140 protein-coding genes, 1 tRNA gene and 5 pseudogenes (1 of these 146 cut by a window edge) are annotated in these 230,686 nt (G+C 41.8%); 79 read left to right on the top strand and 67 right to left on the bottom strand.

The window, feature by feature from the left end; translation table 11 throughout:
- The 5 genes from HC965_RS03690 to HC965_RS03670 all read right to left on the bottom strand — a co-directional run.
- On the bottom strand, window positions 1–328 hold the 5' end (the start) of the coding sequence (locus HC965_RS03690) for a SusD/RagB family nutrient-binding outer membrane lipoprotein (RefSeq protein ID WP_191030185.1). It extends 1,232 nt beyond the left edge of the window; the window shows 328 of its 1,560 coding nt (coding positions 1–328); it begins with the start codon at window positions 326–328; its stop codon lies beyond the left edge, outside the window.
- A gap of 13 nt (window positions 329–341) precedes the next feature.
- The gene (locus HC965_RS03685; RefSeq protein WP_370539962.1) at window positions 342–3,578 is read right to left on the bottom strand and encodes a SusC/RagA family TonB-linked outer membrane protein; all 3,237 of its coding nucleotides are present in this window, start codon (window positions 3,576–3,578) and stop codon (window positions 342–344) included.
- 260 nt (window positions 3,579–3,838) lie between these two features.
- Window positions 3,839–4,735, bottom strand: a complete 897-nt coding sequence (locus tag HC965_RS03680) for a FecR family protein (protein ID WP_191030183.1) — start codon at window positions 4,733–4,735, stop codon at window positions 3,839–3,841.
- An 88-nt stretch (window positions 4,736–4,823) separates the two neighbouring features.
- A complete protein-coding gene (locus HC965_RS03675) occupies window positions 4,824–5,393 on the bottom strand; it encodes an RNA polymerase sigma-70 factor (RefSeq protein WP_191030182.1) in 570 nt (189 codons plus the stop codon).
- Window positions 5,394–5,687: 294 nt separating this feature from the next.
- Window positions 5,688–9,818: a two-component regulator propeller domain-containing protein gene (locus tag HC965_RS03670; protein WP_191030181.1), complete on the bottom strand. Its 4,131-nt coding sequence runs from the start codon at window positions 9,816–9,818 to the stop codon at window positions 5,688–5,690.
- 217 nt (window positions 9,819–10,035) lie between these two features.
- On the opposite strand from HC965_RS03670, the gene HC965_RS03665 reads away from it, so the two are divergent.
- From HC965_RS03665 to rhuM, 6 genes are all read left to right on the top strand, one after another.
- A complete protein-coding gene (locus HC965_RS03665; RefSeq protein WP_191030180.1) occupies window positions 10,036–11,469 on the top strand; it encodes a hypothetical protein in 1,434 nt (477 codons plus the stop codon).
- 17 nt (window positions 11,470–11,486) lie between these two features.
- The gene (locus HC965_RS03660; RefSeq protein WP_191030179.1) at window positions 11,487–14,522 is read left to right on the top strand and encodes a TonB-dependent receptor; all 3,036 of its coding nucleotides are present in this window, start codon (window positions 11,487–11,489) and stop codon (window positions 14,520–14,522) included.
- A 23-nt stretch (window positions 14,523–14,545) separates the two neighbouring features.
- Window positions 14,546–16,135 carry a RagB/SusD family nutrient uptake outer membrane protein gene (locus HC965_RS03655; RefSeq protein ID WP_191030178.1) on the top strand — a complete coding sequence of 530 codons (1,590 nt, stop codon included), beginning with the start codon at window positions 14,546–14,548 and terminating at the stop codon, window positions 16,133–16,135.
- 29 nt (window positions 16,136–16,164) lie between these two features.
- Complete coding sequence (locus tag HC965_RS03650) at window positions 16,165–17,814, top strand: glycoside hydrolase (protein ID WP_191030177.1); 1,650 nt, start codon at window positions 16,165–16,167, stop codon at window positions 17,812–17,814.
- 56 nt (window positions 17,815–17,870) lie between these two features.
- Window positions 17,871–19,463, top strand: a complete 1,593-nt coding sequence (locus HC965_RS03645) for a glycoside hydrolase family 30 protein (protein WP_191030176.1) — start codon at window positions 17,871–17,873, stop codon at window positions 19,461–19,463.
- Window positions 19,464–19,598: 135 nt separating this feature from the next.
- On the top strand, window positions 19,599–20,576 hold the full coding sequence (gene rhuM, locus HC965_RS03640) for a RhuM family protein (protein WP_191030175.1): 978 nt from the start codon (window positions 19,599–19,601) through the stop codon (window positions 20,574–20,576).
- A gap of 338 nt (window positions 20,577–20,914) precedes the next feature.
- Here rhuM and HC965_RS03635 read toward each other — a convergent pair whose 3' ends face one another.
- From HC965_RS03635 to HC965_RS03605, 7 genes are all read right to left on the bottom strand, one after another.
- On the bottom strand, window positions 20,915–21,919 hold the full coding sequence (locus HC965_RS03635) for a FecR family protein (protein ID WP_191030174.1): 1,005 nt from the start codon (window positions 21,917–21,919) through the stop codon (window positions 20,915–20,917).
- A gap of 16 nt (window positions 21,920–21,935) precedes the next feature.
- On the bottom strand, window positions 21,936–22,460 hold the full coding sequence (locus tag HC965_RS03630) for an RNA polymerase sigma-70 factor (protein WP_191030173.1): 525 nt from the start codon (window positions 22,458–22,460) through the stop codon (window positions 21,936–21,938).
- 54 nt (window positions 22,461–22,514) lie between these two features.
- The gene (locus HC965_RS03625) at window positions 22,515–25,094 is read right to left on the bottom strand and encodes an outer membrane beta-barrel family protein (RefSeq protein ID WP_191030172.1); all 2,580 of its coding nucleotides are present in this window, start codon (window positions 25,092–25,094) and stop codon (window positions 22,515–22,517) included.
- A gap of 82 nt (window positions 25,095–25,176) precedes the next feature.
- Window positions 25,177–26,757, bottom strand: coding sequence for a S41 family peptidase (locus HC965_RS03620; RefSeq protein WP_191030171.1), 1,581 nt, complete (start codon window positions 26,755–26,757; stop codon window positions 25,177–25,179).
- 36 nt (window positions 26,758–26,793) lie between these two features.
- A complete protein-coding gene (gene coaD, locus HC965_RS03615; protein WP_191030170.1) occupies window positions 26,794–27,252 on the bottom strand; it encodes a pantetheine-phosphate adenylyltransferase in 459 nt (152 codons plus the stop codon).
- Entirely contained in the window at window positions 27,249–29,126 is a 1,878-nt protein-coding gene (locus tag HC965_RS03610) for a DNA topoisomerase IV subunit B (RefSeq protein WP_191030169.1), read from the bottom strand. Before HC965_RS03610 ends, coaD begins: the two co-directional genes overlap by 4 nt.
- A 9-nt stretch (window positions 29,127–29,135) precedes the next feature.
- Window positions 29,136–30,272, bottom strand: coding sequence for an N-acetyltransferase (locus tag HC965_RS03605; RefSeq protein WP_191030168.1), 1,137 nt, complete (start codon window positions 30,270–30,272; stop codon window positions 29,136–29,138).
- An 84-nt stretch (window positions 30,273–30,356) separates the two neighbouring features.
- Between HC965_RS03605 and HC965_RS26595 the strand changes: the two are divergent.
- A pseudogene (locus tag HC965_RS26595) lies at window positions 30,357–30,476 on the top strand (ORF6N domain-containing protein); the annotation flags it as partial.
- Here HC965_RS26595 and HC965_RS03600 read toward each other — a convergent pair.
- The 7 genes from HC965_RS03600 to HC965_RS03570 all read right to left on the bottom strand — a co-directional run bounded on the left by HC965_RS03600 (window position 30,465) and on the right by HC965_RS03570 (window position 43,924).
- Entirely contained in the window at window positions 30,465–32,930 is a 2,466-nt protein-coding gene (locus HC965_RS03600) for a PQQ-binding-like beta-propeller repeat protein (RefSeq protein WP_191030167.1), read from the bottom strand. The pseudogene HC965_RS26595 and the gene HC965_RS03600 sit on opposite strands and share 12 nt — an antisense overlap.
- Window positions 32,931–32,976: 46 nt before the next feature.
- Window positions 32,977–34,854, bottom strand: coding sequence for a sodium:solute symporter family protein (locus HC965_RS03595; protein ID WP_191030166.1), 1,878 nt, complete (start codon window positions 34,852–34,854; stop codon window positions 32,977–32,979).
- Window positions 34,855–35,062: 208 nt separating this feature from the next.
- Entirely contained in the window at window positions 35,063–36,247 is a 1,185-nt protein-coding gene (locus HC965_RS03590) for a glycosidase (RefSeq protein ID WP_191030165.1), read from the bottom strand.
- A 137-nt stretch (window positions 36,248–36,384) separates the two neighbouring features.
- Window positions 36,385–37,569, bottom strand: coding sequence for a hypothetical protein (locus HC965_RS03585; RefSeq protein ID WP_223854683.1), 1,185 nt, complete (start codon window positions 37,567–37,569; stop codon window positions 36,385–36,387).
- Between the two features lie 25 nt (window positions 37,570–37,594).
- Window positions 37,595–39,160 (bottom strand): glycoside hydrolase, encoded by a 1,566-nt coding sequence (locus HC965_RS03580; protein WP_191030163.1) that lies wholly within the window; start codon window positions 39,158–39,160, stop codon window positions 37,595–37,597.
- A gap of 34 nt (window positions 39,161–39,194) precedes the next feature.
- Window positions 39,195–40,820, bottom strand: a complete 1,626-nt coding sequence (locus HC965_RS03575) for a RagB/SusD family nutrient uptake outer membrane protein (protein ID WP_191030162.1) — start codon at window positions 40,818–40,820, stop codon at window positions 39,195–39,197.
- 38 nt (window positions 40,821–40,858) lie between these two features.
- On the bottom strand, window positions 40,859–43,924 hold the full coding sequence (locus HC965_RS03570; protein WP_191030161.1) for a TonB-dependent receptor: 3,066 nt from the start codon (window positions 43,922–43,924) through the stop codon (window positions 40,859–40,861).
- Window positions 43,925–44,453: 529 nt separating this feature from the next.
- On the opposite strand from HC965_RS03570, the gene HC965_RS03565 reads away from it, so the two are divergent.
- The gene (locus HC965_RS03565; RefSeq protein ID WP_191030160.1) at window positions 44,454–45,665 is read left to right on the top strand and encodes an ATP-binding protein; all 1,212 of its coding nucleotides are present in this window, start codon (window positions 44,454–44,456) and stop codon (window positions 45,663–45,665) included.
- Between the two features lie 70 nt (window positions 45,666–45,735).
- Here HC965_RS03565 and HC965_RS03560 read toward each other — a convergent pair whose 3' ends face one another.
- The 7 genes from HC965_RS03560 to HC965_RS03530 form a co-directional block, all read right to left on the bottom strand.
- Entirely contained in the window at window positions 45,736–47,094 is a 1,359-nt protein-coding gene (locus HC965_RS03560; RefSeq protein ID WP_191030159.1) for an ATP-binding protein, read from the bottom strand.
- Window positions 47,095–47,325: 231 nt separating this feature from the next.
- Window positions 47,326–48,516: a glycoside hydrolase family 130 protein gene (locus HC965_RS03555; RefSeq protein ID WP_191030158.1), complete on the bottom strand. Its 1,191-nt coding sequence runs from the start codon at window positions 48,514–48,516 to the stop codon at window positions 47,326–47,328.
- A gap of 96 nt (window positions 48,517–48,612) precedes the next feature.
- Window positions 48,613–50,022, bottom strand: a complete 1,410-nt coding sequence (locus HC965_RS03550) for an Ig-like domain-containing protein (RefSeq protein WP_191030157.1) — start codon at window positions 50,020–50,022, stop codon at window positions 48,613–48,615.
- 38 nt (window positions 50,023–50,060) lie between these two features.
- Window positions 50,061–51,599: a glycoside hydrolase family 30 beta sandwich domain-containing protein gene (locus HC965_RS03545; protein ID WP_191030156.1), complete on the bottom strand. Its 1,539-nt coding sequence runs from the start codon at window positions 51,597–51,599 to the stop codon at window positions 50,061–50,063.
- Window positions 51,600–51,625: 26 nt separating this feature from the next.
- Entirely contained in the window at window positions 51,626–53,368 is a 1,743-nt protein-coding gene (locus HC965_RS03540; protein ID WP_191030155.1) for a RagB/SusD family nutrient uptake outer membrane protein, read from the bottom strand.
- A 33-nt stretch (window positions 53,369–53,401) separates the two neighbouring features.
- The gene (locus tag HC965_RS03535; protein WP_191030154.1) at window positions 53,402–56,455 is read right to left on the bottom strand and encodes a TonB-dependent receptor; all 3,054 of its coding nucleotides are present in this window, start codon (window positions 56,453–56,455) and stop codon (window positions 53,402–53,404) included.
- Between the two features lie 64 nt (window positions 56,456–56,519).
- Window positions 56,520–57,869, bottom strand: a complete 1,350-nt coding sequence (locus HC965_RS03530) for a DUF4925 domain-containing protein (RefSeq protein ID WP_191030153.1) — start codon at window positions 57,867–57,869, stop codon at window positions 56,520–56,522.
- Window positions 57,870–58,649: 780 nt separating this feature from the next.
- On the opposite strand from HC965_RS03530, the gene HC965_RS03525 reads away from it, so the two are divergent.
- On the top strand, window positions 58,650–59,855 hold the full coding sequence (locus HC965_RS03525; RefSeq protein WP_191030152.1) for an ATP-binding protein: 1,206 nt from the start codon (window positions 58,650–58,652) through the stop codon (window positions 59,853–59,855).
- A 76-nt stretch (window positions 59,856–59,931) separates the two neighbouring features.
- Here HC965_RS03525 and HC965_RS03520 read toward each other — a convergent pair whose 3' ends face one another.
- The 3 genes from HC965_RS03520 to HC965_RS03510 form a co-directional block, all read right to left on the bottom strand.
- Window positions 59,932–60,183 (bottom strand): hypothetical protein, encoded by a 252-nt coding sequence (locus HC965_RS03520; RefSeq protein WP_191030151.1) that lies wholly within the window; start codon window positions 60,181–60,183, stop codon window positions 59,932–59,934.
- A gap of 102 nt (window positions 60,184–60,285) precedes the next feature.
- Complete coding sequence (locus HC965_RS03515) at window positions 60,286–61,170, bottom strand: Rpn family recombination-promoting nuclease/putative transposase (RefSeq protein ID WP_191030150.1); 885 nt, start codon at window positions 61,168–61,170, stop codon at window positions 60,286–60,288.
- 144 nt (window positions 61,171–61,314) lie between these two features.
- Window positions 61,315–62,043 carry a nitroreductase family protein gene (locus HC965_RS03510; RefSeq protein WP_191030149.1) on the bottom strand — a complete coding sequence of 243 codons (729 nt, stop codon included), beginning with the start codon at window positions 62,041–62,043 and terminating at the stop codon, window positions 61,315–61,317.
- A 200-nt stretch (window positions 62,044–62,243) separates the two neighbouring features.
- Between HC965_RS03510 and HC965_RS03505 the strand changes: the two genes are divergently transcribed.
- Window positions 62,244–62,546, top strand: coding sequence for a hypothetical protein (locus HC965_RS03505; protein WP_191030148.1), 303 nt, complete (start codon window positions 62,244–62,246; stop codon window positions 62,544–62,546).
- The gene (locus HC965_RS03500; RefSeq protein WP_191030147.1) at window positions 62,543–62,821 is read left to right on the top strand and encodes a Txe/YoeB family addiction module toxin; all 279 of its coding nucleotides are present in this window, start codon (window positions 62,543–62,545) and stop codon (window positions 62,819–62,821) included. The genes HC965_RS03505 and HC965_RS03500 overlap by 4 nt, the downstream gene beginning before the upstream one ends.
- A 208-nt stretch (window positions 62,822–63,029) precedes the next feature.
- Here HC965_RS03500 and HC965_RS03495 read toward each other — a convergent pair whose 3' ends face one another.
- Window positions 63,030–63,947 carry an alkaline phosphatase gene (locus HC965_RS03495; RefSeq protein ID WP_191030146.1) on the bottom strand — a complete coding sequence of 306 codons (918 nt, stop codon included), beginning with the start codon at window positions 63,945–63,947 and terminating at the stop codon, window positions 63,030–63,032.
- Window positions 63,948–64,819: 872 nt separating this feature from the next.
- Window positions 64,820–68,791 (bottom strand): ATP-binding protein, encoded by a 3,972-nt coding sequence (locus HC965_RS03490; protein ID WP_191030145.1) that lies wholly within the window; start codon window positions 68,789–68,791, stop codon window positions 64,820–64,822.
- Between the two features lie 230 nt (window positions 68,792–69,021).
- Here HC965_RS03490 and HC965_RS03485 point away from each other — a divergent pair, with 230 nt between their 5' ends.
- Genes HC965_RS03485 through HC965_RS03460 form a run of 6 tightly spaced genes read left to right on the top strand, consistent with a single transcriptional unit; the run spans window position 69,022 to window position 80,921 of the window.
- Window positions 69,022–70,362 (top strand): hypothetical protein, encoded by a 1,341-nt coding sequence (locus HC965_RS03485; RefSeq protein WP_223854681.1) that lies wholly within the window; start codon window positions 69,022–69,024, stop codon window positions 70,360–70,362.
- Window positions 70,363–70,374: 12 nt separating this feature from the next.
- Window positions 70,375–73,467, top strand: a complete 3,093-nt coding sequence (locus HC965_RS03480; protein WP_191030143.1) for a TonB-dependent receptor — start codon at window positions 70,375–70,377, stop codon at window positions 73,465–73,467.
- 26 nt (window positions 73,468–73,493) lie between these two features.
- On the top strand, window positions 73,494–74,993 hold the full coding sequence (locus HC965_RS03475; protein ID WP_191030142.1) for a RagB/SusD family nutrient uptake outer membrane protein: 1,500 nt from the start codon (window positions 73,494–73,496) through the stop codon (window positions 74,991–74,993).
- A gap of 18 nt (window positions 74,994–75,011) precedes the next feature.
- A complete protein-coding gene (locus HC965_RS03470) occupies window positions 75,012–76,460 on the top strand; it encodes a hypothetical protein (RefSeq protein WP_191030141.1) in 1,449 nt (482 codons plus the stop codon).
- A gap of 12 nt (window positions 76,461–76,472) precedes the next feature.
- A complete protein-coding gene (locus tag HC965_RS03465) occupies window positions 76,473–79,475 on the top strand; it encodes a glycoside hydrolase family 2 TIM barrel-domain containing protein (RefSeq protein ID WP_191030140.1) in 3,003 nt (1,000 codons plus the stop codon).
- A 30-nt stretch (window positions 79,476–79,505) separates the two neighbouring features.
- On the top strand, window positions 79,506–80,921 hold the full coding sequence (locus HC965_RS03460; protein ID WP_191030139.1) for an arylsulfatase: 1,416 nt from the start codon (window positions 79,506–79,508) through the stop codon (window positions 80,919–80,921).
- Between the two features lie 122 nt (window positions 80,922–81,043).
- Here HC965_RS03460 and HC965_RS26830 read toward each other — a convergent pair.
- Window positions 81,044–81,581: pseudogene (locus HC965_RS26830) on the bottom strand (hypothetical protein).
- A 268-nt stretch (window positions 81,582–81,849) separates the two neighbouring features.
- Window positions 81,850–83,097 (bottom strand): DUF2264 domain-containing protein, encoded by a 1,248-nt coding sequence (locus HC965_RS03455; RefSeq protein WP_191030138.1) that lies wholly within the window; start codon window positions 83,095–83,097, stop codon window positions 81,850–81,852.
- 218 nt (window positions 83,098–83,315) lie between these two features.
- On the opposite strand from HC965_RS03455, the gene HC965_RS03450 reads away from it, so the two are divergent.
- Window positions 83,316–84,884 carry a DUF4832 domain-containing protein gene (locus HC965_RS03450; protein ID WP_191030137.1) on the top strand — a complete coding sequence of 523 codons (1,569 nt, stop codon included), beginning with the start codon at window positions 83,316–83,318 and terminating at the stop codon, window positions 84,882–84,884.
- A 69-nt stretch (window positions 84,885–84,953) separates the two neighbouring features.
- Here the strand turns inward: HC965_RS03450 and HC965_RS03445 are convergent, their stop codons facing one another.
- Entirely contained in the window at window positions 84,954–85,937 is a 984-nt protein-coding gene (locus HC965_RS03445) for a calcium/sodium antiporter (RefSeq protein ID WP_191030136.1), read from the bottom strand.
- Between the two features lie 129 nt (window positions 85,938–86,066).
- Here HC965_RS03445 and HC965_RS03440 point away from each other — a divergent pair, with 129 nt between their 5' ends.
- Window positions 86,067–87,923: a mechanosensitive ion channel family protein gene (locus tag HC965_RS03440; protein WP_191030135.1), complete on the top strand. Its 1,857-nt coding sequence runs from the start codon at window positions 86,067–86,069 to the stop codon at window positions 87,921–87,923.
- An 80-nt stretch (window positions 87,924–88,003) separates the two neighbouring features.
- On the opposite strand, the gene HC965_RS03435 is transcribed toward HC965_RS03440, so the two are convergent.
- The 9 genes from HC965_RS03435 to HC965_RS03395 all read right to left on the bottom strand — a co-directional run bounded on the left by HC965_RS03435 (window position 88,004) and on the right by HC965_RS03395 (window position 102,479).
- Window positions 88,004–88,933, bottom strand: coding sequence for a metallophosphoesterase (locus tag HC965_RS03435; RefSeq protein ID WP_135039159.1), 930 nt, complete (start codon window positions 88,931–88,933; stop codon window positions 88,004–88,006).
- 163 nt (window positions 88,934–89,096) lie between these two features.
- Window positions 89,097–91,907: a TonB-dependent receptor gene (locus HC965_RS03430; RefSeq protein ID WP_191030134.1), complete on the bottom strand. Its 2,811-nt coding sequence runs from the start codon at window positions 91,905–91,907 to the stop codon at window positions 89,097–89,099.
- Window positions 91,908–92,043: 136 nt separating this feature from the next.
- Window positions 92,044–92,511: a hypothetical protein gene (locus HC965_RS03425; RefSeq protein WP_191030133.1), complete on the bottom strand. Its 468-nt coding sequence runs from the start codon at window positions 92,509–92,511 to the stop codon at window positions 92,044–92,046.
- A 17-nt stretch (window positions 92,512–92,528) separates the two neighbouring features.
- Entirely contained in the window at window positions 92,529–93,176 is a 648-nt protein-coding gene (locus tag HC965_RS03420) for a hypothetical protein (RefSeq protein WP_191030132.1), read from the bottom strand.
- Between the two features lie 48 nt (window positions 93,177–93,224).
- A complete protein-coding gene (locus tag HC965_RS03415) occupies window positions 93,225–94,412 on the bottom strand; it encodes an SAM-dependent methyltransferase (RefSeq protein WP_191030131.1) in 1,188 nt (395 codons plus the stop codon).
- A 51-nt stretch (window positions 94,413–94,463) separates the two neighbouring features.
- Window positions 94,464–95,234: a M15 family metallopeptidase gene (locus HC965_RS03410; protein WP_191030130.1), complete on the bottom strand. Its 771-nt coding sequence runs from the start codon at window positions 95,232–95,234 to the stop codon at window positions 94,464–94,466.
- Between the two features lie 43 nt (window positions 95,235–95,277).
- Entirely contained in the window at window positions 95,278–98,154 is a 2,877-nt protein-coding gene (locus HC965_RS03405; protein ID WP_191030129.1) for a DUF6493 family protein, read from the bottom strand.
- A 12-nt stretch (window positions 98,155–98,166) separates the two neighbouring features.
- Window positions 98,167–101,136, bottom strand: a complete 2,970-nt coding sequence (locus HC965_RS03400; protein WP_191030128.1) for a DUF6493 family protein — start codon at window positions 101,134–101,136, stop codon at window positions 98,167–98,169.
- On the bottom strand, window positions 101,124–102,479 hold the full coding sequence (locus HC965_RS03395; RefSeq protein ID WP_191030127.1) for an SWIM zinc finger domain-containing protein: 1,356 nt from the start codon (window positions 102,477–102,479) through the stop codon (window positions 101,124–101,126). Before HC965_RS03395 ends, HC965_RS03400 begins: the two co-directional genes overlap by 13 nt.
- Window positions 102,480–102,664: 185 nt before the next feature.
- Between HC965_RS03395 and HC965_RS03390 the strand changes: the two genes are divergently transcribed.
- The 11 genes from HC965_RS03390 to HC965_RS03340 all read left to right on the top strand — a co-directional run bounded on the left by HC965_RS03390 (window position 102,665) and on the right by HC965_RS03340 (window position 120,513).
- Window positions 102,665–104,335 carry a DUF6377 domain-containing protein gene (locus HC965_RS03390; RefSeq protein WP_191030126.1) on the top strand — a complete coding sequence of 557 codons (1,671 nt, stop codon included), beginning with the start codon at window positions 102,665–102,667 and terminating at the stop codon, window positions 104,333–104,335.
- 221 nt (window positions 104,336–104,556) lie between these two features.
- A complete protein-coding gene (locus HC965_RS03385) occupies window positions 104,557–107,544 on the top strand; it encodes a TonB-dependent receptor (protein WP_191030125.1) in 2,988 nt (995 codons plus the stop codon).
- A gap of 12 nt (window positions 107,545–107,556) precedes the next feature.
- Window positions 107,557–109,128, top strand: coding sequence for a RagB/SusD family nutrient uptake outer membrane protein (locus tag HC965_RS03380; protein ID WP_191030124.1), 1,572 nt, complete (start codon window positions 107,557–107,559; stop codon window positions 109,126–109,128).
- Window positions 109,129–109,140: 12 nt separating this feature from the next.
- Complete coding sequence (locus tag HC965_RS03375) at window positions 109,141–110,310, top strand: SusE domain-containing protein (protein ID WP_191030123.1); 1,170 nt, start codon at window positions 109,141–109,143, stop codon at window positions 110,308–110,310.
- 8 nt (window positions 110,311–110,318) lie between these two features.
- Entirely contained in the window at window positions 110,319–111,881 is a 1,563-nt protein-coding gene (locus HC965_RS03370; RefSeq protein ID WP_191030122.1) for a SusE domain-containing protein, read from the top strand.
- Window positions 111,881–113,263: an alpha-amylase family glycosyl hydrolase gene (locus HC965_RS03365; protein WP_223854679.1), complete on the top strand. Its 1,383-nt coding sequence runs from the start codon at window positions 111,881–111,883 to the stop codon at window positions 113,261–113,263. Before HC965_RS03370 ends, HC965_RS03365 begins: the two co-directional genes overlap by 1 nt.
- Window positions 113,264–113,275: 12 nt before the next feature.
- On the top strand, window positions 113,276–114,688 hold the full coding sequence (locus HC965_RS03360) for a glycoside hydrolase family 28 protein (protein WP_191030121.1): 1,413 nt from the start codon (window positions 113,276–113,278) through the stop codon (window positions 114,686–114,688).
- Between the two features lie 23 nt (window positions 114,689–114,711).
- Window positions 114,712–116,157 carry a sialate O-acetylesterase gene (locus tag HC965_RS03355; protein ID WP_191030120.1) on the top strand — a complete coding sequence of 482 codons (1,446 nt, stop codon included), beginning with the start codon at window positions 114,712–114,714 and terminating at the stop codon, window positions 116,155–116,157.
- A 31-nt stretch (window positions 116,158–116,188) separates the two neighbouring features.
- Window positions 116,189–118,387: a GH92 family glycosyl hydrolase gene (locus HC965_RS03350; RefSeq protein ID WP_191030119.1), complete on the top strand. Its 2,199-nt coding sequence runs from the start codon at window positions 116,189–116,191 to the stop codon at window positions 118,385–118,387.
- Window positions 118,388–119,025: 638 nt separating this feature from the next.
- Window positions 119,026–119,529: an RNA polymerase sigma factor gene (locus HC965_RS03345; protein ID WP_191030118.1), complete on the top strand. Its 504-nt coding sequence runs from the start codon at window positions 119,026–119,028 to the stop codon at window positions 119,527–119,529.
- Between the two features lie 207 nt (window positions 119,530–119,736).
- A complete protein-coding gene (locus tag HC965_RS03340; protein ID WP_191030117.1) occupies window positions 119,737–120,513 on the top strand; it encodes a Cof-type HAD-IIB family hydrolase in 777 nt (258 codons plus the stop codon).
- 118 nt (window positions 120,514–120,631) lie between these two features.
- Here HC965_RS03340 and HC965_RS03335 read toward each other — a convergent pair.
- The 5 genes from HC965_RS03335 to HC965_RS03315 all read right to left on the bottom strand — a co-directional run bounded on the left by HC965_RS03335 (window position 120,632) and on the right by HC965_RS03315 (window position 123,232).
- Window positions 120,632–120,705: transfer RNA gene (locus HC965_RS03335), tRNA-Ile, on the bottom strand.
- Window positions 120,706–120,796: 91 nt separating this feature from the next.
- Window positions 120,797–121,108, bottom strand: a complete 312-nt coding sequence (locus HC965_RS03330; RefSeq protein ID WP_049701378.1) for a DUF4491 family protein — start codon at window positions 121,106–121,108, stop codon at window positions 120,797–120,799.
- Window positions 121,109–121,115: 7 nt separating this feature from the next.
- The gene (locus tag HC965_RS03325; protein ID WP_004302580.1) at window positions 121,116–121,580 is read right to left on the bottom strand and encodes an Lrp/AsnC family transcriptional regulator; all 465 of its coding nucleotides are present in this window, start codon (window positions 121,578–121,580) and stop codon (window positions 121,116–121,118) included.
- A gap of 159 nt (window positions 121,581–121,739) precedes the next feature.
- Window positions 121,740–122,627, bottom strand: coding sequence for an FKBP-type peptidyl-prolyl cis-trans isomerase (locus tag HC965_RS03320; RefSeq protein ID WP_191030116.1), 888 nt, complete (start codon window positions 122,625–122,627; stop codon window positions 121,740–121,742).
- Between the two features lie 20 nt (window positions 122,628–122,647).
- Window positions 122,648–123,232 (bottom strand): FKBP-type peptidyl-prolyl cis-trans isomerase, encoded by a 585-nt coding sequence (locus tag HC965_RS03315; RefSeq protein WP_191030115.1) that lies wholly within the window; start codon window positions 123,230–123,232, stop codon window positions 122,648–122,650.
- 397 nt (window positions 123,233–123,629) lie between these two features.
- Here HC965_RS03315 and HC965_RS03310 point away from each other — a divergent pair, with 397 nt between their 5' ends.
- A complete protein-coding gene (locus HC965_RS03310) occupies window positions 123,630–124,328 on the top strand; it encodes an NAD-dependent deacylase (protein ID WP_191030114.1) in 699 nt (232 codons plus the stop codon).
- A 32-nt stretch (window positions 124,329–124,360) separates the two neighbouring features.
- Here HC965_RS03310 and HC965_RS03305 read toward each other — a convergent pair whose 3' ends face one another.
- The 3 genes from HC965_RS03305 to HC965_RS03295 form a co-directional block, all read right to left on the bottom strand.
- Window positions 124,361–124,579: a hypothetical protein gene (locus HC965_RS03305; RefSeq protein ID WP_191030113.1), complete on the bottom strand. Its 219-nt coding sequence runs from the start codon at window positions 124,577–124,579 to the stop codon at window positions 124,361–124,363.
- A 20-nt stretch (window positions 124,580–124,599) separates the two neighbouring features.
- Entirely contained in the window at window positions 124,600–124,947 is a 348-nt protein-coding gene (locus tag HC965_RS03300; protein WP_191030112.1) for a helix-turn-helix domain-containing protein, read from the bottom strand.
- 71 nt (window positions 124,948–125,018) lie between these two features.
- Entirely contained in the window at window positions 125,019–125,792 is a 774-nt protein-coding gene (locus tag HC965_RS03295) for a class I SAM-dependent methyltransferase (protein WP_191030111.1), read from the bottom strand.
- A gap of 909 nt (window positions 125,793–126,701) precedes the next feature.
- Between HC965_RS03295 and HC965_RS26825 the strand changes: the two are divergent.
- The 28 genes and pseudogenes from HC965_RS26825 to HC965_RS03155 all read left to right on the top strand — a co-directional run bounded on the left by HC965_RS26825 (window position 126,702) and on the right by HC965_RS03155 (window position 173,439).
- Window positions 126,702–130,699 (top strand): annotated as a pseudogene (locus HC965_RS26825) (ATP-binding protein).
- A gap of 205 nt (window positions 130,700–130,904) precedes the next feature.
- Window positions 130,905–132,848, top strand: coding sequence for a M60 family metallopeptidase (locus HC965_RS03285; RefSeq protein WP_191030110.1), 1,944 nt, complete (start codon window positions 130,905–130,907; stop codon window positions 132,846–132,848).
- Window positions 132,849–132,884: 36 nt separating this feature from the next.
- Complete coding sequence (locus tag HC965_RS03280) at window positions 132,885–134,318, top strand: alpha-L-fucosidase (RefSeq protein ID WP_191030109.1); 1,434 nt, start codon at window positions 132,885–132,887, stop codon at window positions 134,316–134,318.
- Window positions 134,319–134,337: 19 nt separating this feature from the next.
- The gene (locus HC965_RS03275; RefSeq protein WP_191030108.1) at window positions 134,338–136,446 is read left to right on the top strand and encodes a glycoside hydrolase family 2 protein; all 2,109 of its coding nucleotides are present in this window, start codon (window positions 134,338–134,340) and stop codon (window positions 136,444–136,446) included.
- Between the two features lie 31 nt (window positions 136,447–136,477).
- The gene (locus tag HC965_RS03270) at window positions 136,478–139,357 is read left to right on the top strand and encodes a SusC/RagA family TonB-linked outer membrane protein (protein WP_191030107.1); all 2,880 of its coding nucleotides are present in this window, start codon (window positions 136,478–136,480) and stop codon (window positions 139,355–139,357) included.
- Window positions 139,358–139,370: 13 nt separating this feature from the next.
- Entirely contained in the window at window positions 139,371–141,164 is a 1,794-nt protein-coding gene (locus HC965_RS03265) for a RagB/SusD family nutrient uptake outer membrane protein (protein ID WP_191030106.1), read from the top strand.
- 14 nt (window positions 141,165–141,178) lie between these two features.
- Window positions 141,179–144,328, top strand: a complete 3,150-nt coding sequence (locus tag HC965_RS03260; protein WP_191030105.1) for a TonB-dependent receptor — start codon at window positions 141,179–141,181, stop codon at window positions 144,326–144,328.
- A 12-nt stretch (window positions 144,329–144,340) separates the two neighbouring features.
- Window positions 144,341–146,116, top strand: a complete 1,776-nt coding sequence (locus HC965_RS03255) for a RagB/SusD family nutrient uptake outer membrane protein (RefSeq protein WP_191030104.1) — start codon at window positions 144,341–144,343, stop codon at window positions 146,114–146,116.
- Window positions 146,117–146,135: 19 nt separating this feature from the next.
- Window positions 146,136–147,563 carry a discoidin domain-containing protein gene (locus HC965_RS03250; protein WP_191030103.1) on the top strand — a complete coding sequence of 476 codons (1,428 nt, stop codon included), beginning with the start codon at window positions 146,136–146,138 and terminating at the stop codon, window positions 147,561–147,563.
- Between the two features lie 101 nt (window positions 147,564–147,664).
- On the top strand, window positions 147,665–151,540 hold the full coding sequence (locus HC965_RS03245) for a TIM-barrel domain-containing protein (RefSeq protein ID WP_191030102.1): 3,876 nt from the start codon (window positions 147,665–147,667) through the stop codon (window positions 151,538–151,540).
- Between the two features lie 128 nt (window positions 151,541–151,668).
- A complete protein-coding gene (locus HC965_RS03240) occupies window positions 151,669–154,617 on the top strand; it encodes a glycoside hydrolase family 88 protein (protein WP_191030101.1) in 2,949 nt (982 codons plus the stop codon).
- A 62-nt stretch (window positions 154,618–154,679) separates the two neighbouring features.
- Entirely contained in the window at window positions 154,680–155,072 is a 393-nt protein-coding gene (locus HC965_RS03235) for a hypothetical protein (RefSeq protein WP_191030100.1), read from the top strand.
- Window positions 155,073–155,601: 529 nt separating this feature from the next.
- Window positions 155,602–156,774, top strand: a complete 1,173-nt coding sequence (locus HC965_RS03230) for a DUF2264 domain-containing protein (RefSeq protein WP_191030099.1) — start codon at window positions 155,602–155,604, stop codon at window positions 156,772–156,774.
- Window positions 156,775–156,795: 21 nt separating this feature from the next.
- On the top strand, window positions 156,796–157,713 hold the full coding sequence (locus HC965_RS03225; RefSeq protein WP_191030098.1) for a glycosyltransferase family 2 protein: 918 nt from the start codon (window positions 156,796–156,798) through the stop codon (window positions 157,711–157,713).
- 194 nt (window positions 157,714–157,907) lie between these two features.
- Entirely contained in the window at window positions 157,908–158,810 is a 903-nt protein-coding gene (locus HC965_RS03220) for a glycosyltransferase family 10 fucosyltransferase (protein ID WP_191030097.1), read from the top strand.
- 50 nt (window positions 158,811–158,860) lie between these two features.
- Window positions 158,861–160,417 (top strand): vitamin K epoxide reductase family protein, encoded by a 1,557-nt coding sequence (locus HC965_RS03215; protein ID WP_191030096.1) that lies wholly within the window; start codon window positions 158,861–158,863, stop codon window positions 160,415–160,417.
- Window positions 160,418–160,478: 61 nt separating this feature from the next.
- Window positions 160,479–160,742, top strand: coding sequence for a TIGR04149 family rSAM-modified RiPP (locus HC965_RS03210; RefSeq protein WP_191030095.1), 264 nt, complete (start codon window positions 160,479–160,481; stop codon window positions 160,740–160,742).
- A 135-nt stretch (window positions 160,743–160,877) separates the two neighbouring features.
- The gene (locus HC965_RS03205; RefSeq protein ID WP_191030094.1) at window positions 160,878–162,290 is read left to right on the top strand and encodes a TlpA family protein disulfide reductase; all 1,413 of its coding nucleotides are present in this window, start codon (window positions 160,878–160,880) and stop codon (window positions 162,288–162,290) included.
- A gap of 110 nt (window positions 162,291–162,400) precedes the next feature.
- Window positions 162,401–162,676 (top strand): TIGR04149 family rSAM-modified RiPP, encoded by a 276-nt coding sequence (locus tag HC965_RS03200; RefSeq protein WP_191030093.1) that lies wholly within the window; start codon window positions 162,401–162,403, stop codon window positions 162,674–162,676.
- A gap of 402 nt (window positions 162,677–163,078) precedes the next feature.
- Window positions 163,079–163,978, top strand: coding sequence for a TlpA disulfide reductase family protein (locus tag HC965_RS26820; protein WP_191030092.1), 900 nt, complete (start codon window positions 163,079–163,081; stop codon window positions 163,976–163,978).
- 249 nt (window positions 163,979–164,227) lie between these two features.
- The gene (locus HC965_RS03190) at window positions 164,228–164,509 is read left to right on the top strand and encodes a TIGR04149 family rSAM-modified RiPP (RefSeq protein ID WP_191030091.1); all 282 of its coding nucleotides are present in this window, start codon (window positions 164,228–164,230) and stop codon (window positions 164,507–164,509) included.
- Between the two features lie 62 nt (window positions 164,510–164,571).
- A complete protein-coding gene (locus HC965_RS03185; RefSeq protein ID WP_191030090.1) occupies window positions 164,572–165,723 on the top strand; it encodes a thioredoxin family protein in 1,152 nt (383 codons plus the stop codon).
- A 93-nt stretch (window positions 165,724–165,816) separates the two neighbouring features.
- Window positions 165,817–166,446: a lanthionine synthetase LanC family protein gene (locus HC965_RS03180; RefSeq protein WP_191030089.1), complete on the top strand. Its 630-nt coding sequence runs from the start codon at window positions 165,817–165,819 to the stop codon at window positions 166,444–166,446.
- Window positions 166,443–167,678, top strand: coding sequence for a glycosyltransferase (locus tag HC965_RS03175; RefSeq protein WP_191030088.1), 1,236 nt, complete (start codon window positions 166,443–166,445; stop codon window positions 167,676–167,678). The genes HC965_RS03180 and HC965_RS03175 overlap by 4 nt, the downstream gene beginning before the upstream one ends.
- Before the next feature lie 27 nt (window positions 167,679–167,705).
- Window positions 167,706–169,934 (top strand): peptidase domain-containing ABC transporter, encoded by a 2,229-nt coding sequence (locus HC965_RS03170; protein ID WP_191030087.1) that lies wholly within the window; start codon window positions 167,706–167,708, stop codon window positions 169,932–169,934.
- A gap of 3 nt (window positions 169,935–169,937) precedes the next feature.
- Complete coding sequence (locus HC965_RS03165; RefSeq protein ID WP_191030086.1) at window positions 169,938–171,260, top strand: HlyD family secretion protein; 1,323 nt, start codon at window positions 169,938–169,940, stop codon at window positions 171,258–171,260.
- Between the two features lie 113 nt (window positions 171,261–171,373).
- Window positions 171,374–172,294, top strand: coding sequence for a HEPN domain-containing protein (locus tag HC965_RS03160; protein WP_191030085.1), 921 nt, complete (start codon window positions 171,374–171,376; stop codon window positions 172,292–172,294).
- A 287-nt stretch (window positions 172,295–172,581) separates the two neighbouring features.
- Complete coding sequence (locus tag HC965_RS03155; protein ID WP_191030084.1) at window positions 172,582–173,439, top strand: SGNH/GDSL hydrolase family protein; 858 nt, start codon at window positions 172,582–172,584, stop codon at window positions 173,437–173,439.
- Between the two features lie 180 nt (window positions 173,440–173,619).
- Here HC965_RS03155 and HC965_RS03150 read toward each other — a convergent pair whose 3' ends face one another.
- From HC965_RS03150 to metG, 15 genes are all read right to left on the bottom strand, one after another.
- Complete coding sequence (locus HC965_RS03150; RefSeq protein ID WP_191030083.1) at window positions 173,620–174,768, bottom strand: TlpA disulfide reductase family protein; 1,149 nt, start codon at window positions 174,766–174,768, stop codon at window positions 173,620–173,622.
- A 37-nt stretch (window positions 174,769–174,805) separates the two neighbouring features.
- Window positions 174,806–175,747: a hypothetical protein gene (locus HC965_RS03145; RefSeq protein ID WP_191030082.1), complete on the bottom strand. Its 942-nt coding sequence runs from the start codon at window positions 175,745–175,747 to the stop codon at window positions 174,806–174,808.
- Between the two features lie 24 nt (window positions 175,748–175,771).
- On the bottom strand, window positions 175,772–177,385 hold the full coding sequence (locus HC965_RS03140; protein WP_191030081.1) for a RagB/SusD family nutrient uptake outer membrane protein: 1,614 nt from the start codon (window positions 177,383–177,385) through the stop codon (window positions 175,772–175,774).
- 19 nt (window positions 177,386–177,404) lie between these two features.
- The gene (locus tag HC965_RS03135) at window positions 177,405–180,974 is read right to left on the bottom strand and encodes a SusC/RagA family TonB-linked outer membrane protein (RefSeq protein WP_191030080.1); all 3,570 of its coding nucleotides are present in this window, start codon (window positions 180,972–180,974) and stop codon (window positions 177,405–177,407) included.
- 336 nt (window positions 180,975–181,310) lie between these two features.
- Complete coding sequence (locus HC965_RS03130; protein WP_223854673.1) at window positions 181,311–182,447, bottom strand: TlpA disulfide reductase family protein; 1,137 nt, start codon at window positions 182,445–182,447, stop codon at window positions 181,311–181,313.
- A 12-nt stretch (window positions 182,448–182,459) separates the two neighbouring features.
- Window positions 182,460–183,623: a FecR family protein gene (locus tag HC965_RS03125; RefSeq protein WP_191030078.1), complete on the bottom strand. Its 1,164-nt coding sequence runs from the start codon at window positions 183,621–183,623 to the stop codon at window positions 182,460–182,462.
- 76 nt (window positions 183,624–183,699) lie between these two features.
- A complete protein-coding gene (locus tag HC965_RS03120; RefSeq protein WP_191030077.1) occupies window positions 183,700–184,209 on the bottom strand; it encodes an RNA polymerase sigma-70 factor in 510 nt (169 codons plus the stop codon).
- A gap of 2 nt (window positions 184,210–184,211) precedes the next feature.
- A complete protein-coding gene (locus tag HC965_RS03115; RefSeq protein WP_191030076.1) occupies window positions 184,212–184,961 on the bottom strand; it encodes a glycosyltransferase family 2 protein in 750 nt (249 codons plus the stop codon).
- A complete protein-coding gene (locus HC965_RS03110; RefSeq protein WP_191030075.1) occupies window positions 184,954–186,219 on the bottom strand; it encodes a glycosyltransferase family 4 protein in 1,266 nt (421 codons plus the stop codon). Before HC965_RS03110 ends, HC965_RS03115 begins: the two co-directional genes overlap by 8 nt.
- A 48-nt stretch (window positions 186,220–186,267) precedes the next feature.
- Complete coding sequence (locus HC965_RS03105; protein WP_191030074.1) at window positions 186,268–187,356, bottom strand: glycosyltransferase family 4 protein; 1,089 nt, start codon at window positions 187,354–187,356, stop codon at window positions 186,268–186,270.
- A complete protein-coding gene (locus tag HC965_RS03100) occupies window positions 187,353–188,264 on the bottom strand; it encodes a glycosyltransferase (protein WP_191030711.1) in 912 nt (303 codons plus the stop codon). The genes HC965_RS03105 and HC965_RS03100 overlap by 4 nt, the downstream gene beginning before the upstream one ends.
- A gap of 9 nt (window positions 188,265–188,273) precedes the next feature.
- Complete coding sequence (locus HC965_RS03095; RefSeq protein ID WP_191030073.1) at window positions 188,274–189,371, bottom strand: glycoside hydrolase family 99-like domain-containing protein; 1,098 nt, start codon at window positions 189,369–189,371, stop codon at window positions 188,274–188,276.
- Between the two features lie 2 nt (window positions 189,372–189,373).
- Window positions 189,374–190,363, bottom strand: coding sequence for a glycosyltransferase family 8 protein (locus tag HC965_RS03090; RefSeq protein ID WP_191030072.1), 990 nt, complete (start codon window positions 190,361–190,363; stop codon window positions 189,374–189,376).
- A 20-nt stretch (window positions 190,364–190,383) separates the two neighbouring features.
- Entirely contained in the window at window positions 190,384–191,832 is a 1,449-nt protein-coding gene (locus HC965_RS03085; RefSeq protein WP_191030071.1) for a lipopolysaccharide biosynthesis protein, read from the bottom strand.
- Between the two features lie 76 nt (window positions 191,833–191,908).
- Entirely contained in the window at window positions 191,909–193,948 is a 2,040-nt protein-coding gene (gene metG, locus HC965_RS03080) for a methionine--tRNA ligase (RefSeq protein WP_191030070.1), read from the bottom strand.
- Between the two features lie 900 nt (window positions 193,949–194,848).
- Between metG and HC965_RS03075 the strand changes: the two genes are divergently transcribed.
- From HC965_RS03075 to HC965_RS02980, 20 genes and pseudogenes are all read left to right on the top strand, one after another.
- Window positions 194,849–195,352 carry an HU family DNA-binding protein gene (locus HC965_RS03075; RefSeq protein ID WP_191030069.1) on the top strand — a complete coding sequence of 168 codons (504 nt, stop codon included), beginning with the start codon at window positions 194,849–194,851 and terminating at the stop codon, window positions 195,350–195,352.
- A 100-nt stretch (window positions 195,353–195,452) separates the two neighbouring features.
- Window positions 195,453–195,629: pseudogene (locus HC965_RS26575) on the top strand (N-acetylmuramoyl-L-alanine amidase); the annotation flags it as partial.
- Between the two features lie 125 nt (window positions 195,630–195,754).
- On the top strand, window positions 195,755–195,850 hold the full coding sequence (locus tag HC965_RS03065) for a smalltalk protein (RefSeq protein WP_191030710.1): 96 nt from the start codon (window positions 195,755–195,757) through the stop codon (window positions 195,848–195,850).
- Window positions 195,851–195,951: 101 nt separating this feature from the next.
- On the top strand, window positions 195,952–198,945 hold the full coding sequence (locus HC965_RS03060; RefSeq protein ID WP_191030068.1) for a hypothetical protein: 2,994 nt from the start codon (window positions 195,952–195,954) through the stop codon (window positions 198,943–198,945).
- A 14-nt stretch (window positions 198,946–198,959) separates the two neighbouring features.
- Window positions 198,960–203,459, top strand: a complete 4,500-nt coding sequence (locus HC965_RS03055) for an RHS repeat-associated core domain-containing protein (RefSeq protein WP_191030067.1) — start codon at window positions 198,960–198,962, stop codon at window positions 203,457–203,459.
- Between the two features lie 19 nt (window positions 203,460–203,478).
- On the top strand, window positions 203,479–203,703 hold the full coding sequence (locus HC965_RS03050) for a hypothetical protein (RefSeq protein WP_191030066.1): 225 nt from the start codon (window positions 203,479–203,481) through the stop codon (window positions 203,701–203,703).
- Window positions 203,704–203,729: 26 nt separating this feature from the next.
- Entirely contained in the window at window positions 203,730–203,978 is a 249-nt protein-coding gene (locus HC965_RS03045; RefSeq protein ID WP_191030065.1) for a hypothetical protein, read from the top strand.
- A 488-nt stretch (window positions 203,979–204,466) separates the two neighbouring features.
- Complete coding sequence (locus tag HC965_RS03040) at window positions 204,467–204,853, top strand: hypothetical protein (RefSeq protein WP_191030064.1); 387 nt, start codon at window positions 204,467–204,469, stop codon at window positions 204,851–204,853.
- A gap of 644 nt (window positions 204,854–205,497) precedes the next feature.
- Window positions 205,498–207,558: an acetate--CoA ligase family protein gene (locus HC965_RS03035; protein ID WP_191030063.1), complete on the top strand. Its 2,061-nt coding sequence runs from the start codon at window positions 205,498–205,500 to the stop codon at window positions 207,556–207,558.
- Window positions 207,559–207,654: 96 nt separating this feature from the next.
- Window positions 207,655–211,680 (top strand): two-component regulator propeller domain-containing protein, encoded by a 4,026-nt coding sequence (locus HC965_RS03030; RefSeq protein WP_191030062.1) that lies wholly within the window; start codon window positions 207,655–207,657, stop codon window positions 211,678–211,680.
- A 40-nt stretch (window positions 211,681–211,720) separates the two neighbouring features.
- On the top strand, window positions 211,721–213,724 hold the full coding sequence (locus HC965_RS03025; protein ID WP_191030061.1) for a hypothetical protein: 2,004 nt from the start codon (window positions 211,721–211,723) through the stop codon (window positions 213,722–213,724).
- A gap of 65 nt (window positions 213,725–213,789) precedes the next feature.
- A complete protein-coding gene (locus HC965_RS03020; RefSeq protein WP_191030060.1) occupies window positions 213,790–215,802 on the top strand; it encodes a glycoside hydrolase family 65 protein in 2,013 nt (670 codons plus the stop codon).
- A 283-nt stretch (window positions 215,803–216,085) separates the two neighbouring features.
- Entirely contained in the window at window positions 216,086–218,116 is a 2,031-nt protein-coding gene (locus tag HC965_RS03015; protein WP_191030059.1) for a hypothetical protein, read from the top strand.
- A 165-nt stretch (window positions 218,117–218,281) separates the two neighbouring features.
- The gene (locus tag HC965_RS03010) at window positions 218,282–221,386 is read left to right on the top strand and encodes a TonB-dependent receptor (protein WP_191030058.1); all 3,105 of its coding nucleotides are present in this window, start codon (window positions 218,282–218,284) and stop codon (window positions 221,384–221,386) included.
- An 18-nt stretch (window positions 221,387–221,404) separates the two neighbouring features.
- On the top strand, window positions 221,405–223,297 hold the full coding sequence (locus HC965_RS03005) for a RagB/SusD family nutrient uptake outer membrane protein (RefSeq protein WP_191030057.1): 1,893 nt from the start codon (window positions 221,405–221,407) through the stop codon (window positions 223,295–223,297).
- Window positions 223,298–223,317: 20 nt separating this feature from the next.
- A complete protein-coding gene (locus HC965_RS03000; RefSeq protein WP_191030056.1) occupies window positions 223,318–224,463 on the top strand; it encodes a SusE domain-containing protein in 1,146 nt (381 codons plus the stop codon).
- A 24-nt stretch (window positions 224,464–224,487) separates the two neighbouring features.
- Window positions 224,488–225,009 (top strand): hypothetical protein, encoded by a 522-nt coding sequence (locus HC965_RS02995; RefSeq protein ID WP_191030055.1) that lies wholly within the window; start codon window positions 224,488–224,490, stop codon window positions 225,007–225,009.
- Window positions 225,010–225,027: 18 nt separating this feature from the next.
- Window positions 225,028–226,098 (top strand): family 43 glycosylhydrolase, encoded by a 1,071-nt coding sequence (locus HC965_RS02990; RefSeq protein WP_191030054.1) that lies wholly within the window; start codon window positions 225,028–225,030, stop codon window positions 226,096–226,098.
- A gap of 85 nt (window positions 226,099–226,183) precedes the next feature.
- Window positions 226,184–228,727, top strand: a complete 2,544-nt coding sequence (locus tag HC965_RS02985) for a glycoside hydrolase family 31 protein (RefSeq protein ID WP_191030053.1) — start codon at window positions 226,184–226,186, stop codon at window positions 228,725–228,727.
- 106 nt (window positions 228,728–228,833) lie between these two features.
- Window positions 228,834–229,013 (top strand): annotated as a pseudogene (locus HC965_RS02980) (tyrosine-type recombinase/integrase); the annotation flags it as partial.
- An 86-nt stretch (window positions 229,014–229,099) separates the two neighbouring features.
- Here HC965_RS02980 and HC965_RS02975 read toward each other — a convergent pair.
- Complete coding sequence (locus HC965_RS02975; RefSeq protein ID WP_191030052.1) at window positions 229,100–230,263, bottom strand: IS4 family transposase; 1,164 nt, start codon at window positions 230,261–230,263, stop codon at window positions 229,100–229,102.
- Window positions 230,264–230,686: the final 423 nt, after the last annotated feature.

Here is a 230,686-nt window from a genome sequence, read left to right as displayed (position 1 = left end):
TGGGATATAAGTTGTTGAAATAAAGATTGACAGAACGTTTGTTCCAGTCGTCATCCACGTTGTAGGTGTAGAAATGCTGGGTTCTGCTCCAACTGCTTGACGGAGTCAGCATGCCGCCGAAAGGGCCTGACCAGAAAGTAATGTTACGCTGGGCCGGGTTCTCCTGGATGGAGGACATGCATGAGATGATTTGTGCAAATAAAAGCCGCGGGTTCAATTCGGTCGGCTGGTAGGGGTTGCTGTTATATTCCTCAAATTTCCCCGTACAATTGCACATGAAGAGTATCAATAGTGCAAAAGCTATAAATCGAGTTGTTACTTTTTTCATAATCATTTTCTGTTTAGAAATTAAGTTTTACGCTGAATCCGATATTACGTGTAGTTGGCTGCATAAAGTAGTCGTAACTTTGGTAATAGTTAGATTGAGTAGAGGGTGACATTTCCGGGTCGAACGGTGCTTTGCAATAAATCATCCAGAGATTCTTGCCTACCAGTCCGACAGTCAATTTCATTTTGTCGTTGAACCACTTCTGGGGCAGCGTGTAGCTTACATTCAGTTCAGCCAGTCGCACGTTGGTGGCGCTGTATGTATAATAAGCCGCATAGCCTTTGACAGCGTCATAGTATTTTTCGGTGTCCAATAATCCGTTGTTGATAGGAACGCCGCCGGCATCACGGTAGTCCGCAGAAATCTTGGAGACTCCGTACTGGTCGAGCACGCTTTGTGTTCCCGACAAGGCAATACCGCCGATACGGGCTGTCAGCGTGACACCCAGGTTGACTCCTTTGTATGAGAAGTTGTTGTTCCAACCCATGTTGACTTTAGGAAGAATGGAGCCCAGTTTGAATTCTTCTACTGTTTCGACTTCTATTTTTCCTGTTTGCGGGCTTACGAATATTTTCCCGTTACCGTCTTTCTTGATTAAGTGAGTGGCGTACACATCACCCACCGTACCTCCTTTAACCAGTTTTACGGTTGCGTCCAGGTTACCGAAGCTTCCTACATCGTAGCTGTCTTTGGTAATCGGTTCACCGGTCATCGGGTTTACAGAACCTTCGGTCAGTCTGGTGATTTTATTTTTATTCCATGACAGGGTGACATTGCTGTCCCAGGAGAAACCACCCCAGTTGTCGCTGAATCCCAATCCCATTTCGATACCGTCATTGCGGATATTACCACTTTGCACATAAGCTTTTGAATAACCGGAAGAAGCCGAAAGGTCTGCGGTGAACGTCTGGTTAATCGTGTTGGAGCGATAATAAGTCAAGTCGAAAGAAATGCGGTTGTTCCACCATTTGGAGTTGATTCCGACTTCCCATGAACGGGTTCTTTCCGGTTTCAGGTCACGCATCGGAAAGATAGAAGTGGAAGTCCAGTTGCCTGACGCATTGTCATAAGCATAAGATGAACGTGTGATGAATCGTTCGGGCGAGTTACCTACTTCCGTATACGTGGCACGCAGTTTCAGGAATGAAATCCAGTCGGGTAGCTTGACCATGCTGGAAACGACGCTCGACAAGCCGACAGAATAATAGAAGAAACTGGATGTATCGGTGAAGGCCAACTGCGACTCCCAGTCGTTACGTCCGGTAGCGGTCAGATACAGCATGCTTTTGTAGCCTACTTCGGCATTGGCGAAAATACCTTGTGATTGTTCGATGTATCCGGATTGCTCTCTTCTGTATTTGGCAGAAGTGTCAATGTTGTGGATAGCAAAGAAGTTGTAGATACCGTTCAGGTTTCCACCGTGGCCGAGCACTTCTTTCCGCTGGTCATTGATAGACGCTCCGACGTTTGAATTGAACGACCACATATTTTCTTTGAATGTTTTGGAGATATTCAACAGGATATCACCGTAGAAACTGCTGTATGAGCTCTGCGTATCGTAATAACCACCGTAATCGCTGGCAAACTGTTCAATGGTAGAGGCATAACGCTTGTCGGTCGCGCGGCTAGTCGTCCTGTCATATTTCAGACGTCCGACAATGTCGAGGCCCTTGATGATATCCCATTTCAAGGAAACATTGGTCATAAAACGTTTCTTGGAGTTTTCGCGGACATTACGGTAGATTGTCCAGTACGGGTTTTGCAATTCCATACTTTGTGTGTCGTACGGCCAATATTGTTCATGGATGCCCAAACCTTCGTTGTAGTTCTCGTACATACGAATCGCGTCAAAGTTTCCTCCACGCGGGAAGATATAGAGCGAGGTAAGCGGATTGAAGTAACGACCTTGTCCCAGCATGTTTCTATCATTCTGGAAGATTAGGTTGGCTCCGAAGTCCAGTGTCAGTTTGTCATTCAGGAACTGAGCCGTGTTACGTCCGGATACATTGTACCGTTCATACTTATTGTTGGGAATAATACCGGTTGAGTTCGTTGCCGATACGGAGACATAAGTCTGGTTCTTGGCTGTACCGGTAGAAAGCGACACTGAATTGATTGTATTGACTCCGGTTCTGAAGAAGCTCTTCGGGTCGTAGCTGCTGTTTACAACATCTCCCCAACTGGCGAACACGCCTTCTTTGTTCCCGTATTTGCTTTGCATTTCGGGCATCATATTGGGTGTGGAGAAGATGGTACTGCTTGAAACGCTGACACTCGTCTTGTCTTTAGACCCTTTCTTGGTGTTGATAAGTACCACACCCGCAGCAGCGGCATTTCCATAAAGAGCGGCAGCAGCAGGTCCGGTCAACATATTGATCGATTCAATGTCGTCCGGGTTGATATCTGCAACCCCGTCGCTACCGGGCTGTGAAGCCAGGATTCCTGTATCGCCAGACTCATTGACGATGTTGAACATGGGGATACCGTCGATTACGTAAAGTGCGTTGTTTGACTTGGTGATTGACTTGACACCACGCATCACTACACGAGCCGAACCACCGGCACCTGAAGAGGCGGAGTTGATGGTCACACCGGCTACTTTACCGGTCAGTGAATTCATGAAGTTCGGGTCTTTTACGGTCGTGATTTCATCTCCGCTGATTTGCTGAACGTTGTAGCTAAGTGCTTTCTCGGCACGTTTGATACCTAGAGCCGTCACCACCACCTGGTCTAATTCGGTTGCTTCTTCCGACAAGGTGATATTAAGTTTCGATTGACCGTTGAACACGATGTTCTGTGTCTTATAGCCGATATAAGATACTGTCAGCACATCACCGACATGTATATTTTCCAGCCGGAAGTCACCATCTATGGAAGTGATTGTCCCTTTTCCGTCTTTAGTGGCGACAGAAGCCCCGATAACCGGTCCTGAAGCATCATTTATTACTCCTGAAACTGTATATGCTTTTTTACTTTCTTCCGCTGTCTTTTTCTGGAACAGGACAATGCGTTTGTCGGAAATCCGGTAATCGATTGATGTTCCCTTCAGCAGAGTACCGACAATCTGGTTGATATTGTTTGAGGTAATTTCTATTGAAGCTTTCAGACTGGTGTTGATGTCGTTGTTGTAAAAGAAAGAGTAATCACTTTGTTTCTCGATACTTTCGAATACTTTAACGATAGGTACGTTGTTGAAATTGAGCTTAATGTCTCGTTTCGTTGTCTGGGAAAAGGCGAAACCGGGGATCATTAAAAGTAATATTGCCACATAAATGCTCTTTTGCAGTGCTTTTATGGAAGTGTGGCAACATTTTTGATAAGAAATTTGGTACTTTCTTAAGTTTGTCATACTTTTATAAATTAGAAATTAAGGATTGTGGCAATGTGAACACTGCCATGATTTTTACGAAGCTCTGAAGCGAGGAAATACTGGTACTATTTTCTCGCTTTTTTTGTGTCTTTTACAGTACTATATCATAGGCGATAAGGTTTTAATAGTTTACAATTACTTTATTTCAATACAATATTTTTTCCCTTCCATTCATACTTGAATGAGGTGCTTATCTGCATGGTCTTTAAGATAGACTCCAGGCTCTCGTTCGTGTAAAATTCTCCGGTGAAGGACTTGTTTATCAATTCGTCGTTCATGATGATGAATTTTACGTTGAACTGTTGTTCCAGACGCTGGCAAATGTCGAGCAATGGCGTATCGGACAACATCCATACATTCTGTGTCCATTTTATCTCCTTGTTTGCATTAGCAAGTTCCGTAAGAGATACCCTTCCGCTGTTTACGTCGTACTTCAGCTTCTGGTTGGGTTTCATCAGTATGTTTTTCTTCCCCGTGACTGCTTCAATCGAGCCTTCTATCAGTGTGGCTGTAATTTGCGGAACCCGTGAACTTGCGTTTACGTTGAATTTCGTTCCCAGTACTCTGATTTTCAATTCTCCGGCGCGTACGATAAAAGGATGTTTCTTATCGTGTGCTACGTCGAAGTAGGCTTCTCCTTCCAGAAAGACTTCTCTCAAGTCACCGGAAAAATGCTCCGGATAAATGAGCTTGGAGCAGTTGTTCAGTTTGATAACGGTTCCGTCGGGAAGCGATACATTCTGTACGATACCGGTGTTATTACTCGTCACGATGAATGAAGGATTATTGTCCAGCATCATGTATAACCAGCCGCTCATTGCAACCAATAGTGCCACTGTGGCGGCAGCCAGCCAAATCCGGTACCGGTTGGCGCGTTGGCGGAAAATGTCAATCGATTTGTTGTCGGTTTGGATTCGTGTCATCAGGCGGGAGAATGATTTCTCCGCCGAGTGTTCATTGCTTGGATGGGGAGTTCGAAATTCTATGCTTTCGAACAGGGCATCCAACTTACTTGTTTCTTCTTCTTTAGTGCGCATCTTCTTTTGTTTTCAAATATAATATAAAGCTTTATACTATATAGAAAACTCAAGGGGCAAAACTACTAAAAGGAAAATGCACTTTTTTTTAAATTTTTTCCAGAAAGGGCTTTATTGACTCTTTTATTTTAGCTTTGGCGAGCAAAAGCTGGCGTTCTACGGTACAAAGTTTCACGTTCAGAGCTTCTGCAATTTCGCGATGATTCATTTCATCTTCTTTCGCCATCCGGAAGATGACGCGGCAGCGTTCGGGCAGTGAGGAGATGGCTTGCTTCACTGCATGGTGCAACTCGTTGTAGGATAATTCGTCCAAAGGGTTCTGGGTAGTGATGCTTATTTGCATTTCTCTTTCGGAGATATCGTCTCTTTTGGAGATATATCCGCTTTTCAGTACGTTGAGGCATCCGTTGCGTACTGCCTGATAGATGTAAGGATGGAAATTGGGGATAGCAGTGAGCATGCTTCTGTCTTTCCACAAAACAAAAAACACGTCTCCTATGACGTCCTCGCAGGCGGCTTCCGAATGAAGAAACAGCATGGCGAAATTGAATAAGCGGTCGTAATAGTGCATATACAACGTACGAAAAGCTTTCGAATCTCCTTCGGATACTAGCTTTAGTATCTCCTGTTCATTGCTTATACGTTGTTTGTTGCTCATAGGCTCTCCTTTTTCTGGTAAAAGATTGTGGTTTAGCGTACAAAGAAACAGACTTTATTTTGTTTTTCCTAACGTTTTCATAAGTAGGGTTTGTTTTTTCTTTGTCATTAGGAAAACTTTATGTTGATTTTTGGAAGTATTATAGTGATTATTGAACATGAATTAAACGTGTGACTGCGTACTTTTGTGTTCTGAATCCAATAAAAAAGAATCATTATGCTAGTACCAAGAAAAATTCTATTTTCTCTTTTTTTGTTGATAGGGGTGTCTATTTATGCGCAACAAAACACTTCTTTATGATTGCTTGATTTGTTTCAGATAATCCGAAGGAGAGACGCCGAACTCATCTTTGAAACATTGGCGGAAGTATCCTGAACTGTTCATTCCTACTTTATAAGCAATTTCGGAAATGTTGTATTTTCCTTCAAGCAGCAGGCGTTCTGCATTCTCCATCTTCACCTTCCGAATGTATTCATTAGTCGAAAGTCCGGTCAACGCTTTCATCTTCCGGTAAAGGGTGGAACCGCTCATGCACATCTTGTCTGAAAGGTAAGTGATGTCAATCTTTTCCGAGGAAAGGTTCTCTTCGATTAATTGCGTAATCTTCTTGATAAATTCATTATCAAGTTTACTCAGCGCTTCGGTAATCATCGTGCGTTTCTCGTTTAAGTCCGTATGGCTGCTTGGAGTAGGCTGCGACTGGAATTGTGCGACGAGTTTCTTTCTTGATTCAAGCAGGTTATTGATTCGGCTGCGCAATAAAGAAGCACTGAACGGTTTCGTCAGATAAGAATCTGCCCCTACCTCGTATCCTTCCTCTTTATCCTGCAAAGAGTCTTTCGCAGTCAGCAGGATTATAGGAATATGGCTTGTGCGTACATCATCCTTTAGCTGCCGGCACAATGTGATACCGTCCATGACAGGCATCATAATATCGCTGACTATAATATCCGGGATACGGCTGAGAGCCTGTTGTTTCCCTTCCTCGCCATTGTTGGCTGTGATTACTTCAAAGGAATCGGAGAAAGACTCGGCAATATAATTCTGTATTTCCTCGTTATCCTCTACAATCAACAGGATCGGTTTGCCGCTGTCCAGTGTCGCATCCTGTGCATCGTCCGAAGAAACGTTTTGTACTTCTTCCTCTTTTTCAGCCTGTTCCGTTGAATCGGCGTGTAAGGCATTTGGATAAATATTATCCGTCAATAGGCTGATATAGAAAGTACTTCCTTCGTTTTGCGTACTTTCAACGCGTATTTCCCCTTCATGCAGTTCCACGAGATTTCTGACCAAAGCCAGTCCGATACCTGTCCCGGATGCCTGATGCGAACCGCTTTCCTGATAATAACGGTCGAAAATATGCGGCAAAGCCTCGGCTGAGATGCCGTATCCGGTATCACTGACTTTAATCTCCGTATAAGCCACTTCATTGCGTATCGTTTGATACAGACTTAGAGTGATGCGTCCCTGCTCCGTATATTTGATGGCATTGGAAATCAGATTATCCAGAATAATGGTAACGATTTCCTTGTCAAAGAAAAGAAGCATCTCCTCTTTCTCTACCTGAATCCGGAAGTCAATCTTTGTCTTCTGGTTGAGTTCCTTGTATTTAAGCCCTGTCTCGTAGATTAGGGGGGCGATATTGCCTTTGCAGACACATAATTTCTTGTTCTGTGTCTCCGTCTTGCGGAACTCCAATATCTGATTAATCAGATTGAGCAACCGGAGTGCGCTCTGATGAATGACGGACAACTTCTGTGCCTGTTTTGCCGGAAGGGACTGGTCTTTCTGCATATCTTCCAGAGGACCGAGAATTAGCGTCAGTGGTGTGCGCAGCTCATGGGTGATATTCGTGTAGAAACGCAGGCGTTCCTGGTTCAATTCCTGTTCTTGCTCGTGGTTCTTTTTCTCCAGTGTATAAAGGCTTTCCAAATCCAGCTTCTTCTTGTAAGCGTGCAGGATAAGGTAGATGATGCTGATAGATACCAGTATATAGACTAGTTTTGCCCACCACGTCAGCCAAAGAGGGGGATTAATCCGGATGGTGAGCGAAGTCGCTTCGTCCGGCCATTCCTGGTTATGCACCCGCGCCTTGATAAGGAATTCATATTTCCCCGGCGGGATATTCCGGAAAGTGACGCTGTTGTTTTCATTCACCGTGTACCACGAGTTTTCGAGTCCTTTCAGCATATAGGCATACTCCATTTGGTTGACAAGCGAGTAGTTCTGTACGTTGAATGTCAGGCTGAATGTATTCCGGGCATGGGTCAGTTCCACTTCTTTTCCTTCCAATAGGGAGACAAAGGTGTCATTGTTCTCCTGATTGTCCAGCCGTTCGAATATTTTCATTTCCGTGATGATAGCCGGCGGCGTTTTAAGTTCGCTCATCGTGATGTTGGGAGTGAAGCAGCACACGCCGTTGATAGAGCCGAAGTAGATGGAGCCGTCCATATTCCTTGCTACACTGGCACTCGTGAAGTTTCCGGCAGGCACATCGTCCGAGTGACCGTAGTAATAGAAACAATCTTTCTTCGTCACATAGCAGCCGATACCTTTGTTGCTGCTGAACCAGATATTTCCTGCCTGGTCTTCGGTGATGGCTTGGATGCACGTATTGACGAGCCCGTCTTTACGCTGGTAAGTCTTGTAATCCGAATCGCTTGCAGGGTTGAAACATACTAATCCGTCTCCGGTAGCTATCCACATTCTTTTTTGTTTGTCCCGATAGATATGATTGATAGTGTTGGAGCAGAAGCCCTCTCTTTGGATATACTTCTTGACTAAGTGGAAATCCGGTGAATAAACCCCCATTCCATCGCCGAATGTACCAATCCAAAAACGTCCTTTGTCATCCTGTGCGATGCTTCGGATGAAGTTGCCGTGCAGTTCGCTGTTACCAGTGTGGTAATGTTGAATGACTTCCATATTGTCGGGATTGTAGACGAATATCCCTTCACTGCATCCTATCCAGATACGGTGCTGGTTGTCTTCGTAAAAGGCACGGACATCCAGATTCGATTTACCCATCGGGGAGATTGAACGGAATGTCTTTGTCCGGGTGTTATAATGGCTGATACTTCCTTGAAAAGCACCGAACCATAGATTGTCCCTGGAATCACGGAAAGCGCTCAGAACAGAGTTTGCCTGTAAATCTCCCGTCTCTTTCTTATAAATGGCAATCCGTCTGTTATTCTCAAAAACATTGATTCCGCCGCCGTCCGTACCTACCCACAGACGCCCCTGCCTGTCGGTGCAGATACTGCTTACCACCTTATTGTTCAGACTGTTCTCATTGTCGGGGATAGGAGAATAATCAATAGTCGTGAATAAAGGGGGCTCACTGCTGATAAAGTTGATGCCGCCGCCCCATGTCCCAATCCAAATGTTATTGAAAGAGTCCTGATAGATATACCGCACACTGGCATTGGAAAGGCTGCGGTTATCGTCCCCTTCCCGTAGAAATTCGAAAGTAATCTGTCTGGGTGAAAGGAACTGGCTCTGTTTCAGGTCGAGTATGGCAATGCCGTTCAATTCGGAAGCAATCCATAGTCTGTTGTCATTCAGTTGCTTGATAGAGAAGATGCGGCTGGAGAGTGTGCCATATTTGTCGTTCGGGTTCTGCCGGAAAGTTACGAAGTTTTGGGTAGCGGCATTATAGAGAGCCAAACCTCTGTCCGTCCCGAGCCATATATTCCCGTTGCTGTCTTTTAATATTGTCCGTACATCATTCCCCGGCAGGCTGTTGGGATTGTCCGGTTCATTTTTGAAGTTCCTTACACTCTTGTCTTTCAAGGAAAGTATGCTGAAACCGCCGTTCACATGTCCGATATAAAGATTGTCGTCTCCACCGTCCAATACAGTCCATGTCTGTTCGCAGTCCAATGCCGGAACAGTTGTCTTGTTGTAATGCGTGAACTGTTCGGTGGTAATATCCAGATAATCTATGCCCCGATAATAAGTGCTTATCCATAAGCCGTCCGTATTTTCTGCGGAAGCGGCAATATCCGTGACATCGTTTGTTATCAGGCTATGCGGATTCTGCGGGTCATGCTGATAAGCGGTAAATGTCTGCGAATGATAATTGTAGGCATTTAACCCGTCACGTTGCGTAGCAATCCATACAATGGGACGTTCCGGGTCGGCATATATCCGGTTAAGTTCATTCCCGGTGATACTTTGGGAATTCTTGGACGGGTCGTTCTTATAAAAGGTGATAAAGCGGGTACCGTCAAACTTATTGAGCCCTTCTTCCGTGGCAAACCACAGGAACCCTTGCTTGTCCTGCGCGATACTGACTACATAATTATTAGAAAGTCCCTGCTCAATACCCAACCGTTTCACAGAATAAGGTTGCGCTATCAGCCGGGAGACTGATAATAAAGACAGGAAAAGAAATAAAGTGCCAAACGCAATGTGTTTTCTCATAACTCGTGCCTATTCGTTTCATTTACAGGTTCAAAAATAGGAATAAATATTTTATTTAGCGTATGTAAATCGTGCATTGCATGATTTGTGATGCTTCTCTGCATGATTTTTATCTCTCCTATGTGGCTTATTCACTTATATTTGCATTGTGAAAGCGGAAAAAGTACCTCAGCTTTCACAGCGAACCTAGAAGTTTTAATCATTAAATACTATTATTATGAAGGCAAGATTTTTGCATGGCGCAGCGTTATGGACTTTTCTTTTTGCTGCAACGTTGACTACCGGATGTAGCGACGATAATGACTACAAAGATGTAGACGGGCAGAGCCCGACTCTCGAACTGGCTTCCGAACATGTACGTACATTAACCGGCTATGAATTTAAGATTGCGGGAAAAGTAGCGGATAAAGATGGTATCCGTTCCATCCGTTTGCAATCATCAGAATTATATCTGGATAAGATAATCGACCTGGTGGCTCTCTACCCGGAAACCCTCTATGAATACGATTTGAACTATGGATTTACCATTCCCGATGAGACTGAAGGCGACGAATTTACTGTAAAAGTAACCGTTACGGATTTGGGCGGACGTACAATGGAAAGCAATGTGCTGATTACAATGGACGGTGATTATACAGAACCGGAAATTATATCTACTAGTTTCCCTGAAAACTTCAATATTGCTATTAATGAAAGTATGACGTTTAATTTTACTGCCAAAGATGATAAAGCATTAGCTTATTTGGAGTTGACTATTCCCGGTTTGGATATTTCCGAACGTGTGGATGTGGAAGAAGGTGAAACGGAAGCTACTTTTGAGAAAACAATCACATTCCCTTCAGATGGAGTTGGTGCTTATATAATGACTGTGCGTGCTGTCGATGCTTTTGATAATGTAGTTGAAAGAGAATCTACTATATTGGTGACTAGGTTGCATGACTATTCGAGTATGTATTTGGTGGACTTTGAAGGAACGGATAATGCTTTGCTTACAGATGGAGATGTTTGGGGAGTTCCGATGCCAGTTGAACGTATGTCGGTTCTTCAATATAGAGCCCGTTATTATTCGGCTGTTGAAAACACGCCAATTCGTTTTGTAGCCAATAAGGATAATTTTGATATCTGCTTTGGTGATGATAAGACAAATCCGAGAAATATGACGGAAGTGAAAGAGAATATACAACCTATTATTTTACCCGGTAAAGGATATTATGAAATCATTTTCAATCTTGAAAGCGGAGAATATACAGTGACTCCATATACGCCGACAGATGCTCCTATAGCTATTGGCTCGAAGTTACATTATAACGATCAGGAGTATGAACTGAAGATGGGCTTTGTCGGCGGCTGGTTTGATGGTGCTCCCGGCTGGGGCGGACCGAAGAATATTCACGAATTGACGCAGGACCCGAACAATTTGTATCGTTTGACTACAGAGTTGACCTATAGTAAAGAAGATTCATTTGACGTGAATATCACTCCTTATCATCCGGATGGATGGTGGACGGAACCGGCCTGGAGATTTGACGGTGCCAATGAATCTTTCCTGACTGGAGTGAATAACAGTTCCAAGAGAGTTCCCCCAGGCAAATACACTTTTGAGTTTGACACTCACCTTGGGCAATCTAAATTACTAAAGAAGAATAACTAATATAATGCTATAAAAACATGAAACGATACTTATTCCTTTTATTATCGTTCTTTGCGCTGGGCTTAAGTGCCCAGCAAGTGAGGCTGACCGGTAATGCCGTTGCAGCGAGTGACAAGCAGCCGATGATTGGTCTTACAGTCTTGGTGAAGGGAACAACGAACGGTACTGTAACCGATTTGGACGGTAACTATACCTTGAGCAATGTATCTAAAGATGCCACTGTCGTTTTCTCTATGATTGGATATAAAACTCAGGAAATCAAGGTAAACGGTCGTACTGCCATCAATGTAGTGATGCACGATGATATGCAGGCGCTGGACGAGGTAGTGGTTATCGGCTATGGTGCGGTAAAGAAAGGTGACTTGACTAGTTCCATTGCAGCCATAAAGGGTGAAGACCTGAAAACGATGAGTACCGGCAACGCCATGAACTCTTTGCAGGGAAAAATCAATGGTGTGCAGGTACAAAGCAGTGGCGGTCCGGGTACTACTCCCCGTGTAATCATTCGTGGCGTATCTACTGTCAATAGTGTCGACCCTCTGTATGTAGTAGATGGAATGCCGGTAGGAACTAATATCAACTTCCTCGACCAAAATGATATTGAGAGTATGCAAGTCTTGAAAGATGCTTCGGCAGCAGCTATCTATGGTACACGTGCATCGAATGGCGTAATTTTGATTACCACTAAAAAAGGCAAGAAAGGCGATACCAAATTTAGCTTCTCTGCTTCTGCCGGTTTCCAGACCTTGAAACAACCCGATATGGCAAAAGCTTCCGAATACGAATATGTTCAAAGAGCACGTTATATCAATGACGACAGTATGCCGGCATATAGCGGAAAAGCTAATATTACCGATGCCGAAGGCACCGACTGGTGGAAAGAGACATTGAATAAGACCGCCTTGATTCATAACTATAACCTCAGTTTCTCCGGTGGCACTGATAAGTTGCTCTATTCAGCCAGTATCGGCTACTTCGGACAAGACTCACAGTATAAGACAGGTAACTGGCAGAAGTTTACCGCTCGCTTCAGTATGGAATATAACTTCAACAAGATAGTGAAAGCCGGTATTGATTTCACACCCAAATACGAAAACTGGAAAGATACTCCGGACTTGCTCGGTGCTGTAATGGCAATGGATCCGACTACCCCGGTGATGCGCCCCGAAAATGAATGGACAGATAATGAATATGATAATTATTCACGTTCTCACAATAGCGAGGTTTGGAATCCGGTGGCAAGCATGGCACGTTTGTCGAAGAACACTGATGAATACGGATTGCTTGCCAACCCTTATGTAAGTATTGAACCTATTAAAGGTTTGGTAATACGCAGTCAATTCGGAGTAAATGCACGTTTCCGTCTTTTTGATGAGTTCAGCCCTGAATTCCATCTGAGCAATTTGGAACAAGCTTCACTAAATACCGCCAAACGGGAAATGAAGAACTGGGTAGACTGGAACTGGACAAATACCATAACATGGATGAAAACATTCAATGAAAAGCATAACATCAACCTGATGGGTGGCTATACGATGGAACGTTACCAGCATTACTGGCTGACCGGTTCACGTGACGGCGTTCCGACGAATAATGATGAACTTCTGCAATATGTACGTGGTGGAACATTGAATGAGAAGGCAGACGGACTGAACGAATACCATTCAATGATTTCTTATTTGGGACGTATCATCTACAATTACAATGACCGTTATTATTTGACAGCTTCTGTACGTGTGGATGGCTCTTCAAGATTCCCCAAAAATAATAAATATGCTACTTTTCCCGCAGTATCTGCTGCGTGGCGTGTGTCGGGCGAACCTTTTATGAAAAACCAGCATATCTTTGATAATCTGAAATTACGTGCCGGCTGGGGACGTGTAGGTAATGAGAATATTGATAACTCTGCTTATCAGTCGGCTATTGGTGGCGGTGATTATGCTTTTGGACCGAATGGCGACCGTGTCATTGGGACAAGCGTGAGTACCATTGGTAACAAGAGTGTTCGTTGGGAGACAGTGGAAGATTATGGTGTTGGTGTGGACATGGCTTTTCTGAACAACCGTTTGAGTGTTACTGCCGAATGGTTCCGCAAAGAATCGAAAGACATGTTGATGAAAAAAGACAATCTGCTGGTTCTCGGTTATCCCATGTGGAACGGACAAATGTGGGAGAACGTAGGCAGTATGCAAGCTACCGGATGGGAACTTTCCCTCAATTGGAACGACCACAAAGGAGACTTCAGCTATGAAGTAGGCGTAAATCTTTCTTCTGTAAAGAGTAAAGCCAAGAAACTGCTGGGTGGTGACACTCCTATCTATACAGGTTCCTTCAACGGCGATTACATTATCCGTAATGAAGAAGGCGGAGAAATCAGCCGCTTCTACGGCTTTGTGGCCGACGGTATTTTCCAGAACCAGACAGAGGTAAACGCTCATACCAACGAATATGGTTCTGTAATCCAACCCAATGCAGTACCCGGCGACATCCGTTTCAAAGATTTGAACGGCGACGGCACACTGGATGATAAAGATAAAACATACATCGGTTCGGCATTCCCCGATTTGATGGTCGGCATCAACGGACGTGTTTCTTATAAGAACATTGACTTCATGGCCAACTTCTACGGCACTATCGGCAACGATGTGTTCAACACGACCAAAGGTCGTTACTCCGGTGCGGGTGGCGAGAACGTGTATGCCGGAACATACAATAGTTCCTGGCATGGCGAAGGAACGAGCAACTCATTGCCCCGCCTGTCAGTGAACGACTCGAACATGAACTGGACACGTCCATCGAGCTTCTTCGTGGAAGACGGTTCTTACCTTCGTTGCAAGATGTTGCAAATAGGATATACCTTGCCGAAGCGGTGGACCAAAGACATCGTATTGCGTCTCTCTTTCTCCGCGCAAAATCCGTTTACCATCACCGGTTATTCCGGCATGGATCCGGAAGCCGTGTCAGTGGGCAAAGGTGTGACGGAAATGGGTATCGACTGGGCAAGCTATCCCAACCCGCGCACGTACCTCTTCGGATTGAACATCAATTTTTAAACCAACATAAATCAGTATAAATTATGAAACGATATATATTAGGTCTTTCAATGGCTGCCATGACTTTATCCTTCACCGGATGCGCCGACTTCCTCGAAGAACCGCTGAGAGGGCAGCAAGACTTGAACGAATATTTCAAGAATGAAGATGAATGTGCACGGCAGATAACAGGCTGTTATCAATCTCTTGCCTTCGACGACTGGTGGCAGATTTATAAATTCTATCTGGCTGCTGATATGTGTACTGACGATATGTGGATGGGCAACACTACCCAGGACCCGGGCGAATATCGTGACCTGGCGCACTATACCGGCAATACATACAATGCGGGGAACTGTTGTCAGAACTTCTGGCAATACCGTTATAAAGGTATCCTGCGCTGCAATGTAGCTATCGAGCGTATCCCTGGAGTCTCTTTTGAAAACGACAATCTGAAGAAGCGTTATATCGCTGAGGCTAAGATGCTGCGTGCTTTCCAGTATTTCGATTTGATTCGTAATTTCGGTGGTATCCCGTTGGTGATGGGAGTCAAACTGCCGAGTGAGGTGCAAGGTATCCAACGCTCCAGCATAACAGACAGCTATGCGGCAGTAGAACAAGACTTGCTGGACGCTATCGGTGACCTGCCCAAACGTAGTGAGTATAGCTCAAAAGATTTGGGACGCGCCACGAAAGGAGCCGCGCAAGGACTGTTGGCTAAAGTATATCTGTATCAGGAAAAATATGAAGAAGCAGAGAAGATACTGCAAGAACTGATTTGCCGTGGGGAGTATGCCGGGGAATCTTGTGAGTACGACTTGATGGAAGACTTCAGCCAAGTGTGGAACATGGATTATAACAACAACAAGGAATCCCTATTCGAGATACAGACCAACAGCGATATTTCCTATTCACTGGGCGAACGTATATCCATTGTCTGCGGTTCGCGAAACGACAGCGGCTGGGCTTGGGGACTGCCTACCAGTAACCTGGAAAAAGCATATAGCAGCAGCGACCTTCGTCTGAAATGGACGATTATCAAAAACGGGCAGGATGTGGCAGGCGATGAAGAAGCCAGAGCTTATGAAATCAAAGCGGACGAACATAAATCGGCACGTGTGACACGCAAACTGTATATCCCGAAGAGCAAACGCCCCGATCCATACGATGCGCCACATATTCCGTTGAACTATCGTTTGCTGCGCTTTGCTGATGTATTATTGATGTACGCCGAAGTGGAAAATAAACTCGGCCGTGATGCCGAAGCCCGCTGGGCATTGAACCGGATACGCAAACGTGCCGGACTGGAAGAAGCTCAAAGCTCAGGAACTGAACTTCGTGACGCCATCCGCCAGGAACGCCGCCTGGAACTGGCTTTGGAAAACAACCGCCTGTTCGACCTTCGCCGTTGGAAAGACGATAACGGTAAACCGGCTATCTGCAATATCATGGGCAAGAATGGTTCATTTGTGAGGTACAACCTTTCCTACACAGATAGTTATGAAGCGAACAACCAAAAAGAAAGAAGTGATAAAGGCATCAACTTCAACGAAACCCGCGATTTGCTTTTCCCGATACCGACAACGGAAATAACCATGTCGAACGGAAGTATAGAACAAAATCCCGGCTATTAAAATCAACTAACTATTAAAGAATGCGACGTATGAAAAATAGATATATCTTATTCGGAATTTCCTGTCTGACTGCTGCCTTTTCCGCTTGCAGCGACGACCTGACTTTCTCACCGGACTACGAACCGGTGTTGAAAGCCAAAAATGAAACAGCTACGGTGAATGCCGCAACAACTTATCAAACCATTGACGGTTTTGCCTCTTCCGATGCATGGACAATGGACTATGTAGGCAAATATTGGAGCGATAACAATAAAGAAGGAATCGCTAAATTATTATTCTCTCAAGAAGTCAAGAACAATCAACCCGAAGGAATCGGTCTCTCCATGTGGCGCGTCAATCTTGGTGGCGGGACTGCCGAACAAGGTGAAGCCAGCAATATAGCCAGCAAAGCAAACCGGGCAGAATGTTTCTTGAACGCCGACGGAACTTACACTTGGGGCAAATGCGCCGGTCAGCAATATTTTATGCAGAAAGCCAAAGAATATGGATGTAACCAATTCGTGCTGTTCAGCAATACTCCTCCCGTATATTATACAAAGAATGGAAAAGGATATTCGGATAACGGCTGGTATGCGAATCTGAAAAATACGAATGATGATGGTGTAGACGGCTATGGACTATTTGCCGACTATATGGCTACGGTAGCAAAACACTTTGTAGATGAAGGTTATAATATACCATTTATCAGCCCGTTGAACGAGCCACAATATGATTGGGGGCCCGGAAGCGATGGAAAAGCCGTTCAGGAAGGTAGTGGCTGGATGAGCTGGGAGATTGCTAATTTAGCTAGGGAAATGGATAAGAAACTGACTGAAAAGAATTTGGAAGGAACAAATATCCTGATAGCTGAGTCCGGTTCATGGAAATCGGTTTATGGTTTTGATGGACAGGGACAAAAGTCTCAGGTGATACTTCAGTTCTTTGAAGATAAAGCAGGTGAATACTATATTGGCAATTTAAAACATATGCAACCTAATGTAGTTTGCGGACATAGTTATTGGGTTGACAGAACCTGGAGTCAATTGCAGGAAACACGTACTGAATTGCGTAAAGCAGCAGAGAAGAATAACCTCAAAGTTTATCAGACAGAATGGAGTATGCTCCATAATGCAGGAGAAACCATGTACGAAGATTATGACAGCTTTGATGATGCTACTTACATGGATTTGGCACTCTCTATGGCAAAAGTACTCCATCATGACCTGGCTACAGCGAACGTAAGCTCATGGTCATACTGGACAACAGCTAGCGTAGAAGTATATAGCCAAAAAAGCCGCTTCTATATGATTCGATTGATTCCGGGAGATGGCGATTATGGTGACATTGCTTTGGACGGCACTTATTCTGCCAGCAAGAACCTATGGGTGTTGGGTAACTATAGCTTGTTCGTCCGTCCGGGATACAAACGTGTAGACCTTAATATCCCTAATGGTTCACGTATGCTCTTCGGTTCGGCCTACATTTCTCCTGAACAGGACAGACTGGTAGTAGTATATACCAACATGGGAGTAGAAACCATCCATATGGATACTACACTGGAAGGAATAGGAGATAAGACTGTGAAATCAGTCCGTCAATATACAACTTCTGAAACAAGAGACTTGAAGGAAGAAGCAGATTATCTGACCGGCTATATTCCATCGAAATCTGTGGTAACAATGGTCTATGAACTGCAATAAACAGGATAAAGTTTTGATAGGTATTAGATTTATATAAGGCATTAGGTTATTAAAGTATGAAAGGTAAAACGCTCTTAGCCGCTTTAGGCTTCTTCTCAATCGCAGGTATGGCGGGAGGATGTTCTTCCCAGTCTGCCCCCGATATAAATTATCAGATAGAAACGGACAAACCCTGCCAAACCATGAACTATTTCGGAGCTTCCGACGCTTGGAGTATGCAGTTCATCGGACTTTGGCCGCAGGAGAAACAAAATCAGATAGCCGACTGGTTGTTCAGCACTGAGAATGATGCGAACGGACAGCCCAAAGGCATCGGTTTGTCCCTTTGGCGTTTCAACGTCGGGGCGGGCAGCACCGAACAAGGTGAAGCCAGTCAGATAGCTTCCCCCTGGATGCGTGCCGAATGTTTCCTCAACGCCGACGGAACGTACGACTGGAACAAACAACAAGGTCAGCGTAACTTCCTCAAACTGGCCAAGGAACGGGGAGTGAATAAATTCCTTGCTTTCCTGAACTCTCCTCCTGTACACTACACACAGAACGGACTGGCAACAAACACCGGTCGTGGTGGTACGGCAAACCTGAAGCCGGACTGTTACGAAAAGTATGCCCGTTTCCTGGCAGACGTAGTGCAAGGAGTAGAAGAGCATGATGGTATCAAATTCAACTACATATGTCCTTTCAACGAACCGGACGGACATTGGAACTGGGTAGGCCCAAAACAGGAAGGCTGTCCGGCAACCAACAGGGAAGTGGCTCATACCGTCCGTTTGTTGAGCAAAGAGTTTGTAAACCGGGATATGGATACACAGATTCTTGTCAATGAGTCTTCCGATTACCGCTGTATGTTCCGCACTCACGAAACGGATTGGCAACGTGGCTATCAGATTCAGGCTTTCTTCTGTCCCGATAGTGTAGATACGTATTTGGGAGATACCCCGAACGTTTCCCGGCTGATGCTCGGACATAGTTATTGGACTACTACGCCATTAAGCGAATTGCGGAATATACGTTGTCAGTTGCGTGATACATTGGATAAACACCATGTTGACTTTTGGCAGACAGAGACTTGCATCATGGGTAATGACGAAGAAATCGGCGGCGGCAACGGTTATGACTGTACGATGAAGACCGCACTTTATGTGGCCCGTATCATCCACCATGACATTGTATATGCCCAAGCAAAGAGCTGGCAATGGTGGCGTGCTATCGGTGGTGACTACAAAGACGGATTGATTCGTGAATACACAGCGGAAGATAACTTCCTGGATGGTAGGGTAGAAGATTCCAAACTGATGTGGGCTTTAGGAAATTATAGCCGTTTCATTCGCCCGGGAGCAGTCCGGTTATCCGTTTCGGCTTTTGATAAGACAGACAATTTGATTCCTGACGGCGATACCGACCAGCAAGGATTGATGTGTACTGCTTATAAGAATACGGATGGAACGTATGTCATGGTCGTTATCAACTATTCCGATGAATCAAAAGAGTTTCGTATCAATAAAAATAATACCGGAACTATCCAATGGCAGATGTATCGTACATCTGATATAGAAGGAGAGGATTTGCTTCCGGTAGGGAAAGTGAAAAGCGGAAAGACGGTTCAGATTCCGGCACGTTCCATTATAACGATGCTTTCATTGGACTGAATCTCTTACAGGCTTTATAAGAAAGAAAGTTCTGTTTAATGTCTTGTTTCCTTTAGAAAGGAGTATCTTTGTGTGCCCGTCCATTACTACGAAGGTAATGGACGGGCACAATGCTTAAAATAAGGAGGCAATGTAATGGACAATAGGGGAAATATTGTCATTTTTCAGACGAAAGATGGAAAGACATCAATTGATGTGAAGTTGGAGAATGAAACGGTTTGGCTGACACTGAATCAAATAGCAGAGTTGTTTAGCCGTGATAAATCTGTAATCTCTAGGCATATTAGTAATGTATTTAATGAGGGAGAGTTAGAGAGAAATTCAGTTGTTGCAAAAAATGCAACAACTGCTTCTGATGGGAAAATGTATCAGGTTGAATATTTTAATCTGGATGTAATTATCTCCGTCGGCTATCGTGTAAAGTCACAGCGTGGCACCCAATTCCGTATTTGGGCAAACAAGATTCTGAAAGATTACCTTATTAAAGGCTATGCCATCAATCAGCAAGCCAAAGCCGAGCAGTTGGAAGACTTGAAGAGTACTGTGAGGCTTCTTTCCAACGTTATCGAGCATAAGCAACTGACTTTGGATGAGGCCAACGGGCTATTGCGTGTCATCACAGATTACACTTACGGTCTGGATACGCTGGATAAGTATGATTATCAGCAACTGGAAGTAACCTCCACCACAACTAGCAAAGAATTTCGTGCTACCTACGATGAAGCCATGAATGCCATTCGTCTTCTACAGAAAAAGTTTGGAAGCAGTGATTTGTTTGGGAATGAGAAAGACCAGTCATTCAAGAGTTCTATCAACACGATTTACCAAACATTTGGTGGAGAAGAACTTTACCCAAGCATTGAAGAGAAAGCCGCGATGCTTTTCTATCTCGTTGTGAAGAACCATTCTTTCAGTGATGGCAACAAACGTATTGCCGCCTTTCTATTCCTTTGGTTCTTGGAGAGGAATGATATTCTCTATAAACCTGATGGCTCGAAGCTGATTGGCAATAATACGCTGGTGGCACTGACTTTGATGATTGCAGAAAGCCGGACGGAAGAAAAAGATATGATGGTGAAAGTCGTAATTAATCTGATTAATAAGAATAATTGATAGTAGAGTAGGAGCGAAAAAATGCTCCCACTCGCTCAATAGATAAAGCAATATTTCCTGTCTCACTATTGCTTTTCACTATTTAATTTTGTATCTTTAGTGTTTTTCGCTCTCGTTAAAAGTAATAGTCACCTTATAGAGTGATATTTATCATCTTATAAGGTGATATTTGTCACTCTATAAGATGACTATTATCACTTTATAAGGTGACGACTACTCGGCTACGTAAAAGGTTACTAATTTCTGCACTGAAAATCCTTAATCTCTGTACTGAAAATCCTTAGATACAATGGTGGGATAATGATTCATTGTGGTACGTTTATGAAGGAGACATCTCTTTAATAGACTACTATCTGCTCATTCTTGTACTGGAAATGTGCAATACCTAAATCATTCAGTGTGTCCAACAGGCTTTCTACCGGAACATTTCGACTAAAACGAAAATGAATCCGTTTCTGTAAGAGGTTGGGAGAGTGGCAGATGACGCTAATATTATACCAGGTTCCCAAACTCTGTAATACTTGCATCATCTTCGTGTTGTCGAAATAAAACTCATTATCTGTCCATCCTTCTTTTTCGGTCTGCGTAGCCTTTGATAATACGATATCACCATTTGTCTTTAATGTGGCGGATTGGCCGGGTGACATTTCCTTCCGGTGTGAAGAATCGGTCTTTGCTACTTGCACCCGTCCGCTATATAATGTGACGGTGGGCGTATTACAAGGATAAGCATTTACATCGAATACGGTGCCCAATACCTGTGTCTGTATCTCTCCGGCGGAAACAATGAAAGGACGAAGACTGTCTTTGGCTACTTCGAAGCGTGCTTCTCCGGTGAGGTTTACTATACGTTTGTTTCGTGGACTAAACTCTTTGGGGTATTCCAGACGGCTGTTTGCACTTAACAGAACGTGGGTTCCATCCTCTAATGTCAGATTAATGACAGTCGTTGGCGGGGTGGAAACGATTATTCTGCCGTTTTCTTCTTGTGTTGTGACCTGTTCGGGGACATCGAAGGCGGCAAATATTTCAATATCCGATGCCGTACTGCCTGATTTATTCCAGGGTGACCATAAGATTAGGAGCAGGGCAATAGCTGCTGCCATGCCACCGGACAGCCATATGCGGCGATAAGCCTGTCGTTTTTTCCGTTCCTGTCGCTGTAAGAAAGCTGCCCATTCTTCCCGGGTTTCTTCCGGCAGGGGCAAATCACCTAACGCTTCGCCAAAGGCATTTTGCAAACGGCGTGTTCCGGCATCATCAGAAAAAGGGCGGCAGTCATCTCCCGTCAATCCGTAATCGGGGGCTTCCTCTCGGGTGGTCTGTTTTTTCTTTTCTTCCATTATCTGTTCTCCTTCCTTAATCGTTCATGGCTTCAATTTTCATGGCTTCGCGTAGTGTGCGTAGTGCTTTGGATATATGCTTTTTCACTGTATCGGGACTGATGCCAAGACGTTCGGCAACTTCCCGGTAGGTGAGATGTTCGTAGTAACACAGCCGTAAGATGGTGCAAGTCGGCTCAGGTAGACTTCGGGCTATCGTTTCCGCCTTTTGCAATAACGCTTCGTGTTCCTGATAGTTACTTTCTACATCGGCTAATGTCGCTTCGTAGAGTGCTCTCGCATTGTCATGTTCCACTTGAAGGTGTTTCAGGCGGTTGAGACAGGTGTTGCGGACTGCGGTATAAATCCATCCGCCCCGGTCGTTTTTATCCAACTGCTCAAAATGTTTCCAGGCTTGTTCCATAACTTCGCTCACTATATCGCGTGCTTCTTCTTTATCTCCCGTCAACTGTGAGGCATAACGTACCATTCGCGGATACATTTCCACAAACATCTGTTCGAAAACTTCTTTCTTTGTATAGCCTTTATGAAATAGGAACATGCTTTATTAAGGGTCTGATACTGCAAAAGTAACACTTCTCTTTTGAATAAAAGCCTACAAACGTGACTTTTCGCTGCCGCCGGCTCCGGTTCCTTTATATTTGCTTTTCGTTGCGTTGAACTGATAGCTCAATCGGATACCGAAACGTTGATGGTCTGAATAATCGCGGCTAGAGCTGAATGTCCGGTCACCATAAATAGTGAAGTAATAGTAGGCTGTGTGGAAGATATCTTTAGCTACTATGGATACTTTCAATGGCTCGTCTTTCAGGAATGATTTTGTTAATTGGGCATCTACTCTTCCTGCGGTGTGGCGTAAAGCATAGCTTTGCTTGGCTCTGGTGCTAATCGTTCCTTGCAAGTTGATGAACCATCCTTTCGGTAAACTGAAGTTACTATCTAGCCCAAAATAGAATGACGGCTCGTTCCAGTGTTGGGTGATGCCCAAAGATGAGGCGTGAGCATCATACCAACTGATACCGGTTGTGAATCGTGGTTGCCAAATACCTATTTTTGGTGAAAGGACAAGAGAACCTCCGTATGTATTGGTATGCGGAATGCTTGCCATGCTAAATAGTAGTATGCCGGGACGGTTGATGTCGTCATAAGGCTTTGTATAACTGGTGTACATATCCCAGGTATGGTCGTAATAAAGGTTGAAATTAATCCATTTCCATCCTCCGTCTAAAAGAATGGCGCGGTGTATCTGTGGAACGAGAAAAGGGTCTCCGCTTTTATAAGCATATTTATTCATATACATGATGGCACTGGTGAGCATACGATAGCTGGGACTGTATTTCAATGTCCGGTGTGAAAGCCCGAAGAACCAGTCGCAGGAAGCATATTTGATACTGACTACAGGTATCCAATCCTGATAGGTAGGGCTTTGACCGTCCTGATGAATCCCTTTTTCGTAATAATCCGTTTTTTGATATTCATAGCGTAGTCCTGCCGAGATGTTGAACTTGCCTAGTGGCAGGCTGTAGTCTATGAATCCGGAAATCATGGTCTGCTTGATACGGTCGTCCGCATCGGCAGAGAAACCGTTTTGAAAAAATACGTCGTGGCGGTTGGTGAATGTTTCTTCCGTTCCGAAACTGATTTGGCCTTTCCAAAGTGAGGTGGTGATAAGAAGTTTGGCAGCATAGAGGTGATTGCGTACGCGGTTGCTTGACGCGGCGTCTTCTATTCCGTTGTTTTCGGCGTATTGTTTGATGCGGTCACGTCCATACAGATAGTCCGCGTTGAAATCAATGTTCCATTTGCCGAATGTGCTGTTGTAGTATCCGTTTGCTGCCTGCCACCAACCGGTATGTGCGTTTGTTTGTTGGAGAGAATGCAGGTTGTCTACTTCTTTGCCGTCTTGCAGGATGAGCGTCGTGCCTTCTGTCATACCTTCTGCACTGCCGATATTTGTGCCGGGCATATAGCGCATACCAAATGATTGGTTTTCGTTGATTTCATAGTTGAATCCTAATTCACCATTGAATGTGTCATAGCTGTGTTTACCTTTATCTTCAGTCTCTTGAATCCAGTCGGATGTGGTGTGAATTTCACGGGTTGTTGTGTTTGTCAGGTAGTTGTTGACTTGTGCGAAATCTCCTTTTATGAAAATATCGAGTCCGCTCGTGCGGTAGTTGAGTGATATCCCTTCATTGCCTCTTGCTCTGCGTCCTTGCGAATAATCCGTATAGAAGCTGCTACTTATGCCTTGTCCCCGTCTGCGGATGGTGCGAAGACGGATGACAGCGCCTACGGAAGAACCATATTGTACGCCCGGAGTGGTGATGATTTCCGCAGAGAGTATTTCGTTGGCTTGCAGGCGGTTCAACTCTGTGATATCTCTGACTTTGCGTCCGTTGATGTAAATTTCGGGAGTACCTCTGCCTAGTACCGTGTAGGTGCCTTCGGTACCGGTCACAAAAGGGAGATGTGAAATCATTTCGCTCGCCGAGCCCATTAGTGAAAGAGGAGTGCCGGCTACGTTAGCTGTCAGAGTTCCGTCTTTCCGCTCTATGAGTGGCCGTTCGGCGGTTACAACGACTTCTTTGAGTAGCTTCGTGTCGAGTTGCAGTCGAATGGTATTCTGCTGTCGGCAGGGGACGATTTGCGAACAGTAACCTATGTAGGTCGCTTTCAATAGACAATCTTCTCCGGCTATGGCAGGTAGACGAAAGGAGCCGTCTTCTTCTGTCACGCTTCCGGTGATGAAGCTGGAATCGGCAGCAAGCGCAAGTATGTTGACAAAGGGCAGGGGAATTCCTTTCTCATCGTATACTTTGCCTTCTACGACGATGGCTTTGTTTGATTTCTTTCGTTGTACAACGAAATATTCTTCCCGTTCGACGGAAACGAAAGGTTTGCCTTTCAATACGAACTCTATGGCTTCGCGTTCTGTCTTTTCGTGAATACTGGCTGTCACACGATAACTTTCGGTTCCGTTGTAAGTGAAGAGGATGCTTTTTCCCCCTTTCTTTTCTATCTGTTTCAGTGCTTCAGGCAGGCTTTCATCTTTCAATTCCAATGAGAACTTCTCTATGACTGCTTGTGCCTGTGTGAGCGAGGGGATAAAAAATAAACCGTATCCAATCAATAGCCAACCGATTGTTGTCCAAGTAAAATAAAACTGTCGCATATTACTCCTGTTTTTATAATTTTACTTATACTACAACAAAGGCGTTTGATCGGGTACGGTTTATTCGAATTATTTTTGCAGTTTATTTCAGTTTCTTCTGATACTCGTCCGAATTCAGTATCTCCAAGGCTTTCTGTACACTCTCATTCGTTGTATTCATCACTCGGAAATATTCATTCATATCCCAAAGGTCACGTGCTATCAATGCTTTGAGTTGAGTTTTGATTAGTGGCAACGAAGTCTCATACTGTTTCTCGTTGAACTTCACACCGGCCGTCTCGCCCATCTCACGTAAAGTAGCCAGCATATCGTCGTCAATGACAAACTTATCATTGAATGATTCGAATTTCTTGTATTTATTAGACAATTCTTTCCGGTGGCCTTCGATGAACTTCATCGTAAATTTGATAATGACCCCTTTGGCTACCAGATTCCGGTGGTAATCCGTGTACAAAGTAGTGTCGATAGGAACGAAATAATCCGGCATGATACCGCCGCCGCCATAGACTGTGCGTCCCAGTTTCTTAGTCTGTACTTTCAGTGAATCCGGGAAGTGGATACTGTCGGCATTCATCAGTTCACCATGATTGAAACGCTCTATCAAGTCTTTGTTGTAATCGACAGTGCTGTCATATGGCTTTTGGATAGAACGACCCGATGGAGTATAATAACGGGCAATAGTCAAACGAATCATGGAACCGTCCGGCAGGTCGATAGGACGCTGCACCAGTCCTTTACCGAAAGAACGGCGGCCGACGATAATTCCCCTGTCCCAATCCTGTACGGCACCGCTGACGATTTCGCTGGCGGAAGCTGTGTATTCATCTACTAATATGATGAGGCGGCCGTTGCGGAAATCCCCGTTGCCTTTGGCATAGAAATCACTGCGTTTGGCAGTCCGGCCTTCGGTGTAGACGATTAGTTCCTTTTGTCCCAGGAATTCGTTGGCAAGGTCGATGGCAGCATTGAGATATCCCCCGCCGTTGCCTTGTAGGTCGAGAATCATATCTTTCATTCCTTGCTTTTGAAGTTCCTTCATCGCTTTCTTGAACTCCTCGGCTGTTGTTGCTCCGAAGCGGTTGATGCGGATATAGCCTGTCTTGGGTTGAATCATGTAAGAAGCGTCAAGGCTAAGGATGGGAATCTTATCTCTTTTTACGGTGAATACCAATGGATCTTGTACGCCACGACGAACAATCTTCAGATTGACTTTGGAACCTTTCGGACCGCGGAGGCGCTTCATAATATCTTCCGTGCTCATCTTTACTCCGGCAATGGCGCTGTCGTTGACGGCGATAATACGGTCGCCGGCAAGGATGCCGACTTTCTCGGAAGGGCCGTTGCTGACGGGTTGCACCACCAGTAATGTATCTTCAATCATTTGGAACTGTACCCCGATACCTTCGAAGTTGCCTTGGAGAGGTTCGTTCATTTTCTTCACTTCCTCTGCATCCGAGTAGGTAGAGTGCGGGTCGAGTTGTGCCAGCATCTTGATGATGGCTTCTTCTACCAACTTGTCCTCATCTACTTTGTCTACATAGAAATTGGAGATTGCAAACTCTGCCATTTGCAGCTTGCGCATGGCGGCCGAACCGAAATTCTGAGCTTGTGCGGCAACTGCCCACAAGCAAACGGATAATATTATATATAGTTTCTTCATCATCTTTCTAAACTCGCCGTTTTGTTCCTTGCGAGTGGTTTATTCACTCATCTTCATTCCTTTGGGAATAAACTGGCTGATATCTTTATTATAGGTCAATAACTCGCGTACGATTGTAGAGCTGACGCAAGTCAGTTCCGGTTCTGTGAAGAGCAGGATCGTTTCGATGCCTGCCAGTTTACGGTTGATGTCGGCAATCGTCTCTTCGTACTCAAAATCTTTCACGGTACGGATGCCGCGGATAATGAACTTGGCATCTACTTCCTGTGCAAAATCAATCGTCAGAGAGTCGTAAGACATCACTTGGATACGAGGTTCGTCCTTGTAAAGTTCCCGAATCATTTCTTCCCTTTTCTCGATGGGGAAATATGTATTCTTATTCTCGTTGATACCGATTCCTATCACAATTTCATCCATAAAGGTAAGTGCGCGTTCCACTACCGAATAATGTCCGATGGTGAAGGGGTCGAAAGTACCCGGGAATATTGCTTTTCTCATGATGCCAAGTCTTCTTCTATAACCAAGTTGTCTATAATAAAGTTCTGTCGTTCCATGGTATTCTTACCCATGTAGAATTCAAGTAGTTCTTTTACTGCGTCCGTCTTGCGCAATGATACTTGTTCCAGGCGCATGTCTTTGCCGATAAAGTGTTTAAACTCGTCCGGTGAAATTTCTCCCAATCCTTTGAATCGGGTGATTTCAGGATTCGGGCTTAATTCGTTGATTGCGTTGACACGCTCTTCGTCGCTGTAGCAATAAATTGTTTTTTTCTTATTGCGTACACGGAACAAGGGAGTTTGCAGGATATATACATGCCCCTTCTTGATTAGGTCAGGGAAGAATTGCAGGAAGAAGGTAATCAGCAACAGGCGGATGTGCATACCGTCCACATCGGCATCGGTTGCTACGATGACCTTGTTGTAGCGCAGTCCTTCTATGCCGTCTTCTATATTCAAGGCTGCTTGAAGCAGGTTGAATTCTTCGTTTTCATAAACCACTTTCTTTGTCAGGCCGAAAGAGTTCAGCGGTTTACCGCGGAGACTGAATACTGCCTGTGTGTTGACATCACGGCTTTTGGTGATGGAACCACTTGCAGAGTCACCCTCGGTGATAAAGATGCAGGAGTCTTCTTCCAGTCCTTTGCCTTTTGGGTCGTTGAGGTGGACGCGGCAGTCGCGCAACTTACGGTTGTGCAGATTTGCTTTCTTGGCACGTTCACGGGCAAGTTTCGTTACGCCAGCGATGGCTTTACGTTCCTTTTCCGATTCTTGTATTTTTTGCTGGATAGCTTCGGCTATATCCGCATGCTTGTGCAGGAAGTTGTCCACTTCCAGTTTGATGAAGTCACCTACGTATTTATTGACCGTCACGCCGCCGGGAACCATATTGGTAGAACCCAGTTTGGTCTTGGTCTGACTTTCGAAGATAGGTTCTTCTACATTGACGGCGATAGCGGCAACCAATCCGTTACGGATGTCGGTGTAGTCCATGTTCTTGTTGAAGAATTCCTTGATAGTGCGGGCGATGTGTTCCTTGAAAGCACTTTGGTGCGTACCGCCCTGCGTGGTGTGCTGGCCGTTGACGAAAGAGTAATATTCTTCTCCGTATTGTCCGGTATGGGTGAAGGCTATCTCGATGTCTTCGCCTTTCAGATGGATAATCGGATAAAGTCCGGTTGCCGTCATGTTGTCGTTCAGGAGGTCTACAAGACCGTTGCGCGACAGGATGCGATGACCGTTATAGATAATGGCAAGTCCGGTATTGAGGTACGTGTAGTTACGTAGCATCGTCTCAATAAATTCGGGCTTGAAGCAATAGTTCAGGAATAATGTGTTGTCCGGCTCGAAGAAGATATAGGTTCCGTTTTCTTCTTCGGTGTCCCGCGTTTCGTCCGTCAGCAGGTTTCCTTTGGAGAAGGTGGCGATACGTACTTTGCCGTCGCGGTAACTGCGTACCTCGAAACGGGAGCTCAATGCGTTGACGGCTTTCACACCGACACCGTTCAGTCCGACACTCTTCTTAAATGCTTTACTGTCGTACTTACCACCTGTATTCAGCATGCTGACCGCTTCAATCAGCTTTCCTTGCGGAATGCCTCGTCCGTAGTCGCGAACGCTGACACGAAGGTTTTCTTCAACGGTAATTTCGATTTTCTTACCGGCTTGCATTTTGAACTCGTCAATACTGTTGTCGGTAACTTCTTTCAGCAGGACATAGATTCCGTCTTCGGCATGCGCACCGTCGCCCAGCCTGCCGATATACATACCGGGGCGTGTGCGGACATGTTCCATGTCGCTCAAGTGGCGGATGTTGTCGTCAGTGTACTCTACTGCATTGTTGTTGTCTACAGGTATCAATTCGTTCTCTTCCATAGCTGTTTTTTATTTTATCTCTTTGATGAACGCACGGCGGCGCTTATGTTGCTTAGTCTCAAAGTAATCCCATTGAGCCTGAACCTTTCCGTTCAGTTCGAGCTCGGGGTTGCTTTCTGCAAATATAAAACCTAATTTTTGATAAACTGGAATTAAATCGGAAAATAACAAAGCGTTAACACCTTTGTTCTGATATTCCGGCTTTACTGCAACAAGTAGTAAATCAAGCATTTTGGCACGACGTTTCATGAATAATGCTTTCAGCAGATAGAACCATCCGAGAGGTAGCAGACGTCCGTGAGACTTTTGCAGGGCTTCGGCCAGTGAAGGCATGGAGATACCCACGCAGACCAGTTCATCATTGGCATCGGTGATAAGTGTCACCATACGCAAGTCAAGAATAGGCAGGTACATTTTTACGTATTGGTCAATCTGTCTTTGGGATAGTGGCGAATAACCGTAAAGAGGGCTGTAGGCCTCATTCATCAGTTCAAATATCTTTTGTCCGTAGTCTTTGGCCAGTTTGCTTCCCGAGGTATATTTCTTTACTTTGAGATTATATTTCCGTTGAATCAGTTCAGAGATACGTTTGTGCTTGTCGGGGATGGCATCGGGAATATAGATTTGGTATTCCACCCAGTCGGCATCTTTCTCAAAACCCAGTTTCTCCATATGTACAGGGTAGTAGGGATGGTTGTAGATGGTAGCCATGGTGCTGAGTTGGTCGAATCCTTCAATCAGCATACCTTCCGCGTCGAAATCGGTAAACCCGAGAGGGCCGGCGATACGCGTCATGCCTCGTTCTTTTCCCCAGTCTTCCACTGTCTTGATGAGTGCGGCGGAAACTTCGGGGTCGTCAATGAAATCTATCCATCCGAAACGAACGTTCTTGCTGTCCCATTTTTCATTGGCACGATTATTGATAATAGCGGCTACACGTCCTACGATTTTATCGTCTTGGTATGCCAGGAAATAATCTGCTTCACAGAACTCGAATGCCGCATTTTTCTTTTTATTGAACGTATTGAGCATATCGTCGTAGAGGTCGGGCACGGAATAAGGATTGTCCTTATACATCCTGTAATTGAAACGGATAAATTTCTTAAGCTCGCTCTTTGTGGTGACTTTCTTGATTGTAATAGCCATATCTCGTATTTATGATTGAGGGCAAAGATACGTGATAATCTTCAAATTACAACGCGTAGGGTGGTAAAAACTGTGTAGGTAGGGAATTTGATGTTATTCAATAGGGTATCCCAAATTAGGACACCCCAATATAATTTTGGTGCTTACTCCCCATTTGCTTTTACGGAACAGGGAGTGGCTATGTTTTCAATTCTACATTCCAAAACAATAGACATTACCTGCGAAGTCGCAAACAATCATACAGTTTCCCGATACGGCAACCGTTGAGAATACAGGTGCTCCGAAGTGTATCCTGTCCTTGATAATACCCGTCGTTTCGTCGATAGCGTATAGATAACCGTCGGAAGCTCCGATATAGACAACTCCTAGCGAAGCAACGGGGCTGGTTTCTACACTGGCTTGCGGAGTAGTAGAGTAAGGGGCGGTGTACACAAGAGAAGGCTTTGTTTCCGCTTTCCATTTGATGAAAAGCGTAGATTTATCCAGTGCGGTGATTCCACGGTCTGCGCTGCCGAAGATGATTTCATTCTCAGTGACGAGCGGAGTGGAAGTTACATCAAGATTTGCGGATAATTCTTTTTGCTCAATTACTTTTCCGCTTTGGGGTTCTATCAGAAACAGGCTTTTAGAAGATATAATCCATAGCTTTCCATCTTTATAGACTGGAGAAGCGCCCCGGTTGCCAAGTCCGTTATCAGAGAGTTTCCAGAGTTGTTTGCCGGTTTTTAGGTCATTTCCATAGAGTCCACCCCATTGTGTACCACTGATTAATACATTGTCGGCAACGGTCAAGGTAGTAGTGGAGCCTTCGCGTTGTCTCCAATCCTTGTTTGTCCATATAGTGCGTCCGGTTTTCAGGTCGTAAGCAGACAGACCTACGCCAATTCCGGCATAGACTACTCCGTTACTTGCGGTCAGCCCTTCTGCGAGATATGGATAGCCTTTCAAATTAATAAGTTGCTTCCAAAGCAATTTGCCTGTTTTAGCATCGAGGGCGTATAGGTGGTAGGCAGCATCCTGTGCTACGACAATTCCATCCTCGTAGGCGATTGTATTCTTTATAGAGTTCTCTGTACGGTATTTCCATACTGGTTTTCCCGAATTGAGGTCAAAAGCGCATACATATGTGTTTAGTGAAACATTATCATCCGTGGTAGCTACAAACACTTTCCCTTCTGCGATAAGGGGAGAAGCCATGAAGATATTACTTCCGGCATTAGCTGTCCATGCCAGTTGAAGGGGAAGATGGATAGTGGACTGATTGATTCCGCCTGTATGGGCTGCATTTTGAAGTAGGGTATTCCAGTTTTCGCCGGGAGCGACGGACGGTCGGATGCCTTCTTCATAAATGAATAGGTTGGAATCCACTGCTTTCCTGCCGTCGTTAAAACAGGAAGTAACTGTCAGTTTCAGCTCTTTTCCTTTGTTGCCGGCCGGGAGTGTGATGTTTGTAGCCCAGTTCCAGTCGGTGAGCGGTAGAAGAGTACCTTTGGCTATCTCCTGGTTATTCCCTGCAATGCTCAATGTATATGAAACTTGTTTTGTTTTTGCTTGTGAATTGTACGCGTTTACAGAAATGGAAAGTTGCCCTTCAGGGCTGATTACTGCTTTCTGTTGTTGCATTGGAGAAACGATGGTGACTTGCGGTTCGACAAAAGCATATCTCAGTTCAGTACTGATATTATTATCCGCATCTACCTTAATATCACGGAAAGAAGAAGGGGAGTGGTCAATACCACCTTTATCCAGTGTTCCGGTGCAGATGGTGTAAATCCCGTTCTGATTGCGTACATAATTGTAGTGCATATGCCCGTATATCTGTGCTTTTGTATTGAAAGCACGCAGGTCGAGTATATGTTCATTGTCAGCTTTGAATACGAAAGTATCACTTGCGGTAAACAGGTCATGGTTGAAAAGAATCAATGCCTGATCCTTTTTCATTAAGGCGAGGTCGTTTTTCAGCCAGTTATATACGTTCTTTAAAGTATAATCGGTCGGGTTGTCTCCGTGGTCAATGGGGGTGACTACGTAATGGACATTGCCGATGTCGAATGAATACCATGTCGGGCCGTAGATGGTTTCATAAAGTTCTTCCCCGTAGTTGCCTTTTACGAGGTCATGATTGCCTATGCAATAGTAGACAGGACACTCCATCGTTTGCGAATTTACCACTTCGGCGTGCATTTTCAATCCCGGTTCGTAGCAGATGTCTCCGGTATGAATCAGGAAAGCGGGTTTTTCGTTGCCGATATAATGTTTCAGGTCAGTCACCCAACGCCCCATTCCACCGGTCACTTCGGTGTCGGTGATTTGAACGAAAGAGTGCTCCTTTGATTTAGTCCGTTCGCTTTCAGTCAGCAGAAAATCATAACTTTTCCTGTTTTCTTTGGTAGATAGATAGAACTGTTTCGTTTCGTATCCGGCGGGAGTGGTGATAGTGATAAATCGCGTCTTTTCGAATCCGGGTAAAGAGAACCGACCTTTCTTATCTGTCCTTACTACATTCAGTCCATCTGTTACCATAACTCCCGCTAGTGGTTGGTCGCCTTTATCAAATATGCCCGATTGGTCGATGTCGACATAGACTGTTCCTTTAAATTGAGCGCATAGTGGCAGATATAGTAAAAATGAGATTAGTATAACAGATAGTCTTTTCATGGTCAGTTCTCCGGTTTTTAGTGTGTTAAGCTAATTATTCCTTTTCTTATTTCAGTTGTTTCATTTCTTCGTTATAACGAACTTCTTCTTTGCACAAAGGCTTGTACCACGTCTTTCTTAATATCAGTGTAGTAACCAGCAATAGGGCGATAGAACTCCAAAGTCCCAATTGCTCGCGGACAACTAGATACATCGGAATAATGGTAAGACTGCATTGCCAAACGATACCGATTGCCACGTTGAAAGCATCTCTCTTGAAGTTCTTATTTGGCTGGATATGGGGGTAACGTGCCAGAGCTTTTTCTTCAATCGGCTTCCACCATCCCCAGGGACGTACACGGGTATAGAAATTGATAAGTGTTTCGTCGTCTGTCGGAGGTGCGCTGTATGTTCCGGCAATACATCCTATCAGGGAAACGCCGAACAATACCGGGAAGAAATAGAGCACCCATGCATCGGGAACGGTGAATTTCATCACGATTGCGGCCAGTACTCCGGCAGTCATTCCCCAGAAATATCCTTCACCGTTGAAACGCCACCAATGCCATTTCAGTACGTTGGCTGCGATGTATCCACCGAAGAGTGCACCTACAATCCATTGGAAGATTTCATTGATATCTTTCAGGAAGAATCCGATGACAGTGCTGACCACTACTACGGCGACAGAGATAACATAACTGCTGCGTATCTGTGTTTTTACACTCGCTTTCGGGTTGATATATTTCAGATAAATATCATTCACGATATAGGCAGGGGCTGCATTCACCGTAGAAGCGAAAGTAGACATGAAAGCTGCCAACAGTCCGGCCAATAGCAACCCGGCCAATCCCGCCGGAACGTAACGTGTGATTAAGTGCGGAAGGATAGTCTCGAAATCAGTCCGTGTGACTTCCATCTGTGCCAGTCCGCCATCTTCTTTGAAGAAATAGATAGCCAGCAACGCAAATCCCATAATCATCAGGTAACGGGGGATTAATAATACCACTGATACGGAACCGCTCATCATAGCCGCCTCTTTAGGGGATTTACAAGACAGAATCTTCTGCATATCATAGTTGGGGGCAGGGCCCGCCATACTCATAAAGATACCTTTCAGCAAAGCCATCATGACGAAAATACTTATCAGGCTGTAAGGCTCATTCGCCATCCTCTCTGTGAGGAGATTCATCCGGCCGCTCCAGTCTACATCGAGGGTCCATCCGAAGAAGGGAGAATCCCATCCGGCAGGCACGAATGAATGAATCATGTCCGGTGCCACCATCTGCATACCGATAACAACGATAACGACACCCGCTACCGTCATAATCAAAAACTGAACGACATCCGTCCATACAATACTCAACATTCCGCCGAGCATCACATAAAAAGTAGCGATTGCGGTAAAGAAAATACCATATACATGAGGAACGTATTCTACGGGAACATTGAAAGGAATATAAGGAGATACTACATCCCAGGGGATGAATATCTCCATAAATTTACCAATACCTATGAATCCATAACTTAAAAAACCGAGTACGCTCAATAATGCGAATACAATAACAATCGTATGTGAAAGAGTTGAACCTTTACCTTTCCCGAAACGCGTCTTAATCCATTCCGCACCGGTGAGCACGTTAGAACGACGTAACCACACGGACAGGTAAACCATTAGAAATATCTGATTGAATACCGGCCATAACCAGGGAATCCAAAGACTCTTGAATCCGTAGGCAAATGCCCAATACACCATTAACATAGTGCCTGTAATATCGAACATTCCGGAAGCGTTGGACAATCCCAACATATAGAAAGGTAATGACTTTCCGCCTAGAAAATAGGAATCCATATTTTGGGCAGCCCGTTTTTTCAGAATAAGTCCGATGACAATCATAGCGATAAGATAGGCGCATATGATAAGAAGGTCGGTAGTGTGTAATTTCATATGATAGTTTTGAATCGATTTATATGTTTTATGATCTATGTTGCAAAGGTAGGGGGAAAGTGGTAAGGAAACAAATATTATTTTAGCTCATTCTGATACTATATTGTTATCTCTGGTTTCAGAATTGGAGATTGGCTCTTTTGAGGAAAAAGAAAAGCGCAAAGCTGCCGGTTACATAGCGAATCGGATAGCTTTGCGCTTTAGGGTTTTAAACATATTGCTCTGTCATGACAAGCTTATTTGTCTCTACGAGCTTGCAGATGCTTTCCACAGAAGCAGCGGAACGCAATCCGTCTGCCGGCGTATGAAGGCAATAATCTACCAATCGGTCGATGGTCGAGGTTGCCACGTGCATACGGGTATCGGAAGAAGCATAGTAGATATATACGGTTCCGTCCTCGTCTGCAATCCACCCGTTGGAGAAAAGTACATTGGATACATCTCCGATTCTTTCTTCTCCCACAGGTGCCAGTAAGAAACCACCCGGTTCGGCAATGCTCTTTGTCGGGTCTTCCAGCGATGTCATGTATAGATACAGGACATAACGCAGACCGGCGGCACACGCACGAACTCCGTGAGCCAGGTGCAGCCATCCTTTAGAGGTTTTGATAGGATGAGGCCCTTCACCGTTCTTCACCTCTTTGATGGTGTGATAATGCCGATGATTTATAATCGTTTCTTCTTTCACTTCCGCATGGGTAATATCGTCTACCAGTGCCCAGCCGATACCGCCACCGTTGCCGGCGTTGATGAAATTATCCTGCGGACGGGTGTATAAGGCATACTTACCATTTACAAATTCCGGGTGCAAAACGACATTACGTTGCTGGCTTTTAGAAATCAGATTCGGCAAGCGTTCCCAGCTCTTCAGGTCTTTGGTACGTATGATACCTGCTTTGGCGACAGCAGAAGATAAATCTCCCGGTGCTGCATCGGGGTCAAGACTTTCACTACAGAAAATACCATATATCCAACCGTCTTCATGAGCCGTCAGTCGCATATCGTACACATTCGTTTCTTCAGGATATAAGTCCGGCAGTTGAACCGGATACTCCCAAAAGCGAAAGTTGTCAATACCGTTGGGGCTTTCGGCGATGGCGAAGAATGATTTGCGGTCATATCCTTCTACCCGTCCCATCACAAGGTATCTCCCATTGAACTTGATAGCTCCCGCATTGAATACGGCATTAATACCAAAACGTTCCATAAAAAACGGATTCGTTTCGGGATTAAAGTCATATCTCCATTCCATTGGAGTGTGGGCAGCCGTTAGTATGGGATATTTGTAACGTTCGAATATTCCGTTGCCTGGCAGTATCTTTTCATTTTCACGGGAGAGGAGTGTTTCGAATTCTTCAGTAAGAACACGTAACCTGTTATCATATCTATTCATATCTATTCAAAATTAATAAAAAGAGACTGACTACCATACAGACAGATACAAAGGATATACTGTGTTGCGGGAACAATCTCTTTTTATGTTTGTTACTTCAAAAGTATGGGGGTACTTTCAAAATACATGTGTCAAGTTTACAAATTATCTTTGGTTATCATATAAGAACGAGCCACGCCGCTTGGTTCTACAAAGCTAACCCAATACCAGCCGTCTTCAACTTTATCAATACGACATTCCTCTACCGGATATTTCACGGTCATGTCTATTGCGTTTCTTGCCACCTTATATAATATAGCATTACTCTTATCGCCTACTGTCAAGTCACCGGTGAATTGGATAGCGAAACCGCTGGCATAGGTTCCCGTTCCTTTTAGAACCAGTTCGGACATATTAAACTCTTTCGCGTGAGTAACTGAACCCACCGTCGAAGTGCCTAAGCTTTGATAAGTGGCTGAACTTGCTATAAAGCTACGATAAGAAGGGTTTACCAAATAAGGATCATCCACGTAAGATACAAGAAGATCGATTGATTCTCCTTCCTGGTCACTGATAGTTATTGTCTTGTTGAAACGGTATCTTTTGATTCCTTCGACGATTGCCTCCGTTCCATTCTCAGCCATTTCGCATTTCAGATAGGTAGCAGAACCATTGTTGACACAGGCATATCCTCCGTTGCCATCCAGGATTTTAATAGTTACGGGTTCACCGATAGTCAGATACGGTATTCCTTCACTATTATCGATTAGCAACTGCTTGATAACCTTTACGGAAAGTTCCGTACTCTTATTCAACCTGTCGGTAACGGTAACCGTTGCAGTACCCGGCGACAGTGATTCTACCTGGATACGTCCTTCCTCGTTCACCGTAGCTTTGGCAACCGATTCTTTATCGACAGTTACTTTGTATCCTCTGTTTCCCGTATGTATCTGAATTGCTTTGCTTTCGTTCGGATACATCTTGGTGGTAGAAACCGCTAATACCAATTCACTTAACTGGTCAACGATTACTTTTACACTGGTGCTCATTTTCGCCCAGTCGGTGATGGTCAGATTGGCGCTACCGGCTTTCAACGCAGTTACTTTAATCGCGTTTCCTTCGGCAACGGCCGTTACCACCTCTTCATTCGAGCTGGCTATCTTATAATTTCCATTTCCCTGGAGCATCTGAATCGTTCCTTCCGATGTCTCATCGAAGTTGATAATCAACTCCTGTGTATTCGGCACCAGTTCATGATAGGAAGGATCGTCATCATTACAGCCGGTGAAAATAGTAGTGGCTGCAAGCAGGAATCCTGCTAAATATAATAGATTTCTTTTCATACAATTCATTGTTTATTTAAAACATTTATTCTGCTTCAATATCTTTCATTTTACCGGTGATGGTAACAACGCTATACTTAGGAACGGTGATAGCACGCAGTCCGCTAAGAGACGGATTTATTTTCTTGCGTTGCCATTTCACGCCTTCGTCCGATGTATAGGCAATCATCGTCTGGAATTCTTTTCCTTCAATCTCCAGTTTCGTTTCGAAAGCCTTGCTGGTAGAGTTGTTTACTAATACGATGGTGTAGGTACCGTCGTCTTTCACGTAAGCCGTCATTAGCAGTTCCTTAGGGAAAGCTTCCTCGTCATTCTCAGGAGCAATTGTTTTTACGTCCACGCGGCGGCTTCCTTCCGGGATAAACTTGGTGAACTGTCCGTAGCTGTAATAGCGGGCGGCTCTTTCATAGTTTGTTCCGGGCAGTGCTTCTTCCAGTCTGATAAGTGATTCGTTATTGGTACAAGGACGTGCGCCTGCCCACCATACAAATGCATTCAGGTTGGAAACAGCCAGGTAATTGTGGAAAGTAGTAGCCCATTGCATCGCATTTTTCCAGGAGGGGTCATACGTATCCGTAGAACTGGTTTCAGTATTCCAAAGATGAAGATTCTTTTCAGCAGAGAGCGGAGATTGTACAAATTCCGTGTTACCGATTAATGTATATCCGTGAGCAGCAGTAATGATATTGGAATTTGCTAATTCGGGGCGAGCCTTCAAACCGTTTTCAAGGAAGGTAACTCCCGCTTTCCACCATGAGTGCTCTCCGAAGATAATTTTCATATCTTGATAACCTGCCTTGTCTAAAGCCGGGCGAAGATTATCCTGGCAGAAATTGGCCAAATTACCATAAGTCCAGCTACATCCGTTCCATCCTGTTCCGCTACTGTTCGGCTCATTGGACGGTGAAATGGCATAAATCTTAATACCGAATTTATTAGTATATGTATTGATGAAGTCTATCAGATAGTCGGCGAATTCTTCTCCCGAACCGGTTTTCAGACTACCGCCGGAAGGTTTTCCGTTGGATTTCATTGTTCCGGGAGGACTCCATGTAGAGAACATGAACTTCACATCTTTGTATTTTCTCTGAAGGATATCCACCAGCCACATTTGTCCCAACTGCACCTGTTCGCCGCATCCCGAGCCGTTGAAGTCTCTCCAATAATCATTAATCATGGACGGGTCATTCGGAGCCAGGTTGAATGTGCGGTTAATACCGAAGTCGATAACATTGGTAGTCGGATTCTGATAGTGTGGAAATACCTCACCCCGGAAGATATTCAGTTTCAAACCGTTCTCACCAAACAGGTCGTTTACTACATCTTCACGTTGCATATGATTCCATATACGGTGTGACCATTCGGCAAAAGCACATCCGAAGCCATCAATAATCTGATGCTCATGTCCTTCTCCGAACTGTACTTTGATGACAGCTTCGGTAGTAGGTTCGGCAGAGAAACCGTCGTCTTCGTCTGTTTCTTCTACCGGGTCGGGAATGTAGACGTCACCGTGACTCAGACTTCCGTCCTCGCAGGAGTATCCTAGAAATAGGAAGAAGGATACGAATAATAATGAATATATCTTTTTCATATTGTTTCTTTATTAAGTTAATCTTGCCCGGGCATTATCTCCATAGAGTGGTTTGCACCATCGCAGTATTATTGTTTAATTCGCTAGTCGGTATCGGATAGTACAGGTGTTTTTCCTGGAAGTTTTCCGCACCTTGCTTTCCGTTAGCCTTGAGTATCAACTGGATTTCACTGACAGAATACCAGCGTTTGAGATCATCAAAACGGTGACCTTCCGCGAAGAATTCCAATAAGCATTGATGCTCGATTTCAGTCATTAACTCAGCTTGCGCAAAAGTCTTTTCCTGAAGTCCCGCTCTTTTGCGAATCAGTTTTAAGGCGTAGTTCGCGCCATCCGCGTCATTTGTTTTGGCACATGCTTCTGCATAAAGCAACAGCACTTCTGCAAAACGCATCACACGTAGGTTGCTTGATCTTCCTTCTTTATTACCCATGTTGTCCGGCGCTTTATCGTCTACATAGTATGCAACGTTTTTCTTAATCAGGAATTTACCTGCTGTTCCGCTGACATTGAAGCTGGGAGCACCGCCTGCCATTTTACCTTCGTTGCCTTCCCAAAGGTCATCCATCGAATAATTATTGCCATACCATTTCTCATTAGGTACTTTATCGCCATAGTTGGCCGCGTCGAAGAAAAGACTGGCATACATACGTTTGTCAAACTTAGTATCCGCGTCACCCGGACGGGTTTCTTTTGTAAATTCTCCTACGATTAGAGAGTTCGGCATTAGTTTAGCCCATCCGCCGGATTTTACCGGGCCGATAAACTGTGGTATGTAGCAACCCAGACAGATGCCGCTTTCATTACTCCAGGAGTATTCTCCGTCAGGGCTGTATGCTATTTCGTACACGGATTCTTTGTTGAATTCTTCCTCATTCGTGAAGTTCTTCCCGAAGTCGTCGATCAATTCATAAGAATAAGGAGAGGTCAATAACGTTCCTAATAGCTGTTTTGCTTGCGGATATTTATGTTGAGTGGCATATACTTTACCCAACATTGCGATGGCTGCGCCTTTCGTTACCCGCTCTTTGGCAGTAGTACGTTCCACCGGTAAGTTGCATTTGATGGCATTGCCCAAATCTTCTTCCACTTGTGCCCATAAGGTAGCTTCGCTGGCAGGGCCTTTGTTTGTTTCATCTTCGTTGGAAGGTATCAGGCGCAAAGGAACTTCCCTGTAATTGTTGACCAGCAGGAAATATTGATAGCCACGCAGAAAGAGCGCTTCGCCTTTAATCATCGAACGGTCGTCTTCGGTAATGCCCGATGCCGGTATCTGGTCGATATAGCGTAATACGATATTGGCACGCTGGATGCCTGAATAAAGTGCTCCGTAAGGATCGTTGCCGGTAGACGGTGAATTCAGGAAGTTTGCGATATTCCACATCGGAACCTCTTCTCCTTTGATTGTGTAGATATCATCCCCGCGACCATTCAGATTCAACCAGCCGTCAAATGCGCCGAAGTACCCGTACATAGCTCCTTTTATGGGAGAATAGGCAGCAGCCAAAGCGCTTTCCGCATCTGCTTTATCTTTCCAGAAATTACTTTCTGTGAAATAATTCGGGTCTGACAGGTTCAAAAAGCTGGATTCGTTGCACGATGTCAGCGTTCCCGTGAGAAGAGCTGCCATGCACATATATGATAACCAATTTCTTTTCATGTTTATAGACATTTAATGTTTAATATTAATTTAAGGTATTACAGGTTAACTTGTATTCCGAATGAGATTGTACGGGGCAATGGATAACGTCCCTGGTCGATACCTCTCGAGAATACGTTGTAACTAACGCCTGCAACGGAACTTTCACCCAAGTCGGGAGTATAGCCTGAATATTTGGTCAGTGTGAACAGGTTTTCCATAGAAGTGTATATTCTTACATTTTCAAGTTTTACCTTCTTAGTCAGGTTTTTCGGTAATGTATAACCAATATCCAGTGTTTTCAGACGCATGTATGAACCGTTTTCCAGCCATCTGTCGCTGTATGCCCACTTGTTATCCGCGCCATCTGTCTTGGAGAAGCGTGGAATATCGGTGTTCTGGTTATCCGGTCTCCATGAGTCAGCCAATACAGTGCTCATGTTTCCGTTGAAGTTTCCTGATTCCAGGCGGTAGCGTGGGTAGTTATAGATTTTGTTGCCTACCATTCCGTCAAAGAACAGGTTGAAGTCGAAGTTATTCCACTCGCCACCCAGTCTGATACCGAAAGTGAAATCGGGGAAAGGACTTCCTACATCATGCTGGTCGTCTGTATTAATCTTGCCGTCACCGTTCCAGTCTTTGTAACGTACGTCACCGACTTGTGCTCCGGGTTGGATAAGTTCGCCGTCTTTGTTCTTGTAGTTGGCTATTTCCTCTGCCGAACGGAATAAACCGTCTGTTTCAATCAGGTTGAAATAGGACATCGGATGCCCTTCGGCAAACATATTGATACCACGACCACCGGCACCGTGCGCGCTATATCCGGATATCATCAGATTCTGACCACCGAGTGTAATCTTGGTTACTTCATTCTTATCGGCAGCGATATTGGCACCTATATAATAGGTGAATTTTTCCTTGATAGAACCACGGTAATTCACCGCAAACTCAAATCCTTTATTCCGTACCTGACCTGCATTCTGAATAGAGTTTCCGCTAATACCGGTAGAGGCGGTCGAAGGAATAGGAAGCAATACGTCATTTGTGTTTTTAATGTACGCATCCGCAGTGAAAGTCAATTGTCCGTTCAGAACGCTGACATCCAGACCGATGTTGTAAGTCTCCGTATTTTCCCACGTCAGATTGGCGGGTGAAATAGCCTGTACATAAGGCATGGAGCCAAACCACGGCGCATTGTTCGATACATAGTTCATTCCGTCCGATACGACACTCTGCGTAGGATAATAGCTGGTCATTTCCTGATTACCGAGTTTACCGTAGCTAAAACGTAGCTTTAACTGGTCGAATACATTCTCCAACGGTTTAAAGAACTTCTCGCGATTGATATTCCATCCCACAGAAGCGGATGGGAATGCACCGTACCGATGTCCTTGCTTGAAACGTGACGAACCGTCGCGACGAATAGACGCAGAGAATAAATAACGGTCGTCATAGGAGTACATTACACGTCCGAACAGAGATACCAATGCCAGTTCATTCAGACTGCTGGATGCTTTCAGGTTGGAAGGGTCCACGTTACCCGGCATTGTTTCTATAAATTGAGGCATATCGCTGTTCTTACCGTACAGGCTGTGGCTCTTGTCTTTCTGTGCTGAGTAACCTGCAAGAAGTGACAGATTGTGCTTATTGAATGTACGGTCGTAATTCAACGTGTTCTCCAATACCCACGATTCCCAAGTCGATGATTTCTCTTCCAAGTCGGGCTTGTCATTCTTACCGAAGGTACCTAAATCATACGCATCTGTATATTTACGGTATTTGGTATGTTCTTTTCTGATACCTACATTCAACTTATATTTTAATCCTTTGATGATTTCCGCCTGCAAATAAGCATTGAGGAAGATTCGGGTTGTTTCCGTCCGTTCGTCATTCACTGTCATTTCCGCCAATGGGTTAGGCAGGTTTATATCGTTGGAAGTACCCCAACCGCCCGAATTTGTAGAGTCGTATACCGGCACTACCGACGGGAACTGGAATATATCGAACATAGTATCCTGATGAATATATCCGCTACCTTTGGTCATGTTCAGAATCATGGATTCACCTATTGTCAACCGATTGTTCAGGAAAGAATAATCGCTCTTCAAACGGATATTGTAAGACTCATGATCTGTATTGCGCAAGATACCTTCTTTATTGAGATAACTTACGGATGAGCTGTAAGAACCATTTTTTGAACCGCCGCTGATAGTTGCGTTGGCCTTGTACGTCATGGCAGTACGCAGCATTACATCCTGCCAGTCTGTACCTTCACCAATAAAGGGTGTTGCTCCGTTCTCCGAACCGTAGCCATCACCTGCCAGGCGATAGTAACGTGCGAAACGGCTATATTCTTCTCCATTGAAAACCTTCAGTGTTTTAGGGGCTTGGCTGATACCTGTGAAGAAATTGACATCCAATTTGGTAGGCATGTCTTTACGACCGCTTTTTGTGGTGATTAATACCACGCCACCTGCTGCGCGCGAACCGTAGATAGCTGCTGCGGCAGCATCTTTCAATACCTCGATAGAGGCAATGTCATTAGGGTCGACCATGCTGATGTCACCAAAAGCACCGTCAACTACATACAACGGATTGTTGTTGGATAATGAACTGATACCGCGTACGTTGATTGTCATGCTTCCATTAGGATCACCACTGGAACTTGCTACTGATACGCCGGGAATCTTTCCTTGTAATGCCGTTGCGGCATTGGAAGCTACCTGTCCGTTCAGTTCTTTGGCGCTAACCGAACTAACCGCTCCCGAAAGATGGCTTTTCTTTACTGTACCATAGCCGATAACTACTACTTGTTCAAGAGCTATATTATCTTCTTCCATCGAGACATTGATAGGAGCCCCGGATGTAATAGCCCTTTCTATTTGTTTCATACCTATTGTTGAGAATATCAAAGTATTCCCTCTGCTTGCTTTGATGGCGTATTTTCCATCCGCGTCTGTTACTGTGCCAGTGTCCTTGCCCTTGACTCTGACCGTAACTCCAGGTAAAGGTTCATTCGTTGTAGCTTCTGTTACTACTCCTTTTACTTCAATGTCTTGAGCTGCCAATGGGATGCTGGTCATGCAGAGAAATAAGAATAGTAAGAAATGAATTTTTCTTCTCATAATTTATTGCATTAGATTTATAACTCTAGTTCAATTGCTCATTGATCCATGGAAACTTCAACTGACAATTGTCTGATGCAAATGTAGAGGATAATGCTACGTACGGCAAATATTATTTTAGCTGCTTCTGATACAATTTTGCCTGCATTTTCTTGATGTAATTAATTATTAATAAGAGGGCTGTGCTTTATATGTGAAACCAAAATATGCTGTTTATAAGCCATGTATGCCTTGGAAAAACTACTTGTATCTTTCATTTATTGTATAATTCTATCTTTTTTCTTATATTAAGAAAAGGAATTATGGTATTATAAAGAAGAAATATGATACTATGATTATCTTATTAGTGATACTATTTTGCTGGTAATAATTTAGATATTGCTTCTGTTGTTCCACTTATTCAGCCTTGCGTGTGATTAAAATTGGAAATATAGTCTGTTTTGACAGGTAGTTATTTAATGCTCTTTTCTGTTTCGTATAAGAAATAAAATAGCTATATTTGCTTTAGTTATTACTTATAAGAAATAAAATGAGGAAGCCGGAGTATTATAAAAGAGAATTGTATATTCAACGTATAAGACCTTTTGTCAATACGCAGATGATAAAAGTAATTGTTGGTCAAAGGCGTGTAGGAAAGAGCTATTTGCTATTTCAGTTGATGGACGAGATTCATAGTGAATTTCCAAAGGCAGACATCATTTATATCAATAAAGAATTATTTGAATTTGACCAGGTTAAAACATATGCCGATTTAATCAATTATGTGTCTGCTGCAAGGAAAAATACAGAAGATAAATGCTATCTGTTTATTGACGAGATACAGGATATAGAAGATTTTGAGAAGGCTTTGAGGCATTTCTTTGCAGAGAATATATATGATATTTACTGTACCGGAAGTAATGCCACCATGCTTTCAGGGGAGTTGGCTACTTTCCTGAGTGGCAGGTATATTGAATTCAAAGTATATGGTTTGACGTATGCAGAATTCTTGGTATTTCATAAGTTGGATGATTCCAGTGAGGCATTCAGCCGTTTTTATCGATTTGGTGGGCTTCCTTATTTGGCCAGTTTGCCTTTTGAGGAACACCTTGTTATGGAATATCTGAGAAATATTTATAATACAATTATATTAAAGGATGTAGTAAATAGGTATAGTATAAGGAATGTACGGCAATTACAGGATTTGACGGTTTATTTGGCTGATACAATAGGAAACCTCTTTTCAGCAAATAAAATAAGCGAATATCTGAAATCACAACGGGTGGATTTATTGCCCAAAACAATATTAGAATATCTTACTTATCTGAGCAATGCTTATTTTGTGAGAAGAATCCGTCCAATGGATATTCAGGGGAAAAAGCAATTTCAAATTGGTGAGAAGTATTATTTTGAAGACTTGGGGATACGTAATGCTATCCGGCCTTTTCGTGCAACTGATATTGGGCAGGTCTTGGAAAATGTGGTGTGCCATCATTTATTGGTGTATGGATATACTTTATATATCGGCAGGGATGGCGACAAAGAGGTTGATTTCGTGGCAGAGCGAAATGGGGAGAAACTGTATGTCCAAGTGGCATATTCAGTTATAGATGCAAAAACACATGAACGGGAATTTGGTAATTTGCTGGATATACAGGATAATTATCCCAAAATAGTGGTTACTATGGATGAACTCGAAGGTACGTCTTATCGAGGAATAAAACAGATTCCGATTCGTAAGTTCCTGCTTGACTGGAAGTAACTCAATATAAAAAAAACGCCAAGTTGATGATTCTGTATTTCGAATCGGATAACTTGGCGTTTTGTATCAACTACAAACAGAAGGTCATATAAGCAGGCAGATACACTATTCCTTCCTTTACGCACAGGTTCTTCGGATGAATCACATAACATTCTCCTATGCGCTGATGAAAACTTTCGTTAAACTTGATGAGTGAACGAATAGTATACTTGTCATTCGATTTGACCTCTATCGGATAAATTTTATATTTTAGTTTGCTGTGGTTCGACAGGATAAAATCTATTTCCATGTCGTTGCGGTGCTTCTCTTCATTGTATCGTGTGTAGAAGTAAAGCTTATGTCCGGCAGCCACAAGCATCTGCGCGATTACGTTCTCATAGAACATCCCCTCGTTTACCGACAGTTTTCCCAACAGGATTTCCCGGTAAAGTTCTCCGTCAGAGATTTCATTCTCATCGAACGTATGGCTGATGAGCAGTCCGGTATCACCCATATAGCACTTCACGTAGGTTCTGTCTTCATTCAGCGAGAGTCCCACATTAGGGTCCGAACAATTAAAGCATTCATTGGCAATCATCGAATCGGAGAGCCAAAAGAAAGTATCATGATACTTTGGGAAGCTTGCTCCCTTTTCAATGCGATTCATCACTACCCGTCTTTCCGAACGAGAAAGAAAAGCAGGAATCTGGTCAAAAATGCTCAATACGTTCGACCTGTAACCTGACTTTATCTTCATTATGTCGTTCCGATACAGAGTCAATATGTCCCTTTTTTCCATATCGGCCATTTCGAAGCTCCGGTTGTTCTCCAGATATGCTGACAGGCTTTTCGGCATACCACCCACAATCATGTATTGACGGAACAATAGCATAGCTTTGGCGTGAAGCCCCTGTTCCAATGGTTCTTTTTTATCAAAGCATTGGCGGATATATGTTATCAATGGCTCTTCATTCATTGCCCAAGCAAACTCCTCGAAGTCCATGGGGTACATAAGCTGTGTTCTCTCTTCTGAGGGAATGGTTATATCCTGTACATTTTCTTTTATGGAAATGAGCGAGCCTGTCTCAATATAGTCGAACCGCCCATCCGCAACCAGATACTTTATTGCTTGCCTAGCTTTCGGAAACTGTTGTATCTCATCAAATATGATGATGGATTCCTTTGGGTAAAGTTTTACACCATATTCCGAAGAAAGAATCAGGAAAAAGGTGTCGAGATCGTTCATATAATTGTTAAAGGCTGAAATAACTGAGTCACTTACCTTGTTGAAGTCTATCAAAAGATAGCTCCGGTACTCATTTTTTGCGAACTCTTCCACAAGAGTGGATTTACCTATTCGCCGGGCGCCTTCTATCAGAAGCGCTTTGGTTCCTGCCGCCTGTCGTTTCCAGGCAAGCAGCTTGTTATACATTTTGCGTTTAAATATCATGTAATTCTCTATTTATCATCTTATTAGTACGCAAATTTAATGATATATTCTGCAATACGCAAATTTAATATCCTATTTATACCCTGCAATGCGCGCTTTTGATAAGTGCTATTTCACCTGCAATACGCACTTTTTGAGGTGCAACAAACAAACAAGCCCGCCATTGACTTGGAATTTGTCAATAACGGGCAGTTGCTATTATGCTAAGACCTATATCTAACTCGTGTTATCTTAAAAATAAAACTGTTCTGCCAGAACAAGCTTGTTAGCTTCTACGAGTTTACGGATGTTTTTCACAGAAGCTGCCGAGCGGAATCCATCCGCCGGTGTGTGGAAACAATAATCTATCAATCTGTCGATTGTCGAAGTTGCCACATGCATACGAGTATCGGAAGAAGCGTAATAGATATACACTGTTCCGTCCTCGTCTGCAATCCACCCGTTGGAGAAAAGTACATTGGATACATCTCCGATTCTCTCTTCTCCCATGGGGGCTAATAAGAAACCACCCGGTTCGGCAATGCTCTTTGTCGGGTCTTCCAGCGATGTCATGTATAGATACAGGACATAACGCAGACCGGCAGCGCATGCACGAACTCCGTGAGCCAGGTGTAACCATCCTTTGGGGGTTTTGATAGGATGAGGCCCTTCACCGTTCTTCACCTCTTTAATGGTGTGATAATGACGATGATTTATAATGGTTTCTTCTTTTACTTCTGCATGAGTAATATCATCTATCAGCGCCCAGCCGATACCACCGCCGTTTCCGGCATCGATAAAGTTATCTTGCGGGCGGGTGTATAGAGCGTATTTACCGTTTACGAACTCCGGATGTAATACGACATTGCGTTGCTGACTTTTAGAAATCAGATTCGGCAGCCGTTCCCAGTTCTTCAAGTCTTTGGTGCGTACGATGCCTGCTTTGGCTACGGCAGAGGACAGGTCGCCCGGTGCAGCATTGGGAGCAAGGCTTTCACTACAGAAAATACCATAAATCCAGCCATCCTCGTGAGCCGTCAAACGCATATCATAGACATTTGTTTCTGCCGGGTCAGTATCCGGTAATTCTATTGGGTATTCCCAAAAACGAAAATTATCTATTCCATTGGGGCTTTCGGCAATGGCGAAGAAAGATTTGCGGTCATTTCCTTCTACGCGTACTACCATCAGATACTTTCCATTCCATTTGATAGCTCCTGAATTCATGGTGGCGTTGACGCCAATTCGCTCCATTAGCCATGGATTAGTTTCCGGATTCAAGTCATAACGCCACTCCAGGGGAGCATGCTCGTTCGTTAAAACCGGATATTCGTATCTTTCAAAAATCCCATTGCCCGGAAGGATGATCCTGTTCGTGCGGGTTATCAGAGTTTCATGCGTTTCTTGTAGAAGGCGCAATCTATTGTCATAAATTCTACTCATAGTGAATTGTTCTTTCTATATCTTTCTAAAGTTAGAATCTATCGGAAGTATGGGGTACTTCCGGTGGATTCATATGTCTTTATAAGGCTAATGTGTTTATGTGTGAGCTATTATGTAAGAATCATAATCTTTGCCATCTTCACGGAATTTTATCCAAAAAAATCCATTTGGTTCCCGCCCCTCATCATATTGTACTTTTTCCATTACTACATTAGAAATCTTAATTTCACTACCATTTTGACCGGAACTGTTGAGAGTGTATAATGTAGCATCGGTCTTGTTGCCTTCTGTACGATCTCCTTTGAAGGAGATAACGAATCCATTTCGTATGTTTTTGTCTCCTGTCTTTATGGTTGTGATACCGTCTGCTTCGTTAATAGAGCATCCGCCTGGTATTCCAAAGGAACCTTGGACAAACCATCTTGCTACATTCTCTTCAAATGGATAATCAATGCATTTCACAGTGATTACAATTGGTGTTTCAAGTATATTGTCAGTGATTGTAATATCCTCATTCAATGCCATTTTCTTTTCAATGCCAGTTACAATCAGTTCTTGCTTGTCTTCTGAGAGAATACATGTCATAGACGGGCCGCATTTGATAGTATAATCTCCGCTACCGTCTATTATGGGGATTCTTAGTTCCTTGCCAATCCATAGATTGTCAACCTGAGTCATTTCAATAACAAGTCCGCCTGTTACTCTTACTTTCATGGAATTGGTGAGCTTCATTCTGTCAGTAACAGTAATATTAACTTCGCCTTTGGAGACTCCTGTTACTTTAATGGCGCCTTCTATCATTTCCGCAGTTGCTATTTCCGGATTTTCACTGACTACAGAGTACTCACCATTACCAGACGTAATGTTGATAATCAATTCTTTACCTATTTCACAAACTTTTTTCGTTATATCTTCAGTTACTAGATGCTCAACGCATACTCTAACTTTCAAAGTCGTTTTATTTCCGTCAGCGTCGGTTACAATAATATTGCAGAAATCGCTGCTAAGTGCAGTGACTAATATTTTGCCATCTTCGTTTATTTCGGCAGTAGCCACTTCGTTGTTGCTGCTTTCCACTTGATAGCCGCCATTACCGCTGATGATGTTAACTAGTGCAGTTTTGTTTTCATCCAAGAACATGACTAATTCTTCTTTGTCCAGCTTCAGTTCGAAATCTTCCTTTACCTTAATAGTGAATGCAGCCGAATGTTTGCTCCAATCCGTTATGGTGGCTGTTGTTGTTCCGTCCTTCAGACCGTTAATAATAATGCGATTACCATCTAGAGTGGCGCTTGCTATGTTCTCATCAGCTATGGTTAGTTTATAATTGCCATTTCCGCTCGTGATATTGATTTCAGCAAAAGGGTTTTCTCCATCCGCTTGTATGAAAACCTCTGTTTTGTCGATAGTCAATTCATTGTACGACGGGATGTCTTCCGAGCATCCGAATGTTAGTATGGCGGAGCTTAATAAAGCTCCTGCCAAGTATATAATATTCTTTTTCATTCGTGTATTAATTCATTTTAATTGTTCAGTTGTTCCTTTTATTTGAATCTTCCGGTGATAGTTACTACACTATACTTAGGTACATTAACAGAACGTTTTCCGGTTGAAGAAGGATTCAGTTTCTTGCGGAACCACTTTACGCTGGAATTAGAAGTATATGAAACCATACTTTCAAATTCTTTGCCTTCAATTTCCAGTAAAGCGTCAAATGCTTTGCTTTTTGACTTATTCACCAATACGATGGTATATGTATCGTCTTTGATGTATGCCGATGCACTCAAATCCCTCGGAATTCTGTTTGCTGTGGTTGAAACGGTTTCTACATCTACGCGTGTTGAACCTCTTTTGATATATCTGGAGAATTGTCCGATAGAGTAGTAACGGTCTACGCGATAATAGTCAGTACTGAAATCCCACGCATTAGTTTGGAGAAGGTTTTCACCGGTCGTTGAGCATTGACGTGCTCCTGCCCACCATACAACGGCATTGGTGCGTGCTTTTGTCAGATAATCGTGATAGTTCTTTGCCCATTTCATTGCATCATTCCATGTCTCGTCACGAGTTTTGTCATCGCAAGTTTCTGTTTGCCATACATGAACTCCATTCTCTTCGGCTGTTTTCATCGGTAATATATTAGCGTCAACTGTGGAATAACCATGTCCTGCTGCAACAATATCGGCATCTACTAATCCCGGATTGTTTTTCAATGCAGTTTCTACCCATTCAACGGCATTTGCCCACCAAGGTAGTTCTCCATAAATGATTTTTGTGTCTTGGAGACCTTGTCTATTTAGTTCCGGACGCAGGTTATTCATTACGAAATCTGCCATTTGCTGGTTTCCCCACATACATCCGTCCCATCCGCCCATAGCTTGGTCTGGTTCGTTCCAGCCGGAGATGCCATAGACATTGATGCCAAACTTTTCTTTAAAGGCTTTTGCAAAACCGGTAAGGAATTCGGCATACTCTTTGCTATATTTACTATTGAAAGAACCACTTCCGGAAGTGGCTGTTTCGCCATCGCCAGATTTCCATATTACTGGAGGACTCCATACAGAAAAGAAATAATAGATATCCATCAACTTCTTCTTACATAGATAGTCGATAATCCACAATTGTGCGTATTCTTTAAATTTATCAGCGTTTGAACTGAAAAGTACTTTTGCTTCCGCAGAATGCGCTCCCAGATGATAGTTCTCTTGTGTTTTAAAATTGAATGTTTTGCCATCGTCAGATGCGGATGAAGCACATACCTCTCCACGATAGATATTAAATCTCAATCCGTTTTCGCCATATAGGTCATCCATGATTTGTTCGCGTTTTGTGCACCCGTATACGGCTTCTGCCCATCCGAAATTACATCCGAAACCATCGATTTCCTGCTGCTTGCTTTCAGGTTGGATTCTGATAACCGACTCTGTGCTGGGTTCCGGTGAAAGACCGTCATCTTCGTCGGATATGACCATCGGATCCGGAATATACACTTCATCATGGCTCAGACTATTGTCATCACAAGCTGTGATGCATCCGAGCAGCAAGAACAAAGATGTGCTTACAAATAAATATATCTTTTTCATAAATTTGTATCTTAAATTGTTTTTAATTATTTCCATAACTCATTCTGTTCCACTGATGAGTTATTCAACTCTCCTGCAGGAATAGGGAAATATTTATATTTTTCTTTGAAGTTATAAGCTCCCTGTTTATCATTACCTTTTAATATCATCTGAATTTGGGGAGTTGTATACCAACGCTTCAAGTCGTCGAAGCGATGACCCTCGCCAAAGAATTCGAGCAGACATTGATGTTCAATCTCTTTCATCAAGTCGATTTGTTCAAAATCTTTTTTGGGTAAACCTGCTCTTTGGCGGATTTCGTTCAATGCCCAGTTAGCTTGGTCTTTGTCTGCAACTTTAGCGCAAGCTTCAGCGTATAGCAATAATGTTTCTGCAAAACGTATTGCACGTACATTGTTTGCTCTCCCTTCTACATTGCCCATGTTGTCGGCACTTTTTGATTTTACATAGTGTGCAGTATATTTTTTCAGAAGGAATCTGCCGATTTGTGCACCGCTGGATTGGCTGACATTAAAGATGGGAGCACCACCGGCCATTTTGGAAGCATTGCCTGTCCAAAGATCGTCCATCGTGAAAAGGCCGCCGTAGAATTTCCCGTCATACCAACCATTTTCTTCTGATACCCAATCGCCATATTCGCTTGGTGTGAAGAACATACTGGCATAAATACGTTTATCATATTTAGAGTCCGGTTCCGCTGTTTTATCCGGATTTGTTATCCAGTCCCCGTTTTCGTCTTGAATCATGGATCTGCTTCCGCGTGTTTCGGTGGTGAATTCGCTGACAAGGAATGCAGAAGGCATTAGCTTTGCCCATCCCCCTGATTTTGCGGGACCTACAAATTGTGCCAGTGAGCTTCCCAAGCTGATGCCGCCTTCGTTACCCCATGACATATCGCCGTCACTGCTATATTGCAATTCAAATACGGATTCGGCATTGTTTTCATTGGCTGTAGTAAAATTATCCACGAAGTTTTCCATCAATCGATAGCGTTTGCCCGGATTGGAACCGTCAAAATAACTGTAAGATGAATCAATCAGACCTTTCAACAGAGTTTTAGCTTCGGCATATTTATGCTGTGTTGCATATACTTTGCCAAGTATAGTGATGGCTGCACCTCTTTCGATACGTCCTTTTTGTTCTGCAGGGCGGTTTTCAGGCAGGTTTCCGTCTTTGATGGCGGCAAGCAGATCCTTTTCGACCTGTGCCCAAATTTCGGATTCAGGAGATGCCTTCTTGTCGGCTTCGTCTTCATTCGATGGTATTAAGCGCAGAGGAACTGCTCCGTAGTTACTCACTAGCAGAAAATACTGATAGGCTCTTAGCGTGAGGGCTTCTCCTTTAATTGTAGCACGGTCGCTTTCCGTGATGCCGCTTGCCGGAACCTTGTCGATATATCTCAGTACGATGTTGGCACGTTGAATACCTGCATACAGTGCACCGTAGGGGTCATTTCCTGTTGTAGCGGAGTTTTGAAATGTGGCAATGTCCCACATACTGGCTTCTTCGTTCAGTATAGTAAAGATATCATCTCCACGACTGTTGAGGTTGAGCCATCCGTCGAAGGCACCGTAATATCCGTACATTTGATATTTGATAGGTGAGTATGCCGCTGCCAATGCACTTTCTGCATCCGCCTTATCTTTCCAGAAATTTTCGTTTGTAAAGTGGTTCGGGTCTTTCAGATCCAGAAAAGAGTCGCTGCATGATGTCAGCGCTCCCGAAAGGAGAGCTGATACAAGCATATATGATAACCAATTCTTTTTCATAATTTAATTTTTCAATGTGTAAATCTTAGTATGTTATAATCCTAACTGGATTCCAAAAGAGAAAGTACGGGGAATAGGGTAACGTCCCTGGTCAATTCCTCTGGAGAATACGCTATAGCTCACGCCGGTTGAAGAACTTTCACCCAAATCGGGAGTGTAGCCGGTATATTTGGTCAGTGTCAACAGGTTTTCCATTGATACGTAAAGACGCAGATGCTGAATCATTACTTTTTGTAACCATTGTTTTGGGAATGTATAGCCTATGTCTATTGTTTTCAGGCGTACATAAGAACCGTCTTCCAACCATCTGTCAGTATAGGCAAGTTTATTGTCCGTACCGTCTGATTTGGAGAAACGCGGCATGTCGGTATTGGTATTATCCGGTCTCCAGGATTTGGCTACGTTTGTACTCAAGTTACCGTTGAATGCTCCTGATTCAAGACAATAACGTGGATAGTTGTAGATTTTGTTGCCAGCTACGCCGTCGATAAAGATGTTGAGGTCGAAGTTGTTCCAGTCGCCGCCCAGTCTCAAGCCAAAAGTAAAATTAGGAAGCGGGCTGCCAACATCGTGTTGGTCATTAGTGTCGATTTTTCCGTCGCCGTTCCAGTCTTTGTATCGCACATCACCTACTTGTGCACCTGGTTGAATCAATTCACCTTTGCTGTTTTTGTAGTTTTCAACTTCTTCTATACTGCGGAAGATACCATCTGTTTCAATCAAGTTGAAATAAGACATGGAATGTCCTTTTTTAAACATATTGATACCACGTCCGCCCGCTCCGTGTGCTGAGTATCCTGAAATAGACATATACTTTCCACCGGCAGTGATATTGGTTACCTGATTGCTAGCAGTGCTCAAGTTGGCTCCGACGTAGTAGTTTACTTTGTCGCCAAGACGGTCGCGCCATGTTGCTGACAATTCGATACCTCTGTTTTGTATTTGTCCGGCATTTTGGATAGGAAGGCCGCTGATACCTGTAGAAGCTGCTAAGGTAGTAGGTATTAACACATCATTGGTATTTTTGATATATGCATCGGCTGTAAGGGCAAGTCTGCCGTTTAATAGTGTTACATCCATACCGATGTTGTAAGTCTCTGTGTTTTCCCATGTAAGGTCGTCTGGAGATACGGCAGTTACGAAAGGTAGTTTTCCAAACCAAATAGCGTTGCCTTGTAGGTAGTTCATACCCTCACTTACCACACTTAGCGTAGGATAATAGCCATCCATCTCCTGGTTACCCAGTTTACCGTAGCTTAAACGTAGTTTCACTTGGTCAAAGATGTTTTCCAATGGGCGGAAGAACTTCTCACGATTGATATTCCATCCCACAGAAACTGAAGGGAAACTACCGTACCGATGTCCTTTTCCGAAGCGTGAAGAGCCGTCACGACGGATAGAAGCAGAGAGCAAATAACGGTCATCATAAGAATACATCACACGTCCGAAGAGCGAAACCAATGCTAGCTCAGCTCTTGAACTGCTTGCTTTCATGGTAGTTACATTCCCATTCATTGTTTCAATGAACTTCGGAAGATCGGAGTTGCTTCCGTTTAGACCATAGATATGGTCTCTCTGTGCCGAATAACCTGCCAGCGCAGATATGGTATGTTTGCCGAAAGTGCGGTCATAATTCAGGGTGTGCTCAAGTACCCAAGAATCGAAACTAGAGAAACTTTCCGAAAGATCCGGGGCTTCGTTGATGCCATAAGTTCCCAGGTCGTATGCATTGGTGTAATTACGATTCTTCGTATGGTTTCTTCTTACGCCTAAGTTCAGTTTATATTTTAGTCCGTTGATAACTTCTGCCTGAATATAAGCGTTTAGGAAGATTTGCGTATTTTCGCTTTTTGCATCATAAACTTCGGAGTTGGCATAGGGATTCGGAAGGTTAATGTCTGCAGATGTTCCCCATCCGGTACTATTGGTCGGGTCGAAAACGGGGATAACAGTCGGGAAACGTAGCAGGCCGTTCATTGTGTCTTGATCTATGTTGCCTTTGCCCTGTGACAGACGAACGATTAATGATTCGCCTATGGTGACACGGTTGTTGAGGAAGCTGAAATCACTTTTCAGTCGGATATTGTAGGACTCGTGGCTGCTATTGCGCATGATGCCGTCTTTGTTCAGATAGCCGCCGGATGCACTGAATGATGCATTCTTCGAACCACCTGTGATACCGACATTGGCCTTGTAAACCATAGCTGTGTTCAGCATAATGTCTTGCCAGTCTGTGCCTTTACCAACAAATGGCACTGCATCTGTTTCTGCTCCGTAACCATCAGCAGCCAAGCCATAGTAGCGTGAAAAACGGCTGTATTCTTCGCCATTCATTACGTTCAGTTTTTTAGGGTTCTGCTGAATGCCAGTGAAAGCGTTGATATCAACTTTGGTTGGCATTTCTTTGCGACCGCCTTTTGTAGTAATCAACACTACACCTCCCGCTGCACGCAAACCGTAGATAGCGGCTGCAGCAGCATCTTTCAATACTTCGATAGACTGGATGTCGTTAGGATCGATCATATTGATGTCGCCAAATGCACCGTCTACAACAAATAGAGGGGTATTGCTGGATAGAGAACTGATACCGCGTACATTGATAGTGGTTCCGTCATTAGGATTACCACTGGAACTCATAACGGATACACCTGGGATTTTTCCCTGTAAGGCAGTAGCTGCGGAAGTTGCAATATCTCCGTTGAGTTCTTTCGTTCCAACGGAACTTACAGCTCCGGAAAGGTGGCTTTTCTTCACTGTACCGTAACCGATAACTACTACTTGATCCAGTTGCACGTTGTCTTCCGCCATCGATACGTTGATGGGAGTATTGGAAGAAACTTTTCTTTCAACAGTTTTCATACCAATGGTAGAGAAAACAAGTATGTCGTTCATTTTCACCTGTATGGTATATTGACCATCTATATTGGAGATGGTACCGTTGGCGGTTCCTTTTACTTGGACAGTGACTCCGGGCATCGGCTCATTGGTCGATGCTTCGGTGACTGTACCTGTTATATTTATTTCTTGTGCAAACCCGGGAAGGGTAAGAAGGCACAAGAAAAAGAAAAAACAAAGTATTTTTTTCATGATACTATTTGAGTGTTTAAACTGTACTTATTCATTAGAAATCTTTTTTACTGTCTTTATGTTGTTATCTTTCTAAATGTAACCCAATTTTGACGTATTTACATTCTCCACTCAATTCCCCACTTCCACTTTCTTCTTTATATGTTAATAAGTCAGGTAGACGTTTTAAGAAGATTTCCAGATTAGGAGCATATTGAGCCATTGTTGGATCGCTTTTCAGTAATGGCATGAGAAAACCCATGGCCGCTTCATTATTGCCCACTTCTGCTAATAATTTGAGAGCACCTAATAAAAACTCTCCGTCTATGTTAATAGACAGCTTATTGTTATTAATTGAATACTCACATGGAATACCATTTTCAAGAGCTGGTTTCAAAAACTCAATTAGTTTTGTACCGAGTGCTTTAAGGTCTTCCGCTGCTCCACGAGTATTAGGTGTCGGTTGTACAAGACTTTTGATCGTGTTTAATAAGAATTGGCCATTAATCTCTATATAGATACGATTTTCGTTCTTTTCATCATAATAATAACGAATGATATTACGGTTCATATTTGAACTCCATCTGTCCGGATTGGATGTATCGCTGTCCCAAGCGTAAGTAGCATACAGGCTTCCGTTTGGCATAGCTGTGATGCTTTGCAATAGGTCTGCGACTGTTTGTTGGAGATTGAATACTTGAAACATAGCAGCAAAGTATAGTAAACCTTGCAGTTCATTAGGTGTGTAGGTATCAATATTCATATCGCCGAGACCTGGTATGTTTATTTCCCCAAATTTAATTTTTAGATTGGTATCCCAATCAAACCATAAGGGTGTCATCATAGGACTTGGCAATTCTAGATTTGGCTTTTGTAAATTCCACGTACTTGCCAGTTTGGTTTCTGTTAGTTCATAATTAATATTTAAGGTCATTTTGCCATCTGTAATTTTACCTTCATATTCCATCGTATATGTTTTCTGATCAAGGCTACCTCTAAATGCATAGGTCGATCCTCTTTTGTATACAGAAACATTAGTAAAGGTTAGTTCCTTTACTCCCGGAATCGGACAGCTTCCTGTATACTTAAGACCCATACCCTGAATCAAATTAGCACCTGGAATCAAGGCAATTACACTTTCCAAATCAGTCTCTATAGCAGTAAATGTAATTGTAGCTGATTCATTATTTTCATCAACAGCCATAACTACTTTCTGTCCTTCAAGCAGGTCACCATTGCATATCATCTCCAGATCAAAATCACCCACCATGCTATATTCACCATTTAAATCGGGGATCTCATCTTCAGCTTTTGTGTCATCAGTAATTTTCTGTTCCAGATATTCGTCATCGACACCGTTTACACAAGAAGTAAAAGTGCCTGTGTAGCTCAATAGGCACGCTGCACTAATAAGATAAAATAATTTGTTTTTCATTGCATATATAATTTTATGTTGTTAAACTCTGGGGGCAAAGGTAGGGTGGTTTGTAATGGAGGACAAATATAATTTTATCAAATACTAATACAATATTAACAAAAAGCGTAAAAATGAGTAAAAATAGTGGTTTTATATCTTTAATACAATACTGAAATTCCATAAATTGCTGTATTTGTTGATGTAAATGTTAAATCTGTGTATACTTTGTTCTCGTCTATGGAGTGTCTGTTTTTAAAGCATACATTATTGTAATATATGTGGCTGCATAAAAGGCTTTGAATATTTATTTTGAACTAAATCACACCATCCGGTGACCCTATGTTGTTTCTCCTTTCAAGTATTATTAAACAATAAGTCGATGTCATAAACTGCCCATCAACTGTTAATAGTTGAGATGTCAGGTATTAATAGTTGATACGTCAGGTGTTAATACCTGATACATCAGACATTAATATCCAAGACACAAGCTATATATGCCTTGTACATTGGATGTATATACGCTGTACATTGGGTCTATATGACCTGCACGTTGGAACTATATATCCTCGATAACCAGTCATTCCTGATGTTCGTTTAGCTCATATCGGTACAGAAACGAATAGAGAACAAGGGTTAAATGTACGTACGCTCTATCCTCGCCTATGAATCATCTGTTTTTAAAGCATATACTCTATATTGTATATATAACTGCGAAAAAAGACGTTGGAAGATTTATTTTTTCTATAAAAAAGACGTTGGAAGATTTATTTTGCTATTTTTGTATCAAAATAAACAGCCATGGAAGAAAGAGAGATTGAAAAAATATATAGAAGCTATCGGAGAAGACTAAAAGATACACCTCTGTCGTTTACACGATTCCTGTATGAGAAAATAAATTGGAATGATAGGCTTATTGGCATTAAAGGAGCTAGAGGAGTAGGGAAAACAACACTTATGCTTCAATATATTAAGCGTAATTGGGAGCAGACAGATTGTGCATTGTATGTTTCGTTAGATAACCTGTGGTTTTCCAATCACTCGTTAGATGACTTAGTCGAGTATCATTATACACATGGGGGAACCCACCTTTTCCTTGACGAGATACATCGATATCCTTATTGGCAGACTATGCTTAAAAATTTGAATGATGATTACCCGGATTTGCATATAGCATATACAGGTTCTTCAATGTTGGAGATTGATTTACAGCAAGGTGACCTGTCAAGACGACAGATGGTTTATCAACTGGTAGGTTTATCATTCAGGGAATTTCTGGAATTTGAATGCGGACTGAAAATTAGAGCATATTCATTGGAAGAATTACTGCAAGATCATGTGGCAATCGCATCAAATATAACGGAGCAGGTGAAAATTCTTCCATTGTTTGAGAAATATCTTCGAACAGGCTATTACCCTTTTTATAAAAATACCTGTGAGGGATATGATTTCCGGTTACAGGAAGTGGTCAGGCAAGTGATTGAATCGGACCTGCCGGCTGTGGAAGATATACAATATGTAACAATACAGAAGGTGAAGAAGATGTTAATGATTCTGGCGGAAAGAGTTCCTCATACTCCTAAGATGAGCGAGCTTTATAAAGAATTGGAAACGAATAGAGAGCAAGGTTTGAAGATGTTATATGCTTTGGAAAGAGGAGGTCTGTTATCTTTGCTGACTACACAGGTGAAGAATTACAAGAGTCTTTCGAGGCCGGATAAGATCTATTTGGATAATCCTAATCTAATGTATGCTTTATCTCCCAATATAGATATTGGTACGTTGAGAGAGACTTTTTTCTTTAATCAGCTAAATATTACTCATGAATTGTTGTTACCTCAACGGGGTGATTTTTATGTGGACAGACATTATTTGTTTGAGGTGGGAGGACGGACAAAAACATTCGAGCAAATAAAAGATATTTCAAATAGTTTTCTTGCTGTTGATGGAACAGAAATAGGACATCACAACAGGATTCCGCTATGGATATTTGGATTGCTTTATTAAAAGGTTTATAAGAAGGTGGCGATGTATCCGCTTGTGGTTCGATCTCTTTTATACTTTATTCTCGTGTAAATTTGTATCAGCCATAAATAATTGAATTTAATGCGGCAATGCTCTCATCTACCAAATCGGAGATACCATCAAGCTCCAAACCGCTTACCATATGTAGTTCAGCATCCACAATATCTTTTAATGTCCCTTCTTCTGTCAGGTAATAGGTGCCGATACTTCTTATTGGCAGGATATAATTCTCCGGGACGATCTTCGCAGTAGCCTTACGAGCTTTTTCCCATGCCACAGAGGCGACCATTGATACATTCAAAGCGGTCAAAACATAAGGACTATGTGTTAAATCTTATGATACACTTCCCTTCTTATTTCAACTTTCTGATAAGGGAGAAATAAGAAGGGGATATGTAGATATATATTTTACTTATAAAATCTCTATTTCTTTTTCTGATAATCCGGTACTTTGTATGATTACCTCAATAGTAACTCCCAGCTTTTTCATGTTACGGGCAACTTCCATACGTCCTTCTTGAAGCCCTTCCATGCGTCCTTCCATACGTCCTTCCATACGTCCTTCCAGTTTCGCTCCATCCAACACATCATTCTGTATCATGATGGCACTCAAATGTTCATCATAAGCCTGGCGTTCCGCTTTGGACATATTATAATAAACCAGTTTTTCGCGAGCTTCTTTCAGTCCCGGCGTTTCCGTATCAAAACGGATACAACCTGTCTTCAGATACTCCACCCATTCTTCCAAAGGAGTAACAGCCACTTTGTTGAACTCATTCACCCGAATTAGGAAATACTCGGGAAATACTTCTGCGGGGAGCTTATGCACCAGTGCGTCTTTCTCTTTGGTAGTCACTTCAAGTCGGTCGTTCGTATGTACTCCGACAAAGTTGTTCTGTCCGTGATATAAGTAGTCATCTCCCTTGCCAATATCGAAGTACAAGATGCTGATGGAATAAATCTTTTTCACCTCATAATAGCGTTCACCAAGAGATATATGCTCCGTGATGGCTTTTGCCACTCCGTAGAGAATACGTTCCAAATAATAAAGTTCACGAGTATTCTGAACCTCAATGATAATTATTTCATCCTTATCATTTTTGGCTTTGATATCCACACGGTTGAATTTATCATCGGCTGTCTGCTGGTTACTTTCACTTTCAAGTATCTCGATGATTTTCACCTCTTCGCCAAGTAGTACCGTAAGGAAACCTTCTAAAACACTGAAGTTAGCCTTCTGACGAAGCAGTCTTTTGATTGCCCAGTCAAAACGAATATATCTGTCTGCCTGTTCCATATCACTTCCTTTTTTAAGTTATGGCAAAGTTACAACCTTTTTCGCAGAATATGAAGATTAAATGCCTAATATTCATTAGTAAACCTTATCGGTGATTATCTCTTTTTTCTTTAATTCTTTCTGCCTACTTTAAAAATGTATACATTAAATTTTATGATACACCTCATCAAACGGTACTCTGCATCGTTCTCCCCAGATACCTTTGTTCCCATCCCGTATTCCACAGGAAATAACCATGTTAATTTCAGCACCATGAGGTAGTTTCAGAACTCTTTTTAGTCGACGGCTGTCCAAGCCTTCTAAGGGACATGTATCATACCCTTCGTTTGCCATCGCAATCATAAATGTCTGGGCGGCAAGCGCGCAGGATTTATGGGCTACTACGCGTGTGTCATTTTCTGAGACTTCGAGCATCATCGGACGGAAAATGCTGATAATATTTGCCAGTAATTTCCTGAATAGCCCTAAAATTCCGAAGAAACGGGCGTAAACGAATGGCATCAATGTCCCGTAGTACAGTTCCCGGTCTTTGATGCGTTTTTCCTGACGCTCTTTTGGACTGTAACGACGAATATTTTCACGTTCGAACTCGAGTACAAATCGTGCACGTTTCCTGTACGCATCCCTTCGTACAACAAAAACAACCACTTGCGAGGCTGTCGAGGTTGCTTTTTGATCGAGGCAGGCCCTTGAAACTTTCGCCAACATCTCGGGTTGCGTGATATGGTAAAATTCCCATAACTGCATATCTGAACTGTTGGGAGCTAATGTTGCCAGTTCCAAACAATGCTTCACCCTTTCCGGAGCTATCTGTTTTTCTTTATCATACACCCGTACGGAACGGCGATAATTGAGGACTTCTTCTAAATTCATAATGTGTTTATTTTATAGTGATATTATATTAGAACACTTACACTGGCTGTTTGTATTTTAATCAACTGAATTTTTATTCTTTTATATATTATTTTTGCCATCGCATTTTGGCTTATGAATCAATGAGTTGTGTTAAATAGTATAATGTATATTGTGTATATCATATATATATTATATATTTGTATCAAATATCAAAGATTATGGCAGCAGTAACATTAGAAAAGAAAAGAAAAAACATTGATTTGCCAATAGAGACTTTGCAGAAATTATCCATCATGGCGGCGTCTCAAGGCAAAAGCTTGAAGGCATTCATTGAAAATATTTTGGTGGCCAAAGCTGATAGCCTAAGCGTGGAAGTATCAACCAATCCAAGCCCAAGTGGTGACTCATGGTTTGATAATCCCGAAAACATGGCATCCGTAGAACGTGGAATCGAAGATGCTAAAAAAGGAAAAGTCAAAGCTTATTCAATGGATGAAATCAGAAGCTTACTAGGGGTATGAGCTATAGGATAGTGTTAACGGAAGAAGCCGAGAAACAACTTATCCAATGGAAAAAATCCGGGCAAAAGAAGGATTTAGCAAAAATACTCTCTCTGTTCAAAGAGTTGGAAGAACATCCATCCACAGGAACAGGACAAGTGGAACAACTGAAAGGCAACCTTTCAGGGTATTGGAGTAGGCGCATAAATAAACATTTTCGTATCATATACACTATACATGAAGAGACAGTTACAGTAACTGTTGTTTCTGTAAAAGGGCACTATGGAGATAAATAAGTAATATATACTTTAGCTAAATTATAATAAGCGATGGAATTAGTTTTTCACAGCTTTTTTGTATATGAATAAAACTTGTTATGTGGTTGTCTTTTAAATAACTAATCGTTTAAATCAAATAAGTAACTTATTAATAAGGAAAGGGGAAGCTACAACAAATCTAGCTTCTCCTTTCCTTATTTCTTAATTTCCTATATAATCTCAATGGTTATTTGAAAACAATATTCATCGGTCTGCCAATCCAGACTTGTGGTTGTTCAAGATTGAAAATAGATGCTATTGTAGAAGCTACATCGTATTGCATCATACTTACATCATCGAATCTAAGTCCTTTTTTGATATTCTTACCGGAAATGATAAACGGGGTTTCCATTTCTTGCATCGTTTTTCCACCGTGTCCTTTGTCGATGCCACCATGGTCGGAAGTCAATATGAAAATGGTGTCGTCAAAGATTCCGGCATCTTTCACTGCCTGAACGATTTGGCCGACATAAGTATCCAGCTCTTTGAGTTTCTCATAATAGGCAGGAGTGTCATGTCCTTCAGTATGACCGGTATGGTCCGGACTATCATAGCAGATAGCGACGAGAGCCGGCTGTTTTTCCTTAATATAAGCGGATGCCATATTGCCCAACTCTTTTGGAGTCTTGTTGTAATCGGCAACATGGTAATGGTAGCTCATGGAAAGAGTGTCTACTAAATATTTGATTCCTTCCCATTCGTACAAACAGCCGATTTCTGCCTTCGGACGAGCATCGCGCAGCAATTGGAAAACAGTAGGGAAAATGCCATGTTCGTTCAATACACGTGATGGAAGTTCCGGGGTTTTAGAGCCCCATTCGGTGTATCCGTGAAGTTCCGGTCCGGCTCCCATAAACATGGATGCCCAGTTGATGGCGCTGGAGGAAGGAAGGGCGGAACGTTTCTTTAGTGTATAAGAACCGTCTTCCATCAGCTTTTTGACATTGGGCATATCTGCTTTGGGCAGGCTATATGCGCCCCAGCCATCCAATCCGATAAAAACAACGTGTTTGGCTTTGTCTTTTCCTTTGGCATTGCAAGAGAAACTTAGACTGAAGAGTAAAGCAAATGTAGTAAGTAGTGTTAATAAGGTCTGTTTATTCATGATACTTTTATTTATATGGTTAATGTTTTATTCGTTGTTTAATGAGAGGTCATAACTAACGATAGACAAAGATAGGGCTATTTTAAAGGAGAGACAAATATAATATTAGCAGATACTAATACTTTTTTTCAATGCGCTTGCTTTATGGAATAATAGCTATTAAAGATGGTGATTTCAGAGACAAAACGGGAGAATAAATATATTGTAAGGAAAATACAATAAGTTATTTGTATATAATATTAACTATTCCACAACTCTACTTATTCAAATATGAATAAGTCTGTTTCTTCTTAGCAATAATATCTTGACAGTTTTCTAATAAACCCGAATATCGTTTTTAATAAACTATTGAGGGGTTTATTAAAAACGGTATCAGAGTTTATTAAAAACTATTTTTGATGAATTTCTGAATTGTTTGTGAATAATATAAACAAAATGGGAGAAAATCAGTGCTGATTTTCTCCCATTCCAATTCCTTTATATATGGAAATATATAGTTGATAATGCTCTATTATGTCTTGATATTTGTATGTTTCATCTTAGTTTTCTTCTTTTTTATTTCTTCAAAGATACGAAATAAAAAGGGGAAAGTCAAGAGTTGGCTGTTATTAAACAATTCTTTCTTTTCTTATTTCGTATAAGAAATAAAATGGTGTTATTCTTTTGCTTTATTACTTATGCGAATCAGTAGTTGAACTTTGATTCATTGTTTTAGAAAATTAGATAAATGAATACGATGGGATAATGGGTTCTTATGGAAATTAATTTTACATGGTTTGTAATGCGCTTTTTTGTGGAAATCGGGCGAGCATTTGGTGTATTACGTTCTCCTCCTTCTTTCGTTCCCATTCACAAAGGCAAGGCATTCAATACTACTCTTTTTGTGTTCTATATTTATCCGGAGATACCCCATATTGTTTAGTAAAGCATTTAAAAAAATGAGAGCGGCTGGAAAATCCTATATGATACATTAACTCTGTAATACTGTAGTCCGTTGTGAGTAATAATTGCTCTGCTTTTTTTAGTCGAATCATTCTGATATATTCGGGGATGGTCATTCCTGTCAATGTTTTCAACTTACGATATATGCATTGATGGGACAATTGAAGTTTCTGGCAAAGTAGCGTTGTGTCCAAATTCTCATTATCAACATTCTGATGTATTATTTCCGTCAAATTCCTAATAAACTTATCTCCATGCGATTCAAGCACAACTTCGTAAGGCATCGTTTTTATTAATTCGGTATAATATCTCCTTTGCTGTTCCTGTTTCTCAAGCAATTTCCTGACCTTTGCTTTTAGCATTCTGATACTAAATGGCTTTTTAATGAAATCATCAACTCCTGCAGAAACTGAGTCATAATAACTCTCTTCATCGCTCTTCACAGTAAGAATAATAATTGGTATATGAGAAGTGAGTTCATCCCCTTTCAAAGTTTTACACAATTCCAAACCATTCATCTCAGGCATCATCCAGTCAGTAATTATTAAATCCGGTAGCTTCTCTTTAATTTTATGCAAAGCTTCACGCCCATTATCTGCCAGAATGACTTTAAAATTCGGCCCTAGATGCAGGTTCAAGAATTGTCTGATATCTTTCTCGTCATCCACTACCAGAATTTTATATGTCTTCTTATCGTCCCCTAAATCAATTGTATTTTCATTACTAATATCTTCGGCCTTTTTTTCAGGCAGAACAACAATCGGTAATGTCACAGTAAACTCCGTTCCTGCTCCCATCTTACTAATAACGCTGATTTCCCCATCATGTAATTCTACGTATTTCTTCACTAGCATTAATCCAATCCCACGTCCTTTCGAAGAGATTTTCTTATTATTCTCCCCTTGATAAAATCGATTGAAAATATGCGGTAAATCTTTCTCTGAGATTCCTATACCAGTATCTTTTACCGATATGACATAATTTTTATCGACTTCACTAACCGATACTTCAACAGTACCCCCGTCAGACGTGAACTTCAATGCATTATAAAGTAAATTTGAGAAAATCTTCTCCACCTTATCACTATCGAACAAAGAAAGCTTACTGTCACAATCTGAATGGTATTCTACCAGGATTCCTTTTTCTCTCCCAGCTATCTGAAAACCATTCATCAGTTCGCGGATAATCGAAGGTAAATCTCCATTTTTCAGTTGCATTCTGTCTTTATTAATTTCAATATCCTTCAAATCGATAATCTGAGTGACCATTCTCTCCAATCTTTCACTATTTTTCTTTATAAGCATCAATTCTTCTTTGTCCGATTCGTCTTTGATCTTTTCTATGAGACTATTGACAGGACTCATTATTAAAGTTAAAGGGGTTCTAAATTCATGCGAGATATCTGTCAGCAAATCTAATCTTATCTGTATGGTCTGTTCCTGCAATTCTCTGGTAGACCTTTCCAGTTGAAATTCTTGTTTCCATTTCAACCGGGTCCATAGCAATCTCAAAAACCAATATACAGCACCTATACATATAAGTATATATACTAGCTTTGCCAATGTTGTCTTCCACCAAGGAGGTAGTATATTAATGATTATGGAAGCTTCATGTATATTCCCAGATATTGTTGACACTTGTACTCTTAGTGTATATTGTCCTATCGGAAGATTATTGAGTGCAATTCTATTATCATCATTTAATTCTATCCAAGTATTGAAATAGCCATCAAGCGTATATCTGCATGTATGCAGCCCCATATTGGCATAATCCAGCAAAGCAAACTCTATATTTATATTGTTGAATCCTTCCACTAGCGAAAACTCTTTTGCGGTAGAGATACTTTGCGTTAAAATGACATGTTCATTATAAACCCGATTGGGTCTGATTATCTCATTATTTATGTGTAGCCTTGAGAAAACAATATGAACATTATCATTCTCGACATTCACCTGAGCAGGATTAAAACATATATATCCATTATTACCTCCATAATAGATAACACCTTCCATATCTACAAAACCAGTATTAATACCCGATAAGGTAATATTGCAGAAATAGTCGAATAGTGCTATTCTCCTATATTCACCATTACGTTGGCTGAAACGTATCACCGCATTTGAAGAAAGTAACCACAGCACATCCTTATCTTCTTGATCTGGTGCGATCATTCCTAATAAGAATTCATCATCGCGAACCGGATAAGAAACCATTTTATTGTCTATCAGATTGACTGAGAACAATCCATCATCTCTTCCTACCCATAAGATACTATCAGTGATACAAACAGACCGAACTGGTCTATTCCCTTTTTTGATATCACCTTGATAGTCGACAGCAATCAACTCTTTACGATCACTTCCTAATTTCAATAATTCTCCACTATAAGTCCCAACCCAAATCACATTTAAATGATCTATATAAATAATAGAAGGAACTACGTTCTTCAGTATAGGATTGGAGAAATGCTGTATCCTATAATGAATGTCTTTTTTATTCTTTGTTCCAGATATCCGATATAAACCATTCATTGCAATCGCCCAAAGGTCTTCTCCATCTGCCGATACTAACCCGTTTATATACTGAAAATCCGAATGAAAATTCTCGAAAATGACTCTTTTAATCGTTTTCTCATGATAATCATAATAATTCAATCCATGTGCAGTTCCAATCCATAACTTATCCTCTTTGAACAATAAGGAGGACACTTGATCAAACGATAACCCTGCATTTTTTCTGCTATATTCTCCTGTGAGAATTCCTTTCTGAGTCTTATACAGCCCATTGTTAGTCCCAATCCAGATATTCTCCAGGCTATCCTTCACTACAGCTCTTATCGTTGAAGAGAATTCACCTTTATTTCCATCAGCCCACCGGAATGAGTCAACCCATTTTACCCCCAAACTTTCAAGAGAGAATATAGACACTTTATTATCTGTACATACCCATAACGAATTGTTTACCACCTTAACAAGACTAATAATATTGCCTCCTATAGCATTCTTATTTCCAATATCTTTAAACCATTCTTGAACTATACGTTGGCTTTCAGTATCGAAAAGATAAAGTCCATTGTCAGTTCCCAAAAAAAGATATTTATTACCATAGGCGGCTACAGACTTTATGCAATCATTTTTCGTTCCAAACCTATTATCACGAAAATATTTTCGCTCTTCTATCTTTTTATCTATGTTTATTCTCAAAAGTCCCGTTTCGGTTCCACTCCATATTATGTTCTTGTCAGATAAACTTTCACAAAAAGATAGAGTCAAATTGTTCTTAGGACCGAATGTGGATGATTCCTGAGATAGCATTCTGGAAATCTGCAACTTTTCATCAATAAAATAAATTCCATCAAAGGTTCCTATCCACAGTGTTTTCTTACAATCCTGATAAATCGTTCTTATTATAGTAGGTGTGTCATTTGTCATACCGGGTAGTTCCAGCTTCATGAGCTCCTTTTTCTTCGATAAAGGAGAATATAGAAATAATCCATCCGATGTCCCAATCCATAATTTTTTATCCGAATCTTCATATATTACATTCACCTTTTGTCCTGCAGGCAGAGGTAAACGCCTCAATAACTCGGCAGTGCAGTGAATAGGATTATATAAATACAGATCCCTTCCTGAACAAAAATACAAGTCTCCCCCCGACTCTAAGCATATCGAGTTAATTTCATATTCAATATCCGGTTGACGCTCCAACTCACAACCATCATATTTATATAATCCCATATGGGTAGCTATCCAAGCAAATCCCTCAGAAGTAGTTTCAATATCAACAATATTATGGAAATTCAAGTCTGCTTGCTTATACCACAGAATGGAAGAATTTTCTGCAAATGAAGATATATATGAAACAAGGAATAAAACAATTACAAAGAAAAAATATCGAATCATATTCTACTATGGTTAACAATAATCTTTCGCAAAAATAACACATTCTATAAGATATCAATTATAAAGAGCCTTCCAAACTCTATTTTCACATAAAAAAATGAAGATTGATGAAAAAGTGAACAACAATGATGATTTTGTACCTATCCCAACGAAGAAGACTTGATAATTTTACAGCCAAATTATATCATAGAGACAATAAACTTAAAAAAACAACCTTAAAAGTGTTTATTATGAAAGCAAAAAAACTTCATTTTAATCTGTCCTTTTGGCTTTTACTTTTTTTTATTACTTCTTGCAAAGAAGAACATGAGGACGTTTTACCCGGACTATATATTAGTTCGACAGAGATAGAAAGTTTTCCTGGAGATACCATTGTAATCTCAGGAACCGCTTCTAATTACGTAGGTCTCTCTACAATCAGGTTTAGTAATGGTAAAATCAATCTGAATGGTTCCTACAACTTAGATAATCATAAACCAACCGTTTTTAATTTTGACTATAGGGTGGCCATACCTCAAAAGATATCGTTCGGGAACGAAGACATCATAGTCAGTGTAATAGATAAGAATGGACTGGAAACAACAAAAACAATATTGCTAAAATATATTCCAGATACCGAAGCTCCTACTCTTAAAGGTAGTATTCAAGGACAAGTCAATTTAGACCTTAACACCACGAGCGGTTCTGCTATATGGGAACTAGATTTAAAAGTTACCGATAACCGAGGATTAAAAGAGATTCATCTTGAAATACCTAAGTCATCTACAGACATAATCAAGCAATTAACCGGACGCTCTGGTGAATTCAAGCAGAGAATAGAATTTACCGAAAAAGGAAAATATCCTGCAACTATTACAATATCTGATTTAGAAGGAAATAATACAATTATAAACACGATTATAAACGTAGCAGAACCGGAAGTAGAAGACCCTTACTCTGATTATGCCAACATGTACATTATCCAAACAGAAGAATCCCCCAATAACTATTTCATGGGATATTACCAATTTATGAAACGGACTGGAGCATTTCAGTATTCTGCAAATATCTATGCCCCTAAAGCTAATACTCTCGTAGCTTTCACTGCTAAACAGACTATTGTCGAAGATTATTGGGGAGTAAGCCCAAGCAATGACACAAAATTGATGAATAAGAATGGAGTTGTGAAGCCGGTAAAAATACTCCAAAAAGGTTATTACACTGTAAGTATAGATATAGAAAATCACACTTATTCAATAACTCCTTTCTCAACAGCTGGGATTACGTCTTACGGAACTGTTTCTATTACTGGTTCCAATTATACAACAATTGCAGACTGGGCTCTTTCCAGTCCTATGACGAAGGTAGAAAACGACAACCCATATAGACTAGCAATGGATGTAGGGGTAAAGACAGGAGTAGAAGCGAAGTTATCGTTCAAGGATCAAACAACAAATGTAATGTGGAAAGGTAATGGAACGAGCTGGTTTGTTGCAAACTCAGGTTCTAACACGGGCTTTATCTCAACCGATAATAATGTAACTATCACATTTGACACTGCAATTCTTTGGGTAACGGTAGAAAAACAATAATAATCAAACATTATGAAGAACATTAATTTAAAATTTAAAAGAATAGTTTGGGCATTCATACTCATTCTATCCCCTGCATTGACTTTCGCTCAATTAAAACTCAAAGGAAATGTTAAAGATAATAAGAGCGAAAACATAATTGGAGCGAATGTTATCATCAAAGGAACTAAAACAGGTACAATAACAAACTTTGATGGAAATTACACATTGGACGGTGTCAGAAAAGGAGATATTATAGAAGTAACTTTCATTGGCTATGACACCCAAGCCAAGAAGTATGAAGGAGAAAGTATATTGAACTTTACGCTGAAAGACAATTCTAAATTGTTGGACGAAATTGTAGTCGTAGGATATGGAGTTGCCAAGAAAAGTAGTATATCCGGTGCCGTTTCGTCCATCAAAACGGATGAACTGCCTACTGCCGCTTCCGCTTCCGTAGGTTCTATGCTAAGGGGACGCTCTTCGGGAATAAATATCAAACAAAACAATGCAGCACCAGGTTCTTCGTTTAATATTCAAATTCGTGGCGGACTATCAGGAAGACAACCCTTAATTGTTGTAGATGGAGTACCACAGGCCGGCAGTTCAAATATAAGTTCAGGTACCATTTACAATGGATCAGCCAAAGACGAGGGGTTAATTAATTTGAATCCTAATGACATTGAATCCATAGATATATTGAAAGATGCATCCGCTGCCGCTATTTACGGTTCGGATGCTTCGGGAGGTGTTATTCTGATAACTACCAAAAAAGGGAAAATAGGTAAGCCGCAAATCTCCTATTCAGGGTCTGTTGCATTGCAATATATATCTGATAAACCCAATTTCATGAATGCTAAAGACTTTATGATCGAACAAAACAAGGTATTTGATGAACTGGGGCGTGGAAACGAAAAGATACACACACCTGAAAAAATAGCGAACTTTGTTGGAGACGGAACGGATTGGTTGAAAGAGGTGACTCGCGTAGGGGTTGTAAACGAACATAACCTGTCGGTCTCGTCAGGCACCGACCGTTCACAATATCTTTTCTCTATGAGTTATTTTGATCATCAGGGTGTTGCGAAAAACGATGGTATGAGCCGTATCACAGGAAGACTGAATGTTGACCAAAAGCTCAATCAGATGCTAAAAGCCGGTATTAATGCAACCTTTTCACAAATAAAATACAATGAGGTACCATTAGGAGATGCTAAAAATGAACAATCAGCACTCATTTATTCAGCAATGACATTTAATCCTACAGTACCTGTTTATGATGAGAATGACATATTCTCTTTAAATCCGGACAAACCGACTATGCCTAATCCTGTTTCATTACTGGAAGTTAAGTCTCAAACGGTAAAAAGAGACTTATTTATAAATGGTTATATTGATTTCAAGCCGATCAGTTGTTTGTCTTTCAGAGCAACATTGGGTACTGACATAAAAGATGCGCAAGCCGATCAGTACATCCCTACCACTACACTATATGGATATAGCAAAGGGGGAGAAGCATCCAAAAAGAACACAAAAAACCAGATGGGATTATTCAATATTATAGGTAACTATTCTCAAACATTCAAAGAGGTTCATGATGTAAACTTAATGGCGGGATTTGAATATAAAAAGAATTCATGGGAAGGAATGGGAATCATAGCCTCAAAATTCCCTTATGATGGAGCTTCATTTAATAATATGTCTAGTAGTGAACAGGAAAGTCCCGGCATATCGTCTTACAAAGGAAGCAGCGAAATGGCATCATTTATAGCACGCCTGAATTATGCATTTACTTCAAAATATGTACTGACAGTCAATTTACGCGTAGACGGTTCTTCAAACTTCTCTAAAAAACACCAATGGGGTGCATTTCCCGGTGCTTCTGTTGCATGGCGCATGACAGAAGAAGAATGGTTGAAACCGATAGAATGGATCAGTAATCTGAAACTGCGACTCGGTGCCGGGCAAACAGGCAACGCAGGCTCATTAACGGGTATCAACTCATACTATAAGATAATGAATAATTCCTTTGCTCCGGACAATAGTGTAGTAAATGGTGTATATAAGGCAAAATTGGGCAACAGTGATCTGCGATGGGAAACACTGACAGACTATAATATAGGATTAGACTTTGGCTTCCTTCGCAATCGCCTATCGGGAACACTTGATCTTTATCAGCGCTTACGCAAAGACGTGATACTATCAAAAAACCTGATGTCATACAATGAGGTGAAAACCATTGACTACAACTCAGCCGTAGTATATCGTACGCGAGGTATTGACTTCAATATCCATAGCATTAATTTCGACACGAAGAAGTTTGGCTGGACTACAGATATAATCCTATCATACTATCAGAACTATACAACGAAGCGTGATCCAGACTTCATTCCTGCTATCTATCAGGCCTACACTGAAAAATGGAATAATATCTATGGATACCGCACGAACGGGTTAGTACAAATGGATGAAAGCTACAAGCATTTACCCAAATCTGGTCCTGGTGCAATTGTATACCAAGATATAAACGGTTATGTATTGAATGAAAACAATGAAAAGATGAGAGATAGTGAAGGCAGATATCTATCTTCCAACGAAGCCGACAATGTACTTGATGCAGCTGACAAAGTGCTTCTTGCCAATAATACCCCCATACCATTCAGTATTAATAATACCTTCCGTCTGAGAAGATGGGACGCCAACATCTATTTATATGGGTCGTTGAATGGTTGGAAGGTTAACAATTTAAAACTGAATTCGGTATATGGAATCCAAGGGCTTACAAAGGGATCCAATACTCTGGTAGATATCAAAGACCGTTGGTCGCCTGGCAATCCGTCGGGCACTTTGCCCGGAGTAGCAGAAGCTGATGCCTCCGTTGGTGCGGCAGATAGTGATTTCTTTCTGGAGAAAGCATGGTACTTGCGTTTGGATAACGTTTCTTTAGGTTACACATTCCCCAGCATATGTTTCAAAAACAAAATAAATTCGTTGAGAATCTATGCGGCAGCACGCAATGTCGCCGTATTCACTCCTTATGAAGGAATGGACCCAGAAACCGGTGATGGTATTGGAGCTTATCCTAATCAAGCCTCATTTGCTATCGGATTAGATATTAAATTCTGATTATCAACAACTTATTATAGTATATTATGAATACCTTAAAATATATCTTTGCATTGTGCTTCTTGTTTCTCGTTTCATGTGAATTGGAACGTGAAGATTACACAGAAATCTATCCTGAGAACTTCTTCAAGACAGAAAATGACCTGCAATTGGCTGTAAACTCTCTTTATAAGGATTTCAGTTCCGAATATTCCGGAGTATATTCCCCTAATAATAAAGGATACCAAACCTTTACTGAAATGTCAACCGATGCCCTATGGTGTACCTGGGGATGGGAATGGGACGAACTACACTATCAACAATGGTACGTTACGATGGGAGCAAATTTACCAGGTATTATCCATACAGCCTTTACACGCTACAACTATTTGTCAAAAGCTCGAAATATGATAAGAAATATAGAAAGTTCACCCATAAAAGAAGAAGTTAAAGAGAAATACATTGCTGAAGCGAAAGCTCTGACTGGATGGATGGGATTATTCTTATATGATATCTTCGGTCCTGTCCCTGTAGCTCCCGATGAAGTCTTGGACAACCCTACTACCTTTGTATATCTTCCACGTTTGAGTGAGGAAGAATATGACAAATTCATGGAAAGTAACTTAATTGATGCAATCAATAATCTGCCCAACAAAGCCACGGCGAAAGGAAGAATGACCAAAGGAGCTGCCCGGATGATTTTATTGAAGTATTATCTCATAAAAGGATATTTCGATAAAGCCGAAAGTTTATCGCGTGATTTGCTGGCAATGGAAGGAAATACTTATGATTTGCAGACAAACTATAATTACATATTCAGCAAAGAAGGTATGGGGAATAATGAAATAATACTTCAGATACCCTGTAACGTAAGTGATTACCCCAATTATCTATTGGCCCATGTAGTTCCTGCAGACTATCCGTGGCCTGCAGAAAAAGCAACAGTTTGGGGAGCTTTCGTTATTCCTTGGGAGTTCTATGATACATTTGATAAAGACGATATTCGACGCACTAATATTATCGCAGAATATACAAACAAGAAAGGTATCAAAATGGAGCGAGGTAAAAGTGGAAACCTATTAAAAGGAGCTTTACCCCTTAAATACGGAGTCGATCCGGAACAAACTGGTGTACAAGCCGGAATAGATATTATAGTTTACCGTTTTTCAGATGTTCTTCTCACTCTGGCGGAATGTATCAACAGAAATGAAGGAGCACCAACGACAGAAGCTATAAGTCTAGTGAACAGAGTACGCACCCGCGCAGGATTAAAAGACTTAACTGCTGCACAAACGGCATCCAAAGAGGCATTCAACGAAGCTATCTTATCAGAAAGAGGACACGAATTCTATTTAGAAGGACTCCGCCGACAAGATCTGATCCGTTTTGGTAAATATGTTGAAAAAGCAAATCAGAGAATCGATAAAGCCAATGCTAGTGGAAAAAACTATTTCAAGGCAACTGATATTCACAATCGTTTCTGGATTCCTCAGGGCTATATTGATGAGTCAAAAGGTGCTATTAAGCAAAATGGATATGAAAGATAATAAATAAAAAAAATAACAATGATTAAAAACAAACTGATAAAGGTCAAATTACTTTGTCTCTCTATAACAGCAATCACAAGCTTTGCGTGTAATCAGAATAATGGTTTATCGGAGTTTAATGCTCCCGATAAACCTGAGGTTACTAAAGATTCTCTTAAGATAGATGTAGCCAACATCAAATGGCAAATATCCGAGTATCTGACAGGGTCGCATTTTGTATATGCCAATGAACCAGACAATTTATACAAAGATTCCCGAATAAGCGACTGGATGGAAAGAAGCAAAGTGAAAGTAATCCGTTGGCCGGGAGGAACTGCTGTCCAAAACTACCATTGGGACAAATTAAACGGAATTGCTTTCGATTGCGATACATGGGAGCCCGATTATAATAGCGGTTACAAAGATCCTGCAAACTACATGGATTTAGATGAGTTCATCGCTTTCTGCAGGAAAGTAGGAGCAGAACCTATGGTAGGAATAAACATCAAATCCGGGAAGAAATACAATAAACCAGCACTTGCTGAGGACGAAGCCAGAAGACTAATCCTGCATTGTAAGGATAGCGATTATAATGTAAAATATTGGTATATAGGCAATGAAGCATATGCTACCGGTTTTGGAGTCAAAGAGTATGCCACCTATATTGATAAATATGCTTCTATTCTAAAAAGCGTAAACCCCAATATTACGATTATCGCTGACTGGAAATTTGGTCCTCAAGCAAAGAATCGATTCAACGAATTAATACAAGTAGCCAAAGCATCGGAACAACTGGATATCATCGAAGTACATGAAAAATGGGCAGAAGGATGGGGGTTGATATCCGGAGAGAATATGGAAGACTGGCAAAAAGAAAGTCCATTATATGACGGCTTACTTAGTTCGTATACTGAGAAGTTTTATGCAGAAATGGATAAAGCTGGGAAAAAGGTGAAATTAGCAATGAATGAATGGGGAATAGGAAATATAAAAGAGGCAACTCCTTTTGAAAACGGCCTGGTGGCTGCTGATTATTTAATTGAAATATTCAGAAATAAGATTGTGATGGCTTGTTATTGGAATCTGAATATGGGAAACATCAATTCTAGAATCTTAAAAGTAGAGAATTATGGAACTGCCAATGCATCTCTAACAGAGATTTCCGTAATAGGAAATGTATTCAGTTTGATAGCACCGGCACAAGGAAACTTTTTAATAAATTTAGAAAATCCCATTCAGGGCATTCATGGGTTTGCTACTATAAATGCTGCAAAGAAAACGGTTGAAATCTACTTGCTAAACAAAAACAGCGACGATATTAATATCCCTATTCAAATTAGTAATTATAATATCGAGCAAGGTAATGTTAAACAGAGTACGTATTCTCAACTCGGAAATATTATTGAAAAACCTTACGGGAATGTCAAGTTGAAAGAGTTGATTGTAAGTGTACCTAAAATGTGTTTTACACGTATAACTATCAATTAAGATTAATCATTCATGAAATTAAAGACATACATATTTATATGCTGGCTTTTATGTTACTTATTACCAAGTGCAGCAAAAGAGCAGAAGTTCAACTATGCATGGAAATTCGTATTGGGGGATGTACCTCAAGCATTGTCTCCCGAATACGATGACCGTGAATGGAGAACACTCGACCTTCCTCATGACTGGGCCTTCGAAAATGGGTATTCAGCGGATGGTATACAAAAAGAAAAAGGAGGTTATGCTTCGGGAGGAATAGGATGGTACAGAAAAACAATCAATCTGTCCGAAAAAGATTTGAAGGACAAATATTCTTTTATTGATTTTGATGCTGTATACATGAATAGTGAAGTCTGGATCAACGGTAAATATCTTGGTAAACGCCCATACGGGTATATCTCATTCTCATATGATATCAGCCGATTTCTAAAACCGGGTAAAAATGTGTTGGCTGTGCGGGTAGATAATTCGTTGGAACCAAGCGCACGTTGGTATCATGGCTGTGGAATATATGGCAATGTTTATCTGCGCACCCATCAAGAGGCAGCTTTCGAGAAAAACGGCATTTTCATTATTACTCCTGAAGCGAATGGAAAAGTCAGTATTAATACGGAAATCATCTCATTCAAACAGGACAGAACTTGCCAGATCAGACTGAAACTCTTTGATCTACACGGAAAATCTGTTGGGAAAGAGATTATAAAAAATCTTCATTTGAAAAAAGGAAAGAATATTTATGATTTTACCTCCAATATTCAGGATCCGAATTTGTGGAGTCCTGAATCACCGACACTCTACACTCTTCAGGCTACCTTGATAAACAAGAAAAATCAAACGATTGATTCGCAGAATATTCGTTTTGGATTCAGAAAAATAGAGTGGAAGCCCGTTTCGGGCTTCTATCTGAATAACAAACAAGTTAAACTACGTGGTGTTTGCGAACATCTTGAAGGAGGACCGACAGGTGCTATTTATACAGAGCAATTAATGCGATGGAAATTACAGTTATTAAAAGATATGGGCTGTAACGCCATTCGTACGGCACACAACCCACAATTACCCATATTCTACGATCTTTGTGACGAAATGGGTATTCTCGTTTTGAATGAGATATTCGACGGTTGGAAAAAGAAGGCTGATTATGATTACGGACTTCAAGCTTTCGACGAATGGTGGGAAAAAGATTTATGCACTTTCATTCGTCGTGATCGGAATCATCCTTCTGTCTTCCTATATAGTGTAGGAAATGAGACGAATGGCGACATCGCACGACAATTAGTAAGCATATGTCACAAAGAAGATTCAACACGGCTGGTGACTTCCGGTCACTCCGTATCTGATGAAATGGATGTTTTCGGTGTAAATGGACATAGCGAAAAGAAAAAATTTCTAGAAAACTATTTGCCGAAAGCAAAAGCTTTCATTGCGACAGAAAATCCTCATACATGGCAGGTAAGAGGGTATTATCGCACACAAACCTGGTATCGCGACAAGTATCCCAATCCGCAGCAGCAACCAATGGAGATTCCTAATCTGACTGAGAAAGAAATATTCATGTATGACTGGACCTCTCCCCAAAAAAGAAGAAACACCAAACAGATTTTTAATTCTTCGTATGACAATGCCACTGTGCGCGTCACGGCTCGCCACATCATTGAACTGATGCGCGACAAAGAATGGTTCTCCGGAAGTTTTCGCTGGACCGGATTCGATTACTTAGGTGAAGCAGCCTATGTGCATGGAGGATGGCCGTTTCGTGCCTTCCAGAGTGGCGCCCTCGATCTGGCCGGGTTCAAAAAAGATTTGTATTACTTGTATCAGAGCGAATGGACCCCAAAAGACATGGTACATATTCTGCCACATTGGACGCACCCTGTCATGAAAGAAGGAACTGAAATACCTGTGTGGGTTTATACCACTGGTGACGAAGTAGAGCTTATTGTTAATGGAGAAAGTTTTGGCCGCAAAGCAAAAGGTAAAAAATGGAACGAAATACAATGTGAATGGTTAGTTCCCTGGCAATCGGGAACTATAGAGGCTATTGCTTATCGTAATGGTAAAGAGATTGCACGAACAACACAACGTTCAGCTTCAGTACCCTCACAATTACATATATCAATTGAGAACCCCATATTAAAAGCAGATAAAGAAAATATCAGCATTATCACTATCGAACAGAAAGATGCAAACGGGGTGCTATATCCGTATGGTGAAAACCGTATTTATACCCAGATTTATGGAGGGGCACGTATGCTGTCATTCGAAAATGGAAATCCTGTAGATATAGAATGTAATTTCAATGCAACTTCAAGAAAATGTTTCTTTGGGATGAATCGCGCGTTTGTCCAATCAACAGATGAATCTGCATCGAAGCCTGTATCAATTGTATTAGCAGCTATCTGCGGAGACAAAAAACTAGTTCTTTCTGATAAGATAAGTATTGACATCAAAGAGGTAACATTGCGCGGAAAAAGAGCGAACAGGAACTGGAAAGTATATTATACTACCAATGGACAAGAACCGACAACAAAAGATCGTGTTTATACTCAGCCGTTTACGATTGCTCAAGGAACAACAGTAAAAGCTGCTTTATATGACGGCAACTGTAAGATATTGGATATGAAAGAATGCTTTACGAACGATGAAGGATTGCATTGGAATACTCCGACTGAATTATCCCAGCAAACTACCGATGAACAGATTGAGTTTGAAAAATCTGACACAGGCAACATCTACTGGTATCAGGAAAATGATGGCAGTGAGATGAATTGTATACTATCTATCCAATATTTGCAAAAGCAGAAAGAGGATACTCCTATCATGGAAATTTATAATAATTCCCAGCTACTACAAAGTATCGAATTTGTCAACTCTCCTGATAAGGATAACCATTGGTGTGTATTAAAAATTCCACTCAAAATTCATTCAGGTGCCAATCAATTCATGTTGAAAAGTACTTCAGAAGTGGCTCCCTACATAGATCAAATAATGCTTCTTACAGACGAACAAGAGTAAAGAATCACACAATTTAAATATTATACAAATATGAAAAAACAAATTACAATTAGCTCTATATTTACACTGACCGCACTCAGTCTTCAGGCTCAAAATAAAGAAACTCCTCCTAATATTATTTTTATTCTCTCGGATGATTTAGGATATGGTGATTTAAGCTGTATGGGACAGACTAAATTTTCAACACCTAACATAGACAAGTTAGCAGAACAAGGAATAGTATTCACTCAACATTATTCCGGATCGTCTGTTAGTGCCCCTTCACGTTCTTGTTTGTATACAGGGCTACATACTGGGCACACTCCGATCAGAGGCAACAAAGAAGTGCCAGATGGTGAAGGACAACATCCATTGCCAGCCGATCAGTTCAATGTATTTCAGTTATTAAAAAAACATGGTTATACTACAGGATTATTCGGGAAATGGGGATTAGGATTTCCCGGTTCCGAGGGAGATCCTAACAATCAGGGGATAGATATGTTTTTTGGCTATAACTGCCAAAGGGCAGCTCATAACTATTACCCTTACTACTTATGGAACAATCAGACAAAGTATTTTTTAGACGGTAATACAGGAATCGGAGAAAACGACTATGCACCTTATATAATTCATGATAAAGCTATCAATTTTATAAAAGAGAATAAGAATAAACCATTTAGTCTTTTTTATACAACTATTTTACCTCATGCAGAGTTAAAATTGCCGCAGCAAGAAATGGAGCCATTTATCAACCAATATCTTCCTGAAAAAGTTTTTAAAGGATGTGATGATGGTATCAACTATAAAAATGGTTGGTATGGTTCACAGAAAGACTCTCACGCAGCATTTGTCGCAATGCTCACACTACTAGATAAACAAGTAGGGGACATTATGAATACCCTGAAAGAACTGAATATCGAAAATAATACAATTATTATTTTTACATCCGACAATGGTCCACATGCAGAAGGAGGCGCAGATCCGAAATACTTTAATAGTGCCGGAGGATTACGAGGTATTAAGCGCGATTTATATGAAGGCGGAATCCGGATCCCATTCATAGCCAAATGGCCCAATGTCATAAAGCCTGGGCAAAAAACAGATCACATATCCGCATTCTGGGATTTACTGCCAACAGTTAAAGATATTCTAAATGACAAAATCTATTTCGAAACAGATGGCATTTCATTCTTACCGACTCTCAAAAATATTCCCAAGCAAAAAAAACATGAATACTTATATTGGGAATTTCACGAGATGAATGGACGCAAAGCTATTAGAAAAGGTGATTGGAAAGGTGTAGTATACAATATCAAAGGAGATGATAAATTTCAACTATATAATTTAAAAACAGACGTAAATGAGAGTAAAGATATAGCAAACCAGCATCCTGAAATTGTGCGTGAACTACAAATGCTAATGAATAGAGCTCGTACCTCTTCAACTATCTTCAACTTTGAGAAATAGTGTAAAATTATATATTCTTGTAGCTAATAAGTTTAGGATAGAGACATCTTTTCTAAATAGGGGGACTGTACATTAAATTGTGTAAATAGAAAACTGCGGGATTCTTCTCGTAGTTTTTTTATTTATATATGCGAATCAGTAGTTGAACTCTTCATTGCTCTTTGAATATTTGTTTTCTCATTCAGCCAGTTGAAAATGATTCTATGGGTTGTCTGACCTTTGAAACAGCTGTCGAGGATAGGTCTCTGCCAGCTTTCTCCCTTTGAATAATAGTGGTGTCTTCTCCCTTTGTTTGCTATTTCAGTAGCTACTTTCCCGATTTTGTTCTTCCCTGCACAGGTTATAATGGGTATAGAGTCAATCAGTGATGTCATAGAATCGCAATCCTCTGGTTTAAAAAATGTAATGAGATGCTTTACAAGTTCGTTAATCGCTCCACTCAGCCGATTCAACCGATAGTTGAATGTCTGATATGAAGGAAGATTAGGAAACCATGAAAGCAGATATTCTTTAGTGAATGTATATATCTTTGATGTTGAAGTAACGTTGATATGCTTCGCAGAACAGATATACAGTTAGTAGTTCCTCATCAGTAAAGAGGGGATTGGCATTGTTACTGAATCGCTGGCATGAAAACTGGTAAACATCGCAGATATACATATATATTTTTATAAGTTTCAACTCTTTCTCCTTGGGAATCATAATTAGAATAATGAGTGATCTTATTCTTCTAATATGCTGATTCTCAATGGGGAGGTTAAGAAATATATGAGGTGATTAACTGAATAATAACATTTTAAATAACAGAATCAGATAGTGATTTCAACTATTGATTCGCATTATTTATAAGAAATAGAAAGTAGTAATAGTTTCCAGGCATAATGAAAGATCGTTTCCAGTCGCACTGGAAACTATTGCTTAATACTGATTATTCCTCATGATAAGAATGAACCCTCGGAAAATCCTCTCCATCCCATGCTTTCTTCGAAGTCCAGGACCGTGAAGCATCCGTCCAAAAGGGAGCGTCTGCGGGAAGACCTAACGGAAGGAAAGCGAGTGAAGCCATATATAAACTTCCATTATTGGTGTAATAATCCGAAATGCCGGGTTGCGAACCGTTGAAACCTAGCGTGAGGAAATCTTTTTCGTTGAAATTGCGGTTGTTGCCAAACATACGTTTGATGACGGCTGTCATGCCGGCACGTACCTGGCCGTTTGACAGTTCTTCGGGAAGCCAGTTTCGCCAGGCAAGTAATGCCAGCGTTTGCAAGGAGCCCGTGCGATAAGTGATGGAACGTCCGACAACGGGTAGAGTTCCTTCCGGGGAAATAAGCCGTTCGAGAATCATGCCGAAGCGTTGGGCACGTGCTATTGCTTTGTGGTAATCGCAGCCGGGCATGTTCCATATCTTTTTATGTTTGCCGGCTTCGGTGAATATCTCCAGGGCTTCTATATACATGGGGTGTATCACGAAACTATTATAATAATCGAATGCGAAGTGGGGGCCATCCGAATACCAGCCGTCACCTACATACCATTCTTCTATCTTTCGTAAAGAAGAACTGATGCGGTAGGTGTCGCTGGGCGCACCTGCTTTTCGAAGGAACGATTCGACAGTTGCACTGAACAATAACCAGTTGCTATATGACGGGTCAACTCGTCTGAGTTGGGTAAATTCATTGATATAACGCTGTTTGGTCAGACTGTCTAAAGGAATCCATAGGGCATCGTAACCTCTTAGAAAGCTCTCTGCGATATAGGCTGCATCGACCAATGTCTGCCCTTCCTGACGCCATAACAGATAGTCCGGCGCAGTGGGGTCGACGGCTTGCTTATAACTGCTCAAAGCCCATTCCCGAAGCTGTTTGCGTTGCACTCCTTCGGCAGTGTCGTCATCCGGCAATGATAACCAGGGAGCTAGCCCTGCCATCAATCGTCCGAAGCATTCCATATAAGTGACATCTTTATTGCGTCCATCCCACGTCGGGCTTAGTTCCACAAGCATGTTCTGTTTTAACTTACCTTCGCTCATATTGCTTAGTACGGGAACTGCCATCCGGTACATTACTTCGCACCAAATTTCCCTGTCGCTTTTTTCCGCTTTCTTTTTAGCAATGATACTTTCTGCCGGAAGCAGGAGAATGATAAGTAAGAGTAGCCAATTCTGTTTCTTCATGTATTACTTTCTTTATTGAGACAAATATTATTGAGACACAATTCTTTGTGACAAAGGCAAAGGTAGCGCAATTCCGTTGGAGGGACAAATACAATCTTAGCATTCTCTAATACTTTTGCGTTATTTATCCGAAACTGATACTTTACTGTGCGAAATGACTTGTGAGGGGGCATTATATCCCTATTTGTTATATATTTGCCGGCAAACGAAATATTACTATGAAGAAGAATTGGATGTATGGCAGTGTGATGGCTGCTTTGTTTGCCTTGATGGCAAGCGGTTGCGGTGATTCCCGGCGGACGGTCGAGTTTCGCGGAATCTGTGTAGATGACACGCATGGTGAAAACGGACTCTATAATCCCGGGCGAGGATTCCGACTGGAGACGGCGGTAGATGTGCTGCACGAGAAAGATACTCCTACAAAAGAATTGCTGGAGCTGTCAGAAAAGTATGTGGCGGATAGCGTCTCGCTTGCCCAAAGTTATTTCTATCTTACTTATCTGATAGGAGAGAAATTGTCTGAAGAGAATTTCCAGACTATGCAGACGTATTTTGATGAATTACAGAAACAGGGAAAGAAAGCCGTGTTGCGTTTTGCCTACGAAAGAGATTTTATGGGAAGGGCTGCTGCGGGGCCGACCGGAGAACAGATACTGGAACATTTGGACCAGTTGAAACCTTTTCTGGAAAAAAACAAAGACTTGATTTTGGTAGTGCAAGCCGGAATGATCGGCGCGTGGGGCGAATGGCATAGCTCTATCCAGGGATTGGAAAACTCGGAAGAGACAAAAACTGCGGTATTGGAGAAGCTGCTATCAGTAGTCCCCGAAGGAAGAAACGTACAAGTAAGACTTCCTGAATTTAAGAACCTGCTGAAGGATAAACCGGAGTTATATAAACGACTTTCGTTTCACGATGATTTTATTGTCATACGTCCCGACAGATGGGATGCAGATATGCACGAAGGAACTGCCAAGTTCGACCAGATTGTGGCGGAATCGCCTTTTCTCGTAGTGGACGGAGAACTTCCCTGGGGATTTTGGAGTGTAGGTGCAGACCCCGACAGCCCTTCTGCCGGATGGATTATTGATGGTCTGCAAGCGGCAAGACGCCTGTTCCTTCAACATTATACTTCCTTGAGCATTATCCATAATTATAAGGAACAACATCCCAATAACAGGTTTGACGAGAATAATCCTCCCGAATATTCCATGATAGTATGGAAGAAAACGATGATAACGGAAGATTCCCTTCGTCAGCACCATATGCCTGTATCGGACAGTTATTTCCAAAAGCAGGACGGAACGAAAGTGGAGCGTAATATGTTCGATTATATACGGGACCATTTGGGTTACCGCATAGAACTTCAATCTCTCCAATTACCCGATAAACTGCAATCAGGGAAAGAAAATCAGTTGAATCTGAACCTGGTAAACAGAGGCTTCGCTACTGTATTTGGAGAACACCCTGTTTATTTTGTATTGATTGATAATCAAGGAAAAGTCACGGAATTTCTGACTGAAGCCAATCCGTTGGACTGGCAACCGTATCAACCGGGTGATACTACCTGTACATCATTGACACATTCCATCGGTTTATCCCTTGATTTGCCGGATTCAGTTGTACCCGGAGAGTATAAACTGGGTTTGTGGATACCGGATGAGTCGGACAGGCTGAAATATAATCCCCGCTATGCTATCCATTGCGCAAATGGTGATACTGCCTGGTGGGTGTCTGAAGATGGAAAATATGGCGTGAATGTCTTAACTGATGTTGAGGTGAAATAAGTGTTAGTTTCAAATTTGTTAGTACGAATGAAAAAGCTTCCGGTAGTCATGCCGGAAGCTTTTCTGATTTTATGTATTATAAATCAGCACCACCGTATATGCCACATAGCAAAGTATCATGATACTTCCCTCTATCCGTGTAATCGTTCGTTTGGCAAAGAACAGCCCGAAGAACCAAAGCAGGACACATGAACCCACCAGCGTGAATAAGTCGAAATTGGTGATTCCGCTTAGGCGGAGCGGGGTAATGCTGGCGCTGCATCCCAGTACGAAGAAGATATTAAAAAGATTGCTGCCGATAACATTTCCGATGGCAATTTCTGGATTCTTCTTCAGTGCGGCTACGATGGACGTGGCAAGTTCAGGCAGGGAAGTTCCTGCGGCTACCAGTGTCAGTCCGATGATGGATTCGCTTACACCCAGGTTGCGGGCGATGCCCGTAGCTCCATTGACGAACAGTTGCCCGCCATAAATAAGCGCGGCCAAACCGCCGATAATATAAAGAGTGGATTTCCACCAGGGAAGCAATTTGATGTCGTCCTCTTCGGCAGGAGGAGCGGGCGCGTCACCTGCCACAGGCGTGGACGGAGTACGGGCAATAGCGAAGGTATATCCCATGAAGATGGCGAAGAAACAAAGTAGCAATAAACCGTCTACCCTGTTCAGGACGTTCTCCGACGCTTTATCCAAAAAGACATCATTGGCACAGATGAGCAGTACGACAGAAGAAAGTATACAGAGCGGTATCTCCTTTCTTAGTGTATTCCGGGTGATGACAATCGGCGCAAACAGGGCGGTGCAACCTACAATCATCAATGTATTGAAGATATTACTCCCCACCACATTTCCTATGGCAATATCCGCGCTGCCTTTGAGGGCGGAAGACACACTGACTGTCAGTTCCGGGGCGGAAGTACCGAATGCGACAATGGTAAGCCCGATAACGATGGGCGGAATACGAAAGCGCTTGGCTACTGAAGCCGAGCCGTCCGTTAATCCGTTAGCTCCTAAAAGAATGAGGATAAGTCCTCCTATAAGAAACAATATATTCATAATTTTTATCCGTTTGGTGGCAAAGATAATCATTTTGGAAGTTGATATGTCAAAAACAATCCGTATGTTTGCTCTGTTTTAATTAAAAAAAGAGATTAACCTTCATTCACTATCTGCGAATAATAGGATATGGAAATAAATAGAATAAAAAGATTAGTACTGGTGTTGCTGGTGTCCTCCTTTGCAATGGGAGCGCAGGCACAGCTGGAACAAGCCGTTAAAAAGATATTTGCCGGAGATACCATAGCCGAGCCACATACCGCTTTGAAGCGGGATTCGGACTCTGCCTATGTGGCAGGTTTGCAAAGGACATTGGAAGAAGCCCGGCTCAATGAAGCGAATATGCGCATGGAGATGGAGCAGATGAAGCTTCAGATGGCTTCTGCCGATTCCGTGAAGTATGCGCAACAACGGCAGCGCATTGATTCTTTGCGTCAGTTCACGAAGGGAATACCTGTAGTGGCGGATGGCGATACCTTATTCTATCTTTTTACCAAACGTGGCGGATACACTCCCCAGCAACGGGCGCAAATGACAGGCGCCGCAGTTGAGGAACTGGGAAAACGCTTCAATCTCCGTCCCGATTCCGTTTCTATCGACCATTCGGATATTGTCTCCGATTTGATGTATGGCAATAAGGTGCTGCTTTCCCTTACAGACCAGGATGCATTGTGGGAAGGTGTTTCCCGCGACTCCCTTGCCAAGGAGAGACGGGAGAACGTTATCTCCAAACTGCATGAGATGAAGGCTGAACATAGCATTTGGCGGATGGCAAAGCGGATTCTTTATTTCGTACTGGTGATTGTCGGACAGTATCTGCTTTTCCGTTTCACAAACTGGCTGTTCCGCAAATTGAAAGCACGCATCCTGCGTTTGAAGGATACGAAGATAAAGCCTGTCTCCATCCAGGGATATGAATTGCTTGATACGCAGAAGCAAGCCAACCTGTTAGTCTTTCTCGCCAGTGTAGGGCGGTATATACTGATGGCGTTGCAACTGCTATTCACCGTTCCTCTTATTTTTATCATATTTCCGCAGACAGAAGGGCTGGCATACCGATTGCTGGGATATATATGGAATCCGATTCGGGGTATCTTTGTCAGTATCGTGGACTATATTCCCAAGTTGTTCACCATCATCGTTATCTGGTATGCGGTGAAGTATCTGGTGCGTCTGGTACTTTATCTGGCACGTGAGGTAGAAGCGGGACGCCTGAAATTTAACGGTTTCTACCCGGACTGGGCGATGCCGACTTTCCATATCATCCGATTCCTGCTTTATGCATTTATGATTGCGATGATTTACCCTTATCTGCCGGGGGCTAGTTCCGGTGTGTTCCAGGGAATCTCCGTCTTTGTCGGATTGATTGTTTCGCTCGGTTCAAGTACGGTTATCGGTAATATCATTGCCGGACTGGTGATTACCTATATGCGTCCGTTTAAGATGGGCGACCGGATTAAGTTGAACGATACCATCGGAAATATTATAGAGAAAACTCCCCTTGTCACCCGTATCCGTACGCCTAAAAATGAAGTGGTCACCGTGCCTAATTCATTTATCATGTCATCGCATACGGTGAATTACAGTACTTCGGCACGTGAATATGGTTTGATTATCCATACTGAAGTATCCATAGGTTATGATATACCCTGGCGACGGGTGAATCCTTTGCTGATTGAAGCGGCATTGAATACCCCGGGTGTGGTGGACGACCCGCGTCCATTCGTACTTGAAACTTCACTGAGCGACTGGTATCCGGTTTATCAGATTAATGCCTATATCAAGGATGCCAACCGGATGTCGCAAATTTATTCGGATTTGTATCAGAATATCCAGGATAAGTTCAATGAAGCGGGAATAGAAATCATGTCACCGCATTACATGGCTGTACGGGATGGAAACGAGACGACGACTCCAAAAGATGATTTAAGAAATAGCGATCCTGCGAATCAGCCGGAACAGGGAGATAAGACCGATAAAGTATAAGGTGCCCCTTTCATCACGAAAGAGACACCTTGCGTCGTGTGTTTTTTCACTGAGAGTAGAATTTATATCATTGAGGGAACTTATTTCTTCCGGGTGACCGTATAGAGTATATTCCCTTTTTTATCTATCATATGTAAGTTGAGCTCTTTCTTGTCGATGGAGCAGACGGAGAAACCCGGTTCAGGGCTACAGAATTTTGTCCCTTCAACAGGTTGCACTTTGCGTGCCAGGGATGCGGCGGAATTAACGATATAGTCGATGTCGCTTCCCGGAATACGGATGTGCTGGAAGTTATGGATATGTCCGCAGATATACATATCTACCTTGTGTTTCCGCAGGATGGAATCCACCCGTTTTTGCATATCCAGGCGTTCGCTCTCTTCTTTCGGCGTATAGGCATAGATGGGATGATGCCCGGCTACGATAATCCATTCTTCTTTGGCATTGGCGAGTACGGATTCCAACCATGATAATTGCTTGTTGATGTCCTGTTTGCAGGCATCGGGATATTTATCGCTTTCATTGCGATATTTGTCAATCAGCGGAGCCGTGTCTATCCATACGATGCGGATAGTAGCGCCGTTGTCTTCGAATGTTCGGGTGTAGTAGCGGTCGGGCATTGTCCAGCGACGGCTGACATGGGTATAATCCAGTACGGCTTGCGTGTTGCCGCGATATTCGTGATTTCCCAGGACGGGGAACCAGTCAATCATCAGTTCCGGGTGAGAGTAAATCAGTTCGTAGTTAGTCATCCACAAAGGGTCGTTCACACTGCGTACTCCTTCGAAATGATGAACATCTCCGGTAGCCACTACAAATTCGGGGCCGATTTCTTCCCCCATCGTACCCATTAATTCGGCAATGGGCTTTTGGTCGTAATATCCGTTGCGTCCCAAATCATTTGCTACATAGAAGTTAAACTTCTTGTCAAATATAGAGTAGTCCAACTGTGCCTGGACGAAGCTGCAAATGGAAATCAGTACGAGAATCAATAAACTTTTAATCTTCATATTCTATTGGTAATTAGTGATTTATAATATATCGTTTGTTACTCCCGGACTTTCGGCTTGTTCCTTTAAAAGGAAGGGGCTGTTCCTTTTAAACCAACGCTCCGTTTCTTTTAAAGGAACGAGGGTTTCCTTTTAAAGGAATGAATCCGATGACCGGAGAGTATCAGAAGTTGATTTTTACGCCGGCATTTATTTTTACACCATAATGCTCTGACTGCATTGTGCGGTCTTTGGTTCCCTGATAATAGCGAAGCGGTTGATTCAACAAGTTGGTAGCGTCTGCATAGAAGGTTGTTTTTATTTTCTTGCCGAATGTATAACTGGCGTTCAGGTCCATGTAATCTACGGCATCGTAATAACGGTCTAATGCGGCAACTTCGCCCATCTCATCGATAAAGCTCGATGCATGATTGTAGGAGAGACGTACGTTGAAACCTTTTTTCTCAAAGTAAAGTGAAGCATTGGCAGTGTGTTCGGGAGAGCCGGGCAGTGAAAGGTCTTTCTCGTTTTCGCGTCCTTCGAAGTTGAAGTTGTTCACCTTGGTATGAGTATAGGTGTATGTGCCGTAGAATCCGATACATTTCAGCGCGGGAGCAATGAAACTGAAGTCGCGTTGGTAGGCAAGTTCCACACCGAACAAGTCTGCGTCGCCTGCATTCTTGGGCTGGGTGAATTTCTTGTACTCGTTATTTTGATACGTATAGTCGCCGATTACCTGTTCTACAATGAAATCATTGATTTTCTTGTAGAAAATACCTGCGCTGACGAGTCCGACGCTCTTGAAGTAATAGTCTGCACTTAAATCGAAGTTGTAAGAGAGGGTGGGAGTCAGGTCGGAGTTACCCATGACCAACTCGTTATCGCTGCGGTTGATATTGACGCATGGAATCAGCGCAGAATATTTGGGACGGCTCAATGTCTCGGTGAAAGAAGCGCGGACTTTGAAATCATCCGTTACATCATATTTGAATAATACGCTGGGAAGCCAGTTGACATAGTTGTTCTTGTGGTTTCCGGTAGGTTCAAGACTTTCGTCTTCGTTTTCATCTACGTTCCAGTTCCAGCCGTTGTATTTGATATGGGTAGCTTCCATACGCAATCCCAGCATCAGTTTTATCTTCTTTCCAAGATTTTGGTCGAAGCGAAAGAAGGCGGAAGTGATGTTCTCTTTGGCGTGGTAGTTGCCGGAAGACTCTTCGAGTACCTGTTCACCTTCCATATTCTTCAGGTCGAGTGAACCCAGGTATTCTTTGGATACGAAATCAGTTGCTTTGTACTGGTTGCCCGGCATGTAACCGTCGCGAATCTGGCTGCTGAGGTTATTCATGTATTCAGTGTTGTACGTATCTTTGTAGGTATCCGCATAGTCATAACAGGTCACGTCACGGTCTTTGGTCTTGGATGCGTATTTGGCTCCGAACTTCAGGCTGTTTCCGTAGATACCGTTTGTGAGTGGCAGTTCGAAGTTGACTTTGAATTTCAGGTCATTTTCATAGATTTCCTGGTTGCTTTCGGTCAGCTCCTTTACTTTCCATTTTCCTCTTTCACCGTTCACTTCTCCGTTGTGCAGGCTTACGTCTGTTGTCACATACGGGAAACGGCCGCCTGCGTCTACAACGTTGAACCCGAGGAAGTCCTGTTTCAGGTTGAAATATCTTTCGTTCGGACGGTCTTCGCTGGCACGTGCATAGGATGCGCCCCAATCCACAGACAGCTTGCCGAATTGGTGTTCCCCACCCAGGCTGAAGTCCATAGTCTGTTGAAGTTCCAGGCGTGCGTTTCTGTTATCGGGCGTGCCCCCTTTGGTTTCTATTTGGGCGGCTTGCTGCATTTTATCTTTGTCATCCAGTCCGGTCTTGTCCAGGTCTTTGTAGGTCACCCGGTAACGGTTTTCCCAGTCATGGCGGCGGTTGTAGATACCTTGCAGTGTCAGCCGGTGGTTCGGGTTTATATCGTAGTCGAAAGCCAGTGAATAGCTTTGGCGTTCGCGGGTCACGTAGTACTGGCGTTTTTGTGCTTCCACCATGACCACTTCCCCTTGCTTGTTGACGTCGTATTCAAATTCTACATCGTCAGAACCTCCCGGAGCATTCTGATAAGAGATAGCTGCCAGCATTCCTAACTTATTGTTGAAGAAACGGTCGCCATAGGTAAGTCCCAGGTTCAGTTGGGCTTTTTCGCTTATCCAGTTGTATCCGGTTCCTGCTGTGGCACTGAACATTCGTTTGTAGGGAGTGCTTTTCGTAACGAGGTTGATAGACCCGCCGATGGCGTCTCCGTCCATATCCGAAGTAACCACTTTGCTGACTTCGATTGTTTGTATCATATCGGCAGGGATAAGGTCGAGTTGTACGTTGCGTGTATCACCTTCGGCAGAAGGGAGACGATTTCCGTTGATGGTGACGGAACTAAGGTCGGCGGAAGTACCGCGCACTTGTCCGAAACGGGCTTCGCCCTGGTCGTATTGCACATTAATACCATTGATACGTTTCAGGGCATCGCCGATATTGGAATCGGGGAATTTACCTACCTGGTCGGCTGAAACTACATTGGTGATTCCAAGATTGTTTTTCTGCGCATTGATGGCGCGGCGTTGTCCCTGGAAAGCTCCGCCTACCACTACTTCCTGCAATTCGAGCCCTTCATTGAGTATCACGTCTTTTTCGAGTGTCTTTCCGGCAGGAATGGTGATTTTCATTTCAACAGGCGAGTAGCCTACGTAGCTGACTTTTACTGTGTATGTGCCCGGAGTAAGATTGGCGAAAGTGTAGTAACCGTTGATGTCACTGGTCACTCCGGTGTGTAGCTTTTCGATGTAGATGGATGCTCCCGGAAGAATCTGTTTGGAAGTATCCACAATGCGTCCGCGGATAGTACCTTGCTTCACTACGTTCACTTTTTCTTCTGCAAAAGTGTTACCGCAGGTGCTCATGACTAAAAGAACGAATGGGACTAATTTTAAAAGTCGTTTCATAAATGTTAGCGTGCGTTAATTATTTGCCGCAAAAGTAGAGAGTTAAGGTTTCTTACTCTTTACAGTTACTTGAATAACGCGTAACAAATATGCTACGTTTGTATTACAACATTTGTGAGACTATCGGCTTGAACGGTTAATCGCTTCCGGGTATGGCGTAATGAATATCAAAACGTCCGTTAGTGAGACGTTCGCCATTGCCGAATGTCGCGCTGATTATTCGCTTATTCGTGTCGAAGCGGCTTATAAAGGCTATGCCGTCTTCCAACTCTTCCCCTTCGAACCGCACGTCCGTAATCGTTGATTCTTTGCCTTCTTTAGGCGATAACAGGGTAAAATGGATGCTGATTGCAGGCTTCACAGTGACGGAAACGGATAGTTTATCCTCTTCTTCGTTATAGCGGAATGAGTCGTGAGTCCATGCGTTCGAGTGTCCCCATCCAAGGTATCGTCCGCCTACATAAATCCAGCCGTCTACAAGACAGCCGAATGTATCGGTACCCGTAGTTGTGGCGGGGGGCAGAACTGTGATATCGATTGTGTCATCTTCCATGCAGCTCCAAAAACTGAGGATAGTGAGAAGGATGAGTATTGATTTCTTCATGGCTATTACAATAAATGTTAGAAATAGTAGGATAATCCCGTAGTTATATTCAGTCGTGTGAGGTTTGAGTCATTATCTGAGTCCAATTTTATATCAATCGTTTCTCCATGATAATGAGACCTCATCTTGAAAAGTCCGCTGAACATATATTGTACTCCCAGTCCGATTCCTACATTGGGAGTCAGTTTATAGCTGACATTGGCTTGGGTAAGAAGTCCGATACTGCAAGCGTTGACTTTTCGTGTTTTGCCGAATACCTGACTGTTGTTTCGTAGAAATACTACACCGGGACCGGTTTCCACACGAACTTGCCAATGCTTTGTATAAGCATTGCACATACCAATCTGAGCACCCATGAAATGAGTCCATAAGTGGTCTTTCCCTTCGGGATGACTACCTTTAGAGGAGAAACCGGAGTAGATTGCGCCGAAAACAAAGCGTTTGAGAGGACGGAAAGTATATTGGCCATTCCAGCTTACGCCTTGCGCGAGGTCGCGTTGGTAACTATGGGTGGTCAGTGTCAGTGAGGGGGGATTATGGAGCATAACACCATAGCCCGCATGAAAGGTGAACTCGTGTCTCTTGAAATCCCTTTGTGCGAAGAGAGAAGAGTGGCAGGTGAGCACGATGAATAATAAAATCGCTTTTATCAGTGTTTGCTTCATATAGATTAGTTTAGATAATGCGTCTTTTTTACAAAAGTAGAAAATATATTAGAACTTCTCACAACGAATCAGAATTTTTTGCCCATTATTTAATGTGCTGGCAAATAAGTAGGTATCTCCCCCTTCTGCAAGGTTGATGCGTTTGCGTAGTTCCGCCACAGTAGCCGGAAAGTTGCGGACGGTGAGGTTCGCTTTCTTCAGGTCTGCCAGACTTTCTTTTATTTCTTTCTTATTGAAACTGCATTGGCTGACAATGCGGAAGATTCTTCCGGGAAAGTCGGTAATCAGTGTATCGGAAGTATAAAGATGGCTGTTGGGATGCAGTTTCTTTACCGGATATTTCGTGGCAATACTGCGGAAAGCACCGGCTTTCAGAAGGGATGCATTCGGCTCATACAGATAGTTTTCTAATGCATCCGTGTAGGTGCATTCACTACGCTGCTCCTGTTCACGGGTGAATACGAAGTGCTGTTCTTCCTGTTCTCCTTTTGTGGAGAGGTTTACGCAGTGGATGGGGACTTCTGCCGGCGGGTTCTGTCCGAGTAATAACAGTAGCTCTTTGCATTCGTTATTGACGGATATGATATGTACTTCTTGCGTATATTCCAGCTCTTTCAGTGCTAATGTGAGGTCGAGCATGGGGGAGAGCTTAACCATGATTCGGTTGGCCTTGCTTAGTAAGAGTTCTTCCAGTTCGGCGACATCCGGTTCACAGTCGGAGATGGCGACGGTTTTACCACCGTGCTCGTTGCGGCGGGCAGGGTCGAGGAAGATACAGTCTACGGGGGACATTGCTTTCAGATGGTCTACTCCGTCCTCGTTTCTGACGGTTATATGGTTTAGGTTGAGTATGGAGAAGTTGTGTGCCGCTATTTCGCAAAGTTCTTCCTGGCGCTCTACGTAAGTGACTGATTGGAATCCCGCAGCAAGGAAAGAACAGTCTATTCCGAATCCTGCGGTAAGGTCGGTCAGAGAGTCGCCTTGCAGGAGACTTGCCTTGTAGCGTGCGGTGATTTCCGAAGAACATTGTTCCAATGACAGATGTTTCGGATACCATATATCTTCTATCTCCTTCCACGACGGGATTTTCTCGGCAGCGGTCTGTCGTCCTGCAATTTGAGTGATGGCAGCCGGCATATCCACGTCCGGGTACTTTTTAGCTTGCAGAGCTAGGGTGCGTACATTGTCCGATAGGTGTTCGCGGATGAATTGTTGAGTTTCGGGGGAGATTTGCATAAGGGTATTATTACGTTATTGTGATAGTACGATGAACCGTTAAGTAACGGTTTATGGTATTAATTTATACTTCTGTCTGGCTACGTCCCGGCTGCAAAAGTTGAAATGCCACCATTCACTGGGCAATGCACGGAATCCGGCTTCTTTCATTACTTTACGCAACAGTATCCGGTTCTGCCGTTCTGTTTCACTCATTTTTTCGTTGCGTACCAGTTCGCTTTCCTGAGTGATATGGGCTTCTGCACCCAAGTGGTCTACTTTCGTTCCCATGGGTAGCGGTTGGCCTAAAGAGTCCTGAATACTGATATCTACTGCCAACCCGTAATTGTGAAGCCCGCCGCCATTATTCGGATTGGAAACGTATCTGTACTTAGACGTCCCCTTCACTACATTCCACATCTTTTTTTGTACGGACATCGGGCGTGCGGCATCATAAATAAGGAGACTATACGATGGATGCAGCTCTTTCAGTGCTCTTTGTGCTTTTACAAGAGCGTGTGCCGCATCCGGGTGCAGATAGGCTTCCGACATATCATCGTAAAGAACCTCTCCTGTGAAATTATCCGCTTGTGTGTACATCAACTTCACGACAAGACTGCTGTCAAGTTCGGTCACGTCTACCAGTCCTAAAGAATCCATATAGCGAGCCATCGGACTTTTCTCCGGCTGCGGGGCGGGAAGAACGGTTTCGCTGACTTGTACGGTATCTATATATTCAGTCCCTGCTTTTGTGGAATCCTTTCCTTCCTTTGTCCCGGAAATACAGGAACACCACATCAGCAGAACAAAAAAAGCAGGCAAACAGTGTTTCAGAAATCTCATTGTACTTTTGTTTTTACGGCGGCAAAGGTACTCTTTTTTGCTTTTAGCATTTGATATTCTGAACTGCTTTTTTCAGATTGGCTACTCCTTTCCATACATCCAGCAGACGTAAGACACGTTCATCTTCCGCTTTGCTGTTATTGATAGAAAGTATTTCCGCATAGATTTCCAATAGTTTCTTTAAATCCTTGATAGGCTTTTCAGGAAGTTCGGCAAGCATTGCGGTCAGTAGTTTTTCCAGTTCCCGGTTGTGCAGCGGACTGACGTTCATCATCTGTTGCTGTATCAGGTCGGTTAATCTTTTCAGAGGTCCCCATCCAGTGCATTGGTGCGAGCCTAGAACCCTGCCTATGCGTGAGCTGTCTATGCATCCTGTGTTTGCACGCTCTATCCATATTTCGGCAGCGTAGGCACGACTGGTTTTGTCTGCTACCAACATACAAGTGGCTTCCAGGAGATAAGATATCTCGTGCCATGTATGTCTGAACTGATGGAATGTCTCTATGGTAGTCCGGGTCATGTTGATTTCTCTCACTTCATTTAACATCGGGTCATATATGGCTTGGCGAATACACCATACCAATAATGGTTCCGGAGAATTGGGTGACAGCCATAGCAGGCGTGGCAAATCATTTACTATTTCGTCGAAATGCTGTATCTGAGGATATATTTCCACCAACAACGGATGCGGGTCATACGAATGATATTCTACTCTCTCGTCATATTTACCTTTGTTGATAATCCGGGCATTCAGTCCTGTCGGCATATCGAAGCTGAGTGTCGAAGAAAACCATGTTACCTCTTTTTTATTGTAATCTGTATATGAATTAGATTCCTGATAGGTTCTCCATGTGAAGTTTCCGGTCAGAAATTGGCGCGGACTCTGGTTGTAGAGGAAATCCTTGAATTCGGGATAAATCGTTTCCGGTGATTTGATAAGCCCTGCTGTCATCCACCATGAAGGATGCGTGAAGGGAGCTTGGGGAACAGCTTCTTTCTCACCAAACAGGAAAAGAAGCAGATTGCGGTATTCTCCTTCCAGCTCTTGTGGAATGATAGGGAGTAATTGCGAGGTATTATCCAATGCGGTGCGGGACAGTGCTATCTGCATATCCAGGCTATCGGGTTCGACATTTGCCTGTTGGTATTGCTTCAGTCGCTGTATGAGAACTGCCGGGTCGATAAACATAGGCGTATGTGTAGGCATGGAGAGCAACGGTAAACGGGGATTGTTGCTTTCGAGAACGTCTAAAGTATGACATAGCAGTTGCCTGTGTACGGGATGCTCTACTTTCTTATTTATTTTTTTGCGGATAGTGCGTGATTTTAAATCACGGAATCCCCATGCTCCCCGTTGTACTTCGTCTTGCTGTACCATTTTCTCGTGCAGGACTTTCAGTTCTTTCCCTTCTTCGGGGAAACGCCTGATTAGTAGCTTTGAATAGTCGATGAGGAAAGTTGCCATCATATCATCCAATACGCCGGTGCGGGAATTTCCACCGCTTAGAATCAGTTTATAGGCACGTTGTAGAATGGGTGTCCATTGGGGGACTTGCCCGGCTTCCAGTTGGCCGTCCCATTGTATCAGCGAACTGATAAACTGTTCGAAGTGATACACTTCGTTTACTTCCAACACTTGGCTGGCTAAAAATATCAGGTCTTCGGTAGAGGTGATTTCCGGTATCCGGTTCTCTTCGCCGACGATGGGCGGTATAGGCTCATAAGTGAGGGAAGCCATAGGAGCGTCCGGATTTACAACAGCGATAGTATCCGGTGCGCTGTCTTCTAAGTAAGGCTTCAATTCTTTTTTGATACCGGTCAATATGGTATCCTCATAAACGGAAAGTGCCTCTTTTAATGTTACTGACTCTGTGTCTCCATAGGTCTGAATCAGTTTTACTATTTTGCTTTGGATAGATTCTTCACGGCTCATAAGCCCTTGCGCGGCGGCACAGCAGATGGCGTCGCGGTATTCTTTCCTCTCTTTTGCCAGTTTGCTGAGGATGGCGAGTGTGTTTTGATGGATTGCTTTGACATCCGAAGCAAACAGGACGGAAGTTTGGCTTAGAAACTCTTCTGTCTGGAATTGGGGATGGCTGCACAGGTCTTTCAGAACTCCGAGTATGACATTTATCGGGCGACTGTGGGGAGCGGACAAGACAGCAAATATTTCCGGTTGTAATGCCAGTTGTTCTTCTACGCTGGGTTCGAGTGCTGCAAACATACCGGCGAACCATCCGCATAAGTTCTTGTTCAGGTTTCGGTTGGTAGCTAACAAGGATTCCCGCAGCACACGCATACGGTCTATTTTTCCATTCTCGATGAGATATTTATAAGGATAATAGGTAAAACTTCCATTTTTCTTGTCCATCCAGTTTTGGCCGCAGTCGGACTCAAAGAGATACCAGATGTGCTCTTTTAGTGTGATTTCACGTTTTAGCAATATGGCGGTGGTGTTGATGTAGCTTACCAGATAGCCTGCTATGGTCTGCGGAGTGGGAGAGACTTTGAGGACTCCCTGTTCCAGCCAGTCCATCAGTAGTTCATAATCCATTCCGGAGAAACCATCGAACTCTTTTCCTTCACCTTCTTTGAAGAAGTTATCCAGCCAGGAAGGAATGTGCCATGGAATCAATTCTTTCAGTTGATTTACATTTATTCCCCATTCGTATTTACGGAATTCTTTCAGAGTGTAGATGACGAGGGCGGTAAGGTTGATGATACGATGCTGGGCGGGAGTTCCGCGTGTACCGTATGTGTTCTTGTTGAGTTGGACGAATTTACTGTAATAATCTTCCAATTTATTGAGACAGGGGACGAGACTTCTTCGTTCTTCCTGCGTTAATCCTTGTAGAAAGGGGATGATGGCATCGCCCTGTCCTTTTTCTACTATTTCTTTGAGACGTTCTTCTATGGTCATATTCAGGAGGTATTATAAGTTGTTCAGTGAAGTGATTACTTTCTTCAGATTGCTGCTCGCTGTCCATTCTTGCAGGCGTTGGCGGAGTTGTTCGTCCGTAATCCTGCTGTGGTTGTTGGACAGCAGTTCGAGGTGAAGTTCGAGTAGCTGTTTGAGTCCGGTGACAGGTTTGTCGGGTAGTCCGCAGATAAGTACGGTGAGCAGTTCTTCCAGTTGATGGTTGTGAAAGGTGCTTCGCTTGTACATGCTTTCATACACTTGTGTGGTGAAACGTTTGAGCGGTGCAAGTTCCATACTGATGAGGCGTGCCAGGATTTCGCCTGTCCGGCGGTTGTTTATTCTTCCTGCGGTGAGTCCTTCTATCCATAATTCTGCTGCATAGGAACGGACGGTTTTGTCGACAAAGAGCAGTGAGCCGCCTAATAGAAGCAAGCTCATTTCCCGGAGCGGGCAATGGAAAGAGAGAAGCATGCGCAGGGCGTGGGCAATGCTGCGTTTGCTGTCTTCCTGTGGAGTGCCGAAAGATAGATAACAGGAGATAATTTGAGCTATCAACGGTTCCGGACGGTTGGGAAAGCAGCATAGCAGCGGTTCCATGTAACGGGAATCGTCTATGTTGTATTTGCTGTTAAGAATCAGATGCTCCTGCCATAATTGATGGCTGTTGCGTTCGGCATATTCATGCCATTTGTAGAACTCCAGTTGGAGCAGGCGCCTATCTGTCTCGTATGGCTTTTCTTTCGATTTCAATTCTTTCCATTCATAGTCTCCTGACAGGTAGTTGTGTGGCAATGTGCAGCAGGAGAAGGATTTGAAGGCTTCAAATTCTGTTTCCGGCGATTTCACCAGTCCGGCTGTTACCCAGGCGGGTTGGTGGGTGTAAGGCGGTTCGGGCATGGTATTCTCATCCAGCAGGAACAGGAAAAGGTGCAGATATTCGTTTTTCAATACTTGCCGGGCGGTAGCGATAGCTTCTTCTTTATCTTCCATGGCACAGCGGGCAATAGCTAGTTGGAAATCCCATGTGCAGGGTTTTGCATCTGCTGCTTGGTAGGCGGCAAGTCGTCGTACAAGTTCTGTGGCTTGTATGTATGCCGGAGTGTGGGTGGGAGTGGAGAGCAGGGGTAGTGTACTGCCGTCCTTAACTCTGCGGATGACGTCCAGCCATAGTTTTTGGATAGGGGTGAAGCAGGTTGCATCGCTGTATCCCGGTTTCCAGTCGGCGAGCCGCTTGAAGGCGCGTTCGTCATAGGCTCCTCTGTTTGAGTCTATCCCTTTCAGTCTTTCTTCCAGACGGGTGAACATATTTCTCAAGACTCCTGTCTTCGAAGTGTCTTTCTGTGCCCATAAGCGTTGGTATTCAAGGAGGAAGGTGGCAAGAAGGTCTTCGTATGCTATCCAACTGTTGATAACGGCGTTGGATGCCCGTTGGAAGATGGGCTCCATCCGGCTGAAATCTTCTTCATCCAGTTGGGGATGGAAAGTGATGATGGCTGCAATCGTTGTGTCTATCTCCCAACTGTCTTCCATGTCGAACAAGCGGCTGAGTTGGAATAGGAAATCTTCTTTGTTGGCAGGAAAGGAGATACGGTTGTCTTCCTTGCAAATGCGGAGAGCTTCCATAGTGGGTTCTTCGGAAAGAGAGTCTGCGGAAGGATGGTCTGCGGTTGCTGCGTTTGATGCTGTATTTGTTGCTTCAGCATTGATTGTTTCTGAGTTGGCAGCTCCGGCATTGGCTGTTTTCGTATTGTTAGGCTTGTTTGTGGATTGTGCATTGAAAGTGGCGATAATTGCTTGTACGCTTTGAAACATTTCCGGTTGATAGGATTGCAGCGTTTCTTGAAGAACGGATGAGGAAGCGTCCCCATATTTTGAAATAAAGCCGGCGGCTTTCCTTTGCAGGCTTTCGTCTTTCTTTAGGAATAGTTGGCAGAGAGCAATGCAGCATGCTTCTTTCATTTCGGGATGCTGTGTAGCGATTTTCTCGAAGATGGCATGAATAGTGAGCAACGAGTTTTTGGGACTCGAAAAGAAAAGAGTGGTTACACGTTCTACGAATTCCTGATAACAGAACCCGTCTTCTGCTGCAATTTTCTTGAATTGTTGCAGCATTACATTGACGGGTTTCGTGTAGGAAGAAGTGAATACCTGCATCATTTCTTCTTGTAGGGACAGTAGTTCTTCGGTAGTGGGCTGCAATGTTTCGAAAAATCCGGCAAACCATCCTGTCATGTCTTTCTTGAAATTCCGATGAAAAGTGGCAAGTGTTGCTTTTAACAGTCGGTTTCTGTCTACATGTCCGTCAAGGGAAAAGCGGTAGAGGGCAATGCTGATACTTTCGTCTCGTGCCGTGATTCCTTTTTTATAGGCAGCTTTTGCGCAATCGTCCTGATAACCGATGCCTGATTCGTGCTCGAAGAGTGCCCATATATGCTCTTTCAGTGTGATGTCCCGCCTGAGCAGGAAATCACTGTTGAAAGTATCGTCTCCCTGGGGTTTTTTGCTTCTTATACGGGTTACCCAGGGAAGCACTTTTGCGATGCGTCCTGAATGAAGCTCTTTGAGGTACCCCATGTCCATGAGTTGCATAAGTTCCTCATAATTGAGGTCGAAGCCATACCAGGTTTTATCGTCATTAATAAAATCAGTCAACCACACAGGGCAATATAGCGGGAGTAATTTGCAGAGCATATCGAATTTCATGTCATATGCCATGTCTATTTCCCGTTTATTACCGCATACAAATTGAACAGCTGACAGGAAACGTGCTTGTGCCGGCTTACAGTGCGTCTCACTGAGACAACCTGCAAATCTGCTTTTTATCCACCGTAAATCCTTGATGACAGGCAAGAGTTTCCGCCGTTCCTTCATCGGCAGTTCGAGTAATCTCTTGATAAAAGGTATTAATATCTTCTCTTCATTCTCCGGATTATCCACATAAGCCTTGGATAATTTCTCTAATTCGTCTTTCAGTTCTTCCATTGTACTAGTTTCTTTACCGCTAAAATATGTTTGCAAGCTCCCCGTTCTCCCTGATTACTGCTGAACCAGGTGCAAGTGCAACGTTCTTTCTCATTCTCCCTGTCTAAAATGACAGTGTGTCTCACTCCGCCGCTTCCTGCGACACGGGCTTCCACCCGGTTTCCGTCGTTCGATATAATTTCGACTTTATCTTCTTCCAAGAGTTTCTCCGCAGCCACCATTCGGGGATTGAGATTCATAATCCGTTCGGTCTTGAAAGGCAGACGGCGATAAAAGAAACTGTTTTCATCCAAATCGAACCCTAGTAGTCCCATAGCCGCCAATCGTGCCGAAAGGGAATCTACCCTATCCAGGTCGATATGTTCCTCAATGGCAAAAAGGGTAGGATTGAACTGTTGATTGGCATAGCTGTATTTATCCATAGCTTCTATCCATCTTTCCGGAATGTCTTCGAGCAAGGCATCCAAAGCGGCTCCTTCTCCGGAGAAACCGCGCCAACATTCCCGCGAGAGAGAAAGGCTGAAACGAACCGGGCCGAAATAGAGTTGCCAGGTAGTCGATTGCATGGTGGGGTGGACAAAGACTCTCAACTCATCAGCGAACGGGAGTAGTGGCTCGAGTAACCGCAAACGATGAAGTCCGCCGATACATACGGAATTCAGACTTTTCACCGGTGAAAAGGCGGGTTTTTGACCGCGCATCACTAAATAATAGTCGCATTTTACGGTACTTTTCGGAAGAGTCTGAAAGAGTTGCAAAGTCTGTATGCGATTGAAAGAATAGAGCCGTTCGGCTGCGGATTGATAAATTTGTACCGTAGTCAGCCCTTTTATCCATTTCACAGGGAGGGGAACTTTGCGTTCTATTACTTTCTCACCTTTATTATATAGTCCCACTTCTTTTGGACCGACCGACATTACTACTTTCTCTTGCCTGCCGATACCGCCTAAAGCGGAAATCATCCCTGCATTGAAGTCTACATTCGTCGTTCCGTTCTCCAGAAATTCCCCGTCGTGCCCATCGGGAAGCACATCGACTCTGGCATATACACCTGCACAGTTGGAAAAACCTTCAAAACGCAAGCGGTTGTTTCCTGCCGTCACAATCGGGTCTTTCAGCATCGAAAGTTGTGCCGGTGTCAGATTGAAACTGGATTGCACAACGTTGGATAAGGCTATGAGACAACGTGCTGTCATATAAGGTTGTGTCAACTTCCCCCAAAAGAAACAGGGAGCATCTTTTTTCTCAATTTCGCTGTATTTGGCGAGGAATAGCTCATCCTGGTCGGCAGAGCGTTGCAGTGCGGAAGGGGCGGCGTATTGGTAAGAGATTGTATCAGCCATAGATTAATAAAATAGGAATTTGATTGTACATTCCCCAAATATAGAAATTTATTCTTAGGAAGAAAAGAAGTTGAGTGATTAACATTACTTTCCATAGATTTATTATCTTTGTGCATCTCTAGTAATTATTTGGTTTCTTGGAGAAAATGGGATTGTCTATGTTTATACACAAAGTCATATATCTTATGGGTAGAGATGTTTTGATGAGATTCATGTCTTTAATCGTTTGTAGTTTACTTGTAGCTACTTCATTGCCGGCCCAGACAAGGCTCGATTCTTTACTGAATGAACTGGATAATGTCATAGTAAAAGAGAAAGAATATACCGTACGTAAAGAAAACTATTTGGATAATCTCAAAGAACAACTTCGGAATCAGAATCTTCCCAAAGAAAGCCAATATTCTATTTATCAAAGTCTGGCACATGAATATGAGACTTTTATCTGTGACTCGGCGATAGCTTATGCTACACGGGCTTTGGATATGGCTATAAATTTACAGAATGCCGGATGGGTAAATGATAGTAAAATACAGTTGGCACGTGGAGAAGCTAAGGCGGGGATGTTTTCGAAGACGATTGATATTCTGAATTCAATCTCGAGGGAAGACTTAAAGCATCATCAGTTGATTGACTACTATAAGACATATATTGATGTATATATCTATATGATTGAGTATAATGATGGTTATGATTTAGCTGATCTGATTGTGAAAAAGGAGATTTGCCAGGATTCATTGATTCAAATAGCGGATACGGCCACGTTTGAATATGCTACACGGTATGGTTTTCGCTGTATTGAAACAGGAGAATTGGCTACTGCGGAAAGGATATTGCTATCTTATTATCCTAAGGTGAAACAGGATACAAAAGAATGTGCGGAGATAACATCTATTCTTTCATTTCTGTATGAACGGATGGAAAATAAGGAGAAGGCTAAAGAATATTTGGCTATCTCTGCTATCTCTGATATAAAGGCCTCTGTGAAAGAGAATATATCATTGAGGGCCTTGGCTTTTATCTTGTTTAATAGTGATGTAGATATAAACCGGGCAAACCAATATATAAAAAAGAGTTTGGATGATGCTAATTTTTACAATGCACGGTTGCGGAATATACAAACCGCCAAAATGTTGCCTATCATTGACAAAGCTTATCAGCTGGATCGTGAAAGACAACGGGATAGATTACGAATTCTATTGGCAACAGTGAGTGTACTCTCTATCATTTTGTTAGTTGTTATTCTATTTGTCGTAAAACAGATGAAAAAATTGGCAAAGGCAAAGAAACATATCGAGGAAATAAATGCACGTCTGAACGAATTGAATGTAGCCCTGCAGGATGTTAATAAGCAATTAAAACAGACGAATCTTTCCCTTGCCGAATCTAATCATATCAAGGAACTTTTTATCAGTAGCTTCCTTGAAATATGTACTGAATATATCGAGAAATTGGATGCCTTTAAAGGAACAGTGAACCGCAAGGTGAAAGCGGGTCAGATAACCGATATATTGAAGTTGACATCTAAAACAGAAAATTCGGTACTTGAATTAAAAGAATTATATGCTAATTTTGATAATGCCTTTCTGAATATTTATCCTTCTTTTGTTGAAGAGTTTAATAGGCTTCTTCGACCCGAGGAACGATATCCGGCTACTGGAGATAAGTCTCTGAATCAGGAATTACGTGTTTTCGCATTAATCAAGTTAGGAGTTAAGGACATAAATAAAATAGCTGTTTTTCTTCACTATACCCCCCGTACAGTCTATAATTATCGTAGTAAGATTAAATCGAAAGCTTTGAATATGGATGAAGACTTTGAAGAGAAGGTAAAACGTCTTTGTCAGGATAGCTTTTAATGTCTTTATAAAGGGGTAAATTGCTTTTTGAAAGAAAATTCAATTTACATAGATACATGGAGGACTCTTGATTAATAGTTTGATAATCAGTGTAATAATCTAAAAAGCTAACTGTTAATTTTTACCTTGCACTTACTAGCCTATTTGTTTTCTACAATATCTTCTTAGTTTTGCCTTAGAGAATTTCGGTAAAACTAACTTGTTCAACATTACTAATATTTATGGAAAAGCAATTCAGAATTAAACAAATCACACAGTTTTTTGTGCTAGTTCTTTTCATACTCTTTGCTTCCCGGGCAGTTGCCCAGCAGAGTACGGTGAAGGGACTTGTTAAAGATGAGGCAGGAATACCTGTCATCGGAGCAAATGTGTCTGTAAAGGGTACTACTAATGGAGTGGTAACGGATACGAATGGGCGTTTTATACTATCTAATGTCAAAACTGGTGCCACCATCGTATTTTCTTATATCACTTATACCACTAAAGAAGTTGTTTACAAGGGACAGCCCACTTTAATAGTGACTCTGACAGAAGATAATAAGTTGCTGGATGAAGTGGTAGTTATCGGTTATGGTCAGGTACGAAAGGGAGATGCTACCGGGGCTTTAACGAGTCTTAAGGCAGATGACAAAATCAGAGGATTCGCTCCCAATACACAGGATTTGCTGGTTGGTAAGGTAGCAGGAGTGGCTATCACCAGTGAAGGAGGATCTCCTAATGGTGCTTCTTTTATCCGAATCAGAGGTGGTTCGTCCCTTACGGCCAGTAATGATCCCTTGATCGTAGTGGATGGTGTGTTTATTGATAATCAGGGGTTAAATGGTGCCGGAAATATATTAAGCACAATTAATCCAACTGATATTGAATCTTTCACTATTTTGAAGGATGCTTCTGCGACGGCTATTTATGGTTCACGTGCTTCAAACGGTGTTATCCTGATTACTACTAAAAAAGGGTCAGAAGGAAAAGTGAAAATCACCTATGACGGGAATGTATCCATAGGTACTCCCAAAAAGAAAATCGATGTAATGACGGGAGATGAGTTCCGTGTATTTCTCAAAGATACGTATTCAGATTTGAGTATCTATGAGCAAATGGCGAAGAAACAGGGATTGGTAAATACTGATTGGCAAGATGAGATATTTCGCACTACATTGAATACAGAGCATAATCTGAGTGTATATGGAACTGTAGGAAAGCTGATGCCTTATCGTATCTCTTTTGGATATACCAACATAGATGGTATCTTGAAAACGTCCAAGACGGAACGTTATACAGGAAGTTTTTCTATTACTCCTTCTTTATTTGATGATCATCTGAAAATCAATCTTAACGGACGTGGTATGTATGTAAAGAACCGCTTTGCCGATTGGGGAGCTATTGGAGCAGCGATTGTAATGGATCCTTCCCAATCTGTTTATGATAAGGATAGTCCCTATGGCGGATATTTTACATGGAGAGGTGATGATGGAAATGTTATCCAGGTGGCAACCAAGAATCCACTGTCAATGTTGGAAATGACGCAGGACAAATCGAAGGTACGTAACTTTATCGGAAATGCTCAGATTGACTATAAATTGCATTTCTTTCCTGATTTGCGACTGAACATGAATGTAGGTATGGATTATTCGAAAGGAGAAGGTATTAAGTATATTTCAGAATTTGCTCCGTCTGATTATATGTATGGAGGTTATGATTCGAGCTGGAACCAGGAAATTCGTAATTCCTCATTCGACTTCTATGCTCAATATACGAAAGACTTTAATTTCCTGGATAGCAATTTTGATTTGATGGGCGGCTATTCCTGGCAGCATTACTGGCGTGCAGGTGATGGAATAGGCCATCGCATTACGAAGTTTGACGCATACGGTGATCCGCTGCTTGTAACTCAAAGCAATTATGAAACGGAGCACTACATCGTTTCTTTCTTTGGACGTCTCAATTATAATGTGAAAGATCGTTACCTGATGACCTTTACGTTACGTAATGACGGTTCATCCCGTTTTCATAAGGATAATCGTTGGGCATTGTTTCCTTCGGTCGCTTTGGCATGGAGAATATCGGAAGAAAGTTTTATCAAAGACTTAGGATTTATTAATAACCTGAAGCTACGTTTAGGTTGGGGAGTTACCGGACAACAGGATATTAATCAGGGGGATTATCCTTATATGGCTACTTATCTGCATACAGTGGGAGATCAGGCCAATTACCTGCGTGGATACAATAATGGGGTACCTGTATGGGTATCACTGTTACGTCCGGAAGCGTTCAATCCTGATTTGAAATGGGAATCTACAATTACTTATAATGTGGGTGTGGATTATAGTTTATTTAATAACCGGATTGACGGGACGATTGATGTTTATCGCCGTAAGACTAAAGACTTGATAAATGCGGAGACCAAAACAACCGCCGGAACGAACTTTAAAGAATATGTTGCAGCTAATATCGGTAATCTTGAAAATACGGGATTCGAGTTTGCGATCAATGGACGTCCCATTGTCAGTCGAAATTTCACTTGGGAAGTAGGAGGCAATGTAGCCTATAATAAAAATAAGATTACCAGATTAAGTGTTGGAGATGATAAGGATACGAAAAGTGTGAATGGTATGACTGTGCATATGGTGGGACATGCAGCTAATATGTATTACGTTTATGAGCAGATTTATGATGATAAGGGCAAGCCGATAGAGGGGCTTTATAAAGATCAGAATAATGACGGACAGATTAATGAACAGGATTTACGTCCGTATAAGAAATCTGCACCGGATTTCACTCTCGGATTGAATACTCGGTTGAACTGGAAGGCTTGGGATTTGTCTATTGCAGGGCATGGAAGTTTCGGAACTTACAATTATAATGCAATTGCTGCCAATCATGCCGGATTAAGTCCTACCACTATTTATGCCAGTGAATCCTTGTCTAATCGAGTGACAAGTGCCTTTGATACGAACTTTCAGATAGCACAACCTCTATCTGACTACTATGTGCAGAATGCATCTTTTTTCCGTATTGACAATATCGTACTGGGATGGTCGTTTAAAAATTCAAAGCGAATCCCGTTCAACGGAAGAATCTACGGAAGTGTGCAGAACCCCTTTGTATTTACTAAATATAAAGGAGTCGATCCTGAAGTGTTTGGTGGATATGACGGAACTTTGTATCCTCGTCCTATGACATTCTTACTTGGTGTGAATCTTAATTTTTAAAAACATAGAATTATGAAGCAATTATATAACTTGTTATTATTATCTATCTGTTTGCCTATAATCTTTTCTTCCTGTTTGGGAGATTTGGATACAGTACCTCTGACGGATGACAAATTACTTCCTGAGAAAGCTTGGGAAGATCCAGATGCTTATGAACAATTTTTAGCGAAGATATATGCGGGATTGACTCTTTCGGGAAACGAAGGCCCGTTTGGGCTTCCTGATATTTCTGCCAATGATCAGGGAGAAGCTACTTTTCTGCGGTCTTACTGGAATCTGCAGCAGTTGGGTACGGATGAGGTCATTTGTGCGGAAGATAACGAAACGATGAGAGGATTGCAATTCTGTCAATGGAATTCGAATAACAATTTTGTTGCATTGAATTATACGCGTATTTATATGAATATAGCTTATGCCAACGAGTATTTGCGTGAAACGACAGAAGAGAAGTTAGAACATCGGGGTGTGAACGACGGGTTGAGGGCAAAAATTGATGGATTTAGGGCGGAAGCTACGGTGTTACGTGCTATGAATTATTATTTCTTGATGGATCTTTATGCTAATGTTCCTTTTATTGACGAAAGCGTGGCAGTAGGTTCTAGGCAAATAGAACAAAGAGGAAGAGAGTTCTTCTTCGCTTGGATCGAGTCCGAATTAAAGAGTGTGGAAGGGAAATTACCACTGGCTGATAAGGAACATTATGGTATGGTGAATGAGCCTACGGTTTGGATGCTTTTGGCTAAAATGTATCTGAATGCCGAAGTATATATCAGCGAAAAAAGATATGATGACTGTTTGGTTTATTTGAAGAAGATACTGGGAGCGGGATTTACTATTGATCCTGTTTATAAGAATATGTTCTGTGCGGATAATGAGAAATCACCGGAGATAATATTTCCATTGGTTTATGATGGTCGCAGGGCTACAACTTTTGGCGGGACCACCTATTTGATCGCAGCTGCATGCAAATCGGATATGAATCCGCTGACAAATTTGGGATTCTCCCAAGCTTGGTCGAATATCAGAGCGAAGGAGTCTTTATCGACAATGTTTGAGGAAGGTGATAAACGTGCCATGTTTTGGAAACAGGACAGAACTTTGGAGACTTCCGTTTGGTATGATTTCACTAAAGGATGGTCGGTGATTAAATATTCGAATTTGAAGAGTGATGGTACGGCAGGATCAAATAGTGCACATGCCGATACTGATTTTCCTTTCTTCCGTTTGGCTGATGCTTATTTGATGTATGCGGAAGCGGTACTCCGCGGTGGACAAGGTGGTACTAAAGCGCAAGCTTTGCTATATATTAAAGAACTTCGCGAACGTGCAGGTATTTCACCCATTTCGGATATAGAACTGACATTGGACTTCGTTTTGGAAGAACGTGCACGTGAGTTGTATTGGGAAGGCCATCGACGTACAGACCTGATTCGCTTTGACAGGTTTACGAGGAATTATAAATGGCCCTGGAAAAATGGAGTGTTCAGTGGGGTGGCTAATATTGATAGTAAGTACAATCTTTACCCTCTTCCTTCAACAGAACTGACATCTAATCTTGATTTAAGACAAAATACCGGTTACTAAATGAAAAGACACATGAAAACATATCTGAAATATATTGTTAGTATTCTATGCCTGCTTGGCATGGTAGCTTGTAGTGATAGGGATACAGAACCTGCATTGACTCGGGTGGTACCTGGTACACTTGATGATTTTCCGGCTGATAGCTATGAGCTTCAGAATCCGGAGGATGTCGACCCACTCTTATTTACAGCAACCTGGACAGAAACTTTGTTCTATTTGGACGGAAGTTCTACCCCTACTCCGATAGCTCCGGTAGAATATACGTTGCAGGTAGACAGGGTCGGGAATAATTTTGAGACTCCTCAAACGTTGGTGACTACCACTTCTTTAGTTGCAAATGTTTATACAAAGGAATTTAATAATTTGCTGGAAGAAGGTTTGAACGGTGTTCCTGGAGAAAAGATGGAGATAGAGTTAAGAGTTCTGACCAGTTATGGTCAGAATGTGGTCAGAGAGGTTGTATCAGGTAACAAGATACAATTAGCGGTAACTCCTTTCAAAGATAGGGATCCGTTGCAATTGATGTATATCATTGGGGATATGAATGGATGGAATAATACAAATGTAGATGGGATGTATATTATGTTTAAGAACAACAGCGATAGCAAGAACCATGTTTATACTTATACAGGATATATGCCTGCTAACTGTTATTATAAGTTTCTTCCCGAAGAATCATTGGGAACATACAAAGCATATTGTTTCAAGGAAGAAGGTAAACTTGAATATGTGGAAAGTGACGGTGGCTCTCTATATAATTCTACTGACGGTTATAAAACAATTACGATTAATCTCAAGGAACTGACTTACAGCGTTGAAGATTATGATATGACCGGGGTTAAAGTATGGGGCTCTGTCGGATTAATCGGTGAGTTCTGTGGTTGGGATAATGAGCCCTTGATGACGAGGTTTTCTGCTGACAATAGTCATATTTGGAAAATGGATGTTACACTACCGCCTCTTACTTCGGGAGCTACACATCCGGTGAAGTTTCGTGCTAATAAGAGTTGGGACAGTCGATGGGCAGCTACGGATCCGGAATCAGTTCCGTATGGAAAGAGTGTTTTCCTGATGGGTGATGAATATGATCCTAATATTATTTTGCGGGAGGGTGGGGATTATCAGGTAATCTTCAATGACCTGACCGGACATTACATTTTCCAGAAAAAAACAATAAACTAGTCAGAAACATGAAGAAAATACAGATTATATTCGCTTTACTTTGCTTGCTGGCTTTTCTGCCGGCATGTAATGACGACGATCAAAATCGGCTAAATGCAGTGCCTTCTGTAATCAGCGATCTTGAAAGCACAGATTATTCGTTGCCGAAATTTATAGAAGGACAGAATGCTTATTTATTCAGAATGACTTGGACAAAGACTAAGTTCTTTTCAGAATCTGAATCGCCGATTTATGTAGAAGATGTAAGCTATGATGTAGAAGTGGATTTGGCAGAGAGAAATTTTGCTAATCCCCGGACAATCTATTCTACACAACGGCTCTATATGGATGTTTATGAAGAAACTTTGCGTGATATTTTGGTAGACTTGGCAGGTGAAGGAAATGAGGAGACTCAGGTAGTTAGCATCCGTGTCAAGAGTACCGGTAATCAAATAATAACTTATTCGGAGCCACTTCTTCTGTCAATTACTCCTTATGTACCTGAACCGGTTATCGAAGCTGTATCCGGTGTCGTGAATTCTCTACCTGATAATAGCTATATACTCGAAAGACCGACAGGAGAAGATAATCCTTTATTGTTTGCTGCTACATGGACAGAAACGAAATTTTATCTGCAAGGAACTGAGACGCCGGCTCCTGTATCACCGGTAGTAGAATATACCTTACAAATTGATAAAGCTGATAATAGTTTTGAATCTCCTAAAATATTAGCTGTTACTTCCTCGCTTACGGCAAATGTCTTGACTAAGGAGTTGAATAACCTGTTGATTGATAAATTGGGGGCAACTCCCGGTGAGAGCATGAATTTACAAATGAGATTGCTGAGTCATTATAAGGAAGCAGGTATCACAAAAGAGGTTGTATCGAATATAATAACGTTTTCTGCAGTTCCATATGTAGAAGTCGATCCTCGGCGACCTGTATATCTTGTAGGAGATATGAATAGCTGGGACACAACTAATACCGACTTTATGATGTTCAAGGAAAATAGTAACGTACAGAACTACATATATACTTTTACCGGATATTTTAATGGAAATACTTCATTAAAGTTTGTTCCGGAAGAGTCTTTGGGCACTAATAAGGCTTATTGCCGAAAAGAAGACGGCACATTGATTTATGCGGATAGTGAGGAAGGAAAGATTCAAATTACAACCGATGGCTATAAGACGATTACGATTAATTTGGAGAAAATGACTTATCAGGTGATAGAGTATAATGTAGCTGGTGCTATAGAATGGAATACGATGAGTGTCGTTGGAGCATATTGTGGATGGAATCCGTCAAATCCGATAGCGCAGATGACAAAAATGCCAGGTAATCCTCATATATGGAAGTTGAAGATTAATATGCCTTTTACGGAAAACTCGGATAATGGTGTCAAATTCGTGGCTAATAATGCATTTGGCAACAATTATGTTCCTGTAGACCAATGGTCGAATCCATACGGTATTTGTGAATTGAACCCTGTTGATCGGGATGTTAATATTGTCCGGGATGAAGGAGGCAACTTCCTGTTTATGCTTAATGATTTGACAGGGTATTATGTAATGATGAAATTAAATGATTAATGATTATAAATAGAGATACTATGAATCCGGTAAAAATATTTTCGCTTCTGCTATTCTCATTGTTGGTGTTGAATAGCTGTAATGATGATGAGTATACGTGGACTGATATACCTAATAACGAGATAAGTCCAATCACTTCGCATAATAAAGTGATATATGAGGTTAATGTGTATAGCTATTCTTCCGGGCATAATTTCAAAGGACTTGAAAACGACCTGTCTCGGTTGAAAGAACTAGGTGTAGATGTTCTTTGGCTAATGCCTATTCATCCTCGTGGTGAGGAAAATAGGGCAGGAACATTGGGAAGTCCTTATTCAGTGAAAGACTATAAAGGAATCAATCCTGATTTTGGAACAACGGAAGACTTTAAGTCTTTGGTGAAAGCCGCTCATACCATGAATATGGAAATTTGGCTGGATTGGGTGGCAAATCATACTGCTTGGGATAATGTTTGGGTTGCTGACCATTTGGATTATTATGCGGAGAAGGATGGAGAACGTCCTTACTCTCCCGGAGGATGGCTGGATGTCATTCAACTGGATCACAGTAATGTAGAGATGCGTACCGCTATGGCTGATGCAATGAAATATTGGCTGACTGAATTTGATATTGACGGCTTCCGGTTTGATGCGGCTGATTTTGTTCCGGTAGATTTTTGGAGAGAGTTGCGGAAAGAAGTGGATAAAGTAAAAAAGGTAACCTGGCTTGCCGAAGGCTCCGGTTCTGCTAATATGGAGGTCTTTGATTACGACTATGCTTGGGATTTTGCAACTGCATTGAAAGATTTTGGAACAGACAATGATGTTCCGGCACTGATTGCTGAGTGCAAAAAGTTGTTCAATGATGCGGTATACAAGAATAAGGGACGTATGGTTTATATAACTAATCATGATTTGAATGCTTATGAAGGTACAGAATTTGACCGTTATGGGAATAATGTGTTGCCATTGGCAGTCCTGTCCTTTACCATTTATGATATGCCTCTTATTTATAACGGACAGGAAATTGGAATGAATAAATCCATGAACTTTGCTGAGCCCTCAATGGTGGAGTGGGATCCGACGAATAAAGTTTATGTTAATCTGTATCAGAAACTGACTCGCTTGAAACGTACTCAACCAGCACTTGAAGATGGTACAAATCGGGGAGCTTTGAAAATATATTCTACCAATGATGAAAACTTGTTTGCCTATTCACGTATGAGGGGCGATAATGAGGTGCTGGTTCTTTTAAATTTTGCTCAGGTACCTAAAAGACTGCGATTTACCCAGGATGTTCCGGCTGGTAAGTTTAAAGATTATCTGAATGGAGGTGATAAAGAGTTCTCGATAACAGATGGTATCTCGTTGCATGAAAATGGATATGCAATTTTTGTAAAGTAAAACATAGATATGATGAAAAAAAATATACTGCAAATTATTCTTTTAATGACTTTCCTGTTTTTACCTTTATTTGTGGAAGCATCAGTCGGTGAAGGTACTTTCTATGATATTCGTAAATACGGAGCAAAGGGAGATGGTAAAACATTGAATACAAATGCTATTAATTCTGCTATAGAGGATTGTTTCAGGAATGGAGGCGGTAAGGTGTTGATCCCCAAGGGGATTTATCTCACTGGCACAATTTATCTTAAAGATAATATAACACTTTACTTACACAAAGAGGCAGTTTTGAAGGGAACTCCGGATGTCAGTCAATATAAGTCCTATATTCCTTTGGGGAATCTTACTATGTTTGATAGTGGGGAAGGCGGTGAGAATGCGAATAGCTCAGTTGATCCTCATTGGAACCGGGCTTTGATTCTTGGAGTAGGTGTGAGTAATGTTGCTATCGAGGGTGAAGGCATTATTGACGGTAATCATGTGTTTGATCCGGAAGGTGAAGAAAAAATGCGTGGTCCGCATGCGGTAATTTTTGCAGAGTCGCGAAATTTGTTGATGCGTGGAATTACTATGAACTGTGCTTCCAATTATGCATTCATGGCTTACAAAATAGAAGATATGGTATTTCATGAACTTGAATTTAATGAAGGCTGGGATGGAATACATATACGTGGAGGCAAGAATATTACTATCCGTAATTGCCGGTTCTTCACGGGAGATGATGCTATTGCAGGCGGTTATTGGGAAAATATGGTGATAAACGACTGTTATATCAATTCTTCTTGTAATGGGATTCGTATGATAATGCCGGCAACCGGACTTACGATTTCTAATTGTGTGTTCGCTGGTCCGGGCAAATATGCACATCGCACTTCTAAAGAAAAGAAACGGAACAATATGCTGTCTGCTATTATCTTGCAACCGGGTGGCTGGGGGAAAGCTCCTGGTAAAATTAAAGATATACATATACACGATATCAGCATTGATACAATGAATAATCCGTTAATGATTGTATTGAATGAGGGAAATACCGGAAATAATATTCTTGTGGAACGGATGAAGGCTACACATATCAATCAGGCTGCTGTCTCGATTGAAAGTTGGAAAGGAGGAACCTTCAGCGATGTGACGTTCAGAGATATTTCTGTTAATTACATCGGTGACGCGAATCCTGAACTGAAGAATATACAGGTTTGTCAACCACCGGCAGACTCGCGCCCATTACCGTGTTGGGGATGGTATGCGCGTAATGTGGAGAATATGCTTCTTGAGAATGTGAAATTAAATTTCCAGGGAGAAGATATACGACCTGCATTTTGGCTGAATAACATAGGGAAAGCTGAACTGATAAATGTGAATTATCCGGGTTGTGAGAGTAAAAGTTCTATAGTATTGGAGCATACCGGAACTGTTATTAATAAATAAAAGAAGAAGCTAATTAAATATTTATGAGACGAACTATATGGTTAGTTTTATACCTGTTCATTACATTATCTACTTGGGGAAAAGTAAAATTGCCTTCTATTATAGGTGATAATATGGTGTTGCAGCGTTCGAGCTGTGTCAATATTTGGGGATGGGCTGATCCCTCTCAAAAGGTGACAGTAGAGCCTTCCTGGAATCACCAAGTGTATGCAACCCAGGCTAGCGGAGATGGAAAGTGGTTGCTTCAGATACAGACACCCGAAGCTGGTGGTCCTTATCATATTCAGATCAGTGATGGTGAGATTTTGGTGCTCAATGATATATTAATAGGTGAGGTTTGGATATGTTCGGGGCAGTCAAATATGGAAATGCCTGTACATGGTTTTTATGGGCAGCCGGTTGCCGGCTCTTTAGATGAGATATTTGAAGCAAAACGGTATTCAGGTATTCGGATGTTTACTGTTCCGCCTACTCCGGCGAAATATCCACAGGAGAATTGCAGGGGGAGCTGGCTTCAGTCGACTCCTGAAAGTGTCCGGGATTTCAGTGCTGTGGGTTACTTTTTCGGGAAGAATCTGAGTCGTATTCTGAATATACCGATTGGACTGATTACGCCTAATTGTGGTGGTATTGCCATTGAGCCTTGGATGACTGTAGAAGCTATTAAAGAAACAGTTGGTATCAATCAAGAACTTGCTTTTACTCCTCAGGTAAAAACAGAGGCTGCCAATGCTTCTTACCTTTTTAATGGAATGATAGCTCCGATTTGTAACTATACTAGTCGTGGTTTTATATGGTATCAGGGAGAGTCCAATCAACATAATTATTTTGATTATGACAAACTGATGACCTCTATGGTAAAACTTTGGCGGAAAGAATGGAAGAATGAAGGAATGCCGTTTTATTATGTACAATTGGTTCCTTTCCCTTATGATGGAGCGGAAAAAATCGCATTGCCTTTAGTTATTGAGGCACAATACAAAGCTTTACAAAACATCCCGAATGCAGGTATTGCTGCGACAACTGATTTAGGACACTCTACTTGTATTCATCCGCCACGAAAAAAAGAGATTGGGCAGCGCTTGGCTGCGTTGGCCCTTCGACAGACGTATCATATTGATGGATTATTGCCGGATGCGCCTATGGTGGATAATATTATTTTTGAAGGAAATAAAGCTATGCTTACATTCAAGGGAGTGCCGGATTATAGCCCTGCCGCTGTAGGTAGTCTCAACTTTTATGGTGGTGAATTGAAGGGTTTTGAAATGGCAGGGAAGGATCGTAAGTTTTATCCGGCAAAGGCCTTGCTGATACAAGGGCAGAATAAAATGGAGATAACAAGTGAAAAAGTACCTCATCCGGTAGCTGTCAGATATGCTTTCAAGAATTATCATGATGCGAATGTGATGACTACGGAAGGACAACCCTTGGTTCCTTTTCGGACAGACCAATGGGATGATGTTTACTAGACTGATTTTGGTGAATTAAAAAAACTTGTTCATGAGAAACTATATTGTAGGTTTATTGCTCTTAGGAATTCTTTATTCATGTACGTCTGATAAAGAGATAGAGGTAGAAACAGATTATGCCCGGTATGTAAATCCGTTTATAGGTAATGCTGATAACGGACATACGTTTCCCGGTGCTTGCGCTCCGTTTGGTATGATACAAGCTGGCCCCGAAAGCGGTAACGGGTCATGGCGCTATTGTTCTGGGTTTAACTATGATGACGATGAAATTTTTGGTTTTGCTCAGAATCATTTGAATGGTACGGGATGTCCGGATTTAGGAGATATCTTGATTTTGCCATTTAGCGGAACAATCTCGGATAATAACTATAAAAGTAGAATCGATAAATCGAAGCAGACAGCCTCCCCTGGATATTATGCGGTCACTTTACCGGATTTTGGAATAAATGTGGAGATAACAGCGACAGAACGTACTGCATTCCATAAATACACGTATCAGAATGGTAGCGAAGCCAATTTATTGCTGGATTTGCAGAGTGGTCTTGTCACTTCTTCTCAGGCTATTCATGATAGGGTATTGCTGGCTGAGATGCAAATGCCTGATGACCGGACGATAACTGGACATAATGAGACTAATGTCTGGGTACGTCGTCACTTTTATTATGCGATCAATTTTGATAAACCCTATAAAGTAAAAGAGATACTTCCAGCTTATAAGGGTGAGAAGGCCAAACGACTGTTATTGAGTTTTAATCTGCAAGAAAATGAAGCTCTGCAAGTCAAGATTGCAATATCTTCTGTAAGCGTGGATGGTGCGGTGGCTTCTTTGCAAAAGGAAAACCCAGACTGGAATTTTGAGAAAATACGAAGAACAACTCATGATAAATGGAATCAGTTATTCCAGCGAGTTCATGTGAAAGGAACAGATGAGCAGAAAACTAATTTTTATACCTCTCTTTATCACTTGTTTATTCAGCCTAACAATATTACAGATACAGATGGTAAATATAGAGGTGTGAATGATAGTGTATTCATATCTCCTTCAGGGGAATATTATTCTACTTTATCTCTTTGGGATACTTATCGTGCAGCGCACCCATTATATACTATTCTTACTCCTGAAAAGGTGAATGGCATGGTGAATAGTATGCTTGCGCATTATAAAGTATATGGATATCTGCCTATATGGACATTGTGGGGGAAAGAAAACTATTGTATGATTGGTAATCATGCTATTCCTGTTATTGTGGATGCTTATCTGAAGGGATTCGATGGATTTGATAAAAGAGAGGCGTATCGGGCAATCAAAGAATCATCTACTGTCAATCATCGGAATTCAGACTGGGAAGTATATGATAAGTATGGTTATTATCCGTTTGATATGGTAACCGCCGAATCTGTATCTAAGACATTGGAAAGTGCTTATGATGATTATTGCGTTGCCCGAATGGCTGAAAAACTCGATGAAAAGGGCGATTATGAGTATTTTATAAGACGTTCGGAATATTATAAGAATCTCTTTGATCCGGTAACAAGATTTATGCGTGGCAAAGATTCTGGAGGAAATTGGAGAACTCCATTCAATCCGATGCGTTTGTTTCATGCGGGAGAAGTTGGTGGTGATTTTACGGAAGGTAACTCCTGGCAGTATACATGGCATGTGCAACAGGACGTAGAAGGATTGATAGCATTGATGGGTGGTAAAGATGTTTTTGTCAATAAGTTGGATAGTTTGTTTATGACAGAACCTGAACCGGACAAGATGGGCAAAGTACTTGATGTCACAGGGTTGATTGGACAATATGCTCATGGTAACGAACCAAGTCACCATGTGATTTATTTGTATAATTACGTGAATTGTCCTTGGCGTACGCAGGAGCTGATACGTGAGGTTTTTGACCGTTTTTATCAAGCAAGACCGGACGGCTTGTGTGGAAATGATGATTGTGGACAGATGTCGGCATGGTATGTTTTCTCTGCTATGGGATTTTATCCGGTAAACCCTTGTGGTGGTGAGTATGTGATAGGAGCACCTCAATTAGAGGAAATTATAATTGATTTACCTGATCAGAAGCAATTTGTTGTAAGAGCGATAGATTTATCGAAAGCTAATAAGTATGTCAAGGCTGTTACGTTAAATGGAAAACCATTGAGAGATTTTCGTATTTATCATTCTGATATAACGAAAGGTGGAATCTTAGAGTTTGTAATGACGGATAAACATGGCTGACAGGATAAGCTTGTTAATCAGAATGGATAAGCTTGATTAGATTGTTTTTGGGTGTAACTGAAAATATAAAGGGAGTGTAATTTAAGGATTATAGCTCCTTTTATATTTTAGAGAATATCCTCTGTTAAATGTCCTTTTGTAATATGGAAATTGCAAATATATTATTTATGTCTATAAATGAGTGATTTACTGAAGAAATTAAATACAATTCTTTATAAGTCGATACAATTCTTTACATATTAAACGATTATTCTTTATAACTATTCTTAAATCGAGTGTCGCATTTTGCAATAAAGTGATACTTTTGTTCCTATAAAAATGTTTTAGCGACAAAATCTAAATAAGTCTTATGAATTTTAGAATATAAGGTACAGCTGTTTGTGAAAATCGCTAATATTGTTTGTTTTGTTTGTGTTATCCCATTTTGAGTCAAGAGTGACTTCAAAATGGGATTTTTTTTTATTCAGGGATAGCCCAAATACCACCTGAATTCTGTCTAAAATGACCTAAAAACTATCCGCTGATAGATTTTCCCCTAAATAATGTTTGTTCTTGACCTGTCACTTCTGTTGAATTCCCGTAAACTTGCAACATCAAAATTATTACGACGAGTATTTACAATTAAAAAAATAATGTATATGAAAAGTTTAAGCTTCAAAAAAGACCTGGTAGGAGTACAGGAAGAATTACTTCGTTTCGCATACAAACTGACGACCGATCGTGAAGAAGCAAACGATTTGTTACAGGAAACCTCATTAAAAGCATTGGATAACGAAGATAAATATACCCCTGACACAAATTTTAAGGGATGGATGTACACGATAATGCGTAACATCTTTATTAATAACTACCGTAAAGTAGTACGCGACCAGACATTCATTGACCAGACCGATAATCTGTATCACATCAATCTGCCACAGGATTCGGCCTATGAAAGTACGGAAACGGCCTACGACTTAAAGGAAATGCGCCGTGTAGTCAACGCTCTTCCCAAAGAGTATAGAGTTCCGTTTGCTATGCATGTATCCGGATTCAAGTATCGTGAGATTGCAGAAAAACTGAATCTTCCATTGGGCACAGTAAAGAGCCGTATTTTCTTTACCCGTCAGAAATTACAGGAAGAATTGAAAGACTTCCGCTAAACTTTAGCTATCATTTTTTCAGTTGATATCAATAGGTATAAGGCAAAAGGAAACTACTTCCTTTTGCCTTTTTTTAAAGTGATTATTCATATCAGGCCGATTGTGTAAAGCAAACCTTTTATTACTTTTGCAAAAGAGTTGACGGAAGTCTGTTTCTTCAGAGATTCCTGTTTATGTGAAAGGTGATTTAAAAAATATATAGATGTTATGATAAAGGCAATAATGCTTGATGTGGATGGAACATTGGTGAGTTTTGAAACTCATAAAGTATTGCAATCTTCTGTCGAGGCTCTTATAGAAATCCATGAACGTGGTATTCAAATAGTGATTGCTACCGGCAGGGCTGCGGGCAATCTCCATGAAATAGCTGCTATTCCCTATGATGGAGTTATTGCGCTGAATGGTGCTGACTGTGTTTTGCGGAATGGTCATACGATAAGAAAACATCTCATTCCCAGAGATGATTTTAAAAGAGCTATGGAAATAGCAAAGGCTTTTGATTTTGCAGTCGCTATTGAATTGGATGAAGGTGTGTTCGTCAACCGTCTGACCCCGACTGTCGAGCAGATTGCAAGAATGATAGAACATCCGGTTCCGTCGGTTGTGGATATTGAAGATTTGTTTGACAAGAAAGAATGTTGCCAGCTTTGTTTCTATATAGATGCTGAAACGGAGCAAAAAGTAATGTCGCTCCTGCCGAATCTTTGCTTATCACGCTGGCATCCTTTATTTGCTGATGTCAACCTTGCAGGAATAAGTAAGGCAACCGGGATTTCGGTATTTGCTGATTATTATGGAATTGAAGTTGCGGAAATTATGGCATGTGGTGATGGTGGCAATGATATTCCCATGTTGGAAGCTGCCGGAATCGGTGTGGCTATGGGAAATGCATCGGAAATAGTTAAGTCCTCAGCCGATTTTGTTACTGATACGGTAGAGAACGATGGTTTGTGTAAGGCGCTGAAGCATTTTGGAATCATCTAAATGCTGGCATATAATAAGAAATAATATATAATATCATTTTATATTGGTTCCTTCGTCTTGAAACAGGTGACTATAAAAGAAAAACTCCTGTAAGTATTTCACTTACAGGAGTTTTTTGTGGGCCATCTTGGGCTTGAACCAAGGACCTCCAGATTATGAGTCTGTTGCTCTAACCAACTGAGCTAAAAGCCCGATGTATCCATTTACTGGATGCGGTGACAAAAGTAGTATTTTCTGTCGAATTATGCAAATCCTTTTGATAAAAAACTACGATACTTTATTCTCAAAACTTATATTTACGTTTCGGATTCTTGGGAAACCAGCCTTTTTGTACCCGTTCTTCCTGTTCGAAAACCTCTTTGATTGTCCAAAAGGAAGAGAAGGCAAAGACGCCAAGCAGAGAAGACAGTATCACATTATCAATGCTTAATGAGGCTATGACGCCGGCTATGCCAAGTATCAGGAATATCCACCAGCATTTTGTGCCCCAGTAATATTCGGCCTTTACCACGACAGGGTGAAAAAGGCCGATAATCAAAAAGGTGCAAATTCCGATGAATAACCCTGCCAGGTGATATTCATTTAGAAATTCCATGCTGTGCTTATTTCTCTACGCGGATAGGAATTTCTTTCTTGATGCTCTGTTCAAGAGAGATTAATGTCTCGGTTGCTACTACACCCGGTATCTCTTGCATTTTGTTATTCAACAAATCCATCAGATGTTCGTTGTCACATGCATACAACTTGGTGAGCATAGTGTACGGGCCTGTGGTGAAGTGACATTCCACAATTTCGGGAATTTTTTGAAGTTCTGCCACAACAGATTTGTACATAGAGCCTTTTTCCAGCTTGATACCGACATAGGTACAAGTTCTGTAACCAAGGGATTTCGGATTAACATGGTAACCTGAGCCTACAATGACACCTAGGTCAATCAGTCTTTGCACACGTTGGTGAATGGCTGCACGTGATACTCCACATTCGGCTGCTACGTCTTTAAAAGGGATGCGGGCATTCTGGGAGATAATCTCTAGGATCTGCCTGTCGAGGTTGTCTATTCTTTCCATAATAATAAATTATAATTTCCAGTTGTTATCAAATAGTAAGCAAATATAGAGATTTATTTTAATTATTCTTCTTTTCCGAGAATAAAAATAGGAAAAAGCAAAAAAAAGAGGTGCAAACGCTTTGCACCTCTTTTTTTTTCTATTTAGAAAAGAATATTCTTATTTCTTATCTTTTTCGATGCTCAACAGTTCAACTTCGAAAATCAAAGTAGAGAACGGTTTGATTTGGTTACCTGATTCTCTTGCGCCGTAAGCAAGGTCTTGAGGGATGTAAAGTTCCCATTTAGAACCTACAGGCATCATAGTCAACGCTTCTGTCCAACCTTTGATTACCTGGTTAGCACGGAAAGTAGCCGGTTCGTTACGTTTGTAAGAGCTGTCGAACTCAGTTCCGTCAATCAAAGTACCTTTGTAGTTCACTTTCACTTTGCAAGTGTCAGCAGGAATTTCTCCCTTACCTTCAGTGATTACTTTATATTGCAGACCACTCGGAGTTGTTTTTACACCTTCTTTAGCTTTGTTGTCAGCAAGGAACTTTTCGTTTTCAGCTTTATAGTCAGCATATGTTTCTTCCAAAGCTTTTGCTTTGATAGTTTCCATAGCTGTACGAGTATAAGTCTGAGCTTCTTCCATAGTCATCATGCCGCCTTTTTCCAAAGTACCTGCGATGAAACCAGCCATGAAGTTCTCTTTGCTGATAGTTTTGGTAGAATCAGCTCCAAATAATTCCTGGTTGATACCTTTCATCATCTGGTTGTTGATTTGCTGACCGATTTGAATACCTGCCATATAAGCAACTTTCTTTGCCATTTCCTTTTTATCTTTGCTGGCACCTTCGTTCAAGCCTTTGATAAATTCTGCCATGTAAGCAGTATCAACATCCATACGGCCTGTCAGATAGCCTTTCAGACCTTGAGTCTGAGCCATACCGATAGAATAAGACAGTGAATCGAGTTCGGTTTTCATATTTGCTTTAGGAGACTGAGCTGTACAAGAAGCAAGGCTTGCAGCAGCGGCGATTGCCATAAAAATACTAACTTTTTTCATTTTGCTTTGAAATTTTTTATTTATAATACTTCGAGTAATTCTACTTCAAATACGAGTGTGCTGTGAGGAGGAATCATTTCTCCGGCACCTCTTGCGCCATAACCCAGTTCTGACGGAATATACAGTTTCCATTTAGCACCTTCAGACATCAGTTGCAGTGCTTCCACCCATCCCGGAATTACCTGGTTAACACCGAATACGGCAGGTTCTCCACGTTGGATAGAGCTGTCGAACAGGGTACCGTCAACCAATGTACCTTCGTAATGGCATCTTACCTGGTCGGTAGCTTTGGGTTTTTTGCCTGTACCTTCGTTGATAACTTCGTATTGTAATCCGCTAGGCAAAGTTACTATACCTGCTCTTTTCTTGTTTTCTTCGAGGAAAGCTTTTCCCTGTTCGATGGCAACAGCGCCCATCTTAGCTTCGAGTTCTTCGAAATACTTGTTTACTATTTCGCGGGCTTCCTGATGGCTAATAGCCGTCTGGTTACCTTCCAATACATCTTTGATTGCCTGTGCAAAGTCTTCTACTGAGAGATTTCCAATCCCCATGCTTGATAAGTTTTGACCAATTCCCAGGCCAATAGAGTAACTGAATTTATCCATATAATGTTTTTTGTTGGCGATTGAAAGGCATCACCTTCATAGTTTTAGCTTCCAATCAATTGCAAATTTATGAATCGCAAAAGTACGTGTTTTATTTGAATGATTTAGCATTTGGTATTTAAAAATTCTTATATCCGTGAAAGTTACTCTCTTTTCCTTAAAGAATTAATTCTTTTGTTTCTATTATTTAGTTTCTTTTATACGGATCAGTAATCGTCTGACAGTTGTTAAACTTGCGTCTGACAGTTGTTTCTCATATCGAATATGAATTGGCAGGCAAATCTCTTTTTAATCTTCGTATATTTCGGATTAGATTAAGCACGGAAAGTTTTTCTTTTATCCGATGATTCTGATTATATTTGTATGTTCAATTTAAAAATAAAAAGGAGGAGTGAGTATGAAGAATCTGGTAGTTTTGACAGGTGCGGGCATGAGCGCTGAAAGCGGGATCAGTACATTCCGGGATGCAGGCGGCTTATGGGATAAATATCCTGTGGAGCAGGTGGCTACTCCCGAAGGGTATCAGCGTGATCCGGCTTTGGTGATTAATTTCTATAATGAACGCCGGAAACAGTTACTGGAAGTGGAGCCGAATCGCGGACATGAACTGTTGGCGGAATTGGAAAAGAATTTCAATGTGACTGTGGTGACGCAGAATGTAGATAATTTGCACGAACGTGCCGGAAGCTGTCATATCATTCATCTGCATGGCGAACTGACTAAAGTCTGTTCGAGCAGAGATCCGTATAATCCTCATTATATAAAGGAACTGAAACCGGAAGAATATGAAGTGAAGATGGGAGACAAAGCCGGAGACGGGACTCAGCTTCGACCTTTTATCGTATGGTTCGGCGAAGCTGTGCCGGAGATTGAAACGGCTATCCGGTATGTGGAGAAGGCGGATATCTTTGTGATTATCGGAACTTCGCTCAATGTATATCCGGCAGCAGGACTGCTTCATTATGTACCGAGAGGAGCAGAGGTGTATCTGATTGACCCGAAACCGGTAGATACACATACTTCCCGTTCGATACATGTGATTCAGAAAGGAGCTTCCGAGGGAGTGTCGGAACTGAAACAATTGTTGGGAGTTTAGGCCTTCTTTTCTTTATTTATTCCAGTTCGACTTTATTCCAGTTCGATAGCAAAAATATGATCGTTTCGGAGAGTTTCCGAGATTTCGAGTGCAGTGATTCCACTGCACTCTATTCTTAATATTTTTTCCCAGTCCTCGAAGTCTACGTTCCATTTATCTATCTGGGGATATTGTGCCAGGAGCTTTCCTATCCGTTTGATATCACATCTTTTAGTGATGGAAGTCCGAAAAATTAGAATTTTACTTTCCATGTCTTTTTTAGAGTTTTATTTTATAGTGAACGGAACTCTCGGATAGTCATATTGAAATGTTGCCTGAAATTGCGGCTTAAAAGTGAAAGGCTGCTAAAGCCGCAAAGGCGGGCAATTTCGGTGGCGGAAAGTTCCTTGTCTTGTTTTAATAATAGGGCTGCTTTTTCAATCCGAGTGCGTTTGATGTAATCCGTAGGCGTCTCACCTGTCAGAAATGTAAAAACACGATGAAAGTGGAAAGGCGAAAAGCATGCAATACCGGCCATTTTCTGTAAGGAGAACGGCTGGTCTATATGATTATGGATATAGTCTGTGACTTTGTTAATCCGTAATTGGTATTCTTGCCTATTTAGTTCTTTCGTTTCCATATCTTTTTGCAAAGTAAAGGATAATAAGCGCCGGAGAGTTATCCTATCTTGCTAACTTCTCCGGTAGATGGTTAATCTCTTTTTTGTCCTATATAAAATACGTAGCCATAATATTCCTTATGCCTATTATATAGGTTTTGTTCGTGCCGTTGGTTGGCAATGAATTCAAAGGCTGCCTTATTTTCTGAATGTTCCTTTAGAAAAGCCTCCTGCACCGGAACTTGCGGAGCATAGAAATGCTCTGTCCAGCAGTTCTCCGGTAGGATGAAATGGGCTGTCGGAGTATATCCCGCTTTTTCCATCTGGGCTATCTTGGCCGGAACCGTATTGATTTCGGGATAAGCGTCCATCCAGAAATCCTCTATTTCAGCAGGACGTTCGGACGTGAACCATGAAACTTCCGTTACTGCTATGAAGCCATTGGGCTTCAGAAACCTGTTCCACTCATTCATTCCACGTTCAAATCCGATATTATAAATGGCACCTTCCGACCAAATCAGGTCGAGTTCTTCATCCTGAAATGGTAAATTGTCCATTGAACCGGTAATACCTTTTACTCTGTCTTCATGATGGGTATTTATGGCATTTCGGTTGAATAACTCTATAAAATCGGGAAAGAGGTCGATGCCGGTGATTTGGCCTTTTATGCAATCGGCTAAAATCATCGTTTGTCCACCGGTACCACAACCGATGTCAGCTATCTTTGCGCTATCGGATAGTTCGTTGATGAAACTTACAGCCTTCCGGGTTACTTCGGGACTACCGGGGCCTTGACGTTCTATTGATTTGAAGTAATTACATATCAGTGTAAAGTCGAATTCGTGGATTGATTTATTTTCACTCATTGTTTTAATGTTTTAGGTATGAGTCAATAATGGCTGGACTACTGTAAGAAGCCTTTTGCTGACCATACGGTTATTGATGTTTTGATAATAGAAAATACCTCTGACATGAATATGTCGGAGAAAAATAAATGGATAATCTGTAATGAGAGGAAGACTTACAGATTATTTACAGAACGGAATCCTTACGGAATGAAAATGTGATAAACATCCAATTATTCTTTTAGTTTGTGGCAAAGATATGGTTTTAGGTGTAAAACCCGATGATTTCTTTTAAGAAAAAATGCTGTGAGCCTGTATTTTAGCAAGAATCGTCAAATGAATGTATTTTAATCTGTATGTACTGCGATATTGTTTGGCGGATGTTTGCATATATTTGCATTTTTTCTTTACTTTGTACACAAATCAAATTTAAAAGGAGGTAGTATAAAAACAGACATTTATTAAAACACATATTGCATAACTTGCAGACAATTATTTGACTTGGTTAAATCTGACTAATTTAATAGAGAAGTTCCAAATAATAAGTCTAAGCATTGTTTGTGCCCTTACATCAAGGGTGCAAACCGCTTTTACTTTATTTGAACTTCAGGCTAGTCAGAGCCTTACCAAGCAATAAAGAAAAGTGCGTTTGTACCCTTTTCTTATATCCGGTTGTCTGGAAACCATTGCAAAAATATGTCGTTTTTTTTCGTCTATTATTACATGAGTATTCACGAATAACTTGTTAAAACCTTGAAATGTTAACAAACAGGAAATGTGGTTTCATATTCAAGAAGTTAGGGGTGATACTGAGCGTTGCAGAAACGATATAATTACTTTGTCTTTTTGTATTTTTGCTTTATGGTAAATCAGTTAATGTTTAGAGATGGGAGAGTCTTTTTATTTGTTTTGAGCCTGTTGTCCATCACAATGGTTCACGCAAGAGACCATTATTTTAAGCACTTGGGAGTAGCCGACGGCCTGTCCCAACTTTGTATTTCATCTATTTACCAGGATGAGCTGGGAGCCATGTGGTTGGGAACAACAGAAGGTCTGAATAGATATAACGGTAAGGATGTGAAAATATTCCGACCGTCACGTGACAATGAAGGGTTGACGAATAATGAAATCAATGGATTGTGTGGCGATAAGAAAGGAAGAATGTATATCCGTTCCGGTTATGATCTGATAAAACTTGATATTTATAAAGAACAATTCACCTGTTTGCGACGAGGTGGTGTAAATGGAATTTTCTGTAAGGGAGATACACTTTGGGTAAACTGTGGTAAAGGTATTTATCAATATACAGATGGTGACTCTGACCTGACACTCGTTACTTGGTTGAATGATAAAGTAGGAGGAAATTTGTATGTGGATGATGAAACGATATGGATTGTCACAGGATATAGTTTAATTGCCGTTTCGCGCAAAAATCCAGATCAGCAGGAAATTATATTTTCATTTAGTAAAGGTGGCTGTGTTTCGGGTGATAGTTCCGGTAATATTTGGGTAGGCAGTTGGGATGGATTGTTCTGTGTCTCTGCTGATAGAAAGATTATACACTACACCAGTCGTGCAAATAAGGATGAGTTATCCAATAATCAGGTCCGGTGTATACTGGAAGATGATTTTAAGCGTATTTGGGTGGGGACATTCCACGGAATAGATTGCTACGATCCTAAAACAGATAAATGGAGTCACTACACGCGTTATGGCAATACTTCAAACACATTGAGTCACTGTTCTGTTTTGTCGCTTCATAAAGATGTGCAAGGCAATATTTGGGTAGGGACTTATTATGGAGGCGTCAATATCTTTAATCCGGATAAGGACAGTCATCATTTTTATAGCGCGGAACCTTTGAGCCGCGGATGCCTTAGTTTTCCTGTAGTCGGAAAGATGACAGCGGATAGCGAGGGGAAATTGTGGATATGCACTGAGGGAGGAGGGCTGAATCGTTATGATCCGGACATGGGAAACTTTATACGCTTTCAATATCGGGTACGCGATTCCAAAAGTATCGGGAGTAATAATCTAAAGTCAATCTTCTATCGGAAAGAGAATAATAGCTTATATGTCGGTGCCCATTTGGGCGGATTGTTTGTGTTGGATTTGAACTCGAATCAGGGGTATAGGGTTCAATATATAAAAGGAGATTCTTCATCCTTACCTCACGAGATTGTGAATGATATACAAGAGTATAAAGGAGGACTTGCTTTATTGACGCAGGGTGGTCCTGTCTTTATGGATCCGGTGACTAAGAAATTCTCTCCACTCTCTGAAGATGCAGAGGTGCAGGAATTGGTCAACAGGCAATTTGCTTACGAGACTTTCCTTATTGACAGTCGGGAGCGCATGTGGCTGGCATCTGCTTCCAGAGGAGTAGTACGCGTAGACTTGCCTTCTTCTAAAGTCACTCGCTACACAATGAATAATAATGATACTTCGTCTGTGCAGGGAAAAGTCAGGGCAGTGCATATTTTTGAAGATGATAAAGGAGATATTTATTTTTGCACGATAGGTTCGGGGATACTCAAATATCAGGAACATGGGGATACGTTTAAAGTTTATGATACTTTCAATAAGATCCTTCCAAGTGATTATTGCTACTATATATGTAAGTCGCCGATCCTTCCCGTTTATATTTCCTACATGGAAAAGGACTTTCTGTTTTTAATACGGAGAAAGAAGAAGTAGAAGAGACTTACCATCTGTTTCACCAGAGCTACAGTCAAGGCTCTGCGTTGTATAGAGATGATTCGGGAGTTGTTTACATTAGCGGTACAAACGGGCTTGCTTTATTTAAGGAAAAATTGCTGTATGCCTCCCCTGCGAAAAGTTTATTGGAATTTGATAACCTGTTTATTCTCAATGATGAAATAAGACCTAATGACGGGACAGGTATTTTAACCGACATTCTCCCGAAGACATCCGATATATATTTGAGCTATAAACAGAATAATATAAGGATTGAACTGGCAACTTTCGATTATACAAATGATCTTAACCGTTTGTTTGAATATCGTCTTGATGGTTTCGACCATTCATGGACTCAGACCTCCGGCACTTCCATTACGTATACAAATCTGCCGCCCGGTGATTATACCCTTCGAGCCCATGCAGTCGACAGTAAAACGAACCCGAACGAGGAAATCAGATTGAACATACATGTATCCGCTCCGTTTTATGCTACAAACTGGGCTTATCTGTTTTATCTGCTTTGTGCATTGGGGGTATTGATTGCGTTTATCCGCTTTAAAACCCGGCAGGCAGCTTTGAAATCTTCTCTGGAGTTTGAACGGAAAGAGAAAGAGCGGATTGAAGAACTGAATCAGACGAAGCTGCGGTTCTTTACTAACATATCCCATGAATTCCGCACGCCGCTGACCCTTATTCTGGGGCAAATTGAGGTGTTGATGCAGATGGATAAACTGGGGACAACTGTTTATAACCGTATTCTGCGTATATATAAGAATGCCTGGCATATGCGGAACTTGATTTCAGAACTACTTGATTTCCGTAAACAGGAACAAGGTTACCTGAAGCTGAAAGTAGAAGAACAGAATTTAGTTACTTTCACCCGTCAGATTTATATGTCCTTTTATGAATATGCGCAAAAGAAGGAAATCAATTATCGTTTTGAACATGTAGAAGAGACGATTTCTGTTTGGTTTGACTCCATACAGATGCAGAAGGTTATTTTTAACTTGTTGTCAAATGCTTTTAAGCATACCCCCAATAAGGGAACAATAACGGTGGAAGTCCGGAAGATAGCTTCACAGGCTGTGGTATCGGTTAGTGATACGGGAGTGGGAATTTCTGAAGAACACATTTCAAAAATATTTGAAAGGTTTTATCAGGCGGACAATTCGGTTTCTTCCCTGACTTCGGGCACAGGGATAGGGTTGGCATTGGTGAAGGGGCTTATGAGTATGCATCATGGGACTATTGATGTGAAAAGCGAGCTTGGTAAAGGTACTAAGTTTACTATAAGTCTGCCTTTGGGTAACCGGCATTTTAGTGATGAAGAGATGGCAACTACAGAAGGACGGGGAGAAATTGCTATCCAGGAAGATTTACCGCTTCTTGCTTATGAGCAGATTTCGCAGGAACAGGAAGGCGAGGGTGCTCCTGTGCAGGAACAGGAACAAGAGGAAGAAGACAAACCTGTGATTCTGGTAGTAGATGACAATGAAGAGTTGTTGTCACTGTTGAGTGATATTTTTTATCCGATGTATGAGGTACATATGGCACGTAACGGACGTGAAGGATTTGAGATGGCAAAACAGATTCAGCCGGATTTGATTTTGAGTGACGTGATGATGCCCGAAATGTCGGGGAAGGAATTGTGCTATAAGATTAAGACGAATGTAGAACTGTCTCATATATCCGTGGTTCTGTTGACGGCGCAGACCTCTGTCGAATATATTGTGGAAGGCTTGATGTTTGGAGCGGACGATTATGTGACGAAGCCGTTTAATATAAAAATGTTGGTAGCTCGTTGTAATAATCTGATTCGGAATAAGAAGCGATTGCATGCTTATTATGCAGGTAAGGGTATTGCGGAGTCACCCGTCTCGGAAGCTATCAATGAAAGAGATAAGGAATTGCTGGAAAGATGTGTTGCCATAGTCAGGGAAAATTTCGAGAATCCGCAGTTTGATGTGACAACGCTTGCTTCAGAATTGTGTATGGGGCGTAGCAAGTTATATATGCAGTTTAAACAAATGACGGGACTGACCCCTAATGAATTTATATTAAAGGTGAAACTGGATGAAGCCATGTTCTTACTGAAGAATCATCCGGAACTGAATGTGTCGGAAATATCCATCCGCCTGGGATTTTCTTCACCGCGTTATTTTAGTAAGTCTTTTAAAGCCATTTTCGGTGTTGCTCCGCAGGGAGTACGAAGCAAGAAAGGAGAATAATGTACTCATTCCGTCCTTTGGCGTAAGGGGAAAGAGAGTAAAATGTGTCTAAATCTTCCATAATATGTGCCTAAATTTTCCACGAGAATACGAGAGCTTATATTTTGTAATATATGCATTGATCGGTATCCTCCAGCCCTTGTACTTTTACAGTGCTTAAATTTTATTGTAGTACGTAAACCAAAAAAAAATTAATTAGACGAGCATGAAGAACACAAGAAAAGTAACACCAACTGTCGTCTGGTGTTCATTACTGTCTTTCCTATGTATTTTCCTTATAATAGGATGCAGTGACGACAACAAAACCAGTGAAATTCCGAGTGACTGGGTTTTAGATTTACCTGAAAGTGTTGAGTTCGATGTAAATGGGGGAGCGAAGACTTTCTCATTGACACTGAATGAGAGTGTGAATAGTGGGAATATCGCCTGCATACTCTCAGAGGAAAACAGACTGTGGTGTGATGTGAAATTAGAAAACAATACATTGTCTGTTACCGTATCACCTTCTGGATTCTCCCGTTCTGCCGCTATCACATTAGCTTATGATAAAGATCATAAGAACGTGATGTATGTGAATCAGAAAAGTGATTACAGTGCCTATTTTACAGACGAGTCTTGTTCTGCTTTAAAGTCTGGAATCACCGAAGCGGATATTGCGAAGATTCCTTATGAAAAAATGCGTGAACTGGCGCTTGCACTGAAAAAAGGAGAGTATGAGATGGAGTATCGTGTTGGTAATTATCGTCCTTATCAAGACCCTCGTATCATGTCTGCAATCAATAAGACCAATCATTATAGCCTGCGGGATAATCCTACCGGAATTTATGCAGAGAAAGGTGATGAACTCTTTATTTATTTAGGGAATGTATATGAAGGAGCTAAGATTTCCATTATTATACAGGACTTGAACGGTGGCTACAATAATTTCCAGACCCTGGCATTAAATGAAGGTCTGAATAGAATTATTGCACCTATCGGCGGACTTATCTATTTACTGAATAATGTAGAGGATGATATTCCTTTATTTCTGGAAACGGAAGCGGCGAAGAAAGCAGCTGCAGCTAAAACAGTGAAGGCTCACTTTATATTCGGTAAGGTGAATGGCTATTTTGATATAGAGGTGCACAAAACACAAGCCAAATGGGAAGAAATACTTGGGAACGCAAAATATCAGGATATTGATGTCTTAGGCAGGTATTCGCATATTACCTGGAATGTGGAGCAGTTCAAGGGAAATGATGTACAAAGTAACCAGGGAGTGATTACAGACATTGTAAGAACTATTGACAACTGTGACAGACTGGTGTATCAGCAGCAGGAATTTATCGGTCTTGTGAAGTATAACAAGATGTTTAAGAACCGTATGCACTTCTGTCTTGACTATGCGGCAAAAAGCCCCAATGCCAGTGATTATCGCACAGTATATAGTGCAGGTACGTCTTATGCGGAAATTTTCTGTAATCCGGATAGATTCGGAGAGCGTCTTTGGGGAGCAGCCCATGAAGTAGGCCACTGTAATCAAACGCGTCCGGGAATGAAATGGGCGGGTATGACTGAAGTTACCAATAACCTGACAGCTCTGCATGTCCAGACTTCATTCGGACAACCTTCCAAGTTACAGGTAGACAAAGGTGATCCATATGATGAAAACGGTAAGGGACTTCCGAACTATAAGGAACTCAAGAATTTTTATGAAGTATCTACAGCTTATATTATTGATGCGGAGCGTGCACATTGCCTTCCATCCATAGGCATTAATAGCCGTGAAACACAGCTTGTTCCTTTCTGGCAACTGAAATTATATCTTGTAGATGCTTTAGGACAGGTAGACTTCTATCACGATCTGTATGAATACTTCCGTAATAACCCAAGTCCAAGTGACGAAGGGAAGAATGCAGGACTCGATCAGTTGGATTTCGTACGACAGGTGTGTAGAATCTCCAAACTAAACATGCTTGATTTCTTTGAAAAATGGGGATTCCTAAGACCGGTTAATACCACTTTGAATGATTACGGGAATAAGATTTTCGCTATTACCCAAAATCAGATTAATGCATTGAAAGAGGAAATAGAAAAAGCCGGATATGCGATGCCAGCTCCGAACGTACATGAGATCACAGATGAGACGTGTGAATCATTCAAGAAATAATATACTGACATATAAACTATTACACTAATAAATATCATGAGAAACAAATTAATTATCTTTTTAGTATTACTGATTTCCGCCACTTCCGTTGTTTGTGCACAGGAAGCTAAAAAGGAGATGATTCCTTTGAAGTATGGAGCAACGAACGAAGGAAAGAGGCAAGACCCTGCCATGCAAAAATTCCGCGATAATCGTTTGGGTATTTTTATCCATTGGGGATTGTACGCTATTCCCGGTGGCGAGTGGAATGGAAAAGTATATGGTGGGGCAGCGGAATGGCTGAAAAGTTGGGCGAAAGTTCCTGCTGATGACTGGATGAAGTTGATGGACCAGTGGAACCCCAATAAATTCAACGCGAAGCAATGGGCTAAAATGGCGAAAGATATGGGCGCTAAATATGTAAAGATTACAACGAAGCACCATGAAGGCTTCTGCCTGTGGCCTAGTAAGTATAGCAAATATACTGTAGCGCAGACTCAAGACAAACGCGACTTGTTGGGTGAAATGGTAAAAGCATATAATAATGAAGGTATTGATGTACATTTTTATTTTTCAGTGATGGATTGGAGTCATCCTGATTATCGTTATAGTATCAAGTCCGAAGAAGATAGCGTTGCTTTCAATCGTTTTTTGGAATTCACCGACAATCAGTTGAAAGAACTGGCTACCCGTTACCCTACTGTAAAGGATTTCTGGTTTGATGGTACTTGGGATGCCAGCGTTAAGAAGAATGGCTGGTGGACAGCTCATGCTGAACAGATGCTCAAAGAAATGGTTCCGGGAGTTACTATCAATAGCCGCCTGCGTGCTGATGATAAAGGTAAACGTCATTTTGACAGCAATGGTCGCCTGATGGGTGATTATGAATCTGCCTACGAACGTCGTTTGCCCGATCCGGTAAAAGACCTTAAAGTGACGCAATGGGACTGGGAAGGCTGTATGACTATTCCTGAAAATCAGTGGGGATACCACAAAGACTGGTCATTGAGCTATGTGAAAACTCCGATTGAAGTCATCGACCGTGTTGTGCATGCTGTTTCTATGGGTGGCAATATGGTTGTCAACTTCGGCCCGCAGGCAGACGGTGATTTCCGTCCGGAAGAGAAAGTATTGTCGGCTGCTATTGGCAAATGGACAAAACTTTATGGTGCTGCTATCTATGGTTGCGACTATGCTGGATTCGACAAGCAGGACTGGGGATATTACACACGTGGTAAGGGAGGCGAAGTGTATATGGTGGTATTCAACCAACCTTATAGCGAAAGACTGATCGTTAAAACACCAAAAGGTATTTCTATCGAGAAGGCTTCTTTATTGTCCACCGGCGAAGATATCACTGTAGTGCAAACTACCCGCAACGAATATAATGTATCCGTACCGAAAAAGAATCCGGGTGAACCTTATGTTATTCAACTGAAGATTCGTGTGGCCGAAGGAACGCAAGGAGTTTATCGCGACGCGCTAACATAAATGAAAAGGGGATTATAATATGAAGCTAAAACTAACGCTCATCTTATTAACACTTATCGGGCAGTTCTTCTCTCTGACTGCCCGGGAAGTGACCTCTTTCAATGAAGGATGGCTGTTCAAACGCGGACCTTTTTCGGAGGAACCGGTGAAAGCAGCTGCTCAATGGGTTGGGAAATGGGAAACTGTAAACCTGCCTCATACCTGGAATGCTAAAGATATGCAGGTAAAAGCCAACTCTTTCTATGAAGGAGTGGGGTATTACAAGAAAAAACAATTCTTTGGCGAAGAACTGAAAGGGAAACGAATATTTCTTCATTTTGAAGGTGTGGGCGCAAACACAGAGGTATATGTCAATGATAAACTGGTAGGAACACATAAGGGAGCATACAGTGCTTTTGCTTTTGAAATCGGAACGGCTTTGAAATTAGGAGCCGAGAATGAAATCATGGTAAAGGCGGACAATGCATCCCGTTTGGATGTTGTTCCGGTGAATCATCATCTCTTTGGGGTGTATGGAGGTATCTATCGTCCGGTATGGCTGATTGTGACTGAACAGAATAATATTACGGTTACTGATTGTGCTTCTCCGGGGGTATATGTTACTCAGAAAAATGTGTCGAAAGGCTCGGCGGATATTACAGTGAAAGTGAAATTGGATAACGGTAGCCTCGCTCCCGCGAACCTGGTGCTGGAGAATACACTCTATACACAGGAAGGAAAGAAAGTGACTGCTCACAGTCTTCCTTTGGAGCTCACTCCGCAAGGGACACAAACCTATGTTTCCACTTTCAAACTGAGCAAACCGCATTTGTGGCAAGGACGTAAAGACCCTTATCTGTATAAGGTGGTTTCGCGTTTAGTGTCGGATGGAAAAGTAATTGATGAAGTCATACAGCCGCTGGGTGTTCGTAAGTTTGAGATTGTAGCAGGCAAAGGCTTCTATTTGAACGGTGAGAAGTATCCGATGTACGGAGTTACGCGTCATCAAGACTGGTGGGGACTAGGTAGTGCTCTTACAAATAAGGAGCATAATTTCGACTTGGCGCAGATTATGGACATCGGTGCTACCACCGTTCGTTTTGCCCACTATCAGCAATCGGATTATATCTATTCACGTTGTGATTCGCTGGGATTGGTGATCTGGGCTGAAATACCTTTCGTAAACCGTGCGACAGGATATGAGTCGGAGAATGCACAGTCGCAGCTTCGTGAACTGATACGTCAAAGCTTCAACCATCCTTCCATTTATGTTTGGGGGTTGCACAATGAAGTATATAGCCCGAACGAATATACTGCCGGACTGACGCAGACGCTTCATGACCTTGCCAAGACCGAAGACCCCGACCGCTATACGGTATCTGTCAACGGTCATGGATCAGCCAATCATGCCGTGAACCAGAATGCGGATATTCAGGGAATGAACCGCTATTTCGGATGGTATGAGAAGAAACTACAGGATATTGAACCGTGGGTGGAAGGATTGGAAAAGAATTTTCCGTGGCAGAAGTTGATGTTGACAGAGTATGGCGCTGATGCCAATTTGGATCATCAGACGGAATATCTCGGGGATGTCTTGAACTGGGGGAAACCCTACTATCCGGAAACTTTTCAGACCAAGACACACGAATATCACTGGAGTGTCATCGCGGAGCACCCGTATATCATCGCTTCTTATCTCTGGAATATGTTTGACTTTGGTGTACCGATGTGGACCCGTGGCGGAGTACCTGCCCGTAACCTGAAGGGTCTGATTACTTTCGACCGGAAGATAAAGAAGGACTCTTACTACTGGTACAAAGCCAACTGGAGCGAAGAACCGGTGCTTTTCCTGACGCAACGACGCAATACCGACCGCGAAAGAAAACAAACGACTGTTACCGTATACTCTAACATCGGTACTCCGAAGGTATATCTGAACGGGAAGGAACTGACCGGAATTCGAAAGGGATACACTGATGTACATTATATCTTCGATGATGTGACATTGGATCAGGGTAAGAATATGATTAAAGCCGTTACAACACGCGATGGAAAAGAATACACAGATGAAATAGAATGGATCTATACTGGGGAAAAAAAACGTAGCGCCGACTCGCACGAGAACAAGAAAGAACATGCCGGTTGGTAATATTTAGAAACTCTTAATATAATTAATACGTATGAAAAAACAATTGAAACAAGGAAACACTTCAAGGTACAGGAGTTGCCTGTTTGCACTTTGCTTGCTGTGCGCTGCCAATTTTGTTGCCGCACAAGAACAAGGGGAGAGTAAAAAAGAGACTCCTTTGAAGCAACGTACCGAAACGAAAAATGTCATTATGGGAACCCAAGATTCCGAAGTCTCTGTTCAGGCAATCTCTACCGCATCGGGCGACAGATTGCAACACAGACCTGTGTTTATGATGGAATCTACCTTAGATGGAGTATTGCCGGGATTGTATATCAATATGACGCAAGGCTCCTCTACGGCGCAAAGTGCCTTTCGTTTGAGAGGAAATACGCCAATTATTCTTGTGGATGGAATACCCCGTTCGGATGCAAATATTCCAGCGAGTCAGATCGAGTCCGTATCCATCATTAAAGATGGTTTGGGACTCTCTATGATGGGAATGTCGAGCGGCAACGGAGTGGTATATATCAAGACGAAGCGTGGACAGAGAACATCTCTGCAGATTGGCTTCACCGCCCAGCTCGCTTTTAACCAACAGATATATCGTCCTGACTTCCTGAATTCATATCAGTATGGTGGATTGTTAAATGAAGCATTGACCAATGATGGAAAATCCAAAATGTATTCACAGACAGATTTGGAGCTTTATCGTACAGGTGCAAGTCCTTACACTCATCCCGATGTGGACTGGCAGAAGGAACTGTTGCGTAATTCGGCTCCTATCCAGCAGTATAACCTGAACTTGTCGGGTGGCGGTAAAGTGGCGAGATACTTCATTGATTTGAATGTGTATAACCAAGACGGATTTCTGAAACAGGATAATTCGTTGAATAGTTATAATACACGTGAGAGTGTGAAGAAGTATTCATTGCGCACCAATACGGATATCTTCCTCACAGACCATACATTATTAAAAGTAAATGTATTTGGACAGATGTATCGGGAGACAACGCCGGGGAGATCGCTGGAGAATAGTATTTACAGGGATATGTATTCAGTTCCGAACAATGCTTATCCTGTATTTAATCCTAACGGAACCTTAGGTGCTAGCCCGATCTATCAGGATAATAACTTGTATGGGCAGTCCGTGATGGCTGGATATTATCTCTATCCGAAGACAGATTTCAATGTTGACGCAGTTTTAGAACATCGTTTTCAAGGAGCGTTGAAAGGATTGTATGCCAGTGCTACTTATTCTTACAATTCATCTTATCGTGAAAAATTGAACAGGAGTAAGAAATTCGCTGCATATTCTTACTGGAAAGACCCGACAGAACCGAACTCTACTGAAATATATCAGCAGATGGCATCTACCGCCGCACAGGAGAATAAGACTGAATATGATCGTTTGAACCGTATGCAATATCTGGAATTGGCTTTAGGGTATGATTTCAATATTAAGAAACATAATTTCAGAACCAAAGCATTATATTCGTACAATGACTATACTGCAAGTGCAAAGAATATTCCGTTGCGCAAAAACTCAGTGAATTTCCGCGCCGAATATGATTATGACAGACGTTATCTGGCAGAGTTTGCGATTGCAGGTATGAATCTTAATACGATTAAACCGGGCGAACAATGGGGCATTTTCCCGTCGGTAGGTGCAGGATGGAATATACATAAAGAAGAGTGGTTTGATGTTTCTGCCATCAATTCTATGAAGTTGAGAGCTACATTCGGTATGAATGGCAATGATGGAACAGGGTCTTATTATAGAAGCAGTAGTGCAACTCTCGCAGACTACTACTACACTTATATGAAATATTATAAGAAATTAGATACTGGGAATAAAATTTACTGGGGCTCCACTCCTACGGAACATGAATTTTGGTTTGAAGCGAATATGCCGTATCTGACTAAATGGGAAAAAATAACACGTTGGAATGTAGGTGTTGATCTTCAGGCTTTCGACAGAAGTCTGAGTGCTACGGTCGAATTCTTCCATAATACATACACGGATGTTCTGCAGAAATCAGTAGGTAAGGATGCCAATCACTTGATTGGTCTGGATCTTCCAAAAGAACATTTGGGGAAATATAGAAGAAGCGGTATTGAACTTGACTTGACTTATAACAAGAGATTTGGAGATGTATCGTTTGTTGCCAATGCTAATGCTTTATTTTACAAGAGTAAATTGCAGGCTAATGGGGAAAATCCTTATCCGGAATCGTATATGCAACGCATAGGTGAGAAGTATGGCCAGACTTTTGGTTATGTGGCAGACGGACTGTTCCAAAGCCAGCAAGAAGTGAATGATTATCTGGCAACAACGAAGGTGGAAGGATACAAACCACAACCGGGTGATATCAAATATCGCGACTTGAACGGCGATAATATCATTGACGGCAGAGACGTGAAAGCAATCGGAACGAATGCGCCATTGATTGAATATGGCATCTATCTAGGTGCGGAATGGAAAGGATTGGCATTAAGTATGCAATGGGCCGGACTGGGTAATGCTCAGACAAGCAACAAAGTGATGCCGTTCACATTTACGTATCAGAACGGATACGGACAAGCATTAGAAGAACATCTTGATCGTTGGACACCGGAAAATCCAAATGCACGATATCCAAGAGTATCTGCAGGAAGTAATAGCTATAATGAAAGAACTTCCACTTTCTGGCTGCAAAATTCAAGCTATCTGAGATTGAAGAATATCGAGTTGTCTTATACCTTGCCGAAAGCGTGGACTTCACGCATCCATATCAGTGGCGTCAAACTGTTTGCCAACGGATACAATCTCATAACAATTACTGGAATTAAAGACCGTGACCCGGAACTTATAAGCTTTACAAATGGTACTACCAGCGGAATAATTCCTAATACAAAAGCCTATAATTTCGGTATTAACGTTCAATTCTAAATCAGAAAACAACATGAAAAAAATCATATATAAAACGATTCAAGTTGTATGTGTCGCAGGCCTGTTGGCTGTGAGCGCGTGTAATACATTCGAGTCCGAGCCGCTAGAATGGAATACGGAGGCGAATGTGACCAACCCGGCGGATTCTACAGCGGTAAATGTGAAACGTCTGTTTTATGCAGTATATGCTTCGCTTCCGAGTTTGCATACTCGTATCAGCAACTCTTATTTGGACGCTGCTACGGACGATGGTGTGCCTACCAGGGATAAAGGGGGAAGCAGTAGTCTGGAAAACTATCGTAATGGAGCTATGTCACCTGAGAATATTGCCAGTCTTGACGGAGCTGCCTGGAAAAACTTCTATATCGGCATTCGTAGGGCAAATCTTTTGTTGGAAACGTTGGAAGGATACCCTTCTTCCACTAAGCTTCCTAAAGATGAGATTGTAAGAATGAAATCTGAAAGCAGATTACTTAGAGCTTATTTCTATTTCGAATTGGTGAAGCGATGGGGTGGAGTTCCTTTGTTGGGTGATAAAATATTCAATTATGATGAAGATTGGAATATTGCCCGTAGCAGCTTGGACGAATGCGTTAAATACATTTTGGATGAAATCAGTAAAGAAAGTCCTACATCTTGTTATGATGGACTATCTGATGTAATGGCTATCCCTTCTGAAGAATTGACAGGTACTGTAGGCCGGGTCAACAAAGGAGTCGCGTTGGCGTTAATCGCTCGTTTGAAATTATACTTGGCGAGTCCGCTTTATAATTCGAGTAATAATTTGGCCAAATGGCAAGAGGCGGCTAATGCTGCCAAGGCTGTCATGGATCTGGGTGAGTATGATTTGCATTATACTGCCTCTAAAGGAGCAGATGATACTACTGAACCGACTCCCGGATTGTTGGATCTTTTTGGAAATAACGATGCATTTCCCAACAGAGAGACGATTATGATGAAAGAATCTTCTGGTGGTACTACGTTGGAAAACGATAATAGTCCGTGCGGGTATCAGAGAAATAAATGTAAAGGCTTGACCAGCCCGAGTCAGAATCTAGTGGATGCTTTCCTCATGTTGGATGGTAAATCAATCAATGATCCTACTTCTAAGTATACGTACGATGAACAGAAACCATATGAAAATAGAGACCCGAGATTGACATATACTGTCTTTTATAATGGGGCTACATGGCTGAAAAGACCTGTTGAAACCTTTAATGGCGGACTGGATCGCTCCAATAAACCGGGAATGTTTACTACACAGACCGGCTACTATCTGAGGAAATTCCTGGGTTTGAACGAAACGAGAAATGATAATTCCGATTTCAATGGTGCTTATCATCATTATCAGATAATCCGTTATGCAGAGATTTTGCTGAACTATGTAGAAGCACTGAATGAGGCGGATATGGATGCTAATAAAACAGAAATAGAAAAATATCTGATACAGTTGCGCACAAGAGCCGGTATTGAAGAAGGTGATGATAAACGTTATGGATTACCGTCGACCTATACTCAGGGAGAAATGCGCAAAATAATCCGTAATGAGAGAAGAATAGAACTTGCATTTGAGGAACATCGCTTCTGGGACATCCGTCGTTGGATGATTGCCGACAGAAATGAATCGGTGATGACCAAACCTATAAGAGGGGTTGAGATAATCAAACAGGCCGACGGCTCATTCTATTATAATTATGTAGACGTATGCACATCTACTTTTGAAGAAAGAATGTACTGGTATCCCATACCGAGAGGTGAAATGCAGGGGAATACGAAATTAACCCAGAATCCCGGATGGAACTATTAAAAACACAGAATCTTATGAAACGAATAATCACCCTATTATTGGTGCTCATGCCACTTGCCGTATGGGCACAAGTAACCGTCAAAGGTAGTGTAAAGGATGACCTTGGCGAAGTACTGGTCGGAGCAACCATTCTGGAAGTGAGTAATCCGGGAAACGGAACAATCACGGACATTGATGGAAAGTTCTCCATTAAACTGAAAGCAGCCAAAGCAAAGATAAAGGTTAGCTATATCGGATATGTCACACAGACAGTGACAGCTACGGATGGCATGACTATCAATTTGCAAAGTGACGGGAATATGCTTCAGGAAGTAGAAATCGTGCAGCAAGGCTTTGGTACGAAGTCCAGACTTTCAAACGTAGCTTCTATTAGCCAGGTGAATGGTTTGACTTTGAGACAATCGCCGACAGCCACTGTGCAGAATGCGCTTGCCGGTCGTCTGCCCGGACTTTTCCAGTTGCAAGGAAGCGGGCAGCCGGGTAAGGATGCAGCCGATCTCTTTATTCGCGGTGTATCCACTTATGCAGATGTAAGTACTGCTCCGCTAGTGCTGATTGATGATGTGGAATCGGATATCGAAACTCTGTCTCAGTTGTCGCCAAACGACATTCAGGACATCAGTGTATTGAAAGATGCTGGTAGTACGGCTATCTTTGGGCTGAAAGGTGCTAATGGTGTAATTCTGATTACCACCCGTCGTGGTACGGAAGGAAGGCCGAAAGTCACATTCAGAGCCGATATTGGTTTCCAACAACCCACCTATAAGAGTACATTTCTTAATTCTTATGAGAGTTTGAGACTGATAAAGGAGATGCACTTGAATGATGCAGACAACGCCGCATTGGAGGCATATAAAGATTTATATAATGATGAGACTTTGGAACATTATCGTACAGGCGATTCTCCGTATCTCTATCCGAATGTAGACTGGTATGACCAGATGTATAAGAAAAGTTCCATGGTGCAACAATACAATGTTGATGTGCAGGGTGGGACTGACAGAGTGAAGTACTTTGTGGCGTTCGGTTATACCAATCAGACAGGATTGCTTAAAGAAATCTCTAAAAAAGAAGATTTTAATAACGACTATTATTTGAAGCGTTATAACCTTCGTTCCAACTTTGATGTACAGATCACAAAGGACTTTTTATTCAGAATTAATGCGAATGCCATTCTTTCTGAAGTGAATGAGCCTTATTTACCTAATCCGGGACAGTCTGGTACCTTCAGTATATTTACTCGTCTTCTTGGTGGTCACTTTACACCTTGGAATTATCCGGCTTATAATCCGGACGGAACGTTTGGTATGCGGAGTGGAGAATCGATGAATCCATTGGCTTTGATGTCTCAGGGTGGCTATGACCGTGAATGGAAAAATAATGTGAATGGTAATATCACTTTAGAACATAAGCTGGATTTTATCACCAAAGGCTTGAAAGTAAGAGGTGTAATGGCATTAACTAACCGTTGGGGGACACAGAGAACAGTCCATAGAGGAGCAACAGACTTTATGGCTTTCTATCGTGATGCCGGAACTGATTCTTATTTGCCGGTTAATAATGACGTTTATGTATTGCAACCTATGGAAGTGAAGGAAGCTACCTCTAAGCCTTATATACAAATCAACACTCGTGCGGATATGTCATATAGCAGAAGATTCGGTGGACACAACGTGAGCGGATTACTGCTTGCCAACTGGTACTCTAATCGTACGGGAGCAGACACTCCGGGCAACTCAATGAGTTATTCAACTCGTTTTAGTTATGATTATAATTCCAGATATCTGATAGAATATAGTGGTACGTACAATGGGTCAGACCGTTTTGCGAAAGGAAATCGCTTTGACTACTTCCCATCTATTTCTGTCGGTTGGAATTTAGCGGAAGAGCCTTATGCAAAGAAATGGTTTGATCGGGCTAAAGTAGATATGTTGAAACTGAGAGCGTCTTATGGTCTTTCAGGTTCCGATGCCGTTCCTGGTGGTATATACACCTATGCCGAAGTTTATAAAGATGACTATGATTATCCTTTTGGTGAAGACCCTCGTACGACGAAAAAGATTGTCGCCTATTTCCTTGATAAAATCGCTAACGAAAAAGTTCGTTGGGAGGTAGATAAAAAATTGAATCTAGGTGTGGATTTGAGAATGTTTGATAGTCGCTTGTCTGCTACATTTGAATATTTCTATAATCGTCGAAATGATATTTTGTCAACACCCAAGTCTGTTCCTCTTTATGCAGGATATAAGGACAGTGTATTGCCTATGATGAATATCGGGCGTACGGAGAATAAAGGATGGGACGCAGAATTGACGTGGAGAGATAAGATTGGTAGAGATTTTAGTTATTTCTTCCGTGGCATCGTATCTCATGCCAAGAATAAGATTCTGGAAATGGGAGAAGCTCCCAGCCCGTATACATTAAGCATGAGTACAGGTAGACCTATTGGGACAATTTTTGGCTATATTGCTGATGGTTTCTATAATTCTCAGGAAGAAATAGATAATGGACCTGCCGACCAGTTGAGAAGTTTGAAACCTGGTGATCTTCGTTATAAAGATATCAGTGGACCGCAAGGAGTGCCTGATGGTCTTATTGATCAGCATGACCAGGCCGCTATTGGCAATTCACGTCCTGATTTTAACTATGGTCTGACAGTTGGCTTCTCTTATAAGAATTTCGATGTTAGCGCATTGTTTCAGGGAGCTACCGGAGCCTCATTAAGCATCCAGAAAGCATTGAAAATCGGCAGTACTGACGGACGTCCGCGGCCATTGCATTTGGGAAGATGGACGGAACTGGACGAAAACGGCAATAAGGTGACAGACCCGTTACAACTGGCTGCGATGAATGCGAATGCTACTTTTCCTATTTTGGGAAAAGATCATGGACATAACTCCGCACAGTCTACCTTCTGGTTGCGTTCTGCTAACTATCTTCGTTGGAAAAATCTGGAAGTGGGGTATAGACTACCGGAAACTTGGGTGAAGAAAGTTGGTTTGAATTCGGTTCGTTTCTATGGTTCTGCACAGAATTTGACCACGTGGTCGTCATTGGGTGACTATCAGGTAGACCCGGAAAGCAGCCGCGTAAGCTCGGCTAACCCGGTGGATACTTACCCTCAGCAACGCGTATATAACCTTGGATGTCAAATCGTATTTTAAATAAGTAATACAATGAAAAAAATAATAACATTCTTTCTAGGTTTATGCTGCATAATAGCGGCATGTACCGAAACTTCGGAAGGATTCCTCGATAGTAAAGGAAAGGAGACGACTGACTTAGAAAGCGTCTTTGAGGATAGTGTGAAGGTAATGGGCTTCCATGCCGCTTTGTTCTGGCAAGTGGGGAGAGCCACCATGTCTCCTCACGGTGTGCCCAGTTCTCTCACGAATTACAAGGACTATGAGGCAGGAACAGATAACAGCCGGTATACTGCTTATTTCAGAGTAACGGAGTTTACACCTGCATATACGAAAGGAGATTTTAGCCAGGGCGGTACAAATGCTAACTTTACTGACTTCCGGACAGGATGGATGGAAGCTTGGCAAACGATTTACCGCTGTAACTCTTTTCTTCAGAATTATAAAAGAGCTCCTTTGACGGATGCAACAAAAGAGAAACTGGCTTACGAAGCCCGTTTTATCCGTTCCTTTTTCCTTTTTCATTTACTTCGTCAATATGGTTCAGTACCATTGGTTTATGATGAAGTGATTGACCCGTTCAACCCGACTTTATTGGCGCGTTCTACCTTTGAAGATTGTGTGAACTACATTGCTCAGGAGCTAAGAATTATTGCCGAAGCACTACCGCTTGTTCAAGATGGAGCTGATTATGGGCGTCCTACCAGAGCTTCTGCTTTGGGCGTATTAACGGAATTATATGCATTGGCAGCCAGTCCATTATACAATGGTGGAAATATCGGAAGTGGAGATAATCGTTTGTTGGTAGGTTATGATAACTATGATGTAAACCGATGGCAAAATGTGGTGATTGCAGCTAAAGAATTAATGAATCTGGGTACTCATGAATTGGTGATAGATAATAAGACCCGCCCTGGAAACGGTTTTTATTTAGCCACAACAAAGCGTGTAAACAGCGAACGAGTATGGTTCTGGGTCACTGTCAATACTACTTGCTTTCCCGGCAGTGCACTTTTGCCGAATAGTCGTAGTGGTGGTCGACAGCTCCATCCGTATCATGAATTGGTAGAGGCATTCCCAATGAAGGATGGTACGGCTATTGACAAAAATAAGGCCGATTATAAAAAGAGTCCATATGCTAATCGTGACCCCCGTTTAGGGTTTACTATCATTCATAATGAGTCGGAATGGGCGGCGGTAGCGGATGGTAAGCCTGAAAAGGTATATACGTATAAGAATGCTCCAAAAGACGGATACGGGGTTTCTAGTGGCACAGCGACCGGCTATTATTTCAGAAAATGCCTTGTGGAGGGAAAACTGGGAAGTGGATCTGCTTCTTATGGTGAAGGAACAGGATTATCATTCATTCGCTATGCCGACATCATGTTGCTCTATGCAGAAGCATTGACTGAGCTGGACATAGATAGAAACCGGACGGAAATTGAAAAGCAATTATTCGAAATTCGTGATAGAGCAGGTATTGACGCGGGTGATAATAAAAGGTATGGCATACCGGCAAATATGAATAAGGATAAGATGATTGAGTTTATCATAAATGAAAGACGTATTGAATTTGCCAATGAATGCGGTAATCGTTTCTGGGATTTGAAACGTCGTAAACTATATGAGAAATTGGATGGTGTATGGACAAATGCGGCAATCTGGGAGCTAGACAATGAGGGCGTTTATACATGGACGGTTTTGCCTATCGAACAACATTTCTTTTCTAAGAAGATGTACTTTAGTGCTATTCCGCAGCGGGAAATTAATGCTTCACACGGAATGCTGATTCAAAATCCGGATTGGTAATCATTAAATAAAAAAATGTATGAAATCAATATATAATAATTTAATAAATTCGTTCTGCTTGATTGCGGCTTTACTATTGGCAATTGGCTGTTCGGAAGAATACAAATACGATACTGATTATTCATTTCATAAAGATGCGACACTGAAAGTGAATCTTGCGGATGAGAATAATGTATTGGCTGTGAAATTGGCGAATGGAACTCATGCTCTTACTGTCAAAGTCACTCCGGAAGATGTGTTTATTGACTCAAAGGCATATCTTTATGAGATTGATGATAATTCTATTGCCACGGTGGCATTAAACGGTACACTGACTTTGCTCAAAGTGGGTGAAACGAAGTTGACTGTGAAGTTTCGTGGCAATCAGGAGATTTCAACAACTTGTACGTTGGTTGTTGAACCGACATTGGTTGGCGACTTGATAATAGATGATAGCAATGAAATCTGCGTGGAAGAGGAAAAAACACTTGATTTGGCAGAGTATACATCTGTTATTCCGTCTGATGTGAATAATAAAGTGCTTCATTATGAAGTGAAAGAAGGCTTTACAGATTATGTGGAGGTTGTAGAAGGTAGTATTATCAGAGGTCTACAGAAAGGTGCTGCCATTATTATCGTATCTACAACGGACGGATCGAAAATATCTAAGGAACTTGCACTGACAGTAACAGGCAAGATTCCAGTATCGGAAATCCGACCGGGTAGCATTACTAAGCTGGAAGGTAAAACAGTTGGTATAGCTCAGGTATTCAATCTGGGAAATTGTGCAACTGCATATCCGATCAATGCTTCAGAGAAAAAATTAGCTTACGAACTCGTTGCCGGAGAGGGAGTCGTCTCAATGGATGAGAATGGAGTGGTGAAGACACTTGCTGCCGGAGATGTTGAAATCAAGATTTCTGTGACTGATGAATTCCAGGAAGCAGCGCCTTTGATTGTTAAATTCAAGGTGAGTGAATCTCTGACATTGTTTGAACGTTCTTTGTGGTTTGTAGATACTTCTATTGTATATGCGAATGGCAATAACTATACGGCAGATAATACTACAGGTAAACCGGAACATTTGATAGACGGAAGTAACAGTACTTATTTGGCTTTGACAAAACCAGGTAAGAAGTATAATGCTGAAATAACTCCTGCCGATCATGTATTGTTCTTTGTGGTTGATATGAATGCAGAGCAGGAATTCAACTATTTCTACTATAGACATAGAAATACAACTGTTAATTTCCAAGTGTATGCAATTTCAATGTTTGGTAGTAATGATAATGAGAACTTTACAGCCATTGAGGAAGATATTGTTTTAGGAGGACCGGGTTATGCGGTAGAATTAACAAAAGATCTTCCATTATCTAAGTTCAGATACATAAAAGTCGAATTTAGAGATTGGAATAGGAATGCAGGTACGAATGCAACAATTGCAGAGTTCAATGTAGGTAAAAAGTAGAATACAGGGAACAGCATTAGATTGTACTTAAGTGATAAGGCTACCTTACTATCGAAATGAGGTAGCCTTGTTTTTCTCTAAATAATTATGATACATAAAACATGAAAAATCATACTGTAACAAGAAAGCAGAAGAAAACACTTTTATTTGCATTCGGATTGTCCGTAATGCTTTGGCCTTTGCCAGTTCAGGGTATATCCCATTCCGGTGTGGTTGAGACGGAAATCTCAGCACCTATCTCTCAGATAATGGGAGCAAAGAAAATAAATCCGACTACCGTAGAGATCGTATTATCCAATAATCAGCGAATGATGCTGGATTTCTATGGCGAAAATATTTTCAGACTGTTTCAGGACAATTCGGGAGGTATAATCAGAGATCCTGAAGCGAAACCTGAAGCACAGATCTTGGTGGATACTCCTAGAAAAACGATATCCAGGCTGGATTTGGATGAGACTCCGGATTTTGTCTCTATGACTACCGGAAAAATAAAAGTGCAACTAAATAAGAAAACCTCTTTGCTTAGCGTTATCAATTTGATAACCAATGCTGTAGTGCTGGAGGAAATAGAAGCTCCTCTTTTTGAGAAGAAGAAAGTCACCCTGACATTGAAAGAAAATCCGCAGGAATATTTCTACGGAGGCGGAGTGCAAAACGGTAGATTCTCTCATAAAGAGAAAGTTATTTCAATAGAGAATCAGAATAGTTGGACTGATGGCGGAGTGGCTTCTCCTACACCTTACTACTGGTCTACTAACGGCTATGGGATGATGTGGTATACTTTCAAGAAAGGAAAATACGACTTTGGCGCATCAGAGAAAGGGAAAGTAAAACTGTATCATGAATCCCCTTATCTGGATATCTTCTATATGATTAACGACGGAGCAGTAGCCCTGCTGAATGACTTCTATCAACTGACCGGTAATCCGGTATTAATCCCCAAATTCGGCTTTTATCAGGGACATCTGAATGCATACAACCGGGATTACTGGAAAGAAGACGAAAAGGGTATCCTGTTTGAAGACGGCAAGCGTTATAAAGAGAGTCAGAAAGATAACGGAGGTATCAGGGAATCATTGAATGGTGAAAATAATAACTATCAATTCTCTGCACGCGCGGTGATCGACCGTTATAAAAATCATGATATGCCCTTCGGCTGGTTATTGCCGAACGACGGCTATGGAGCCGGTTACGGACAAACGGAAACGCTGGACGGAAATATACAAAATCTAAAAAGCCTGGGCGACTATGCCCGTCAGAATGGAGTGGAAATCGGATTGTGGACGCAATCGGACTTACACCCGAAGGAAGGCGTGAGTGCCTTGCTGCAAAGAGACATCGTGAAAGAGGTAAGGGATGCGGGAGTACGTGTACTGAAAACCGATGTAGCCTGGGTAGGCTCGGGTTATTCATTTGGATTGAATGGAGTAGCCGATGTCGGACATATTATGCCTTACTATGGAAATGACGCCAGACCATTTATCATTTCTTTGGATGGATGGGCGGGTACACAACGTTATGCCGGTATCTGGTCGGGCGACCAGACGGGAGGTGTATGGGAATATATCCGTTTCCATATCCCAACTTATATAGGTTCGGGACTATCCGGACAGCCTAATATCACCTCTGATATGGATGGTATCTTTGGTGGTAAGAACCTGCTGGTGAATACCCGTGATTTCCAATGGAAAACATTCACTCCGATGGAGTTGAATATGGATGGCTGGGGAGCCAATGAGAAATATCCCCATGCCTTGGGAGAACCGGCTACATCCATCAACCGTTGGTATCTGAAACTTAAATCCGAATTGATGCCTTATGCGTATAGCATCGCAAAAGAAGCGGTAGACGGTATGCCAATGATAAGAGCCATGTTCCTGGAATATCCGAACACATATACTTTGGGTACGGCTACCCAATATCAGTTCCTGTATGGGCCGTATTTCTTGGTCGCTCCTATTTATCAGGCAACTAGGACAGATGACGGAGGAAATGATATTCGCGATGGCATCTACCTGCCGGAAGGGACTTGGATAGATTACTTCAAGGGAGAGAAATACGAGGGCAACTGCATTATCAACAATTTTGAAGTTCCACTTTGGAAACTTCCCGTATTTGTGAAGAACGGGGCTATTATTCCGGTGACGAACCCTAATAATAATGTCAGCGAGATAAATAAGGGAATGCGTATTTATGAACTTTATCCGTATGGGAAGAGCTCTTTTATCGAATATGATGACGATGGTGTGACCGAGGAATACAAGCTGGGTAAAGGAGTAACAACGAACATCGAATCCGTTGTTGATAAGAAAAATAATGTAACTGTCACCATTCATCCCACAAAGGGAGAATTTACAGGTTTTATAAAAGAGAAAGCTACGGAGTTCAGAATCAACGTCACCGCCCCGCCGAAGAAAGTGACCGCTCAAGTAGGAAAGAACAAACTGAAATTGACTGAGGCAGCTTCGAAAGACGAATTTCTGAAAGGTGAAAACGTATTCTACTATGATGAGGCTCCGAACCTGAACCAGTTTGCTACCAAAGGAAGTGAATTTGAGAAAGTGGTAATCACCAAGAACCCGCAGCTTCTGGTAAAACTCGCTACTGCTGATATCACGGCCGGCACAACGACTTTGTGTATAGAAGGATTCCGGTTCACTCCGCAGGACAGCCACCGGATAACTACCGGAACTTTGACTCCCCCTGCTGCCCAGGTTATTGCTGACCATACGGAAGCCTATACACTGAAACCGACTTGGAACAAGGTTGCTAATGCCGACTTCTACGAGATTGACTTTAACGATATGCGATATACTACGATTAGGGATACGGAGCTATTATTCAAAGATTTGACGCCTGAAACATTTTACTCGTTCAAAATACGCGCCGTCAATAAAGACGGAGCTTCCGACTGGGCAGAATTTGGCGCTACAACGAAATCCGATCCCCTTGAATTTGCTATTCGTGGTATTAAAGGTGAATCAACGGCAGTTTCCCAAGGAAGAGTCGGAGTAAAACGTCTGTTCGACTTTGTTGAGTCCGGTGATGTATGGCATACAAAATATGGTGAAAAAGCTGTTCCGTTTGACTTGATTATGGACTTGGTGACAGTCAACCAACTCGATAAATTCCATTATTTGCCACGTACGAATGCCGGAAATGGAACACTACTGAAAGGAACCGTTTCTTATAGTACGAACAAGGAATTGTGGACAGAAGCCGGAACATTCGAGTGGCAGCGTAATGATGATGTGAAGATATTCAGTTTCACCGATCATCCTACGGCTCGCTATATCAAGCTCTCTGTCACAGAAGCTATTGGTAATTACGGTTCGGGTAAGGAAATCTATGTATTCAAAGTGCCCGGAACGGAAAGTTATCTTCAGGGAGATATTAATCTGGATGGTAAGATCGATAATAATGACTTGATATCCTACACCAACTATACAGGTTTGCGAAAGGGAGATTCGGATTTTGAAGGTTATATCAGCAATGGTGACATCAACAAGAATGGGTTGATTGATGCTTATGATATTTCAGTCGTCGCCACACAACTTGAAGATGGTGTTGACAATCGAGTAACTGAAACGTTGAACGGTACTATTGAAATCAGTACTTCTAAGTCGGTATATGATAAAGACGAAATTATAGAGGTTCAGGTGAAAGGTATCGACCTGTCTGCCGTCAATGCGTTTAGCTTTGCTTTGCCTTATAATCAACAGGATTATGAGTTTGCAGGTGTCGAACTACAGAATATGGGGGAAATGGAGAATCTGACTTACGACCGTTTGCACACCAATGGTTCGAAGGCTTTGTATCCTACTTTTGTTAATGTGGGAAATAAGAAAACACTTACGGGGACTACTGATTTATGCATTCTGAAGTTTAAAGCAAAGCGGAAAGTGAAATTCGATTTGAAGATGATTGATGGTTTATTAGTTGATAAAAGATTAAATACACACAAACTGGGCATTTGATAATTAGGTTAGTTATGTAAAAAGATGTCCTATTCTTCCCATGTGGAAGATTAGGGCATCTTAAATGGAAAATATAGCTATGCTTAATTAACAAAACCCAGTATCTTTGTATTGCAAAATATAATATCATGAAAAAACTATACTTAATTCTTGCCTTATGCATAGGCTGTCTGAGTGCGATAAATGCCCAGTCATTCACCAAAGCTGAAGTGAAGCAATCCATGCGTCGGGTAGCCGACTGGCAAATTGGTCATTACAACAAAGCGATCTATGGTGATCTTAATTGGGTGAATGCAACGTTCTATCTGGGGCTTGTCCATTGGGCTGGCATAGCCGAGCAGGTCGACAAGGATGATTCATATTATAGATGGTTATTGCGCCTTGGTGGTCGTAACTACTGGCAGGTAGACCAAAGAATGTATCATGCGGACGACATTTGCATTTCACAGGCTTATCTGTATTTGTACGAGAAATATAAACGGAAAAATATGCTTGTCCCGACATTGGCACGTACGGAATGGGTGATTGCGAATCCGCCTTCCGGTTCGTTCGAATTGAATTATAGTGATGCCAGTACATTGGAACATTGGACATGGTGTGATGCTCTTTTCATGGCACCGCCTGTCTACTTGAAACTGTATAATATCACAGGTGACAAGAAATTCATCCGTTTTATGGATAAGGAGTACAAAGCCACTTACGACTATCTATTCGATAAAGAAGAAGACCTCTTCTTCCGCGACCATCATTATTTTGCGAAGAAGGAAGCCAATGGAACCAAAGTGTTCTGGGGACGTGGCAACGGCTGGGTACTCGGAGGGCTTGTGGAAATGCTACGCGAACTTCCCGCCAAGAGCAAATACCGTCCGTTCTATCAGGACTTGTTCCAAAGGTTATGCCGTCGTATTGCCCCTTTACAAAATAGCGACGGATTCTGGCACGCAAGCCTGCTTGATCCTGCTTCTTATCCTTCTCCCGAAACGAGTTGCAGCGGTTTCTTTGTCTATGCCCTGGCCTATGGAATCAACGAAGGGCTTCTGCCTAAAGAAGAATTCCTGCCTGTAGTAGAAAAAGGATGGCAAGCTCTGGAATCAGCAGTGAATGAAGACGGAAAGCTGGGATACGTACAACCTATCGGTGCCGATCCCAAAAAAGTAACCCGCAATATGACGGAAGTATACGGCCCGGGCGCTTTCCTGCTAGCCGGAACGGAAATCTATCGTATGGCACAGGATGCACCGAAGCAAAATGCGAATATCTCCCAAAGCCGCATCCGGGAAATCGCTGCCATGCTGCCCGATAAACCGAAAGGAATGAGTGTTTCTTACAAAGACCGTACTTTCTGGAATAAGATAAAAGAAAGTAATGAAGCCGAGAAGCTATTGGCAGAAGAAGCTCCCGCATTACTGAAGAAAGGCATGCCCCCTTTTGTTGATTCGCTATATCTCCATCTGAATAAAACGAATATCCGTCTGCCGGGAGAAAACATGATGAATGCCCGCTACGACTACCTGTTCCGATTAACATTAGCCGAATGCCTGGAAAATAAAAGACGCTACATACCCGCTATTGAAAAGGCTCTGATTGCTCTTTGCAATCAAAACTCCTGGTCTATCCCGGCGCACGACCGCAATTTGAAAAACTACCATGGGACAGATTATTACGTAGATTTAGTAGTGGCTACCGCCGGAAACGGTATCGCTCAATGCGTTGCTATGCTTGACGACCGCTTGTCACCGGAAGTAAGAGCCCGCGTACAATGCGCTTTTCGTGAAAAAATATTCCGTCCGATATACCGTTGTCTGGAAGAGACAAAACCATTCTGGTGGTTTACGGCTACCAACAACTGGAATTCAGTCTGCCTGGCCGGTGTTACAGGTGCCGCCCTTACCTTGTTGACGGACAAGGAAGAACGTGCTTATTTTGTTGCCGCAGCCGAAAAATACAATGTGTACGGTATGAAAGGATATGCTGACGACGGCTATTGTAGCGAAGGTGTCGGCTACTATAATTATGGTTTTCGCGCTTATATCTTGTTGCGTGAGGAAGTATGCCGTGCTACACAAGGCAAAATAGACTTTTTCCGTGATCCCAAATTTGTATGTATTGCTCAATACGGAAAGAAGATGCAAATGAATGAGGGAGTATGCCCTGCTTACTCCGACTGTCGTATCGGTTTGTCTCCCGATAAATTCATTCTTGATTACTGCGACCGTGCGCTTGGCATTACTTCTCCGGAAGAAAAATACATTCTTCCCGGAAGTAATAACTTATCTCTTTATCTTATAGAGCTATTCCCTGGGCAAGTATGGAAAGTAGAAATGACAGACGAGATTCGCCAGGCATTAAAGGAAGACTCTGATCCTCTGCGTGCTTATTACGAGAAGGCAGGAATCCTGATATCCCGTCCTGCAAAGGGAAGCTCATGTTCTATGGCTATCTCGGCTAAAGGTGGTAACAATGCCGAGAATCACAATCATAATGATATCGGTTCCTATGCCGTTGCTTTAGGAAAGAGTACTATAACTGGCGAACAGGGCGGTCCTTATTCTTATCCCGGTGATTATTTCAGTGCAGATGCTCCTGAAAAATATAAGATAAAAGGTTCATTCGGCCATCCGGTTCCCGTAGTGGACGGAGTGACACAATCTGCCGGTGCTAATGCCAAAGGTATTGTCCTCAAGAAAGAATTTACAAACGAGAAAGATTTATTTAGTATCGACTATACTTCAGCTTATTCTACCCCCAATCTGAATAAACTGATCCGTACTTTTGTCTATAACCGTCAAGGTGAAGGCAACTTTACTGTTGGTGATGAATTTACGGCAAAAGCACCTGTCCGATTCGAAACAGCTATAACAACACGAGCCAACTGGAAAGTGCTGGACGATAAGCACCTTATCCTGACTACTGATACCGAGCAGATGATTGTAAATATAGAAGCATCCGGCAAAGTTTCTTTTACTTCTGAAACCATTGAAGTGAATTCTCCGGCTTATACTCGTATAGGTATTGCATTGAAAGAACAATCGAAGGATGGATATATCCGGTTGAAGATGTATACGAAACGGCTGTGACCATGAGGGTGCTATGAAAAAGCACTATAATATGATCTTATGATTTAATAAGGAGGAAGCATATGAATACAGATTTTGCTTATAATAGCCTGATAACTGCTAGACTGAATGATGAATACATCTTTGAATATCAGAAATCAGTTAATATATTGATACGTATAATTCTATCTCCTGTCACTTTTAGTCACAAATTGGTAGCTGAAGAATGGAAGCAGCTATTTACCCTAATGGATATCCTTTATGGAGATGCGTTGGAAATTTGGTTGGCTAAACATGATTGCTTGTCTGAAGAGGAAACAGCTCTTTGTTATTTCTGTTATATAGGAGTAAAACATAAAAATCAGGCTGTTTTCTTTGGTGTTTCGTCGCAAAGTCTGAGTAAACGTAAGCAACGCTTGAGAGACAAACTGATGATTCCACAAGGGATAGCTTTCAAAGATGTCGTCAAAGTATGATTACGTAACCTGCAACATTTTTGTATTAGTTTTAAATTATATAAGGGGGAATACAAAAATGTTGCATCGTTTATAATCAGATACTTAAGTAGTAAAATTGGACTGTTTTTTAATAAGTTTACAAAAAACGACTATATGTTTTAGACTTTTCTGGGAGAAAAAGTGCATTTTTATTGTAATGTTTTGATATTCAAATAACTAATGGCGATTTTTCTATCTGCTTTTGACTACTGGATTGCACTTGTGTAAATGCTCTGTTACACTTGTCCTTTCGTTCGGTTGCACTTGTGCAATTAGTTTATCGTTCAACTGTGTCCGGTTAATAGTATTAGAAGAAGTAATTAACAGAATAAGATGAATCGTTTAAGTCGTCTAATAGAATTCCATAATTCTTCCGTATGATTGATGAAAAGGATACTTTGATTTAGTTCGGCTAACCGCATATTTTTTTGGGAGTATTCTAGCAATGTAATTGTTTTATCATATTAAGGATAATAGTAACATTGATGAATTAAATTATTAGAACTGTATGGATAATATAATAACTATATCGGACAATGACGACCGTGAGTTTTGGTGTCGCATTCTTTACCGGATTGCTGTTCCGGTACTTAGCAATATGAGTAAAGGTATGCTAAGGAAGAATATGTCGGTAGAATATAGCCATATTTGGGACGGACGAAATAAGCAAGTCGCCTATATGGAATGTTTTGGCAGACTGATGGCTGGTTTGGCTCCTTGGTTATCGTTGGATGATGACAATACTTCTGAGTCGGAGCTGCGGCAGGAACTGAAGGGTTGGGCTCTCCAGAGCTATGCAAATGCTGTGGACCCTGATAATCCTGATTGTCTGCTTTGGGAAGGAGAACTGCAACCCTTGGTTGATGCTGCTTATCTTGCGCATAGTTTCTTGCGTGGATATGAACGACTGTGGCTTCCTCTAGCGCCACGAACAAAACAGCATTACATTGAGCGGTTCAAAAGGTTACGCCAGATAACTCCGCCTTATAACAATTGGCTGATGTTTCCCGCTATTATAGAGACATTTTTGCTTGTAGCTGGTGAAGCATATGACCTATATCGGATCACTCTCGCTGTGAACAAGATGGAAGAGTGGTATGTGGGAGATGGTTGGTATTCGGATGGTGCTCATTTTGCTTTTGATTATTATAGTAGTTATGTAATACATCCTATGTATGTGGAATGTCTGGAAACGTTAACCGAATTCTTAAGTCCATCCTATCGTTTTTTGTATGAGAAGGCATTGAAAAGAATGCAACGTTACGGGTGTATCCTTGAACGCTTGATTTCGCCTGAAGGATATTTTCCGATCGTAGGGCGGTCTGCTACTTATCGTACGGCTGTATTTCAACCATTGGCAATGTTAGCTTTAAACGAAGAACTTCCACAATCCTTACCCTGTGGACAAGTACGGGCGGCACTTACTGCTGTCTTCAAAAAAATGTTTGACGGTACGCAGAACTTTACTCCTGAGGAATATTTGACATTAGGTGTAAATGGTTATCAACCCCATATCGTAGACTACTATACGAATACAGGTAGTCTTTATATTACTAGTCTTAGTTTTCTACCGCTAGGACTTTCTGCTTCTCATTCATTTTGGACTTCTCCGGCAGAGCCATGGACCTCACAAAAAGTATGGTCGGGAGTGGATACCGGAATTGACAGGAAACTTATTTAACTGTTTTAATATTGGATTCTGATGGAAGATGCAATAATTCCTAGTGATACTTTGCTAGTATCAGTCGTTATTCCCTGTTATAATTCTGCCGAGCTTCTGAGAACGCTCGAGAGTGTATGCAAGCAAAGTCATACGCATTGGGAAGCAATCTGTGTGGATGACGGCTCGGATATGGAGCTTTTCCCAATAATCAAGGCATTAGGTGATCCCCGCATATCTTATTACCGCCTGACAGAACACACCAATGCCAATGTGGCTCGCAATTATGGTATTCTTCACAGTCAGGGGGCATATATCGCCATGCTTGATTCGGATGACGAATGGTTGGAAAGTCACTTAGAGGATTCTCTTCGTGTTTTATCGGAAGGACAAACTGATTGTGTGTATAGCAGCTTGATTCTTAGAGGAAAAATGGATTCGGTTTTTACTACCCGCTCGGTAAATGAGGGTGAAACAATGATTGATTTTCTGCTTTCCACGGGATATGGAGCGCAGACTTCTACGCTTGTAATGACTGCTTCAAGTGCGAAAGAGATTCTTTGGGATGAGGAACTTTATCGGCATCAGGATTACGACTTCGTGGTCAGGTATAGTCGGAAGTACAGGATGTCCCCGAAGATTACTCCTACAGTGATTTATTATTGCTCTAACACTTCCCGTACAATTGACTTCGATTCGTGCATCCGTTTTATACGTTCGATAGAGGATGAGATAACAGACCGGATTTATATGAATTATCATAAGCATATGTTGAGGCTTGCTGTTACCTGCAATGCACAGGAGAAAGTAATAAACCATTATCGTAGAGCAGTGACACACTATGAATATTTGCTTCCATTTTATGATTATCTGTTGATATTGAAACCTCAAAGTAAGTTCCAAGCATGGGTATTGAAGATGAAGTATATTTGGGGAGTACTTATGGTGAGGATCGGATAAAAGACTGAATTGTCTCTTTATTTTTAACTACTCCTTTTTAGCGTGTCCATCGAGTGCTTGATTGTAACGCCTAATGTGTTGATTATTAGTGAGAAAAAAGTCTAAAAATGTCCATCGCGATTTTTGGATACAAATTGACGATTTCGTAACTTTGAAACAAGGGTTATGTACAATATTATGAAATACAAAATGATATGCTGATTTTATTTTGGACAAAAATTCTCCGTACAAAATTCTCTATTTATGATCAACTGAGAATGGATGAGCTATCGCAAATTTTACCTTGCGATATACAAATCACGTATGATCGGGATAAAATGTCGGTTGCTGATGTAGTGGTGTTCAATCTTCCTTTTTTATATCGTGAACTGGAAGGTGACCTTGAGAAACCGGAGCACCAGATTTGGGTGGCGTGGAGTTATGAAAGTGAGGTTAATTATCCTTGGATGCTTTCCGACGAATTAAAAGATATATTTGATCTTTGGATGACTTATCATTTGGATTCGGATATTGTGTTACCATATTATGATTATACTTTCAAAGAAAAACTGCTCACTCCGTCTTGTGAAAAGACTAAAGATGTGTGTATGTTTATATCCAGTCCCGTAAATAATAGTCATCGGTTGGAATATATTTCAGAATTAATGGAATACTTACCTATTGATTCTTATGGCAGCTGGAGAAGGAATTGTGTATTGGATGAAGATAAAGGTTATATTACCAAACTTGATATAATAAAACAATATAAGTTTACTATTGCATTTGAAAATGCAATAAGTAAAGATTATGTGACAGAGAAGTTCTTTGAACCGCTTATTGCTGGTTCTGTTCCTATTTATCTTGGCGCTCCTAATATTGAGATGTTTTCTCCGGGAGAACGTACTTTTATAGATGTCAGAGATTATGGCTCTCCAAAAAGATTAGCTGATGATATAATGAAGTATTGTCAAGGTATAGCAGAATATGATACATTTTTGGAATGGAAGAAGAAACCATTAAGGGCTGAGTTGAAAAGGTTAATTGAAGAACAACAAGTTCATGCTTTTATAAAAATGATAATGTTGGCGAAAAATAAGATTGAATTGTTGAATTTGTAAATCAATGTTAGCATAATATGACTCTCTTTTTAAAGAAACATACAAATAATTTGGTATCAATCCTTTCTTTACTAAATGTAAAGCATACAGATAAATATACGAATGCATATTTTAATGAACATCCGTATAAATATAGCTTATTTGGATTGTCTAAAATGCTCAACCATTATAGTGTATATAATAAAGGAATAGAAGTTACAAATAAAGAAGATGTTTATTTCTTAGAAGTTCCTTTCATAGCTCATATAGGTAATGATTTTGTTACAGTCAAATATATTTCTAATGAAAATATTACTTATTACTGGCATCAAAAGAAACTAACCATACCTGTTAAAGACTTCTTTGATATTTGGTCTGGAGTTATACTTGTGACCGAAGCTAATACAACATCGGTTGAACCAGATTATAAGCAACACAGAAAAGAAGAATTGGCTATATCTATTCCAAAAATATTGCTCATTTTGGCTGGAATAACTTTGATTGCAATTGGATTTTATCAAAATCAATTTCTCCATACTTGGGGCTCGATTTTACTACTTATATTGAATTTATTAGGGATATATATCAGTTGTCTTTTAGTGCAAAAGCAAATTAGTATCCATAGTAGTATTGCAGATAAAATATGTTCTCTATTTTTCAAGAGTGACTGTAATGATGTACTGAGTTCTTCCGCTGCAAAGTTTTTAGGTGTCATAGGATGGAGCGAATTGGGATTAGGCTATTTCTTATCTAATACATTTCTTTTACTTTTTACTCCCAAGCTATTATCTTATTGGGTGCTTTTAAATATGTTGGGGGTATTCTATAGTTTTTGGAGTGTATGGTATCAAAAGTTCAGGGCTAAGGCATGGTGTCCTTTGTGTTTAATTGTACAACTAATATTTTGGCTCTTGTTTATAACTAGTTTGCTGTCCAGATTGGTTCAACTGCCGGAATTTACTATTTTAGATATTTTGTCGATGACTTTGATTTATGGCGTTCCTTTTTTACTGATACATCTTTTATTGCCAAATTTGATAGCAAGTAAGAAATTGACAAAGATCACTCAGCAATTCAATAATTTGAAGATGAATGACAAAGTCTTTGCAAGCATGTTAAAAGAGCAGACTTTTTATGAGATATCTAAAGATATGCCCACTATTATATTTGGCAATCCAGATGCGCAAAATACAATCACGGTTTTCTCGAATCCGCATTGTGGACCTTGTGCAAGAATGCATAGCAAAATTGAGAAGTTATTAGAAGATACAAATAATCAATTTAGAATACAATATATACTATCATCATTCAATAGTACACTAATTTCTAGCTGTGAGTTTTTTCTCTATATAAATAAAATCTATACAGGGAGAGAAAGGAATAAAATATATAATGAATGGTTTGAGAAAGGAAAATATAACAAAGAGGATTTCTTTAAAAGATATTCTTTTACCATTGAGGAAAATATAATAAGCGAAGAATATCAGAAACATATAGATTGGAAAGGGAAGACAAAACTACGAGCAACACCTACAGTCATTTTTGATGGTTATGAATTGCCTGAGATGTTTTTCCAACAGATAGAAAAACTTGCATTTTTTACAGATTTAGAGATCGATCCTAAATAATTCTTGCTAAAGTTGCAGGGCAAGTAAAATAAATCTGTAATATCATTAAAATATTGATAACATGAAGAAACTTAGTAAACTGAATCTTAAAGATTTTCGTGAGATGAGTGATTTTGAGATGAAACATGTGTTAGGTGGTTTTGGCTCTTTTGAAGAGGGAGGAACTGGTAATGTCGATGGTGGTTCTGGAGAAATTACACATCAATGCGACTTAAAGTGCACTAATGGCGAGTCGTTTAAAGCTTATGATTGTGATGAAGCTAGTTCAGCTAGTGCATGTGAATACTATGGTGGAAATGTAGAAAGTTGTAATTGTCCAAAGTAATCACAAATAGGTTAAGGGCTGACTAAGAGGATGAAAAGAAAATTTCACTTTTTTACAGATATATGTAAAGAATGTATGTAAGAAGTTCTTTCTTTCAGTCAGGCTATTCATTAATTTACTTTTAAAATAAAAAACATGAGAATGCCTATTTTTTGTAGTCTATTTTTCGTGATTCTGCCACTCTTTTCTCAAAACGGCGAGAAAATCCAACTTATCGGCTCCATTGAAAGTCCTGATATAAAAGAATTATCAATAATGCATTTTACAAATCCGTTTAAAGATAGTGAATTTAATAATTCTTTTTTCAAAGATATGTCTATAAAAGGTAATCTCTGCATAGAAGAGATTGAAAGTAAGATACCTCGAGTAGCTTTATTAGCAGCTCCTGGAAATCGAGGAATGGCGTTATTTATGACTCCCGGTGATTCTGTATCATTTGTTGCAAAAAGAAATAAAGAAGGAAGAGTGTTTTTTGAGTTTTCTGGGAAAAATGCTTCTCATTATAACTATTCTTTTCAAAAAGATAGAGTAGTACGAAATTGGCCAAAACTTTATCGAAAAGGGGATGATATATTACTTCATAAACAAACAGCTAAAAAATATAGAGATGATCAACTAGATTTTTTGAAAGATTATAGTCGTCAATATTCGGTTTCAGATGAATTCTATGATTATGCCGAAGCATCTATAAACAATAGATATATTTATGATCTTTATTACCCTGAGGCCAGCAAGCAAATATTAAATAAAGATATACCTAATGGCTATTTTGATGAAAACTTGCGTGTCACTAATAGCTTATCAAATCTGTATATTACTGCATTATGGTATTTGAATATGTATAATTATAGTGAGGATATTTATAATAACTTTGATACAGTCTATAGTCATATTATAAATGATTTTGAAGGGAATGAAAGGGATTACCTTATGAGTGCAATGATCGGTCTTTTTGTTTCCAGCAACAGTCAGTCATATAGCAAACAATTGCTAAATGCTATTGAGATGGCTCCACAATATACACAAAATGAGGAATGCTTGAAGTATATCGAAAAAGCAAAAATGTTTTATACTTTGTTAGGTCGACCAATACCTGAGAATATTCTAGAAAGTACTTATCTAATAGAATATAATACTAAAAGTAAAGTGGCATTGAAAGAAGTTCTGCAAAAACATGAAGGAAAAGCTGTATATATAGATTTCTGGGCGTCGTGGTGCGGCCCCTGTAAAAAGGATATATTAGAATCGGGAGAGGCAAAAGCCTACTTGAAAAAAAAGAATATTGTGTATTTATATATTGGGCGTAAAGAGGAACTTAAGAATTGGGCTAATGCTTCGGAAAAATATGATATTACTGAAAATCAATATATGGAGATACATTCCGGAAAATCTCCTTTGGGAGAGTATTTTAAAATAAATTCAATTCCCAGATATATTTTGTTGGACAAAGAACATAAGGTGGTAAATGCTAAAGCACCACGTCCTATACCGACGCAGCATCATGATTTAGCTAAAGAGATCAATAGTCTGACTTTGTTTAGTTATTAGGGTGCAAAGTATATTGAATAATATCTTTTTAGAATTCACGTTAAATAACTTTTGCTAAAGTTGTAGGGCAAGTAAAATGAATCTGCGACATCATTTAAAATATTGATAACATGAAGAAACTTTGTAAATTGAAACTTAAAGAATTTCGTGAAATGAGCGATTCTGAGATGAAAAATGTGGTAGGAGGTTCTTTTGATCCTTGGGCTGGTGGAGGAACTGGTGATATTGGTGATGGTAGTGGTGATGTTGTGTCTTGCACGGTATCTCTATCATGTGCCCAAGGGTCTATATCATGTTCAAGTTCAATAGGGGACTGTGAGAATGTTTGGGAAGATAACGTAATGGTTGCTATCAGATGTGAAAAATCAACTTATTCATGTAAATAGTTTGAATAATTAATTAAAATCGGAAACTTTTTACTCCAAGAGTTTCTGATTTTAATCTTATTGATAATAGTAAACTATATGAAATTTAGAGCTTTTATCTTATTTTGCATTATGATATTCTGTTCATTCAGCATTTGTGCTGATGAAAATATTCGATCGATTGTACTAAAGTTGGATACTTTGGAACATTATAAAGAATTTCGATACCAATCAATTTGCGTCCCGAGAGCAGTTAAAATATGGAACACTGGCAATTTGGAACCGGATAGCATTCTTTATGAAATGTTGTTGCAGAAGAAAGAAGATATGACTTGCGGGACACCTCCTTTAACAATAAATATATTAGTTGAAAAGAAGGAAAAAAAGATACGAGTATCTGTACTCAAAAGGTTGAATCGCATAGTGGAAAATGATATCATATTGTTGTATCATGTAGATTCATTAAATGTATGGGACAGAAATCTGTCAGTTCCACGTGTAGAGATAAATGTTCCTTTCTGTATTAATAATGCAGTACAAACGGAGTGTGTGGACATTTATTTTATTCCCAGTCGATTGGGAATAAATTTCCATAATGAACAAGTGCAGGCACTTCCTTTGCTTATTTCAATGGAAAGAATCAGAAAAGCTAATTTTGAAGGGTATACCTTTTATTTTGCTAAAGATGATTATGTGAGAACGAATGAAAAGGCTGTCAGAATATATATCAGCAAAGACGGTGTTTTTCATGCAGATGAGTATGTTCACATGAAAGGGACGAGAATAGAAAAAAAAACGGTGTATCATTTGGATGATACGGTGCGAGTGAATGAGCATTTTTACAAGTTGTGCTGTCTGACGGAGGATTGGGAACATTTTTATATGCGTGAAATTATCGACATTGACACTAATCCAGCGGAAAAATTGTTACCAGTTTGCATTATGGAGAAGCTGAATCCTTTTTTTGGTGAGGAGAAGGAATATATGTTGATTGATTTTTGGGGAACATGGTGTAATCCTTGCATAAAAGGGTTACCCGAATTGAGAGCTTTGTATGAATTAGTACGGAATAAATATGTATTTGTCAGTGTTTGTTTTGACGAACCGAATAACTTCGAGAAGGCTAAACAAATCTTTGAAGGCCAGCATATCGAGTGGAAACAAATTTTTGAAGATGTTCGCAAGGGAAGTGATGCCATAACGAGAAGTTTGAAAATAAATACGTTCCCTTCGGTCCTTCTGATAGATCGTAAGGGAAAAATCATGTTTCAGGGAAAAGGGCAGAAAGGTTTTGAGGAGTTAAAGAAATTATTGCTCGAATGATATAGAAAAAGCAACAATTGATGTTAATGATATGTCGTTATTCTGTTGTAGTATAGATTGGAAAGAGTAAATAAGGCTATATGCAACATCGACAGTTTTTTTCAATGGATATGAATTACCTGAAATATTTTTCTAACAGATAGAGAAACTTGCATTTTTTACTGATTTAGAGATCGATCCTAAATAATTCTTGCTAAAGTTGTAGGGCAAGTAAAATGAATCTGCGACATCATTTAAAATATTGATAATATGAAAAAACTTAGTAAACTGAATCTTAAAGATTTTCGTGAGATGAGTGATTCTGAGATGAAAAATGTGGTGGGAGGTTATTATGATGATCCTTTTAGTGGTGGTGGAACTGGTGCTAATGGTGGTGGCTCTGGAAGTGCTATAAGTTGCTCAGACCACACTGAGCCGAGCGCGTGCTTTGGCCCAATGATAGAACTTATTAACGATGAGCCAGTGGCGGGTAAATGTGAATGGAAGATTATACCTGAACTCAAGTATGCTGGCTGTGTATTTGTCGGATAAAGTATAAAGAACTCGACGGAGTCTTGCATTATAATTGTAAGACTCCAAACAAAATCAAATATATGAAAATAATTTTATTAACAATCTGTTTGTCCTGCGTTAGCCTAGTGGCACATGGACAAGAACGAGTATTAAAAGTAACTTTGGAAGGATTAATACCTTATGATACTTTGAAATGCTCGACAGTATCCGAGTACTTTGATAAAATCTATTACTTGGGTAAGTGCCAGACTAGTACAAATAGTTGGCTTTTTCATATTCCTGACACGGTTTTTGAAGAGTCTAGATACATTCGTTTCTTTGCAAATCGAAAGAATACACCAGAAATAAAATATATACGTCCGAGTTTCAGAATTATTACGGAAAGAGACACAACATCCTTTTGGAGTGAACTTTCGTTTTTTGAAAAAACAGATACGCTATCTGTGTATGCACAATTTGTACGTCAAGATACCATAAGAAATAGTATTTACTATGGTACATATGGCACAGACCAAATTGTCATAACTCCAAAGTTTGACCTTAAAAATCCCTCTTTAGAACTTCAACGAGCAATTGTGAATACAAACAATCATTATGCAAAATATAAAGGTGCGCCTTCAAATCAGTTTTATGACATCTTCTGCCGAATGATTTCTCAAGCCCCTAGCTCACATAGTAGTATGCTTTTACTTTATGGCGAGCGTAATACATTTTCTTTAGAACAGCTACTTTCCCTCAGAAATATGTTTGTAGAAGAACAAAAACAAAGTCATTATGGTAGGAAATTGGATGAATACATAAAGCTCCTTATGGATAAATTTCCTGATACAGAACTAACTAATTGTTTGACGAAACAAAAAGAAACAATAGTCGTCAATGAAAATAAGTATACATTACTTGTGTTTTCCGCCTCGTGGTGTGCTCCTTGTCATAAGCTTATTCCTCTATTGAAAGAGCTTTATGAAAAGAAAAAAGAGGTGATGGACATTGTTTATGTGACCCTAGACGAACCGGACCGGTTGTCTGAATGGAATCAACTTGTAAAAAAACAAGAAATCTCATGGCGAACATTGACCGTGGACGGAAAAATTAATGAAATAAGAGATAGATATAAAGTCTTTTCTATACCGTACTCATATCTGATTTATCCGGGAAAGAAAAAAGCCGATAGGCTGGAAATACGAAAAGATGAAGATAAATTGAAAATAGAGAATTTAAATTTGGCTGAATAGTTTGCAGATTTATTGAAGAGGAGTGAAATGATGAACAATATTATACCTTATTCGAATAGACTTCAGTATATTTTAATGCTAAAGTCGAAATTTATGCCAGATATAGGATTGCTGAATGGTAAAACTGGTATTGTTATAGCCTTCGCACATCTATATGAACTCACTCATAATGAGATATATTACGATTATATGTGTGAGTTATTAGATGATGTTTTAGAGCATGTTCATAAAGGGTTGGACATTGGATTTATGTCCGGTCTTTCCGGAATAGGTTGGGGAATAGAATATTTGATCCAAAATCGCTTTGTTGAGGGGCAAGGCATAGAAATATGTGAGGAAATAGATAAAAGAATTATGGCATTTGATCCTCGCAGAATAATTGATTTATCTTTAGACAGTGGCTTGGAAGGATTATTGCATTACGTTTTGATACATATCGGTGGTAGCAATGCGGCAAATAGCCAATTACCTTTTGATGAAATGTATTTTTCAGATTTGTATGATATGGTAAAATCTTTGCTTGCCAATAATAACTCACCATCTTTAACTCAACTAAGTGTCACATACATTGATTGGTATGAAAAAGGATTGATTCCGGATTACCAATTAAATATATTGCAATTTATCTGCTCTTCAATAGAGGAACAGGAGTTACTTAGTGACTTACAACTAGGTGTAAAGGATGGATTATCCGGGCTATTGTTAAAACAATTATTGTTATGAGAAAACAGGTTTATGTGTTTGATGAATACGTTAGTTCACAGAAAAATGGCATAGGCTCTTTTCTAAAGGAGTTTCATTATTGTATGGAACAGCTTGATGTGGATATTTGTATATTGACTTTTAATGCAAATGTGACGGAATTTACCATTCAGACAGGAGAAGATGGCAAGATGGAAAGAATGCTGTTTCCTCCTTTTCCGTTCGGTAACTTTGTTGGTAACGGGGAGATCATTATTAAGTTTTTCAGGCTATATATTCAAGATTCTGTTGATAATATTTTCTTTGTCAATCATTCGCCTTGCGAAAAGTTATTGGCAATATTGAAAAGAGACTACCCATTGTCTAAAGTCATTTTTACTATTCATGATTTAGGGTGGACCTCAAAATGTATGGGGGATGTAGATAAATACAAGCAAATCGTTGAAAAGAAAGAGGTGGAGGAGAAAGAAGCTAAATATGTTTTGAATTATTATGCTAAAGAAGTAAAGATGTATGAATTGGTGGATTTTGTGGTGTGCTTATCTCAGGATACTTATAATCTATTGCAAACTGTCTATTTAGTTGATCCAAAGAAAATTCGTTTAATACCGAATGGATTTGAAAAAGGTGGAGATGATATGCAGAGTTGTAATAAGGAAATATTGAAAGAAGAATTGTTTATACCTGATAATGAGAAAATTATTCTTTATGTGGGAAGACCAACGATGCAAAAGGGGATGCAGGCACTATTGAACGCATTTCATATTGTATTGAGAAATAGTCCAAATGTTCGATTGGTTATTATCGGTTCTGACAATAGCAACAGAATTGAAAATCTAATAAATATTTCTTCAAGTTTTGCTACATATGTGTCATATCTTGGATTAATAAATAAAGAGGAACTGAAAAAGTGGTATTCTATTGCTGATATTGGCGTAATTCCTTCTTATTATGAACAATGCCCGTATGTTGGAATCGAAATGATGATGCATGGGCTTCCTATTGTTGCATCTGATGGATTTGGCGTGCGAAATATGTTTCAAGATGGTGTGAATGCATTAATAGCTCAGATTGGCAAAAGAGATGATTCGGAAGAATTTTCTTATAATTTGGCGAAAGCCATTGAAAAGCTATTGTCCTCAGAGGAGTTAAGGATAAATTTGGGCAGGAATGCACAGGAAATATACCATAATCGTTATAGTGTAAAGCAAATGCTAAAGGGATATGAGGACTTGTTGTCTTCAATGGATTAAATATGTTCTTGATAAATTATTGGATCAATGATTAAATCTTTTCCTCATTACCAGCAACTTGATTCGATGGACTGCGGTCCTTCATGCCTACGCATGATTGCTAAATACTACGGTCGTTGTTATTCTCTGCAAAACTTGAGGGAAAGAAGTTTTATCACCCGGCAAGGGGTCTCTATGTTAGGCATCAGCGATGCTGCCGAGAGTATCGGCATGAGGACGCAAGGAGTACGTATCAGCCTTCAGCAGCTGATTGAAGATGTCCCTTTGCCTTGTATTCTTCATTGGAATCAGAATCATTTCGTGGTATTGTATGACATTAAAAAGAAAGGAAAAGTTTTTTCTAAAATCGCGGAAGACTACACATTCAGCATATCCGATCCTGCCAAAGGAAAGTATCCTATTAGTAAAGCCGGATTTGAGAAATGTTGGATTAGTACCAGAGATGAAGGAAAGGAAGCAGGTTTTGCTCTATTGGTAACTCCTACGCCCGACTTTTACGAACGAATAGACGACGAGGAGCAACAAAAGAGAAATCTTTCTTTCTATCTGCGCTACTTGTTCCCATACAAGTCGCAATTGTTTCAATTGGTGATTGGAATGCTGCTTGGCAGTGTTTTTTCGCTTATTCTTCCTTTTCTGACACAAGCTATGGTTGATCAGGGCATTGGAAACAATAATCTGAACTTTATCACGCTGATATTGGTATCACAACTCGTGTTATCGGTCACTCAAATGGGAGTCGGTTTTATTCAGAGTTGGATTAGTTTGCATATGAATACTCGAATAAGCATTACTCTAATTTCTGACTTTATTGCCAAATTGATGAGATTGCCCATCCGCTTTTTTGATGCCAAAAACATAGGGGATATTATGCAACGGATTGGTGACCACGGGCGTATTCAATCGTTTATGACTGGAACGACATTATCCACTCTTTTCTCCTTTTTCAACTTCTTTATCTTCGCCGGTATCATGGCGTATTATAATCTGACTATATTAATAGTCTTTTTAGTAGGGAATACGTTGTATGTACTGTGGATTCTGTCTTTTATGCGTTACCGCCGCAAATTGGACAATGCCCGCTTCGCGCAGGCTTCAGCCAATCAAAGCAACATGGTACAACTCATCACAGGTATGCAGGAAATCAAACTAAACAACTGTGAGAAACAACAGCGCTGGAAATGGGAATCCATACAAGTGAAACTGTTTAAGATAAGCATCCAGGGAACTGCGTTGGGACAGACTCAACAAGTGGGTTCTATTTTCTTTAGCCAAACGACCTCGCTTCTCATTTCTTTCTTATCGGCAAAGGCTGTAATAGATGGGGATATCACCTTGGGTATGATGATGTCTATCAGTTATATTATCGGGCAATTATCCAGTCCCATCAGTCAGGTAATAAGTTTCAGCCAATCATTGCAAGATGCCAAAATAAGTCTTGAACGGCTCAATGAAATTAATAACAAGGAAGAAGAAATAGGTTCGGTAAATGATAAAATAAATACGTTGCCGGAGAATCGGGATATTACAATGGAGAATGTATGTTTCAGTTATGACGGTGCAGAAAGAGATTATGTACTGGAAAATTTGAATCTCACCATTCCGCATGACAAAGTAACTGCTATTGTAGGTGCCAGTGGTAGTGGCAAAACGACTGTAATCAAACTTTTGCTAGGATTTTATAATCCGGTGAAAGGCGATATAAAGATAGGCAATTACCCGCTTAAAGATATCAATCCGCATTTGTGGAGACAAAATACCGGAGCCGTGATGCAGGAAGGTTTTCTTTTTTCAGACTCTATTGCGAAAAACATTACTATCAGTGAAGAATCGGTAGACATGAAGAAGTTGTCGAACGCTGTAGAGATGGCTAATATCAAAGAATTTATCGAATCTCTTCCGCAGAAGTACAACAGTAAGATCGGTATGGAAGGAAATGGCGTGAGTCAAGGACAGAAGCAACGGCTATTAATAGCCCGCGCCATCTATAAGAACCCGATGTTCCTATTTTTTGACGAAGCCACTAATGCTTTGGATGCCAACAATGAAAAGATTATTCTGGACAATTTGACACAGTTTTATAAAGGCAAAACGGTGGTGGTAGTAGCGCATCGTCTCAGTACAGTTCAGAACGCGGATAATATTGTCGTGATGGAAGCTGGAAAAGTGATTGAGGCAGGAACCCATAAGGAACTTACGGCAAAGAAAGGAGCTTACTACACATTGGTGAAAAATCAGTTGGAACTGGGAGTATAGCGTATGGAAGACAAGAAGCAGGAAATAGAGTTAAGAAGCGAGGAATTCAATGAGGTATTGAGTGCTGTTCCCGCATGGATTATCCGTTGGGGAATCACGGTGACAGCCTGTGTCGTTCTTATGTTGCTAATCGGCAGTGCCGTGTTCAAATATCCGGATGTTATCAGTTCCACAGTAACCCTGACCGGGACTACACCTGTATCCGCAGTAATGGCGAAAACTTCGGGGAAGTTACAGGAGTTGTATGTGGAGAATAATCAGCAAGTGGAAGCGAATACTTTGCTTGCAGTGATAGAAAATCCGGCTAAGACTAATGATATACTCCGTCTCAAGGAATTGTTACGACAGACGGAAAATAGTCTGGATACTATCGCTTTAGTTCCCTCTCAACAACTTCAGCTTGGCAGTTTGCAGTCTCTTTATTCGTCTTTTTACCTGTCGATGTCTGAATACAAGCAGTTTAAGGAGTTAGCGTATCATTTAAAAAAGATAGATTTGGTAAAAGAACGGATTGTGAGGAATGAAGTTTATTATAGGAATATGCTGAAACAGAAAGATTTGTCGGAAGTTCAGGCGAAGATTGCGCATCAACAATATGCCAGAGATTCGCTGCTGGGAGTCAAAGGGCTTATCTCTAAAGAAGCAGTTGAAGAATCTTACAGCAGATATCTGCAATCATCCCTTTCGGTAGAAAACATGGATCGCTCTTTGGAGAATCTACAGATTCAACTGGCGCAAATGAATGAATCCTTGTATGATACGGAATACCAATATTTGGATCAAAAGAATGCGTTGGAAACTCAACTGCGCTCACTTGTTAATCAATTAAGGGCGGAAATAGATGCCTGGGAAATAAGTTATGCATTGATTACTCCGATAGATGGAGAGATTACTTTGACGCAGTATTGGACAAACAATCAGAATGTGACAGCGGGAAATATCGTTTTTAATATTGTACCCACTAATCAGGGAGAGATTATCGGAAAGGCGATGTTACCAACGGAAAGGTCGGGCAAGGTGAGAAAAGGTCAGAAAGTGAATATACGGTTTAGTAATTATCCGGATAAAGAATTCGGTCTTGTGAAAGGGATAGTGGAGAATATTTCTTTAATACCGATAGTGGACGGACAGAATGCTAAAAGTTATATGGTAGACATTGAACTTCCGAACGGGTTGCGAACCAGTTACAATAAAGAATTACCATTCTTGCCTGAGATGGAAGGGCAGGCGGATATTATTACTGAGGATATGTCTTTACTGGAAAGGTTTTTGATGCCGATAAGGAAAGTAATAACAGAAGGATTGAGAAATGAAGAGGTGCAATGAATTATGGAAAATGGAAATAGCAGACGAAAAAAAGCTCTGCACTGCAATCATTAATAGACTGATTTAAGCTATCTTTGCGGATAAGACAAAGAAATCCCGGATAGACTGACAATATGAAAAGATCAATAAAGCGTTTGCCTAAACGCACGCAGGAAGAACTGGCGATGCTACAAGAATTGATATTGGCGCATCTTGCTAATGTGCGTATGATTGTCCTTTACGGGAGTTATGCCCGGGGAGAACACGTCATCTGGGATGAATCATACGACGAACACGGAGTGCTTACTTATTACCAGAGTGATTTGGATATTCTGGTGATATGTGATACGAGCGATGCGATTAAAGCGGAGAATCATGCGCGTGACGTTATTATTCCTAAGTATGATAAACGAATGGAAGGGAGACACCACCCTACACCACCGCAAATTATTGTAGAAAGCACGGTGACCATTAACCGGGCTATGAGGAGAAAGCATTATTTCTTTTATGAAATCATGAAAGATGGTATTTTGCTTTATGATGACGGTACGTTTCAGATTGGTAAACCGGAGAAGCTGCCGTATCGAGAAATTAAGCAATATGCGGAGGAAGAATATGTTGGATGCTTCCACATGGGAGAATGTTTCTTAGATACCGGGAAGACTGCCTATAAAAACGATGATTTTAAATATGGTTCGTTTGAATTACATCAAGCCTGCGAACGCTACTACAAAGCGTATTTGCTTGTTTCTGGTGGTACTCGCCCTAAATCTCATAAATTGGACGTATTGGGGGCAATGGCGAAAAGCCGTTCACGAGGATTTGCGAATGTATTTCCAATAAACACTCCTGAGAACAAAGAATCGTTTGATAAATTATGCCGTGCGTATATCGAGGCACGATACAATCGGCTGTTTACTGTTAGCAAAGAGCAATACAAATATATGCTGGCACGTACAGAAGTGCTGCGTGAGGTGACTATTCGGGAGTGTGCCGCACGCATAGCGTATTACGATAAGATGATAGAGAAGGAAGAGAAAGGAGAAAGGAAGTAACCCTGCTAAACCTCTCGTATCTAACATATGATTGCGGAATGCTGCGGGAGTAGTCTTCGCAACACTATATTTCTTCCATCCGTTCTACGGCCTCTTGCCATTGGGCTTCGGCTTTTGTTTCGGAATCCTTTTCTTATAACTCCTATACACAAGCTCTACTAAATTAAATAATCCATCCCTAAATGTGATAAACAAAAGTTTTGCTAAATTCGTTGGAACTATCTAATTTTGAACTAATTTTGTCAGATACTAACTGCAAGTAGTTCACATTTAATATAAAAATACCAATGAAAAGCAAACTATTACTCACCTGTACAGCCCTGTTTTTCTGCTCCTGTTTTGTACTCGGACAGAATCAATCTTCTAAAGTCGTAAATCCCCGTGAAAACAATAACGGGAGCATCCAGCATCCGTGGCAGGGGAAAAGAGTAGGATATATAGGCGATTCTATAACAGATCCAAATTGCTATGGCGATAAGATAAAGAAATACTGGGATTTCCTACAAGAGTGGCTGGGAATCACTCCTTATGTATATGGCATAAGCGGAAGGCAGTGGAATGATGTCCCTCGTCAGGCGGAACAGTTGAAGAAAGAACATGGCGCGGAAGTGGATGCAATCATTGTTTTCATGGGCACAAATGATTTTAATGCCGGTGTCCCTATTGGAGAATGGTTTACGGAAACGGAAGAACAGGTGATGGCGGCTCGTGGCGAGACTAAAAAGATGGAGACACGTAAGAAGCGTACCTTTGTAATGGATGGAAATACGTATAAGGGACGTATCAATATCGGGATGCAACGGTTGAAACAGCTTTTCCCGGATAAGCAAATTGTTCTTTTAACTCCGTTGCATCGTTCATTGGCAGATTTTGGAGAAACAAATGTGCAGCCGGATGAAAACTATCAGAATAGTTGTGGTGAATATGTGGATGCTTATGTACAGGCAGTTAAGGAAGCCGGGAATGTATGGGGAGTGCCTGTGATAGACTTTAATGCGATGACAGGACTGAATCCGATGGTGGAGGAACAACTGGTTTACTTTTATGATGCGGGGTATGACCGTTTGCATCCCAATACGAAAGGACAGGTACGCATGGCGCGTACATTGATGTATCAGTTATTCACATTACCGGTGGGGTTCTAAAAGAAACCGGACAAGACTTTATGAGATACTAAGTCGTGATATTCAGACTGTGTGTATCCATAGTCTATGGCATACTCGAACTGAATGCAATAAGCCCCGTTATCTCACGATAACAGGGCTTTCTCAATCATGTAATTTTTATATTTGGGGATTGGGGAATTCTATGATGATTGAGCGTTTCTACTGACGAGCGAAAAGCTCGTCCACCTTTTTCTTTAAATCCTCTCCACGTAAGTCCTTATTTACGATTTTTCCTTCCTTGTCTATGATATATAATTTAGGAATGGCATATACCTGATAAAGTTCTGCAACCGGACATCTTTTCATACCTTTGAGAGATGAAACATGAAGCCACGGTATCTGTATCTTATCAATGGATTTCATCCATGCCGCTTTCGAGTTATCCATAGAGATACCTACTACCTTTAACCCTTTATCTTTGTATTTCGCATAAATCTCCTTAACGGTAGGCATTTCTGCAATGCAAGGCGCACACCAGGAAGCCCAAAAATCGAGAATGACGATATGACCTTGCAGGCTTTCAAGCGAAAATTCCTCTCCTGTCACAGTCGGCAATGTGAAATCCGGTGCTTTCGCTCCCGGTGCCAAAGCCTTCATCTTTGCAATACTTTCTTTTAGCTCGATTCCCTTCGGTGTCTTTTTCGCCCTTTCTCCCATACCGTTGTAGAATGCTTCCGTCTCATCCACGGGAATACCTTTCAGCAGATTCATAACAATGAAGTAAGGCGCGGCGAGACAATTCCCATATTGCCTTAGAAAATCTTTTTTCTCGTTCTCCCTTTCCTGTAGAACAGCCTTTAGCTTCTCCTCACATTCAGCTTTCTTCGACAGGTCGTTTTCTTTGGCACTTTTCTCTATACCGGTGACAAACATACCTTCGCTCATCTTGCGTATAAAATCATGTCCCCAATATGCCAGGATGGCTTCAGAAGCCTTATGCTCTATTGAATCCCCTATTATTTCATAAGCGGCTGCTGGTGCCTTATAAGAGTATTCAACATCCCTTATGAGTATCTTTGCAGGTTTTCCGTCACCCATCAGCGCCCGGTAGCCTTTGCTACCCTCATGCGTGATAGACAAGAGTTGCATCTTGTCCAATTTCCCCGACAGCTTGTAACTTCCGTCCGGGGCTACGATGGTCGAATCAATCGTTACCGCTTCGGGAGTATCCGCAGGGAAGTTACTCAAATAGACCTTTTTCCCTATTCCGGCAGCCCATTTTCCTTCGATTTGATAGGGAACCTGGGCAAATCCCATTCCCGTTGTCAGACAGATGGCGATTATAGTACTTATAATCCAGCTTTTCATATACATATTTATTTAGTTTATCATGGATATCTATTCGTTATCTGGAGAAATAATCAACAGGAAGCGGGTCATCCGGACAAGTATTCCTCTGAAATTCTACCAAATCGGTTTCAGCTCTTTCCAACATAAACTTATAAGCCAGTGTAGCCCGGTTCTTTACTTTCGGGAAACGTTCGAATACTCTGTCTATTTTGGTCTTGGGCGTTTTCATAATGAAAGATACATAATGGCCGAAGTCCTCGTTGTTGCTGGGCTTCATGATGTAGTACAGTATATCCTCAACATAGATAGGATTGGCATTGATAACTGTCGCCGAATAACATGAATATTCCAAATCCGTAAACTCTCCCAGCGGGTCTTCAAGAAGGTCTATCATGAAAGTGACTTCACTGGAAGCATTAAAATCAGTCGGCTCCACACCTACGGCGGTATAAATTGAATTTAGTAATGCCGTGTTAATGGAAGATTTCATAGCCTGCCAGTCACTCTCAGTCAAAGCGTCCATGTCTTTACTTACCTGGGAGATAACGATACCATGTGTTTTCAACTCCAGCACTTTCACCAGTTTACTTTTCAGATATTCCTTGTTGTCACATACAGAGTCCACCAAAAAAATCCTGTATGGAAGAAACTTCTTTGCAAATGCAGGCGGATATTCATTTAACGCATCATCTTCCAAAAAAGAAACCATCCGTTTGATATATGTTTCGCTTCCTTCCTGTTTCACGGGGACATACCACTTCACATCGCTGCTGCTCCATCCGAAATACAGGTCACTGGACTGGAAATCATACAATATTTTACTGCCATATTTCTTGTAAAAAGCATTAATCTGGCTATCAATCGCTTCATTCCCCGTACTTTCCGGGTCATAAATCGTACTGTTCAGCTCATCAATGGAAGTCAGCGAATCCTCAGAACAAGCGGTTATGGCTACCGCCATGACGATGCACCATGCATATAGTATATTCTTTATCATAATAGTACTTTTTTAATGGTTGTATTATTCAAGTGTTCCCTGGGAAGAAGAAGCGATAACTTCCCGCTGGTTGTTCTCAATAGCATTATTATAACTAGTCTCATCTTCGGGAATAGGAAGCACATAGTTCGGACTTCCCGCTTTCAGACGATATACCGAATACTCTTTGGGCGAGCTGAAAAGCTGATGCTCCACAGACGGCATACCTTGGCGGCGCATATCCCAAAAACGCATAATTTCCTCAAAACACAACTCCCTGCGACGCTCCTGCCAGATGAATTTAATCAAATCATCCTTTGTAGCGAAGTCCGAAACTTGCTTTTCGGCATCCGGGCTACCCGATTTGTATTTCTTTATCCGCAGTTGGTTGAGCAATTCAATGGCATCACTGCTGACTCCGCTTGCTTTCTGTGCATATGCTTCCGCCAGGTTCAGATAAAGCTCGGGAGTTCTCCAGGCTTGGCTGGAATAGTTTGTACCCGCTCTCTGGTCGTATTTATGAGGGTGATATTGTCCCGTATAATAAGTCGGGTTACGTGTGGTACCGGATTTGTTATACCTTCTCTGGAAATAAGCCTGAAGTCTCAAATCGTCCTCATCATATAGCCCGATTAAAGAACTCTCTCCCGTCCATGAAGTATGAAAGCCATATTCGTAGTACATGAGCACAGGACTGTTCGGCGCAAGATAATCATAACCACCGTCATTCCGTCCGAATCCGAAGACCACCTCATCCAGTTGCTGGTTGTTGGCACAGAAACTAGTCTTTTCGAAAGATGAAACGTACCCGAACATAGTTGCGTCTTCGCTATTCAGATTGTGGATAGAAGAATTTTTCGCCAGGAACTTCTCGGCCGCCGCGATAACTCCGTCCCAGTCCTGCTGGAACAAGGCGATTCGTGCTGCCAGGAAATAGATGGCCGCAGAAGTAATTTCCGGTTTTCTGCCGGTATATTTTTCGCATTGGAATACAGCTCCTGCCATATACTCCTGTGCCTTCTTTATATCATCATTGATTAATGCATACACCTCTCTGATAGTAGCCCTCGGTTGCGGAGCAATTTGTATTTCCGGGCTGGTCTTTATCACAACGCCCGGTTTATCCAGGTTGGCTGTCGAGTAAGGAAGGGCATATGTATTTATCAGGCAGAAATAATGATAAGCACGCAGTGCATACGCCTGTGCCGCCAAAGCCCGGTAGATACCTTCTTCCGTTTCGGCATAAGTCATTTCCGGCAACGCATTGATGATAGTGTTGCATCCCAGGATATTGCTATACCGTCCGCTCCAGAATCCGTCTTTGATATTCTCCGAATAATCACTCTGCCACACGAAAGCAGCTTCACCATATCCCGCCTTGGCATCTATCCCTTCCCGCCAGGTGGTGCAATACTTGTCGTTTTTCTGCTCCGTGGTATAGTAGAGAGGTCCCATCTCCACATCGTCCGTCATCAGGTTGACAAAAGATATTTGTGAGCCGAACCGGTCGGGATAACCTTCTCCCAAAAGCAGCGGAACGAAATCGGTTACAGATTCGGGTATCAGCAAGTCCGCCGAGTCCTCTTTCAGATAGTCGCTGCATGAAAAGAGCGACAGGATAGCCGTAAAAGACGCTATATGTATAATTTTCTTATTCATGATTTCTAGCTATTTGATGTTAAAATGAAACATTTACTCCTAAACTGAATGTCGGTAAAGCGGGGATATTGGCTCCGTTTGTTTCCGGGTCCAGGCCGTTCCACTTCTTGTCCGCGATGGTGAACAGATTAGTTACCTGAAAGCGCAACATCAGACTGTTGACATTCAATGGCTCCAACACTCTTTTGGGCAGATTGTAACTTAGCGCAACGAGTTTCAGCTTCAGGAAGTCGGCTTTCGCCACTCTGATATTGCTGTAATTATACATTTCATATGGATAAATCGTTTTTCCTTTTATTGTCGAGTCATAAGTATCGTAGGCGGCTCCCGCTTCCGTTCCGAAGTAGTTGGTCAATGCAGCGCTGTTATACGGCGCCGGATAAATGGTCTGGTCGCCGGGCTTGTTCCAGCATTTCAGCCAATCGGTGGAAAGGTTGCTCAACGGGTCTATATAATAGGTATTATCCGCATAATAATTGGGAATCCGTGCCACACTACCGATGCTATACGTGAAATTCATTGATAAAGAGAAATCCTTATAACGAAGTTGCGTGTCGAATCCACCGGTTAGTTTGGGGAAGATAGAACCGCAGCGCACCAGTCTCATATCCGTTTTCGAACCCCGGATTGATTCTCTTCCGTCTTTTGTATAGAACATGGCATATCCATTGTCCTGATTGATACCTGCAAACTCATACGCGTAAAGGGAACCGATGGGTGCTCCTTCTATGGCAAGACTACCATTCAGCATCTTTTCTACAATCTCCACATCACTTAAATCTTCCGGATTGGCATAAGTAATCTTGTTGATGTTGCGGCTGAAGTTCATTCCGACTCTCCATTCCCAGTCTTTCTTCTTTAAAAGCCCGACATTGATAAAGCCTTCCACACCCTTGTTGCTCATTTTTCCCGCATTATAATATAACAGTGTCCTTCCGTTGGAGGAGGCTACCGTTTTACTCATAATCAAGTCGGATGTCTTCTTACCGTAGACATCGACTCCACCCCTTATCTGTCCTTGCAGCAACGAGAAGTCAACAGCAGCGTTCCATGAACGTGTTTTCTCCCATCTCAAGTCGGGGTTGGGCAATAAACGGATGCTGGAAGTCGGAATATTCTCCACCCTGTTTCCGGTAGTGATAATCAGGAATGGTGAAGAATCTTCATGGATATTTCCCTGAATACCGTAGGAACTTCTGAGCGCCAGATTATCCATCCACGAAACATCTTTCAGGAATCCTTCATTCATAAGATTCCATTTCACCGCGAATGAATAAGTAGGCAACCAACGGTATTTGGGGTTACTACCGAATTTGTTGGAACCATCCGAACGGATATTCATATTCAGAATATAGCGGTTGTCATATGAGTAAGAAGCCACTCCGTAGAAAGAGGCCACCTGCGTGAACGAATTGGTATTGCTGGGCAGAGTCTTTCCTGGTTGTATATACTGGCTGGTGAAAAGCTCGGTTATCACCGGATTGAACTTCTCGCCAAATTCAGGTGTCCATCCGTAGCCCGTGATGCCCACACCTTTGTAAGCATTGCGTCGTGCTTCCGTACCCGCCATGACATTGACGTGATGATATCCGCCGAATATTTCGGTGTAACTTACCTGGTTTCTGATGGTATAACCCGTTTTACGCAGGTTAGACTGATACAGCATACCACCGTAAGGAAGTGCGGACGCATTGTAAATATCCGTATCATAGGGAGTGTACATACCATAATCCCACCCTCTGATACTGCTTATGTTGTAAGACTGCTCGGTAGCCCAGTCCCTTTGTGCCGTATTGGTATTGTGGTAAGAGAAAGTACCGGTGTACTTCAGTCCGCTGATGATATTCACATCCAGTTGGAGCAAGGCGTTGAAATCATCCAGTTGGGACGACTTTCCGGTATTATCCAACTCTTTGAGGATATTGTAGCCGATAGACTTTGTACCGGTGTTTCCGGATTTCTCAAAAGTCATATAGTATGAACCGTCATTGTTGAAAGCAGGAATGGTTCTTGACTTGCTATACGCATAGTTGAAAGGATTGACAGAAGAACTGTATCCGCTATTGGCCGTATTGGTAAAGTCCACTTTGGCGGTAAAGCTGATGTGCTTGTTAATATCCATCGTCATCTTAGCCAGCGTACTAATCTTTTCGGTATCCGAACCTTTTGCCGCGCCTTCGATATTCTGATAACCGGCAGAGATATAATAAGTCATTTTCTCCGTACCACCGGACACACTGACGTTGTGCGTATGCGTGATGCTGTTGCGGAACAAATGCTTGAACCAGTCCGTATTCCTTGTCTGCATGGCGCCGACTTCCGATTTGAACTCGTCCAACGTCATGTCTTTGTTCATCAATGCTTCATAAGCACCCTCGTACGTCGGGCCATACGGCGTGCGTCCGAAGTTGTATCCGGCATCAACCAACTGTTTGGAGAAAGCGATGCGCTCCTGCGAATTCATCTGATGATAGTTGGAGTAGGAAGGACGGGTATTCAGCGTGACATTACCATTATAAGTAATGACAGGACGACCTGCCTTACCTTTCTTGGTAGTCACTACAATCACCCCATTAGCGGCTTTCACACCGTAAATGGCAGTTGCCGACGCATCTTTCAATACAGTGATACTTTCAATATCCTGCGGATTTACCCCCGAGATGGCATTACCTATCAGATACTCGGCATCTTCACTATTGATGTCCGAAGCAGTGAAAGGTACATCCTGTTCAAGAATAACTCCGTCCACCACCCATACCGGAGATTTATTACCGTTGATGGTAGCATTACCACGGATACGGATTTTGGGAGTGGCACTAGGCTCACCCGAAGTATTCATTACCGCCATGCCCGGTATGGTACCCTGAAGCATCTGGTCGATAGAACTGACTCCCTGCACCATGATGTCCGCAGCTTTTATCGAGGAAACCGCGCTGGCAGATTCACGGCGGTCCAGCACTTGATAACCTGTGATGACCACCTCACTCAAAGCAGCATCACTCTCTTTCAGGATGACAGGCGATACTTTCTTGTTGGCAAGCCCCTTTTCGATAGATACTTTGACTTGCCTTGTTTGCATGCCCAGATAAGAAAACCGGAGCGTGTAGGTGGTACTGTTTTCAACTAAAAAGTTGTAAGCCCCGTTTATATCCGTAGTTGTCACCCATTTCGTTCCCTCAATGATGACGTGCGCTCCTGGAAGCGGCTGCCTGTTTTCGTCTATGACGATACCGTCCAACTGGCATAGCCTGGATTTTGCTTCAGCTTCCGGACTGCCGGGTTTCAGGGCAATCGTAATAAAATTGCCGTCTATCTTATACACCAACGGCTTTTTGCCAATCACTTCATCCAGCGCTTCGGTGACTGTCTTGTTCCTGATACTCCCCGTGACGCCGTAGGCAAAGATATCCTCATAGTTAAAGATAAACTTGTACCCGCTTGCTTCTTCTATTTTCTTGAAAGCATTGGCAAGCCGTTCATTTTTGAACTCAAGTGAAATCCTCTTTTCACTTTGTTGTCCCCGGATATTGGCACTGAATACTGTTAAGGTCAACAACAACCAGAACATTTTGGCCGCAAAGTGATTCATTCTGCTCCTTTTGAAGGAATTAGTCCAAATTTCCACCATGATTATGCATTTAGTGTTTGACAAACTTTGTTCTTTTACTCCTATAAAACCCTTCCGTAAGCTTTTTTAAGCCTTCTATATGTTTATTACGTTTTATCTTTGGGAATGGGTGACAGAAAAGAAACTTTTTTTGAGAAAATGCAGGCAATTGGTTCTATTTTATACTTTTTGAATAATTATGCAACAGGTAAACACTTGAATTGTATAGCAAAATGAAAGGTGTTAATAGAATAAAACTGTCATACAGCCGTGTTTATGTGGCTATATGACAGTTTACAGTATCACAGAGTTAAAAAACTATTTTGCGAAAAGCTCATCCATCTTTTGGGCAAGTTTTTCTCCGCGCAGGTCTTGCGCTATGATTTTTCCTTGCGCGTCAATGATATACATGCGGGGGATACCCGTCACTTTGAACATTTGCGCTATGGGGCATTTCCATCCTTTCAGTGAGGATACGTGCTTCCAGGTGAGTCCTTTTCTTTCGATGGCACCTTTCCAGGCAGCTTCTTTCTCGTCCAGCGATACACCGAGAATCTCCAACCCTTTGCTGTGATATTTCTCGTAGATTGCTTTTAAGTTGGGCACTTCTGCCAGACAGGGGCCACACCAGGACGCCCAGAAGTCCAGCAGCACGATGTGTCCACGGAGCTCATACAGGGAAAGTTTCTTTCCTTCGGGAGTAGTCAGCTCAAAGTTGGGCACCATTCCACCGATATTGACTTGTTGCATATCTTCTATCTTTTGTTTCAAGACCAACCCCGGAGCCGATTTCTTTACCCGGTCTGTCAGCTTGTCGTAGAAAGAAAGCACCTCGTCCAATGTCTGGTTCGTCATTAGATAACGCTCGAAGAAATAAGTGGAGGCAACGTCATTGCGGGTGGTATCCATGTAGTTCTGTACCGACCTTGCAATCAGGCTGTCTATCATGGCCACTTTGTATTTGGCCGAATCAATGGCCGTCGTATCTTTTGAGTTCAATGCTTGTGACAGTGTTATCATCCTTCCCAGTTGGAAGAAAGAAGCGGTGGTGGAAAGCGTTCCGCCTGCTTTCAGGACTTCTTGTTCGCGGCCGCCGTTCACTTCTATATGGGTGGTGTTGCGTGTTTTTCCTTTCTTGTCGGTGACTGTTTTCTCTTCGATAGTAACTTGAAGGGGAGTGGCGTTGACAAAGATTTCGGCTTTATTCTTGGGACCGCAACTGATGGACATCCGCTGTTCCTCCTTTACCTTCCCTTTCAGTGAGAAAGAAAAATCCGAGGCAACCTTTACCGAGTCGATGGCTTGCAGGCTATCGGCCGTGACGTATTTCTGCAGATAAACAGTTTTTCCAGCTCCGTTCTCCCAGGTTCCTTCAATCTGGTAGGGCACTTGCGCCACAGCCATAGAAACTGCTGGTAAGAAGATACAAAGTCCATAAAATCTTTTCATTTTCATCGTTCTCTTTTTTTATAGTTTACTTATCGTAATCCGGTTACCCTCGAGGGTAGCCTTCACTTTTCCTACCTGATTGAGAAGTTTGAGAACTTGTTCCGGCTGGTCTGTGCGTTCCGCCCAGAAATTGAAATGATAGTGCATGGACGCTTCGTCCGCGAAAACGATAGACAGGTTGTACCAGCGCCCGATGGCTTTCATGATTTCAACGAGCTGCGCTTCCCTGAAACAGAATAAATCTTCTTTCCAGGATACGTACTCGTTGATGTCTACCTTGCGCGGGATGAGCATCAAGTCGTTTTCATCCAGGGGAGCATCCTCGCCGGGATGAAGCTGCAATTCATTCTCCTTTTGGGTGTCGGATACGATGACACTGCCCGATACCAGTGTGACGTGCCTGCTTTCGTGGGGGTAAGACCGGAAGTTGAATTCGGTTCCCAGCACACGTGTTTCCGCAGTTCCGCTTTTTACGATGAAAGGACGGGTGGCATCTTTGGCGACATGGAAAAATGCTTCCCCTTCCAGTTCCACCCTCCGTTCTTTGCCGGCAAACCGGTTGGGATAGTGCAGCTTGCTTTCCGCATTCAGCCAGACTTCCGTTCCGTCTTCCAGTACGATTTTGAAATTCTTACCTCTCGGCGTGCTTAATATATGTGTAGTCACCGGCTCTTCCGCTTCGGTGGCGTGTTGGTATCTTAGGGACTCATTTTCCAGTTGAGCCCCTGTCTTCGCTAATAAATGTTTGTTTGCTTCACTGGTGATAGGCACAATCTGTCCGTCACCGGTTTGTAGTTCTATGCTCTGCACTCTTTCAGAAGCGGGGAAAACAATCGCCACTTCTGGATACGAATTTTCTTCTGGGGTAGAGAAGAATGAATAACCTATGACGAGCAAGGCGATAGCTGCCGCACTTGCCGCCCATAAATAGTACTTTCTGAATGAGGACGTCTTGCGATGCGGGTCTACCCGTTTCCAGGCTTTCTCCACATCCGGCGCCATCTGCGGGCTCAGGTTCATCAAGGCTTCCCGGCTGTCCATCATTTCACGGAACAGAGCGTGGTGGGATTCCTCTTCGAGCCAGGCAATGAATTCCTCGGACTGGCGGAATTTCCAGTCGTCCAATGCCCGTAAGGCATATTCGTAATCTTGCTCCTGCATGTGTTGCTCTTCAGTTTTCATATTCTATATATTATTACGTTGTGCTACACGAAATGGGTGACAATAAAAACTCTTTTTTTGTCTTCGTGTGCAATTATTATTTCTCGGTTTTATTTCTGACGAAAGATAAGGCTCTGGATATGAGTGTTTTTACAGTATTGACCGTGATGCCCATTTCTTCTGCCACTTCTTTATATTTCTTTCCGTGGAGGAAGCAGGCTTCAAAGACTTTGCGGGTCTGCGGCGGGAGCTGGTTGATGGCGGACATCACTTGGGAGATACGTTCCTGGTGTTCTTCGTCGTCACTGTTTTCTTCCCAGTGCTCGGCGTTCTGCGAGATATTGGATGCGTATCTGCTCTTCACGTCGCAGTGGCGCAGGTGGTCGATGCAGCTGTTGCGGACGAGGGAATATAATAAAGGTAGTGGCGAAACGTCTCCCACTACCGTATCATAGTTTTCCCATAAATAGCTAAAGGTGTCGCCCACTATATCCTCTGCACATTCCTGGTCGCCGACCAGGTTGAACGCATAGAAATACAGCCGGGTATAATTCTCCCGGAACAATGCTTCAAAGTCTTTGTACTTCTTCTCTTTTGAATAGGTCATAATCAGTGTCGGGTTACTAACCGCAGGACAAACCAGGCATGACGGGCTACGGTGCCAATCAGTCCGTAGTGTGTAGCCATGATACGGAATCTTTCTTTGAGAGACGCTTTCCGGTTGCGGGTAGTCATTCCTTCGTCCAGATAGTCGATAATCGTCAAGTGGGTATTGTGGAGTGTACGCGCTTTCTTCATGATGCGGATGCACCAGTCGAAGTCGGCGGAAAAGCGATAGTTCAGATTGTAGGGTTCCACCAGCGTGTGGCGGGGGAAGAAAGCCTGGTGGCAGACCAGCATTCCCTGTTTGAAACTTTTCCAGGTCAGTCTTTCCGGGGCGGCCAGCCGGCGCATACGCAGGAAGTGCCTGTCTTTGTCTACGATGGCGGTTTCTCCGTAGAGTACGTCGGGAAGTTCGTTGCCATTGATGCTGTGCACCATTTGTTGCAACGTGTCGTCTTCGTGAAAGCAGTCGCCCGCGTTCAGGAAGCAAAGGTAGTCGCCACCGGCGAGGGCGATTCCTTTATTCATGGCGTCATACAGTCCTTTGTCCGGCTCGCTCACTACGGTGTGTATCCGCTCACGGTAGCGGTCGATAATGGCTAAAGTCCCATCCTTGGAAGCTCCGTCCACGATGATATATTCCACGTGATGGTACGTTTGCGAGATGACACTTTGAATCGTGTCTTCCAGCACCTTCTCAGCGTTGTATGTCACCGTGATAATCGAGAACTTGGGAGTAGGGTGGACGCTATGCATATTTTCCCGTTATTTTGTTGTAGACATCTGTATATTTCTTGGCAATGATGCTTTCCGAGTAGTTGGCCACTACCTTGCGGCAGGCTTGCGCGGAGAGTTCGTCATATTCCGGCTCCGTCAAAATCCAGTATATGCCGTTGGCTAAATCTTCCGAAGATTTATATCGGGCTACGTAGCCGTTGTGCAGATGGTCAATCATTTCGGGGATACCGCCTACGTTGAATCCTACGCAGGGCACTCCGCAAGCCATTGCTTCCATAATCATGTTTGGAAGATTCTCTTCCAGGGACGGGATGGCAAAGAGGTCTACGGCATTGTAGATATCTACTATCTCGTGCTCATTCTTCATATAAGGGAGCGGATAGACGCGGAAAGGAAGCATTTCTTGCAGTTGCTGCGACTGGTTGCCGAATACGACGACTCCCAACGAATCTTTCCATTCGGGATGCTTCTCTGCCAGCAGTTTGCAGGCTTCGATGAGATAATCCACCCCTTTGCGTTTGTCGGTAATCTTCAGCGAGCCGAATAGAATCAGCTTCTTGTCTTCCGGCAACATGAATTTAGCCCGTGCTTTCTGCTTGTCCATTGGCTTGAACAGATTAGTATTGATGGCATTCGGGATATTAGTGACGCTTTTCCCTTCAAGCAGCGCACTGGATTTGGCCTGTTCTTTCAGCCAGCGGCTGCAAGTGACGAAATGGATGGGAGCCTGGCTGTATAGCTTTTGTTTCTTGTGGAAAATGCGGTAAGATAAGTCCTTCCGCCATCCGCCTTTATAGATATAGGTGCAGTTGTGGCATTCCTGCTGGTAGTTCTTGCATTCCCGTGCATAATGGCAGATACCCGTACATGGCCACATATCGTGCATTGTCCAGACTACGGGTTTGCCGGATACAAGTATCTTCCGTATGTCACTCAATGAGAGCATTCCCTGGTTAATCCAGTGCAAGTGGATAACGTCGGCCTGGCGAAATTCAGGGAGTGATGTAATATCCGTCCCCGTATTGGCAATGTCCACGTCAAACAAGTGGTAACGGCGGAAACGGTTGGCACTCCAGATAACGATGCGTTCCCACATGAATTTCCATACTTGCAGCCAATTCCCTTTCAGGCTAACCACACTGATTTGGTCAGTCTGCTTGTCGCGTACCAGCATTTTGGCCTTGATACCGTTGTTCTTCAGTGATTCCATTAGCCGGCTTGCTGCGATGGCTGCTCCACCTATTCGCTCGGATGTATTTATAATCAGGACTCTCATGGGCATAAAAGTTTATGCAAAGTTACATTTTTCGTTGTAAATCTATGGTTATTTGCGGTAAGTTTTTACCGTATCCACCAGTCTTTCGGATAATTCGCGGCTGTAATGTTCCAAATTAAACTCCCGTTCCGCCAGTTTGCGACCGTTGGCTCCCATCCGCTGTGCCTCTTCGGGATGGGTGGAAAGGTAGTGGATGGCTCGTTTCCATCCTTCGATGTCGTTATAGTCTACGTAGATGCCGGCTTCTTCTTTTTCGATGTCCATCTCGAACTTGGGATTGCGGCTGCAAATCACCGGAAGCCTCAGTGCGAATGCTTCTACCAGGGTGGTCAGCCCGACTGTATAGGGGAAGTTGAGGCAACAGATTACTACCACTTTTGAACGGCACACTTCTATGGCAAGTTTGTGAGGAATGATGCCGTTGGTGATATGTGTCCGTATATTGGTGTACGATGTGTATTGTTGCAACAGTCGTTCGTAGTCCTTGTCAGGCGTAGTGAAAATGTCGATGGGGAGTCCTGTGTCGGCAAATGCTTTTAACAGGGTGGCGAAGTCGCGGTTCTCTTTTCCGGTAGTGATAAACGCTTTCTCTTGATTTTCGTGATTCTCTTGATTCTCGTCTTTTGCGGCGGGAAGATGCTGTTTCAGATAGTCGTAAAAAGCAAGGTCGGCTCCCCAATGTATCAGATGCAGTTGGTCGGCGGTGACTTTGCCCGATTTTAGCGAATCGTCTATCAATGCCTGGCTGAAAAAGAACATTTGGTCGATACCTTTATAGTAGAAGCGTGAAATCAGGTTTTTCAGTTTGCCGGAGTTGCGAACTACTGCCTGATGATGCCAAATGGCGATAGGTTTGCGGTACAGTCCCAGCGCATGGAAAAAGATGACAAGTTCCAATCCGTAGAAAGAGGTGCCGTATAACAGGTCATACGGCTCTTTGCAACGTATGATTTCAAAGAAGTTGTAGAGCGAAAACCGTAACCGGGATGAGAATCGGCGGTAACGATGGAGTATCGGGGTGATGCCCTGCTTTTCGAAGTGCGTGAGCCCGTATAAGATGTGTCCGGGGTGCAGGTGGTTTTTCCATTCTTCCAGTGCTTCCTGTATGGGACGTGTGTGGTAATAATAGATTTTCATGCTCCGAAATCTCCCTTCAATGTGCGTTTTATTCTTCGGATGGCCTTTGCCATAAAGCAATTTGTACGGTGATAGTAGCGCACAAATGCTTCTCTGGCTTTCTCGTTTTCTTCTATCGGCGATAGCTTTTTCACCGGAAGCGGGTTCAACCATAGGGTTGAGTCATACAATCCCCCGCCACCGCAATTGGTTCCGCTGCCGTCGAAGCCGGTGTTCCGGATGAGTGAACGTCCGGCATTTAGTGAAAGTATGTCTGCCAGGAATAGGCTGGCGTTCCAGCGGATGGCCCATGAGTTATTCTTTCCTTCGATTTGTCTGCGCAGCATCCGTGTATAACCGTAAGTGCTGTTGAAGTCGAATCTGTGAGTGAGATTGCGCTCTTCCAATTGTTGGAGAAGTTCCTTGCCATTCGGATTGAACAGTTTCCAAGCCCTGTCCCAGGTGCCCCATCCCCAACTGCCTGTCCATTTGATGAGAAAGGTATCGGGCAGGGAAGTGTCTTGCGTGAAATCGCAGCCCTGAATATGTCCTACACGTGGCTCGTCCTTGTACGTCTCGAGTGTGTCATTCATGAATTGCAGGAAAAAGGGGGCGGCGATGAGGTCGTCTTCCATTACAATCACTCTTCCGAAGTGGTTTACCTGAGTGGTTACTCCGTCAATGATGCTTCGTGCCAAGCCCCAGTTCTGTTCCCGTTCGATGATAGTGACAGAGGCAAACCCGTCAATGTCGCGGATGAATCGGCGGGTCTGTTCCACGCCTTCCCGGCTTTCAGGAGTTTTGGCTGCGTCGGAGTATATGAAGAGTGGGCTTTGTGCCGCCAGCTCATTGGCCTGTAAAGAGGCGATGCATTGGCGGACGTGTTCCGGCCGATTGTATACGAATAAAAGGATAGGTGCTGGAGTCATCATATGCTGTTATTTTTGGCTGGTTTCGTTCATTGCTTCTTTTAATGCTTCGAGATAAGAAAGCCCGAACTTCAAATCCGGTTCCATGTAGTTACCTTCCGCCCATTCGTTCCATGATTTGAGGAAGACAATGCGCTTGTCCTCAGGCTTGTGAATGACATTGGCGAACGTTTGGAGTATATGCTTCTTGAACTTCTCCGGTGTGGAATGAATGAGGATATGTCCTTTTCTGCCGGAGCGCGGGGAGTGGTCCCAGTTAGGAATGATGGTCGGGTAGCAGTCCGTCTCCCGGTCTTCGGTGCCGGTGAAGAACTTGGCAGCCCGGGCGTAGTCAACGACACGTCCTCTTTTGAAAATGATACGCATGGCTTTCATGTGAACTTTTTCAAGGAGGGAGTAGTCCTGTTTGAAGAAGTCGAACAGTCTGACAATGTTGACGGCATCAAATCCCATTCCTTTTAGCACCTGCACTTCGTTGGCATTATTGGTCTGTCCGATGAAATGGATACCTTTCAGACCGTTTTCACGGGCGAGTTTCTGCCATAGTCCGATAAACCGTTTGGCGTCGGGCAACTCGAAGGGGTTATATACCATGAATACGGGCTTGTCGTCTACGCATATGTAGCGATGGTCTTTAAAAGCAGGAAGCAATGTGTTGAAATGGGCTGTCTCGTCCGCTTCGCCCGGATAGAGTTGTTCCATGAGTACCCGGTGGGTTCCCTCTTTGCTGAATTGCTTGTCTTCCCAGCTATGATTAGCCCATGAAAGGCAGAAGGGGAAATCGGGCTTGCCGGATGCCAGTACTTCCTGAAAGGGGCGTTGCAGGAGTTGCCGTCCGTTGCCAAACCAATAGTGCCAGTAACAGAAACCTTCTACTCCGTATTTTTCGGCCATTTCAGCCTGCTCTATACGGGTTTCGGGCACTCGCAGGTCATAATAGCCCAAGTCAGCAGGAACACGGGGCTGATAGTGCCCGTGAAATAACGGCCGGGCTTTGCCCACATTCGTCCATTCAGTGAACCCTTTGCCCCACCATTGGTCATTCTCGGCAGTGGGGTGATATTGGGGAAGATAAAAGGCTATGACACGTACTTGATTGCTATTCATAATTACTGTTTTTTAGAGGAAAGACGGGATGAAACTTTTGATAAGAAACGTTTCAGGCTGTATTTCCTTGCTCTTTTTTGTATGAAGCCCGGCAGTTCTTTCAGGAATCTGGCTGTGCAGCCGGATTCGCGGAGCAAGGATAGCCAGACTCCGTGTTTGATAACCGAAAGGCTGTTCCAAGGCTTGTTTTCTCCCACATAATGAAGTTGCACGGGATTATCTAAAGCTTCCTTGAACAGGCGGCGTGCTTCTTCGTGTGCTTTCGGCAGGCCGTCGTTGTCCTGATAGAAAGCCGTTGTATCGGGATTTGTCTTATAATAGTGATTGCACACGCAGAATTTTATCGGGAGATATTCGATGTACGGCCAGCAGCACAGGATAATGCAGTCCTGTTCCGGCAAGCATAGCTTGTGGTAGTTGGCTTTATAGTAATCTGTCAGCTTCTTCTGCATCGAATGTTCCCTGATTGTCTTTAAGTTCATCAGCAGGTATCCGGCGGCAATTTCTTTCTTCAGTATTTCTATCTCTTCTGTGGTGAACTTATCCTTGTAGTTCTTGACGCGGTCGCTTTCCAATATCTGCCCTATTCCTGCAAAATAGAAGAATTTGTCCTGATGCATGAAATAAGATTCGGATATGTCGCCGGTGAATACGACATCTACATCGGTACAGATAATCCGGTCATACTGGGGGAATATTTCGGCTGCAATAAGTTTGTAGTATATTTCCTTGGAGAAGTGGGCTTTGCTCCGGAGGATATTCTTATCATCATCAAAAGAAGAGGTGTCGATAAACTCGAGGGACGCATTCCTGAATTTACCTACTAATCGGATTATTTCTTCTTGCAGATGTTCAGGAATGTCCGTATGGAGTACATACAGCTTGTATTCATACTTTGGCGAGGCGTATTTCAGCATGGAGTAAATAGCGACCTCGGCCGCTACTACGTAGTTTCTGTCAAATGTAAAAAAAACAGGTATTTTCTCCATCATGCTTCTTCTCCTTTTGGATTTTACTTCTTCTTCTTTTTGCAGAAGTACTGAACACTTTCCTTGAATGTGACTGAGCCGCTTATCCACATGGCCGCTGTATATAAGGTGCCCGCAACAACGATTTTGGCAGCCAGCAATAAGTATATATTGGATATATCACGGGTGCAATAGTGTGCCGCCAACATACTTCCGGCGGCAATAATGGCAAAGGGGCAGATGTCTTTCAAAGCCTGGAACACGCTCAACCGTATCTCCCGCCATACAAAATACTGCCACACTGCCAGCCAGGCGATATTGATGCAGACGTAATATTTCACCAATGTGGAAATGCCATAACTGCTGCAATAGAGCATCATTGATACTTGCACAACGCCCAGAATGATGGTGCTCCACATATAAATATTTGATTTCCCCTTACTGATAATCAGGTTCGAGTAGAGGTTGCCGATGGCGAGGAATGCGCTTCCGATACATAATATCCTCAAGATTTCCGCACTTACCGCCCACTTGGACGTGATGGTGATAGTAATCAGCTCCGGCGTAATAAACGACAGGCCGAACAGGGCGGGGAAAGAAATGAATGCTGTGAAACGGAGCATTTTGCGGAAGATGCGTTTCTGGCGTTCATGGTCGTCTGTGACGCTGGACAATGTGGGTTGTGCCACTTCTCTTACCATCCCGTAGATTACGGAATATCCCATAGCGTTCCATTTGTTGGCTTGGTTGAAGTCTCCGACGTCTTGCTCCGAGTAGAACTTGCCGAGAATTACGGACAGGATGTTGTTATTGATGTTGGTGAATATATTTGTTATCAGTAACCGGCTGCTGAAGGCAATCATTCCTTTCAGCGGCTTCAGGTTGATGCGTATGCTTGGGCGCCAGGGGGAGAAATACCAATAACAGCAAGTAACGGAGAATACGTAAATGAGACTTTGCGTTGCATATCCCCAATAAGCCATGCCGTAGTATGCCATAGTCACACCTATGGTTCCCGAAATGGTAAGACTGACCAGTGCTGAAACAGCCTTTTGTTTCACCATCAGGTTGCGAAACATATAGGCGCTTTGGGCAGTTCCGAGACTGGAAATGAAGAATCCCAGAAATGAATAACGTGCCAACGGTGTCAAGGCGGGGTTATCATAGAACTTTGCTATGTAGGGAGCACAGAAAAATAACACGATATATAGCGTGAGCCCCATTCCGGAGCTGAACCAGAACACTGCATTATAGTCTTGATGCCGCACTTCCCTCTTGTTGGTAAGCGCAGCTGTGAATCCACTTTCCTGCAGGCTACCGGCTATCAGCGAGAAGATGCTAAGCATGCCTATCATACCGTAATCTTCACGGGACAACAGGCGGGCGAGGAATATCCCGAAGAGTAAATTTAGCAACTGCTGTATGCCGTTACTGAACCCACCCCAAAATAATCCTTTTGCTGTTTTCTCTTTTAGTGATTGTCCCTCGCTCATATCATTATTTGAAAAGAATACATGAAAAGGCTACGCACATGGATAGCTTTTCATGTATTCTCTATTATGTTGGTTGTTATTTTACTTCGCTACCCGGCTTCACTTCACGTCCCGGCATGATAACTGCCAGGCTGCCGTCGTTATTCTCGGCACTCAGAATCATGCCTTCGCTGACGATACCTTTCAGTTTGCGCGGAGCAAGGTTGGCGATGAAGCACACCTGTTTGCCTACCAGTTCTTCCGGTTGGTAATGCTTGGCAATGCCCGATACGATGGTACGTGTTTCCAGTCCGTCGTCAATCTTGAATTGCAGCAATTTATCAGCTTTCGGAACTTTCTGACATTCAAGGATAGTGCCTACGCGAATATCCAGTTTCGTAAAATCATCGAATTCGATGTTCGGACGAATCGGATTGGCTTTGTAGTTCGCTTCTTCGTTTGCCTTCTTTGTATCGAGTAACTTCTGTACCTGTGCTTCGATAGTAGCATCTTCGATTTTCTCGAACAACAATTCCGGTTTGTTCAACTGGTGACCTACAGGAAGCAGATTGTCTCTTCCGAGTTCAGACCATTCGAAAGTATCCATGTTCAGCATCTTACGGAGTTTTTCCGAGCTGAACGGCAGGAACGGGTCGAAAGCAATGGCAAGATTGGCAACCAGTTGCAAGGAGATATTCAGGATGGTTCCTACACGTTCCATGTCTGTTTTTGCCAGTTTCCACGGTTCGGTGTCGGCAAGGTATTTATTACCGATACGTGCCAGGTTCATCGCTTCTTTCTGTGCGTCACGGAATTTAAATACGTCGAGCAGCTTTTCTACTTCCGCTTTTACGTCGGCAAATTCTTTCAGCGTTTCCTTGTCATAGTCGGTCAACTCGCCTTGTGCGGGTACGCAGCCGTCGAAGTACTTCTGAGTCAGTACCATAGCACGGTTCACGAAGTTACCGTATACGGCAACCAACTCATTGTTATTGCGTGCCTGGAAATCTCTCCAAGTGAAGTCGTTATCTTTTGTTTCCGGTGCATTGGCGGTCAGTACATAGCGGAGCACGTCTTGTTTGCCCGGGAACTCTGCCAGGTATTCGTGCAACCATACAGCCCAGTTACGTGAAGTAGAGATTTTGTCTCCTTCCAGGTTCAGGAACTCGTTGCTCGGCACGTTGTCCGGCAGGATATAGCTGCCTTCCGCCTTCAGCATGGCAGGGAACACGATGCAATGGAACACGATATTGTCTTTTCCGATGAAATGCAGCAGACGGGTTTCAGGGTCTTTCCACCATGTCTCCCAGCTATCGGGAAGAAGTTCTTTCGTGTTGGAGATGTATCCGATAGGAGCGTCAAACCATACGTAAAGCACCTTTCCTTCCGCTCCTTCTACGGGAACAGGGATACCCCAGTCGAGGTCACGGCTTACGGCACGTGGTTGCAATCCCATGTCGAGCCAGCTCTTGCATTGGCCATACACGTTCGGGCGCCATTCTTTGTGGTCTTCGAGAATCCATTTGCGCAGCCAGCCTTCGTGTTTGTCGAGAGGGAGATACCAGTGCTTGGTTTCTTTCATCACCGGTTTGCTGCCACTGATGGCGCTTTTCGGATTGATAAGGTCTGTCGGCGAGAGTGAAGTTCCGCATTTCTCGCATTGGTCGCCATAGGCGCCTTCAGAGTGACAGTGCGGACATTCTCCGGTGATATAACGGTCGGCAAGGAATGTTTTTGCTTCTTCGTCGTAGTATTGTTCGGAAGTTCTTTCGATAAATTCTCCCTTGTCATACAATGTCTTGAAGAAATCCGAAGCCAAGTCGTGATGCGTCTGTGAAGTGGTGCGGCTGTATACGTCGAATGAGATACCGAACTCCTCGAATGATTTTTTAATCAGCGAATGGTAACGGTCTACTACATCCTGCGGTGTAATTCCTTCTTTCTTCGCACGGATAGTGATGGGCACCCCGTGTTCGTCCGAACCGCCGATGAATAATACATCTTCTTTCTTCAGACGCAGATAACGCACATAAATATCTGCCGGTACGTATACACCAGCTAAGTGACCGATGTGGACAGGCCCGTTCGCATACGGCAGTGCCGATGTGACGGTGGTTCTTTTGAATTTCTTTTCCATTATATAGTGTGATTTTATTGTTTTCAGCTTTGCAAATTTTGTTGCTCTCAGCTTTGCAATGTGCAAAGATAATGACTTTTCACCACAGATTATACGGATTTACACAGATTATTTCATTACGAAGTGACCGCGGAATGAAACAGAAACGTTCGGAATAAAAAACGGGTAAAAAGAAATCAATGTGATTTAATGCTTTTTTGTAGTGAACGTTTACATTATTGTACGTTTTCAAATGCTAGTGCGGATGTGGAGAGAAGCTTGCTGGATAGTCATGAGAAGTTATTGCTCGATTTGTAGCAGCTATATAGGCTATTTTCAGCATCTATATGTCCTACTTGCAGCAACTATATAAGCTATTCCTAGCATCTATATATCCTACTTTCAGCAACTATATAGGCTATTCCTAGCATTTATATATCCAATCTTCAGTATCTATACATCCAACTTGCCGGCGATATATCCATATTTTTCATGGCAAGAATACGGAAGTTGATACACTTTGGATTCGGTAATCAAAAACCGTGATACTGTTAACAAAACTGCGTATGATGTTACATGAAGTGCCGATTCTGTAACAATACAGCTCAAAATTGTAACATTGAGTACACAAAACAAAGTAAAACAAACAAAAACAAAATAAACTACCTCCCTAACCCTCCTCAAGGAGGGGACGAAGGAGGAGAGTATTTTGAAAAAAGGAAAGCTGTGATGCAGGAAGATATTGCGAGCCTGCAACTATCGAATAGTGGGCTACAATACCTTCTGGGGCGATTAATTAATTTATGAACGCACTTTGAAAAAATGATTGGGTCAGTCTGAATAAAGCCCGTATATTTGCAGTGTCATTAAGATTGAAGACAAAACTAAACTATTTTATTAACGTAAAAAACTATTACGATTATGCCAGTATTATACAAACCCTTCCAGTCGGTTCTGGAAGACAAAAACAAAAAGAAATTATTTCATCCCCGTGTGATATACACGGCCAATGTGACCACCACCCAACTCGCCAAAGAGATAGCCGCTTATTCGTCTCTCTCCACGGGTGACGTGAAGAACACGCTTGATAACCTGGTGACGGTGGCTGCCCAGCACCTGCAAGCATCGGAAAGTGTAACGCTCGACGGCTTCGGTACCTTCCGCATGGTGATGAAGTCCAACGGAAAAGGTGTGGAACTGCCGGAAAAAGTATCGGCTGCCCAGGCTTCCCTTACCGTCCGCTTCCTGCCCAACTATACCAAGAATCCCGACCGCACCACCGCCACACGCTCTTTGGTGACAGGCGCCAAGTGTGTCCGTTTCGACCTTGCCGATACCTCGTCTTCGGATGGCGGGAATAGCGGCAAACCCGATGGCGGTGATTCCGGTGACGACGGTGGAGAAACACCGGATCCGGCAGCATAAGTGCTCTTGCAATGAAATAATACACAAAATGTAAACGAAAGACTTTGGAAGACTTAACTAAACGTCTGACTTTTAACTAAACTAGTAATTATCCACTAACATGCGAATTATCAACTTAATCGTGGTGCACTGTAGTGCCACGCGGGGGGATTGTACGCTTTCTCCCGAAGCTTTGGACCTGATGCACCGCCGTCGCGGATTCAACGGAACAGGCTATCATTACTACATCCGCAAGGATGGAAAATTGTACATCACCCGTCTCATCCGGAAGAGTGGATTAAATCGTGCCCGTGCTTTGATATGACGAGTGAATTCGGAGAATTTGCAGAAAAGACAGAGAGCGGGGAAGAACACAGAGTAACACAACAATTTAAAGAAACGGAAAGGAGGTAAATTATGGCAATGAAGAAATCAGTATGGGATGTGATCCTAAAGGTGGTTATCGCAGTGGCTTCGGCTGTGGCAGGCGTTTTGGGCGCTAATGCGATGAATTTGTAAGAAAGCATTCATTACCCTCATTGGATGTTTTGACAGTCTTGTGAGGGTGATGACTTAATACGTATTTTTATCTAATATAACTAAACTATACTACTAAATTTATGAATCGAAAATATATACAGAATATTTCAAGTGGTTTCCGGTGGAGATTGCTATTTACTTTGATGACTGTCTTTAGCTGTCAGTCATATTCTTATGGGCAATCGGGTAATAGCGGTAATCCGATTGATATGCAAGCCTTATTCAATGCTCAACAGATAGGTACGCCCACAACAGCCGCATTGAAGCAGAACATAGTTTACCCGGTGAATTATAGTACCGGGTTGCCTGAAATAAAGATTCCTCTTTATGAGGTACGAAGTGGGGAGGTAGTTCTACCTATTTATCTTACCTACCACGCTTCGGGTATCAAGTTGAGCGATGCTGCCGGCTGGGCAGGATTAGGTTGGAACTTAGTGGCTGAACCGATGATTTCACGTACTGTTCGGGGATGGATAGATGATCCTTTGACTATGACTTGTGAGTTTAATAAAAATGATTATATCAGTCGTTTCCCTGATTATGTGAAAAATTTGACGTCAATTTCCAACGAAGAACCGGACGAATACTATTATCGGCTATCAGATAAACAGGGAATGTTTATGTATGCCATGGAGCCTGTGGATAAAAGCCGGAAGTTTTTGCCTTTACCTTATGAAAATATTCGTATTGACTGGTTAGGAAAATATTTTCAGATTGCGGATGATGATGGGACAGTTTATAAGTTTGGCGGAGGCCGGGAAATGGCCGTGAATAATATTATCGGCTGGAAGGCATCATCCATTGTTGCTTCTAATAAAAAAGATTCTATCTCATTCGTGTATGATGACAGGCAGGTACAATACCGGGTGAAAATTCATGATGACTATATTGTGGTAAAGGATAATTATACTGATAAAATTGGTATTGAAACTGATCGAAGGAATCGTTCAGATATAATGGATTATGCTCCTGACGAGTTTATGCAAGATCCGATCGTAGTCAGTAAGGTGAATGGAGTAACGTATGGACTGCAACGGAATGCTGAAGGCGAATTAATATCCGATGGAACAGTTGAAGAGCATTCGGCTGAGCACTATTCGGATATGCTTAGTCAGCCATTGAGTGAGATTCATTTCAGTCAGGGAAAGCTGGTTTTTGCAAAAGAACCAGGATTTCCCAGGATACAAAAAATCACTGTCTATAATTGTGACGGGACTTTTGTTAAGGAGATTCGTTTCAAATACCTGACTCCCAATGATCGCATCATACAGCGTTACTTTCTGGAAGAACTTGTGATGACTGATGCGGACGGCGAACCGTTGGAAATCTATCATTTTGATTATGATTATCCTAATAATTTGATGCCGCCAGGCAATCGGTCAATTGACTATTGGGGATATTATAATGGCATTAACCGCCCAGATAACGAGACGCTGGTTCCATGCCAAACGATTGATACGAGTAGGTGGAAATATATAAACACTGGTACATCAGCTGAAGATATTGTACGTGCCAGTGGAGGAAATATTCTGACTTTTGGCTCTACATATACCCGGGAAGTAGATGAGGACTATATGAGATATGGCACTCTAACCGGTATTACTTATCCTGCCGGTTCCACTGACGAGTTTGTCTATGAAGCACATCGCTATAAAGACGAGAAGGGGATGATTAAACAGGCAGGGGGGCTGCGTATCAAAGAGATTAAGACTAGGAATAAAGGTGAAAAAGTAAATATTCGTACTTTTATTTATGGGCAAAGCGAGGATGGATGCGGCACTCCGCTGACTACGAATGTACTGGATTACATGAGGGTGGAGCAAGGGATATATCTTTGTGATATCCGTTATATATCATCCCTTGAGTATTTTACTGGTCGTCAGCGTACTTTTTTCAGTAATCCTACTCGCCCGATTACTTTTGATGGTGGCTCGTCCGTGATGTATAATTATGTGACTGAATACAACGGAACCCCTGAGAACAATGCGGGTAAAACTGTATATGAATATGCGATAGACCGTACTCATCCTATGCCGGAAGATCAGAATACAATGCAGTGCAACCGGCACTTGGGATGGCAATTTGGACATTTGACTGATAAAGCTATCTATAAGAATGAGTTTGGAAAATATATCCCGTTGGAAAAAACTTCATTCCATTATTCCAGTGCTGATAAATACTTTGGCAAAATACTGGTAGGTGAAGCTTTTGCCAACAATGTAATCAGGGCATCTGATTTAAGCGTGATCCCTCATAGCGCCAAGTCGGGATACTCTTATAGGCGTACGGAGATTTCTGTGGGATGCAAGTTACTGCTAAGTACTTCTCACAAAGTGTATACCGGTGAAACTTCTGTTGTCACTTCTACGAGATACGAATATGCTGACCCTGCTACCACTTATCCCACTCGTATCACCGAGACGGGACCTGACGGTATTAAGTATGTCACTAGCTTGACATATCCGCAAGATTACGGCGATATATACCCATATTCCGAAATGGTGGAACGTAATATCCTGAGCCCTGTAGTGAAGAAAGAATATACGCGTGGGAGAGAGTATCTGGGGATTGAGACACCTTATTTCGCTCCTTTTGCAAATGTATATGAGCCGGAGAGTGCGATTATACGTCGTTCCGCTTCTGAGAACGGTGATACCCGAGTGACATATTCGTACGATGATTACGGCAAAGTACGCCAGGAAACGAAAGATGGAAAGAGGAATGTGGTTTATCTGTATGGTTATAGTAACCAGCACGTCATTGCCTTAATTGAAAATGTGACCTATGAGGAGGTAATTGCAAAGTTGGGTGGTGAAGATGCTGTGAAGAGGAATGCTTCTGCTAAATCTCCATTTATGTATAACATTGATAAGCTGCGCCAATCCCTGCCTTCGGCACGCGTGACAACTTATACCTATAAGCCTTTAGTGGGAATAGTTTCCATAACTAATCCGTTAGGATTGACTACTTGCTATGAATACGATGACTTGAATAGATTGATAAAGACATATATCGTAAACGGTAATAGGCAGGAAGTGATTGAGAAAAATGAATATCATTATGCAAACCAATAAATACAAGAAAAAACATGAAGAAAAGAATATTGCTTTTACTAATCGCCTGCTTCACTTTTATCGGCAATATGTTCGGTCAGATATCTGGCGGTTCCGAGAATCTGGGTAGTTTCTCGGCTCCCTTCTCAACTAAGTGGGGACTTTATCCACCAAATTATACCGATATTTCCACGTGTTACTATTTTACGCTGACTTATCCGATGGATATAATCGTTTCTCATTGTGAGTCGACATTGGAGGGTGGCACTGGTATCTTTTTGGTAGATGGAGACGATATGGTGATTGCTTCCAGTGTTGGAGACTATGAACATTGCATCGACGGGTATGCTTATATTTTAGCCCCTTGCCTTCTGCCCGGAACTTATATGATAGAAATGGACTGGAGCCCTAATGTAAGAGGAAGCGTATATACTCAACTGCAGGGATTATCCCCCAATGTTATAAGGTCTGCTAAGCATATAGGTGATTTCAATAATTTCTTTAATTATGTTGATACGAAAGATACTAGTGATCCATATATCGGTTACCGGGGCGATAATGCCTACAACGGTGGTGTTTGCTATGGGTTCGAATTACTGAACAATATGGATATTACCATTTCTCATTGTGGCTCCGAGATAGACATCACAGATATTTGTTTGCTGGATGAGAGCGGAAATGATATAGGAAACAGAATCGGCGTTACGGTAGATGGAAGCTGTAGTCATCAAGGCCATGCTTATATGAAGCGCTTGAACGTGCCCCCCGGGATTTATTACGTAGTATCAAAAGGCATTACTCGAAAGGGGAAGATTACTACCCGTGTCACAGGTACGCCGACTGTTGAAGTGCCTGCTATCACTGAACTTGCTGAGAGAATCGGAAGTATTAGTCTTTATGAACCTCTTTTTGCATATGAGAGTACGAAAGATACTAGTGATCCTGAAATAGGTTATCAAGGCTATGATGACTACAGGGACGGAGTTTGCTATCGCTTCACACTTCCTTGCGCAATGGATGTGGAAATATCGCATTGTGGGTCGGAGGTGAACAATACCGAAATCTATCTATTGGATAAGGATGGAAACCGGCTGGATTATAATAATTTCTATTCGGGGATGAATGCTTGTGATAATAGCTATCATGCCTATTTAGAAATGCCTTCACTTTCAGCCGGCACTTATTATGTTGTGTCTAAAGGAGTACGGGAAAAAGGGAAAATCATCACGCGTATAATATGTAAAGCACCTGAAACGAAAATCGGTTCGGCAGATAAGAATTACATTCTGTCTCGCACTTTTTGCGACGCCTATGGGGCTACATGGCAAGACAAGGTGGATTATTTTGATGAAATGGGACGGCAAGAAGAGACGATTCTTGTCAATGCATCGCCTTTCGGGGATGATCTTACTACTCTGACAGAGTATGACGTTTATGGACGGATGGAGAAGCAGTGGCTGCCGGCGGAGGTTTGGACTCTTGACGGATATGGTTCTTATATATCGCCGGAAACATTGAAACAGAGCATTCGTTCAATCAATTGCAATGATTCAGCTCCTTATTTGTTAGAGAAATATGAATCATCTCCATTGGGGCGTCCTGTATGTGAGTATGGTGTCGGACAGGACTGGCATTCAAAGGGGAAAGCGGTAAGAACGCAATATCAGTTGACAAACGTGGCTGGAAATGACACACTGAACTGTGTCCGATATTATGGGGGATGTATTGGCGCGGATACAACAGCTGTCGTGAGACATGACGGAAATTATGCGACAGGAAGCCTGGAGGTTGTTCGCGTGGAAGACGAAGACGGAAATGCCGTTATGCAATTCAAGCACCGTTTCGGGCAAACGGTGCTGAACCGGCAGATAGGACGTGATGCTAATGGGCGGCTTGTGCTACATGATACTTACTATATCTATGATGAATGGGGCAACCTTCATGTGGTTCTTCCGCCTCAAGCAGTGGAGTATATGAAATCAGCAGGTGGACATTGGACAACAGATTTTCATCCGATATTGCACGCCTACGTTTATTTCTATAAATATGACGACCGTTTCCGTGTGATAGCTAAGAAACTTCCCGGACAGAGTTGGATACGTTATGTCTATGATAAGACGGATCATCCTGTATTTACGCAAGATGGTGAACTACGTGGACGGGGAGAGTGGAGTTTTTCCATTACTGACGGTTTGGAAAGAGTATGTCTGACAGGGATTTGTAGGAATAACTTTGAGTTATCCCAGAATTCGCTTGATACAGTGGTGAATGTGGCCCGTGATAGTCTGGCAGCGGGATATAAAGGGTATTCTGTCTCCGGGATTTCGTTGGTTGCTGCTCAGATAATGACTGTGAATTATTACGATGATTATGCTTTCATGGGAAGAAATGGCTTTCCGTCTTCCACGGACTCAAACTATAAATATACATCTCTTTCCGGTTATGGGGAACAACGTGGAAAAGTCTTTCAATCCTTACTGACCGGAACATTGACAGCTTATTGTGACAGTGCTACTTCAGATATATTGGAATACATTCCTTCGGTGATGTATTATGATTATCGCGGGCGGATGATACAGAGTAAGAGCGGCAGCCATCTGACGGGAGGTTTTGAAGAAGAATATGTAGGCTATGACTTCACGGGTAATCCCTTGAAACGAAAACATATTCATTCGGCTACGGGAAAAGTTACACAAACGGAAGAATATACTTATACGTATGATCATATGGGAAGGCCTTTACAGACGAAGCATAGTTTAAATGGAGGTAGTACTGTTCTTTTGACAGATAAACTTTATGACAGTCTCGGACGATTGTATTCTGTCTGCCGCCATGGAAACTGCAGCCGTTTTGAAACCTGGTATGATTACAATGTCCGCTCTTGGGTGAAAGCGGTTAACGGTTCTTTGTTTAGTCAGAAGTTGTATTATAACGACAAACGTCCGAATGGAACAGGCAATACTTATTATAATGGCAACATATCAGGTATGGACTGGAAAGTAGGGGCTGAGAATGTATTGCGTGGGTATAATTTTACTTATGATGGTCTATCGCGTTTGAAACAAGCCGATTATCAGGAAAATGGTATTCGGGTGGAAGGTCGGTTTGACACGTCTTACCGTTATGACAAACACGGAAACATTACACATATGGAACGTTATGGACAGACAGGGTCTGATTTTTATGGTCTTATTGATGATTTGTATATGTTCTATAGTGGTAATCAATTAGAGTCAGTAGAAGATTCTGCCGTTGCATCAGCTTATAATAATGGTTTTGAATTCAAAGACGGTAATTCTAGTGAAGTAGAGTATTTTTATGACTTAAACGGCAATCTGACAAAAGATTTGAATAAGAATATTGTTGATATTCAATATAATTATTTAAATTTACCACGTCGGATAGTGTTTGGTGACGGGAATAGTATCTCTTATAGTTATGATGCGACAGGAAAGAAACTTCGTACTGTTCATCAGATAGATGATGTGAATACTGCCACTGACTATTGCGGAAATGTGATCTATGAAAATGGTGTAGCTAAGACAATACTGTTTGAGGGTGGCTATCTCTCTTTAAATGATGGTATATATCATTATTTTATTCAGGATCATCAAGGGAATAACCGTGTAGTTGTAAATCAAAACGAAGTTGTAGAGGAAGTGAATCATTATTATCCTTTTGGGGGGACATTCGCTAATTCATCGTCCGTTCAGTCTTGTAAATATAGCGGAAAGGAATTGGATGCGAAAAATGGTCTGAATTGGTATGATTATGGCGCGAGACATTATGATGCGACTTTGGGAAGATGGCATGTGGCTGATCCGATGGCGGAGAAGTATTATTCGTTAAGTCCTTATAATTATTGTGTAAATAATCCCATTTTGTTAATCGACCCTAATGGTATGTGGCCTACTTGGGGAGGAATAAAGAGTGGATTAAGTAATGCTTTAGATACAAGTCTCAGCTTTGTAAATGGAACCGTCAGCGCCATAGCTGATAATATGTTACTTGGAGGAACTTCTTTCCGTGAAACAGGAATTTATAGTAGTGTGGCTGCTTATAACTTCGGTCAAGATTTTGGCGATGCGGCGAGTATCATTATGGGCGCAGGAGAAATTATAGTTGGAGTGACAAAAGCTGTCGGAGGACTTTTGGCTACTCCAGAGACTGGAGGTCTTTCTCTTTCTGTGGCTGCTGAAGGAACTGCTGTTGCTACTCATGGCTCTATGATGGCTACAAGTGGAACGCAAAAGTTATTCTCAAGAAAAGGAAGGGCGCAAGAAAGTGGAAATAATGGTAGTCAGGCATCAGCGAAAACTCCAGAATATAAACAGCCTAAGTCTGGTTCCGGTAAAGAGAAGTCGAATAATCCTCCTAGTTGGGTTAAAGAGGAAAGACCTTATAAAGGCGAGAATGGAAAGGCTTTTGCAAAAAGGATGATGGAGAAGAAACTCGGGAAAGGTGCTGAATATAAGACTGGACCTGATTCTGAGTACAATAAGATAAAGAAATATGGCGATAGAAATTTTGAATAACAAGTTAAATCATATGATTATGGAAAAATATTATGAACTATATCATGTTTATGAAGATGATAAATTGGATGATGTTGTAAAGCTTATAGGTATATTTAATACGCCTAAAGAAGCTTGGGAAGTGGTGAAGTCTTTGCGGCATAAACCGGGTTTTAGGAAATATTCGCAGAAATGTTTTTGGATTAGTAGATGTTATATTGATCTCGCAGGGTGGGACGAAGGATTTACTATAATTATAAGTTGAAATTAAAAAAGTTTGGAGGAATAATTATGACTAAATTTTATCAATTGGATCATTATCATTCATTTAAAGGGCATTCATTATCTGTCAATATTGGAACATTCTCTTCATATGCTTTGGCTGAAAGCTATATAGATAAATTGATTGATAAGGCCGGATTCAAGTTGTATCCCCGTTCAAACTTTGTGATTACTGAAGTAACTGTGGGAGCGATTAGTTGGGCTAATGGTTTTGAACAAACAGAGAATGGAGATATCGAAATAAAAAACCAGTATTGAGGTTACTTTAGTTTTTCCTGTCTATTATTTTTCACTTTTTGGTGGAATTTTCTTTGTAGAGGGAAGTGCATATTGGTGTTTTGGTTTTGATTTAAGTTGATTATTCTTGAATACTAATGACTACTCTAATATATAAACTAACCGTTTTATACTAGAGTAGTTTTATTCTCTCATGTTCCATTTTTTTAGATTGAAATTGAACGGGAATATCTAAACTTTATCTTCATAGAAGAAATAGTGGAATGTGAAGTCGGAGAATGTCTTCCGTGGTTATAATCCTGTTTATAGTGGTTTGTTGTGTTTGAAACAAATCGATTATTTGGAAAACGATACTCGGGAGAAGGACGTGTAGTGTTGGGTGATGGGATATAGGAATTGTTGAAAATATCTTATAACAACATTCTCCTAAAGCCATTTTTAGAATTTCAAATAATGGGAAATGTTGTGATTATACAAATAAAGTACGTAAATAGTAAAATAAAAAAGTTATGAAAGTATTAGTTCATTGTTCATTTGCTATGTTATTAATTCTGCTATTTGTCAGATGTAGGTCTAGTGAAGAATTTGTCAAGTTTAAGCCTTACAAAGCTAAAGACTATATAACTAAGGAAATCAAAGTGTATGAAGTAAAGGAATGCTTATACCCTATACTGGATTCTATTATAATAAAAACGGAAGAGTGTCCCATGTACCAAGGACTCAAAGTAAAGATGGCTTTTATTTATGCTATTGGGAGTGATTCTATTACGAATTTTGGAATTTCCAGTGTTTATCTATCTAAATACATTAATCACGCTGAATGGACAGATGCAATGTTTTGTTATGGAGGATATGATTTTTATTATGGAGGTGATTATTATGAGTCTTTTTTTTAAAAGACAGATAAAACAATAACAATATCCTGTATATCTCCAAAGAAATATCAATATGAACTACATAATATGGGAGATTCAGAAATGGAATAGCATTATGCGTACGAAGATGGTCATATAACCAATGTGGCATATGGGCATTGCTACGAAAAGCCCGGCGGATTAATAATTAATAAATGATGTGAATCAGTAATTGAACTCTGTCTATTCTTTAGAAATGACAGATGAATGTGATGGTAATTTAATTCATCATGTTTTACCCTGATATCAGTCGATTAACCATTGACTAATATCAGGGTATTTTGTTTTAGCGAAAGTTTTAAAAACAACTCATACTTGTAAAAAATAGCGATATACCTTTCCATCAGATAGAAATGACATTAATTACGTCTTTTTATTGATACCCTGGCATGGCTCTAAAAATCACTAGTGTCAGGGTGCTTTTTATTTTTGAAATACTTGATATAGTAACAATGATTATATGAGAATAATTACGAACTAAACAAAAAGTTATCACGAGCAACCATTCCTTCCGTTCTTTCTCCATATATTCATATATTTCCGCATACAATTCTCCCCTTTTTCTTTCTTTTTTCTCGTAAGAAAGAATATATTTGTATTCAATTAAACAAAAACAAGAGCATGATATGATAACAACCCAGTTGCTTCGTCCTGAAAGCATTGTTGTAGTAGGGGCATCGAATAATGTACATAAGCCGGGTGGCGCAATATTAAAGAACCTCATCAACGGAGGTTATCAGGGAGAACTTCGGGCGGTAAACCCGAAAGAAAAGGAAGTACAGGGAGTTCCTGCTTATGCAAATGTGAAGGATGTGCCTGATACAGACCTTGCGGTGCTGGCAGTTCCGGCTTCGATGTGTCCTGATATTGTGGAAACATTGGCTAGTAAAAAGCAGACTCGGGCTTTTATCATTCTTTCCGCAGGCTTTGGTGAGGAAACTCACGAAGGAGCATTGCTGGAAGAACGTATTTTGGCGACAGTCAACAAATATGGAGCTTCATTGATTGGTCCTAATTGCATCGGATTGATGAATACATGGCATCATAGCGTATTCAGCCAGCCGATTCCCAATTTAAATCCGAAAGGAGTAGATTTAGTATCCAGTTCCGGTGCTACGGCGGTATTCATCCTGGAGAGTGCCGTAACGAAAGGCTTGCAGTTCAACTCAGTTTGGTCGGTGGGAAATGCCAAGCAGATTGGTGTGGAAGATGTACTGCAATTCATGGATGAAAACTTCGATCCGGGGAAAGACTCCCATATCAAACTGCTCTATATTGAAAGTATACAGAATCCTGACAGGCTCTTGTTTCATGCTTCTTCGCTAATTAGGAAAGGATGTAAAATTGCAGCGATAAAGGCAGGAAGTTCAGAAAGCGGAAGCCGGGCGGCTTCGTCACATACGGGAGCTATTGCCAGTTCAGATTCAGCAGTTGAGGCTTTGTTTCGTAAAGCGGGGATTGTACGCTGTTTCTCCCGCGAGGAATTGACTACTGTTGGCTGTGTATTTACTCTGCCTGAATTGAAAGGGAAGAATTTTGCCATCATTACGCATGCCGGAGGCCCGGGAGTGATGTTGACGGATGCACTAAGCAAAGGCGGATTGAATGTTCCGAAACTGGAAGGTGAGTTGGCGGAAGAATTGAAAGCGCAACTCTTTCCGGGTGCTGCCGTTGGAAATCCGATTGATATTCTTGCTACGGGAACTCCTGAACATTTGCGTCTCTGCATTGATTACTGCGAAGAGAAATTGGAAAACATAGATGCCATGATGGCTATCTTCGGAACCCCGGGACTGGTCACCATGTTTGAGATGTACGACGTACTCCATGAGAAGATGCAAGTGTGCAGCAAACCGATTTTCCCGATTCTTCCTTCCATAAATACAGCCGGAGCTGAAGTTGCGGCATTTCTGACTAAAGGACACGTGAACTTTGCAGATGAAGTAACATTGGGAACAGCCCTTTCCCGTATCGTAAATGTTCCCAAACCTGCCGCTCCTGAGATTGAACTGTTCGGAGTCGATGTTCCGAGAATTCGTCGGGTTATTGATTCTATTCCGGAAGATGGGTATATCGAACCTCACCATGTACAAGCCCTGCTTCATGCAGCCGGTATTCCGATTGTAGACGAATTCGTTTCGAATAATAAAAAAGAAGTAGTAGCTTTCGGACGCCGATGCGGATTTCCGGTAGTGGCTAAAGTTGTCGGCCCCGTGCATAAATCGGACGTTGGCGGAGTAGTATTGAATATCAAAAGCGAGCAACACCTGGCTTTGGAATTTGAACGTATGATGCAGATTGCTGACGCGAAAGCAATCATGGTACAACCGATGCTGAAAGGTACGGAACTCTTCATTGGCGCGAAGTATGAAGAAAAGTTCGGGCATGTGGTACTTTGTGGCTTGGGCGGTATCTTTGTGGAAGTGCTGAAAGATGTTTCTTCCGGTCTGGCTCCGCTCTCTTACGAAGAAGCTTATTCGATGATTCGCTCACTGCGTGCCTATAAAATCATACAGGGAACACGTGGACAGAAAGGAGTAAACGAAGATAAATTTGCAGAGATCATTGTTCGTTTATCTACCTTGCTCCGCTTTGCGACAGAAATCAAAGAAATGGACATAAACCCTCTTCTGGCTACTGAGAAGGCTGTTATAGCAGTCGATGCCCGTATTAGAATAGAGAAATAGGACGATTCTTTCATTCATTGAGACGTATTTACTATCTTTCCGTTGTAATTTTGCCTACATTTGGTAACTCAAACGGAAAGCTAGAAAACACGTATTATGAAGAAAGTCCTGATACTTTTAATCTGCCTCATTTTTTACCCGATACTCTGCTGCGCGCAAGTAGCAGATGAGCATTATTATTTCAAAAACTTAAGCGTACAGAACGGATTATCCCAGAATACCGTCAACGCAATCTTGCAGGACAAGCAAGGTTTTATGTGGTTCGGTACGAAAGATGGACTGAACCGCTATGACGGATTATCATTTCGTAAATTCAAACACGACGACCGCAGCCAACGGAGTATCGGAAATAACTTCATCACTGCACTTTATGAAGATGCGAAAGGAAATATCTGGGTAGGTACGGACGTAGGGCTCTATATCTACGACCCGGAGAAAGACTTCTTCCGGCATTTTACGGAATTGAGTGCAGAGAGTACAAAGATAGAACATACTGTAACCGCAATATCAGGAGACAATCAAGGATGTGTTTGGGTAGCGGTTGAATCTCAAGGACTCTTCTGCTATGATTTGGAGAAAAGGCAACTTCAGAATTATACCTTAAAAGACTTTTCTTTCCTCACCACCAATGTACAGACTTTCGTTTTCGACAATAGCGGAACCCTTTGGATAGGTTGTTATGGTGACGGACTTTTCTATTCGAAAGACCGACTGAAGACACTCCATCCTTATCTTTCCCCTACCGAGAATAAAGAAACCTATGCGAACGATGTAGTGATAAGCCTAGTGAAAGGTGCATATAACTGCCTGTATGTGGGTTCCTTGAAAGGTGGAGTGAAAGAACTGAATCTGACTTCAAACAAATTGCACGATTTGCTCTTGGCGGATGAGAACGGGGAATCCGTATTTTGTCGTGAACTACTGGTGGCTTCCGACAATGAACTGTGGATTGGCGCAGAGTCGGGGCTCTATATTTATAATCTCCGGTTGGGTAAGTATGTTCATTTGCGGAGTTCCATCAATGACCCCTATTCCTTATCTGATAATGCCATCTATTCGTTGTGTAAAGACCGCGAAGGAGGAATCTGGATTGGCTCTTACTTCGGCGGTGTAAACTACTATCCCCGTTTCTATACAAATTTCGAAAAATACTATCCGAAAGGAACAGACAACGGATTACATGGAAAGCGGGTACGTGAGTTCTGCCAGGATAATCAGGGAATCTTGTGGATTGGTACCGAAGACGGTGGTCTGAACCGCTTTAATCCGAAAACCAAGACTTTCTCTTTTTTCACCCCGAGCAATGCTTTCACCAATGTACACGGGCTATGTCTGGTCGATGACTACCTTTGGGTAGGCACTTTCTCCAAAGGAGTGAAAGTAGTAGATACACGCACGGGAGCGATTGTGAAAACCTATCAGAAAACAGATTCGCCCCGTTCATTGATAGACAACAGTGTTTTCTCCATTTGCCGGACAACGACGGGGGATATTTATTTAGGCACATTATTCGGCCTGTTACGTTACAACAAACAGTCTGATGATTTCGACCGCATACCGGAGTTGAACGGTAAATTTGTATATGATATAAAGGAAGATTCCGGTGGAAACCTTTGGCTGGCAACTTATGCAAACGGTGCTTACTGCTATAATGTAAGCGAGAAAAGATGGAAGAATTATCTGCATGATGACAATAATCCGAAAAGCCTTCCTTATGATAAAGTGGTGAGTATCTTCGAAGATTCTCACCGGCAGGTTTGGTTGACAACGCAGGGTGGTGGCTTCTGTCGGTTCCATCCGGAAACGGAAACCTTCACTAGCTATAATCTGGCGGACGGATTGCCGAATGATGTAGTTTACCAAATTGTAGAAGACAAGGACGGACTTTTCTGGCTGACAACCAATAATGGCCTGGTATGTTTCCAGCCTACTACCGGAGCGATGAAAGTATATACCACTTCCAATGGTCTGCTAGGCGACCAGTTTAATTATCGATCAAGTTTCGAGACGGAAGACGGTACGATTTATTTGGGAAGCATCGACGGCTTTGTTGCCTTCAATCCGAAGAACTTTTCGGAAAACAAATCGCTTCCATCTATCGTAATTACGGATTTTCTGTTGTTCGGCAAGGAAGTATATGTCGGCGAACCGGGCTCTCCATTGGAAAAGAGTATCACTGTCTCCGATGAACTCATGCTTCAGTCCAATCAGAATTCTTTCTCTTTCCGTTTGGCCGCACTGGATTTTCAAGCCCCCAAGATGAGTAAGATTACGTATAAGCTGGACGGCTTTGATGCCGACTGGCTGACGGTTGGCGAAAGTCCTATCGTCACTTACTCCAATCTGCGATATGGCAACTATACTTTTCAGGTGAAAGTATCCAACAGTGATGGAGTGTGGAATGAAGATGGAGTGTCACTGAAAGTACATATTCTTCCCCCTTTCTATCTTTCGGTTTGGGCGTATTGTGTGTATGCCTTGCTGATTATAGGCTGCTCTCTGTACACAGTTATGTACTTCAAGAGACGTAGCAACCATAAACATCGCCGGCAGATGGAGAAATTCGAGCAGGAAAAAGAGCGGGAAGTGTATCATGCCAAAATCGACTTCTTTACGAATGTAGCCCATGAGATACGTACTCCGCTGACATTGATTAAAGGCCCGTTGGAAAACATCATATTGAAGAAACAGGTAGACGCGGAAACCCGTGAGGACTTGAACGTCATGAAGCAGAACACAGAGCGACTGCTGAATCTGACTAATCAATTACTTGATTTCCGCAAGACCGAAAGCCAGGGATTCCGATTGAATTTTGCAAAGTGTAACATAACGGAAGTCTTGAAAGAAACCCATATACGCTTTACCTCTCTCGCCAAGCAAAAGGGGCTGGACTTTACTTTGCAGGTGCCGGAGAAGGACTTTTATGCCCATGTCAATCAGGAAGCCTTTACAAAGATTATCAGTAATCTATTGAATAATGGAGTGAAATATGCGGAAAGTTATGTGCATATATCTCTGGAAGTGCCGGAAGTAGATAGTGACAATTCATTCCGCATCCGTACGGAGAATGACGGAGTGATTATCCCCAATGAAATGAAAGAAGAAATTTTCAAACCTTTCGTCCGTTTCAATGAGCAGGAAAATGGAAAAGTGACTACCGGAACAGGAATCGGCCTGGCTCTTTCCCGTTCACTGGCCGAACTGCATCAGGGGACGCTGGTCATGAGCAACGGAGAGGAAAATAACACTTTCTGTCTGACTCTGCCGATTGTCCAGGACATGACAATCACATTGACTCCGGAAGCGGAAGTTGAAATGGATAAGATGAACGAACCCCCTGTGGAACATACGGAAAAGAAGGATAACCGCCCGACTGTGCTGGTAGTGGAAGATAATCCGGATATGCTTGCTTTCGTAGTTCGCCAGCTATCGAAAGAATATACGGTACTGACCGCCACCAATGGTGCTGAAGCATTGCAGGTGTTGGACGGGCATTATGTGAACCTGGTGGTAAGTGATGTCGTGATGCCCGTAATGGATGGCTTCGAACTGTGTAAGACGATTAAGTCGGATTTGAATTATAGCCATATTCCCGTCATACTGCTGACGGCAAAAACGAATATCCAGTCGAAGATAGAAGGAATGGAACTGGGAGCGGATGCTTATCTTGAGAAACCTTTCTCAGTGGAATATTTGCAGGCTTGTGCTTCTAACCTTATTCAAAACAGGGAAAAACTACGTCAGGCTTTTGCTGAGTCGCCTTTTATTGCTGCCAATACGATGGCTTTGACAAAAGCTGATGAAGAATTTATTAAGAAACTGAATGAGGTTATCCAAATCAATTATACTAACCCTGAATTTAGTATGGATGACATGGCTGACAATCTGAATATGAGCCGATCAAATTTTTATCGGAAGATAAAGGGAGTACTGGACTTGAGCCCGAATGAATTCCTTCGCCTGGAACGTTTGAAAAAAGCGGCTCAATTGCTGAAAGAGGGAGAAAACCGTGTCAATGAAATCTGTTATATGGTAGGATTTAATTCACCGTCCTATTTCGCCAAATGCTTCCAGAAACAATTCGGTGTGTTGCCGAAGGATTTCATTAATTCGAAGGAATAGCGGACTTATCGCTATGTTTTAATAATAGAATATAATGATTATGCAAAAGACAATATGGATTGCAATGCTGGCTACTTTGTTTGGCATGAATTTTTTAAATGCTGGTGAAACCGCAAGATGGACTATTGTTTCACCCGATAGTATTTGTTGGAGAGTGAACGGCGCTCACCATGATCATATTGAAATGAGCGGACTGAAGGTATCAACAGTGTTGCGTTATGGTGTGAATGAAACAGGCGAATGGGTGATTGACAGAAATATGGTCTTGCCGACTTTTCGCACTATCCCTAATGATACCCACGGTAGTTTGCAGCATCGTTTCACCGGAGACTGGGCATATCTGTGTCTTGTAAATGGACAGCCATTGCTGGGAGAGAAGGTAGAAACTGTATCTTTGAGTGGGGTGATGACTGTAAAGAGTATATATGCCAATAAAGGTATTGCACTGACACGTACGCTTTTTCCTTCTACCTCGTATCCGGTTTTCTGTGAAAAGTACGAACTGGAGAATATAACCGATCGTTCCTTGACAGTAGAATTTCCTTCGAATACCCTTTCTTATCGTACTGATGAAGCAAGAGGAGTAGAAGGTAGCTATACATTAACAGCCACTCTTTCGTCGCCGGTAAAAGAAGGCACTTTCCAATTGAAAGTAGGTGAGAAGGCTTGTTTTCAGGTTATTTATGCAGGATACAAAAAGCATGACCGGGAGTTGACACTGGATGTTGGCAAAGAACTTATGGCACGCCGGGAATTCTTGCGACAAGTACAGAGTAACTTGGTGCTCGAGACTCCGAGTGATGTAATCAATACCATGTTTTCATTTGCCAAGATTCGTGGTTCGGAAAGTATTTTTGATACAAAGGGCGGATATATGCAAAGTCCTGGTGGGGAAGCTTATTATGCGGCTGTTTGGGCCAATGATCAGGCTGAGTATATCAATCCTTTTTTCCCTTATTTAGGTTATCAGGCTGGAAATCGTTCGGCAATGGATTCATTCAGTTTGTTTATGCGTTACATGAATGATGAGTATAAACCTTTGCCCTCATCTATAATTGCAGAAGGGATAGATTGTTTTGGTGTGGCAGGTGACCGTGGAGATGTGGCAATGGTTGGTTATGGTGCGGCGCGTTATGCTTTGGCATCCGGTAACCGCCACGAGGCGGAAAAGTTGTGGCCGCTGATTGAATGGTGCCTGGAATACTGCAACCGGAAGCTGAACTCTGAAGGAGTAGTGGAATCGGATTCTGATGAATTAGAGAATCGTTTTCCTGCCGGGAAAGCCAACCTGTGTACTTCTTCGCTGTATTATGACGCTTTGATTTCGGCTGCTTATTTGGGAAAAGCACTGAAAAAAGATCGTGAACAGATAAAATCCTGCCAGGATAAAGCTGCTGAACTTTATAAGAATATGGATGCATATTTTGCCCGGAACGTGGAAGGATATGAAACGTATCGTTACTATGATGGTAATGATGTGCTTCGTTCCTGGATTTGCATTCCATTGACTCTGGGGATTTATGACCATGCTGAAGGTACTGTTTCAGCATTGTTTTCAGATAAATTGTGGATGGAGAATGGCCTGCTCACACAGTCGGGCACTTCTACTTATTGGGATCGTTCTACCCTCTATGCTTTTCGGGGAGCTTACGCTTGTGGCGCCCGGGAGATAGCTACTGAATATCTGGAGAAATATTCTGCCATTCGTTTGTTGGGCGACCATGTACCTTATGCTGTAGAGGCATGGCCGGAAGGAAATCAACGGCATTTATCGACAGAAAGTGCTCTATACTGCCGCATTATGACGGAAGGTTTGTTCGGCATACGCCCTATTGCGCTGAATGCCTTTAAGTTGGCACCACAGTTGCCGGAGAAATGGAACGAAATGTCTTTGAAACGTATTCGTGCATTTGGTGCGACATTTGATATTGAAGTGAAGCGCAATAAAGGTAACAGGTTGTTAGTTCTGATAAAAAAGGATGATAAAATTGTAGAAAGATATAAGGTTGAGAACGGGAAATCAATCGAAGTACGCATTAGATGAGGTAAAACAATCAAGCATGAACGACTTTGTAAGAAATGTCGTCCACTAATTAAACATAGTAACATATGAGGAATCTATTTATTGTATTTTTTTGTCTGGTATCGGTTCTAACCATTAAGGCGAACGGGCAGGAAAGTTTATGGAAAATACAGGCTACTGATTATCAAGGAACTTATTACGGGGCGGCAGTTGCCAACGGTGGAATTGGTATCCTGCCGTGGAAAGAGCCTTTTTCTATTCATCATGTCATGTTGAATCATGTATTTGATGCTGCTGGACCACAGGATGTGAGCCGTGTGTTGCGGGGTATAAACCCATTTAATCTGCAAATGCAAATTAATGGGCAGATGGTGAATGGTGACAATGTCTCTGAATGGAAACAGTGCATAGATATGAGGGAAGCCACGCATAATACCAGTTTCACTTATGGTGGAAAAGCGAACATTGCTTATAGTATTTGTGCTTTGAGAAATTTACCCTATGCGGGGTTAATCCGTGTAGAAGTTAAAGCGTTGGAAGATATGTATCTGTCAGTAGCAAATGCTGTTGATGTGCCGGATGAATATAAGAACCCCGAATCGAAACAGATAAGTGTGAATGTGGATGGAAACGAACTGAAAATAGTGCGTACTTGGGCTTTATCTAAATATCGCGAACAGGAAGTGTCGGCTTCTTCTGCTTTTATTTATGATAAAAATCCGAATGTACAGCAACAATATAATGGAGCAAACCGGATTTCTGTTTCAATAAAGAAAGGAGAGAAGTTTGCCTTTTCATTATTAGGCGCAGTGTGTACAGGACGTGATTTTATAGATCCATACAATGAGTCAGACCGTGAAGTGATTTATGGCGCAAAAGAAGGTCTGAACCGTTTGATGAATGGACACCGGAAACTTTGGAATGAGCTGTGGGAAGGGGATATTATGATTGAAGGAGATGACGAGGCACAGCGTGCCGTACGCTTTGCTTTTTACAATCTTTATTCTAATGCCCGTAAGGGAAGCCGGTTGAGTATCTCTCCTTTCGGGCTTTCTGCCCAGGGATACAACGGGCATATTTTTTGGGATACTGAGTTTTGGATGTATCCGCCTATGCTTTTCATGAATCAGGGCATTGCAAGAACAATGATGGACTACCGTACTGACAGATTGGAAGCTGCTTGTCAGAGAGCGTTGAGTTATGGATATGACGGAGCCATGTTTCCTTGGGAAAGCGATGATGCGGGAGAAGAGTCATGTCCGACTTGGGCATTGACCGGAGCTTTTGAACATCATATCACTGCCGATATTGCTATCGCGGCCTGGAATTACTACTGTATGAATGGTGATAAACGTTGGTTGCGCGAAGAAGGTTTTCCTCTGATGGAGAAGGCGGCAGAATTTTGGGTAAGTCGGGTGGAGAAGAATAAGGATGGTTCTTATTCGATTCGTAATGTGGTGTGTGCCGATGAATATGCTGAAGGGGTGGATGATAATGCATTTACCAATGGTGCCGCTATGCGTACATTGCAAGATGCTGCCAAAGCTGCTGCAATATGTGGCGTCAAGGTTCCGGCAATCTGGAAGGAGATAGCATCAAAGTTACGAATCCCGAAATTTGAAGATGGGGTAACTATGGAATATGAAGGGTATAATGGACAAATTATCAAGCAGGCAGATGCTAACTTATTGGTGTATCCGCTGAATCTGATTACCCGTCCGGAAGAGATCCGTAAGGATTTGGAATATTATGAAGATAAAATAGATAAAACTGGACCGGCAATGTCTTTTTCTGTGTTGGCTTTGCAATATGCACGTCTGGGTGAGAGTGAAAAAGCTTATGAATTGTTTGTGCAAAGTTACCGTCCTAACCAGTTACCGCCGTTTGGTGTTATTTCCGAAGGTGCTGGAGGAACGAATCCTTATTTTGTAACTGGTGCAGGTGGACTTCTGCAAACTGTAATTAATGGTTTTTGTGGCCTGGAAATTACGGATAACGGCATCAAACAATTATCATCTAAACTTCCGAAACATTGGAAGAAGTTAACGATAACGGGAGTAGGAAAGGACAAAAAGACCTATAGCAGAATACAAAAATAACCTTATTGAGTTTTGAATGGTGTATATATACCTGCCGTGGTGGGTATGTATATGCATCACAGTAGCTATATATATCCATTACGCCGCATCTATATATCTACTAAAGAATATATTATCCACTGATATTTACCTGCTTTTTACTCCGATTGCGACTGAACTTTCATTTATTGGTCAATTTTTAATATCCGAAGTTTATGCAAATCCCTACTTTTGCTACAGTCATAATTAGTATTAACACAGAACCAGTATCTTTTACTACTGATTCATATAATTAGGTTTTTACATGAATTTAAAATGTTTGTTTTGCGGAGTGCTTATTGCATTGTATGTTGACGTTGCTGAAGCCGTCAATTATATTCCGGAGAATATTTCTGCATCTATTTCTTTAAAAGTTCCGGGGAATGAGGCGGAGAAATATTCATTGGAATTGCGGCAGTGGAAGAATGACCCTTCATCCTATTTATTGGAAGCTTCTGAAAGCATCCCGATGACTATAACTCAGAAAACAGAGGATATGGATGGTAAATTACGCATAAACGTCACTCTGACTGCCTTAGAGGATATTTACTTTAATTTTAGCCAGCAGATGTTGACAGGCTTTCGTCATGATGATTGCCAATTCTATATGCCGGGTTTTTGGTATCGTCGGAACCTTCGTTCTCCTAAGGAAGCACCTTCATTTCACACTTCGGACAGTTGGTTGGTACGCGAAGACAGGTTAAGTGCTCCTCTTACGGGTATTTATTCGGAAAAGGAAAAGAGTTTTGTAACAGTGAGCCGTATAGACCAATTTGTGGGTGAAGCTTTGTCTACTCACAGGGAAGGTGAAATTATTCTTTCCGGTAAGACTTCTATCGGATTTACAGGATTCGAAAACTTGAACGGAACGGCTGCGCTTTCATTTGGCTTTCCTTATCGTGAAGCTCCTAAAAGTTATATCCGCAAATTAACATTGGCTCCGGCTGTAGAAGCTTTTCAATCCCTGAAAAAAGGAGAAACGATTCTATTGACATGGGAAATCCAGGAAAATAAGGCGGATGATTATTCTGATTTTATTTGTCATGCATGGGAATATAGCTATGATACGTATGCTCCGGTACCGGTTGAAACCTCTTATTCTATTGCAGATATGAAAGAAGTACTGAGCCGTTTCTTTGTGAGCAGCTTGGTGACCGGTCATTCATTAACCTTTAATTCCGGCATTCACCTGCGTACAGCTGATTGTCAGAGTAACGGTCAAGCAGAAATCGGCTTTATCGGACGTGTACTTCTTAACGCATTCAATGCCTGGGAGTATGGCTGCCAATGCGGCAGGGAAGAACTGAAGGAGAATAGTATGAAAGTATTCGATAGTTATCTCAAGAATGGTTTTACTCAGGCCGGCTTCTTTAAAGAATCAGTTGATTTTGATAAAGAATATGAAGATCCTGTTCATAGCATCCGCCGTCAGTCAGAAGGAATATATGCAATGTTGCATTTCCTCGCTTATGAAAAAGAAAACGGACGCCGCCACCCTGAATGGGAACAAAAGATGAGAAATATGCTGGATATGCTTTTGCAGTTGCAACACCCTGACGGTAGCTTTCCTCGTAAATTTTACGATGATTTTAAAGTCGTTGATAATAGTGGGGGGAGTACACCTTCGGCTACATTGCCTTTAGTGATGGGATATAAGTATTTTAAAGATAAACGTTATTTAGCCAGTGCTAAACAAACGGCGGATTATTTGGAGAAAGTATTGATTTCTAAAGCTGATTATTTTTCATCTACTCTCGATGCTAATTGTGAAGATAAAGAGGCTTCTCTTTATGCAGCTACGGCTACTTACTATCTTTCGTTAATAACAAAGGGGGATGAACACCGTCATTACGCTGACTTGACAAAAAAAGCTGCTTATTTTGCATTGTCATGGTACTACGTATGGGATGTTCCTTTCGCTCAAGGACAAATGCTGGGTGATATAGGTCTGAAAACCCGTGGGTGGGGTAATGTCTCCGTAGAAAATAATCATATTGATGTGTTCGTTTTTGAGTTTGCTTCCGTGTTGCAATGGTTGTCAGAAGAATATAAAGAACCGCGTTTTACCCGTTTTGCAGAAGTTATTTCTACTTCTATGCGCCAGTTGCTACCTCATGAGGGACATATGTGTGGAATAGCTAAAGCTGGTTACTATCCGGAAGTTGTTCAGCATACAGGTTGGGATTACGGCAAAAACGGGAAAGGGTATTATAACGATATCTTCGCACCGGGATGGACAGTCGCTTCTTTGTGGGAGTTATTGACTCCGGGACGTGCGGAACATTTCTTAAAATGACAGAAATAGGTCAGAAGATATTCCAATTATATTTTAATTTAATTTTGAACGATTTTTTTTAATTATTGGTCTATCTGTTTTATTACATTCTGTATTGGTTGCCTACTTTTGCTCTCACTCAATATGAGATAAAGTATTTATTATGAGATTTTTAAATTTAATATTATGGATTTAAAGAAAACATTGTTTGTTGGCTTGTTATTGTATTATGGAACAAGCGCTAGCTCCGCTTTACCTGTGCATTCTTCTATGTATGGTAAGACGAATATGTTGGAGCAAGCGAAAGGTATTCGTATCAGTGGTACGATAACCGATAAGGATAAGAATCCTCTTCCTGGCGTGAACGTACGTGTGCTGGAACAGACAGGAACTGGAGTGATTACGGATATGGACGGGCATTTTTATTTGGATGTACCCGGAAAGAATTCTGTAATAGAGATTTCGTATATTGGATTCAAGACTCAACAGTTAAAGGTTGGAAGCAAGATTAATTTTGATGTGATTCTTGAAGAAGATATTGAAGCACTGGATGAAGTAGTGATTACTGGCTACGGCAGTCAGAAAAAGATGTCGGTTATCGGATCTATCGAAACCTTGCAGCCTAAGAAATTACAAGTGGGTTCTACTCGTTCTGTTACTAATAATTTGGCAGGACAAATTGCCGGAGTGATAGCAGTACAGCGTTCAGGTGAACCCGGATACGATTCTTCTAATTTTTGGATTCGTGGTATTGCCTCTTTTTCAGGGGGACAGTCACCACTCGTATTGGTTGATGGGATCGAACGTGATTTGAATCATATCGACCCTGCGGAAATAGAATCGTTCTCTGTATTAAAAGATGCTTCGGCAAGTGCAATGTATGGTGTGCGTGGTGCGAATGGTGTCATCGTTATTAATACAAAACGTGGTAAGATAGGTGCTCCTTCGGTGAATCTCCGGGTAGAACATTCTATTGCAGAACCTACAAAACTTCCTGAATTTATTGGTGCGGCTGATCATATGGCTTTGATAAATGCAATAACAGAAGACAAGTCACGTATGCCTTTTAGCCAACAACAGATTGACAGGACGCGGTATGGTTATGATAGGGATTTGTATCCGGATGTGAACTGGCTGGATGAAATAACCAAAGATTATGCCTATTCTACTCGTGCAAACCTGACAGTATCGGGTGGTTCCGATTTCCTGCGTTATTCATTGGTTGGCTCTTACTTTGGTGAGAAAGGGATCATGGAAACAGATAAGTCCTTGCCTTACGATACGGGAACGAAGTTAACTCGTTACAATATGCGTGCAAACGTTGACTTGGATGTGACAAAGACAACAGTGCTGCGTTTGAATGTCGGAGGTTTCCTGCAAACACACCGTAAACAAGCTTTTAGTACGGATGATGCTTTTGATAGGGCGTTTATAACTTCTCCTTTTGTGCATCCCGCCCGTTATTCTGACGGAACAATTCCTATTATGGCTATTAACGGTGTGAATCCTTGGGCAGCAGTGACGCAACGTGGATATGATGTGGTTACAGCTTCACAGATTCAATCTTTGTTTGCTGTTGAGCAGAACCTGAAAATGATAACTCCGGGGCTGAAAGCAAAAGTGACATTCTCGTTCGACCGCTGGAACCAAAGTTCGATAACCAGGGGAAAAGACGCGACTTACCATACTATTGCTACTGGCCGTGATGTAGAAGGAAATCTGATTCATTCGGTATTGAAGTACGGAGACGAATCTTTGGGACATGGTAATAAAGGTGAATATGGAAACTCGAGAGTGTACTTTGAAGGAACACTCACCTATGCCCGTTCCTTCGGAAAAAGTGACATCGATGCATTGTTCTTATACAATCAGCAAAGTTTTGATAATGGTAGTGTGCAACCTTATAGGAAACAAGGTATTGCCGGTCGCCTTTCTTATACATTCGATAGCCGCTATGTGACGGAATTCAACTTTGGTTATAACGGTTCGGAGAATTTTGCCAAAGGAAAGCGTTTTGGATTTTTCCCCTCTTTTGCAGTCGGTTGGCTTATATCCGAAGAGCCTTTTATGGACAAGTTCAGAAACACTTTGAGTAAATTGAAGTTGAGGGGTTCTATAGGAAAAGTAGGAAATGATGACATTGGCGGACGTCGTTTTGCTTATATGACTACACTGAATACGGATACCGATAAATACAATTGGGGTGATACAGGACAGATTGAACGTAAGGGTATCTCTGAAGGGGAAGTAGGAGTGGAAAACCTTACTTGGGAAACAGCCCTGAAAATGAATCTCGGAGTGGAGTTGGGGTTATGGAATGAACTGGAGTTGCAGGTGGATGTGTTTAGGGAGAAACGTACAAACATTTTTATGCAACGTGCAATTATTCCGTCACAAACCGGGTTCCTGACAAATCCATGGGCGAATTTTGGTGAAGTAACTAACCGTGGTGTGGAATTCTCTTTAAATTATAATAAACAAATCAATAAGGACTGGTTTATAGGTTTCCGTTCCAACTTTACTTATGCTATCAACCGGGTGGACGAGTTTGACGAACCGGAATCTGTAAAAGGTACATATAAAGGATTGACGGGACGTTCGCTAAATACTTTGCAAGGATTGCAAGCAGAAAGACTGTTCACAGCAGACGACTTCGATGCGGATGGCAACTTGAAGTTCGGCATACCGACACAAGATGTGGGGGCTTCCAAAGTTCGTCCGGGTGATATTAAATATGTAGATATGAATGGTGATGGTTTCATTACCGATGAGGACGAAGGCTTTATTGGTGGGACGGTAGACCCACGTATCGTTTATGGCTTCGGAGGTAATGTGAACTATAAGAACTGGGATTTGAATTTCTTCTTTCAGGGAACCGGTGATACGTATCGTGTAATCGGTAACACTACTTACTTTATTCCGGGTAGCGGACAAACATTGCAAGGAAATGTTTATTCCAACTATAATGACCGGTGGACAGAAGAAGATCCTTCTCAGGATGTATTTTGGCCTAGATTGTCGGAACAACCTAACCGCCAGAACTACCGTAGTTCTACATGGTGGAAAAAGAACATGCGCTTCTTACGCCTGAAAACGTTGGAGTTGGGATATACTTTGCCGAAATCAGTTACTGAAAAGATACATTCCAAATCAATTCGTTTTTATGTGAGCGGCAATAACCTGTTCTGTTTCTCCCCGTTCAAACTTTGGGATCCGGAATTGAACACGGATACCGGCTTGCGTTATCCGGCTATGCGTTCCGTTATGTTTGGAGTTGACCTGAATTTCTAATATTAAATAATGACGATCATGAATTTAAGAAAATATATAATTGCCGGTTTGATAGGCATCGTATCGTTGGGTTCCTGTACGTATCTTGACAAAGAACCGGATACGGAGATTGATATTGATATGGTCTTTGAAAACAAGACAAAGGTAGAATCCTGGTTGGCGAATGTATACAGCCGTATCCCCAATCCGGGAAATGACTGGCTGAACACGTATGGATGGGAAGTCTTTGCAGATGACTTGACCGCTTCTGCACGCTGGCAACAGTGGGACTGGCCTAATATAACTAAAATCCTCGGGGGATGGACTCCCAATACACAATGGGCGGGAAATTTTTGGGATGGCCTTCCACGTAAAATACGTCAGGCTTACATCTTCATTGAGCGCGTACATGCATTGCCCGATGCAGACCTGCCTCAGAGAGAAGTGGATTATATGAAGGCGGAAGCACGTTTTCTCGCCGCATACTATTGGTGGCAATTACTGGAGACTTATGGGCCGATACCTTTCAGACCGAATTACATTGCCCCCACAGACTTTACACTTTCTGAATTGATGGTGGGACAAAGACCATTCGATGAGATTGTCAGCCATTTGGATAATGAAATGCTGGAAGCATCCAAACAATTGCCTGCTGTATGGCAAAGCGTAGAGAAATATGGTCGTATTACTTCTGTAATGTGTCTCACCATTCGTGCAAAAATGCTGTTGTTTGCTGCCAGCCCATTGGTAAATGGTAACGAGTGGTACATCGGACATAAAAATAGGGAAGGAGAAGAATTATTCAATTCTACTTACAGCCAAATGAAATGGGTAAAAGCTGCTGAAGCATGCAAATTACTGCTTGATGAAGCAGAACAGGCTGGCTACCGTTTGTATGTAGAATATAATGCCGAAGGAGAAATCGACCCTTTCACTTCACTTGAGAATGTTTGGTTTACCAAGTTTCAGGACGGAAATAAAGAGATCTTGTTCCCTTATACGAAGCAAGACGCTTATCAAAGCTACCAGTTCTATACTAATAAAGCTGTGACTAAAGAATATGGTGGCGGAAATGGTCTGGGTGTATATCAGGGACTAGTGGATGCTTTCTTTATGAAGAACGGACTTCCGATAAAAGATAGCAATGCGAAATATGTAGAAGAAGGATTTTCTACAGAAAAAGAGACTAGGGTTACTGAATGGGCTGGTGGAACAGGACAGAAAGGAGATGTGACTGATGCGGGAACTTATAATATGTATTGTAATCGTGAGCCGCGCTTCTATACAACAGTAAGTTATAATGGTTCCTGGTATGCTTTGGCTAATCGTAAGTTTGAGTTCTTTAAGAACCAGAAAGATAATGACTATACGCATGACGCACCTCAGAATGGTTATTTGGTTCGTAAAAAAGTGTATCCTCAGGATAACCCGAAGAATGGCAGTTACAAATGGCGCCAGATGTTCCTGTATCGTTTGTCGGCTTCCTATCTGGATTATGCAGAAGCAATCAATGAGGCTTATGACGATAAGGCATCCCGTGAGGAGGCGTTGAAATATGTGAATAAAGTACGTGAACGTGCAGGCGTCCGACAATATACATTGAATGTCGTGTCGGCGGATGATGCTAAGTACATCCATGTAGATGATAATCAGTTGGCAGTGCGTGATATAGTCCGCATGGAACGTCGTGTTGAACTTTGCTGTGAAGGATCACGCTGGTCGGATATTCGTCGGTGGAGAATCGTAGAGAGCCTTCCTGAAATGTGTGGAGATGACTTTGGTATGAATTATGGTGGGACGAACAGTAATGAGTTTTATAAGAGAACTGTATTTCAGACACGTGTATGGAAAAGAGCGATGTATTGGATGCCGGTATATTTCCAAGAGATAAATAAGAATCCTAACCTTGTTCAGGCACCTTTCTGGAATTAATTAAATGAAAAAGCATGATTATGAATAAGATAATGAAACTAATATGCTTGCTCTTTCTTATGTCGATAGTAGCGAGTTGTAACAAAGAGCCGGAATTCTATACACTGGAAACTCCTGTGGATCAGATGTTGTTGAAAGCTTCTTCTACAGAAATTACTTTAGAGAAAGAGAGCGAGAACGAAACGGCTGTTACATTTACATGGGATGCCGCAGCTCAGCGTGGCGGTGCAAATGCCAGTATCACTTATTTCTTTAGGATGTATATGGCAGATTTGCATTCTAATGTAACTAATTTATATGAAAATATATCGGGGGAACGTTCCATAAGTTTCACACATAGTGAGTTGAATGATATTTTGGCTTCCTGGAGCATACTTCCCGGGGATAAGGTGACCATTGAAGCTGAGGTGATTGCGCAAGTGAATTCATCAGTTCAATATTTGAAACCGGAATTGTCGAAAATACAACTGGACGTGGCCGGATATGATAAGAATGCTACTGCAATTTATATGGTAATGCTGGACGGTGATGGAGAAAGAACTGTCCGGAGAATGACAGAAAAGGTAGTTGGTTCGGGTATATATCAGTCAACGGCAGAGTTGAAGCCATGTAAATACTTCTTTGCCCTTAGTGCAGATTCGGACTATCCATGTTATATGAAAGGTGAGAATGGAGATAATTCTTTGCAGTATGTAACGGAAGAAGGTGATTATGAGATGTTGGAAAATACGAAGAGAGGCACATATACAATGGTAGTCGATTTGAATGTATTTGATGTGAATATAGTCAGTTTGTATCCTCTACCCAAGGATGGCATTTGGATTGTCGGTAATTCTTGCGATGTTGGCTGGGACTTGGGGGTTGCTAAAGATAAGGGAGGCTTGACAAGCAAAGATCCGCGTCATCCGGAACTTTGGACATATACAGGCAATTTCCATTTCAATGGTGGTGACAATGAATTTAAACTTTCAGTGGATCTTGACTGGGGCGGCAAATTCTTCTTTGCTCCTACTGCGGGTGCCAATCCGGCTGCAGAACATGAACTTGGAGAAGCAAGGTATCAAGATGCAGGTGGTGACCTGAAATGGAGTGTTGCTTCTGACGGTAAATACACTTTGACAGTAGACCTTAATGAAATGAAGATATATTTGAACCCTGCAGAGTAATCTTCATAGTGAGTTAATTAAAATATGGAAATCATGAAAAAACTGTTTATTATAATCTATTTGCTTGCTAATATATTTGTGTTGGGAGCATGCAGTGATGTAGAAAGTGCGGGTGAGCCGCAACCACGCGTACCGCGGGTAGAAGTAGAATCTGGAACCTATTATGTACAGATTGTGCAGGAAAATATAGATGGAGTGGCTTTCGTTTACCGCTGGCTGGATATGGAAACGGCATCAAAGTATGTTATAACCTTGGGGCTGCAAGTGGACGATGAAACGTTTGAAACTATAAAAGTAGAAGACCAAAGCATACTGACCTACGATGGAGTGCGCGAACTACTTTTTACCAACCGACAGATAATGGAATACATGAAGGCTTTTGGACTGGATGGAAACGAAGCTCAGTTGAGCATTACGCTGGAAGCGTTTCAAGCGGATGGCATGCCAATAACCTCGGATGTATCCAAAGCTTCGAAGACCTCTGAGATTAATATTATACTAGGCCCTGGCATAGAAGTGAATCCGGAGCAGATTAGTAACAATTAACAAGAAAAACTTAAACTTATGTTATACATACAACATACAATTGCGCTTGGAATAATTTCCCTGTTCACATGGGGATGCGGTAATAGCGATAAGCAGAAAGGTGAAGCAGAACAAGCTCCATTAGCAGACAAAGTGTGGTATTCAAATCCGGTTATCGACTCCGATAATCCGGATCCGACAGTGATAAAGGCGGAGGATGGATATTTCTATCTGTATGCTACCGGAGGGAATACATGGATACACAAATCCAAAGACCTAGTACATTGGACTTTTGTGAGTGGTGCTTACGAAGAGGATAAGAAGCCGTCTTGGGAAACCGGAGAAGGTGTTGGCATATGGGCACCGGATATTAATTATATTAACGGTAAATATGTGATGTATTATTCGATGTCTACATGGGGTGGAGGAGCGACTTGTGGCATAGGTGTTTCCGTTTCGGATACTCCTGTAGGGCCGTTTACGGATTTAGGTAAGATGTTCCGTAGTAATGAAATAGGTGTACACAACAGTATTGACCCTTTCTATATTGAAGATAATGGCAAAAAATATCTTTTCTGGGGAAGTTGGTTTGGCATTTGGGGTGTTGAACTGAGTGAGGACGGACTATCTCTGAAGGGTGGAATCGAGAATGCGAAAGCGACAAAAATACAGGTTGCTGCCAATACAGGAAATACCAATGCCTATGAAGGGTCATATATATTGAAAAGAGGTGATTATTATTATTTGTTCTGCTCTACAGGTACTTGTTGTGAAGGCGCGAATAGTACATATCAGACGGTTGTATGTCGTTCCACTAATCTTTTTGGTCCTTATTTGAATAAAGCCGGTGAAGACATGAATGATAACAAACATGAGGTACTGATACACAGAAATGATGCATTCTTGGGTACGGGACACAATGCTGAAATAGTACAGGATGATGAAGGTAAAGATTGGATAATCTATCATGCTTATCGGACTGCCGATCCATCTTTAGGTCGTGTGGTATTACTTGATAGAGTTTATTGGGATGACAATGACTGGCCTTATCTCGTAGGGGACGGACCGGTTGTAAAGGCGGAAGCTCCGACTTTCAAGCAGAGTAAGTAGTTGGTATAGGGTAGTTGTAGCTATGATAACTACAACTACCCTATTTAATTCTCGAATTATAAATTTATTGCTTTTAAATGTTATCATGAAAAAAGGATTATTGCTTTTACTCTGTGTTATGCAGAGTTTTCTATTTGTATTGCAAGCGCAAAACACACAGCGAAATATTGCTTATACAGATGATAATGTAAGATTTACAGTCATTTCTGATGGAGCGCTCCGCATGGAGTATGCTCCGGATGGGAAATTCGTAGACGATAGATCTCACATCGTTGTGAATCGTAACTATCCCCAGGTAGATTACAAACTAAAAACAAGAGGGGGATGGATTGAAATAACGACTTCTAAAATGAAGATGCGTTATAAGAAAAACAGTGGACAGTTTACAGATAAGAACTTGGTTATCACCGCTGCTAAAGAAATATTGCCTTTTACCTGGAAACCCGGTATGCAACAGAAGGGTAACTTGAAAGGAACCTATCGTACATTGGATGGTATGGATGGTGATACACAGACACAAACATGGGTGGCTGATACAAAGAAAGGTGATAAGCTGAAATTGGAAGATGGCCTGCTGGCTACGGACGGTTGGACTTTTATTGATGATTCTCAGGGACTTTTGTTTGATGATAATAAAGATTGGGATTGGGTGAAAGAGCGTCCGGCCAACGGCGGACAGGATTGGTATTTCATGGCATATGGTCATGACTATAAAGCTGCCTTGAAAGATTATACACTCTTTGCGGGAAAGGTGCCATTACCTCCCCGGTATGCATTTGGTTATTGGTGGTCACGCTATTGGTTGTATTCTGACAGGGAGTTCCGTAATCTGATTGACAATTTCCATACTTATCAGGTTCCTTTGGATGTATTGGTGGTAGATATGGACTGGCACTATACAGAACAAGGAAAAGGTGGTTGGACTGGTTGGACATGGAACCGTGATTTATTCCCGAATCCAAAGGACTTTTTGGGATATCTGAAACAGAATGATGTGAAAATCACCCTTAACTTACATCCGGCGGATGGAGTGGCTTCTTATGAAGAAAAATATCCTGGATTAGCAAAAGATATGGGAGTCGATCCTCAGTCCAAACAGACAATTCCATGGATAAATTCAGATAAGAAGTTTATCAAGAATATGTTCAAGAATGTATTGACGCCAATGGAGAAAGATGGTGTTGATTTTTGGTGGTTGGACTGGCAGCAAGGGATATATGATCCGAAGGTGAAGAATTTGAGCAACACTTGGTGGATCAACTATGCGTTCTTTAGCAATATGGAAAAGAACAGGGACACACGTCCGATGTTATATCACCGTTGGGGCGGTTTGGGTAATCATCGCTATCAGGTAGGTTTCTCCGGTGATGCTGTTGTTTCATGGAAATCATTAGATTTTCAGCCTTACTTTAACTCGACAGCTTCCAATGTATTATATGGTTATTGGAGTCATGACTTGGGAGGACATATCGGTGAAAGTATAGATCCGGAAATGTACACTCGTTGGTTGCAATTTGGAGCATTAAGCCCGATTATGCGTACACATTCCCAAAAAAGTGCCGGTTTGAATAAGGAACCATGGGTATTCAACAAAGAATATTGTGATGTTCTTCGTAAGACAATCCAGCAACGCTATGAGATGGCTCCTTATATTTATACAATGGCTCGTAAAGGTTATGATGAAGGATTATCACTTTGCCGTCCGATGTATTATGATTATCCAGATAGTAAGGAAGCCTATGAGTTCCGTAATGAATATATGTTTGGAGATGATATTCTGGTTGCTCCTGCCACAGCTCCTGCTAAAGATGGCTATGTACAGGTACGTGTTTGGTTGCCCGAAGGCGAATGGTATGAGTTGCATACGGGTACTTTGCTGAAAGGTGGGCAGATTATAGAGCGTCCTTTTGCTATTGATGAATATCCGATTTATGTAAAAGCAGGTGCTGTATTACCGATGTACACAAGAAAAGTAATGAATCTGAATGGCAATGATGAAGAGGTCGTGATTACCATATTCCCAGGTGGGGTTGGAGCGTCTTCCTTTAATTTCTACGAAGATAATGGAAACGACAAGAATTATGCATCAGAATATGCTGTGACTAAATTGGCATCTTCTCGCCAGGGACAAGAACAAACAGTTGTTATTGGTAAACGCGAGGGACAGTATAAAGATATGCCTGCTTCCCGTTCCTTTAAAGTGAAAGTGCTTTCATCGCTTGTTCCACAGTCAGTCACTGTCAACGGTCAACCTGTCAAATTTGAATATTTAGGCGAAGAGTTTGCGCTTTCAGTTGACCTGCCGGTTTTGTCTTGTGACCAGGAAAAGATAATCAAAATAGTTTATCCTACAGAAACGGCTGATATGAACGGTTTGCTGGGAGCATCCAAGCGAATCGCCAAATCTATGGAACAGTTGAAATATCGTGATTCGTATATTTGCTTTAAAGAAGAATTTGGTAAAATGGGAAGTTTAAGCGAAGCGGTAACTTATGATCCGGACAAGATTTCTTCTTTAGTATCCGAATTCTGGAAATGTTATGGTGAGCTTCCTGAAGTTTTGAAGCGTCAGGGTTTGAACGATGATAATAAGGTATGGTTCTTACAGTCTATCTGTTGGAGCAAATAGTTTTAATAGCACAAACAAATATACTAGTGGGGTGATTAAAAACGTCCTGTTTTTTTTATTAGTACTAAAAAAAACAGGACGTTTTAAATTCAAAAGAATCTGGCGATTGACTACTTACACAGCCCGCCATATTTGGGCAACGTTGACACGAGAAAGTGGAGCTCCTATATCTATCATTAGTGCAGGGTTAGGACATACTTCAGAAGAGATGACGCGGGTGTATCTGAAAGACTTCGACCAGGAAACGTTAGCGCAGGTAAATCCTGTTGTTACAAATTTGTTGTAATATAGAATGAAGATCAATTCTTAAAGGCACTGTCTTCTTCTTTTTATTTTTTAAGATCACTAGTGTCCCATTAAAACTGGGACAAATTAAAAATTAAAAAAACTTGGCCCATTTGGTCCGAATCGTTCTTTGTCATTTTGAAATTTAGTTTTATCAAAGAGGTCTCTCAGATGAGTTTTATCAGTCAATGAGATACTCAATATTTGTAGCACTTCGTATGTACTTCTATCCAGTTTCATATCGTGTTGAATGATTGCCACCAAACAGTAAGTACATATTGCAGCATATATCTGTATTCGAACAGCGTTCTCTGTAGTACCCCAAAATCTTTTGATTTTAAGATGCTGCTTGAGCCATTTGAAAAACAGCTCTACCTGCCAGCGATTTTTATAAAGTTCGGCAACTTGAAGTGCAGATATATGCATCGCATTGGTTATGAATATGAACTCCCTTTTTTGTTCTTCATCCCAATATTTAACCAGTCTAATTGGCTCTGGATAATATTGTTTAGGATAAAATCCAGTCGGAAGTACACTTGCGTCTGAAAACACATTCTTAGGCAGCCTACGTTTCCATTTGATGGATTTGTACTGGAGATTCTTTTTTGCTCTGACAACGAAGTAGGCTTCAATCTGCTGAATCTTATACAGCATCTTGAAGTTGTTATAACCGCGGTCAAAGATGTAATAAGAGCCTGGTTCATAAGGAACTTCAATCATCGCTTTAGAATCGTGTATGGATGCTTCCGTGATATGAAAGAATGCAGGGATCTGCGTTTCTACATCATATAATGTATGCACTTTGATACCACCTTTCTTCTTGCGGAATTTAGCCCACCAAAAGACTGAAAGACACAAGTCAACAGTTGTCGAATCGAAGGCATAAACGTTACCGCCAAGTTTGAAAATATGATTAACACGCTTTTGTCGTGCTTCACCAACCAGGTAGTAAGCGTATTCTTCAAAGATATGATAGTCTCTATCTTGATTTGCTCGTGCCAGCGATGACTTTGATACGTTTTTGCCCATTCCTAAATGATAACATTTGGAATGATGGGCTTCAAGCGCAACTATTAAATCTCGCAGACTTTCACGATTAGAAAGTTGACCAAACATCAAAGCAAGTAGTTGATTCCAGCAAGTGAAGTGCTTCACATATTTGTCGCCATCATACTTGCGTACAATGTAATTGAACTTATTCCTATCCAAGAATGACACTAGTTGGGCGAAAACGTATTTATCTTTATGCATTTGCAAATCTCCTTTTAGAGAGTCAAAGGTGCAAATCGAAATCCGTTTAATCGAAAAAACTCTGTAACTAACTAAATTTCAAATATTTCAAAGAACTATTTTAGATTTTAATGGGACAGCAATGTTTTAAGATTGAAGTTCACTAATCACTTGACAAATGCTTTAAAATATTGTATCTTTGTTGGTGTTGGTAGAGAAAGAACATCGTTTTTATGGAACGATAAACGAAAAAATGGATAAAAATGAATTTGAAAACAGTGCAATATAGTGACAAATATACTTTGTCTTCCAGCGTCAGCTAGGAAGACAGAGTCTCTGATATAGGCCAAGGGCTGCAAACTTTATGGAGTTTGCAGCCCTTTTTGTGTATGCTCGGCATGAGTATTATCTAACGGGTGCAAGTCCCTCGTGAGCCCTAATAGC

Source organism: Bacteroides sp. GM023, from assembly GCF_014750685.1.
Taxonomy (GTDB): Bacteria; Bacteroidota; Bacteroidia; order Bacteroidales; family Bacteroidaceae; genus Bacteroides.
The sequence above is the reverse complement of the archived record's forward strand: the minus strand, read 5'-3'. Positions and strand labels throughout refer to the sequence as shown.

What these genes read in the sequence shown, in the direction of transcription:
- HC965_RS03205 (WP_191030094.1), top strand. Translation starts at nt 160,878, where the DNA reads ATGAGAATGCCTATTTTTTGTAGTCTATTTTTCGTGATTCTGCCACTC.
- HC965_RS03460 (WP_191030139.1), top strand. Translation starts at nt 79,506, where the DNA reads ATGAAAAAACAAATTACAATTAGCTCTATATTTACACTGACCGCACTC.
- HC965_RS03390 (WP_191030126.1), top strand. Translation starts at nt 102,665, where the DNA reads ATGGGTAGAGATGTTTTGATGAGATTCATGTCTTTAATCGTTTGTAGT.
- HC965_RS03060 (WP_191030068.1), top strand. Translation starts at nt 195,952, where the DNA reads ATGAATCGAAAATATATACAGAATATTTCAAGTGGTTTCCGGTGGAGA.
- HC965_RS03465 (WP_191030140.1), top strand. Translation starts at nt 76,473, where the DNA reads ATGAAATTAAAGACATACATATTTATATGCTGGCTTTTATGTTACTTA.
- HC965_RS03325 (WP_004302580.1), bottom strand. Translation starts at nt 121,580, where the DNA reads ATGGAAAGAATAGACAACCTCGACAGGCAGATCCTAGAGATTATCTCC.
- HC965_RS03530 (WP_191030153.1), bottom strand. Translation starts at nt 57,869, where the DNA reads ATGAAAAACAAATTATTTTATCTTATTAGTGCAGCGTGCCTATTGAGC.
- HC965_RS03015 (WP_191030059.1), top strand. Translation starts at nt 216,086, where the DNA reads ATGAATTTAAAATGTTTGTTTTGCGGAGTGCTTATTGCATTGTATGTT.
- HC965_RS03190 (WP_191030091.1), top strand. Translation starts at nt 164,228, where the DNA reads ATGAAAAAACTTAGTAAACTGAATCTTAAAGATTTTCGTGAGATGAGT.
- HC965_RS03330 (WP_049701378.1), bottom strand. Translation starts at nt 121,108, where the DNA reads ATGGAATTTCTAAATGAATATCACCTGGCAGGGTTATTCATCGGAATT.
- HC965_RS03240 (WP_191030101.1), top strand. Translation starts at nt 151,669, where the DNA reads ATGAAAAAACTATACTTAATTCTTGCCTTATGCATAGGCTGTCTGAGT.
- HC965_RS03435 (WP_135039159.1), bottom strand. Translation starts at nt 88,933, where the DNA reads ATGAAGATTAAAAGTTTATTGATTCTCGTACTGATTTCCATTTGCAGC.
- HC965_RS03565 (WP_191030160.1), top strand. Translation starts at nt 44,454, where the DNA reads ATGAGGAAGCCGGAGTATTATAAAAGAGAATTGTATATTCAACGTATA.
- HC965_RS03635 (WP_191030174.1), bottom strand. Translation starts at nt 21,919, where the DNA reads ATGGAAGAAAAGAAAAAACAGACCACCCGAGAGGAAGCCCCCGATTAC.
- HC965_RS03255 (WP_191030104.1), top strand. Translation starts at nt 144,341, where the DNA reads ATGAAAAAAATAATAACATTCTTTCTAGGTTTATGCTGCATAATAGCG.
- HC965_RS03685 (WP_370539962.1), bottom strand. Translation starts at nt 3,578, where the DNA reads ATGATCCCCGGTTTCGCCTTTTCCCAGACAACGAAACGAGACATTAAG.
- HC965_RS03010 (WP_191030058.1), top strand. Translation starts at nt 218,282, where the DNA reads ATGGATTTAAAGAAAACATTGTTTGTTGGCTTGTTATTGTATTATGGA.
- HC965_RS03090 (WP_191030072.1), bottom strand. Translation starts at nt 190,363, where the DNA reads ATGATGGAGAAAATACCTGTTTTTTTTACATTTGACAGAAACTACGTA.
- HC965_RS03265 (WP_191030106.1), top strand. Translation starts at nt 139,371, where the DNA reads ATGAAAAAAATCATATATAAAACGATTCAAGTTGTATGTGTCGCAGGC.
- HC965_RS03125 (WP_191030078.1), bottom strand. Translation starts at nt 183,623, where the DNA reads ATGAAAACTGAAGAGCAACACATGCAGGAGCAAGATTACGAATATGCC.
- HC965_RS03625 (WP_191030172.1), bottom strand. Translation starts at nt 25,094, where the DNA reads ATGCGACAGTTTTATTTTACTTGGACAACAATCGGTTGGCTATTGATT.
- HC965_RS02985 (WP_191030053.1), top strand. Translation starts at nt 226,184, where the DNA reads ATGAAAAAAGGATTATTGCTTTTACTCTGTGTTATGCAGAGTTTTCTA.
- HC965_RS03075 (WP_191030069.1), top strand. Translation starts at nt 194,849, where the DNA reads ATGCCAGTATTATACAAACCCTTCCAGTCGGTTCTGGAAGACAAAAAC.
- HC965_RS03425 (WP_191030133.1), bottom strand. Translation starts at nt 92,511, where the DNA reads ATGAAGAAATCAATACTCATCCTTCTCACTATCCTCAGTTTTTGGAGC.
- HC965_RS03295 (WP_191030111.1), bottom strand. Translation starts at nt 125,792, where the DNA reads ATGAGTGAAAATAAATCAATCCACGAATTCGACTTTACACTGATATGT.
- HC965_RS03655 (WP_191030178.1), top strand. Translation starts at nt 14,546, where the DNA reads ATGAAACGATATATATTAGGTCTTTCAATGGCTGCCATGACTTTATCC.
- HC965_RS03510 (WP_191030149.1), bottom strand. Translation starts at nt 62,043, where the DNA reads ATGAATTTAGAAGAAGTCCTCAATTATCGCCGTTCCGTACGGGTGTAT.
- HC965_RS03145 (WP_191030082.1), bottom strand. Translation starts at nt 175,747, where the DNA reads ATGATAAAGAATATACTATATGCATGGTGCATCGTCATGGCGGTAGCC.
- HC965_RS03355 (WP_191030120.1), top strand. Translation starts at nt 114,712, where the DNA reads ATGAGACGAACTATATGGTTAGTTTTATACCTGTTCATTACATTATCT.
- HC965_RS03470 (WP_191030141.1), top strand. Translation starts at nt 75,012, where the DNA reads ATGATTAAAAACAAACTGATAAAGGTCAAATTACTTTGTCTCTCTATA.
- HC965_RS03320 (WP_191030116.1), bottom strand. Translation starts at nt 122,627, where the DNA reads ATGAAAAAAGTTAGTATTTTTATGGCAATCGCCGCTGCTGCAAGCCTT.
- HC965_RS03280 (WP_191030109.1), top strand. Translation starts at nt 132,885, where the DNA reads ATGAGAAACAAATTAATTATCTTTTTAGTATTACTGATTTCCGCCACT.
- HC965_RS03675 (WP_191030182.1), bottom strand. Translation starts at nt 5,393, where the DNA reads ATGAGCAACAAACAACGTATAAGCAATGAACAGGAGATACTAAAGCTA.
- HC965_RS03135 (WP_191030080.1), bottom strand. Translation starts at nt 180,974, where the DNA reads ATGAATCACTTTGCGGCCAAAATGTTCTGGTTGTTGTTGACCTTAACA.
- HC965_RS03345 (WP_191030118.1), top strand. Translation starts at nt 119,026, where the DNA reads ATGAAAAGTTTAAGCTTCAAAAAAGACCTGGTAGGAGTACAGGAAGAA.
- HC965_RS03375 (WP_191030123.1), top strand. Translation starts at nt 109,141, where the DNA reads ATGAAAACATATCTGAAATATATTGTTAGTATTCTATGCCTGCTTGGC.
- HC965_RS03585 (WP_223854683.1), bottom strand. Translation starts at nt 37,569, where the DNA reads ATGAAAAGAAATCTATTATATTTAGCAGGATTCCTGCTTGCAGCCACT.
- HC965_RS03505 (WP_191030148.1), top strand. Translation starts at nt 62,244, where the DNA reads ATGGCAGCAGTAACATTAGAAAAGAAAAGAAAAAACATTGATTTGCCA.
- HC965_RS03450 (WP_191030137.1), top strand. Translation starts at nt 83,316, where the DNA reads ATGAAGAAGAATTGGATGTATGGCAGTGTGATGGCTGCTTTGTTTGCC.
- HC965_RS03415 (WP_191030131.1), bottom strand. Translation starts at nt 94,412, where the DNA reads ATGCAAATCTCCCCCGAAACTCAACAATTCATCCGCGAACACCTATCG.
- HC965_RS03545 (WP_191030156.1), bottom strand. Translation starts at nt 51,599, where the DNA reads ATGAAAAAGATATATTTATTTGTAAGCACATCTTTGTTCTTGCTGCTC.
- HC965_RS03540 (WP_191030155.1), bottom strand. Translation starts at nt 53,368, where the DNA reads ATGAAAAAGAATTGGTTATCATATATGCTTGTATCAGCTCTCCTTTCG.
- HC965_RS03535 (WP_191030154.1), bottom strand. Translation starts at nt 56,455, where the DNA reads ATGAAAAAAATACTTTGTTTTTTCTTTTTCTTGTGCCTTCTTACCCTT.
- HC965_RS03500 (WP_191030147.1), top strand. Translation starts at nt 62,543, where the DNA reads ATGAGCTATAGGATAGTGTTAACGGAAGAAGCCGAGAAACAACTTATC.
- HC965_RS03340 (WP_191030117.1), top strand. Translation starts at nt 119,737, where the DNA reads ATGATAAAGGCAATAATGCTTGATGTGGATGGAACATTGGTGAGTTTT.
- HC965_RS03380 (WP_191030124.1), top strand. Translation starts at nt 107,557, where the DNA reads ATGAAGCAATTATATAACTTGTTATTATTATCTATCTGTTTGCCTATA.
- HC965_RS03480 (WP_191030143.1), top strand. Translation starts at nt 70,375, where the DNA reads ATGAAGAACATTAATTTAAAATTTAAAAGAATAGTTTGGGCATTCATA.
- HC965_RS03045 (WP_191030065.1), top strand. Translation starts at nt 203,730, where the DNA reads ATGACTAAATTTTATCAATTGGATCATTATCATTCATTTAAAGGGCAT.
- HC965_RS03665 (WP_191030180.1), top strand. Translation starts at nt 10,036, where the DNA reads ATGAAGGCAAGATTTTTGCATGGCGCAGCGTTATGGACTTTTCTTTTT.
- HC965_RS03235 (WP_191030100.1), top strand. Translation starts at nt 154,680, where the DNA reads ATGAATACAGATTTTGCTTATAATAGCCTGATAACTGCTAGACTGAAT.
- HC965_RS03560 (WP_191030159.1), bottom strand. Translation starts at nt 47,094, where the DNA reads ATGATATTTAAACGCAAAATGTATAACAAGCTGCTTGCCTGGAAACGA.
- HC965_RS03515 (WP_191030150.1), bottom strand. Translation starts at nt 61,170, where the DNA reads ATGGAACAGGCAGACAGATATATTCGTTTTGACTGGGCAATCAAAAGA.
- HC965_RS03495 (WP_191030146.1), bottom strand. Translation starts at nt 63,947, where the DNA reads ATGAATAAACAGACCTTATTAACACTACTTACTACATTTGCTTTACTC.
- HC965_RS03035 (WP_191030063.1), top strand. Translation starts at nt 205,498, where the DNA reads ATGATAACAACCCAGTTGCTTCGTCCTGAAAGCATTGTTGTAGTAGGG.
- HC965_RS03200 (WP_191030093.1), top strand. Translation starts at nt 162,401, where the DNA reads ATGAAGAAACTTTGTAAATTGAAACTTAAAGAATTTCGTGAAATGAGC.
- HC965_RS03225 (WP_191030098.1), top strand. Translation starts at nt 156,796, where the DNA reads ATGGAAGATGCAATAATTCCTAGTGATACTTTGCTAGTATCAGTCGTT.
- HC965_RS03400 (WP_191030128.1), bottom strand. Translation starts at nt 101,136, where the DNA reads ATGGAAGAACTGAAAGACGAATTAGAGAAATTATCCAAGGCTTATGTG.
- HC965_RS03220 (WP_191030097.1), top strand. Translation starts at nt 157,908, where the DNA reads ATGCTGATTTTATTTTGGACAAAAATTCTCCGTACAAAATTCTCTATT.
- HC965_RS03085 (WP_191030071.1), bottom strand. Translation starts at nt 191,832, where the DNA reads ATGAGCGAGGGACAATCACTAAAAGAGAAAACAGCAAAAGGATTATTT.
- HC965_RS03250 (WP_191030103.1), top strand. Translation starts at nt 146,136, where the DNA reads ATGAAATCAATATATAATAATTTAATAAATTCGTTCTGCTTGATTGCG.
- HC965_RS03555 (WP_191030158.1), bottom strand. Translation starts at nt 48,516, where the DNA reads ATGAGTAGAATTTATGACAATAGATTGCGCCTTCTACAAGAAACGCAT.
- HC965_RS03315 (WP_191030115.1), bottom strand. Translation starts at nt 123,232, where the DNA reads ATGGATAAATTCAGTTACTCTATTGGCCTGGGAATTGGTCAAAACTTA.
- HC965_RS03000 (WP_191030056.1), top strand. Translation starts at nt 223,318, where the DNA reads ATGAATAAGATAATGAAACTAATATGCTTGCTCTTTCTTATGTCGATA.
- HC965_RS03155 (WP_191030084.1), top strand. Translation starts at nt 172,582, where the DNA reads ATGAAAAGCAAACTATTACTCACCTGTACAGCCCTGTTTTTCTGCTCC.
- HC965_RS03475 (WP_191030142.1), top strand. Translation starts at nt 73,494, where the DNA reads ATGAATACCTTAAAATATATCTTTGCATTGTGCTTCTTGTTTCTCGTT.
- HC965_RS03660 (WP_191030179.1), top strand. Translation starts at nt 11,487, where the DNA reads ATGAAACGATACTTATTCCTTTTATTATCGTTCTTTGCGCTGGGCTTA.
- HC965_RS03040 (WP_191030064.1), top strand. Translation starts at nt 204,467, where the DNA reads ATGAAAGTATTAGTTCATTGTTCATTTGCTATGTTATTAATTCTGCTA.
- HC965_RS03230 (WP_191030099.1), top strand. Translation starts at nt 155,602, where the DNA reads ATGGATAATATAATAACTATATCGGACAATGACGACCGTGAGTTTTGG.
- HC965_RS03120 (WP_191030077.1), bottom strand. Translation starts at nt 184,209, where the DNA reads ATGACCTATTCAAAAGAGAAGAAGTACAAAGACTTTGAAGCATTGTTC.
- HC965_RS03170 (WP_191030087.1), top strand. Translation starts at nt 167,706, where the DNA reads ATGATTAAATCTTTTCCTCATTACCAGCAACTTGATTCGATGGACTGC.
- HC965_RS03590 (WP_191030165.1), bottom strand. Translation starts at nt 36,247, where the DNA reads ATGAATAGATATGATAACAGGTTACGTGTTCTTACTGAAGAATTCGAA.
- HC965_RS03055 (WP_191030067.1), top strand. Translation starts at nt 198,960, where the DNA reads ATGAAGAAAAGAATATTGCTTTTACTAATCGCCTGCTTCACTTTTATC.
- HC965_RS03605 (WP_191030168.1), bottom strand. Translation starts at nt 30,272, where the DNA reads ATGGCTATTACAATCAAGAAAGTCACCACAAAGAGCGAGCTTAAGAAA.
- HC965_RS03180 (WP_191030089.1), top strand. Translation starts at nt 165,817, where the DNA reads ATGCCAGATATAGGATTGCTGAATGGTAAAACTGGTATTGTTATAGCC.
- HC965_RS03620 (WP_191030171.1), bottom strand. Translation starts at nt 26,757, where the DNA reads ATGATGAAGAAACTATATATAATATTATCCGTTTGCTTGTGGGCAGTT.
- HC965_RS03420 (WP_191030132.1), bottom strand. Translation starts at nt 93,176, where the DNA reads ATGAAGCAAACACTGATAAAAGCGATTTTATTATTCATCGTGCTCACC.
- HC965_RS03580 (WP_191030163.1), bottom strand. Translation starts at nt 39,160, where the DNA reads ATGAAAAAGATATATTCATTATTATTCGTATCCTTCTTCCTATTTCTA.
- HC965_RS03300 (WP_191030112.1), bottom strand. Translation starts at nt 124,947, where the DNA reads ATGGAAACGAAAGAACTAAATAGGCAAGAATACCAATTACGGATTAAC.
- metG (WP_191030070.1), bottom strand. Translation starts at nt 193,948, where the DNA reads ATGGAAAAGAAATTCAAAAGAACCACCGTCACATCGGCACTGCCGTAT.
- HC965_RS03350 (WP_191030119.1), top strand. Translation starts at nt 116,189, where the DNA reads ATGAGAAACTATATTGTAGGTTTATTGCTCTTAGGAATTCTTTATTCA.
- HC965_RS03395 (WP_191030127.1), bottom strand. Translation starts at nt 102,479, where the DNA reads ATGGCTGATACAATCTCTTACCAATACGCCGCCCCTTCCGCACTGCAA.
- HC965_RS03115 (WP_191030076.1), bottom strand. Translation starts at nt 184,961, where the DNA reads ATGCATAGCGTCCACCCTACTCCCAAGTTCTCGATTATCACGGTGACA.
- HC965_RS03365 (WP_223854679.1), top strand. Translation starts at nt 111,881, where the DNA reads ATGATTATAAATAGAGATACTATGAATCCGGTAAAAATATTTTCGCTT.
- HC965_RS03630 (WP_191030173.1), bottom strand. Translation starts at nt 22,460, where the DNA reads ATGTTCCTATTTCATAAAGGCTATACAAAGAAAGAAGTTTTCGAACAG.
- HC965_RS03270 (WP_191030107.1), top strand. Translation starts at nt 136,478, where the DNA reads ATGAAAAAACAATTGAAACAAGGAAACACTTCAAGGTACAGGAGTTGC.
- HC965_RS03645 (WP_191030176.1), top strand. Translation starts at nt 17,871, where the DNA reads ATGAAAGGTAAAACGCTCTTAGCCGCTTTAGGCTTCTTCTCAATCGCA.
- HC965_RS03185 (WP_191030090.1), top strand. Translation starts at nt 164,572, where the DNA reads ATGAAAATAATTTTATTAACAATCTGTTTGTCCTGCGTTAGCCTAGTG.
- HC965_RS03305 (WP_191030113.1), bottom strand. Translation starts at nt 124,579, where the DNA reads ATGGAAAGTAAAATTCTAATTTTTCGGACTTCCATCACTAAAAGATGT.
- HC965_RS03160 (WP_191030085.1), top strand. Translation starts at nt 171,374, where the DNA reads ATGAAAAGATCAATAAAGCGTTTGCCTAAACGCACGCAGGAAGAACTG.
- HC965_RS03140 (WP_191030081.1), bottom strand. Translation starts at nt 177,385, where the DNA reads ATGAATAAGAAAATTATACATATAGCGTCTTTTACGGCTATCCTGTCG.
- HC965_RS03575 (WP_191030162.1), bottom strand. Translation starts at nt 40,820, where the DNA reads ATGAAAAGAAATTGGTTATCATATATGTGCATGGCAGCTCTTCTCACG.
- HC965_RS03385 (WP_191030125.1), top strand. Translation starts at nt 104,557, where the DNA reads ATGGAAAAGCAATTCAGAATTAAACAAATCACACAGTTTTTTGTGCTA.
- HC965_RS03370 (WP_191030122.1), top strand. Translation starts at nt 110,319, where the DNA reads ATGAAGAAAATACAGATTATATTCGCTTTACTTTGCTTGCTGGCTTTT.
- coaD (WP_191030170.1), bottom strand. Translation starts at nt 27,252, where the DNA reads ATGAGAAAAGCAATATTCCCGGGTACTTTCGACCCCTTCACCATCGGA.
- HC965_RS03610 (WP_191030169.1), bottom strand. Translation starts at nt 29,126, where the DNA reads ATGGAAGAGAACGAATTGATACCTGTAGACAACAACAATGCAGTAGAG.
- HC965_RS03175 (WP_191030088.1), top strand. Translation starts at nt 166,443, where the DNA reads ATGAGAAAACAGGTTTATGTGTTTGATGAATACGTTAGTTCACAGAAA.
- HC965_RS03455 (WP_191030138.1), bottom strand. Translation starts at nt 83,097, where the DNA reads ATGAAGAAACAGAATTGGCTACTCTTACTTATCATTCTCCTGCTTCCG.
- HC965_RS03525 (WP_191030152.1), top strand. Translation starts at nt 58,650, where the DNA reads ATGGAAGAAAGAGAGATTGAAAAAATATATAGAAGCTATCGGAGAAGA.
- HC965_RS03485 (WP_223854681.1), top strand. Translation starts at nt 69,022, where the DNA reads ATGAAAGCAAAAAAACTTCATTTTAATCTGTCCTTTTGGCTTTTACTT.
- HC965_RS03310 (WP_191030114.1), top strand. Translation starts at nt 123,630, where the DNA reads ATGAAGAATCTGGTAGTTTTGACAGGTGCGGGCATGAGCGCTGAAAGC.
- HC965_RS03095 (WP_191030073.1), bottom strand. Translation starts at nt 189,371, where the DNA reads ATGAATAGCAATCAAGTACGTGTCATAGCCTTTTATCTTCCCCAATAT.
- HC965_RS03570 (WP_191030161.1), bottom strand. Translation starts at nt 43,924, where the DNA reads ATGAGAAGAAAAATTCATTTCTTACTATTCTTATTTCTCTGCATGACC.
- HC965_RS02995 (WP_191030055.1), top strand. Translation starts at nt 224,488, where the DNA reads ATGGAAATCATGAAAAAACTGTTTATTATAATCTATTTGCTTGCTAAT.
- HC965_RS03430 (WP_191030134.1), bottom strand. Translation starts at nt 91,907, where the DNA reads ATGAAACGACTTTTAAAATTAGTCCCATTCGTTCTTTTAGTCATGAGC.
- HC965_RS03285 (WP_191030110.1), top strand. Translation starts at nt 130,905, where the DNA reads ATGAAGAACACAAGAAAAGTAACACCAACTGTCGTCTGGTGTTCATTA.
- HC965_RS03100 (WP_191030711.1), bottom strand. Translation starts at nt 188,264, where the DNA reads ATGACTCCAGCACCTATCCTTTTATTCGTATACAATCGGCCGGAACAC.
- HC965_RS03005 (WP_191030057.1), top strand. Translation starts at nt 221,405, where the DNA reads ATGAATTTAAGAAAATATATAATTGCCGGTTTGATAGGCATCGTATCG.
- HC965_RS03050 (WP_191030066.1), top strand. Translation starts at nt 203,479, where the DNA reads ATGGAAAAATATTATGAACTATATCATGTTTATGAAGATGATAAATTG.
- HC965_RS03210 (WP_191030095.1), top strand. Translation starts at nt 160,479, where the DNA reads ATGAAGAAACTTAGTAAACTGAATCTTAAAGATTTTCGTGAGATGAGT.
- HC965_RS03245 (WP_191030102.1), top strand. Translation starts at nt 147,665, where the DNA reads ATGAAAAATCATACTGTAACAAGAAAGCAGAAGAAAACACTTTTATTT.
- HC965_RS03150 (WP_191030083.1), bottom strand. Translation starts at nt 174,768, where the DNA reads ATGAAAAGCTGGATTATAAGTACTATAATCGCCATCTGTCTGACAACG.
- HC965_RS02990 (WP_191030054.1), top strand. Translation starts at nt 225,028, where the DNA reads ATGTTATACATACAACATACAATTGCGCTTGGAATAATTTCCCTGTTC.
- HC965_RS03030 (WP_191030062.1), top strand. Translation starts at nt 207,655, where the DNA reads ATGAAGAAAGTCCTGATACTTTTAATCTGCCTCATTTTTTACCCGATA.
- HC965_RS03275 (WP_191030108.1), top strand. Translation starts at nt 134,338, where the DNA reads ATGAAGCTAAAACTAACGCTCATCTTATTAACACTTATCGGGCAGTTC.
- rhuM (WP_191030175.1), top strand. Translation starts at nt 19,599, where the DNA reads ATGGACAATAGGGGAAATATTGTCATTTTTCAGACGAAAGATGGAAAG.
- HC965_RS03410 (WP_191030130.1), bottom strand. Translation starts at nt 95,234, where the DNA reads ATGAGATTTCTGAAACACTGTTTGCCTGCTTTTTTTGTTCTGCTGATG.
- HC965_RS03020 (WP_191030060.1), top strand. Translation starts at nt 213,790, where the DNA reads ATGAGGAATCTATTTATTGTATTTTTTTGTCTGGTATCGGTTCTAACC.
- HC965_RS03550 (WP_191030157.1), bottom strand. Translation starts at nt 50,022, where the DNA reads ATGAAAAAGAATATTATATACTTGGCAGGAGCTTTATTAAGCTCCGCC.
- HC965_RS03490 (WP_191030145.1), bottom strand. Translation starts at nt 68,791, where the DNA reads ATGATTCGATATTTTTTCTTTGTAATTGTTTTATTCCTTGTTTCATAT.
- HC965_RS03065 (WP_191030710.1), top strand. Translation starts at nt 195,755, where the DNA reads ATGAAGAAATCAGTATGGGATGTGATCCTAAAGGTGGTTATCGCAGTG.
- HC965_RS03165 (WP_191030086.1), top strand. Translation starts at nt 169,938, where the DNA reads ATGGAAGACAAGAAGCAGGAAATAGAGTTAAGAAGCGAGGAATTCAAT.
- HC965_RS03650 (WP_191030177.1), top strand. Translation starts at nt 16,165, where the DNA reads ATGAAAAATAGATATATCTTATTCGGAATTTCCTGTCTGACTGCTGCC.
- HC965_RS02975 (WP_191030052.1), bottom strand. Translation starts at nt 230,263, where the DNA reads ATGCATAAAGATAAATACGTTTTCGCCCAACTAGTGTCATTCTTGGAT.
- HC965_RS03670 (WP_191030181.1), bottom strand. Translation starts at nt 9,818, where the DNA reads ATGAGAAAACACATTGCGTTTGGCACTTTATTTCTTTTCCTGTCTTTA.
- HC965_RS03440 (WP_191030135.1), top strand. Translation starts at nt 86,067, where the DNA reads ATGGAAATAAATAGAATAAAAAGATTAGTACTGGTGTTGCTGGTGTCC.
- HC965_RS03260 (WP_191030105.1), top strand. Translation starts at nt 141,179, where the DNA reads ATGAAACGAATAATCACCCTATTATTGGTGCTCATGCCACTTGCCGTA.
- HC965_RS03595 (WP_191030166.1), bottom strand. Translation starts at nt 34,854, where the DNA reads ATGAAATTACACACTACCGACCTTCTTATCATATGCGCCTATCTTATC.
- HC965_RS03130 (WP_223854673.1), bottom strand. Translation starts at nt 182,447, where the DNA reads ATGAAAATGAAAAGATTTTATGGACTTTGTATCTTCTTACCAGCAGTT.
- HC965_RS03105 (WP_191030074.1), bottom strand. Translation starts at nt 187,356, where the DNA reads ATGAAAATCTATTATTACCACACACGTCCCATACAGGAAGCACTGGAA.
- HC965_RS03025 (WP_191030061.1), top strand. Translation starts at nt 211,721, where the DNA reads ATGCAAAAGACAATATGGATTGCAATGCTGGCTACTTTGTTTGGCATG.
- HC965_RS03360 (WP_191030121.1), top strand. Translation starts at nt 113,276, where the DNA reads ATGAAAAAAAATATACTGCAAATTATTCTTTTAATGACTTTCCTGTTT.
- HC965_RS03600 (WP_191030167.1), bottom strand. Translation starts at nt 32,930, where the DNA reads ATGAAAAGACTATCTGTTATACTAATCTCATTTTTACTATATCTGCCA.
- HC965_RS03680 (WP_191030183.1), bottom strand. Translation starts at nt 4,735, where the DNA reads ATGCGCACTAAAGAAGAAGAAACAAGTAAGTTGGATGCCCTGTTCGAA.
- HC965_RS03445 (WP_191030136.1), bottom strand. Translation starts at nt 85,937, where the DNA reads ATGAATATATTGTTTCTTATAGGAGGACTTATCCTCATTCTTTTAGGA.
- HC965_RS03405 (WP_191030129.1), bottom strand. Translation starts at nt 98,154, where the DNA reads ATGACCATAGAAGAACGTCTCAAAGAAATAGTAGAAAAAGGACAGGGC.
- HC965_RS03110 (WP_191030075.1), bottom strand. Translation starts at nt 186,219, where the DNA reads ATGAGAGTCCTGATTATAAATACATCCGAGCGAATAGGTGGAGCAGCC.